The 212,279-nt window shown below is 66.5% G+C and carries 206 protein-coding genes and 3 tRNA genes; 97 read left to right on the top strand and 112 right to left on the bottom strand.

Features of this window, described 5'->3' with window-relative positions; all coding sequences use genetic code 11:
* The 5 genes from ssb to IFR23_RS07825 all read right to left on the bottom strand — a co-directional run.
* Positions 1-466 (bottom strand): single-stranded DNA-binding protein (gene ssb / locus IFR23_RS07845; RefSeq protein WP_192975368.1); only part of this gene is annotated, 466 nt, incomplete at its 3' end.
* Between the two features lie 170 nt (positions 467-636).
* Positions 637-2,511: a ferrous iron transport protein B gene (feoB, locus tag IFR23_RS07840; RefSeq protein WP_192975367.1), complete on the bottom strand. Its 1,875-nt coding sequence runs from the start codon at positions 2,509-2,511 to the stop codon at positions 637-639.
* 9 nt (positions 2,512-2,520) lie between these two features.
* Positions 2,521-2,796 carry a FeoA family protein gene (locus tag IFR23_RS07835; RefSeq protein ID WP_060526089.1) on the bottom strand — a complete coding sequence of 92 codons (276 nt, stop codon included), beginning with the start codon at positions 2,794-2,796 and terminating at the stop codon, positions 2,521-2,523.
* Positions 2,797-2,924: 128 nt separating this feature from the next.
* Positions 2,925-3,578 carry a COQ9 family protein gene (locus tag IFR23_RS07830; protein WP_192975366.1) on the bottom strand — a complete coding sequence of 218 codons (654 nt, stop codon included), beginning with the start codon at positions 3,576-3,578 and terminating at the stop codon, positions 2,925-2,927.
* Positions 3,575-4,567 (bottom strand): DMT family transporter, encoded by a 993-nt coding sequence (locus IFR23_RS07825; protein WP_192975365.1) that lies wholly within the window; start codon positions 4,565-4,567, stop codon positions 3,575-3,577. Before IFR23_RS07825 ends, IFR23_RS07830 begins: the two co-directional genes overlap by 4 nt.
* A gap of 51 nt (positions 4,568-4,618) precedes the next feature.
* Between IFR23_RS07825 and IFR23_RS07820 the strand changes: the two genes are divergently transcribed.
* Both IFR23_RS07820 and IFR23_RS07815 read left to right on the top strand, forming a co-directional pair.
* Complete coding sequence (locus IFR23_RS07820; RefSeq protein WP_192975364.1) at positions 4,619-5,707, top strand: alkene reductase; 1,089 nt, start codon at positions 4,619-4,621, stop codon at positions 5,705-5,707.
* A gap of 235 nt (positions 5,708-5,942) precedes the next feature.
* Positions 5,943-6,437, top strand: coding sequence for a hypothetical protein (locus IFR23_RS07815; RefSeq protein WP_244655506.1), 495 nt, complete (start codon positions 5,943-5,945; stop codon positions 6,435-6,437).
* Positions 6,438-6,444: 7 nt separating this feature from the next.
* Here the strand turns inward: IFR23_RS07815 and IFR23_RS07810 are convergent, their stop codons facing one another.
* The 11 genes from IFR23_RS07810 to gltX all read right to left on the bottom strand — a co-directional run bounded on the left by IFR23_RS07810 (position 6,445) and on the right by gltX (position 14,781).
* On the bottom strand, positions 6,445-6,819 hold the full coding sequence (locus tag IFR23_RS07810) for a hypothetical protein (RefSeq protein WP_192975363.1): 375 nt from the start codon (positions 6,817-6,819) through the stop codon (positions 6,445-6,447).
* A 94-nt stretch (positions 6,820-6,913) separates the two neighbouring features.
* On the bottom strand, positions 6,914-7,729 hold the full coding sequence (locus IFR23_RS07805; protein WP_192975362.1) for a DUF1206 domain-containing protein: 816 nt from the start codon (positions 7,727-7,729) through the stop codon (positions 6,914-6,916).
* A gap of 253 nt (positions 7,730-7,982) precedes the next feature.
* Complete coding sequence (locus IFR23_RS07800; RefSeq protein WP_192975361.1) at positions 7,983-8,180, bottom strand: DUF4169 family protein; 198 nt, start codon at positions 8,178-8,180, stop codon at positions 7,983-7,985.
* Complete coding sequence (locus IFR23_RS07795) at positions 8,173-8,718, bottom strand: GNAT family N-acetyltransferase (RefSeq protein WP_192975360.1); 546 nt, start codon at positions 8,716-8,718, stop codon at positions 8,173-8,175. The genes IFR23_RS07800 and IFR23_RS07795 overlap by 8 nt, the downstream gene beginning before the upstream one ends.
* Positions 8,715-9,137: a 6,7-dimethyl-8-ribityllumazine synthase gene (ribH, locus tag IFR23_RS07790; protein WP_192975359.1), complete on the bottom strand. Its 423-nt coding sequence runs from the start codon at positions 9,135-9,137 to the stop codon at positions 8,715-8,717. The genes IFR23_RS07795 and ribH overlap by 4 nt, the downstream gene beginning before the upstream one ends.
* Positions 9,137-10,291, bottom strand: coding sequence for a 3,4-dihydroxy-2-butanone-4-phosphate synthase (gene ribB, locus IFR23_RS07785; RefSeq protein ID WP_136188794.1), 1,155 nt, complete (start codon positions 10,289-10,291; stop codon positions 9,137-9,139). The genes ribH and ribB overlap by 1 nt, the downstream gene beginning before the upstream one ends.
* On the bottom strand, positions 10,275-10,886 hold the full coding sequence (locus tag IFR23_RS07780) for a riboflavin synthase (RefSeq protein WP_192975358.1): 612 nt from the start codon (positions 10,884-10,886) through the stop codon (positions 10,275-10,277). Before IFR23_RS07780 ends, ribB begins: the two co-directional genes overlap by 17 nt.
* Positions 10,886-11,869, bottom strand: coding sequence for a bifunctional diaminohydroxyphosphoribosylaminopyrimidine deaminase/5-amino-6-(5-phosphoribosylamino)uracil reductase RibD (ribD, locus tag IFR23_RS07775; protein WP_342344893.1), 984 nt, complete (start codon positions 11,867-11,869; stop codon positions 10,886-10,888). The genes IFR23_RS07780 and ribD overlap by 1 nt, the downstream gene beginning before the upstream one ends.
* Positions 11,866-12,213, bottom strand: coding sequence for a hypothetical protein (locus IFR23_RS07770; RefSeq protein WP_192975356.1), 348 nt, complete (start codon positions 12,211-12,213; stop codon positions 11,866-11,868). Before IFR23_RS07770 ends, ribD begins: the two co-directional genes overlap by 4 nt.
* A gap of 55 nt (positions 12,214-12,268) precedes the next feature.
* Positions 12,269-12,934, bottom strand: a complete 666-nt coding sequence (locus tag IFR23_RS07765; protein WP_192975355.1) for a TonB family protein — start codon at positions 12,932-12,934, stop codon at positions 12,269-12,271.
* Between the two features lie 521 nt (positions 12,935-13,455).
* A complete protein-coding gene (gene gltX / locus IFR23_RS07760) occupies positions 13,456-14,781 on the bottom strand; it encodes a glutamate--tRNA ligase (RefSeq protein WP_192975354.1) in 1,326 nt (441 codons plus the stop codon).
* A gap of 97 nt (positions 14,782-14,878) precedes the next feature.
* On the opposite strand from gltX, the gene IFR23_RS07755 reads away from it, so the two are divergent.
* Positions 14,879-15,817: a ribose-phosphate pyrophosphokinase gene (locus IFR23_RS07755; protein WP_055874773.1), complete on the top strand. Its 939-nt coding sequence runs from the start codon at positions 14,879-14,881 to the stop codon at positions 15,815-15,817.
* Between the two features lie 249 nt (positions 15,818-16,066).
* On the opposite strand, the gene IFR23_RS07750 is transcribed toward IFR23_RS07755, so the two are convergent.
* Entirely contained in the window at positions 16,067-16,396 is a 330-nt protein-coding gene (locus IFR23_RS07750) for a PilZ domain-containing protein (protein WP_056064110.1), read from the bottom strand.
* Between the two features lie 44 nt (positions 16,397-16,440).
* The gene (locus IFR23_RS07745; protein WP_192975353.1) at positions 16,441-16,971 is read right to left on the bottom strand and encodes a sterol desaturase family protein; all 531 of its coding nucleotides are present in this window, start codon (positions 16,969-16,971) and stop codon (positions 16,441-16,443) included.
* 198 nt (positions 16,972-17,169) lie between these two features.
* On the opposite strand from IFR23_RS07745, the gene sucC reads away from it, so the two are divergent.
* From sucC to IFR23_RS20420, 4 genes are all read left to right on the top strand, one after another.
* Complete coding sequence (gene sucC / locus IFR23_RS07740) at positions 17,170-18,372, top strand: ADP-forming succinate--CoA ligase subunit beta (protein WP_056053980.1); 1,203 nt, start codon at positions 17,170-17,172, stop codon at positions 18,370-18,372.
* A gap of 245 nt (positions 18,373-18,617) precedes the next feature.
* A complete protein-coding gene (locus tag IFR23_RS07735) occupies positions 18,618-19,364 on the top strand; it encodes an electron transfer flavoprotein subunit beta/FixA family protein (RefSeq protein ID WP_192975352.1) in 747 nt (248 codons plus the stop codon).
* Positions 19,361-20,290, top strand: a complete 930-nt coding sequence (locus tag IFR23_RS07730) for an FAD-binding protein (protein WP_192975351.1) — start codon at positions 19,361-19,363, stop codon at positions 20,288-20,290. Before IFR23_RS07735 ends, IFR23_RS07730 begins: the two co-directional genes overlap by 4 nt.
* 466 nt (positions 20,291-20,756) lie before the next feature.
* Positions 20,757-21,518, top strand: a complete 762-nt coding sequence (locus tag IFR23_RS20420) for an energy transducer TonB (protein ID WP_192975350.1) — start codon at positions 20,757-20,759, stop codon at positions 21,516-21,518.
* Here IFR23_RS20420 and IFR23_RS07720 read toward each other — a convergent pair.
* Positions 21,504-22,634, bottom strand: coding sequence for an acyltransferase family protein (locus IFR23_RS07720; RefSeq protein ID WP_244655505.1), 1,131 nt, complete (start codon positions 22,632-22,634; stop codon positions 21,504-21,506). The genes IFR23_RS20420 and IFR23_RS07720 overlap by 15 nt on opposite strands.
* A 95-nt stretch (positions 22,635-22,729) precedes the next feature.
* Here IFR23_RS07720 and IFR23_RS07715 point away from each other — a divergent pair, with 95 nt between their 5' ends.
* Entirely contained in the window at positions 22,730-23,971 is a 1,242-nt protein-coding gene (locus IFR23_RS07715; RefSeq protein ID WP_192975349.1) for a dipeptidase, read from the top strand.
* A gap of 145 nt (positions 23,972-24,116) precedes the next feature.
* On the opposite strand, the gene IFR23_RS07710 is transcribed toward IFR23_RS07715, so the two are convergent.
* From IFR23_RS07710 to IFR23_RS07685, 6 genes are all read right to left on the bottom strand, one after another.
* Complete coding sequence (locus IFR23_RS07710) at positions 24,117-25,352, bottom strand: MFS transporter (protein WP_192975348.1); 1,236 nt, start codon at positions 25,350-25,352, stop codon at positions 24,117-24,119.
* Positions 25,352-25,885, bottom strand: coding sequence for a hypothetical protein (locus IFR23_RS07705; protein WP_192975347.1), 534 nt, complete (start codon positions 25,883-25,885; stop codon positions 25,352-25,354). The genes IFR23_RS07710 and IFR23_RS07705 overlap by 1 nt, the downstream gene beginning before the upstream one ends.
* Before the next feature lie 59 nt (positions 25,886-25,944).
* Positions 25,945-26,970 carry a histone deacetylase family protein gene (locus IFR23_RS07700; RefSeq protein WP_192975346.1) on the bottom strand — a complete coding sequence of 342 codons (1,026 nt, stop codon included), beginning with the start codon at positions 26,968-26,970 and terminating at the stop codon, positions 25,945-25,947.
* A gap of 91 nt (positions 26,971-27,061) precedes the next feature.
* Positions 27,062-27,670, bottom strand: a complete 609-nt coding sequence (locus tag IFR23_RS07695; protein ID WP_192975345.1) for a 2'-5' RNA ligase family protein — start codon at positions 27,668-27,670, stop codon at positions 27,062-27,064.
* Positions 27,671-27,837: 167 nt separating this feature from the next.
* Entirely contained in the window at positions 27,838-29,403 is a 1,566-nt protein-coding gene (locus IFR23_RS07690; RefSeq protein WP_192975344.1) for a lysine--tRNA ligase, read from the bottom strand.
* Between the two features lie 59 nt (positions 29,404-29,462).
* Positions 29,463-29,768 (bottom strand): hypothetical protein, encoded by a 306-nt coding sequence (locus IFR23_RS07685; RefSeq protein ID WP_056053958.1) that lies wholly within the window; start codon positions 29,766-29,768, stop codon positions 29,463-29,465.
* A gap of 261 nt (positions 29,769-30,029) precedes the next feature.
* On the opposite strand from IFR23_RS07685, the gene IFR23_RS07680 reads away from it, so the two are divergent.
* Entirely contained in the window at positions 30,030-32,729 is a 2,700-nt protein-coding gene (locus IFR23_RS07680; protein ID WP_192975343.1) for an ATP-dependent DNA helicase, read from the top strand.
* 8 nt (positions 32,730-32,737) lie between these two features.
* The gene (locus tag IFR23_RS07675; protein ID WP_192975342.1) at positions 32,738-33,274 is read left to right on the top strand and encodes a SixA phosphatase family protein; all 537 of its coding nucleotides are present in this window, start codon (positions 32,738-32,740) and stop codon (positions 33,272-33,274) included.
* A 265-nt stretch (positions 33,275-33,539) separates the two neighbouring features.
* On the opposite strand, the gene IFR23_RS07670 is transcribed toward IFR23_RS07675, so the two are convergent.
* Both IFR23_RS07670 and IFR23_RS07665 read right to left on the bottom strand, forming a co-directional pair.
* A complete protein-coding gene (locus tag IFR23_RS07670; protein ID WP_192975341.1) occupies positions 33,540-34,064 on the bottom strand; it encodes a YceD family protein in 525 nt (174 codons plus the stop codon).
* Complete coding sequence (locus IFR23_RS07665) at positions 34,061-34,567, bottom strand: ubiquinol-cytochrome C chaperone family protein (RefSeq protein WP_244655504.1); 507 nt, start codon at positions 34,565-34,567, stop codon at positions 34,061-34,063. The genes IFR23_RS07670 and IFR23_RS07665 overlap by 4 nt, the downstream gene beginning before the upstream one ends.
* A 134-nt stretch (positions 34,568-34,701) precedes the next feature.
* On the opposite strand from IFR23_RS07665, the gene IFR23_RS07660 reads away from it, so the two are divergent.
* The 8 genes from IFR23_RS07660 (at position 34,702) to IFR23_RS07625 (ending at position 42,974) form a co-directional block, all read left to right on the top strand.
* Complete coding sequence (locus IFR23_RS07660; RefSeq protein WP_192975340.1) at positions 34,702-35,205, top strand: outer membrane protein assembly factor BamE; 504 nt, start codon at positions 34,702-34,704, stop codon at positions 35,203-35,205.
* 273 nt (positions 35,206-35,478) lie between these two features.
* A complete protein-coding gene (locus IFR23_RS07655; RefSeq protein WP_192975339.1) occupies positions 35,479-36,129 on the top strand; it encodes a glycosyltransferase in 651 nt (216 codons plus the stop codon).
* A gap of 622 nt (positions 36,130-36,751) precedes the next feature.
* Positions 36,752-37,576 carry a glycosyltransferase family 2 protein gene (locus IFR23_RS07650; RefSeq protein ID WP_192975338.1) on the top strand — a complete coding sequence of 275 codons (825 nt, stop codon included), beginning with the start codon at positions 36,752-36,754 and terminating at the stop codon, positions 37,574-37,576.
* Between the two features lie 25 nt (positions 37,577-37,601).
* On the top strand, positions 37,602-38,597 hold the full coding sequence (locus IFR23_RS07645) for a hypothetical protein (protein ID WP_192975337.1): 996 nt from the start codon (positions 37,602-37,604) through the stop codon (positions 38,595-38,597).
* A gap of 83 nt (positions 38,598-38,680) precedes the next feature.
* Complete coding sequence (locus tag IFR23_RS07640) at positions 38,681-39,595, top strand: sulfite exporter TauE/SafE family protein (RefSeq protein WP_107963395.1); 915 nt, start codon at positions 38,681-38,683, stop codon at positions 39,593-39,595.
* Positions 39,596-39,605: 10 nt separating this feature from the next.
* A complete protein-coding gene (locus IFR23_RS07635; protein ID WP_244647326.1) occupies positions 39,606-40,364 on the top strand; it encodes a TIGR02186 family protein in 759 nt (252 codons plus the stop codon).
* 195 nt (positions 40,365-40,559) lie between these two features.
* Positions 40,560-42,212 (top strand): ATP-binding protein, encoded by a 1,653-nt coding sequence (locus IFR23_RS07630; protein ID WP_446740892.1) that lies wholly within the window; start codon positions 40,560-40,562, stop codon positions 42,210-42,212.
* Positions 42,213-42,296: 84 nt separating this feature from the next.
* Positions 42,297-42,974 (top strand): hypothetical protein, encoded by a 678-nt coding sequence (locus IFR23_RS07625; protein ID WP_192975335.1) that lies wholly within the window; start codon positions 42,297-42,299, stop codon positions 42,972-42,974.
* Positions 42,975-43,001: 27 nt separating this feature from the next.
* Here IFR23_RS07625 and IFR23_RS07620 read toward each other — a convergent pair whose 3' ends face one another.
* The gene (locus IFR23_RS07620) at positions 43,002-44,513 is read right to left on the bottom strand and encodes a peptidoglycan DD-metalloendopeptidase family protein (RefSeq protein WP_192975334.1); all 1,512 of its coding nucleotides are present in this window, start codon (positions 44,511-44,513) and stop codon (positions 43,002-43,004) included.
* A gap of 198 nt (positions 44,514-44,711) precedes the next feature.
* Here IFR23_RS07620 and IFR23_RS07615 point away from each other — a divergent pair, with 198 nt between their 5' ends.
* From IFR23_RS07615 to IFR23_RS07575, 9 genes are all read left to right on the top strand, one after another.
* Positions 44,712-47,204: a helicase-related protein gene (locus IFR23_RS07615; protein ID WP_192975333.1), complete on the top strand. Its 2,493-nt coding sequence runs from the start codon at positions 44,712-44,714 to the stop codon at positions 47,202-47,204.
* A gap of 7 nt (positions 47,205-47,211) precedes the next feature.
* Positions 47,212-47,505 (top strand): RNA-binding S4 domain-containing protein, encoded by a 294-nt coding sequence (locus IFR23_RS07610; protein ID WP_192975332.1) that lies wholly within the window; start codon positions 47,212-47,214, stop codon positions 47,503-47,505.
* A 252-nt stretch (positions 47,506-47,757) separates the two neighbouring features.
* Positions 47,758-48,099, top strand: a complete 342-nt coding sequence (fdxA, locus tag IFR23_RS07605; RefSeq protein WP_031393648.1) for a ferredoxin FdxA — start codon at positions 47,758-47,760, stop codon at positions 48,097-48,099.
* A 202-nt stretch (positions 48,100-48,301) separates the two neighbouring features.
* Entirely contained in the window at positions 48,302-48,835 is a 534-nt protein-coding gene (locus IFR23_RS07600; RefSeq protein WP_056053923.1) for a CarD family transcriptional regulator, read from the top strand.
* Between the two features lie 372 nt (positions 48,836-49,207).
* Positions 49,208-49,519, top strand: a complete 312-nt coding sequence (locus tag IFR23_RS07595) for a hypothetical protein (protein WP_192238355.1) — start codon at positions 49,208-49,210, stop codon at positions 49,517-49,519.
* A 102-nt stretch (positions 49,520-49,621) separates the two neighbouring features.
* Positions 49,622-50,344 carry a hypothetical protein gene (locus IFR23_RS07590; protein ID WP_192975403.1) on the top strand — a complete coding sequence of 241 codons (723 nt, stop codon included), beginning with the start codon at positions 49,622-49,624 and terminating at the stop codon, positions 50,342-50,344.
* A gap of 37 nt (positions 50,345-50,381) precedes the next feature.
* The gene (locus IFR23_RS07585; RefSeq protein ID WP_244655522.1) at positions 50,382-50,708 is read left to right on the top strand and encodes a Rap1a/Tai family immunity protein; all 327 of its coding nucleotides are present in this window, start codon (positions 50,382-50,384) and stop codon (positions 50,706-50,708) included.
* Between the two features lie 91 nt (positions 50,709-50,799).
* Positions 50,800-51,531, top strand: a complete 732-nt coding sequence (locus IFR23_RS07580; protein ID WP_192975330.1) for a head GIN domain-containing protein — start codon at positions 50,800-50,802, stop codon at positions 51,529-51,531.
* An 18-nt stretch (positions 51,532-51,549) separates the two neighbouring features.
* Entirely contained in the window at positions 51,550-52,305 is a 756-nt protein-coding gene (locus IFR23_RS07575) for a GIN domain-containing protein (RefSeq protein ID WP_192975329.1), read from the top strand.
* A 77-nt stretch (positions 52,306-52,382) separates the two neighbouring features.
* Here the strand turns inward: IFR23_RS07575 and IFR23_RS07570 are convergent, their stop codons facing one another.
* Both IFR23_RS07570 and mgtE read right to left on the bottom strand, forming a co-directional pair.
* Positions 52,383-52,787 (bottom strand): DUF1489 family protein, encoded by a 405-nt coding sequence (locus tag IFR23_RS07570; RefSeq protein WP_056053914.1) that lies wholly within the window; start codon positions 52,785-52,787, stop codon positions 52,383-52,385.
* A gap of 31 nt (positions 52,788-52,818) precedes the next feature.
* A complete protein-coding gene (gene mgtE / locus IFR23_RS07565) occupies positions 52,819-54,228 on the bottom strand; it encodes a magnesium transporter (RefSeq protein ID WP_107963406.1) in 1,410 nt (469 codons plus the stop codon).
* Between the two features lie 108 nt (positions 54,229-54,336).
* Here mgtE and IFR23_RS07560 point away from each other — a divergent pair, with 108 nt between their 5' ends.
* Positions 54,337-54,795 carry a peptidylprolyl isomerase gene (locus IFR23_RS07560; RefSeq protein WP_093398276.1) on the top strand — a complete coding sequence of 153 codons (459 nt, stop codon included), beginning with the start codon at positions 54,337-54,339 and terminating at the stop codon, positions 54,793-54,795.
* A gap of 120 nt (positions 54,796-54,915) precedes the next feature.
* Here the strand turns inward: IFR23_RS07560 and IFR23_RS07555 are convergent, their stop codons facing one another.
* The gene (locus IFR23_RS07555; RefSeq protein WP_192975328.1) at positions 54,916-55,800 is read right to left on the bottom strand and encodes a LysR substrate-binding domain-containing protein; all 885 of its coding nucleotides are present in this window, start codon (positions 55,798-55,800) and stop codon (positions 54,916-54,918) included.
* A 265-nt stretch (positions 55,801-56,065) separates the two neighbouring features.
* Here IFR23_RS07555 and IFR23_RS07550 point away from each other — a divergent pair, with 265 nt between their 5' ends.
* From IFR23_RS07550 to IFR23_RS07540, 3 genes are all read left to right on the top strand, one after another.
* Positions 56,066-58,339, top strand: a complete 2,274-nt coding sequence (locus tag IFR23_RS07550) for a CDC48 family AAA ATPase (protein WP_192975327.1) — start codon at positions 56,066-56,068, stop codon at positions 58,337-58,339.
* A gap of 121 nt (positions 58,340-58,460) precedes the next feature.
* Entirely contained in the window at positions 58,461-58,925 is a 465-nt protein-coding gene (locus IFR23_RS07545; protein WP_192975326.1) for a nuclear transport factor 2 family protein, read from the top strand.
* Positions 58,868-59,515 carry a TetR/AcrR family transcriptional regulator gene (locus tag IFR23_RS07540; protein WP_244655502.1) on the top strand — a complete coding sequence of 216 codons (648 nt, stop codon included), beginning with the start codon at positions 58,868-58,870 and terminating at the stop codon, positions 59,513-59,515. The genes IFR23_RS07545 and IFR23_RS07540 overlap by 58 nt, the downstream gene beginning before the upstream one ends.
* 15 nt (positions 59,516-59,530) lie before the next feature.
* Here the strand turns inward: IFR23_RS07540 and IFR23_RS07535 are convergent, their stop codons facing one another.
* Complete coding sequence (locus tag IFR23_RS07535) at positions 59,531-60,841, bottom strand: MFS transporter (protein ID WP_192975325.1); 1,311 nt, start codon at positions 60,839-60,841, stop codon at positions 59,531-59,533.
* The gene (locus IFR23_RS07530) at positions 60,838-61,161 is read right to left on the bottom strand and encodes an antibiotic biosynthesis monooxygenase (RefSeq protein ID WP_192975324.1); all 324 of its coding nucleotides are present in this window, start codon (positions 61,159-61,161) and stop codon (positions 60,838-60,840) included. Before IFR23_RS07530 ends, IFR23_RS07535 begins: the two co-directional genes overlap by 4 nt.
* 181 nt (positions 61,162-61,342) lie before the next feature.
* On the opposite strand from IFR23_RS07530, the gene IFR23_RS07525 reads away from it, so the two are divergent.
* Positions 61,343-61,957, top strand: coding sequence for a class I SAM-dependent methyltransferase (locus tag IFR23_RS07525; protein WP_192975323.1), 615 nt, complete (start codon positions 61,343-61,345; stop codon positions 61,955-61,957).
* 286 nt (positions 61,958-62,243) lie between these two features.
* On the opposite strand, the gene IFR23_RS07520 is transcribed toward IFR23_RS07525, so the two are convergent.
* A complete protein-coding gene (locus IFR23_RS07520; protein WP_192975322.1) occupies positions 62,244-63,404 on the bottom strand; it encodes a phospholipase D-like domain-containing protein in 1,161 nt (386 codons plus the stop codon).
* A 118-nt stretch (positions 63,405-63,522) separates the two neighbouring features.
* Here IFR23_RS07520 and rpoZ point away from each other — a divergent pair, with 118 nt between their 5' ends.
* Positions 63,523-63,867: a DNA-directed RNA polymerase subunit omega gene (rpoZ, locus tag IFR23_RS07515; RefSeq protein WP_055882033.1), complete on the top strand. Its 345-nt coding sequence runs from the start codon at positions 63,523-63,525 to the stop codon at positions 63,865-63,867.
* Positions 63,868-64,397: 530 nt separating this feature from the next.
* On the opposite strand, the gene IFR23_RS07510 is transcribed toward rpoZ, so the two are convergent.
* Together IFR23_RS07510 and IFR23_RS07505 are read right to left on the bottom strand one after the other, a co-directional pair.
* Entirely contained in the window at positions 64,398-65,069 is a 672-nt protein-coding gene (locus tag IFR23_RS07510; RefSeq protein ID WP_093398175.1) for an RlmE family RNA methyltransferase, read from the bottom strand.
* Positions 65,066-66,106 (bottom strand): Ppx/GppA phosphatase family protein, encoded by a 1,041-nt coding sequence (locus IFR23_RS07505; protein ID WP_192975321.1) that lies wholly within the window; start codon positions 66,104-66,106, stop codon positions 65,066-65,068. The genes IFR23_RS07510 and IFR23_RS07505 overlap by 4 nt, the downstream gene beginning before the upstream one ends.
* Positions 66,107-66,291: 185 nt before the next feature.
* Here IFR23_RS07505 and IFR23_RS07500 point away from each other — a divergent pair.
* Positions 66,292-66,365 (top strand) — tRNA-Gln (locus IFR23_RS07500).
* Between the two features lie 229 nt (positions 66,366-66,594).
* Here the strand turns inward: IFR23_RS07500 and IFR23_RS07495 are convergent.
* The gene (locus tag IFR23_RS07495; protein ID WP_244655501.1) at positions 66,595-67,236 is read right to left on the bottom strand and encodes a TlpA family protein disulfide reductase; all 642 of its coding nucleotides are present in this window, start codon (positions 67,234-67,236) and stop codon (positions 66,595-66,597) included.
* Between the two features lie 16 nt (positions 67,237-67,252).
* On the opposite strand from IFR23_RS07495, the gene argH reads away from it, so the two are divergent.
* From argH to IFR23_RS07470, 5 genes are read left to right on the top strand one after another with little or no spacing between them, the layout of a single operon-like run.
* Positions 67,253-68,635 (top strand): argininosuccinate lyase, encoded by a 1,383-nt coding sequence (gene argH / locus IFR23_RS07490; RefSeq protein WP_192975401.1) that lies wholly within the window; start codon positions 67,253-67,255, stop codon positions 68,633-68,635.
* Positions 68,632-68,874 carry a hypothetical protein gene (locus tag IFR23_RS07485; RefSeq protein ID WP_192238332.1) on the top strand — a complete coding sequence of 81 codons (243 nt, stop codon included), beginning with the start codon at positions 68,632-68,634 and terminating at the stop codon, positions 68,872-68,874. Before argH ends, IFR23_RS07485 begins: the two co-directional genes overlap by 4 nt.
* Positions 68,875-68,885: 11 nt before the next feature.
* A complete protein-coding gene (lysA, locus tag IFR23_RS07480) occupies positions 68,886-70,148 on the top strand; it encodes a diaminopimelate decarboxylase (RefSeq protein ID WP_192975319.1) in 1,263 nt (420 codons plus the stop codon).
* Positions 70,133-70,918: a precorrin-2 dehydrogenase/sirohydrochlorin ferrochelatase family protein gene (locus tag IFR23_RS07475; RefSeq protein ID WP_192975318.1), complete on the top strand. Its 786-nt coding sequence runs from the start codon at positions 70,133-70,135 to the stop codon at positions 70,916-70,918. Before lysA ends, IFR23_RS07475 begins: the two co-directional genes overlap by 16 nt.
* Positions 70,915-71,868, top strand: coding sequence for a zinc transporter ZntB (locus IFR23_RS07470; RefSeq protein ID WP_192975317.1), 954 nt, complete (start codon positions 70,915-70,917; stop codon positions 71,866-71,868). The genes IFR23_RS07475 and IFR23_RS07470 overlap by 4 nt, the downstream gene beginning before the upstream one ends.
* Before the next feature lie 3 nt (positions 71,869-71,871).
* On the opposite strand, the gene IFR23_RS07465 is transcribed toward IFR23_RS07470, so the two are convergent.
* From IFR23_RS07465 to IFR23_RS07380, 18 genes are all read right to left on the bottom strand, one after another.
* A complete protein-coding gene (locus IFR23_RS07465; protein WP_107963419.1) occupies positions 71,872-72,270 on the bottom strand; it encodes a flagellar export chaperone FliS in 399 nt (132 codons plus the stop codon).
* Complete coding sequence (gene fliD, locus IFR23_RS07460; protein ID WP_192975316.1) at positions 72,267-73,724, bottom strand: flagellar filament capping protein FliD; 1,458 nt, start codon at positions 73,722-73,724, stop codon at positions 72,267-72,269. Before fliD ends, IFR23_RS07465 begins: the two co-directional genes overlap by 4 nt.
* A gap of 57 nt (positions 73,725-73,781) precedes the next feature.
* A complete protein-coding gene (gene flhB, locus IFR23_RS07455) occupies positions 73,782-74,924 on the bottom strand; it encodes a flagellar type III secretion system protein FlhB (protein ID WP_192975315.1) in 1,143 nt (380 codons plus the stop codon).
* Positions 74,924-75,697, bottom strand: coding sequence for a flagellar biosynthetic protein FliR (gene fliR / locus IFR23_RS07450; RefSeq protein ID WP_192975314.1), 774 nt, complete (start codon positions 75,695-75,697; stop codon positions 74,924-74,926). The genes flhB and fliR overlap by 1 nt, the downstream gene beginning before the upstream one ends.
* 127 nt (positions 75,698-75,824) lie before the next feature.
* A complete protein-coding gene (gene fliQ / locus IFR23_RS07445; protein ID WP_055874447.1) occupies positions 75,825-76,094 on the bottom strand; it encodes a flagellar biosynthesis protein FliQ in 270 nt (89 codons plus the stop codon).
* 4 nt (positions 76,095-76,098) lie between these two features.
* On the bottom strand, positions 76,099-77,046 hold the full coding sequence (gene fliP / locus IFR23_RS07440) for a flagellar type III secretion system pore protein FliP (protein ID WP_446740889.1): 948 nt from the start codon (positions 77,044-77,046) through the stop codon (positions 76,099-76,101).
* A complete protein-coding gene (locus IFR23_RS07435) occupies positions 77,043-77,297 on the bottom strand; it encodes a flagellar biosynthetic protein FliO (RefSeq protein ID WP_056054129.1) in 255 nt (84 codons plus the stop codon). Before IFR23_RS07435 ends, fliP begins: the two co-directional genes overlap by 4 nt.
* 5 nt (positions 77,298-77,302) lie before the next feature.
* Positions 77,303-77,593 carry a flagellar motor switch protein FliN gene (gene fliN / locus IFR23_RS07430; protein WP_056054132.1) on the bottom strand — a complete coding sequence of 97 codons (291 nt, stop codon included), beginning with the start codon at positions 77,591-77,593 and terminating at the stop codon, positions 77,303-77,305.
* Entirely contained in the window at positions 77,590-78,552 is a 963-nt protein-coding gene (locus IFR23_RS07425; protein ID WP_107963425.1) for a flagellar motor switch protein FliM, read from the bottom strand. The genes fliN and IFR23_RS07425 overlap by 4 nt, the downstream gene beginning before the upstream one ends.
* Positions 78,553-78,555: 3 nt before the next feature.
* The gene (locus IFR23_RS07420; RefSeq protein WP_192975313.1) at positions 78,556-79,179 is read right to left on the bottom strand and encodes a flagellar basal body-associated FliL family protein; all 624 of its coding nucleotides are present in this window, start codon (positions 79,177-79,179) and stop codon (positions 78,556-78,558) included.
* Between the two features lie 16 nt (positions 79,180-79,195).
* Complete coding sequence (locus IFR23_RS20530; RefSeq protein WP_192975312.1) at positions 79,196-81,004, bottom strand: flagellar hook-length control protein FliK; 1,809 nt, start codon at positions 81,002-81,004, stop codon at positions 79,196-79,198.
* 189 nt (positions 81,005-81,193) lie between these two features.
* On the bottom strand, positions 81,194-81,619 hold the full coding sequence (locus tag IFR23_RS07410) for a hypothetical protein (RefSeq protein WP_192975311.1): 426 nt from the start codon (positions 81,617-81,619) through the stop codon (positions 81,194-81,196).
* Position 81,620: 1 nt separating this feature from the next.
* Positions 81,621-82,946 (bottom strand): FliI/YscN family ATPase, encoded by a 1,326-nt coding sequence (locus IFR23_RS07405; protein WP_192975310.1) that lies wholly within the window; start codon positions 82,944-82,946, stop codon positions 81,621-81,623.
* A complete protein-coding gene (locus IFR23_RS07400; protein WP_192975309.1) occupies positions 82,940-83,677 on the bottom strand; it encodes a FliH/SctL family protein in 738 nt (245 codons plus the stop codon). The genes IFR23_RS07405 and IFR23_RS07400 overlap by 7 nt, the downstream gene beginning before the upstream one ends.
* Positions 83,670-84,680: a flagellar motor switch protein FliG gene (fliG, locus tag IFR23_RS07395; RefSeq protein ID WP_056485113.1), complete on the bottom strand. Its 1,011-nt coding sequence runs from the start codon at positions 84,678-84,680 to the stop codon at positions 83,670-83,672. The genes IFR23_RS07400 and fliG overlap by 8 nt, the downstream gene beginning before the upstream one ends.
* Positions 84,677-86,353 carry a flagellar basal-body MS-ring/collar protein FliF gene (gene fliF / locus IFR23_RS07390; RefSeq protein ID WP_192975308.1) on the bottom strand — a complete coding sequence of 559 codons (1,677 nt, stop codon included), beginning with the start codon at positions 86,351-86,353 and terminating at the stop codon, positions 84,677-84,679. The genes fliG and fliF overlap by 4 nt, the downstream gene beginning before the upstream one ends.
* Position 86,354: 1 nt before the next feature.
* Entirely contained in the window at positions 86,355-86,717 is a 363-nt protein-coding gene (gene fliE, locus IFR23_RS07385; protein ID WP_192975307.1) for a flagellar hook-basal body complex protein FliE, read from the bottom strand.
* Positions 86,714-88,024, bottom strand: coding sequence for a sigma-54 interaction domain-containing protein (locus IFR23_RS07380; protein ID WP_192975306.1), 1,311 nt, complete (start codon positions 88,022-88,024; stop codon positions 86,714-86,716). Before IFR23_RS07380 ends, fliE begins: the two co-directional genes overlap by 4 nt.
* A gap of 288 nt (positions 88,025-88,312) precedes the next feature.
* Between IFR23_RS07380 and IFR23_RS07375 the strand changes: the two genes are divergently transcribed.
* On the top strand, positions 88,313-89,152 hold the full coding sequence (locus IFR23_RS07375; RefSeq protein ID WP_192975305.1) for a flagellin N-terminal helical domain-containing protein: 840 nt from the start codon (positions 88,313-88,315) through the stop codon (positions 89,150-89,152).
* A gap of 150 nt (positions 89,153-89,302) precedes the next feature.
* Here IFR23_RS07375 and IFR23_RS07370 read toward each other — a convergent pair whose 3' ends face one another.
* The 9 genes from IFR23_RS07370 to IFR23_RS07330 all read right to left on the bottom strand — a co-directional run bounded on the left by IFR23_RS07370 (position 89,303) and on the right by IFR23_RS07330 (position 96,648).
* Complete coding sequence (locus IFR23_RS07370; protein ID WP_192975304.1) at positions 89,303-90,238, bottom strand: hypothetical protein; 936 nt, start codon at positions 90,236-90,238, stop codon at positions 89,303-89,305.
* A 109-nt stretch (positions 90,239-90,347) separates the two neighbouring features.
* Positions 90,348-91,097: a FliA/WhiG family RNA polymerase sigma factor gene (locus tag IFR23_RS07365; protein WP_192975303.1), complete on the bottom strand. Its 750-nt coding sequence runs from the start codon at positions 91,095-91,097 to the stop codon at positions 90,348-90,350.
* Complete coding sequence (gene flhA, locus IFR23_RS07360) at positions 91,094-93,154, bottom strand: flagellar biosynthesis protein FlhA (protein WP_192975302.1); 2,061 nt, start codon at positions 93,152-93,154, stop codon at positions 91,094-91,096. Before flhA ends, IFR23_RS07365 begins: the two co-directional genes overlap by 4 nt.
* 3 nt (positions 93,155-93,157) lie before the next feature.
* A complete protein-coding gene (locus IFR23_RS07355) occupies positions 93,158-94,003 on the bottom strand; it encodes a lytic transglycosylase domain-containing protein (protein WP_192975301.1) in 846 nt (281 codons plus the stop codon).
* Between the two features lie 240 nt (positions 94,004-94,243).
* Entirely contained in the window at positions 94,244-94,561 is a 318-nt protein-coding gene (locus IFR23_RS07350; RefSeq protein WP_107963439.1) for a flagellar protein FlgN, read from the bottom strand.
* Positions 94,548-94,865, bottom strand: coding sequence for a flagellar biosynthesis anti-sigma factor FlgM (gene flgM, locus IFR23_RS07345; protein WP_192975300.1), 318 nt, complete (start codon positions 94,863-94,865; stop codon positions 94,548-94,550). The genes IFR23_RS07350 and flgM overlap by 14 nt, the downstream gene beginning before the upstream one ends.
* Before the next feature lie 96 nt (positions 94,866-94,961).
* Positions 94,962-95,456, bottom strand: a complete 495-nt coding sequence (locus IFR23_RS07340; protein ID WP_192238311.1) for a flagella basal body P-ring formation protein FlgA — start codon at positions 95,454-95,456, stop codon at positions 94,962-94,964.
* On the bottom strand, positions 95,453-95,989 hold the full coding sequence (locus IFR23_RS07335) for a hypothetical protein (RefSeq protein ID WP_192975299.1): 537 nt from the start codon (positions 95,987-95,989) through the stop codon (positions 95,453-95,455). The genes IFR23_RS07340 and IFR23_RS07335 overlap by 4 nt, the downstream gene beginning before the upstream one ends.
* On the bottom strand, positions 95,986-96,648 hold the full coding sequence (locus IFR23_RS07330) for a motility protein A (protein WP_192975298.1): 663 nt from the start codon (positions 96,646-96,648) through the stop codon (positions 95,986-95,988). Before IFR23_RS07330 ends, IFR23_RS07335 begins: the two co-directional genes overlap by 4 nt.
* A gap of 646 nt (positions 96,649-97,294) precedes the next feature.
* On the opposite strand from IFR23_RS07330, the gene IFR23_RS07325 reads away from it, so the two are divergent.
* The 13 genes from IFR23_RS07325 (at position 97,295) to IFR23_RS07265 (ending at position 107,984) form a co-directional block, all read left to right on the top strand.
* A complete protein-coding gene (locus tag IFR23_RS07325) occupies positions 97,295-97,573 on the top strand; it encodes a flagellar basal body rod protein FlgB (protein ID WP_056485319.1) in 279 nt (92 codons plus the stop codon).
* Positions 97,574-97,576: 3 nt separating this feature from the next.
* On the top strand, positions 97,577-97,987 hold the full coding sequence (gene flgC / locus IFR23_RS07320; RefSeq protein ID WP_056485088.1) for a flagellar basal body rod protein FlgC: 411 nt from the start codon (positions 97,577-97,579) through the stop codon (positions 97,985-97,987).
* A 2-nt stretch (positions 97,988-97,989) separates the two neighbouring features.
* Positions 97,990-98,676, top strand: a complete 687-nt coding sequence (locus tag IFR23_RS07315) for a flagellar hook assembly protein FlgD (protein WP_192975297.1) — start codon at positions 97,990-97,992, stop codon at positions 98,674-98,676.
* A gap of 30 nt (positions 98,677-98,706) precedes the next feature.
* Entirely contained in the window at positions 98,707-99,975 is a 1,269-nt protein-coding gene (locus IFR23_RS07310) for a flagellar hook protein FlgE (protein WP_192238308.1), read from the top strand.
* Between the two features lie 24 nt (positions 99,976-99,999).
* Positions 100,000-100,752, top strand: coding sequence for a flagellar basal-body rod protein FlgF (flgF, locus tag IFR23_RS07305; protein ID WP_107963447.1), 753 nt, complete (start codon positions 100,000-100,002; stop codon positions 100,750-100,752).
* 13 nt (positions 100,753-100,765) lie between these two features.
* Complete coding sequence (gene flgG, locus IFR23_RS07300) at positions 100,766-101,554, top strand: flagellar basal-body rod protein FlgG (RefSeq protein WP_107963448.1); 789 nt, start codon at positions 100,766-100,768, stop codon at positions 101,552-101,554.
* A gap of 5 nt (positions 101,555-101,559) precedes the next feature.
* Positions 101,560-102,249, top strand: a complete 690-nt coding sequence (locus IFR23_RS07295) for a flagellar basal body L-ring protein FlgH (protein ID WP_192975296.1) — start codon at positions 101,560-101,562, stop codon at positions 102,247-102,249.
* Positions 102,250-102,386: 137 nt separating this feature from the next.
* Complete coding sequence (locus tag IFR23_RS07290; protein ID WP_192975295.1) at positions 102,387-103,481, top strand: flagellar basal body P-ring protein FlgI; 1,095 nt, start codon at positions 102,387-102,389, stop codon at positions 103,479-103,481.
* Entirely contained in the window at positions 103,478-103,816 is a 339-nt protein-coding gene (locus tag IFR23_RS07285; RefSeq protein WP_192975294.1) for a rod-binding protein, read from the top strand. Before IFR23_RS07290 ends, IFR23_RS07285 begins: the two co-directional genes overlap by 4 nt.
* Positions 103,813-105,159 carry a flagellar hook-associated protein FlgK gene (gene flgK / locus IFR23_RS07280; RefSeq protein ID WP_192975293.1) on the top strand — a complete coding sequence of 449 codons (1,347 nt, stop codon included), beginning with the start codon at positions 103,813-103,815 and terminating at the stop codon, positions 105,157-105,159. Before IFR23_RS07285 ends, flgK begins: the two co-directional genes overlap by 4 nt.
* Before the next feature lie 5 nt (positions 105,160-105,164).
* Entirely contained in the window at positions 105,165-106,085 is a 921-nt protein-coding gene (locus IFR23_RS07275) for a flagellin N-terminal helical domain-containing protein (protein WP_192975292.1), read from the top strand.
* Between the two features lie 109 nt (positions 106,086-106,194).
* Positions 106,195-107,058 (top strand): flagellar motor stator protein MotA, encoded by an 864-nt coding sequence (gene motA, locus IFR23_RS07270; RefSeq protein ID WP_107963454.1) that lies wholly within the window; start codon positions 106,195-106,197, stop codon positions 107,056-107,058.
* 20 nt (positions 107,059-107,078) lie between these two features.
* The gene (locus tag IFR23_RS07265) at positions 107,079-107,984 is read left to right on the top strand and encodes a flagellar motor protein MotB (RefSeq protein ID WP_192238301.1); all 906 of its coding nucleotides are present in this window, start codon (positions 107,079-107,081) and stop codon (positions 107,982-107,984) included.
* An 86-nt stretch (positions 107,985-108,070) separates the two neighbouring features.
* On the opposite strand, the gene IFR23_RS07260 is transcribed toward IFR23_RS07265, so the two are convergent.
* From IFR23_RS07260 to IFR23_RS07240, 5 genes are all read right to left on the bottom strand, one after another.
* The gene (locus tag IFR23_RS07260; RefSeq protein ID WP_192975291.1) at positions 108,071-108,562 is read right to left on the bottom strand and encodes a MucR family transcriptional regulator; all 492 of its coding nucleotides are present in this window, start codon (positions 108,560-108,562) and stop codon (positions 108,071-108,073) included.
* Positions 108,563-109,007: 445 nt separating this feature from the next.
* Positions 109,008-109,859 (bottom strand): S1/P1 nuclease, encoded by an 852-nt coding sequence (locus IFR23_RS07255; protein ID WP_192975290.1) that lies wholly within the window; start codon positions 109,857-109,859, stop codon positions 109,008-109,010.
* A complete protein-coding gene (locus tag IFR23_RS07250; RefSeq protein WP_192975289.1) occupies positions 109,856-110,776 on the bottom strand; it encodes an isoaspartyl peptidase/L-asparaginase family protein in 921 nt (306 codons plus the stop codon). The genes IFR23_RS07255 and IFR23_RS07250 overlap by 4 nt, the downstream gene beginning before the upstream one ends.
* Positions 110,773-111,912: an acyltransferase family protein gene (locus IFR23_RS07245; RefSeq protein WP_192975288.1), complete on the bottom strand. Its 1,140-nt coding sequence runs from the start codon at positions 111,910-111,912 to the stop codon at positions 110,773-110,775. The genes IFR23_RS07250 and IFR23_RS07245 overlap by 4 nt, the downstream gene beginning before the upstream one ends.
* A gap of 139 nt (positions 111,913-112,051) precedes the next feature.
* Positions 112,052-112,573, bottom strand: a complete 522-nt coding sequence (locus tag IFR23_RS07240; RefSeq protein ID WP_192975287.1) for a DUF1993 domain-containing protein — start codon at positions 112,571-112,573, stop codon at positions 112,052-112,054.
* A 123-nt stretch (positions 112,574-112,696) separates the two neighbouring features.
* Between IFR23_RS07240 and ispG the strand changes: the two genes are divergently transcribed.
* The 3 genes from ispG (at position 112,697) to IFR23_RS07225 (ending at position 115,585) form a co-directional block, all read left to right on the top strand.
* The gene (ispG, locus tag IFR23_RS07235) at positions 112,697-113,833 is read left to right on the top strand and encodes a flavodoxin-dependent (E)-4-hydroxy-3-methylbut-2-enyl-diphosphate synthase (protein WP_192975286.1); all 1,137 of its coding nucleotides are present in this window, start codon (positions 112,697-112,699) and stop codon (positions 113,831-113,833) included.
* 379 nt (positions 113,834-114,212) lie between these two features.
* The gene (locus tag IFR23_RS07230; RefSeq protein WP_192975285.1) at positions 114,213-115,112 is read left to right on the top strand and encodes a DMT family transporter; all 900 of its coding nucleotides are present in this window, start codon (positions 114,213-114,215) and stop codon (positions 115,110-115,112) included.
* Positions 115,109-115,585, top strand: a complete 477-nt coding sequence (locus IFR23_RS07225) for a GNAT family N-acetyltransferase (protein WP_192975284.1) — start codon at positions 115,109-115,111, stop codon at positions 115,583-115,585. The genes IFR23_RS07230 and IFR23_RS07225 overlap by 4 nt, the downstream gene beginning before the upstream one ends.
* 89 nt (positions 115,586-115,674) lie before the next feature.
* Here the strand turns inward: IFR23_RS07225 and ppa are convergent, their stop codons facing one another.
* The 3 genes from ppa to IFR23_RS07210 form a co-directional block, all read right to left on the bottom strand.
* Complete coding sequence (ppa, locus tag IFR23_RS07220) at positions 115,675-116,250, bottom strand: inorganic diphosphatase (protein WP_107963463.1); 576 nt, start codon at positions 116,248-116,250, stop codon at positions 115,675-115,677.
* Between the two features lie 74 nt (positions 116,251-116,324).
* Positions 116,325-118,238, bottom strand: a complete 1,914-nt coding sequence (locus IFR23_RS07215) for a M61 family metallopeptidase (protein WP_192975283.1) — start codon at positions 118,236-118,238, stop codon at positions 116,325-116,327.
* A gap of 82 nt (positions 118,239-118,320) precedes the next feature.
* Positions 118,321-118,974, bottom strand: coding sequence for a DUF1345 domain-containing protein (locus IFR23_RS07210; protein ID WP_192975282.1), 654 nt, complete (start codon positions 118,972-118,974; stop codon positions 118,321-118,323).
* 49 nt (positions 118,975-119,023) lie between these two features.
* On the opposite strand from IFR23_RS07210, the gene hisS reads away from it, so the two are divergent.
* The 4 genes from hisS (at position 119,024) to IFR23_RS07190 (ending at position 123,832) form a co-directional block, all read left to right on the top strand.
* A complete protein-coding gene (gene hisS / locus IFR23_RS07205) occupies positions 119,024-120,274 on the top strand; it encodes a histidine--tRNA ligase (protein ID WP_192975281.1) in 1,251 nt (416 codons plus the stop codon).
* Entirely contained in the window at positions 120,271-121,344 is a 1,074-nt protein-coding gene (gene prfA / locus IFR23_RS07200) for a peptide chain release factor 1 (protein WP_056053173.1), read from the top strand. Before hisS ends, prfA begins: the two co-directional genes overlap by 4 nt.
* Positions 121,345-121,461: 117 nt before the next feature.
* Complete coding sequence (gene prmC / locus IFR23_RS07195; protein ID WP_192975280.1) at positions 121,462-122,328, top strand: peptide chain release factor N(5)-glutamine methyltransferase; 867 nt, start codon at positions 121,462-121,464, stop codon at positions 122,326-122,328.
* A gap of 256 nt (positions 122,329-122,584) precedes the next feature.
* The gene (locus tag IFR23_RS07190; RefSeq protein WP_192975279.1) at positions 122,585-123,832 is read left to right on the top strand and encodes a DUF4167 domain-containing protein; all 1,248 of its coding nucleotides are present in this window, start codon (positions 122,585-122,587) and stop codon (positions 123,830-123,832) included.
* A 175-nt stretch (positions 123,833-124,007) separates the two neighbouring features.
* On the opposite strand, the gene IFR23_RS07185 is transcribed toward IFR23_RS07190, so the two are convergent.
* The gene (locus IFR23_RS07185; RefSeq protein ID WP_192975278.1) at positions 124,008-124,328 is read right to left on the bottom strand and encodes a hypothetical protein; all 321 of its coding nucleotides are present in this window, start codon (positions 124,326-124,328) and stop codon (positions 124,008-124,010) included.
* A 71-nt stretch (positions 124,329-124,399) separates the two neighbouring features.
* Here IFR23_RS07185 and IFR23_RS07180 point away from each other — a divergent pair, with 71 nt between their 5' ends.
* On the top strand, positions 124,400-124,825 hold the full coding sequence (locus IFR23_RS07180) for a CBS domain-containing protein (RefSeq protein WP_192975277.1): 426 nt from the start codon (positions 124,400-124,402) through the stop codon (positions 124,823-124,825).
* A gap of 113 nt (positions 124,826-124,938) precedes the next feature.
* On the opposite strand, the gene IFR23_RS07175 is transcribed toward IFR23_RS07180, so the two are convergent.
* The 4 genes from IFR23_RS07175 to xseA form a co-directional block, all read right to left on the bottom strand.
* Positions 124,939-125,154, bottom strand: a complete 216-nt coding sequence (locus tag IFR23_RS07175; protein WP_192975276.1) for a hypothetical protein — start codon at positions 125,152-125,154, stop codon at positions 124,939-124,941.
* Positions 125,155-125,291: 137 nt separating this feature from the next.
* On the bottom strand, positions 125,292-126,131 hold the full coding sequence (locus IFR23_RS07170) for a M23 family metallopeptidase (RefSeq protein WP_192975275.1): 840 nt from the start codon (positions 126,129-126,131) through the stop codon (positions 125,292-125,294).
* A complete protein-coding gene (locus IFR23_RS07165) occupies positions 126,128-126,328 on the bottom strand; it encodes a DUF2093 domain-containing protein (protein ID WP_055881745.1) in 201 nt (66 codons plus the stop codon). The genes IFR23_RS07170 and IFR23_RS07165 overlap by 4 nt, the downstream gene beginning before the upstream one ends.
* A 12-nt stretch (positions 126,329-126,340) precedes the next feature.
* On the bottom strand, positions 126,341-127,765 hold the full coding sequence (gene xseA, locus IFR23_RS07160) for an exodeoxyribonuclease VII large subunit (protein ID WP_192975274.1): 1,425 nt from the start codon (positions 127,763-127,765) through the stop codon (positions 126,341-126,343).
* Between xseA and purD the strand changes: the two genes are divergently transcribed.
* From purD to IFR23_RS07145, 3 genes are all read left to right on the top strand, one after another.
* Entirely contained in the window at positions 127,764-129,026 is a 1,263-nt protein-coding gene (gene purD / locus IFR23_RS07155; RefSeq protein ID WP_192975273.1) for a phosphoribosylamine--glycine ligase, read from the top strand. The two genes, xseA and purD, sit on opposite strands and share 2 nt — an antisense overlap.
* Positions 129,027-129,240: 214 nt before the next feature.
* Positions 129,241-130,011 (top strand): hypothetical protein, encoded by a 771-nt coding sequence (locus tag IFR23_RS07150; protein WP_192975272.1) that lies wholly within the window; start codon positions 129,241-129,243, stop codon positions 130,009-130,011.
* Between the two features lie 170 nt (positions 130,012-130,181).
* Positions 130,182-131,372, top strand: coding sequence for an MlaA family lipoprotein (locus IFR23_RS07145; RefSeq protein WP_244655499.1), 1,191 nt, complete (start codon positions 130,182-130,184; stop codon positions 131,370-131,372).
* A gap of 421 nt (positions 131,373-131,793) precedes the next feature.
* Here IFR23_RS07145 and IFR23_RS07140 read toward each other — a convergent pair whose 3' ends face one another.
* From IFR23_RS07140 to IFR23_RS07130, 3 genes are all read right to left on the bottom strand, one after another.
* The gene (locus IFR23_RS07140; protein ID WP_192975271.1) at positions 131,794-132,177 is read right to left on the bottom strand and encodes a hypothetical protein; all 384 of its coding nucleotides are present in this window, start codon (positions 132,175-132,177) and stop codon (positions 131,794-131,796) included.
* A gap of 90 nt (positions 132,178-132,267) precedes the next feature.
* Positions 132,268-133,767: a hypothetical protein gene (locus IFR23_RS07135; protein ID WP_192975270.1), complete on the bottom strand. Its 1,500-nt coding sequence runs from the start codon at positions 133,765-133,767 to the stop codon at positions 132,268-132,270.
* 354 nt (positions 133,768-134,121) lie between these two features.
* Entirely contained in the window at positions 134,122-135,423 is a 1,302-nt protein-coding gene (locus IFR23_RS07130) for a hemolysin family protein (protein ID WP_056063992.1), read from the bottom strand.
* A gap of 195 nt (positions 135,424-135,618) precedes the next feature.
* Here IFR23_RS07130 and IFR23_RS07125 point away from each other — a divergent pair, with 195 nt between their 5' ends.
* A complete protein-coding gene (locus IFR23_RS07125; RefSeq protein ID WP_121905044.1) occupies positions 135,619-136,293 on the top strand; it encodes an OmpA family protein in 675 nt (224 codons plus the stop codon).
* A gap of 142 nt (positions 136,294-136,435) precedes the next feature.
* On the opposite strand, the gene IFR23_RS07120 is transcribed toward IFR23_RS07125, so the two are convergent.
* The 7 genes from IFR23_RS07120 to IFR23_RS07090 form a co-directional block, all read right to left on the bottom strand.
* Positions 136,436-136,783, bottom strand: a complete 348-nt coding sequence (locus IFR23_RS07120) for a tRNA-binding protein (RefSeq protein ID WP_192975269.1) — start codon at positions 136,781-136,783, stop codon at positions 136,436-136,438.
* The gene (locus IFR23_RS07115) at positions 136,770-137,444 is read right to left on the bottom strand and encodes a glutathione S-transferase family protein (RefSeq protein ID WP_187504475.1); all 675 of its coding nucleotides are present in this window, start codon (positions 137,442-137,444) and stop codon (positions 136,770-136,772) included. The genes IFR23_RS07120 and IFR23_RS07115 overlap by 14 nt, the downstream gene beginning before the upstream one ends.
* Before the next feature lie 365 nt (positions 137,445-137,809).
* Positions 137,810-142,324, bottom strand: coding sequence for a glutamate synthase large subunit (gene gltB, locus IFR23_RS07110; RefSeq protein ID WP_192975268.1), 4,515 nt, complete (start codon positions 142,322-142,324; stop codon positions 137,810-137,812).
* A 2-nt stretch (positions 142,325-142,326) separates the two neighbouring features.
* Positions 142,327-142,884, bottom strand: a complete 558-nt coding sequence (locus IFR23_RS07105) for a DUF2059 domain-containing protein (protein ID WP_192975267.1) — start codon at positions 142,882-142,884, stop codon at positions 142,327-142,329.
* Between the two features lie 20 nt (positions 142,885-142,904).
* Positions 142,905-144,347, bottom strand: a complete 1,443-nt coding sequence (locus IFR23_RS07100) for an NAD(P)-dependent oxidoreductase (protein WP_192975266.1) — start codon at positions 144,345-144,347, stop codon at positions 142,905-142,907.
* 151 nt (positions 144,348-144,498) lie between these two features.
* Positions 144,499-145,308, bottom strand: a complete 810-nt coding sequence (locus IFR23_RS07095; RefSeq protein ID WP_056064003.1) for an undecaprenyl-diphosphate phosphatase — start codon at positions 145,306-145,308, stop codon at positions 144,499-144,501.
* 68 nt (positions 145,309-145,376) lie between these two features.
* Complete coding sequence (locus tag IFR23_RS07090; protein ID WP_192975265.1) at positions 145,377-146,330, bottom strand: complex I NDUFA9 subunit family protein; 954 nt, start codon at positions 146,328-146,330, stop codon at positions 145,377-145,379.
* Between the two features lie 112 nt (positions 146,331-146,442).
* Between IFR23_RS07090 and IFR23_RS07085 the strand changes: the two genes are divergently transcribed.
* A tRNA-Leu gene (locus IFR23_RS07085) sits at positions 146,443-146,529 on the top strand.
* Between the two features lie 828 nt (positions 146,530-147,357).
* Complete coding sequence (locus tag IFR23_RS07080) at positions 147,358-150,366, top strand: TonB-dependent receptor plug domain-containing protein (protein ID WP_197978321.1); 3,009 nt, start codon at positions 147,358-147,360, stop codon at positions 150,364-150,366.
* Between the two features lie 58 nt (positions 150,367-150,424).
* Here the strand turns inward: IFR23_RS07080 and clpB are convergent, their stop codons facing one another.
* Entirely contained in the window at positions 150,425-153,004 is a 2,580-nt protein-coding gene (gene clpB, locus IFR23_RS07075; protein ID WP_192975264.1) for an ATP-dependent chaperone ClpB, read from the bottom strand.
* A gap of 181 nt (positions 153,005-153,185) precedes the next feature.
* On the opposite strand from clpB, the gene IFR23_RS07070 reads away from it, so the two are divergent.
* Positions 153,186-153,599 (top strand): thioesterase family protein, encoded by a 414-nt coding sequence (locus IFR23_RS07070; RefSeq protein ID WP_192975263.1) that lies wholly within the window; start codon positions 153,186-153,188, stop codon positions 153,597-153,599.
* 21 nt (positions 153,600-153,620) lie between these two features.
* Here IFR23_RS07070 and IFR23_RS07065 read toward each other — a convergent pair whose 3' ends face one another.
* The gene (locus tag IFR23_RS07065; protein WP_107963485.1) at positions 153,621-153,779 is read right to left on the bottom strand and encodes a DUF1674 domain-containing protein; all 159 of its coding nucleotides are present in this window, start codon (positions 153,777-153,779) and stop codon (positions 153,621-153,623) included.
* 104 nt (positions 153,780-153,883) lie between these two features.
* Between IFR23_RS07065 and IFR23_RS07060 the strand changes: the two genes are divergently transcribed.
* The 6 genes from IFR23_RS07060 (at position 153,884) to IFR23_RS07035 (ending at position 161,393) form a co-directional block, all read left to right on the top strand.
* On the top strand, positions 153,884-155,161 hold the full coding sequence (locus IFR23_RS07060) for an RsmB/NOP family class I SAM-dependent RNA methyltransferase (RefSeq protein WP_192975262.1): 1,278 nt from the start codon (positions 153,884-153,886) through the stop codon (positions 155,159-155,161).
* Between the two features lie 78 nt (positions 155,162-155,239).
* Positions 155,240-155,896, top strand: a complete 657-nt coding sequence (gene rpe, locus IFR23_RS07055; protein ID WP_192975261.1) for a ribulose-phosphate 3-epimerase — start codon at positions 155,240-155,242, stop codon at positions 155,894-155,896.
* Between the two features lie 17 nt (positions 155,897-155,913).
* On the top strand, positions 155,914-157,629 hold the full coding sequence (locus tag IFR23_RS07050) for a heparinase II/III family protein (RefSeq protein WP_342344888.1): 1,716 nt from the start codon (positions 155,914-155,916) through the stop codon (positions 157,627-157,629).
* Between the two features lie 209 nt (positions 157,630-157,838).
* Entirely contained in the window at positions 157,839-159,401 is a 1,563-nt protein-coding gene (purH, locus tag IFR23_RS07045; RefSeq protein WP_192975260.1) for a bifunctional phosphoribosylaminoimidazolecarboxamide formyltransferase/IMP cyclohydrolase, read from the top strand.
* A 276-nt stretch (positions 159,402-159,677) separates the two neighbouring features.
* Entirely contained in the window at positions 159,678-160,016 is a 339-nt protein-coding gene (locus IFR23_RS07040) for a P-II family nitrogen regulator (protein WP_056053652.1), read from the top strand.
* 24 nt (positions 160,017-160,040) lie between these two features.
* Positions 160,041-161,393, top strand: coding sequence for an ammonium transporter (locus tag IFR23_RS07035; protein WP_244655498.1), 1,353 nt, complete (start codon positions 160,041-160,043; stop codon positions 161,391-161,393).
* A 132-nt stretch (positions 161,394-161,525) separates the two neighbouring features.
* On the opposite strand, the gene IFR23_RS07030 is transcribed toward IFR23_RS07035, so the two are convergent.
* Positions 161,526-162,920, bottom strand: coding sequence for a helix-turn-helix domain-containing protein (locus IFR23_RS07030; protein WP_192975258.1), 1,395 nt, complete (start codon positions 162,918-162,920; stop codon positions 161,526-161,528).
* A gap of 100 nt (positions 162,921-163,020) precedes the next feature.
* On the opposite strand from IFR23_RS07030, the gene IFR23_RS07025 reads away from it, so the two are divergent.
* The 10 genes from IFR23_RS07025 to IFR23_RS06980 all read left to right on the top strand — a co-directional run bounded on the left by IFR23_RS07025 (position 163,021) and on the right by IFR23_RS06980 (position 175,398).
* A complete protein-coding gene (locus IFR23_RS07025; RefSeq protein WP_133020235.1) occupies positions 163,021-164,547 on the top strand; it encodes an acyl-CoA carboxylase subunit beta in 1,527 nt (508 codons plus the stop codon).
* A 57-nt stretch (positions 164,548-164,604) separates the two neighbouring features.
* Positions 164,605-164,892 carry a hypothetical protein gene (locus tag IFR23_RS07020; RefSeq protein WP_192975257.1) on the top strand — a complete coding sequence of 96 codons (288 nt, stop codon included), beginning with the start codon at positions 164,605-164,607 and terminating at the stop codon, positions 164,890-164,892.
* Positions 164,889-165,107, top strand: a complete 219-nt coding sequence (locus tag IFR23_RS07015; RefSeq protein WP_192975256.1) for a hypothetical protein — start codon at positions 164,889-164,891, stop codon at positions 165,105-165,107. The genes IFR23_RS07020 and IFR23_RS07015 overlap by 4 nt, the downstream gene beginning before the upstream one ends.
* Positions 165,104-165,622, top strand: coding sequence for a hypothetical protein (locus IFR23_RS07010; protein WP_192975255.1), 519 nt, complete (start codon positions 165,104-165,106; stop codon positions 165,620-165,622). The genes IFR23_RS07015 and IFR23_RS07010 overlap by 4 nt, the downstream gene beginning before the upstream one ends.
* A complete protein-coding gene (gene mce / locus IFR23_RS07005) occupies positions 165,619-166,044 on the top strand; it encodes a methylmalonyl-CoA epimerase (RefSeq protein ID WP_192975254.1) in 426 nt (141 codons plus the stop codon). The genes IFR23_RS07010 and mce overlap by 4 nt, the downstream gene beginning before the upstream one ends.
* Before the next feature lie 10 nt (positions 166,045-166,054).
* On the top strand, positions 166,055-166,840 hold the full coding sequence (locus IFR23_RS07000) for an enoyl-CoA hydratase-related protein (RefSeq protein WP_192975253.1): 786 nt from the start codon (positions 166,055-166,057) through the stop codon (positions 166,838-166,840).
* Positions 166,841-166,991: 151 nt separating this feature from the next.
* A complete protein-coding gene (gene scpA, locus IFR23_RS06995; RefSeq protein ID WP_192975252.1) occupies positions 166,992-169,268 on the top strand; it encodes a methylmalonyl-CoA mutase in 2,277 nt (758 codons plus the stop codon).
* On the top strand, positions 169,265-170,320 hold the full coding sequence (gene bioB, locus IFR23_RS06990; RefSeq protein ID WP_192975251.1) for a biotin synthase BioB: 1,056 nt from the start codon (positions 169,265-169,267) through the stop codon (positions 170,318-170,320). Before scpA ends, bioB begins: the two co-directional genes overlap by 4 nt.
* A 179-nt stretch (positions 170,321-170,499) precedes the next feature.
* Positions 170,500-172,476, top strand: a complete 1,977-nt coding sequence (locus IFR23_RS06985) for an acetyl-CoA carboxylase biotin carboxylase subunit (RefSeq protein WP_244655517.1) — start codon at positions 170,500-170,502, stop codon at positions 172,474-172,476.
* A 516-nt stretch (positions 172,477-172,992) separates the two neighbouring features.
* On the top strand, positions 172,993-175,398 hold the full coding sequence (locus IFR23_RS06980) for a DUF3772 domain-containing protein (protein ID WP_192975250.1): 2,406 nt from the start codon (positions 172,993-172,995) through the stop codon (positions 175,396-175,398).
* Here IFR23_RS06980 and IFR23_RS06975 read toward each other — a convergent pair.
* Positions 175,383-176,420 carry a protein CsuE gene (locus IFR23_RS06975; protein ID WP_192975249.1) on the bottom strand — a complete coding sequence of 346 codons (1,038 nt, stop codon included), beginning with the start codon at positions 176,418-176,420 and terminating at the stop codon, positions 175,383-175,385. The genes IFR23_RS06980 and IFR23_RS06975 overlap by 16 nt on opposite strands.
* Positions 176,421-176,587: 167 nt before the next feature.
* Between IFR23_RS06975 and IFR23_RS06970 the strand changes: the two genes are divergently transcribed.
* The 5 genes from IFR23_RS06970 to IFR23_RS06950 all read left to right on the top strand — a co-directional run bounded on the left by IFR23_RS06970 (position 176,588) and on the right by IFR23_RS06950 (position 186,683).
* Positions 176,588-177,922 (top strand): sugar porter family MFS transporter, encoded by a 1,335-nt coding sequence (locus IFR23_RS06970; RefSeq protein WP_244655497.1) that lies wholly within the window; start codon positions 176,588-176,590, stop codon positions 177,920-177,922.
* A 102-nt stretch (positions 177,923-178,024) separates the two neighbouring features.
* Entirely contained in the window at positions 178,025-180,622 is a 2,598-nt protein-coding gene (locus IFR23_RS06965; protein WP_192975248.1) for a TonB-dependent receptor, read from the top strand.
* A gap of 103 nt (positions 180,623-180,725) precedes the next feature.
* Positions 180,726-183,557 carry a M16 family metallopeptidase gene (locus IFR23_RS06960; RefSeq protein WP_192975247.1) on the top strand — a complete coding sequence of 944 codons (2,832 nt, stop codon included), beginning with the start codon at positions 180,726-180,728 and terminating at the stop codon, positions 183,555-183,557.
* Between the two features lie 16 nt (positions 183,558-183,573).
* Positions 183,574-183,873, top strand: coding sequence for a hypothetical protein (locus IFR23_RS06955; protein ID WP_060525867.1), 300 nt, complete (start codon positions 183,574-183,576; stop codon positions 183,871-183,873).
* A gap of 299 nt (positions 183,874-184,172) precedes the next feature.
* Positions 184,173-186,683 carry a DegT/DnrJ/EryC1/StrS family aminotransferase gene (locus IFR23_RS06950; protein ID WP_192975246.1) on the top strand — a complete coding sequence of 837 codons (2,511 nt, stop codon included), beginning with the start codon at positions 184,173-184,175 and terminating at the stop codon, positions 186,681-186,683.
* A 26-nt stretch (positions 186,684-186,709) separates the two neighbouring features.
* Here IFR23_RS06950 and IFR23_RS06945 read toward each other — a convergent pair whose 3' ends face one another.
* On the bottom strand, positions 186,710-187,414 hold the full coding sequence (locus tag IFR23_RS06945) for a murein L,D-transpeptidase catalytic domain family protein (RefSeq protein ID WP_192975245.1): 705 nt from the start codon (positions 187,412-187,414) through the stop codon (positions 186,710-186,712).
* Positions 187,415-187,618: 204 nt separating this feature from the next.
* Here IFR23_RS06945 and IFR23_RS06940 point away from each other — a divergent pair, with 204 nt between their 5' ends.
* On the top strand, positions 187,619-188,233 hold the full coding sequence (locus tag IFR23_RS06940) for a L,D-transpeptidase family protein (protein WP_244655496.1): 615 nt from the start codon (positions 187,619-187,621) through the stop codon (positions 188,231-188,233).
* Positions 188,234-188,344: 111 nt separating this feature from the next.
* Here the strand turns inward: IFR23_RS06940 and IFR23_RS06935 are convergent, their stop codons facing one another.
* The gene (locus IFR23_RS06935) at positions 188,345-188,959 is read right to left on the bottom strand and encodes an HAD-IA family hydrolase (RefSeq protein ID WP_192975394.1); all 615 of its coding nucleotides are present in this window, start codon (positions 188,957-188,959) and stop codon (positions 188,345-188,347) included.
* Between the two features lie 4 nt (positions 188,960-188,963).
* Positions 188,964-189,089: a type B 50S ribosomal protein L36 gene (gene ykgO, locus IFR23_RS06930; protein ID WP_003046794.1), complete on the bottom strand. Its 126-nt coding sequence runs from the start codon at positions 189,087-189,089 to the stop codon at positions 188,964-188,966.
* A gap of 157 nt (positions 189,090-189,246) precedes the next feature.
* Here ykgO and IFR23_RS06925 point away from each other — a divergent pair, with 157 nt between their 5' ends.
* The 5 genes from IFR23_RS06925 to IFR23_RS06905 all read left to right on the top strand — a co-directional run bounded on the left by IFR23_RS06925 (position 189,247) and on the right by IFR23_RS06905 (position 193,643).
* On the top strand, positions 189,247-189,873 hold the full coding sequence (locus IFR23_RS06925; RefSeq protein ID WP_192975244.1) for a DUF4136 domain-containing protein: 627 nt from the start codon (positions 189,247-189,249) through the stop codon (positions 189,871-189,873).
* Between the two features lie 29 nt (positions 189,874-189,902).
* A complete protein-coding gene (locus IFR23_RS06920) occupies positions 189,903-191,021 on the top strand; it encodes a M14 family metallopeptidase (RefSeq protein WP_192975243.1) in 1,119 nt (372 codons plus the stop codon).
* A 123-nt stretch (positions 191,022-191,144) separates the two neighbouring features.
* Positions 191,145-191,831 (top strand): 2,3-diphosphoglycerate-dependent phosphoglycerate mutase, encoded by a 687-nt coding sequence (gene gpmA / locus IFR23_RS06915; protein ID WP_192975242.1) that lies wholly within the window; start codon positions 191,145-191,147, stop codon positions 191,829-191,831.
* Between the two features lie 263 nt (positions 191,832-192,094).
* The gene (purE, locus tag IFR23_RS06910) at positions 192,095-192,550 is read left to right on the top strand and encodes a 5-(carboxyamino)imidazole ribonucleotide mutase (RefSeq protein ID WP_192975393.1); all 456 of its coding nucleotides are present in this window, start codon (positions 192,095-192,097) and stop codon (positions 192,548-192,550) included.
* 25 nt (positions 192,551-192,575) lie between these two features.
* Positions 192,576-193,643 carry a 5-(carboxyamino)imidazole ribonucleotide synthase gene (locus IFR23_RS06905; protein WP_192975241.1) on the top strand — a complete coding sequence of 356 codons (1,068 nt, stop codon included), beginning with the start codon at positions 192,576-192,578 and terminating at the stop codon, positions 193,641-193,643.
* 319 nt (positions 193,644-193,962) lie between these two features.
* Here the strand turns inward: IFR23_RS06905 and IFR23_RS06900 are convergent.
* The 12 genes from IFR23_RS06900 to hisG form a co-directional block, all read right to left on the bottom strand.
* Positions 193,963-194,038: transfer RNA gene (locus IFR23_RS06900), tRNA-Phe, on the bottom strand.
* A gap of 53 nt (positions 194,039-194,091) precedes the next feature.
* Positions 194,092-194,277, bottom strand: coding sequence for a DNA gyrase inhibitor YacG (locus tag IFR23_RS06895; RefSeq protein ID WP_060525858.1), 186 nt, complete (start codon positions 194,275-194,277; stop codon positions 194,092-194,094).
* Positions 194,274-195,233, bottom strand: coding sequence for a ribonuclease (locus tag IFR23_RS06890; RefSeq protein ID WP_192975240.1), 960 nt, complete (start codon positions 195,231-195,233; stop codon positions 194,274-194,276). The genes IFR23_RS06895 and IFR23_RS06890 overlap by 4 nt, the downstream gene beginning before the upstream one ends.
* A complete protein-coding gene (locus IFR23_RS06885; protein WP_192975239.1) occupies positions 195,226-195,792 on the bottom strand; it encodes a Maf family protein in 567 nt (188 codons plus the stop codon). Before IFR23_RS06885 ends, IFR23_RS06890 begins: the two co-directional genes overlap by 8 nt.
* Before the next feature lie 46 nt (positions 195,793-195,838).
* Positions 195,839-196,057, bottom strand: coding sequence for a translation initiation factor IF-1 (gene infA / locus IFR23_RS06880; RefSeq protein WP_031441079.1), 219 nt, complete (start codon positions 196,055-196,057; stop codon positions 195,839-195,841).
* A 180-nt stretch (positions 196,058-196,237) separates the two neighbouring features.
* Positions 196,238-197,713, bottom strand: coding sequence for a DNA methyltransferase (locus IFR23_RS06875; RefSeq protein ID WP_192975238.1), 1,476 nt, complete (start codon positions 197,711-197,713; stop codon positions 196,238-196,240).
* Between the two features lie 103 nt (positions 197,714-197,816).
* Positions 197,817-199,772 (bottom strand): alpha/beta hydrolase family protein, encoded by a 1,956-nt coding sequence (locus tag IFR23_RS06870; RefSeq protein ID WP_192975237.1) that lies wholly within the window; start codon positions 199,770-199,772, stop codon positions 197,817-197,819.
* A 244-nt stretch (positions 199,773-200,016) separates the two neighbouring features.
* Positions 200,017-202,173, bottom strand: a complete 2,157-nt coding sequence (locus IFR23_RS06865; RefSeq protein WP_192975236.1) for a sodium-translocating pyrophosphatase — start codon at positions 202,171-202,173, stop codon at positions 200,017-200,019.
* A gap of 91 nt (positions 202,174-202,264) precedes the next feature.
* Positions 202,265-203,158, bottom strand: coding sequence for a thiamine-phosphate kinase (thiL, locus tag IFR23_RS06860; protein ID WP_192975392.1), 894 nt, complete (start codon positions 203,156-203,158; stop codon positions 202,265-202,267).
* 118 nt (positions 203,159-203,276) lie between these two features.
* Entirely contained in the window at positions 203,277-203,732 is a 456-nt protein-coding gene (nusB, locus tag IFR23_RS06855; RefSeq protein WP_056488135.1) for a transcription antitermination factor NusB, read from the bottom strand.
* Positions 203,733-203,943: 211 nt separating this feature from the next.
* Positions 203,944-205,239, bottom strand: a complete 1,296-nt coding sequence (gene hisD, locus IFR23_RS06850) for a histidinol dehydrogenase (RefSeq protein WP_192975235.1) — start codon at positions 205,237-205,239, stop codon at positions 203,944-203,946.
* A gap of 130 nt (positions 205,240-205,369) precedes the next feature.
* The gene (gene hisG / locus IFR23_RS06845) at positions 205,370-206,035 is read right to left on the bottom strand and encodes an ATP phosphoribosyltransferase (protein WP_342344886.1); all 666 of its coding nucleotides are present in this window, start codon (positions 206,033-206,035) and stop codon (positions 205,370-205,372) included.
* Between the two features lie 46 nt (positions 206,036-206,081).
* Between hisG and IFR23_RS06840 the strand changes: the two genes are divergently transcribed.
* Positions 206,082-207,182, top strand: coding sequence for a DUF2332 domain-containing protein (locus IFR23_RS06840; RefSeq protein WP_192975233.1), 1,101 nt, complete (start codon positions 206,082-206,084; stop codon positions 207,180-207,182).
* A 61-nt stretch (positions 207,183-207,243) separates the two neighbouring features.
* Here the strand turns inward: IFR23_RS06840 and IFR23_RS06835 are convergent, their stop codons facing one another.
* From IFR23_RS06835 to IFR23_RS06810, 6 genes are all read right to left on the bottom strand, one after another.
* On the bottom strand, positions 207,244-207,723 hold the full coding sequence (locus tag IFR23_RS06835; RefSeq protein WP_192975232.1) for an RcnB family protein: 480 nt from the start codon (positions 207,721-207,723) through the stop codon (positions 207,244-207,246).
* Positions 207,724-207,894: 171 nt separating this feature from the next.
* Positions 207,895-208,767, bottom strand: a complete 873-nt coding sequence (locus tag IFR23_RS06830) for an alpha/beta fold hydrolase (RefSeq protein ID WP_192975231.1) — start codon at positions 208,765-208,767, stop codon at positions 207,895-207,897.
* A 229-nt stretch (positions 208,768-208,996) separates the two neighbouring features.
* Entirely contained in the window at positions 208,997-209,896 is a 900-nt protein-coding gene (locus IFR23_RS06825; protein WP_192975230.1) for a pirin family protein, read from the bottom strand.
* Positions 209,897-209,900: 4 nt separating this feature from the next.
* Positions 209,901-210,350 carry an NUDIX hydrolase gene (locus IFR23_RS06820; protein WP_274599168.1) on the bottom strand — a complete coding sequence of 150 codons (450 nt, stop codon included), beginning with the start codon at positions 210,348-210,350 and terminating at the stop codon, positions 209,901-209,903.
* A 148-nt stretch (positions 210,351-210,498) separates the two neighbouring features.
* Positions 210,499-211,206 carry a glutathione S-transferase gene (locus IFR23_RS06815; protein WP_192975229.1) on the bottom strand — a complete coding sequence of 236 codons (708 nt, stop codon included), beginning with the start codon at positions 211,204-211,206 and terminating at the stop codon, positions 210,499-210,501.
* A complete protein-coding gene (locus IFR23_RS06810) occupies positions 211,206-211,493 on the bottom strand; it encodes a BolA family protein (RefSeq protein WP_093398431.1) in 288 nt (95 codons plus the stop codon). Before IFR23_RS06810 ends, IFR23_RS06815 begins: the two co-directional genes overlap by 1 nt.
* Positions 211,494-211,630: 137 nt before the next feature.
* Between IFR23_RS06810 and IFR23_RS06805 the strand changes: the two genes are divergently transcribed.
* Entirely contained in the window at positions 211,631-212,155 is a 525-nt protein-coding gene (locus tag IFR23_RS06805) for a J domain-containing protein (protein ID WP_192975228.1), read from the top strand.
* The last annotated feature ends 124 nt before the right edge of the window (positions 212,156-212,279 follow it).

The raw sequence follows: 212,279 nt of genomic DNA, 5'->3' as shown, positions 1-212,279 counted from the left end.
CGCCGCCCGACGAACCACCGCCGAAGTCGTTGCCGCCGCCACCGCCGGCCCAGTCGTCGCCACCGCCGCGGCTACCACCGCCGCCGCCGCCTGCACCGCCGCCTGCGCCGCCGTTCGAGCCGTCGAGCATCGTCAGGACGCTGTTGAAGCCCTGCAGCACGATCTCGGTCGAGTACTTGTCCTGGCCCTGCGCGTCCTGCCACTTCCGGGTCTGGAGAGCGCCTTCGATATAGACCTTCGAGCCCTTGCGCAGATACTTCTCGGCGACGTTCGCGAGACCTTCGTTGAAGATCGCGACCGAATGCCATTCGGTCTTTTCCTTGCGCTCGCCCGACATCTTGTCCTTCCAGGACTCCGATGTCGCGATGCGCAGGTTGACGACCTTGCCGCCGTTCTGGAACGCCTTGCTCTCCGGGTCGCGACCCAGATTGCCGACGATGATGACCTTGTTGACGCTGCCTGCCACGAACCCAGGACTCCACTAGTAAGGTTTGATTGCTCAGACGAGCATGAACGAATATACGGTAGCGGCGTAGGACCTGGGTGCAGATTACCCGGTGGAAGGGATGATCGCTTCTGGGGAGAAGGACCAGGACCTACGCCTTGAACGGATTTGGAGTCCGCTCAGTGCATCACCTACAAACCAGCGGCTACCGCCAGCCAGTATGTGATACCCGCCATGATGTACGCGGCGGCGAACAAATAGCCAACCATGAAGGCGGGCCATTTCCACCCATTGGTCTCGCGACGGGTGACGGCGATGGTCGAAATGCACTGCGGCGCGAACACGAACCACATCAGGAAGGCGAGTGCGGTCGGCAGGCTCCAGCGGCCGCGGAGGTTCTCGACCATCGCCTTGCCGCCCTGGTTGCTGTCGGGATCGTCGATGGCATAGACGGTGCCGATCGCCGCGACCGCGACTTCGCGCGCGGCCATCGCCGGGATGAGCGCGAGGACGATGTCGCGGTTGAAGCCGATCGGCGCGAAGATCGGCGCGATGCCGTTCGCAATGCGCCCGGCGACCGAATAATCGACCGCCGAGATCTTTGGCGCGCCGGCGGGCTGCTCGGGCGGCTTGGGGAAGCTCAGCAACACCCACAGGATGATGGTCGAGGTCAGAATGATCCCGCCGGCGCGCTTCAGGAAGATCTGCGCGCGGCTCCACAGGCCGATGCCGACGTCGCGCCACTGCGGCCACTGGTATTTCGGCATCTCCATCATGAAGCCCGACGACACGCCCTTGGTGACGGTCCGGCGCAGCACCAGCGCCGCGACGAACGCGCCGACGATGCCCATCACGTACAGCCCGAGCATCACCAGCCCCTGCAACCCGACGAACGGCAGCACCTGCGTATTGGGAATGAACGCACCGATGATCAGCGTGTAGACCGGCAGGCGCGCGGAACACGTCATCAGCGGCGCGATCAGGATCGTGGTCAGGCGGTCCTTCTCGTCGTCGATCGTCCGCGTCGCCATGATCCCGGGGATCGCGCAGGCGAAGCTCGACAGCAGCGGGATGAACGCGCGACCCGACAGCCCGACGCTCGCCATCACGCGGTCCATCAGGAACGCCGCGCGGACCATGTAGCCGCTCGCCTCGAGCACCAGGATGAAGAGGAACAGAATGAGGATCTGCGGCAGGAACACGATCACCGCACCGACGCCTTTGATCACGCCGTCGACCAGCAGCGAGCGGAGCAGCGAATCGGGCATTTCGGCGGTCAGGAACCCCTGCAACGCGGTGAAGCCCGCATCGATCGCGTCCATGAACGGCTGTGCCCAGCTGAACACCGCCTGGAACATCAGGAACATGATCGCGAGCAGCAGGATCGGGCCGGCGACGGGGTGCAGCGCGACCGCGTCGAGCATGTGCGTCCAGCGGCGGACCTGCGTCTCGGAGACGGTCGCGGACGTCGCGATCTGGCGGGCGCGGCGCTGGAGCGTGACGATGTCGTCCTGCACGCTGCCGTCAGACTTTCGCAGACGCATCGGGCCGTTGACGACGATGCCGGACAGCGCCGCCTTCAACTCGTCGAGGCCGCGCTTGCGCACCGCGACGGTCGGGATCACCGGCACGCCGAGTTCGCGTTCGAGCACCTTGGGGTCGAGCTTCAACCCGTCGCGCTCGGCGAGATCGACCATGTTGAGCGCGACCACGACCGGCAGGCCGAGCGCGATCAGCTGGAGCGTGAAGCGGAGGTGGTTATCGAGATTGGCAGCGTCGACGACGACGACCAGTGCGTCGGGCAGGCGCTCGCCGTCCTGCGTGCCGGTGACGACGTCGCGCGTGACCCGCTCGTCGGGGGAGGAGGGTTCGAGGCTGTATGCGCCGGGGAGGTCGACCAGTTCGACCGGTCGGCCGTCATCGAGCATCAGCCGCCCGACCTTCCGCTCGACCGTGACGCCGGGATAATTGCCGACCTTCTGGCGCGCACCCGTGAGCGCGTTGAACAGCGCGCTCTTGCCGGCATTGGGATTGCCGACCAGCGCAACCAGCGGTGCTGCGTTCATTCTAAAGGGTTATTCGGCCGCGGCAGGCATTGGCGAGACGTGGATCGCTCCGGCGACCGCGCGGCGGAGTGCGACGGTCATGCGACCGATGCGGCAGGCGATCGGACCTTGGCCTAACGTCGCGCGGTGCAGGACCTCGACATCGACACCCTCGTCGAAACCCAGTTCGCGGAGTCGACGCGCCTCCGGCCCTGCAAGCCGCGCCCATTCGATCGCGGCGACAATCGCATGCTGCTTGCGCGGCAGGGTTTCGAGGCTGACGGAACGATCGGGGCGAGTGTCCATGATGCGACTGATTATCAGTAACCCCGGTCGAAGGAAAGCCCTAACCGCGGTTAGTTACTACCGCCTCCACGTCGCGCCATACGGACGAAACTTAGAGGGCAGAGTTACTTAGCGGACCGTTCTCGGCTTCAGGCGGTCGGATAGCGCAGCCGGCCGACGAATCGCGACAGGCTGAAACCGTGCTCAGTGCGCTTGAGGAACCCGGCCTTGGCCTTCTCGAACTGCATGATCCCGTTGATCCGCCGACCAAGGAACGCGCGGGAGTCGGCGAGGCCTTCGCTCTCGTCGTCGAGGAAGACCGTGATCGTCGACGCGTACACGCCGAGCAGGATTGTCCGCTTGGTGTAATAATTATAGTCGGTCGCGACATCGCCGGCGGCGCGCCAGATCGTGTCGACCGTCCGCCAGCCGAGCCGTGTCGCCTTCGCGAGGTTCTGCGGGAGCGCGAGGATCGCCAGCGCGCGCCGCAGCGATTCGCGGTCGATCGACGTCGCATCGAGCCGTGCCTCGACCAGCGCGGTGATCTTCTCGCGGATCTTCATCAGTGCGAGGCGCTCGGGGGGCACTGTCGCGAGCATCACGCCATCGATATGCGCGAACCACGCGTCGATCATGTCGACCGGCCCGTCCTTGAACGCGAGCGCGGCGATGTCGGTGTCGATTCCCTCGGCCTGCGCGGCCATGTCGCGCGCGGCATCGCTCCAGCCGTCGAACGCCGCGTTGGCGGCGATGCCGGGGGCGAGCAGGGCGCGGATTTCGTCGAGCGTAAGGTCTTGGGTCATACCGTCTCCTGCCGTTCAAAATCAGGCGTATCAAGCGTGTCTTCAAGGGGGACTTCCGGGGGAGGTCCCCGACGGACGAGCACCAGCGCGACCGCCACCATCACGACACCGACCAGATCCGCCGCACCGAGCCGCTCGCCATAGACGAGCCAACCTACGATACCGGCGACCACCGGCTGGATCAGCAGCGCGATCCCGATGACCAGCGGCGTGAAGCGGCCGAGCGCATAGATCATCAACCCTTGGCCGAGCACCTGGCTGCAAAGGGCAAGCCCGATCAGCGGCCCCCAATGCGTCGGCATCACGCGCTCACCCATCGCCAGCGCGAATACGAGCATCGGCACGATCCCCGCCAGCGTCGCCAGCGTCAGCGCGGACATCGGCGCCAGCGTCGCCCGTGCTCGCGCCATCAGGACGAAATAGATCGTGTAGAGCAGTCCCGCGAGCAGGCAGAACAGATCACCCGCCAGGTTCTTCGCATCGAGCTGATACGACCGCCCGAGCAGCAACGCGCCGCCCGCCGCCGCCAGGGCCAGCGCGAACCCTTGCGTCCGCGTCGGCCAGCTGCGGGCGATCAGGAAGCCGTAGATCGGGAAGATCAGCGTCGCGACGTTGCCGAACAGCGTCGCGTTGGCGAGCGTCGTGCGCAGGATGCCGAGATGCCACGTGCCGAGATCGGCCGCGAAGCACACCCCGCCCGCGAGCAGCCCCGCCCACAATTTCCACCCGAGCCGCATCGGCCGCGCGCCCTGCTGGACCGCGAGCACGACCAGGAACGGCACCGCCAGCGTCAGCCGCCAGAACCCCGCAGCCACGGGACCGACCTCGGTCGCGCGCACGAACCACGGCCCGAACGCCAGCGCGACGTTCGCCACCAGAAGCGCCGCAAAGGCGATAAGTCCCGGCGCGGCAACACTTTGCGCGGCCGGCGTCAAACCGTGCGGCGTATCGGGCACGCTAGATAATCTTTGCGGGTCGGGGCGATGCATGCCGCCCTGTAGCCTCCTATCTTCCGCCCGTCAGGCCAATAAGGAGCCCCCATGCCTAGCCTTTTCGATCCGATTACCCTTGGTGCCGTCGACGCGCCGAACCGCATCATCATGGCGCCGCTCACCCGCGGGCGTGCCGACAGGGATGCGGTGCCGACCGACATCATGGTCGAGTATTACACGCAGCGTGCGAGCGCCGGCCTGATCATCTCGGAAGCCACCGGCATCAGCCGCGAAGGCCTTGGTTGGCCGTTCGCGCCGGGTCTGTGGACCGACGCGCAGGTTGCCGCCTGGAAGCCGGTCACCGACTCGGTCCATGCCGCTGGTGGCCGGATCGTCGCGCAGCTCTGGCACATGGGTCGCCAGGGCCATTCGTCGGTGTACGAGACCCAGCCCGTGTCGTCGTCGGCCACCAAGACCGAAGGCCAAGCGCACACGTTCGAGGGCAAGAAGGACTTCGAGGTCGCGCGTCCGCTCGAGACCAACGAGATCCCGCGCCTGCTGAACGACTATGAGCTGGCAACCAAGAACGCGCTCGCGGCCGGCTTTGACGGCGTGCAGATCCACGCGGCGAACGGCTATCTGATCGACCAGTTCCTACGCGACAACGCGAACTTCCGCACCGACGAATATGGTGGCTCGATCGAGAACCGTGTCCGCCTGCTCCGTGAAGTCGCCGAGCGCGTGATCTCGGTCGCAGGGGCCGACCGCGTCAGCGTCCGCCTGTCGCCCAACGGTGATTCGCAGGGTGTCGACGACAGCAACCCCGAGGCGCTGTTCACCGCCGCTGCCAAGGCGCTGTCGGATCTCGGCATCGCGTTCCTCGAACTGCGCGAGCCTGGCCCCGATGGTACGTTCGGCAAGACCGACGTGCCGAAGCTCAGCCCGGCGATCCGCAAGGTGTTCAACGGCGTGCTGATCGTGAATTCGGACTACACGACCGTCGAGGAGGCGCAGGCCGAGCTCGATTCGGGCAATGCCGATGCGATCACCTTCGGTCGCACGTTCATCGCCAACCCCGACCTGCCCGAGCGCCTGCGCACCGGCGCACCGCTCGCGAAGGACGATGCGAAGACGTGGTACAGTCAGGGCCCCGAGGGCTACATCGACTACCCCGCGCTTGAGACTGCCAACGCATAACCCGCGTACGCCAAGTCGCGACCTTGCTCCGACTGCCCACCCTAACACCGTCACCCCAGCGAAAGCTGGGGTATCCCTCGTGGCTCGCGACATTCGCCCCACGGTGAGATCCCAGCTTTCGCTGGGATAACGGAGGGTGGGGGGAGACGACATAGAGACCCTAGTCACCCGCGCCGCCATCGCTTAGCAGCGCGCCTCCGCGTCGTACGGCGCACCGGTGACGACAGGATGTGCAATGAGCGACGGCTGGCCGAGCGGCGGCAGGAGAACGGGACCGCTCATGCCGGGCACCGCCGACCGCGCCGCGAAGCGAGCGGAGGAGCGCGCGAACGGCCGCGAGCAGCGCGCGAAGGAGCGGCTTGCCGCGTCCGAACAGCGATCCGAGTCGCGCGCCGCCCAACGTGATCTCCAGTCCCAGGAACGCGAACGTGCCCGTGAAAGCCGTCGGATCGAGGAGGATCAGCGGATCAAGGCGCGGCTCGATGCGCCGCCGACCAACGATGTCGAGGCGCTTAAGATTTCCAAACGCCGTCGTTCGGGCGCGCTCGCGCGTAGCGGCGAGGAATCGAAGACCGACCGCGACACGCGCAGCTACAAGACCATCGTCGACACCGCGCGGATCCGCACGCTCGCCGATCGCGGCGCGTCCTTGTCGGGGCTTGCCGGCGCGTTCGGCATCACGATCGAGGAGGTCGAGGCGGCTTTGCTCGAAACGACCGGAGAGAACTGACGGCCGATCAGGCGGCTGCGCGATCCCCGGCCAACCACGCCTTCGCCTCGTCGATATCGAGGAAGGTCCGGCAGTTCTCGGCCTTCAGATAGCGTTCGGTCTGGAGCTTGGCCAAATGAGAGGCGACCACCGCAGCGATCGGCGCCGACGTGACCTTCAGCGCCTTGGGCATCATCGCTTCGAGCGCATCGATCACCTTCAACGGCTGGATCGCCGCCTTGCGAAGGTCGGCGAGCACGACGAACCGGCCGTGATACAGACGTGCCGCAGTGCCCCGCGCGAGCAGTTCGGCGGAGAATGCCGCGGTCGTCGCGACCGACCAGAACCCTTCGGTGACGATGGTGAGTGTCTTGGTCGGGACGTCGAAGCTGATCGTGTACATACTGATCTCCATTAACATCAGGGCCTTAACGAGAGCCTGATGAGACGGTGATCTTTTTCCGCTATAGGAATGGGCTTCCGCTGAGAGGAAAACCCTAATCGGTACCCGGCAGGTCGACGTGGAGCCGCCGGAAGCGTGCCTCGACCAGACTGTACGCACCGAACAGCGCCAGACCGATCCCGGTCAGCGCGAGCAGCCATTTGCCACCCGGTTGCGATTGCAGCCGCTCCAGCGCCTCGGCCACCCCGCCCGCATCGCTCGCATGCGCGGTCCAGGCGGCGAGCGCGAACAGCCCGGCGACGATCAGGAACACCAGCGCGCGCGCGCCGTAGCCGATCCGACCCATCGTGCAGACATAGCCGGGGGCAGGGGCATCGCCGCGCAACTCACGGATGAAATCGCCGCGCCACGCCTTCTGCGCCTGCTGGAAGGCCGCGACCAGCACACCGAGCGCGACCGCGCCGACCAGAACGCGCCCGGCAGGCTGGTCGAGCAAGAGCGCGGTCCAGTCCCGCGCGCTTTCGTCACCGGGCGAGACGGCGATCTTGCCCTTGCCCAGATCGAGCGCGAGCCGGGTCGCGGTCCAGGCCAGGATCAGATGCGCGATGCCGCTGACGATGTGACCGATCCGCTTGAGGCTGCCCTTGGCATCGCGGGTGATCTGCTCGGGATTCGCGGCGGCCTCGGTCAGCCGCCAGACCGCATAGCCGAGCAACCCTGCAGCCACGATCGCGAGCAATACCGGGCCGAGCGGTCCGCCCGCCATCGACCCGATCGCGCCCTGGTTGTCGGCGATCTCGCCACCGTGCAACGCGGCATCGACCGCGAACCAGCCGACGAGGATATACACGACGCCGCGCGCGGCAAAGCCGAGCTTGGCGAGCCACGTCGCATTCGCATCCGAGATCATGATAGCCCCCTTGTTACGCAGGCATAACGGTGCGCGACGTGGGACGTTCCTGCGCAGCGGCGGGCGAGGCGGTCGAGGCCGCGACTGTCTTCAGGGTGCACGACCGACATTCGGTAAGCGAGCCGCTATGTGTCGAATGCGGACCTCATCGATCCTCCCCCGTCAGGAGGACGATCGTAGGTTGGACGTTGGTTCGGTCTGGCGCTCGCAAGGGGAGGGACCCACAGCGGCCGTCGGCAAGACGAGGGCGAGGTTACTCCTCGAACGTGTCGGAGATGGAATCGAGCCGCGCGCCATCCAGCGTCTTCTCGATCCGAGTCTTCGCAGCCGCGTCGGCCGCCTTCTCGGCCACCGTCCGCCCGAACAGCCTGCGGTTCTGATCCGCCCTCGACGAGGCCTCCTCGCGAGCCCGCTGCTTCCGGACGAGTCGCAGGTTGATCACGTCACCCACGCCCTGTTCTCCGCGCCCGCCAGTCGGCGGCGCTCTGGCCCCAATCGTCCACCGGCAGCGCTTCGAGCGGCGGGGGAAGTGTCGTTCGGCCGCGGTTGGTCGACCCGAGCCGTTGCGCGAGCGCGATCGACTCGGCGTTGTCGGGTGCGATGGTGTGGATGATGTCGGTCCAGCCGAGCACATCGACCGCATAGTCGATCGTCGCCGTCGCAGCCTCGCGCGCGAACCCGCGACCGGAGAACTGCGATGCGAGTCCCCAGCCGATCTCCGTCCCCGGCCAGTCTTCGGGCTGCCACGGACCGACGCGGCCGATCCATTCGCCGGTATCGCGTCGCGTCACCGCGAACATCGAGAAGCCGCGAATGCTCCACGCGCCCGTCATCGCGCACAGCCCACGCCAGGCGACGCTGCGCGACTGCACACCACCGAGATGGCGCATCGTGACGGGATCGGCGTGGAACGCATACCACGCCTCGGCATCCTCCGGTCCCAAGGGCCGGAGCAACAGGCGCTCCGTCAGGAGCACCGGCGCGGTCATGCGATGAAGCGGTCCTTGAGCGCCAGCATCGTCAACGCCGCCTTCGCCGCGCCACCGCCCTTGTCGCCTTCGGTGGGCTTTGCGCGGGTCAGCGCCTGCGCCTCGTTCTCGGTGGTCAGGATGCCGTTGCCGATCGACAGGCCGTCCATCGTCAGCTGCATGATCCCGCGTGCGCTCTCGCCCGCGACGATCTCGAAATGATAGGTCTCGCCGCGGATCACGACGCCCAGCGCGACATAGGCGTCGAACGTCTCGCTCTCGGCCGCCAGCGCGATCGCGCCGGGGACTTCGAGCGCACCGGGCACGGTGATCGTCTCGTGCGTGTGGCCGGCGGCTTCAATCGCGGCCTTCGCGCCTTCGACCAGCAGGTCGTTGAGGTGATCGTAGAACCGGGCTTCGACGATGAGGAGATGCGCCATCAGTTGCTCTTTTCCGTGTTCAGGGACGCGATCGGGCGCTCGCCGACGATCGACAGGCCATAGCCGTCGAGGCCGACCAGCGTGTGATGCGTGTTGGTGATCAGCACCATGTCGTGGACGCCGAGTTCGGTCAGGATCATCGCGCCGACGCCGTAGTCGCGCAGTTCCTCCATGTCCGGGGTGATCTCTGCGCCCGCCTTCTTCATCACCGCCGAGGTGAAGGTGTTGCTGCGCGGACGGTTGATGACGACGATCACGCCCGCGCCCTCGTCCGCGATCATCTGCATCGAGCGCGCGAGGATGCGACCGCGATCGCCCGATTCGCCGAAGATGTCCGCGAACGGCGACAGCGCATGCATGCGGACGAGCGTCGGCTTGGCGGGGTCGATCTTGCCCTTGACCAGTGCGACCTGCTCGGTGCCGGTCGCCTTGTTCCAGAACGTCAACGCGCTCCAGTCGCCACCCCATTCGGAGGTGAACTTCGCCTCGGCGCGCTTCTCGACGAGGTGATCGTGGCGGCGGCGATAGGCGATCAGGTCGCGGATCGTGCCGATCTTGACGTTGTGGAACTGCGCGAAGGTGACGAGGTCGTCCATCCGCGCCATCGTGCCGTCCTCGTTCATGATCTCGCAGATCACGCCCGAGGGGTTGAGCCCGGCGAGCCGCGCGACGTCGACTGCCGCCTCGGTATGGCCGGCGCGGATCAGCACGCCGCCGTCGCGCGCGACCAGCGGGAAGACGTGGCCGGGGGTGACGATATCCGGCTTGCCCTTGGTCGCATCGACCGCGACCGCGATGGTGCGCGCGCGATCGGCGGCCGAGATGCCCGTCGTCACGCCTTCGAGCGCCTCGATCGACACGGTGAACGCGGTTTCGTGCCGCGTGCCGTTGTTGCGGCTCATCAGCTCGAGCCCGAGTTCTTCGGTCCGCTCCCTGGTCAGCGCGAGGCAGATCAGGCCGCGACCGAACTTCGCCATGAAGTTGATCTTCTCCGGCGTCGCCATCTGCGCGGGGATGACAAGGTCGCCCTCGTTCTCGCGATCCTCGTCGTCGACCAGGATGAACATCCGGCCGTTGCGCGCCTCGTCGATGATCTCTTCGGGGCTGGAGAGGTAACCGTGCTTCAGACGGGCGAGTTCAGCTGGCTTTGACACGGTAATGCTCCATGCGTTGGAGATAGCGGGCGAGGACGTCGATCTCGATATTGACCGACTGCCCCATCTGGATCGTCCCGAGCGTGGTGACCGCCCAGGTATGCGGGATGATGTTGAGGCCGAATTCGACCTCCCCGTCGATGTCTTGAACGCTGTTTACCGTGAGCGAGACGCCATCGACCGTCACCGAACCCTTGGGTGCGATGAACGGCGCGATGTCTGCACCCGCGCGGATGGTGACGCGGTGCGATCCACCTTCCTCCGCGAGCGCGACGACGGTGCCGAGGCCGTCGACGTGGCCCGTGACGATATGGCCACCGAGTTCGTCGCCGAGCTTCATCGCGCGTTCGAGGTTGAACTTGCGACCCTGCGTCCACTGATCGCGCGCGGTGCGACTGATCGTCTCGCCCGAGACGTCGACCGCGAACCAGTTGGGGCCTTTGTCGACCACGGTCAGGCAGACGCCCGAGCAGGAGATCGACGCGCCGAGATCGACGGTGGCGGTATCATAGGCGGTGCTCACGACTACACGCGTATCGCCGGGCGATTCCACGGTTGTGACGGTGCCGATGTCGGTGACGATTCCGGTGAACATTATGCCTCGTTTCGTTCGCGCTCGTAGACCTCGAGCCGGTCCATGCCAAGTTGCCGCGCATCGACTGGCGTCCAGCGATGATGCGCTTCGGCCAGGTCGGTGAGGCCGATGTCGCGGAGTGCGGGCTTGCCGCCGCCGATCAGGATCGGTGCGCGGTAGAGAAGGATGCGGTCGACTAGATCTGCCGCGAGGAACGCCGACGCTACGGCCGCGCCGCCTTCGACGAGGATGTGGTCGACACCGGTGAGGGTGGCGATGTCGTGCGGGGCGGCGATGACGGTCCAACCGGGCACGTCTTGGACGGTCGAAGATAAAAGCACGCGCGTCGGTCCGCGAGCTTCCAGACCCGGTAGCCGCACGTCGAGTCGCGGCGCATCGGCGTCATACGTGCCGCGACCGACGAGGATCGCCTCGTGCCGGCTCCGCTCGAGATGTGCGTGGGCGCGGGCTTGCGGGCCGGTGATCCAGCGACTCGACCCGTCCGCCATCGCGATGCCGCCGTCGAGCGAGGTCGCGAGCTTCAGGGTAACATGAGGGCGACCGAGCGCCTGCCGGGCGAGAAAGCCGGCCATCGAACGTCCGGCTTCGTTCGCGCCAACACCGCGCGTCACCGTGATGCCGGCCGCCTGAAGCCGGGCAAATCCCTTGCCTGCCGTTCGTGCGTCGGGGTCTTCGAGGGCGGCAACAACACGCGCAACGCCTGCCTGGATCAGCAGGTCGCTACACGCCGGCCCACGCGACGACTGATGCGCGCACGGCTCCAGCGTCACATAGACCGTAGCCCCTCGCGCGTTCGCACCAGCCTCAGCCAGTGCCATCGCCTCCGCATGCGGACGTCCGCCGACCTGCGTCCAACCGCGCCCGACCACCTGGCCTTCGCGCACGATCACGCAGCCGACATTGGGGTTGGGCGCGGTCCGTCCTCGGCCGCGCTCGGCCAGTGCCAGCGCGGCGCCCATCAAGCGCGCGTCAGCCTGGGTCAGATTCCCATGGCCTTTAGCTTGTCGTCGAGGCGCTTGAACGAAGCGCGCTGTGCGTCCTCGCGTGCCTTCTGCTCGGCGAGCGCCTTGGCCTTGATCGGCGCATCGATCTTCTGTTGCGCGATGATCTGCGCATCGGTGCGATCCGCGGGCCATTGCTCGACGTAGATGATCTTCGGCCGGTATTCCTTCTCGACGTACGAGTCCTTCATGAACGCGTAGATCAGGAAGCTGGTGACGCCGAGCGCCGCCACGAGAAAGATGAGCTCGTATGGCCGGCGCTGGCTGAGGAAGAGCCGCAGGTCGCGATAGGCGACGATCGGCGTGAAACGACTGAAAAAGCCCATGTCGCGCAAGATAGGGGGGCGGGGCCGGCTAGGCCAGCCCCGCGCCTCGCAAGCTTTAGTTCTGGAGCACGAACGTCAGCGCCATCGATCGCCATGCCTCGACCGGAACGCCGTCGCGTGTCGCCGGCTTGAACCGCCATTTCGCCAGTGCGCGGTCGAGCGTTGCCCGGTAGAACGCGTCGGTGGTCGCGCTGACCCGCTCGACCTGTTTCACGCGACCGTCGATGCCGACCAGCACGCGCACCACGACCCGGCCCTCGCGCTCGGCGCGGCGTTCCTCGGATGGGTAGCTCGGCTGGAAGTCGGCGGCGTATCGCGGGTCGATGCCGGGCTGGACGAACAGCGGCGGCAATTTCGGCGGATCGACCGCGACGGTGCCGGTGCCCGCGCCTTCGACTCCGATCGGCGGCGTGTAGGGGAGCGGATCGGGGGCAACCGTGAAGCCGGTCTCCGTCTGCGTTGGTACCTGCGGGATCGGTGCATCGGGACGCGGGGCCGGCCGCGGTTGCTGGCGGATCAGCGGATCGGCGGGCGGGGTTGGCTCGGGCGGCGGTGGCGGGGTGTACGGCACGTAGGTGACGAGTGGCTTGTCGGGCACGAACGGCAGCACGTTCGGCGCTGCGAAGAACAAGGCTCCGATCACCGCGCAGTTGATCGCCAGCGCGACGCCGAGGCTCCCGGGATTGAATCCGCCCGTCCGGTTCAGTCGATCCGCGTACATTACCGTCTCCTTCGCTTCTCCTCGAGGATGGCGGCGAGATAGGTACCGCCGGTTGGGATGGTACATCATTACATTTTGGGGGCAAGGGGGTTGGAGGGGCGGTGAGGGAATGTCTTGGGCGCTATTTTATCGACGTTTCGTCGGCGTCGAATACGATCGCGATTTGCTCGACCAGCCGGAATGGTTCGACGCACCAACCGATCAGGTTTGCAGCGTTCTCAGTCCCACCGCCACCACCCCGGCGGAGGCCGGGGCCCAGTTGGGGACATTGCTAACTGAAGCCGGCGCTACGTTACTGCGACCTTTCCAACTGGGCCCCGGCCTCCGCCGGGGTGGCGGCGTTGGGGAAGGTGGGAGGCTTCTTTCGACCGCAACTAAAGTGACTGCGGCGAAGTATAGTTGTTACGATTGGATCGGCCGCAGCCCGCCCTTCCTTGCTCTCCCGCGAAGGCGGGAGCTCAGACTGGGCTCCCGCCTTCGCGGGAGAACATGCTTTTTCGGGCGAGCTTGTGGGAGCTCAATCAGCGCGCCGCCAACCGCTCCAAAGCCCGCTCGCGCCCGATCAGCGGCAGCAGCGCCGCCATGTCCGGCCCATGATCGCGCCCGGTCAGCGCACGGCGCAACGGCAGGAACAACGCCTTCCCCTTCCGCCCCGTCTCCACCTTCAACCGCGCCGTCAGCGCATGCCAGGGGTCGCTCGACCAGTCGATCTCCCCAGTGGCCGCCAACGCCTGATCGAGATACGCCGCATCGACGTCGCCCGCGACCGCAACCGGCCCCTCGATCACGCCCCACCAGTCCACCGCATCCGCCAGCGTCACGAGGTTCGGCCGGACCGCCTCCCAAGCCGCCACATCCATGCCCTCCGGCAACCGCTCGGCCACCGCCTCATACGGCAGAGCATGGAGGATCCGCGCGTTCAGTGCCGCCAGTTCCGCCTCGTCAAACCGCGCCGGCGCGCGGCCGAACCGCGAGAAGTCGAACCCCGCGATCAGCGGCGCGGCGTCGGTGATCGGTTCGACCGGATCGCTCGTCCCGATCCGCGCGAGCAGCGCGCGCACCGCCTGCGGCTCGATCCCGACCTCGCGGAAATGATCGACGCCGAGCGAGCCGAGCCGCTTCGACAGTTTCCCCTCCGCCCCGGTCAGCAATGCTTCGTGCGCAAACCGCGGCGGCGTGACGCCGAGCGCGGCAAACATCTGCAACTGGAGCGCGGTGTTGGACACGTGATCCTCGCCGCGCACCACGTGCGTCACGCCCATCTCGGCATCGTCGATCGCCGATGGCAGCATATACAGCCACGACCCATCCGCGCGGCGGATGACCGGATCGCTCATCGTCCTCGCCTCGAAATGCGCCACGCCGCGGATCAGGTCGTCCCACGCGATCGCCGAGTCGTGATCGAGCTTGAACCGCCAATGCGGCTTCACCCCGTCCGCCTCCAGCTTCGCCTGTGCTTCGTCGTCCAACGCCAGCGCCGCCCGATCGTAGATCGGCGGCAACCCGCGCCCCGCCTGGATCTTCCGCTTCAGGTCTAGCTCCTGCGTCGTCTCGTACGCCGGGTACACATGCCCGCTCGCCACCAGCGCCGCGAACCGCGCCTCGTACAAAGCGAACCGCGCCGACTGCCGCTCCTCCGCATCCGGCGTCATCCCGAGCCAGTCGAGATCGGCGCGGATCGCGTCGACGAAGCGCTCTTCGCTGCGTTCGGGATCGGTATCGTCGATCCGCAGCACGAACGTGCCGCCATTCGCCCGCGCGAACATCCAGTTGTGGAGGGCGGTGCGGATGTTGCCGACGTGCAGGCGGCCGGTGGGCGAGGGGGCGAAACGGGTGATCACGGTCATCCCGCCGCTGTACGGAGCGGCGGGTCGGCGGGCAAACCCTTCCACGACACGATTCGTGCGCCTAAGGGGTGCGCGTGATCGAGCGGGGAAGACTTTCATGAAACTGATGACCGGCAATTCGAACCTGCCACTCGCGCAGGAGATCTCCGCTTATCTCGAGATCCCGCTGACCGACGTCAGCGTGCGGCGGTTCGCGGACGAGGAGGTCTTCGTCGAGATCAACGAGAACGTCCGCGGCGAGGACGTGTTCGTGATCCAGTCGACCGGCTATCCCGCCAACGACAATCTCATGGAATTGCTGATCATGATCGACGCGCTCAAGCGTGCGTCGGCACGGCGCATCACGGCGGTGATCCCGTACATGGGCTATGCGCGGCAGGACCGGAAGCCAGGCCCGCGCACGCCGATCTCGGCCAAGCTGGTCGCGAACCTGATCACCGTTGCCGGTGCCAACCGCGTGCTGTCGGTCGATCTGCATGCGGGCCAGATCCAGGGCTTCTTCGATATCCCGACCGACAACCTCTATGCGGCACCGGTGATGTCGGCGGATATCCTCGCGCGGTTCAAGGGCAAGAATTTGATGGTCGTGTCGCCCGACGTCGGCGGCGTGGTGCGCGCGCGCGTGCTCGCCAAGCGACTCGACAACGCCCCGCTCGCGATCGTCGACAAGCGCCGCGAGCGCGCGGGCGAGTCGGAGGTGATGAACATCATCGGTGAAGTCGAGGGACGCTTCTGCATCCTGATCGACGACATCGTCGATTCGGCGGGCACGCTCTGCAACGCGGCCGCTGCGCTGAAGGAGGCGGGGGCAGAGGATGTCGTGGCCTATGTCACGCACGGTGTTCTCTCGGGTGGCGCGGTCGCCCGAGTCGAAGGCTCGGAACTGCGCGAGCTGGTGATCACCGACTCGATTGGGAATCACGAGGTGATCAAGGGCGCACACGGCAAGATCCGCCACCTCCAGATCGCGCCGCTGCTCGGCGAGGCGATCAAGCGGATTGCGGACGAGACGAGCGTATCGAGCTTGTTTGATTGACGGACGCAGGCGCGGCCACGTCCGCGCCGATGCTCGCATAGCGGGCAGCGTCCGACTCGGCCGGCGGTTCGGTAATGCCGAACCGACCGACGGCGGCTTTGCCGACGTGGTGCTACCGTTCGCAGTAAAACATGTTGAAGCAGTTTACGGTCGGCAAAGCCGCCGTCGGATGGGTTCGCCTTGGCACCACCGGCCGAGCCTGCAATTGCGCACCGCTACGCGTGCGCACCAGCGCGGGCGTTGCCGCGTCTATCGCTGGCTTAGCGCCACGATATGCTCGAACACCGCCGGGTGCAGCGGCTTGGCGAACGCGCAGCCGTATTTGAACTTGTCACGCCACGCGACCACCGCTTCGAGCGCCGCCAACCCTGGCAGCGTCAGCCACACCACCGTCCCGGGCCACAAGGTGAAGCTCGTCTCCGCGCGAAACCCCGAGAGCGACAAATCCGTCACCTCGATCTCGAATCGCGTCTGACCCCGATCGCGCAGATGCGCGCGCATCTTGACGGCCTTGCGTAGCGCCTGACGGAGCTCCTCGCCGGTCGGTTCGGCGGGGGGGATGGGGACGGGCTGTGTCATGTCCGGAACACTGCTCCCTAAGTGGTTACCATTCTCCAAACGCCTTACGATTCGGCGGCTTGGGATTTGGCGGAACGCGGCTGCACCGGGGCACGGATGCCGGCACGCGAGCGCCGCTTGAGTTCGGCCTTCAGATCCTCGGGCCTAGGCGCGACGAGGAAGCCGAAGCTCACATTGCCCTCCTTCGTCTCGACGACATGATGCAAGCGGTGCGCCTGGACGATCCGCTTCATGTATTTCGACTTGGGCAGATACCGGGTCGGGATCCGCTGGTGCACGATAACGTCGTGGAACCCGAAATAGATCGCGCCATAGGCGGCGATTCCCGCACCGATCCAGGCGAACCCAGGCCACCAGCCGAGCTGCACGCCGCCGAGCAGCAACACGAACGACGGCACTGCGAAGATCGCCGCATACAGGTCGTTCAGTTCCCAATTACCGTGACGCGCGCGGTGGTGACTCTCATGCAGGAACCAGCCGAAGCCGTGCATGACCCAGCGGTGCGCGGCATAGGCGAACGCTTCCATGCCGATCACGGTGCCGAGGAACAGGAGGATGCCGAGCCATATCGCCATGTACATCATATAGGGGCGGTAAAGCGCCACGGCAAAAGGCGAATTGTCCTAGCGGGAACCGAGTTTATTCCGCGCCTAAACCACCTTGTTGCAAACGAGACGCAACTGCAAATGCCTTAAGGGTGGATTTGCCGCGCGCCCTGTGCTTTACGCCGAACCAATTCCCGAGTTTCCTAAAAATTGCGTGGAGCCTTCCCGATGAACATCCATGAATACCAGGCCAAGGAACTGCTGGCCAAGTTCGGCGTCCCCGTGCCTGCCGGTTTCGCGGCACTGACCGTCGAGGAGGCCGTCGAGGCCTCGAAGAAGCTTCCCGGACCGCTCTATGTCGTCAAGGCGCAGATCCATGCCGGCGGCCGCGGCAAGGGCAAGTTCGTCGAGCTCGGCCCCGATGCCAAGGGCGGCGTCCGCCTCGCCAAGACCGAGGACGAGGTTCGCGCGGCCGCGACCGACATGCTCGGCAACACGCTCGTCACGATCCAGACGGGCGACGCGGGCAAGCAGGTCAATCGCCTGTACGTCACCGACGGTGTCGACATCGACAAGGAATTCTACCTCGCGCTGACGCTCAACCGCACCACCGGCCGGGTGATGATGGTCGTCTCGACCGAAGGCGGCATGGACATCGAGGCGGTCGCGCACGACACGCCCGAGAAGATCCAGTCGATCGACATCGACCAGGCGACCGGCTTCATGCCGCATCACGGCCGTGCCGTTGCTGCAGCACTGAAGCTCACCGGCGATCTCGCCAAGCAGGCCGCGAACACCGCGTCGAAGCTGTATGACGCGTTCATGGGCACCGATGCTGAGCAGATCGAGATCAACCCGCTCGCGGTCACCAACGACGGCAAGCTGATGGTGCTCGACGCGAAGGTCGCGTTCGACGGCAACGCGCTGTTCCGCCACAAGGATCTGCTCGAACTGCGCGACGAGACCGAGGAAGATCCGGCCGAGCTCGAGGCGTCGAAGTACGACCTCGCCTACATCAAGCTCGATGGCGACATCGGGTGCATGGTCAACGGCGCGGGCCTGGCGATGGCGACGATGGACATCATCAAGCTCAACGGCATGTTCCCGGCCAACTTCCTCGACGTCGGCGGCGGCGCCAACAAGGAGAAGGTGACGGCGGCATTCAAGATCATCCTCGCGGATCCGAACGTGAAGGGCATCCTGGTCAACATCTTCGGCGGCATCATGAAGTGCGACATCATCGCCGACGGCATCGTCGCCGCAGCGAAGGAAGTGAACCTCTCGGTGCCGCTCGTCGTCCGTCTCGAGGGCACGAATGTCGAGAAGGGGAAGGAGATCCTCGCGAACTCCGGTCTCGCGATCGTCCCCGCGAACGACCTCGGCGATGCCGCGAAGAAGATCGTCGCAGAGGTGCAGAAGGTCGCGGCCTAACCGCCTTCGATCTCGCATACTGATTCTGCGAAAAGAGGGGCTCGGACGGAAACGTCCGGGCCCTTTTTCGTTGATGTCGCACACTGTTCGGCAGGTGGTCCGATCGGCATCTCCCCGTGACGCTACGGCATAGCGATGTTTCCATACCGGACTTGCGAAAACGACGCGAAACCGCCATCTGTCCGGCCAACGCCGCCGGGTAACCAGCGGGCGAAACGAATAGATTCACCTTGGAAGGAACCCCGATGAAGGTGCTGGTGCCGGTCAAGCGCGTGCTTGACTACAACGTGAAGCCCCGCGTGAAGGCGGACGGAACGGGCGTCGATCTGGCGAACGTCAAGATGAGCATGAACCCGTTCGACGAGATCGCGGTCGAAGAAGCGATCCGTCTCAAGGACAAGGGCGTCACCGAGATCGTCGTCGTCTCGATCGGCGAGCAGAAGAGCCAGGAAACGCTCCGCACCGCGCTCGCAATGGGCGCCGACCGCGCGATCCTCGTCGTCAGCGAGACCAAGGTCGAGCCGCTCGGCGTCGCCAAGATCCTCGCCAAGATCGTCGAGGAGGAAAAGCCCGACCTCGTGATCCTCGGCAAGCAGGCGATCGACGACGACAACAACCAGACCGGGCAGATGCTCGCCGGCCTCCTGAATTGGGGTCAGGGCACGTTCGCGTCGAAGGTCGAGATCGCCGACGGCTCGGTCAACGTGACGCGCGAAGTCGATGGCGGCGCCGAGACGGACACGCTGAAGCTGCCCGCGATCATCACCACCGATCTTCGCCTCAACGAGCCGCGCTATGCCTCGCTGCCGAACATCATGAAGGCGAAGTCGAAGCCGATGGCGCAGAAGACGCCGGCCGATTTCGGCGTCGACGTAACGCCGCGCCTGGCCACGCTGAAGGTGGTCGAACCCGCCAAGCGCTCGGCCGGGATCAAGGTCGCCGATGTCGACGCGCTGGTCGGCAAGCTCAAGGAAATGGGAGTCGCCAAGTGAAGACGCTCGTCTGGGTCGAACATGACGGTACGGCCGTCAAGGATGCCACGCTGTCGGCGGTGACCGCCGCATCGCAGCTCGGTGAAGTCCATCTGCTGGTCGTCGGCCAGAGCGTCGACGGCGTCGCTGCCGAAGCCGTGAAGATCGCGGGCGTCGGCAAGGTGCATGTCGCCGACGACGCGGCGTTCGCGCATGCCCTCGCCGAGAACGTCGCGCCGTTGATCGTCGAGCTGATGGCCAGCCACGATGCGTTCGTCGCGCCGTCGACCACGCACGGCAAGAATATCGCGCCTCGCGTGGCCGCATTGCTTGACGTCATGCAGATCAGCGACATCCTGTCGGTCGAGAGCGAGGATACGTTCACGCGCCCGATCTACGCCGGCAACGCGATCGCGACTGTCCAGTCGACCGACGCGAAGAAGGTCATCACGGTCCGCGGCACGGCATTCGCCAAGGCTGCGACCGAGGGTGGCTCGGGCGAGATCGAAGCGGTCGCATCGACCGGCGACAAGGGTCTGTCGACCTTCGCCGGCTCGGAGATCGCCAAGAACGAGCGCCCCGAGCTAACCAGCGCGAAGATCATCGTCTCGGGCGGCCGTGCGCTTGCCTCGAGCGACCAGTTCCACGCGATGATCGATCCGCTGGCGGACAAGCTGGGCGCCGGCGTCGGTGCGTCGCGCGCCGCGGTCGATGCAGGCTATGCGCCGAACGACTATCAGGTCGGCCAGACCGGCAAGATCGTCGCCCCGGAAGTGTATGTCGCGGTCGGCATCTCGGGCGCGATCCAGCATCTTGCGGGCATGAAGGACTCGAAGGTCATCATCGCGATCAACAAGGACGAGGACGCGCCGATCTTCCAGGTCGCGGACATCGGTTTGGTCGGCGATCTGTTCAAGATCGTGCCGGAATTGACGGCGAAGCTGTAGGCGAATGCCGCTGCGCGGGCGAAGCCTCGCGCAACAGCAAGCCCGGCCGGCGGCGCTCCAGCGCCGACCGACGACGCGGGATTTACTCCCGCGTCGCGCGCCACGAACGGGCGGGGTGACGTAGGTCGCGCCGCCTGTTTTTATGTCTGCCGAACGTAAAGGTCGGCGGATGTCAAACCGATGCGCTGACAAACGGGGGCTTGTTGCGTTCAAGCGACCACTACCCCGGCGGAGGCCGGGGCCCAGTTGGGCGCCGTCGCTTATAAGGCGTAGCGCTTCGTTACTGAGACCTTTCCAACTGGGCCCCGGCCTTCGCCGGGGTGGTGCTTGAGTTTGGCAGGCGACGCCTCTCGCGGTATTTGGTCTAAGCCCGATCGAGCCGATGCTGGCAAACCTCCGAAGCACTGACCTGCCTACAGCAACCCACCCCGTTGCCGCCCACCGCACGCCTCCCCAATTACCCAGCATGTACGGCGTCCACTCGAACCCGCGCGACCGCCTGATATCCGCTGCCGGCGCCGCGATGCTTTGCGCCGTGATCGGCTACGCGCTGATCCTCGGGCTCGGCGTCGGCATTCCCACCGCTATCCCCGATGCGCTGAAGACGTTTGCGGTTGGGCCGAAACCCCCTCCACCACCGCCGCCTGCCAAGATCATCCCCCGCCCCGCGAAAAGCCACCGCCCCGAAGGCGCCGCGTCCCCCGCCAACCTCCGCTCGAAGGCGACCGAAGTCGTCGTTCCCAAGCCGATCATCCCCCCGATCGTTCCACCGCCCCCGGTTATCGCCACACTGAAACCCGGCCCCGGCAGCGACGCCACCACGGGCTCGGCCCCCGTTCCCGGACCAGGGACCGGCGCAGGCGGCGAGGGAAACGGCACCGGCAGCGGTCGCTCCGGGAATGGCGACGGCGACGGTGGCGACGAGACTCCGCCCCGCCTCCTCAAGGGCCGCTTCAAGAACAAGGACTTCCCCAACGCCGAGGCGGTGATCGGTGCGGGCGGGATCGTCGGCGTGCGCTACACCGTCGAGACCGACGGCAGCGTCACGCACTGCATGGTCACGCGCTCCAGCGGAAACGGGGTGCTCGACGCAACCACCTGCCGACTGATCGAATTGCGCTTCCGCTACCGCCCCTGGCTCGATGCGGCCGGTCGGCCGGTCCGCTCGACCGTCGTCCATAACCAGGAATGGGTGAACCAGCTCGATCCGCCGTCACGCAGTAACTGAAGCCGATCGCCCCAGCCGGCCGCCACTGAGCACCCGCGCGATTGACGGCGAGAGCGCCATCAGCACCTGCCCCAGAGCGATCGTGACGCCGAGCACCAGCAACGGCTGGACCAGCAGATATGCCGGATACAGCCCCGCCCCCAGCGCGCCGGTCGCCAGCCCGATCATCGGCCCGAACAGCCACAGCAGCACCAGGTGATCGCAGAATGCGAGAAACCCGTACCGCTCGATCCCGCGCAATCGGTCCGCAACGTTGCTCCCAGCCAAGCCCCAGGCGAGCCGCCAGAACAGCACCGCGGAGGCCAATCGAAACACGATATCGAATGCCGCCATCACATGCGGATGTGCGTCGAAGAACGCGTTCCCGAGCAGCGCGGTCCACAGCCGCGGCGCGATCAGTGCGACGAATGGCAGCGCGCATAGGGCGACAGGCCACCCCGCTACCCGCTCCGCCACGCCAAATCGCCGCGCGGCGATTCCAGCGGTAAAGAAGAGCAGGATCTGCGGTCGCAGCAACAGCGGGACGTGCATCCCGGACACGCTCCACACCACCGCGATCAGCGCGACCACCGCCAGCCACGCGCTCGACGCGCGCACCAGAACCGGGGCGATCATCATGCAGACGAACAGGTCGCGCAGGAACGGCATCTGCACGTTGACGTCGTTCGCATGGACGAGCGGCACCAGTTCGTTGAGCGTCCAGCCGATGCTCGTCGGCGTTGGTGCCTTCAGGTTGCCGAACGCCGCCGCCGCCCCCACCAGCAGGATCGCAATCGCGTTCCACAGAACCATCGGCAGCAGGATCGTTCGCGCCTTGCCGAGCAGGAATGCGCCGTAGCGCTGGCGCGTCGCGGTCGAGACGACCAGCCAACCGGAGATCATCCCGAGCAGCGGCACCGCGCTACGTCCGAACACTTCACCGAGCACCGTTCGCAGCACCGCCTGCCAACCGAACGCCACCGCCGCCAATTCCTCGGCTGTGTGTCCGGTCCAGGCGTGGACGTAGACGATCCCCATGATCCCGATCAGCCGCGCGATCGCGATCGCGGTGGACAGGCGCGTGTCGCTGGTCCGGGCACTGCTTCCGACGGGTGTTTCGGTCGATCTGGTCTTCAAGTCCGCCACTTCGCGCTGGTTCGGCACGGCGTACCCGGCTTGTCGCGCGCGATCACCTCCTTCAGGATGAAACGGCCGTCACGGGGGACCAAGAGATGATCGCCGCCTTCCTGCTCATCGCCGCGCAGTCGAGCCCGGCCGCGGTGCCGGACCCGCAGATCGCGCGGCGCGTCGCGCACGTGCTGGAGCGCAGCCCGGTGATCGACGGGCATAACGATCTCGCCTGGGAGATCCGCGAGCTGCACGATGCGAAGGTCGAGGCGGTCGATCTCTCGGTCGACACCGCGCGGCTGCCAAACCCGCTCCAGACCGATATTCCCCGCCTGCGAAAGGGCCATGTCGGCGGGCAGTTCTGGTCGGTCTACATCCCCGCCGATGCGCCGCGCGCAGTAGAGATGACGCTGGAGGAGATCGATATCGTCCGCCGCTTCGTTGCCGCCAACCCGGCGGCGTTCGAACTGGCCACTACTGCCGCGGATATCCGACGGATCGAGAAGGCCGGGCGGATCGCCTCGCTGATCGGCGTCGAGGGCGGGCATCAGATCGACGGGCGGCTGTCAGTGCTGCGCCAGTATCGCGCGCTCGGCGCGGCGTACATGACGCTGACGCACGGCAAGAGCCTGAACTGGGCGGACAGCTCGACCGATGCACCGCGCGCCAACGGATTGAGCGATTTCGGGCGGCAGGTGGTCGCCGAGATGAACCGGATCGGGATGATCGTCGACGTGTCGCATGTGTCCGACGCGACGATGGCGGCCGCTTTGGCTGCGACCAAGGCGCCGGTGATAGCGTCGCACTCCAGCGCACGGGGGATCGCGGATGCGCCGCGGAATATCCCCGACGACCTGCTGCGCGCGATCGGCGCGAACGGCGGCGTGGTGATGGTGAACTTCTACCCGTCGTTCCTGTCGGGCGAGTGGCGAGCCTGGGATGTGGCACGCTCGGCCTTTGCGAAGTCGGTCGGCGTGCCCGCTAACGTCTATGGCGCCAAATCTCCTGCGCCGTTGGTAGCGTGGGACGCCACGCATCCGGAGCCGCAGGTCACCGCTGCAACGGTGGCCGATCATGTCGAGCATATCGCGAAGATCGCCGGTCACGATCATGTCGGGATCGGCGGCGATTTCGACGGGATCCAGGGGACGGGGCCGATCGGTCTAAAGGGGGTCGACGGCTATCCGCTGCTGTTCGCCGAACTGGCGCGGCGGGGGTGGAGCGATGGCGATATGGCGAAGCTGTCCGGCGGCAACGTCCTGCGCGTCATGGAGCGGGTCGAAGCGGTTGCGAAGGGGATGGCGGGTATGCCGCCGGTTGATGCAACGGACGTGGTGTCGCGGTAGAAGGGACGAGTGCTCGTTGCCCGAGTTTCGACCCACCCCGCCAAATCCCGTCACCCCAGCGAAAGCTGGGGTATCCCTTCGTATCAGATGACGCGTGCCAAACGACGATATCCCAGCTTTCGCTGGGATGACGGTGGGAGGTGCGTCACGGATCCGGCATTCGCTGCGGTACCGGCGGCTCCACCACCAGCGGCGGCACCGTGCGCAGCACCAGCCCGATCACCAGCGCCGCCACGCCCAGCAACAGGCAGAACGCCGTCACCCCCGGCCATCCGGCATGCGTCCACGCGAACCCGCCGGCCGATCCCAACACGCTCGACCCCATGTAATAGAAGAACAGATAGAACGCCGCCGCCTGCCCGCGCGAGCCCTGCGCGCGGCGCCCGACCCAGGCGCTCGCGATCGAATGCGCGCCGAAGAAGCCGATCGTCACGACCGCAATCCCGGCGATCACCAACACCAGCGGCGTCATCGCAGTCAGCGCGACGCCGGCGATCAACAGCACGACCGGGATCCAGAACACCTTCCGCCGCCCTAGTCGGCCGGCCAGCGTCCCGAACTTCGCCGAACTGACCGACCCCAGCACGTACAGCAGAAACACGCCGCCGACGGCTGCCTGGCTGAGGCCGTAGGGCGGGCTCATCAGCCGGAAGCCTGCATAGTTATAGATCGTGACGAACACGCCCATCAGCAGGAACGCCTCGAGATACAGCAACGGCATCGCGCGATCGGTGAACAGCGCGCCGGCACTCCGCAACAGCGCGCCCGGTCGTCCCACGCTCGGCGTAAAGTTGCGCGAGAGCGGCGCGAGCCGGCGGAATGCCTCCGCCATTGCGAGGCCAGCGACGCCGACTGCGGCGAGCGCCCAGCGCCAGCCCTCGAGATCGGCGACGATGCTGACGACCAGTCGCCCCGCCATCCCGCCGAGTGCGCTGCCCGCGATATACAGCCCCATCGCTGCGCCGACCGCGCCCGCATCGACCTCCTCCGCGACATAGGCCATCGCCACCGCCGGCACGCCCGCAAGCGCGACGCCGGTCATGAAGCGCAGCACGAGCAACCCGCTCCACCCCGGCACGACCGCCGCGGCCAAGGTCAGCGCGCCGGCCGCGAACATCGCCGCGATCATCAACGGGCGGCGGCCGACGCGGTCCGAGACGAATCCCGCGAACAGGATGCCGATCGCCAGCGGTCCGGTCGCGAGCGACACCGCCAGCGATGCGCCCTCCGCGGTCAACCCGAACTGCGCGGCGAACAGCGGCAGCAAAGGCTGCACCGAATAGAGCAGCGAGAAGGTCGAGAAGCCGGCAAACAGCATCGCGAGCGTCAGGCGACGATAGGCGGGCGTGCCGATCGCGATGGGAGTCGAAGCGGGGTCCATCAACCGACCGGACGCTTGAAGTAATGGAACGGCAACCACGACGATATGAGCCGCCACCCGTGCACTGCCATCGCGTCGGTATCCGGGCCGATCCCGACCATCCGGCGATACTCCCACGCGCGATCGGTCTGGACGAAGATCAGCCGGAACATGCCGGTGCCGACCAGTTCGCGGCCGTTTGCGCCTTCCTCCGCCATGATCGCCATCTCGTTGAACGCGTTGGCGCCTTGGCGGACGATATGGTCCGTGTCTTCGATTCCGTCGGCACGGCCCCCGCCGAAACGCTGCTGCGCCGCTTGCTTGCTGATGCCGATCAGCGCACCGATCTCGGTCCAGCTCAGCCCGGCGCGGCGACTGGCGTCGATCCAGCGATGCAGCGCCAGCCGTGCCTCGTCGGCAACGACATGCGCGGCCTCGATCATCGGGGGATATTCATCGCGTGCCACGCCCGCGAACGGGGTGCGTTCCTCCTGCCACGCCAGCGCAAGGCCGGCGGCGCGCTGGCGAAGATCAGTTTCGTCAGATGGTGTCATGGCGCGCTCCCGTCAAGATGATCTTGACGACACGTTATTGGAGCACTGATCCGTCACCGTCAATATGATCTTGACGATGCATCGAGCCCTGCGAGAAACGCCGCCACGTTATGGCCTAGCGCGTCGACCGCGTATCCCCCTTCCATGACGATGACGGTCGGCAAGTTGCGTGCCGCGATATCACGCGCGAGGACCGCGTAATCTGGCGTGGTCAACTTGAAGTGCGAGATCGGATCGCCCTCCCACGTGTCTGCGCCGAAGCTGACGACGAGCAGGCCGGGATCGAACGTGGCGATCGCGTCGAGCGCGGTCGTCTGCGCGGTGCGGAAGGCATCGATCCGCGTGCCGTGGGGGAGGGGAAGGTTCAGCGTAGTGCCGACTCCTTCGCCCTCTCCAGTCTCGTCGGCATGGCCCCAGTAGAACGGGTAGTCGGTCTTGGGATCTGCGTGGACCGAGGCGTAGAACACGTCGCCGCGGGCGTAGAAGATGTCCTGCGTGCCGTTGCCGTGGTGATAATCGATGTCGAGGATCGCGACGCGCGCGATACCGGCGTCGCGCGCGGCCTGCGCGGCGATCGCGGCGGTGTTGAGGTGGCAATATCCGCCGCAATAGTCTGCGCCGGCATGGTGGCCGGGCGGCCGGCTCAGCGCGAACGCGGCGCGGTCGCCATCGAGTACGGCGTGCGTCGCGGCGAGCGCGGACTGTGCGCTGCAGTAGGAGGCGGCCCAGGTCTCGGGCGTGATCGGCGTGGTCGCGTCGAAGCTGTGTGCGCCGATCAGCGCGTCGATCCGGGTGAGGTCGAGCGGACGGCGGCCGCGGATCGGGAAGGTGTAGGGGATCGCGTCGCCTTCCCGCCCCGCCTCGCGCCACAGTCGCGCGGCGTCTTTCAGGAACGCGACATAGGCGGGGGAGTGCACCGCGAGGATCGGTGCCTCGCCACGATCCTCCGGCGTCTCGACCGGACCGATCGCGTGCAGGATCGCGTCGATGCGCGCGGGCGTCTCGGCATAGGCGGTGAACGCGCCGTTGTGGAGTTCGCGCGCGGGCGCATGGGTTCGCTGGGCGTCGTCGAAGAACAGCCGCATTGTTGCTCCTTGGTGCGCGGTCACGAGGGAAGAACCAACCGATCGCGTCCGGGATCCTACGGGATCGTGCGCGCGCGGCAAATTCGAAGGCTCAGAACAGCGCCAGTTGCCGGTCGTCGTCACCGCTCAGCAGCCAGCGCCCGATCACGTCGTGCCGGGTCCGGCCGACATGGCTGTGGACCAGCACAAACGCATCCACGTCCCAGCCGATCGGCGCGATGTCTTGCGTGAACGGCGCGCCGTCACGGTAGCCTAGCGTCATGTGAGCACTCGAGCGAAAGCCGGCGCGGGCGCGTAGCCCTGCCGCCTCGCGCGCTACGGCGATCCGCTGGTACAAGGCGGCGAAGGATGCGTTCTGCCGGCGGTGACGCATCGCAATGGATCGATCGCTGCCGATCACGGTATCGAACTCGATCGCGAACGGCGCGGCCTCGACCGCATCGCCGATCGCCTTCAGGTCCCGCTCCAACGCCGTCGACACGCGATCTTGGTCGTCGAGGATGTCGATCGTGACGTGGAGGTGCTCGGGACGCAGCTTGTCTCCGTCGGTCTCGAACCACGACGCCGCAGCGGTGATCTGGCGCGCTAGCGGGAGTGGCGGGCGGAGCGCGAAGAACAGGCGATGACGCGCGAGCGGTCGATGAAACATGCCGGTTTCCGGATCGGGGGAGGCGGACTTGTTGCTAATATGTTCTACCACGGTCGTCTAGGTAGCGCGCGAAATCGAAGGGCTCCATCCACCACCCCGGCGGAGGCCGGGGCCCAATTTGAAAGGTCAGAGTAACGAAGCGTGGAGGGGAGTTAGCAACGTCCCCCAATTGGGCCCCGGCCTCCGCCGGGGTGGTGCATCGTTGCTAGTTCGCCCTTTTACCGCGCCAACGCCTCGGCGATCAGTTTCCGCGAGTTCGCCACGCCGTACAGCGCGATGAAGCTCCCCATCCGCGGGCCCTGTTCTGAACCTAGCAGCGTCTCGTACAGCGCCTTGAACCAGTCGCGCAGGTTGTCGAACCCGCCGGTCTTGCCGATCTCGTAGACGATGTTCTGGATATCCTCCGCGCTCGCCTCCGCGGGCAGCGCGGCGAGTTCCGCATCCAGCCGCTCCAACGCCGCGACCTCGACGCCCTCGGGGGCACGCCGCTTCAACGTCGGCGCGACGAAATCGCGGCTATAGGCGAGCGCATAGCCGATCAGACGGTCGAGCTCGGGATATTTCGCGGCCGACGCATCGGGCACGTAGTTGGCGAGATACCCCCAGACCTGCTCCTTGCTCGCATCGCCCATCACGCCGACGAGGTTGAGGAGCAGCCCGAACGTCACCGGCAGTTCGCCGGTCGGCAGCTTGCCGTCGTGGATGTGATGGACCGGATTGCCGAGCTTCTGCTTCAGGTCCTGGCCCGCATAATTGCCGCGGAACTGCCAATATTCGTCCACTGCGCGCGGGATCACGCCCATGTGCAGCGACTTCGCCTTCTTGGGTTCGCGGTATGCGTAAAACGCGAGCGATTCCTCGGGGCCGTAGGTCAGCCACTGCTCGAGGCTGAGCCCATTGCCCTTCGACTTCGAAATCTTCTCGCCATTCTCGTCGAGGAACATCTCGTAGTTGAAGCCCTCGGGCGGGCGCCCGCCGAGCACGCGCGCGATCTTCGACGACTGGGTGACCGAATCGATCAGGTCCTTGCCCGCCATCTCGTAGTCGACGCCGAGCGCGACCCAACGCATCGCCCAGTCGACCTTCCACTGGAGCTTTGCCTTGCCGCCGAGCACCGACTGCTCGATCCGCTGGCCTTCGTCCTCGAACGCGATCAGACCCGTCTCGGCGTCGATCACCTCGATCGGCACCTGCAGCACGATGCCGCTGGTCGGCGAGATCGGCAGCACCGGCGAATAGGTCGCGCGACGCTCGGCTCGAAGCGTCGGCAGCATCACGTCCTGGATACCCTGGAAGTGATGCAGCACGCCCTTCAGCGCCTCGTCGAAGCGGCCTGACGTGTAATATTCGGTCGACGACGCGAACTCGTACTCGAAGCCGTAGCGGTCGAGGAATTCGCGCAAGATCGCGTTGTTATGTGCGGCAAAGCTCGAATGCGTGCCGAACGGATCGGGGATTTGTGTCAGCGGCTTGCCGAGATGCTCGCGCAGCATGTCGCCATTGGGGACGTTGTCCGGAACCTTGCGCAGGCCGTCCATGTCGTCCGAAAACGCGATCAGCCGCGTCGGCGTGTCGCTCAGCGCGTGGAAAGCGTTCCGCACCATCGTCGTGCGCAACACCTCGTTGAACGTGCCGATATGCGGCAAGCCCGAGGGTCCGTAGCCCGTCTCGAACAGCACCGGGTCGCCCGACTTGCCGTTCGGATACCGCTTGAGGAGTTTGCGCGCCTCCTCGTACGGCCAGGCTTTGGACTCAAGGGCGGCGGTGCGGAGTTCATCGGTCATGATACAGCGCGACTAGCGCGTGCACTCTGATCCGTCACCCCCACCGCCGCATGCGCCTATCAGCGGCAACGATCCTTCGCAGTGATCGTCCGGTCGACCGCACGGCCACCGAGCGCACCCGCTGCACCGCCGGCCAGCGTGCCGAGCAAGCCGCCGCCGACCGCATTGCCGAGCACCGCGCCACCGACGCCGCCTGCGACGAGGCCGGTCGTGCCGCTCGAATGGCGGCAACGCTTGGCGCGGTAACGACGGTCATGCCCACGATATTCGCGCTTCGAGCGTGCCTCGGCCTTGCCCGTGGGGATCACGGCAGCCGCCGGAATTGCGAGCGAGAGCGCGCTCAGCGCCATGAGAAACTTCCGCATGATGATCGTCCCTGTTGATGTAGGTAAAGTTCGGTATCGATGGATGCGCAACGCACGTGAACCGTGCCGGTTGCGTAACGGCCGATATGGGTGAGTTTGTTGGTGGAGGCTTGCACAACCGCGAGGGGGCAGCACTTCAGGCCGAAACCGACGCCAGCGTGTTTCCCCGCGAAGGCGGGGATCCAGACTGGGCTCCCGCCTTCGCGGGAGAACAAACAGCGAGAGGTTGCCCTTTCGTTCTCATTGCCGCAAGGTCTCACGGTGCTTCGCTATCCTGCCCTCCACGCCAGCCACGCCGGCATCTGGATCGCGAATGCGGAGGGCGCGCGTCCGATCGGGCGAGGCGAGGCGATCCGGATCGCTGCCGATACGCCGGTCATCATGCTCAACGCGCCGCTGGTCGGGCAGCGACTCGGGTATCCCGATCTGTCGGGGCTCGACCTGCTCGAACTCTACGCGTTCCTTCGCCCGGCGCAGTTCGCGGTGCCGACGCCGAAGGGGATCGCGCGGGTTACCGGGCTCGACGTGCCGAGCGAAGATGCGGAGGTCGCGCCGTTTCTGTTGCGTGCGGCCGAGGCAATGCTGGCGCTTACCGATGGCGACTGGCCCGAGCGTGAGGGCGCGTGGACTGCCGCGCAATCGCTGTTCCGCCTCCGCTGGCCTTGGGCGCCGGTCGTCGCTGAGCGGCTCAAAAAGCCGGCGGTCAACGAACGTTGGCTGTTCTCGTCGCTCCCCGAATGGGAGGAGCACGCGCCGCGACCCGCCCCGCGTACCGTGACGATCGAGCCCGGCGATGCCGAAGCGCGGCTCGTCGACCTCACCGGCCACGGGGCCGAGGAACGCCCCGGCCAGCGCGCCTATGCCGGTGCCGCCACCGCCGCCTTCGCCCCGCGCGCGATGCGCGATACGCCGAACCTCGTCCTCGCCGAGGCTGGCACCGGGATCGGCAAGACGCTCGGCTACCTCGCCCCAGCCTCGCTCTGGGCTGAGAAGGCCGGCGGCGCGGTGTGGATCTCGACCTACACCAAGACGCTGCAACGTCAGTTGGGACAGGAAACCGCTCGCCTGTATCCCGACGCAGCAATCCGGAAGGCCAAGGTCGTCACGCGGAAAGGCCGCGAGAATTATCTCTGTCTGCTGAACCTGGAGGACGCGCTGCAAGGCGGGTTCGCGGGGCGCGCGGCGATCCTCGCACACCTCGTCGCGCGCTGGGCCGCGTATAGCGCGGATGGCGACATGGTCGGTGGCGACCTCCCCGGCTGGCTGCCGACGCTGTTCCGCCGCAACGGCTCGACCGCGCTAACGGACCGGCGCGGCGAGTGCGTGTATGCCGGCTGCCCGCACTACCGGAAATGCTTCATCGAGCGCGCCGCCCGCGCCTCGTCCGACGCCGACATCGTCATCGCCAACCACGCGCTGGTGATGGTCAACGCAGCGCGTGGCCGCGAACTTGCGACCCGGCCGACGCGCTACGTATTCGACGAGGGCCATCATATCTTCGATGCGGCCGATTCGATGTTCGCGACCGCGCTGACCGGTGCGGAGACGATCGAATTGCGCCGTTGGATCCTCGGCCCCGAGTCGAGCGGTCGCGGGCGCCGGCGGGGGCTCGCCGCACGCCTGTCCGATCTCGCCAGCTACGACGAGCAGGGGGCGAGGGCGATCAGCGATGCGGTGACCGCGGCGGGGGCGCTGGCGTCCGACGGTTGGTTGCAACGCCTCGGCGAAGGCGCGCCGTTCGGACCGATCGAGACGCTGCTCGCCGCCGTCCGCGGCCTCACTTACGCGCGGGCCGAACAACCCGGCGACGCGGGGTACGGCCTGGAGACCGAACTCGCCGAACCCGACGCGACGCTGATCGAGGCCGCAGCCCCTGCCGCCGCGGCGCTCGACGCACTCGTCCGCCCGCTGGTCACGCTCGGCCGCCGGCTTGAAGCCGTGCTCGCCGAAGCGCCCGACTGGATGGACGCGCCCGCCCGAGCCCGAGTCGAAGGCGCGATCGCCTCGATCGGCTGGCGGGCGGAGACGGTGGCGTCTTGGCTGTCGCTGCTCGCGCGCGTCGGCGGGCCGGTCGATGGCGATTTCGTCGACTGGCTCGCGGTCGACCGGATCGAGGGCCGCGAGTTCGATATCGGGCTGCATCGCCACTGGCTCGACCCGACCCGGCCGTTCGCAGAGATCGTCCTGAAGCCCGCCCACGGTGCGCTCGTCACGTCGGCGACGCTGACCGGCGGCGGCGATTGGGAAGTCGCCGAAGCCCGCACCGGGGCGCCGCATTTGTTGCGCCCGGCCGCCCGGTTCGAGGCGAAGAGCCCGTTCGACTATACCCGACAGGCCGAAGTGCTGATCGTCACCGACGTGAAACGCGGCGATATCGGCGCGCTCGCCAACGCCTATGCGCAGTTGATCGTCGCCAGCCGCGGCGGCACGCTCGGCCTGTTCACCGCGATCCGGCGTCTGCGCGGCGTGCATGGCCGCATCGCCGATCGACTCGCGCGCGAAGGCCTGCCGCTCCACGCGCAGCACGTCGATCCGATCGATACCGGCACGTTGGTCGACATTTTCCGCGATGATCCGGGGGCGTCGCTGCTCGGCACCGATGCGCTGCGCGACGGCGTCGACGTGCCCGGCGAATCGTTGCGGCTCGTTGTTATGGAGGGCGTACCCTGGGCCAAACCCTCGGTTCTGCACGCCGCGCGCCGGCTCGCGGGCGGTGGTTCGGCGTATGACGACCGGCTCGTTCGCGCTCGCCTTGCGCAGGCATTCGGCCGGTTGATCCGCCGCGCGGACGATTCCGGTGTGTTCGTGATGTTGTCCGCGGCGATGCCATCGCGGTTGCTCAGCGCGTTCCCGCCGGGAGTGCCGATCGCCCGCGTCACGCTCGAAGAAGCGGTGGCCCGAGTCGCAAGCCGGCTTTCCTCGCGAGCGTCGGTAGGGCATGAAAGCCGCGAACCGGCTTGAGGATTGCCATGAAGACGTTGACGCTGTTGCGCCACGCCAAGTCAGGCTGGGACGATCCGGTCGCACGCGATTTCGACCGCCCGCTCAACGCCAAGGGCAAGCGCGCCGCGGCGATGGTTGGGCGGCACATGCGGTCGCTGGGGTTGGCGTTCGACCACGCGATCGCGTCGCCGGCAGTGCGGGTTTCGGAGACCTTGGAGCAGATCGAATCGGGGTATGGCCGGACGATCGCGCCGGACCTGGATCGGCGGGTGTATCTGGCGTCGGCGGCGACGTTGCTGGATGTGGTGCACGGGTTTCCGGCCGAGGCGGAGAGCGCGTTGCTGGTCGGGCATAATCCTGGGTTGGAGGATCTGGTCCTGTTGCTGGTTGCGGATGGTGTCGATCCGTTGCGCGATGCGGTCGAGGACAAGTATCCGACGGCCAGTATTGCCGAGCTCCAGTTCGAGGGGGACTGGGCGAGCATTGCAACCGGCACCGCCCGCCTGACCCGCTTCATCCGCCCCCGCGATCTCGACCCGACCTTAGGCCCCGACGCGGACTAAAAAGTTGTTTCCCCGCGAAGGCGGGGACCCAGACTGGGCTCCCGCCTCCGCGGGAGAACAAGGGGTGGAGGTTCAAAAACGCGCACCGTCCCGATCGACTGGCCACCCCGGCGGAGGCCGGGGCCAAGTTGGGGGACGTCGCTAACGAAGGGCATCGCTTCGTTAGTCCCACCTTTCCAACTGGGCCCCGGCCTTCGCCGGGGTGGGGCGGGTGTGTGGATAGGCTAATCCCTATCCCTTACCCCTTATTTCCATAGCAGGCTGCTCAGCCCTTCTCCGCCATCCTCGCCTTAAGGTCCGAGAACGCATTCGCCGGACGGAACTCGTCCTCGCTGATGACCCCCGCGGCCGCCAGCGCCGCCGCCGCATTGGGCCCACGCGGGAACGGATCGATCGACAGTGCCAACGTATCCGCCGCCGCTTCGCCAAGGTCGATCGTGCCGCCCTCGATCGCGACCGTGTCCAGCGCGTCGTCGGACAGTTCGACCTCGTCGCCTTCCGAAACCAGCTGATCGACGAAGAGCAGCGCAACCGGCTCGTCGATCTTCGTATCGAGCGGTTCGTCGGTCACCGAGCACGCCTGCACCGCCGCGCCGGTCACGCGGCCCTTCACGACGATGCCGCTGTCGGTGCGCTTGATCCCCAATCGCGCGTCGAGTCGCGTGATCGAGAGCAGCGCGAACCGCTTCGCCAGCGCCGCGCGCTCGTCCTCGGTCGCGGCGATCTCGACGATCCGCTCGCGTTCGCCGATCGTGTCGAGGCGTTCGGGGCGGCTGAACTCGGGCTTCACGGCAATTCTCCAGATAACAGATTTGGTAGTGGCGTCGCAGCCAACCGCGCATGAAACGTCATCACCGACTCGCGGACATGCGTCAGCGCGGAATGGTCCGGCTGAGCACCCCGATACAGGTTCCGCACCAGAGCCGGCGCGATATCGCCCGCCGCCAGCCCATCCCTGTACGCGCCGAGACGGCCGCCAAGCATGCTCATCATCTTGCCGATATGCTTGCCGACGATGATGTCGCCGATCCCGATCTCGCGGAGCTGCCCGTCCATGTCGTCGACGAAGCGTTCCGCCAGCCGCGCGGCGGGTTCACCGCCAGCGGGCTCCGTCTCGAGACGCAGCATGACGATCGCCAGCAACGTCGCGATCATGTCGAAGCGCCCGTCGACCGTGTCCGGCACTGCGCCCTCGCGATACCAATGTTCTGCGCGCGCCCGACCGACGACGGCGTTGTACAGCGGCAGCGCCTCGTCGGGCTTCTCGCCGAGCAGTCTTCCCAACCAGCCCAAAATCCATCGTCCTCAACACGAAGCCGCGCTTCGGCTTGTTTGCCCGCGCATCCTCGCATATCGAGGCGATCGGCGGCCGATGCAATCGCGTGGGACCCGTCACGTGTTTTCGCGTGCCCCGGTTGGGAGTTTATATGAGCGTGTTTTCCGCCCGTACGGGTCTCGCCGCAGCACTTGCGGTCGCCGCATTGGCCAGCGGGGGCTGCACCCAGCTGCGCTCGCACCAGGGCTATGTCGTCGATACCGACCTCGTGAACTCGGTCCAGCCGGGCGTCGACAACCGCCAGTCTGTGCTCGCGACGCTTGGCAAGCCGACGCTTGCCGGACAGTTCGACCAGGGCGACTGGTATTATCTCGCGCGCGACAGCCGCAACCTCGCGTTCCGTAACCCGCGCCCGAATGCGCAGATCACGCTGCAGATCAGTTTCGACGCGAAGGGCACCGTAACCGCGATCCGTCGCGGCGGTCTGGAGCAGGTCTCCTCGATCAGCCCGTACGGCAAGAAGACGCCGACGCTCGGCCGCCAGCGCGGGTTCTTCCAGGATCTGTTCGGCAACATCGGCACGGTCGGCGCGGCGGGTGCCGGCGGCAGCGGCGGCGGCAGTAACACCGGCGGTGGCGGTCGCGATCGGCCTTGAGCGACTGGCATGACGTCTGTGGCCTGACCTGCGAGGGTTAGGCCGCACCGCGCTACACCGCGGTGCGGCCGGGCCGGGCATTGGTCGGCACCGATCCCGAAAGGGGGGAAAGGGATCAAGGACGTAATGTTCGCCGGGCAGGAAGGTTCAGCCCGTGCAGCAAGACGCGAGAGATATTTCCTAAACATCCGATTCCGACCCGAATGAATCCGAAACGGACATAACGTGGCGTACCTCCATGCAGCGGGGGTGCACGTGATCGAGTCGTTGTGGATGATCGACGTTTTCGCGCGCGAAACCATGTTGTTCGCGGGCGTCGGGCTGTTGCTGGGCGGGCTCGACGATCTGCTCATCGACGTGATCTTCATCGTGCTGCGGGTTCGGTACGGACGCCGCCCACGCCTGACGCTCGCGACATTGCCACCTCCCTCTCGACCGGGTCGGATAGCCGTGTTCGTTGCCGCCTGGGACGAGGTCGCGGTCATCGGCGGAATGCTGGCGACCGCGCTGGCACGCTACGATCACGACGACTACCGGATCTATGTCGGCGTCTATCCCAACGATCGCGGCACGATCGATGCCGTCGCGGAGGTTGCGCAACGGGATGCGCGTGTCCGAATGGTGATCGGCCCGCGTGACGGACCGACGACCAAGGCCGATTGTCTCAACACCTTGTGGCGGGCTCTGCGCCGTGACGACGCGCGGGAGGCGCTGCAGACCAAGGCGATCGTGCTGCACGATGCCGAGGACGTTGTGCATGCGCAGGAGTTGCGCGTCTTCGACAGCCTGATCGACCGATACGAGGTGGTGCAGCTGCCGGTGCTGCCGCTGGTCAATCGCGGCGCACGGCTCGTGTCGGGTCATTATGCCGACGAGTTCGCCGAGCCGCTTTGCGCGTTACCGCAACTTATGGCGAATGGCTGAAAGCGCCCAAACATGGACGTAGCGAGCCGGAGTTGGCGAGCCAGTAAGCGGCCGTTTGTTAATGCCGAAACCGGAACGCTAGTCAGAGGGTTTCGGCTGTCAGCTCAAACCCGATGTAGGATCGCTTATTGGTGACCACGAGCAGGACGCGGGTGATAGCTCCGCGCCACCCGAGCAGATCTGTCCGCTCTCAAGCACGCCAGAAACTGTGGTAGCCTTACCGGAATCAACAGAAACAAGACGTTGCCCGCCCCCATCCTTGACCGCGAACCGACATGTCCCGCTACTACTTTTCACGCAGCGCATCGACAGAACGTGACTATTGCCGTCGTAGTCGACCGCAGTTGAGATGATAGTCGCGGTCCGGACGGTTGCGGCCGGGTGATAATTATACCAGAAATTTAGTTTCGGCGAAGGCAGAGCGGCTACCGCTAATGCACCTACTCCAATGACAGCAGTGACCGCCAAGGTTCGACGTTTGGATATCATGATATGCCCCCGTTTTCCTGATCAAACTTGGTGGAGACCTGATGGAATGTCGAGGTTTAAAACCATGAATTTCGGCCTTTAAGCGGCCGTTCCGCTTTCCTGCCCAAACCGGACATTCCGCAGTTGAGGTAGCTTGGTCGTTCACAAGAGCAGCTACCAATTTGCGGAGTCGCATGCAAAACAGATCATCGTCCGGACCGCGCTCGGCGCGGGAATGCCGCTCGCCGGTACCGGATGCGCGATCGCGCCCGACGTGCTGGCGATGATCGCCCAGGCGCGCGGCGGAGACCCGTTCGATGCCTCCAGCCTGACCGAGGATTACGAGCTTGGCCTGCGCCTCGCCGAACTCGGCGCGCGGGGGATCTTTGCGCGGGTCGCGGCGGACGATGCGGGCACCGTCGTCGCGGTCCGCGCCTATTTCCCCGGTACGATGAAAGAGTCCATTCGCCAGAAGACCCGGTGGATGACGGGTATCGCTCTCGCCGGCTGGGATCGCACCGGCTGGGGGCGGCCGCGCGCGTTTGCCGATCACTGGATGCGGATGCGCGACCGGCGCGCACCACTGGCGGTCGTGATCCTCGCGGTCGCCTATATCGCCATTCCGGCGTGGGGCGGATCGCTGCTGCTCCACTGGGTCTTCGGCGAAACATCCACCTATGCGAATCCTGTCTATCCGGCGGCATCATGGTCGGTCGCGTTCTGGCTGCTGGTCGCCAACGCGGCGCTGCTGGCGTGGCGACTCGCGATCCGCATGCTTTTCACCGGCCGCAGTTACGGGTTGCGCGAAGCGATGTGGTCACTCCCGCGGTTTCTGGTCGGCAACCTCGTCTCGCTGGTCGCCGCGCCGCGCGCCGTGATCCTATACATCGGCATGCTGCGCGGTGCCGCGCCGGTGTGGGACAAGACGCGCCACGATTTTCCGGACATGCCGTGCGCTCAGTCGGCGGTTTCCTCATGAGAGCCTCCGAGGCCGTCCGAAACGGATGACCGGTGGGCGCCCGCTGCGGTTCCTCGGATTGGCGCTAGGCGGTTGGGTGCTGATCCGTGTCGCGCTGCTGCTGCCCGAGATCGGTTCGATCCCGCCATTGGACGTGGTTCCCCGCTTGATAAAGGTTCTCGTGCCCGACGTCGCGGCCGCGGTTTTTCGCAGCGTGCCGGAACCGGTCCGCTCGACGCAGGCGGTCGAGATCGCAGGGTCGCCAACGCCGATCGCCGTGGGAAGGGTATCGTTTCCCCGAGCCGTCGAACCGCCGCTGCAAGACGCCAATGTGGTTCGGCTCTCACCACCGGACGTCGAGCATCGACCCGCTCCGATCCCGTCGCCTAGCGCGCCGCCTGCCGCCGCCCGCGGCTCGCCCCGATTGAATGGCAGCACTTGGTTGCTCGTCCGCGGCGGCCCTGCCGGCACAGTCTCAGGCGGGCAGCTCGGCGCCTCGCAGGGTGGCGTCCGACTGACCTATGCGCTCGGCACCCGACGTCGGTTCGCGCTGGCAGCACGCCTTGCCGCACCCCTCAAGGGTGTCGGGCGCGAGGCGGCGCTCGGCATCGAATGGCAACCGACCCGCCTACCGGTCCGGTTGGTGGCCGAGCAGCGCTTCGTCCTCGACGGCGGACGCGGCGGCCCCACTATCGGGGCGATCGCCGGCTATGGCCCGTCCGACATAGCCCCCGGCATCCGCCTCGAAGCGTACGGCCAGGCCGGTGCGATCGCGCGCGATGGCGTCGAAGCGTTCGTCGATGCCTCGGCACGTCTCACGCATCCGCTCGGCAAGCTCGGAGGTGCACGCGCCGATATCGGTCTCGGTGCCTGGGGCAGTGCCCAGCGCGGCGCCAAGCGCTTCGATATCGGCCCGACGATCTTCGCCACCGTTCCGGTCGCCGGCAGGACGATCCGCCTCGCGCTCGACTGGCGCGAACGGATCGCCGGCACCGCGCGGCCAGGCTCGGGCCCGGCGTTCTCGATCGGCAGCGATTTCTGACACGCGCCGCACGACCAAACCGATGCAGATCCATGTTTGTCCAGCCTAGCCCCGCGCGCGCAATCCGGTGTAACGCTGAGGGCGTGGATCTGTATCTCCCCGTCGCCAACCTGTCGGTCAACGCGCTCGTCATCATCCTGCTCGGCGGAGGCGTCGGGCTGTTGTCGGGGATGTTCGGGGTCGGTGGCGGCTTCCTGACGACGCCTTTGCTGATCGTCTACGGGATCCCGCCGACCGTCGCCGCCGCATCGTCCGCGAGCCAGGTGACCGGCGCGAGCGTGTCAGGCGTCTTCGCGCATTTCCGCCGCAAGGGCGTCGATACGAAAATGGGCGGCGTGCTCGTCGCGGGCGGTGTCGTCGGGTCGTTCTTCGGGGCGTGGCTGTTCCGGCTGCTCCAGCAGAGCGGGCAGATCGATACGGTGATCGCGATCGTCTACGTCGTCATGCTCGGTTCGATCGGCAGCATGATGGCGAGCGAATCGGTTGGCACGATCCGCCGCGCGCGCACCGGCCGGCCGCCCAAAGCCCGCAAGCGCCGCCACCACCCGCTCGTCGCCGCGCTTCCCCTGCGTACGCGTTTCTACGCCTCGGGCCTGTATATCTCGCCGCTCGCGCCGCTGCTGCTCGGCTTCTTCACCGGCATATTGACGATCCTGCTCGGCATCGGCGGCGGCTTCATCCTCGTGCCGGCGATGATCTACCTGCTCGGCATGGCGACGTCGGTGGTGGTCGGCACGTCGTTGTTCCAGACGCTGTTCGTCACCGCGGTCGCGACGATGGTCCATGCCACCACGACCAAGGCGGTGGACATCGTCCTTGCGGGGCTGCTGCTGCTCGGTTCGGTCGTCGGCGCACAGGTCGGTGCGCGGTTCGCGACCAAGTTCCGCCCGGAATATCTGCGGCTCGCGCTTGCCGTCATGGTGCTGCTGATCGGCGTGCGGATCCTGCTCGGTCTCGTCTGGCGCCCCGAGGAGATCTTCTCGGTCACGTTGTCGTGAGGGCAGGGGCATGAAGCCTTGGCCATTCCTGCTGCTCGCGCCGCTGCTGATGGCGCAGGCCAAGCCCGTGCTCGTGCCCGACGTCTCGCAACGCAATATCGAGATCGCGTACAGCTTCACCGGTGCCGAACTGCTCCTGTTCGGCGCGATCCTCTACCCCGGCGGTCGCTTGCCGAGCGACGAGCATCCGACCGAAATCGTCGTGGTAGTGAAGGGGCCGACGCAATCGATCCTGATGCGCGAGAAGGAGAAGGTCGCTGGGATCTGGGTCAACGCCTCGCGCCTGCGGTATCGGTCCGCGCCCAGCTTCTACGCGATCGCCTCGTCCAAGCCGATCGACCGTCTGGTCGACGATCGCACGCGGGCGATCTACGAACTTGGGCTCGACAGCCTGCAACTGTCCCCGGCCTCCAGCGCGCCGGTCGATACGCAGGATCGCTTCCAGAAGGGGCTGGTCGATCTGAAGCGTCGTGCCGGGCTGTATTACGAGGCTCCCGGCGCGGTGGAGATCACCGACGGCGTCCTCTACCGCGCCCGCGTCTCGATCCCCGCCCGCGTGCCCGTCGGCCGCTTTACCGCGGAGACGTTCCTCATCCGCGACGGTCGCGTGCTGGCGGCGGCGGTGCGCGATATCGACATCCGCAAATCGGGCTTCGAGCGGTTCGTCGCGCGCGCTGCGGATCGTTCGTCGGTGATGTACGGGCTGGTCGCGGTCGCGCTGTCCGTATTCCTGGGCTGGGCCGCGGGTTGGATCGCGCGCAGACTGTAGCGATCGTTAGACGCAGGATAGCTACCGTCGAAGTATCGTACCAGGATCGTCCGGCTCGGATCGTCGACATGGTCGTCACCGGATATTTACGCCTTGGATGCCACAGTCGCTGTAATGACTGGAGATCTTGCCGGAATGAGCGACTTGTCGGGCCATGATGCGTTCCTGCGGGCAGTACCGTTAACCGGCGGACCGATGGCCGCGCCGGGGATGTCGCCTGCTGCATCGGCTGCCCCTGCTGCATCTTGCTGCCCCGCCACACCGATCGGCGTCGTCTTCGCAATCGCCGGCTCCAGCAGTCGCGTACTGCTCGATCGCGCCGCGCTCGGTGCGGCGTCGGTCGATACCGATCCCGTGGTCGCGGCGGCGGGGCAGGTCGGCAGTCAGGTGAAGATGCGCGTCGGTGCGACGTGGCTGGTCGCCAACATCCGTTCGCTGAAGCTCGAGGACACCGCCGGCACTTGCATCTCCGCCGAGATCGATTTTCTCGGTGAGGGCGACGAGGAGCAACTGACCGGCAGGCTCTACAAGTTTCGCCGCGGCGTGACGCGGTATCCGATGCCGGGTTGCGAGGTGTTTCCGATCACCACCGCCGACCTGCAGCAGGTCTATGCGGCACAGGACCGCGCCAATATCGAGGTCGGCATGGTCTATCCGACCACCGATATCCGCGCCGCGCTGTATGTCGACGCGATGCTCGGCAAGCATTTCGCGCTCGTCGGATCGACCGGCACGGGCAAGTCGACCAGTGCCGCGCTGATCCTCCACCGGATCTGCGAGCTCGCGCCGCAGGGGCATATCGTGATGATCGATCCGCACGGCGAATATGCCGCTGCGTTCAGGTCGAACGGCGCGATCTACGACGTCTCGAATTTGCAGATGCCGTATTGGCTGATGAATTTCGAGGAGCATTGCGAGGTGTTCCTCACCAGTAGCGGCTCCGCGCGGCAGTTCGACGCGGACATCCTCGCCAAATGCCTGCTCGCCGCGAAGGCCAAGAGCCGCCTCGGGCAGGAGATCGCCAAGCTCACCGTCGATGCGCCGATCCCGTATCTGCTGAGCGACCTGACGACGATCATCAGCGCCGAGATGGGCAAGATGGACCGGGCCGGGGACACCGCGCCCTATCTGCGGCTCAAGGCGAAGATCGACGAGATCAAGGCCGACCCGCGCTATGGCTTCATGTTTTCGGGCATGCTCGTCGCCGACACGATGGCGAGCTTCCTCGCGCGGATCTTCCGCTTGCCCGGTGACGGCAAGCCGATCTCGATCATCGACGTGTCGGGCGTGCCGTCGGATATCACCTCGGTGGTGGTCGCGGTGCTCGCGCGGATGACGTTCGACTTCGCGATCTGGTCGCGCAACGAACCACAGCGCCCGATCCTGCTCGTTTGCGAGGAGGCGCATCGCTACATCCCGGCGGGGGCTGAGACGAGCAGTTCGGTCGGCCGGATCCTTGGCCGGATCGCCAAGGAAGGCCGCAAATACGGCGTGTCGCTCGGGCTCATCACGCAGCGCCCGTCCGATCTTGCGGAAGGCGTACTGTCGCAGTGCGGCACGATCATCGCGATGCGCCTCAACAACGACCGCGACCAGGCGTTCGTCCGTGCCGCGATGCCGGAGGGCGCGCGGGGGTTTCTCGATTCGATCCCCGCGCTGCGCAACCGCGAATGCATCATCTGCGGCGAAGGCGTGACGATCCCGATCCGCGTTTCGTTCGACGGGCTCGAGGAGTCGAAGCGTCCGGCGTCCGGCGACCCGCTATTCTCCGAACTGTGGCGCGACGTCGGCGGCGAGGACCAGATCATCGGCCGCACGATCCAGCGCTGGCGGGCACAGGGGAAATAGAGCGCCCGGCGATGCTCGCAACCTGCCGGGTTCAAGGCTAGAATGCTGCGAGTTGGCGCTCGTATCGCCGTATTCGGAGGGTTCATGATCGACCGCGCGATTGTCCTCACGCTTCCCATGATGCTCGCTGGGCCATCGGTGGCCGCTTCCGCCGCTCATCGATGGCCCGGCAATATCGCGGGCAGGGCGGAGAGTCTCGCTGCCCTCCAGTCGCTGGAGATCGACCTGCTCACGCGAGACAGCGCGACGTTGGCGCTGGACGACTGGTGCGCGCGCCACCGGATGGCTGCGCCGGGAACCAGGATCGTCGCGGATCGCGATACCGCGGCGGTCAAGGCACCGACGGCGGACCAGCGGCGGCGGCTCGGCGTCACCGATCAGGAGCCGATCCGCTATCGAAGGGTGCGGCTGCGATGCGGCACCCATGTGCTGTCCGAGGCCGACAACTGGTATGTTCCGTCGAGATTGACCGCGGCGATGAATGCCGCGCTCGATACGAGCAATACCGCCTTCGGACGCGTGGTGCAGCCGCTCGGGTTTCGACGCCAGACGCTGTCGGCGCGGCTCTTGTGGTCGCCGTTGCCGGACGGCTGGGATAGCGGGAGGCCGATCCCCGCCGGACCGCCGATGCTGCAAATTCCCGACCATGTGATCGAGAACCGGGCGCTTCTCGTCACGGCGGCGGGAACGCCGTTCAGCGAAGTCGTCGAGACCTATACCGGCGCCGTGCTCGATTTTCCGCCGCCATCGGCGCACGACTAGGTCCGACGGTCCAGGACCGCGCGTTCGCTACCCGCCGACGCGGACTGCCAGCAACTGCGCCACCTTCGCCTTGAACGCGCGGAGTTTCTCGCCGGACAGCGCGGCCACGCTCGCGAACGACACCGAGCGCGGGTTGATCGCCGCGCCATTCTTCCACACTTCCCAGTGGAGATGCGGGCCGGTCGACATGCCCGTTGAGCCGACATAGCCGATCACCTGGCCGGCGCGCACCCGCGTGCCCGAGCCCACCGCGATCCGGCTCATATGGCCGTAGCCGCTCGCCAGCCCGCCGCCGTGCACGAGCTTGACGAAATTGCCGTAGCCGCCGGTCCGGCCGGCGAACGCGACCACGCCGTCGGTCATCGCGTGGATCGGCGAGCCGTAGGGCGCACCGATATCGAGGCCCTTGTGCATTCGCGTGAAGCCCAGCAGCGGGTGCATGCGCAGCCCGAAGCTCGATGTGATCCGACCCACGACCGGCATGCCCGACACGGCGCGCCGCTCGGTCTGTCCGTTCGCGTCGAACCAGCCGCCGCGGCTCGACTCTTCGTCGGCGTCGACGTTTGCCGCGTCGGGCGCGAACCGCACGAGTTGCACCTTGCGGCGCCCCTGGTCGATGCCGGCAAAGAGGAGATCGCCGATCCGCGTCTCGCCGGTCGCGGCACGCTCGCGCTCGACGATGACATCGAAGCTGTCCGCCGCCGTCACGTCGCGGCGGAGCGAGAGTCGGGTCGAGATCGCCTTGATGAAGGACTCGACCGCCTTTGCGGGGACGCCGGCGGCGCGCGTGGAGCGGTACAGGCTGGAGCCGACCAAGCCCTGGATCCGCAGCGGCGTCGAGTCGACCGCGATCGGCCTGCGGTTCACGGTCAGCCCGCCCGCACCGCGCGTCAGCGACAGCGCGAGATCGAAGCGTGCGCGGACATCGAGCTGTTCCAATGGCCGCGCGACCGTGCGGTCCGGCCGGCGTCCGAGGGTGAGTGCGATCCGCGTGCCGGCCGGGATGGCCTTGGGGTCGACCGACTGCGCGACCAGCGCCGCGGCGGCCTCGGCATCGTTCCGGCCGACGCCGGCACGCATCAGCGCCCGGTCGAACGCATCGCCCTGGCCCAGCGTCGCGGACAGTTCGAGCGTCGGGCGTTCGGGCACGTCCGCGAGCGGCGCGACGAGATCGTTCGCCGCCATCCGCCGCCCGGTGGTCGCGCCCTGGGCGAGCGGCGCGATGCCCTGCGCACGCGTCTCCTCCCACTCGGCTCCGGCAAGCGGCGATGGCACCGCACCGACCAGTGGCCTGAAATTCGGTGCGAGCGCCCAGGTCGCTGCGCACAAGGCGGTGCACGTCGCAAGCCCACGCCACCAGTCGAGGCTGCCGATGCGGTGGCCGAGATCGGGCACCCAGTCGATCCGCGCGGCATGATCGCGCAGAACGTCGACGGGAGAGGGCGCGCGAGCAGCGGCAGGCGGCGAAAGCGCGCGGCCGAATGCCGGGCTCGCCGTGCCGCCGGCCAGTTCGAAGCCTTGATCGTTACGAAGATACACGCAGGCCCGCCCCGATGTTGCCGTTCCCCCGGCGCTCAAGGCGTCGTTGTGGTCGATACATGCTAAAGTCAAATTAACCGATGTGTACGCACGACCAAGTTTGCGGCGAGATGGGGCTGCACGGGGGCAGGACGTAATCTGCAAGGAAACTCTGCGCAGGTCATTGCGCACGCAGACTTTACCCCCGATGTTGCTGGAATGAACGACGGCGCGAACGACGGGATCACGGCGGTTCTCGGCCCGACCAACACCGGCAAGACGCACCTCGCGATCGAGCGGATGTGCGCGCATTCAAGCGGCATGATCGGCTTTCCTCTGCGATTGCTGGCGCGCGAGGTTTATGACCGCGTGGTGTCGATCAAGGGCGCGAACCGGGTCGCGCTAGTCACCGGCGAAGAGAAGATCGTGCCGCCCGATGCGCGCTGGTTCCTGTGCACCGCCGAATCGATGCCCGACCGCGACGTCGCTTTCGTCGGGTTGGACGAAGCGCAGCTAGGCGCCGACCCGGAGCGTGGGCACGTGTTTACCGATCGCCTGATGCGCGCGCGCGGGCGAGAGGAGACGATGATCCTAGGCTCCGAAGCGCTGCGGCCGATGGTCAAGAAGCTCGTCCCCAGTGCGGAGATCGTCAACCGGCCGCGCTTCTCGACGCTGACCTATGCGGGCGCGAAGAAGATCAGCCGTTTGCCCAAGCGATCGGCGATCGTCGCGTTCTCGGCAGAGGAGGTCTACGCGGTCGCCGAGATGCTGCGGCGTCTGCGCGGTGGTGCGGCCGTCGTCATGGGCGCGCTCTCCCCCCGCACGCGCAACGCGCAGGTCGCGATGTTCCAGGCGGGCGAGGTCGATTACCTTGTCGCGACCGACGCGATCGGCATGGGGCTCAACATGGACGTCGCGCACGTCGCGTTCGCTAGCCTCAACAAGTTCGACGGCAAGCGGCAGCGTCGCCTCACAGTGGCGGAGATGGCGCAGATCGCGGGGCGGGCGGGGCGGCACCAGCGCGACGGCACGTTCGGCGCGTTGTCCGACGATGGTCCCGGCGCGTTCCTTCCGGAGGAAGTGCTGGCGATCGAGGAACACCGGTTTCCGCGACTCGAGAACCTCTATTGGCGGCAGGGCGAGCCCGATTTCACAAGCATCGATGCGCTGGTCGCGAGCCTGGAAGCGCGACCGCCCGCTGGCGTTTTGCGCGCTGCGCCGCAAGCTCTCGATCTGGGGGTATTGAAGCGGCTGGCGGAGGAAGGCTGGGTCCGCGAACGCGCACGGCACCCTGCGATGGTCGCGCGCCTGTGGGCGGCTTGTGGCGTGCCTGATTTCCGCAAAGTCGGCCTCGATCCGCATGCGCGTTTCGTATCGCGGCTGTTCGGGCATCTGAGCGAAGGCCGCGGGCATATCCCGCACCAGTGGTTCGCGGACGAGATCGCGCGGCTCGATACGGTGGCGGGTGACGTGCCGGTGATCGCCGGGCGGATCGCGGCGACGCGGATCTGGGCGTATATCGCACAGCGCGCCGACTGGCTGGCCGAGCCGACGCTCTGGGCGGCGCGGACCGCCGCGCTGGAGGAACGCCTGTCGGATGCGCTCCACGCCAGCCTGACGCAGCGGTTCGTCGACAAGCGCACGACTGCGCTGATGCGTCAGATTGGTGCGGATGCGGGCGCGCTGCCGGTGGTGATCGGGCCCGAGGGCGAGGTGATGGTCGAGGATCATCCGATCGGTCGCCTCGACGGGTTCCGGTTCACGGTGGCGGCGGATGCGCGGGCCAGCGACAAGCGGTTGCTGCTCGCGGCGGCGGAAAGGCGGCTCACCGGCGAGCGGTCGCGGCGCGGGCAGTCGCTGGTCGATGCGCCCGACGCCGATATCGCGCTCGACGATGCGGCGCAGGTCATCTGGGCAGGGCATCCGGTCGCCAAGCTGGGCGCTGGGCCTTCGTTCGCGCGGCCGAAGCTGGTCCTCGATCGGTCGCTCGACTGCCTCGACAAGCGCGCGCGCGATCGGATCGAGGCGCGGCTGTCGCTGTGGCTTGCGGGTATGCTGAAGCGGCGGATCGCCGTGCTGGTCCACCTCGCCGAATTAAGCCGTGATCCGAATGCCACGCCGGCGTTGCGTGCCGTCGCGAGTGCGATCGAGGAGGCCGGCGGGATCCTGCCGCGGTTGCCGATGCGGCTGGCGCTCGACGCGATCGATCCCGAGGAGCGCAAGCGGTTGCGCAAGATCGGGATTACAGTCGGCGCGCTCGACCTGTTCGACGCGCGGTTGCTCAAGCCCGAGTCGGCGCGCTGGCGGCGTATCTTGGCGGCTGCTCGCGGCGTAACGATAACCGCCCCGCGCGAAGGCGCGACCGTGCTGGCGCGTGGCAGCGAGGGTGCGGTCCTGGAGGCCGGCTTCCGTCCGCTTGGGCTTCAGGCGGTCCGGATCGACCTGATCGAGCGCATCGCGCGTGCCGCACACGACTCGCGGCGGGGGCGCACGCCGTTCGCGCCCGATCCTGCGCTGGCCACCTCGATCGGCGTTGACCAAGCGTCGCTGGAGCGATTGATGGCCGAACTCGGGTTCAAGGCGCTGGCGGGGGACGCGCCGCGCTGGGTCTGGCGCGGTCGTCCCCCTGCACGGGCCGTCGCGCCTGCTCCGATCGATCCGTCGCGGCAGAACGCGTTTGCCGGGCTTGCCGCACTGGTCCGCCATGGTTGAAGGCGCGATGCGGATCGATCGGTTCCTGTGGTTCGTGCGGCTCGCGAAAACGCGCAGCGCCGCGCAGACGATCGCCGAGAAGGGGCATCTGCGCATCGACGGACGGCCGATCGATCGTGCGCATTGTCCCGTGCGGATCGGCAACGTGCTGACGTTTGCGGTGGAGGACCGGGTGCGGGTGATCCGGGTTGAGGCGTTGCCGGTCAGGCGAGGGCCGGCGCCTGAGGCTCAAGGCTGCTACCAGGATTTGATCGCTGGGCGGACGCCTGCCGGCACGGTGCGCGATCCTGCTTCGGAATAAATTCGATCCTCCCCCGCAAGGGGGAGGTGGCGCCGAAGGTGACGGAGGGGGAGGATACGCAACCGAGGTTTTCCCTTTCCTCCCCCTCCGTCTGGCAAGTGCCAGCCACCTCCCCCTGGCGGGGGAGGATACGAGAGCGACAAAGCCTGATAACGTCTCGCAGAAGGCTTGCTATGATTGACGCGACCGACCTGCGCGCATAGTCGCAACCCCGTTCGTCGCCGGAAAGGAATCCGGCCCAGGAGTTCTGCAATGACCTACGTCGTCACCGATGCCTGCATCCGCTGCAAGTACATGGACTGCGTGGAAGTGTGCCCGGTCGACTGCTTCTACGAGGGCGAGAACATGCTGGTGATCAATCCCAGCGAGTGCATCGACTGCGGCGTGTGCGAGCCCGAATGCCCCGCCGAGGCGATCCTGCCCGACACGGAAAGTGGCCTCGAGCAGTGGCTCGAGCTGAACACGACCTTCTCGGCGCAATGGCCCAACGTCACGCGCAACGACAACCAGACGCCGCCGGACGCCGACGCGATGAAGGGCGTCGAGGGCAAGTTCGACAAGTATTTCTCGCCTGAGCCCGGCGCAGGCGACTGATAAGAGGCGGCGAATCCCGAAAACGGCAAGCCGCCTGCCACGTTCGGCTGGTAATTTTGTTGCAAAGCTGCTAGACGGGTCCGCGACGGGCGCGATGATTCACGTCATCCGCTTGACGTACAGACCTATCCCTCCCCCGATGCAGCAGCGACGAGTCCTTCGTCGAGGCGTCGCGGTGAGGCCTGATCCGGAAAGGCCCCAAATGGCTGCCAAGGCACTGTCCTTCGATGTCGGTGATTTCGTCGTTTATCCCAAGCACGGGGTCGGCCGTGTGATCGAGCTCCAGCGCTCGGAAATCGCCGGCATGACACTGGAACTCTACGTCCTCCGGTTCGAGAAGGAGCGCATGACGCTCCGCGTTCCGACCAACAAGGCCGAAAGCGTTGGCATGCGCAAGCTGTCGTCCGACAAGACGATGCGCGAGGCGATGGATACGCTCAAGGGCAAGCCCAAGGTCAAGCGCACCATGTGGTCGCGCCGCGCGCAGGAATATGAAGCGAAGATCAACTCGGGCGACCTCGTGTCGATCGCCGAAGTGGTCCGCGATCTGTTCCGTGCCGACGACCAGCCCGAGCAGAGCTATTCCGAGCGCCAGATCTTCGAAGGCGCGACCAGCCGCCTCGCCCGCGAACTGGCGGCGATGGAAGAGCTCGACGAGCCCAAGGCGCAGGAGAAGATCCTCGACATCCTCCGCGCCGCGGCCGCGATCTACAACAAGGACAAGGTGCCGGCGTAACCGCCTGGTTCCTTGATGCGACGAAGGGGCGGTCCTGCGGGGCCGCCCTTTTTCGTTTGGGGATCGGCCAATCACCTCCTCATTGCGCGGGAAGATTGCAGGGCGATCCGAGGACATCTCACCTGCCGTCCCGACCTTTGCCGGGTGCGCGCAAGTATAGTGCGAGGTAATACTGGCTTGTGGCGCTTTCCTGAACGTAACCTTGCTACAGGGAAAGAAAATGATCGGCAGGATCGTTACGCCCGAAATCCAGTCGTAGATGCCGGCGCGAACTACTCTCGCCGCACGGAGCGAACGTCTCGCCGGATATCGATTGTTATTCGGCCGGCTCTCCGCTGACTGACGCCATCCATGTTTGGAAAGGTTAAGTCTATGCGTACGAATCTCCCGAAATACCCGACGGTTGCCCTGATCCTTATCGCCGGTATCGGCCTCAGCGGCTGCGCCACGAAGGGCTTCGTCCGCGAGCAGATCGCCGTGGTCAACACGCGCATCGATGGCCTCGACGGTCAGTTGCGCACGGTCGAGGGTACGTCCGGCCAGGCACTCGCCCAGGCTCAGGCCGCTGCCGGCCAGTCGCAGCAGAACGGCCAGCGCATCGATCAGCTGACCGGCCGCGTCGACGGTATCGACCAGCAGGTCCAGCAGCAGGCGAAGCAGCGCCAGCGCAAGCCGCGCGGCTAAACCGATCTTCGCACGCGCTTGCATCGACGGACGGCCCTGTTGGACACGCCCATCTTGATCCCGGGCTTTAGGTCCACGGGGCTGTTCCGTCGCGTTCGCCGCATGGCGGCGGTCGCCGGGTTGACGCTGGCGCTGGTTGCACCTGCGTCGGCGGCTCCCACGAAAATCGTGCCGGGTGCGGCCAAGGCGCGCAAGGCCAAGGCTCCAGCGCGTTCGCGGACCAAGGCCAAGGCCGTGGTGGTGGCGCCGTTGGTGCTCCCCCCGCAGTCCGAACCGGCGAGCCGCATGCTCGCGTGGATCACGGCCGAACACGACAATAAGGGCCTGCCCTATGTGGTGATCGACAAGCAGGCCGCGTCGCTGCTGCTGTTCAGCGCGAAGGGCGAGTTTCTCGGCCAGACGCCCGTGCTGCTCGGTGTCGGCATCGGCGATGACTCGTCGCCAGGGGTCGGCGCAAAGAACCTTGCCGATATCGGTCCCGCCGAGCGGACCACGCCCGCCGGTCGGTTCGTCAGCAAATTTGGGCGCGCCTTTGGTCGCCAGCGCGTCATCTGGGTGGATTACGCCAATTCGGTCGCGCTGCATGCGGTGATCACCACGCACAAGAACGAGCACCGCGTCGAGCGGCTGCTGTCTCCGACGCCCGACGACAATCGTATCAGCTTCGGCTGCATCAACGTCGGCACCAAATTCTACACCGGCAAGCTCAGCCCGCAGTTCCACAAGAAGGGCGGGGTGGTCTATATTCTGCCCGACACCAAATCGCTCGACGACGTATTCCCGCGCGTGCGCCTGCTGCCCTATGTAAGCGCTGCGACCGGCTGAAGCCGGCCTGTGCGAAGGGACTATGATGATCTTGCTGATGCTTGCCACTCTCGCTGCGGCCGATCGAACGCCGGATCGACCAGTGGTGGTGAGTTCGCTCACGACCCAGCAGCTCCTGGAATTCTGCGAAGGCAAGGATAGCGATCCTTCCGCCAATTTCTGCACCGGCTACATTCTCGGCGAGTTCGACGCGCTGTCGCTGTCGGGCGATATCTGCCCGCTCCCGGCCCGCGCCTCGAACGTCAAGGTGGCCGCAGCCGTCCGAAAATATCTGCACGCGCGTGCCAGGAAGACGGGGACCGGCGCGCCGTCTTTCGTCGTGCGCGATGCGCTGCGCGACGCCTACCCGTGCAAGCGCGGCTAACAGGTCTGGCCCCGACGAGCGGCCTCGCATGAATTAGCCTTGCGGCGTTCCGCATCAGGTGTATTGTTCGCGCAACACACAGGAGGATGCGATGAACTTTCTTGCGCTCGGACTGATCATTCCTCTCGCGGCCTGCTCGTTCAGCTGGAACAGTGACGACGAGGGTTCGGCCGCAGCGGCCTCCGGCTCGGGGACGACCCGGACATATCAGGTTGCCGGTTTCAACGGCATCGACCTGCGCGGTTCGGACGACGTCGATGTCCGCGTCGGCACCGGCTTCTCGATTCGCGCGGAAGGGCCGAGCGAGCAGCTCGACCGGCTGCGGATCGATCGCGACGGCGACACGCTCAACATCGGGCGCAAGACCGGGACGAGCTTCGGCTGGAACAAGGGCGCCAAGGTCAAGGTGTTCGTCACGTTGCCACGGCTGACCGAGGCCAACGTCTCGGGATCGGGCAACATGGCGATCGATCGTATCGAGGGCGGCGGGTTCGCGGGCGGGATCGCAGGCTCCGGCAACCTCTACGTCGGCGCGATCCAGGTCGACGATGCGAAATTCTCGATCGCTGGCTCCGGCACCGCGCGGGCGGCCGGTTCCGCACGTGATCTAAAGGTCGAGATCGCCGGTTCGGGCGACCTCGACGGCACGAAGCTGCGCGCGCAGTCGGCGAAGATCGAGATGGCGGGGTCGGGCAGCGTCCGTGCGGTCGTCAACGGGTCGGCCACGGTCGACATGATGGGATCGGGCGATGTCGATCTCGGCCCGAACGCGCGCTGCACGACCTCGAAGATGGGCTCGGGGCGCGTCCGCTGCGGCAACTGATCCGCCACGCCATCCGGCTTGCGTGACGACACGGAAGCGACGACGATCGCGAGCATGAGATTCCTGCTCGCACCGTTGCTGCTCCTGTCGTCGCCCGTACTCGCGCAGGCGCCCGTTGCCGGCCGGACCGTCTCGGTCGGCAGCTTCGACCGGGTCCGCGTCGAAGGGCCGTTCGAGGTCCGCGTCACGATCGGCTCGCCGCGCGCGACGATCACGGGATCGCGCAGCGACGACGGCGTCACGGTCCGCGTCGATGGCACCACGCTCTCCGTTCGCAAGGGCGCCGGCGGCTGGGGCGAGCAACCGCGCGGCGGTGGCACGAGCGGTCCGATCGTCGTCACGCTCTCGACCCCCGGGCTCACGTCCGCGAGCGTCGCGGCGGGAGGACGGCTGACGATCGCGAAGATGCGCGGGATGCGCGTCGACGTGACGGTCAGCGGCAACGGGAGCCTGGCCTTGGGCGCGGCCGACACCGATCAGTTGAACGCGACGGTCATCGGCACCGGCCAGATGACGCTTGCAGGCCGCGCGGCTAGGGCGCGACTGGTAACGAGTGGCCCAGGGGCGATCGATGCGTCGGGGTTAGCGGTCAACGACCTGACCGTGCACCTCGATGGGGTAGGGGAGACCAAGGCCGCGGCGCGCTACACCGCGCAGGTCACGAATGCGGGCCTGGGAAGCGTGACGGTGACCGGACCTGCAAAATGCCGTGTCGATTCGGCGGCGGGCGGTCCGGTAGTGTGCGGGAAGCCGGGCGGAAGCGGGGAACCGTAAGGGTATTCAAGTCGGGCGAAGCCGGTCCGAGATACCCGCCCCGCGAGTGCTCCGGGAAGCGGGCTCGGACACTCATGTTAGATCAGCGCCAACTCCGCCAGCTTCGTCATCAACGCCGGCGGCATCACGTCCAAGCCGGTCGCATCGCCCCCCAGATCGAGCGGGGCGTCCGCGCCTTCCAGATACCGCCAGCCCTGATGCGCGCGCTTGGGCCGGGCCTGCACGAGGACCAGCTTCGGATCGATGTGGATCGCAACGCGCCCCTCTTCCGCCTCACCGAACCCGAGGATCGGCGAGCGGGCGATCAGCTGGTGCTTGAGGATCCAGAACATCGAGCCCTGACCCGCGACCTCCTCATGCCGCTTCGGCAGATAGCGCGTGGTAAGGAACACCGGCCCCTCTTCGCCACGCAGCCGGAGCCGCTCCGCCAGATGATCGACGCTTTCCGCGCCGAACGCGACTTTGGTGAGGTGGAGCGGCATGGCGTTGGAAATGGGCCTTAAAACTCGGCGGTCAACCGTGCAGGCCCCACAATGCCGCCAGCCCGAGGAACGAGAAGAACCCCATCGTGTCGGTCATCGTCGTCACGAACACGGCGGACGACACCGCGGGATCGATCCGGAACTTGTCGAGCGTCACCGGTACCAGCACGCCGGCCAGCCCAGCGGTCAGATTATTGGTCAGCATCGCCGCCGCGATTACGATCGAGAGATCGGTATTGCGGAAGATCACGTACGTCCCGAGCCCGATCAGCGCGCCCAGCATCACGCCGTTCGCCGCCGCGATGCGGAACTCGCGGCCGATCATCCGCCGCGTATTCGAACTCGTCAGCTGGTTGGTCGCGAGCGCGCGCACCACCACCGCGAGCGTCTGCGTGCCGGCGTTGCCGCCCATCCCCGAGACGATCGGCATCAGCACCGCGAGCAGCGCGAAGCTCGCAATCGTCCCCTGGAACAGCCCGACGACCGACGATGCGACCATAGCCGTGCCAAGATTGACCACCAGCCACGTGAACCGCGTCCGCACCGTCAGCCGGATCGGCTCGTTGATATCGCCGTCGCCGGCGCCTGCAAGGCGCAGCGTATCCTCGCCCGCCTCCTCGGAGATGATGTGGACGATGTCGTCGACCGTGATCATCCCGACCAGCCGGCCACCATGATCGACCACCGCCGCCGAAATCAGCGCGTATTTCTGGAAGCGGAGCGCGACTTCCTCCTGGTCCATGTCGACCGGGATCAGCGTCTGCTCGCGCTTCATCACATCGGCGATCGCGATCCCGCGCGGCGTGCGCAGCATCCAGGAGAGCTGGCACGTGCCGATCGGCTTGTGCGCGGGATCGACGACGAATATCTCCCAGAAATCGGTCGTCAGCTCTTCATGACCGCGCAGGTAATCGATCGCGTCGCCGACGGTCCAATGCTCGGGCACCGCGATCAGCTCGCGCTGCATCAGGCGGCCGGCGGATTCCTCGGCGTAGCTCAGCGCCTCCTCGATCGCGGCGCGATCATCGGGATCGAGCGCGCGCAGCACCGCGCGCTGCTCGTCCTCGTCCATGTCCTCGATGATCGCGACGGCATCGTCGGTATCGAGTTCGGACGCGAGATCGGCGACCTGATGCGGCTCGAGCGCGTCGATCAGGTCCTCGCGGACGTAATCGTTCATCTCGGCGAAGACGTCGCCGCCGAGCAGGTCGGTGACCGCGCGCGCCAGCGCCGCGCGATCTTCCTGCGGGGTCAGCTCGAACAGATCGGCGATGTCGGCCGGGTGCAACGGCTCGACGAGGGCGCGCGCGCCCTCGTCGTCGCCGTCCTCGACCGCATCCAGCACGGCCCGTACGAATTCGGGACGCAGATGGTCGTCGCGATCGAGCTGGTTTTCGGGCTGGGTGTCGGTTTCGACCTCGGGAAGCTCGAGTTCGCTCATGGCTGCCTCCCTTAAAAGATGCGCGGTTGGGCCCTAACGCGACGCGCGTGCATTTGCCAGTCGGAGTGCGGCTCCCTATCTGCCGCGCATCAATTCAGGAGAACATGAATGGCTGACACCCCCGAAACGCTCACGCTGACCCTCGATGGCGGCGACGTCACGATCAAGTTCCGCCCCGATCTGGCCCCCAAGCATGTCGAGCGGATTGCCGAGCTGGCGAACGAAGGCTTTTACGATGGCGTCCCCTTCCACCGCGTGATCCCGGGCTTCATGGCGCAGGGCGGTGACGGCGGTCGCGGCGACGGCACCGGCGGGTCGAGCAAGCCCAACCTCAAGGCGGAATTCTCGGCCGAACCGCACGTCCGCGGCGTGTGCTCGATGGCGCGCACCAACCAGCCCGACACGGCGAACTCGCAGTTCTTCATCGTGTTCGACGACGCGCGCTTCCTCGACAAGCAGTACACCGTCTGGGGCGAAGTCACCGACGGCATGGACCTGATCGACGCGCTGCCGAAGGGCGAGCCCCCGCGTTCGCCGGGCAAGATCGTCAAGGCACGCGCTGCTTAAGCTGAATTCCCCTCCCCCTCGCGGGAGGGGCTAGGGGAGGGCGCGACGTACGTACCGGCGTCCGGTTAGTGAGGCACGCCCCTCCCCCGACCCCTCCCGCAAGCGGGAGGGGAGCAGCGGTCAGACCTCCGCCACCGTCCGTATCAGCCAATCGTGAAACAGCTTCACCGGCTTGGTCTGCAACGCCCGCGGGCGGCACACGAACCAGTAGCTGTACGGGCTCTCGACCTCGATATCGAACAGCTGAACGAGACGCGGATCGTTCGCATCCTCGAAGTGGCTCGCATGCATGAACGCGACGCCAAGCCCTTGCGCGGCCGCCTCCAGCATCAAAGCCCCCGAATCGAAATGATCGATCGCGAGCGGCTCGATATCGTCGAGCCCCGCCGCCGTCCGCCATGCCGTGAACGTATCCGTCATGTCGCGGTGTACCAGCGCCGTCAGCGTCGAGAGCTGTTCAGGCCGCGTGACAGGGTCCGCGCGCTCCAGCAGGCTCCGCGCACCGATCACATATACCGAGTTCCGATCGAGCCGCCGCGCGTAGAACGCCGGATCGATCTCCCGCGACAGGGCGATCACCGCGTCGAGCCCATCGCCCAGCCGCGACACCAGATGCGCCGCGGTATCGATGTCGAGATGCAGTTCGGGATGTGACGTGCGCAACTCGCCCAGCTTGGGAAACAGCTTCTGCGACGCATAGAGCGGCAGGATTCCGAGACGCAACCGCAGCACTTCGGTCGTGCTGGTCAGCGATTCTACCGCGTCCGACAGCGAATCGAGCACCGGTGCGATCTGCGCAAGCAGCCGTTCGCCGTCCGCATTCAGCACCATCGCCTGATGCCGCCGCGCAAACAGCGGCTTGGCGATGAAGCGCTCGAGGCTCTGCACGCGCCGGCTGAGCGCAGGTGCGGACAGAGCCAGGTCCTCAGCGGCGGCCTTGATCGACCCCAGCCGCGCAACCTGCACGAACGCCTCGATAGCCCCCAATGGCGGCAGCCTGCGCATGATTCCTCTTTCGACTCGACAAGTGTGACAATGAACGCTGGACGCATTCATGCATGCGATTGCAGTTAGCGCAATCGTAGCTGATCCCTTCGCACTTGCAACACGAACCGTCTCGCCGCAAAAAGACCTCGCCTTTCAGGCATCCTCTCCTAAAAACTTTCATGGGCTGGCCTTCATTGGCCGGCCCTTTTTTTGTGTTTTCAACCCCTGACAAGGCTGGAACCGGCCCCCTATCTCGGACGCTACGAGATCGAATGGAGTCGATATGGCCGATAGCGAAATCCCCACGCGGAAAATTCAGGTCGCCAACGCGCGTCCCGAAGACAGCGGCCGCGGCCTGGCGCACCTGCCGCGCGCGCTGATGGCGACGCTCGGCATCGGCGAAGGCGACGTGATCGAAATCCTCGGCAAGCAGAACACGCCCGCGCGCGCCGTCGGTCCGTATCCGGAAGACGAAGGTCTCGATATCCTCCGCATCGATGGCCTTCAGCGTGCCAATGCCGGCGTCGGTTCGGGCGATTTCGTCGAAGTGCGCAAAGCCGAGTCGAAACCGGCAACCCGCGTCGTGTTCGCGCCGGCGCAGCAGAACCTCCGCCTCCAGGGTTCGACCAACGCACTCAAGCGCACGTTCCTCGGGCGGCCGATCTGCCAGGGCGATATCGTTGCGACCGCGGGGCACCAGCGCGTCGGCAACATGCCACCCAACGTCCAGCAGTTCATGAACGCGCCGGCGTATGCATTGCAGGAGATCCGACTCGCGGTGATCGCCGCCAGCCCCAAGGGTGTGGTGCACATCGACGAAAATACCGAGATCGAACTGCGCTCCGAATACGAGGAGCCGCAGGCCGCACGGCGCGCCGACGTTACTTACGACGATATCGGCGGCATGGCGCAGACGATCGACCAGCTGCGCGAGATGGTCGAACTGCCGCTCCGCTATCCAGAACTGTTCCAGCGGCTTGGCGTCGATCCACCCAAGGGCGTGTTGCTGCACGGCCCTCCCGGCACCGGCAAGACGCGCCTCGCACGTGCCGTCGCGAATGAATCCGACGCACAGTTCTTCCTGATCAATGGTCCGGAGATCATGGGCTCGGCGTACGGTGAGTCTGAATCGCGCCTCCGCGAAGTGTTCGAGGAAGCGGCGAAGGCAGCGCCGTCGATCGTGTTCATCGACGAGATCGATTCGATCGCGCCGAAGCGTGGCCAGGTGTCGGGCGAGGCGGAGAAGCGTCTCGTCGCGCAGTTGCTGACGTTGATGGACGGTCTCGAGTCACGTGCGAACCTCGTCGTGATCGCCGCCACCAACCGTCCCGAGGCGATCGATGAAGCGCTCCGTCGTCCGGGCCGGTTCGATCGTGAGATCGTAGTCGGCGTGCCGGACGAGCGCGGTCGTCGCGAGATCCTCGGCATCCATACGCGCGGCATGCCGCTAGGCGACCGCGTTGATCTCGATGAGCTGTCGCGCACCACCTACGGCTTCGTCGGCGCCGATCTCGCCGCGCTGACCCGCGAGGCGGCGATCGAGGCGGTCCGGCGGATCATGCCCAAGCTCAACCTCGAGGAGCGGACGATCCCGCCCGAAGTGCTCGACGAATTGTCGGTCACGCGCGAGGATTTCCTCGGGGCGCTCAAGCGCGTCCAGCCCTCGGCCATGCGCGAAGTGATGGTGCAGGCGCCGACCGTGCGCTGGGTCGATGTCGGCGGTCTCGACGACGCGCAGATGCGGCTGAAGGAGGGTGTCGAACTCCCGCTCAAGAACCCCGACGCGTTCCGCCGCCTCGGTATCCGACCGGCCAAGGGCTTCCTGCTCTACGGCCCCCCCGGCACCGGCAAGACGCTGCTCGCCAAGGCCGTCGCGCGCGAGGCGGAGGCGAACTTCATCGCCACCAAATCGTCCGACCTGCTGAGCAAATGGTATGGCGAAAGCGAACAGCAGATCGCCCGCCTGTTCCAGCGCGCACGCCAGGTCGCGCCGTGCGTGATCTTCATCGACGAACTCGATTCGCTGGTGCCGGCGCGCGGGTCTGGCGCAGGCGAACCACAGGTGACCGAACGCGTCGTCAACACGATCCTCGCCGAAATGGACGGGCTGGAGGAACTGCAGTCGGTCGTCGTGATCGGCGCGACCAACCGCCCCAACCTGATTGACCCGGCGTTGCTGCGCCCCGGCCGGTTCGACGAGCTCGTCTATGTTGGGGTGCCGGACAAGGCAGGCCGCCGCCGCATCCTCGGTATCCAGACCGAGAAGATGCCGCTGGCGTCCGACGTCGACCTCGACCGCCTCGCCGACCGCACCGACCGTTTCTCGGGTGCAGACCTGGAAGATGTCGTCCGCCGCGCCGGTCTGGTGGCCTTGCGTCGCTCGATCGATTCGACCGACGTGACGATGGCCGACTTCGAAGGTGCCCTGAAGGAGTCGCGCGCTAGCGTCACCCCGGAGACGGAACGCGAATACGAACAGATGGCCGCCCGCCTGAAGCAGGACGCAACGGCAATCCAGCCCCTGGGCTTCGCGTTCCCCAACAAGGCGGACGATTGACCCTCGCTTCCCACCCGGTTCCCGCCGGGTGGGAAGGTGAGCGATCTTCCCAGAGGATCAGCGTTGCACGCGGCATGGCCATGTTGTACCATTCGGTACAAGTTCATCGATAGGTGCCGCCATGTCCCGACCGCCACTGCCTCCGTTTACGCATGAGACCGCAGCGCAAAAGGCGCGCATGGCGGAGGACGCGTGGAACAGCCGCGATCCGGACAAGGTGTCGCTGGCCTACACGCCCGACAGCGTCTGGCGGAACCGCGCCGAGTTTCTGACCGGCCGTGACGCGATCGTCGCCTTCCTGACGCGCAAATGGGCGGCGGAACTCGACTATCGCCTCATCAAGGAAGTCTGGGCGCATGACGGCAACAGGATAGCGGTGCGGTTCGCCTATGAATGGCGCAACGACGCCGGCGACTGGTTCCGATCCTATGGCAACGAGAATTGGGAGTTCGACGCCGCCGGGCTGATGGCGCGCCGCATCGCCTCGATCAACGACTGCGCGATCGCGGACGGCGACCGCAAGTTCCATTGGCCGCTTGGCCGTCGCCCCGACGACCATCCTTCGCTGAGCGATCTCGGCCTCTGACCGCGAAACGCATCCTGACCGATCGCGCCGACGCTCTGCCGGCACTGGCCGAGGCGTTTCGCGAACACGGCTTCGAGGGCGCCAGCCTGTCGACGCTCTCGAAGGCGACCGGGCTCGGCAAGGGCAGCCTCTACAACTTCTTTCCCGGCGGGAAGGCGGAGATGATGGACGCCGTCCTCGCCGAAATAGACCATTGGTTCGCCACGACGATCTTCGTGCCGCTGGAGCAGGCGAGCGAGCCGGCCTCGGCAATCACCGCCATGATCGAGGACGTGACGGCATATTTCCAGTCCGGGGGGAGGGTCTGCCTCGTCGGCTGGCTCGGTCTGGGCGCCTCCGGTGACGTTTTCGCAGTCCGGATCAGCGGGTATTTCTCCCGCTGGATATCAGCCTTGGCGCACTGCCTCGAAGCGAGCGCTCTTCCGTCATCGCTAGCCCTGCGCCTCGCCGAAGACACGGTCGCCGGAATTCAGGGCGCGATCGTCCTGGCGCGCGCGTTGGGTGAGGGCGCCGCATTCGTGCGGATCGTCCGTCGGTCAGAAGGGATTTTGCTCGACGCAGTGGCATGTCATGGCAGGTCCGATGCGTAACCGGCCTGATCCAGCCTAAACGTCTTTCGCATCACGCAGCGAAGCCCAGGCATAACCGATCATCACCACGCAGGCCGCGCCCGCGACCAGATAGGGGAGGGAGTGCTGGGCTTCGTACAGGCCGACCCCGATCGAGGGGCCCAGTACGAAGCTCGCGCCGTTGATCGACGTCACCTTGCCCGCGACCGAGCCTTGTGCGCTTGCACCGACCGCGAGCGAGGACCCGGCGGTAAACCCCGGTCTCGTGAAGCCGAAGCCAAGGCTCGCCAGCGCGTAAGCCGTGGCGATCGTATAGAGCGACGTGGCGATGCCGGTCAGCGCGGTGCCGGCCGCCGCCAGCAACAGTCCGGTCAGCACGAGTTGCCGCGGAGTCATGTTCAAGCGCGGGATGATGCCCCATTGCGCGAGCAGCGCAGCGCCTGCGCCCATCATCAGGACGATGCCGGTCGGCTCGAGCGCGAGCGCGGGCGCGAGGTGGAGGCGGTCGATCACGAGGAAACCGATCGCCTGCCCCGTCATCGCCTGCGCGTGCCCCATCACCAGCCCGGCGATCATCCACGCGCGGATGCGGGGATCGGTATAGCCGACGTGCTCGACATGCGATCCGGTTGCGGCGGCGACCGAGGCGCCGGTCGGCGCACCGCCGATCGAGGGATAGGCCGAACTCGCGCCATGCGTCTCGTGCGGGGCGACGATCTTGTCGTCGGGCAGCATCCGCCGCACCGTGATCCAAACCGCCACCCCGAACACCGCGAACAGGAACGCCGGGCCGGCGAGCCCGATCTCGACCCCGCCGATCGAGCCGAGGATCAGGTACGGCGCAATCGCCGGCCCCAATATGGTGCCGAGCCCGAACGCCGAGGCGAGCAATGTCAGCGCTTTGGTCCGCTCCTCGCGCGTCGTCTCGCCAGCCACGAGCGCCTGCACCGCTGGCGGTGCGGCGGCGCCGAACGTGCCGTAGATCAGTCGGCCGCCAATGAAGCACAGGAACGCGGTCGTGCCGCCGATCCAAGCGTTGATCCCGGCCAGCAGGAACACGCCGCATAACGTCAGCGATACGCTGAATCCGCCGACCCCGAGCAGGATCATCGCGCGCCGGCCGTGCTTGTCCGACCGGTTCGCCCAGAACGGCGCTGCGATCACCCACAGCAACGCCGACACCGAGAACGCCGCCGCCACTGCGCTGTCGGCAACCCCGAGCGACCGCCCGAGTGCCGGCAGGACCGATTGCAGTGCTGTATTCCCCGCTGCGATCGTCAGCATCACGAGGAACATCAGCGCAAAACGGCGGTCGATCTTCGGGCCGTCCGTCGATGCACCGGTCATGCTCGTGTCCACTGATAGGCGCGCTCGATCGGCGCGACGTTGACCGAATAGCTATCGTACCAGAGCGCTCGCCCGAACTCGCGAATCGCAGTGTGCTCGGGATGGTGGCGCCACGCGATCGCCGCGGCGTCGTCCGCCCAATAGCTGACTGTGATCCCCATGCCGCCCGCCTCGCGCGCGCTGTCGACGCCGCGATAGCCAGGCTGAGCCGCGGCTAGCGCGTCCATCGCCATGGCGGCCTCGCCATAGCCGGCGGCGTCCACGTCGTTACGGATCGACACGAAAATAACAGCAATCTGTCCCACCCGATCGTCGTTCATGATCCGTGCTTAAGCGATGCCGTACGCTTGGCAAAGCTGCCAGAACCACTTGGCGCAGCACGACTTCCGCTTCGGTTCGTCGCCCGATGCAACCTGCGGCCCTTGAAACGCGTTCGGAATTCGTGCGACGGGAGGGCCAAAGCCTCGCCAGCGCGCGGGACCCCTGACCGTAAGGAACGCGATGCCCAGTTCGACCACCGCCACCCGGCGTGCACGCAGCCGACCAGCCGGCGTGCCGTCCCCGTGGCAGATGTTCTTTTCAGGGTTCCTGAAACACCCGGTGATGGTCGGCTCGATCGTGCCGTCGTCGGACAAGCTGATCCGCAAGATGCTCGGTCCGGTGGACTGGGCGAACTGCAAGCTGTTCGTCGAATATGGCCCGGGCGTCGGCACCTTCTGCCGCCCGATCCTCGACCGGATGGCGCCGGATGCCAAGCTGGTGGTGATCGACACCAACCCCGAGTTCATTCAGTATCTGCGCCACACGATCACCGATCCGCGCTTCTTCGCAGTGCTGGGGTCGGCGGACGAGGTCGAGACGATCGTCGCCGACCACGGCTTCGAGAAGGCGGACTATGTGTTGTCGGGTCTTCCTTTTTCGACACTGCCGCCTGGTGTCGGCCCGGCGATCGCGACCGCGACGCATTCTGTGCTGCGGACCGGTGGTGCGTTCCTGGTCTATCAGTTCTCGCCCAAGGTGAAGGACTTCCTGACCCCGCATTTTGTGTCGATCGATCACGACATGGAGTGGTGGAATGTCCCGCCGGCGCAGCTGTATTGGGCGTGGAAGGACTGACGCAGGCGCGGCAGCGTCCGCGTTGATGCGCAAGCAAAGCGCCGCGCAGCTTCAGGCCCGGACGGCGGGTCGGCTAGAACTAGCCGAACCCGCCCGACGGCGGCTTTGCCGTCGGCGCTGGTGTTGCTCCAGGTTAGGTAAACGTACACCTCGTTCAAATCCCCTCCGTCATCCTGACGAAGTCAGGACCCAGAGCCAATAATGATGGCGTTCTCGACCCTGGGTCCTGACTTTCGTCAGGATGACGGAAGAGGATAGATGCTCCAGGCCCTCGGCTCCCCGACCCCTACTCGTCGATCCCAAAATTAAGCCCGCGCGACAAGCTCGGGTCCACCACCGCCACCACGAAATACGCGCCGAGCTGCTTTATCCGCTGCACCCACCCGGTGTTCGCCTGGTACAGTTCCTTGGTCACCTCGACCGACTTGGCCACCTCGCCATCGATATACCCCCGGACATGCGCTGCGAACGCCACATCCTCGATCCGCAGCATAAGTTCGAGGTTGATGAACAGGCTGCGCATGTCGAAGTTCGCCGAGCCGATATGGACGGCGTCGTCGATCACGTAGAGCTTCGTATGCAGCTTGGTCGGCTGGTATTCGAACAACCGCACGCCCTTGCGCAACAACCCCGCATAGGTGAAGCGCGCGGCGGCGATCGTCGCGTTGTTGTCCGATTTGCTCGCCGTGACGACCCGTACCTCGGCCTGCCGCCGCCCGGCCTTATCGAGCCGACGCAGCAGCGCGGGACTAGGCGTGAAATACCCGGCGATGATATCGATCCGCCGCCCGCGTCGCATATCGTCGCGCACCGCGCGAGCCCAGGGCGACAGCTTCCGCGTCGGTCCACCGATCAGCCAGCGGGTCGCGCCCTTGGTCTCGCTCCAGTGAGACAGCGCCGCGTTCAGACGACGCAGCTTGCCCTTCGGCTCATGGATCCAGTCCTTCAGCGCATCGAAATAGCCGGCCAGCCGCCCCGCCGCCGGACCCTCGACCAGCAATCCTAGGTCACGCCACGCCTGCTCTGCGGCAGTCCCGAAATAATCGTCCTCGATGTTGAAGCCGCCGATGATGATCCGCGTCTCGTCGGCAAGCGCGAGCTTCTGGTGGTTGCGGAGCAGATAGCGGCGGCCGAACCGTGCGGAAAACCGGCATACCGACACGTTCGCAGCTTCGAGCGGCTCGAAGAAGGCGTGTGGCGCATCGTCGCTACCGAACCCGTCGACGATCAGCGCTACATCGACCCCGCGTTTGGCGGCGGCAATGAGCGCGGCGTTGACGCGCTTTCCGGACTCGTCGTCGGCGTAGATGTAGTAGAGGATGCGCAGGGTTCGCTCGGCGCCGTCGATCAGCGCGAGCACTGCGTCGAGGCGGCGGGGCCCGGTGTCGAGCAGCGTCATCTGGTTGCCGTCGACGCGGAAAGTCGGCTGGTCTGCTGGATCTTCCATGGGCAACCTGATGGACATGGCGGGCACCGGAGGCAAGCCAAGGCGCATTTCTTGACTTTGCAGGCCACCCCCCGTAGGCGACGCATTCTCATTCTATCGTTGTTACGAAGGAAGCCGCATGGCGCGCGTTACCGTCGAGGATTGTGTCGACAAGATCCCCAACCGGTTCGACCTGGTGTTGTTCGCGGCCCAGCGTGCGCGCCAGATCTCGGGCGGTGCCGAACTGACGCTCGACCGCGACCGCGACAAGAACCCGGTCGTCGCGCTGCGCGAGATCGCAGACGAGAACGTCAAGCCGGCGCATCTCAAGGAACAGGTCATCCAGGGCCTGCAGAAGGTTCGCGTCGACGACGACGACGAGGTCGATGCGGTCGGCAGCTTGGCCGCTTCGGCTGAGGCACTGCGGCTTACCGCGGCTGCGCCGCCGCGGAACCAGAATCTCGGGGCTGATTACGAGGGTTGAGGCAGCAGGATTAGCGAAGCTAATCCGCGGCTTGGCCGAAACCCCGGCCGGCGGGCATAGCCCGACCGACGACGCGGCTTTGCCGCGGCGCGTGAAATAGGGAGAGCCCGTGGACCCAAGAGGTCCGCGGGCTTTTTCTATGCCCTCTCCCTGAAGGGTAGAGGCCCAGCTTTTGCCGTGGGTAGGGTGAGGGCACGGGTGACGCAGACGGCCCGTTCGTCATTCCCGCGGAGGCGGGAACCCATATTGGCTGGCCTCAAAAAATCGCGGGCGCCGGAGTAATGGATCCACGACTGCGCGGGGATGACGATGACGTGCGTTGCGGGGTAAGCTCAGACCAAGCGAACCACCCGTCCCTTGTTCTCCCGCGAAGGCGGGAGCCCAGTCCGGATCCCCGCCTTCGCGGGGAAACAAGCTTGCTAATGTCGCGTCCGGTACCACCCTAAGGCTGGGCGCCACGGCAAAGCCGCGTCGTCAGTCGTTGCTGCGCAACGCTGGCCGGGCTGTCGACTTATCCGAAAATAGCTGCGCTATTTCGGGTCTCGGCCTTTAAACCCCTGCGCAACAACAAACCACTCGACCGACCCCTTCCGGCTAGCCGGCGGCTTGGCATGCTTCACGGTCTTGAAGTTCCGCTTCATCTCCGCGACCAGCTCCGAATCGGCCCCGCCCGCGAACACCTTCGACACGAACGTCCCGCCCGGCTCCAGCACTTCGCAGGCAAAGTGCAGCGCGGTCTCGACCAGCGCCATCGTCCTGAGCGCATCGGTCTGCGGATGCCCGACGGTATTCGCCGCCATGTCCGACAGCACCAGGTCCGGCGCGCCACCCAGCGCCTCGATCAACTTGCCCGGCGCGGCATCGTCGAGGAAATCCATCTCGAAGATCGTCACGCCCTCGATCGGATCGACCGGCAGCAGATCGATGCCCACGACCGTCGCCTTGGGTATCCGCCGCCGGATCACCTGCGCCCAGCCGCCCGGCGCAAGGCCCAGATCGACCACGCGCTTCGAGCCGCGGATCAGTTCGAACCGCTCGTCGAGCTCGATCAGCTTGTACGCGGCGCGGCTGCGATAGCCGTCCGCCTTCGCACGCTTCACATACGGATCGTTCAGCTGACGCTCGAGCCAGCGCGTCGACTGCGCAGTCCGCTTCCGTGCCGTGAGCACGCGGACGTGCCCGCCCGAGCCACCGCGGCTCATGCTGCGATTCCCGACTTGCCGGGCTTGGGAGACCCCATCAGCCGGCGTAAAATCCCTTCGCGAATACCGCGGTCGGCGATGCCGAGCCGTTCGGCGGGCCACAAATCCATGATCGTCTCCAGAATGGCACAGCCCGCGACCACCAGGTCGGCGCGCTCGTTGCCGATGCACGGCAGCTTGGCGCGCTCCGTGATCGACATATGGGAAAGGTCGGCGCTGATCCGCCGCATCGCCGACGCGGGCACGATCAGCCCGTCGACCACCGAGCGGTCGTAATGGCTGAGCCCGAGATGCACGCTGCCGAGCGTCGTCACCGTGCCGCTGGTGCCGAGCAGCCGCGGCCGCTCGATATGTCGTGGCAAGCGCGCGGCGAACCCCGCGAAACTGTCCGCGACGACCTGACGCATCCGCGCATACGCGGCACGGCGCCCGTCCTCGCCTTCACCGCCACCGGCATGCTCGGTCAACGAAACCACGCCCCAAGGCGCCGAATGCCAGTCCAGCACGGTCGGGATCGGTGTCGAGGTATCGACCAGCACCAGCTCGGTGGACCCACCGCCGATATCGAACACTAGCGCAGGATCCTCCCCCGGCTCGATCAGCGCATGGCAGCCGAGCACGGCCAGCCGCGCCTCTTCCTCGGCGGAGATGATGTCGAGGTGGATGCCGGTCTCGGCAAGCGCGCGTGCGATGAACGCAGGCCCGTTCGATGCCTGCCGACATGCTTCCGTCGCGACCGACCGAGCCAGCGTGACGTTGCGCCGCTGCAACTTTTCCGAACACACGCGAAGCGCCGCGATCGTCCGCTCGATCGCCGCATCGCTCAGCTTGCCGGTCGAGGCCAGGCCCTCCCCCAGCCGGACGATCCGCGAGAACGCGTCGATCACCGCGAACCCGCCAGCCTGCGGCCGCGCGATCAGCAATCTGCAATTGTTGGTGCCGAGATCCAGCGCGGCAAACGCCTGCGCATCGGCCCACCGCCCACGAGAGGGCCGGGTCGCCGCCGGACGGGCAGGACTAACCTGCCGGAACGGCATTCGGGCGGAAACATCCCCCATCGCCGTAAAACTCGCTATCTATGTCTGCCGCCGCGGGAAGATACCCGCCCGGTGCTTGGACACGAATGTAGCGCAGCGCGGCGATTACGCAAGCGAAGTGGCGGAACGGCATCATCTTGGCGTTGACAGCCTTGGCGGCCCCTCGTAGAGCCCGCCCTCGCTGATGCCCCGTCGTCTAATGGTAAGACTGCGGTTTCTGATACCGCCTATTGAGGTTCGAATCCTCACGGGGCATCCAGCGCTTCCCGCCTGAGCGGTTGACCCAGCACCGAGCGGCGATTTTCAGACCCCGCGATGCATTCGTCGATATCGTACGCCGGTTACGCCGCAGCACTCGGTTCGTCGTATTTCGACGATTTCCGATGTTGTTTACACCCCTGGGATCGCAACACGGGTTAAGGTGGCGCGCCGGTCCGCCATCAACCTTTGGCTCGTCACCAAGGCGGGCCGGCACATCGTTTCGAGGATTACGACGCTTCGGCGACCAGCTTTGCGGCCGCGGGCGTGTTCCATTCATAGCCGCCGGTCATCCGCCACACTTCCTTGCCCGCCGAATCGTACAGGATCGTGGTCGGCAGGTTCGCCTGATAGGCAAGGCTGAGTCCCAGCTTCGGATCGAGATACGGCTTGAGCGTCGTGAACTTCTTCGCGGCGAAGAACGGCGTCACCTTCTCCGCGCCCTGCAAATCCTGGCTGACCGCAATGACCTGCACCTTGCCGGCCAGCGACCCGGCGGTGGCGTCGAGCGTCGGCATCTCGGCGACGCACGGCGCACACCAGGTCGCCCACATGTTGAGCAGCAGCGGCTTGCCCTTGAACGACGCGAGCGTGACCGACTTCCCGTCGGGGGCGATGAAGGCGACGGTCGGGCCGGTCTCTCCCTTGTGGCTGCGGTCAAGCTTTTCGGCGGGGGCGGCGGGCCCGGTCGCCTCGTCCGGAGCGGGGCCTGACGCGACCTCGTCGGCGGACACGGCGTTTGCCGTGACGACGTTTGCTTGCTCCGGCGCGGACGATTTCCTATCGCAGCCGGCGACCAGCAGGCCCATCCCCATCACGGCGGCGATCGGCCCAGATTTTAACAGCGAATTGAACACAGGATTCGAGAACATGGACGGTTCCAATTCGATGTGGGGCGGGCGGTTCGCCGAAGGGCCGGCAGCGGTCATGCGCGAGATAAACGCCTCCATTCCCTTCGACAAGCGGCTCTGGCAGCAGGATATTGCCGGTTCGAAGGCGCATGTCGCGATGCTCGGCAAACAGGGCATCGTTTCGGCCGAGGACGCCGCGACGATCGCGGCGGGGCTCGACACGGTGGCGGCGTACTATGCCGAGCACGGCGTCGAGGAGGATCTGGTCCTCGAGGATATCCACATGCAGACCGAGGCGCGGCTGGCCGACGCGATCGGTCCGGTCGCGGGGCGGCTGCACACGGCGCGCTCGCGCAACGATCAGGTCGCGACCGATTTTCGCCTTTGGGTGCGTGATGCGATCGACCAGGCGCTGGCAGCGCTCGCCGGGTTCCAGGCGGCACTGCTCGCGCGGGCTGAAGAGCATGCGGCGAGTGTTATGCCAGGCTTTACGCACCTCCAGTCCGCGCAGCCGGTAACGCTTGGGCATCATCTGATGGCGTATCATGCGATGATTGCGCGCGATGTCGGGCGGTTCGCCGATGCGCGGGCGCGGATGAACCGGTCGCCGCTGGGCTCGGCCGCGCTGGCCGGGACGGGGTTTCCGATCGACCGCGCGATGACCGCCGAAGCGCTCGGCTTCGATGGACCGATGACCAATTCGCTCGATGGCGTCAGCGACCGCGACTTCGCGATCGAGTATCTCACTGCCGCGACGCAAACCTCGCTGCACCTGTCGCGCCTCGCCGAAGAGTTCGTGCTGTGGGCGTCGCAGCCGTTCGGCTTCGTCGCGCTGAGCGATCAATGGTCGACCGGCAGCTCGATCATGCCGCAGAAGCGCAACCCCGATGCGGCCGAGCTGGTGCGCGGGCATGCCGGGCGCATCCTCGGCTGCATGACCGCGCTGATGGTGACGATGAAGGGCCTGCCGCTCGCCTATTCGAAGGACATGCAGGACGACAAGCCGCCGGTTTTCGAGGCACACGACCTGCTCGCGCTGTCGATCGCGGCGATGACCGGGATGGTCGAGAGCGCGACGTTCCGCACCGATCGGATGCGCGGGCTGGCCGAGAGCGGCTTTGCGACCGCGACCGATCTCGCCGACTGGCTGGTGCGCGAGGCCGGGCTCCCGTTCCGCGAGGCGCATCATGTCACCGGGCGCGCCGTGAAGCTCGCGGAGGAGCGCAAGATCGCGCTCGATGCGCTGCCGATCGAGGACCTGAAGGCAATCGATGCGCGGATCGACGAACGCGTGTACGGCGTGCTCTCGGTCGATGCGTCGGTCGCCAGCCGGACCAGCTTCGGCGGCACCGCGCCCGAGAATGTACGAGCTGCGATCCGCGCGGCGCGTGCCGAGACAGCTGGGGGAGAGACGGCATGAAACGGCTTTTTGGCATCGTGGGATTGGCGCTGGCGCTGACCGGTTGCGGCGCAGCGGACGGCCTCGTGCCGGCGGAGGGCAAGACGCTCCCGGCCGCGCCTTACGGTGCGAAAACGCCGCCGACTGCCGCACAGTTGCTGACCCCCACGACGCAGCAACGCCCGCAGCGCAGCGACGAGCTGCTCACCACGTCCCAGCCGCGCCGCAGCGACGAGTTCGACCTGCCGCCGCCGAATTGAAGACCTGAACCATGGATCATTTCGCCTATCGTGACGGTGTCATGCACGCCGAGGACGTCGCCCTGCCGGCGATCGCCGAGGCTGTCGGCACGCCCGTCTACGTCTATTCGACCGCCACCTTCCGCCGCCACGCGCAGGTGTTCCGCGACGCGCTGAAGGGCGCCGGGCGCGTCCATCTGGCCTATGCGATCAAGGCGAACCCCAATGTCGCGGTGCTGCGCGTGCTCGCCGACGAGGGCTACGGCGCCGATGTCGTCTCGGCCGGCGAGATGCAGCGCGCGCTGGCGGCGGGTATCCCGGCTTCGGACATCGTGTTCTCGGGCGTCGGCAAGACGCGGCGCGAACTGGCGCAGGCGCTCGATGCGGGGATCGGCCAGTTCAATCTGGAGCTGGAGGAGGAAGGCGAAGTCCTTGCCGCGCTCGCCCATGCGCGCGGCGAACGCGCGCCGGCGGTGCTGCGCGTAAACCCCGACGTGGACGCCGGCACGCACGCGAAAATCTCGACCGGGCGCAAGGAGAACAAGTTCGGCGTCGCGATCGACCAGGCAGTGGCGATGTTCGATCGGTTGTCGAAGCATGACGGGCTCGACCTGCGCGGCGTCGCGATCCACATCGGCAGCCAGTTAGCCGATCTTGCACCGCTGGAGGCCGCCTATGCGCGGATCGGCGAGCTGGTCGCGGAGCTGCGCGCTGCGGGTCACACGATCAGTCGCGTCGATCTCGGCGGCGGTCTCGGCGTGCCGTACAAGCCCGACGACGTGCTGCCGAGCCCGGCCGACTATGGCGCGATGGTTGCGCGAGCGACGGCCGACTGGGACGTCGAACTGATGTTCGAGCCCGGCCGCGTGATCGCGGGCAATGCTGGCGTGCTGCTGACCGAAGTGATCTGGGTAAAACCGGGTGTCGTGAACCCGTACGTGATCGTTGACGCCGCGATGAACGACCTCGCGCGCGTCGCGATGTACGATGCGTATCATGATTTCGTCGCGGTCGAGCCGAGCGGCGATCGGATGACCGCCAACATCGCCGGGCCGGTATGCGAGACCGGCGACACCTTCGCGATGGGCCGCGATATCGACGCGGTGAAGTCGGGCGATCTCGGCATCTTCCGCACCGCGGGCGCGTACGGCGCGACGATGGCATCGACCTACAACAGTCGCGCTTTGGTGCCCGAAGTGCTGGTCGATGGCGACCGGTTCGCGGTGGTCGCCGACCGCATCCATCCCGAGACGATCCTGGCCGCCGAGCGCGTGCCGGAATGGCTCAAGCGGTGATACTCCAGAGCCTGCCGCTGTTCGTGAGGCTGGCAGGGCGCCCGGTCATTCTGCTCGGCGAGGGCGAGGCGGCGGATGCGAAACGGCGGTTGCTCGATCGCGCGGGGGCGAACGTCGTTGGCGAGGATGCTGCGGCGTCGCTCGCGATCGTCGCGATCGATGACGAGGACGAAGCGCTAGCGGCGGTCGCGCGGCTTAAGGCGCGCGGTATCCTGGTCAACGCGGTCGATCGTTCGGCGCTGTGCGACTTTACGCTGCCGGCGATCGTCGACCGCGCCCCGGTGTTGATCGCGATCGGCACGAGCGGCGTGTCGGCCGGGTTGGCGGCGGCGTTGCGGCAGCGACTGGAGGCACTGATCCCCGCTGATCTCGGCAAACTGGCACTGGCGTTGCAGGCTGCGCGGGGGGCCTTGCGGAAGCGCTGGCCCGATATGGGGGAGCGTCGCCGGGCACTTGCTACGGCGATGGGGGCGGGCGGCATGCTCGATCCGCTGTCGCCGACGCATGATGTCGACGCATGGCTCGCCCCGACAGCCACACCCGCTGCAAAGCGCGACGTGGCGATAACGCTCGTTCTCCTGTCCGACGATCCCGAGGACCTGACGCTCCGCCAGGCTCGCGCGCTCGCCAGCGCCGACCGGGTCTATCATGGCCCTGACGTCCCTGCGGCAATCCTCGACCGTGCGCGCGCCGATGCCGCGCGGCTGTGCGCGGCGATGCCCGCCGATCCCGGCACCGGCCTGTCGGTCGAGGTCGAGATGGCACTATGAGCGGTTTTGCGTTCCGGATCGTCGATGGGAAAGCGACCCGCGTCGACGTCAAGGAAGCGCTCACCTGCACAGCCGACCTCGTCTGGGTGCATTTGTCGACCACCGCCGAGCATGCGCAGACCTGGCTCCGCGACGAGGCCAAGCTGCTCGACTATGTCGTCGACGCGCTCACCGCGACCGAGACCCGGCCGCGCTGCGAGGCGGTCGGCGATGGCGCGTTCCTCAATTTGCGCGGGCGATCGAAGGAGGAGCTCGACACGTCCGACCTGCTCGCGTCGGTGCGGATCTGGGCGGTGAAGGGCCGCGTCTATTCGGTTACGCGGAAGCCGCTGATCGCGGTCGCGGAGGTCGAGAAGATGGTGGAGCGCCACGAGGTGCGCGATCCTGGCGACCTGATCGCCGCGTTCGCCACCGCGATCACCACCGATCTTGATCCCGACGTGGCCACGCTCGGCGACGAACTCGACGATTGCGAGGAACAGCTCGACGCCAACCGCGTGTTCGAACTGCGCCGCGCGGTCAGCAAGGTGCGCGTCGCGGCGATCGGCTACAAACGCTTCCTCAGCCCGCAACGCGCGGCGCTGGAGAAGCTGGCGGCGTTACCTGGCGACTGGCTGGCGGACGACGACCGGCTGCATCTGGCGGCGGCGGCGGACCGCGCCGCGCGAATGGCGGAGGAGCTGGAATCGATCCGCGAACGCTCGGCGCTGATCCACGAGACGCTGACCGACCTGCGCGCCGAACAGATCGACAACCGCTCGCTGATCATCTCGATCGCGGCGATGGTGTTCCTGCCGTTGACGTTCCTGACCGGCCTGTACGGAATGAACGTCAAGGGCCTGCCCTATGCTGAGGAGCCGTGGGCGTTCGATGCGATCGCGGTGGCGTGCATGGTGATTGCGGTCGGCGTCGTCGCGTATTTCTCGATGCGGCACTGGTTCAAGCGGTAGAGCCTATGCGGCGCTGGCGGTCCGCCAGGCCTGCGCGATCTCGTCGAGCATGTCGGCCGAATCGCGGAACGGCGTCGGGTCGTGGCCGACCGAGGCGTTGACGATCGTTTTCCGGGCACCGCCGTACAGACGTGCCAGCGTTTCCGAGACCTGTCCGCCTTGTTCGAAATCGAGTCCGGCCTCCAGCGCGAACAGGATCGCGGTGGCCCGCGTGATGCGTTCGCTCTTGACCGAAAACTTGCGCTTTTCGCAGGCCCAGGCGGCGGCGCGCAGGGCTGCGACCAGTTCCTTGTAGAGCAGTTGGACGAGGGCAGGGCCGTCCGCGGTCGCGGTACGACCGACCGCGTCGATCTGGCGGTAGGTCGCGAACGGATCGCGCGCGAGCGTGCTGGCGTAGGTCACGAACTCTTGTTCCAGGCTGCGATCTGGTTGGTGAGGAATGCCTGGGTCGATTTGTATGCGGTCACACGTGAATTCATGCTGGCATATTGCTGGGTCAGGCGCGTGGTGAGCTGTGCGGACTGGTCGGTCACCTTGTCCTGCTGCTCTGTGACGTCGGCTTCTGCCGCCGTGTACCGCACGGTCGAGGCGCCGAGGCCCGTCGACGTGTTGTTCGCACTGTTTGTGAGCGCGCTAAGCGTACCGGACAGGCCGAGGACATTGGTGGACGACGGCGCGAACATCGACTCGATCGTATCGGGATAGGCAGCGATCTGGCGGGTGAGCAGCGCGGTGTCGACGCGCAGCGTACCGTTGGTGTTGGTCGCGACGCCGATCTCGGACAGGGTGCGTGGAATGCCGCCGGTCGCACCGCCGACCAGCGGCTTCGACACCAGCGCCTTCAGCGAGCGGAGGAGCGCGGTCGCGGCAGGGTCGGAGCGCAGGCTGCCGGTGATCGGATCGGTCTGTTCCGTGATCGTCGCCAGCACCTCGTTGAAGGTCGTGACGACATCGTTGACCGCCTGGGCCAGCGCGTCGGTCGGCGTGCTGCTGCCGAGCGTGACCGGGATCGTGGACACCGCGTTGAGCTGCAATTTGACGCCGTCGACGAGGTCGCTGATCGTGTTGCTCGGTCGCTCGACGTCGATGCCATCGACCGTGAGCAGCGCGTTCTGCGCGGTCGATACCAAGCTGGTCTGGGTCGACCCGCCGCCGATATCGACTGCGCCGCTGGGACCGTCGCCCTTCAACGTGAAGGCCTGCGCGGCACCGGTGCCACCCTTGACCGACAGATAGGCGCCGCCGTTCGCGTCGGTGACGACGGACGCGGTGACGCCGCTCTTCGACGCGTTGATCCCGGCGGCGATCGCATCGATGCTGCCATCGCCGATCGCGATCGAAATTCCCGTGCCGCCGCCGATCGTCAGGGTCAGCGCACCGGTATCGAGCGAGCTGCTCCGTTGCGCTGCGGGCACCGCCGTCGTCGTGCGCGCGACCTGCGCGGTCGCAAGGCGCGTGACGGTGACGCTGGCCGACAGGGTCGACAGTTTGGCGCCCGATATGGCGGTCGCGGACAGCACGGCGCCGTTGGAGCTGCTCGGCTGCGTCTGCAGACTGCCGCCCTTCACCAGATTGGCGAGCGCAGTGGAAAAACCGGTCATCGTGCTCTTCAACGTGCTGACACCCGAGATCTGCGCGGCGAGCGTTTCCGACTTGGCCTTGAGCGCTGCGGTGCGTGCGGCGAACTGCGCGGTGACCAGCGCGGGGACGAGCGTGCCGGTATCGATGCCCGACCCGGCCTCGAGCGATTTCAGCAGCGACTGCGTTGCCGCGTTCATCACGCTCTGTGCGTTGGCGGGCGTCGCTGCGGGTGTCGGGGTCGGCGTGGCCGTCGTGCTGGTGGTCAATGTTACCATGGTAGAGTCCCTGCACGTGCGCGCTCATCTGTAAGAACGGCTGCGCGGCGCGAATGTTTAGGCCTGCTTCATGCCGTTTTCGTCGAACCGCGCATCCTTCGGCACGGTGACGAAGGGTTGAACCCCGCCGGCCGTACCGCCCGCCGCAGCGTTCAGCCCGAAGACGAACGCCAGCACGGTCGCGATCGCGGTGTACAGGTCGTCGCGAACCTCCTGGCCCTCCTTGCTGGTGTAATAGACGGCACGCGCGAGCATCGGATATTCGAGGATCGGCACGCGGCCTTCGCCTGCGAGTTCGCGGATCGCCAGCGCGGTCGCGCCGCGCCCCTTGGCGACCACCACCGGCACCTGATCCTTGCCGCGATCATAGCGCAGCGCCACCGCGAAGTGCGTCGGATTGGTCAGCACGACATGCGCCTCCGCGACCGATTTCCGTAGGCCGCCGCTCGCCATCGCGCGCATCTTGGCGCGCATCTGGCCCTTCGCCTCGCCGTTGCCCTCGGTCGACTTGTGCTCGTCCTTCACCTCCTGCTTGGACATCCGCATCTTGCCCAGGCGGCGGATGATCTGGATCGGCAGGTCGATGCCGGCGATCGCACACAGCCCGAACGTCATCGCGATGAGGATGCCCTTGAAGATCCCGCCAAGCGTCGACAGCGCCTGGTTGAGATCCGCGGACGAGGCGAGCCCCATCGTCGAATGCGCGGCGTTCCACAGCATCCAACCGCCGATCGTGCCGAGCAGGATGACCTTGAGGAGCGACTTGCCAAGCTCGATCCAGCCGTTCGCGCCGAAGATCCGCTTGAGCCCCGCCGCCGGATCGACGCGGCTGTATTTGGGCGCAAGCAGACCGCCGTTGAAGCCGAGCGAGCCGAGCCCCGCCTGGCTCAGGATCGCGGCGCCGATGCTGACGATGAACAGGGTTATGAGCGATGGCGCGAGCTTGCCGCCCGCCTCCATCAGCGGGCGCCAGGGCGAGAAATCCTCGACGTCGGCATGCGTGAACTGGAAGCTCGAGCTCATGATCGCCTTGCACGCCGAGATCAGCGTCGGCCCCGCGTAGATCAGCCACGCAACGCCGGCGAGCATGCTCAAAGCGGTGGCGAAATCGCGCGATTTGAGGATGTCGCCCTTCTCGACCGCATCCTTCTTGCGCTTTGCGGTTGGTGCTTCTGTCTTTTCGCCCGAATCCTCCGACATCAGCCGAGCACCAGGTTTTCGGTGGCGGCGAGGCCTTCGCGGACGATGACGAGCATGTAGTCGCCCATCGTCGGGAACGCGATCGCCAGCGTGACGACGCCGACCGCGAGGCTGGCGGGGAGGCCGACCGCGAACAGGTTGAGCGAGGGCGCAGCGCGGCTCAGCATCCCGACGACGATGTTGAGGCAGAGCAGCAGGAAGCCGACCGGCAGTGCGAGCAACAGACCGGCGAGGAACGCGTAACCGCCGAAGAACGCGATCGCCTTCAGGCGCTCGACGCCGATCCACGCGGCGCCCGGCGGGAGCACGTCATAGCTCTTCACGAGCAGGTCGATCAGGATCAGGTGGCCGTCGACCGACAGGAACAGCAGCGTCAGCATGATCGAGAAGAACTGACCGAGCGCTGGGGACGACTTGCCGTTCTGCGGATCGATCGAGGACGCGAAACCGAGCCCCATCGCGCCGCCGATGATCTCCGCGGCGATGACGGGCGCGGCGAACGCGATCTGGAGGACGAAGCCGAGCGCGAGGCCGACGAGCGCTTCTGCGGCGGCGGAGAGTATGGTGGAGACCGCGAAGATGTTCTGCGGCGGGACGATCGGGTGGGCCGCGAGCACGAGGAACCCGATCGCGCCCGACAGCGTGACGCGCACGGTCAGCGGCACCGAGACGGAACCGAACACCGGCGCGGCGATGAACGTCGCGCCGATCCGGATCATCACGAATACGAGCGCCCAGAGCTGCGGCTCGATGCTGAGTCCAAAACCCAACACGACTAGATCCCCCTCCCGCTTGCGGGAGGGGTCAGGGGAGAGCGCGACGTACGTACTGGCGTCAGGTTGGTGGGGCACGCCCCTCCCCCGACCCCTCCCGCAAACGGGAGGGGAGCAGCATGTGCGCTCATTTTACGAGGTCCGGAATACGCTCGAAGATCCCGATCGTGAAATCGCTCAGCAACCCCAGGATCAGGCTCCCGAAGATCAAGATCGACACCGCGACCACGACCAGCTTTGGCACGAACGACAATGTCTGCTCGTTGATCGACGTCGCCGCCTGGATCATCCCGAGGATCAGCCCCGCGAGCAGCGCCGGGATCAGAATCGGTGCGCTGGCGAGCGCCAGCACCCACATCGTCTGATTGGCGACGGTCAGGAAATATTGCGCGTCCATGCTCTCAGGTCGCGAACGAGTTGGCGAGGCTGCCCATCGTCAGCGCCCACCCATCGACCAGCACGAACAGCAGCAGCTTGAACGGCATCGAGATGATCGTCGGGCTTAGCATCGCCATGCCGAGCGACATCAGCACGGTCGCGACGACCAGATCGATGACGATGAACGGCAGGAAGATCAGGAAGCCGATCTGGAACGCGGTCTTCAGCTCGGACGTGACGAACGCCGGCAGCAGCACCGAGAACGGGATGTCGGTCGGCGTCGCGTAGGGCCCGGATTTCGCGATCTGCGCGAACATCGTGACGTCCTTGATCCGCGTCTGCTTCACCATGAACGCGTGCAGGGGCACGCCAGCCGTCGTGATCATCTGCGTGCCGGCGAGTTGCCCCGCGGCATAGGGCTGGATCGCGGTCGTGTTGATCTGGCTGATCGTCGGTGCCATGATGAAGAAGCTGAGGAACAGCGACAGCCCGAGCAGGACCTGGTTCGGCGGCGTCTGCTGAAGCCCGAGCGCCTGGCGCAGGATCGCGAGCACGATGATGATCCGCGTGAAGCTGGTCATCATCAGCAGGATGCCCGGCAGGACCGTGAGCAGCCCCATGATGATGAGCACTTGCAGCGACAGCGACAGCGAGCCGCTCTGGCCGGTGTTGCCCGCAGCCTGTCCGCCAAGCTGGCCGAGCGCGCGATCGACCGCGTCGCCGACGGCGGGGTTGGTCGGCGCGGGGACGCCTTGCGCGAAGGCGGGCATCGCGAGGAAGAGGGCGAGCAGGACGGCGAGGCCTATCCACAGCCATGCGTTTGCGCGCGGGCGCGGCGCAGAATTATGCAGCGCACCGTTCGTGGCTCCTGGATTCCCGCGTACGCGGGAAAACGGTTTGGCGGTCGATACGGCGAACAGGGCAGGGCCCGAGCCCTTCCGCGTCACCGTCGGACGAGCGACCGCGCTCATGCGTCGACCTTGTCGATCAGGTGCACGCCGCCACGGCCGACCGAGACGAGCAGCCGGCGACCCTCGAAATCGATCACCGCGAGGCGCAGGCCCGGCGAGATCATCATCGTTTCCTTGACGCCGATCAGCCGCGTCGAGGGCTTGCCCGGGATCCGGCTCTCGAACTTGCGCCACAGATACAGGCAGCCGAACATCAGGCCGCACACGAGTGGCAGCAGGATGACGAGCTTGAGGATATAGGTCCAGAGCATCGGGTTCAGCCGCGCTTGTCTGGAGACACGAGCTCGGTCATCCGCACGCCGAAGCGCTCGCCGACCGTGACGACTTCGCCGCGGCCGATCAGCGTGCCGTTGACGAACACGTCGAGGAGTTCGTTGGCTTGGCGATCGAGCTCGATCACGCTGGATTCGCCGAGCGCGAGCAGTTCGCGCAAGGTCAGGCTGGTCGAGCCGATCTCGACGGTCAGCTTGACGTCGACATCCTGGAGCAGCCGGAAATTGGCGGCGACGGCGGCGTCGACTGGGAAGCCTCCGGTCATGTCGTTCATGCTGCAAATCCTTCGTCGAAACGGGTAATCGAGGTGAGCTGGATGGCGGCGAAGCCGTTGGACGTGCCGACCGTGCCGCAGCCGAGCCGGTTGTTGCCGACCATCACCGGCACGTCGCCCGAGATGGTGATCGGGATCACGTCGCCGGGCTTCAGGTCCATCAGCATCGTCAGCTTGACGACCGGCTCGGCGAGCACCGAGCGGATCGGGAAGCGCACGTTCATCGCCGCGCGCGTCAGCTCGGTGCGCCAGGCCGGATCGGGCTCGGCCGACTTGCCGACGACCTTCGCGGTGAGGGACGGCGCATGCGGCTTCAGCGCGGAGACGGGGTAGACGAGATCGAGGAACACGGGTTTCGCGGCGCCCGCCGCGATACCGAAGCGCGTGACGATCATCGCGTCCTCGCCGTCGAGATCGGCGATCATCGCCGGGTTCACCTCGACGCGGGTCGGCAGGAAATCGAACCGCGCCATCGGCTCCCACGCGGTCTTCAGCGGCGCGGCGATCATCTGGCCGATCCGCGCGACCATCGCCTCGGCGGCGGGCGAGAATTCGGTCGGCAACGTGTGCGGCGCGGCACCGGTGCCGCCGAAGAACATGTCGAGCATCTCGAGCACGAACTTGCCGTCCATGATGCACAGCGCCTGCGCCATCCCGGGCGTCATGATCAGCGGCAGCCACGCGGTCAGCGCATCGCTGCGTTCCGCGCGGTAGTCGGTGAAGCGCTGGACCACCAACGGCTCGGCCCAGCAGCGGACCTCCTGACGCAGCAACGGCTCGAACACGCCGCGCAAACCGCGCGCGAACCGTGCCGAGAGATGCTGCAACGAATGCAGGTCGCCGAACGGATTGAGCTTGGCCCCGCCGAGCACGCCCTGATGCAGCACGCCGTCCTTGGGCGCGCCGGAGCGATCCCGATCGCGTCGCTCGCGTGTCTTTGCTGAGGCCTCGTTAACCATGCCTCACTGAACAACGAAACTGGTAAAGTAAACGTTACCGATGCCGCCGAAGCCTTCCTTCTGCTTCAGCGTATCGTTGATCGATTTGGCGAGGCGGACCTGCAATTGGCGCTTGCCGTCGCTGCTCATCACCTGCTCCTCGGTGGTGTCGCCGAGCGTCATCAGGATGGCCGAACGGACCGCGATATCGTTGGTTTTCAGGTTGGTGATGACGGTGTCGTCATACGGTGTCGACACCGCGATCCCGACCTGGACGAAGTGCACCGAATTCTGGAGATTGGACATGAAATCCTTCTCCATCGGGTAGTAGGTCGAGGCGTATTTGTCGCCCCCCTGCCCTTCCGGGGTCTTCATGCCGTGGTTTTCGGGCGCTGCGTCCTCGCCACCATGACCGCCGCCTTCGCCGCCCTCGGGAGCATGCTTCTGCTCGCTCTTGGGGAGGAGTTTGGGCTTGCCGTCGTCGACCTCGGCATGGCCGCCACCGAACAGTCCGGCGCTGCTGGCATAGACGCCCGCACCGATGCCGCCGCCGACCAGCACCAGCAGCGCGACGCCGCCGATCAGCATCGTCTTCATCTTGCCCTTTTTCTTCGGGGCCGCGTCCGCAGTATCTTTCTTGTCGCTCATCTCAGGGTCCTTCGGGTCAAGCGATTCGGGTGTCTTCGGTGGGGTCTGCGATCACGGCGGATGCCGCGGTCGCGCGATTCGGGGCGTTCGTGGTTGCCGGTGCGCGCTGCTGGCTGGAACCGGCGTTGCTGCCCGTGTTGCCACCGCCGAGCATGGCCTGCCCGAGCTTCAGCCCTCGCGCTTCGGCCAGCTCGGCCAGCCGCGGCTGCGCATCGGCGAGCAAGGTCCGCGTCGCAGCCTGTTCGGCGTTGAAGTGGACGTGGACGGTGTCGCCATCCTTCCTCATCGATACGTCGATCGCGCCGAGCGCATCGGGGATCAGGCGGATCCGCGTATCGGTCGCGTTGGCGGCGTCGCGGAGCATGTCGATCCGCTCGATCATCGCGTGCGGCCAGCGCTCCTGCCGCATGTCCAGCGCGGCATGCTGCGTCGTCGCGGGTGCGCTCTGCACGAGCGGTGCAGGGGCAGTCGAGCCGAGCACGGACTCAAGCGATCCCGTCTTCGCTTCGGTATCGTCACGCGCCTTGGAGGCCACCTGGATCGCCGCGCCGAACACCTGAGCCGCCGACGCGACCGTGCCGGGTTGCGGCTGAACCGCGCCGGGCTGCGCCACCGCAAGCGCGACCGGCGCCGTCGCCTCGGTCGTGGTCCAGCGCGGCGTGCCGATCACGGGGGGTGTCGCCGTCATTATCGGCACGGCGTCCGCCGAGGCGTCGGTCGGCATCGGACTGCGACCTGCCACCGTGCCATATCCAGCACTCGCCGGCATCGCGAACGGCACCAAAGAGCCCATCTGGACTGGCGACGCCCTCGGCACCTCCGTCATGGCCGAACCGAGGGGCGCCTCAGCGATCGGCGGCGGTGGCGAGTCGAGTACCCCCATGAGCGGTTGGGTGATCTGGCCGCCTTGGCCCGAAGTCCTCGCCATAGGCTTCGCCGTGCTTCCGGCTTTCACGAACTCCGGGACCTGCGGGGTAAGGAGCGTCGTGTTCGGGGCAACCTCGCCCACGCGCGCGGGCAGCGGCACGCTTGCGACCGGCGGCGCGACTGCACTGCCGCCGGGCATTTTTGCAAGAAGGTACGCCGAATCCGGTAGCGCCTGATCGTGAGGCATCCGGCCACGCAGGGGCGGGTCGGCCAAGGCTGGGCGGGGCGCACCGGCAGGCACCGGGTCAGTCATCGCCGTGCTCCCGCCCGACGGTAGGTTCTCCGAACGCTTCGATGCGGCGCGGTTCGCGGCACCAGTCGGTTCGTCCGGCGAGGCACGCCCGTTCGGAAGGTCGGGACTCTCCATCGCCCCGCGAGTCGCTTGCCTGTTCGCCACCGGCTTGAGCGCGGCTTCAGGGGATGCCGCAACGACGCCACCAGGGCTCGAGCGGGTAGGAGATGGCGTGGCTGACGCGACGACCTCGGGGCTCGCGGTGTCGGCAACCGCGGGGGCGACGAGCAAGGGCTGCGTAACTTTCTCGTGTCGCGGTACTTCAATAGCAGACGCCTTGGTTGGCTCGGAACGTTCGGCAGGTACCAGATCGTCCGTTTCCACGCCTTGGTCGCTTCGGGATGAACGGGGAGGACGTGCGCCAAGCGCCTGCCGCCCAGCGGTGATAGCCGGACGTACGGGAACCGGCACCGCGACCGTCGCGGGTAGAAGCGCGGCGTCCGGTATTACCGGTGACGCGTCCGGCTTGGTGGCCACGGGTTGGGGCGTCATCGCGGCCTGCCACGAGACCGCGCCGACGCCGGCAAGAGCCGCGATCGGCAATCCGTTGCCGGTCGCGGCCCAGTCCTGCCGGGTGGAGGACGGCGATTGGAGATCGGACGGCACGTCCCCGGTCGTCGCAGAGGGGGGCGCATCGTCGCTGGCCTGCGCAAAGGACTCCGCGAAACTGGCCGATCCACCGCCTGCGACACCGCCCGCCTGTGACGTCGTGGTCGCTCGCAGGGTTGGGGACGTCGGAGAAAGGGTCGCGGTCTGGATCATTCGGGCACTCGGGTTCGGGCTTGTGCCCGTCACTCAGCAAGGATCGTGCCGAACCTTCCGGAACGCCGGTGCATCTTCCATTTCGCGGATCGCCTTCAGCACGACATCGGCGTCTGCGCGGGCAAGCAGCTTTTCCACCGCGCTCTGATCGCGCTTGGCGGCGCGGGTCGCTTCGGTCGCGCGTTCGACATGGCGCTCGGCAGCGCGGACGCGTTCGACCGCGGCGGTGGCGGACTGGTACAAGCGTTCGCGGTAATGCGCCGACGCCCCCAGCGACACCGCGGCGAGCGTCTCGTGGACCGGCGCGACCGCTTCGGCGAGCAGCGCGATACGGCCCGACAGCGTCTGTTCGCTGGCGAACTTGTTGTGCGCGCGCGCTTCGTCGGCGCGGGTCAGCCCGAGCTGGAGCGTGCGGACGCGGTGGATGCGCGCCAGCGTCTTGCCGCGGGCATCCGCCATCTCAGCCGCCGAACACGCCGGTCAGCTCGGCGACCGCGTCGTTCAACGAGACGTTCTCGTCGGCGTCCTGGCGGATATATTCCATCACCGCCGGGTGGCAGGCGATCGCCGCGTCGATCGCGGGATCGGCACCGTGGCGATAGGCGCCCATCAGCACGAGATCGCGGTTTTCTTCGTACGTCGCGAGGTGGCGGCGGAGTGTGCGCGCGGCCTTGGCATGGGGGGCGTCGACGATGTCGGTCATCACGCGGCTGACCGAGGGGCCGATGTCGATCGCGGGGTACACGCCGCGCTCGGCTAGCTGGCGGTTGAGGACGATGTGGCCATCGAGGATCGAACGCGCGGAATCGACCACCGGGTCATTGCCGTCGTCCCCGTCCGCCAGCACCGTGTAGATCGCGGTGATCGATCCGCCAGTGTGGACGTCGACGCCCGCGCGCTCGATCAGGTTGGGCAGCATCGCGATGGCGCTGGGCGGATAGCCGCGCGCGGACGCGGGTTCGCCCAGCGCGAGGCCGATCTCGCGACCGGCATGCGCTACTCGGGTCAGCGAATCCATGATCAGCAAGACCTTCTTGCCCTCGTCGCGGAAGGATTCGGCGATCGCGTGCGCCCGCAGCGCGCCGCGGATGCGGAGCACGGGCGAATGGTTGGCGGGGACGGCGACGACGACCGAGCGCTTGCGCGCTTCGCCGGCGACCTTGGTCTCGAGGAAGTCGGCGACTTCGCGGCTGCGCTCGCCGATCAGGCCGATCACGATGACGTCGGCCTGCGCGGCGCGGACGATCATGCCGAGCAGCACCGACTTGCCGACGCCCGAGCCGGCCATGATGCCGACGCGCTGGCCCTGGCCGATCGTCAGCAGGCCGTTGATCGCGCGCACGCCGACGTCGAGCGGTTCGAGCACGCGGCCACGATCGAGCGGCGACTGGAGTTTCCCCGCAAGCGGCCAGCGCCCGGCGCCGCGGATCGGGCCGAGGCCGTCGATCGGCTTACCAGCGCCGTCGACGACGCGGCCGAGCATGGCAGCCCCGACTTCGGCCTCCCCCGGCGCACCGATCGGCTTGACCGGTGCGCGCGGAAGAAGGGCCGCGGCGCCGCCGAGGTTCATCATCAACGTGCGGCCGTTGCGAAAGCCGATGACTTCGGCCTCGACGCTCGCCGCGCCTTCGCCGACCTGGCAAACGGTGCCGACGGGCAGCGTAAGGCCGACCGCTTCCATCAGCAGCCCGTCGAACGAGGCGAGGCGGCCGGAGACCTTTGGCTTGGCGACGAAATCGGCGTTGGAGAGGGTTTCGAGATAATCGGCGGTAAAGCGGTTCAGCATTTGGGCACCGGCACGCGATCGATCGCCTGCGCGAGCTGGTCTAGCCAGAGTTCTGGGCCGTCCTCGACGATGGTCGATGCGCTTTCGAGCACGAAACTGCCGCGTGCGACGCCCGGATCGCCGGCCGCGAAGATCGTTTTGGGCAGACGGCCTTCGAGCAGCGCGACGTCGTCCGGGTGGACGCGGAGCAACGCGGATTCGGCGGAGTCGGACAGGAGCTCGGCGGCGGTCTCGATCCGGCCGGCGAGGACGTCGGGGGCGATACCGACTTCACCGACAAGTTTCGAGACGAGGAACAACACCGTTTGGCGGAGCTGGGCGGCGACGCGGTCGCGGTCAATCCGGTCGTTGCCGAGCGCCGTGGCGAGGTCGCCGAGCAACGCGCCGTCGCGGGCGGCCGTCTCCTGCGCGGCGGCCGCCGCGGCGGCGAGACCCTCCGCATAGCCGGCGGCATGCGCGTCGGCGAGCGGATCGATAAACGACGATTCGCTCACCGGATCGAGCGGATCCCAGCCGGCGGTCGGGTTCACGTCCTTGTCCGCGGGGCTGAAATGCTTCGGGGCACTCGGCTCCGAAGTAAAGTTCGGGGACGCGACATTGGTCGGCCGCGCTGTCACACGCTCGCGGATATCCGCCGCGGCGAACCCGGAGGGCGGCGCGAACGCGCTCGCCAGAATGTGCGCGGTCGTCGTGTGACGCGACGCGAAGCCTGCGGTGAAGCCGTTAGACATAATCGTCTTCCCCCCCGCCCATCTGGATCGTGCCGTCCTTCGCCAGCCCGCGCGCGATCGCGATCATCGCTTTTTGCGCTTCGAGCACTTCGGCGAGCTTCATCGGCCCGCGCGCTTCCATCTCGTCGCGGATGCCATCGGCGGCGCGCGCCGACATGCAGCCGAGGAAGCGGTTGCGGATCGTCTCGTCGACGCCCTTCAGCGACTTGGTCAGGATCTCGCTATCGACGTTGCGGATCAGTGTGCCCAGATTCTTGTCGTCGAGTTCGAGCAAATTGTCGAAGACGAACATCGCCTCCTCGATCGCCTTGGCGACGTCCCGGTCGATCTTGAACAGTTTCGGCATGACGCGCTGCTCGGTCGCCTTGCGCGCGCCGGACAGGATCTTCGCCGCCTCGCGCGTGCCGCCCAGCGTCACGCCGGCGCCGGTCGAGCCGGTGCTGGTGCGGTTGGCGAGCAAGGTGCGCAGCGTATCGACCGCCTCGGGCGTGATCGGCCCGAGCCGCGCGATGCGGTGGAGGATGTCGGGCTGAACCGCGTCGGGCAACAGCTCGAGCACCTGGCCGCCGACCGATGCGTCGAGGTTGGCGATCAGCACTGCGGCGATCTGCGGATGCTCCTTCTCGATCATCGCCGCGATCTCGGGCGCGTCGAGCCAGTCGAGCAGTTCCAACTCGCACGCGGCCTCGGCCGGCGTGATCCGCGCGAGCACGCTCTCGGCCTTTTCGCGACCGAGCGCGCGGTTCATCACCGCCTCGATCTTGGGGCGCGGATCGAAGCCGATCGCGGTCCGCTCCCGCGCGCGGTCGACGAAATCGTCGAGCACGTCCTCGACTTCCTGCTCCGACACGTCGGCGACCTTGAACATCGCCGCACCGAGCTGACGCACCTCTTCGGGCTCCAGCTTCTGGAGGATGGCCGCGGCCTCCTCCTCGCCGACGAGCATCATCAGCACCGCGGCGCGCTCGACGCCGGTGTAGGTTCGGATGGCGACTTCGCTCACTTGGCGTCCGCCTTGATCATGTCGCGCACGGCGAGCGCGGCGCGCGTCGGATTGTCGCGCGTGAAGCCACGCACCGCACCGATCCGGTCGTCATAGCCGCGCGTGTTCTCGAGCTGGTCGAGGCTGACGGGCGGCGCGACACCGATCCCGGCGGGCGCGCCCTCGCCATCGACTTCGCCGATCGGCTGGCCGAAGGCGGGACGCGTCGTGGCATCCTCGCGCTTCTTCATCAGCGCCTTGGCGATCGGGCGGACGCCGAGCAGCAGCACCAGCAGCGCGATCAGGATCGCCGTGCCGTTGCGCGCGAGCACCGGCAGCCACGCATTGTCGTACCAGGCGGGGCCGGCGGCGGCATCGGTGGCGCCCGCGAACTTGCGGCTGATGACCGTCACGTTGTCGTTGCGCGCCTGATCGAAGCCAACCGCGCTCTTCACGAGATCGCTGATCTGGTTGATCTCCATCGCGGTGCGGCGGCCCTTGTCGGGATCGCGCAGGAGGACGGCGACCGAGAGGCGCTTGACCCCGCCGGGCGTGGCGCGCGTGACCGACACTTCGCGGCCGAGGTCGTAGGCGCGCTGATACTGGTCGGACTGCTTCATCGCGTCGGGGGCAGGGCCGCCGGCGACCGGCTGCGCACCGGTGTTGCCGGTCGCCGGCTGCGGCGTCGACAGCGTGCTCGCGGCAGGCGGGGTGTTGCTCAGCGCACCCGGAATGCCGCCCGGAGCAGCGCCCGCGCCGTCCTTCTGGTTGCCGGTCCAGTTGCCCGTCTCGGCGCGCAGCACGCCCTGCTTCTCATAGCTTTCGCGCGTCGCCTGGCTCTCGTCGAGATTGACGTCGGCCTGGACTTCCGCGGTGAAGTTGCCCGCGCCCACGAGTGGCGTCAGCAGCGCGATCAGCTGCGTGCGATACTTGTCCTCGACCCGGCGCTGGATATCGATCCGCGCGTCGCTCGCCGCCCCTGCGCCGTCGTTGCCGCCGGCCTTGGTGAGCAACGCGCCCATCTGGTCGACGATCGTCACCGCCTCGGGCTTCATCCCCGGCACCGACGAGGCGACGAGGTTGATGATCGAGCTGACCTGCGCATCGCTCAGCGACCGGCCGCCCTGCAACTTCAGGATCACCGAGGCGGAGGGCGCAGCGTTGTCGCGAACGAACACGGAGGCTTCGGGCATGGCGAGATGCACGCGTGCCTCCGCAACCGCGTCGATCTCCTCGATCGACTTCGCCATCTCGGACTCGCGCGCCTGACGGAGGCGTTCGCCTTCGACCGCGCGTGAAACGCCCATCGGCAACTGGTCGAGGATCGCATAGCCGCCGGGCGCCGCTTTCGGCAGGCCCTGGCCCGCGAGCAGCATTTTCGCGCGGCTGTAATCGTCCTCGCCGACGGTAAGGGCGCCGGTGCCTTCGTCGATATGGCTCTTGATGTTGGCCGTCGTTAGCGCGGACGTCACCGCGGCCTTGTCGGAATCGGGCAGGCCGCCGAACAGCGTCTTCTGAGTCGGCGTCGACAGGCTCATCCACGCAAGCGCGGCGGCGGCGATCAAGCCGACCATCAGCGCCATCGGCAGCGAGCGACGGACCGCAGGCTGTGCGAACGCGCCCTTGATCTGCTGGAGGGGGTTGGCGAACCGTTCGGTGCCGCCGGGCGAAGTGGGGATGAGTGCGGTGCTCATGTCAGACCGGCATGCTCATGATATCCTTGTAGGCGGACAGCAGCTTGTTGCGGACCTGCAACGTCGCCTCGAACCCGACCGACGCCTGCTGGCGGGCGAGCATCACCTTCGCGATGTCGACCGTCTCGCCGCGCTCATAGCTTTCGCTGAGCTTGGCGGCCTGGGTCTGGCCGTCGTTGACGCTCTTCAGCGCGGTTTCCATCGTGTCGGCAAAGCTGGTCGGCTTGACCGTTTCGGTCGGCGCGACGTTACCGGCCGCACCAGCGCGCGAAAGCGCCTGGTTGCGTTCAAGGATCTGCGAGCGCAGCGCCATCACGCGGTCGACGCTCATCGCGCCGCCGCCTACTCCACTGACGCCGCTCATGCCGAGGCTGCCCAGTTCTGTGCGCTGCCGATGTCGTCACCCTGCTCGCGCGCCTTGGCGAGGCGATAGCGCAGCGTGCGTTCGGAAATGCCGAGGCGCTTTGCGGTCTCGATCCGGCTGCCGTTGCACGCCTTGAGCGTCTCGCGGATCGCGGCGAACTCGCTCATCTGGACGATGTTGCCGAGCGTCCCGGGGGGCGTTTCCGGTTCCGACGGCGCGGCGGGCGCGATGGACATCACCGGCGCGGTGCGCTGGAACGTCATCGTCACCGGGCGGTCGAAGACGATGTGGTTCGCCTCGATCGTATCGCCGCCGCAGAACAGCAGTGCGCGCTGGATCACGTTCTCCAGCTCGCGGACGTTGCCCGGCCAGTCGTGCAGCATCAGCTGCTCGATCGCGGCGTGGCTCGGCCAGGGGATGACGTTGCGGTTGCCGGCATGACGCAGGATCAGCGTCGCGGCGAGCGCGGGGATATCCTGCGGGCGTTCGGCCAGCGACTTGGTCGCGAGCGGGAATACGGCAAGGCGGTAATAGAGATCGGCGCGGAACCGGCCGGCAGCGACTTCGGCGTGGAGGTCGCGGTTGGCGCAGGCGATGACGCGGACGTCGATCGGCTGCGGCACCGAGGCACCGAGCGGCACGACCTCGCGCTCCTGCAACACGCGGAGCAGCTTCGCCTGCAACTGAAGCGGCATCTCGGCAATCTCGTCCAACAAGATCGTGCCGCCATGGGCTGCACGGAAGAACCCGTCGCCGCCCGCCGACGCGCCGGTGAACGCGCCCTTCTGGTGGCCGAACAGCAGCGCTTCGAGCATCGATTCGGGGAGCGCGGCGCAGTTGATCGCGATGAACGGCTTGTCTTTCCGCGCGGAGCCGTTGTGGATGGCGCGGGCGAGCACTTCCTTGCCGGTGCCGGTCGGACCGTTGATCAGCACGGTGATGTCGGCCGCGGCGACGCGCTCGGCAAGCGCGAGCAGCGCGAGTGATTCGGGGTCCGCGGCGGTCGGCATTTCGGGCCCGCCGATCAGCGCGCGCGCGAAGCCGTTGCCGACCGCGGTGTCCTCGGCGGCAAAGCTGATCCGCGCCGGTGAACCGTCACGCGACGGGGTCACTTCGCGCCCCTGGCAACCGATCACCACGGTGCGGGCGGGGGCGGTGATGCCCTCGCCATCCGCGACCAAGAACAGGTCGTTCGGCCCAGGCTGCGCGGTCTCGAAAGAGCCCACCCCGAACCCTTGCGCGCGCAGCGACGAGACGAGCGCGTATTTACGCGAAGTGACTGCCGCTGATGGAAAAATCGAACGCATGAAAGGGTCCCCCTGAACGAATCGGGGAATGCGCCATCATTGGTAAATTCGTGGTTAAACGCTGCCGGCACCGGCAGATTTTTTCCGGGCGCGTCCACGCGGACACACGCGGACATATACCGGGTGCGTTCGCGCGCGCGGAAGCGCTCACCTGCGCGTGCCAGCCCGCGCGCGAGGCCGAATTTTTTCCCTAAATCTCCGCGAAAGGCGGCCGTTACTCACTCTGACGGCACGGGACTTCGCCATGGGGGCGGCGCGGATCGTCTGAACATTCACGGAGATTTCGACATGACTGTCATCGGTACCAACGTATCGGCGCTGCGCGCCCAGAATGCCTCGACCAAGGCTTCCAACATGCTCGCAACGTCGATGGAGCGCCTGTCGACCGGCAAGAGCATCAACTCGGGCAAGGACAACGCCGCCGGCCTCGCCATCTCGGCGTCGATGACGTCGCAGATCCGCGGCATGAACCAGGGCGTGCGCAACGCCAACGACGGCATCTCGATGGCGCAGACCGCCGAGGGCGCGCTGGACGAGGTCAGCAACAACCTGCAGCGGATGCGCGAACTCGAAGTGCAGAAGACCAACGGGACGTATTCGACGAACGACATCGCCAACATCAAGTCCGAGCAGGATGCGCTGGCGACGCAGATCACCAACGTGCTGACCAACACCAAGTTCAACGGCGTCGCCCTGTTCGGTGGCACCGCAGGCACTGCCGGTGACGGCAAGATCTCGATCCAGGCCGGTGCGAACGCTACCGACTCGATCCAGCTCGACCTCGGTGGCGATCTGAAGGCTGCAACGACCGGCGTCGGTACGGTCGTCACCGGTGCCACTGCGGGCGCGTCCTCGGCAACGATCCTGGCCGATTACGACTCCGCGATCTCGAACGTGTCGAACCGTCGTGCGAGCCTCGGCGCGGCGCAGAACCAGCTCCAGTCGGCGGTCAACAACCTGACCTCGAACGCGACCAACCTGTCGGACGCCAAGAGCCGCATCGAAGACACCGATTTCTCGGCAGAAACGACGGCACTCGCCAAGGCGCAGATCCTGAGCCAGGCATCGACCGCGATGCTCAGCCAGGCGAACCAGAGCCAGCAGAGCGTTCTGAAGCTGCTTCAGTAATCCGGACCGGCACCGGCACCGCCCCCCAAGGGTGTCGGTGCCGATCGGACCCGCCTTGCTTCCCAGAAGCGGGGGGCGGAGAAAACCTCGGTGGCGCAAGCCACCGGGGTTTTTGCGTGTCTGGTAAGTGAAGCCGACGCGCCAAGACTGCTAAAAAGAAAATGATGTCAGAACGAGTATGCCGGTCTGCAGCGTCTCTCGGTATCGAACGTCGATCTCACCGATTGGGAGAGGCATATTTTCGATGATACCATCGCCGAGTACTCGCGTGTTGGGATCGAAGACAATGCCGATACCCAAATTGAAGCTCTGCGCGCTCTGTTCCCGACGAGCGCCGACCATGATGCCCATTCCGATCGCATCAATAATATTGTCCGATCCCGGTTGCACGGCAATGAACGGCCCAAGACCCCAGCGAGCTTCTTTAGGATCTGCAACGCGCCAGCCGTCCTTAGTTGTACAGGGGTTTTTCAGCCCCAGGAAATTCCACGTGCACGGCGTGAAGAAATAATGCGACTCGAGCATGATCCTCGCCCGGCCATTGTCCTGATCATCGGATCGCACGACGCCGTTCACTGCCGATGCGCGACTGATGCGGTTCAGCTTACCAAGGTCTAGGGTGAACGAGAGGCCGGCCCCAAGGTCCAATCCCCCAAACGTTTGTTTTGGTGACGCAATGGCTGCTGGATCAGACTGAACAGACTTGTCGGATTTGGGCGGCAATACCTCGGTGCTGGTGCTCGTCGTATTCGTCGTCTTTTGACCCGAGCCATCGGGGCCCGCCGTCGTGGTGACCGCAGTCGTGGTGACCGTCTTGTTGGAAGCGGGACTCGCGGGCGCCGTTGCCGCGATGCTATCGGGCGTGGAGTCCCGGTCCAGCGCCTTGAGTTCCGACGCGATCAAGGCTTCACGCGTGGACAGATCGCTCCGTGCCTTTTCGCGTTGTTCGAGCAGTTCGGCGCGCCTGGCTTCGCGCCACTGGTCGGCGAGCTGAGCGGAGGTCCGCGTTTGCGCCGTCGCGCGTTCGGGCGATAGCGCGATCATCAGCGTCAGTGCGGTTACTGCGATGGATTTGATCGTCGTCATGGTCGCCCCCCGGATAGCTCGGAGAGCAAGATGTTCCGTGGAACGTACCCGGTCTACAGAAGGTAGCTCCGTATCGGAGGCAACACTTCCATAGAAGATCAGTGTTCGGTCAGATTTGCCGTGCCAGCGCCTTCTTCAACTTTGCGTGTGCGGATGCCTTGATCTGGCATACTCGCGCCGATCCTACGCCGAAGACTTCGCCGATCTCTTCGAGGTTGAGTTCCTCGACATAGTATAACTGGATCACCTGCGCTTCGCGTTCCGGCAAGGCGGTGATCGCCGCGATGAGCGCTTCGCGCATGTCGCTGTCGGCGAGCTGCTCGAATGCGTCCGGCGTGTCGTCGGCGAACCAGGGGAGGTCGTCCGCATACATGTCGTCGATCGAGTCGAAGCGGATCGCGTCGGCGGTGACGTAGTCGGTGCGGAGTTTCTCGATCGTCACGCCGATATGCTCTGCGATCATGTCTTCTCCGGGAGCCTTGCCGGTGCGGGCGGTTAGCGTCGAGATCGCCTCGGCATATTGGCGGCGGCGACGCATCGCGCCGCGCGTGCTCGTGGCCTGGCGGCGGAGTTCGTCGATCATGCTGCCGCGCAGGCGGGTGATGAGGTAGGTCTTGAACGGCATGCCGCGCTCGTCGAAATTCGCGGCGGCCTCGACCAGCGCGACGAGGCCGACCTGGATCAGGTCCTCGACCTCGACGCTGCTGCTCATGCTGCCGTGGACGTGCCACGCGATCCGTCGGACGAGCGGGAGGTGCTGTTTCACCAACTGGTCGGCGTCGCCGCCGGGGCGTTGATGCGGGCGGTAGGTCAGCGGTTGCGCATCGGCGAAGGCGCCGCGCATCGGGAGCGCGCTCATGCCGCCAGCGCCTGCTGCGAGGCACCGATGACGGCGACGACTTCGACCGCCTTCTCCTCGGGCACTTCGAAGAACGACATGACCGGGGTATCGGGCAGGCACGTCCGCACCAGCTTGCGGATCGCGATGCGGATGGTCGGCTGGACGACCAGCGCGAACGGTTTCGCCTCCGCGATCAGCGGTTCGGCGGCGCGCTGCAGCGCCTCGACGATGCGGCGGCCGAGATCGGGTTCGATGACGTGGCGGCGCGATTGATCGGCGCGCATCGCCTGGCCGAGCAGACCTTCCAATTGACCCTCCAACGTCATGACGCGCAGCGGTTCGCGCACGCCGCACAGTTTCTGGATGATGAGCGCGCCGAGCTCGGGACGGATCGTCTCGATGAGCTCCTCGGCGTCCTGCGTGCGCTGCGCCGCGACCGCGATCGCGCCGGCGATGCGACGGAATTCCTTGAGCGGGACGTTCTCCGCGAGCAGGCCTTTCAGCACCTGCGTCAGCGTCGTGATCGGCAGCGGTGCGAGCGCGGCGACCAGTTGCGCGGCGCGCTCCTTGAGGCCGTCGAGCAGCGCCTGGACTTCGTCCTGGCCGAGCAGCTCGGACGCGTTCTGGCCGAGCAGGTGGTTCAGATGCGTCGCCATCACCGTGCCGGGATCGACCACGAGATAGCCCGCGCCGGTCGCGGCATCGGCATCGCCCGCATCGACCCAGGTCGCGTCGAGCCCGAAGGTCGGATCCTTGACCTTCTTGCCGAACAGGTCGCCGAACGCCTGGCCGGTGTCGAGCGCGAGCATCTCGTCGGGCGACACGGTGTCCTCGCCGACGACCACGCCGTTGACGAGGATGCGGTAGACGTACGGCGCGAGGTTGATGTCGTCGCGGACGCGGACCTGCGGCACGACGAAGCCGAGTTCCTTCGACAGCTGGCGACGGACGCCGGTGATACGCCCCATCAGCGGCGACCCGCGACGCTCGTCGGCAAGCGGCACCAGGCCGTAGCCGATGTCGAGATTGACCTGCATGCCATCCGTAACTTCCTCCCAGCCGATCTTCGACTGGTCGATCGTCTCGACCGGGACGACCACGACGGGGGCAGGGCGGCGCTCGATCTGGCGGAGCTTCCACGCGGCGAACCCGGCGATGGCCGCGGCGGGCAGGATCACCATGTGCGGCATGCCGGGCAGGATGCCGAGCAGCGCGAGGATGACCGCGACCGGCGTCCAGGTGCGTGGGCTACCGAACTGGCCGCCGATCTGGCCGGCAAGGTCCTTGTCGGAGGTGACGCGCGTGACGATCGAGGCGGCGGCGATCGACAGCATCAGCGACGGCAGCTGCGCGACGAGCGCGTCGCCGATCGCGAGCAGGATGTAATTGTGCGCGGCATCGGCGATCGTCATGCCGTGGCTGACGGGGCCGAGGATCAGGCCGCCGATGATGTTGGCGGCGAGGATCAGCATGGCGGCGACCGCATCGCCCTTCACGAACTTCGACGAACCATCCATCGAGCCGTAGAAATCGGCTTCGGTGGAGACTTCGACGCGGCGTGCCTTGGCTTCGTCGGGCGTGATGAGGCCGGCGTTCAGGTCGGCATCGATCGCCATCTGCTTGCCGGGCAAAGCGTCGAGCGTGAAGCGCGCGCTGACTTCGGAGACGCGACCGGCGCCCTTGGTGACGACGATCATGTTGATGATCATCAGGATCGCGAAGACGAAAATGCCGACGACGTAATCGCCGCCGATCAGGAACGTGCCGAACGCCTCGATCACGTGGCCCGCCGCGCTCTCGCCCTCGTGGCCGTGGACCAGCACGATGCGGGTGGAGGCGACGTTGAGACCGAGGCGGAAGAGGGTCGCGAACAGGAGGACGGTCGGGAAGGCGGAGAAATCGAGCGGCTTCTGTGCGTTGAGCGCGACCATCAGCACGGCCAGGCTGATCGCGATGTTCGCCACGAAGAAGATGTCGAGCATGAACGCCGGGATCGGCACGACCATGACGAGCACGAGCAGCAGGATCGCGAGCGGCAGGACCGACGCGCGGGCGTTGGAAAGAATGCGGTTCATGGCTTAGCCGCCCAACCGTGCGAGCATCATGTACGCGAGCCGCGCGGTATCGGGCGTCGGGCGCAGGACGTTCACCGCGGTCTGCGTCGTCTTGCCGGTGAACCTGCCCATTGCAGTTGTTGCCCAGGCGAGCGCGTCGTCGGCGCTTTCGTTGTTGCCGGTGATGACCGTGCTGCCGTTCATGTCGAGCGCCTGCGCGGCGTAGTTGGCGGGTGTCGCGGTCGCGCTTGCCCCGGCGGCGGCACCGCCGAGCTTGTCGGCAAACCGGTCGTAGATCGCCGACAGCGTGCGTGGCTGATTGTTCGAATCGTAGAAGACGTTGTGGTTCGCGCGTGCCGCGGCGGGGAACAGCGCGGCGCCGCTCGCCTGCGGGTTGGCCTGCATCGTTTTTAGGAACTTGGTCGCGCCGCCGAGACCCATGAAGTGCGCCATGTACAGGTCGGTGCCCGACGCCGGGCGGTTCAGCGTGCCTTCGAGCGAAGTCTTGTTGTCCGACGCGTATTCGGCGGCCATCAGCGAGGCGGCGTTCGGATCGTTGCGCAGCGCGAGGATCGCCGCCTTGGTGCCGGCATCGCCGACCGAGAGGCGGCCGCTCGACGACTGGCCGATGCTGTTCGCGGCCCACGCCATGCCGTGCTCGGCGCCGTGCTTCTTGACGACGGAGAGCCAGCTCTGTTCGATGAACTGATAGAGGCCCGAGGCGCTCGACGTGCCGGCCTTGGCATTGGCGTTGAGCCCGCTTTCGAGCTTCGCCTGGCCCAGCAGATAGTCGAAATCCACGCCCGTCTTGCTGCTCGCAAGCGCGATCGCGGACTGGATCCGGCCGGTAGTGATAGGATTGACGGTCATGCCCGTGTGCGGTGCCCCTGGTTCAGGGGTTGCTCAGCAAGGGGCGTGCCAGTTTTGGTGTTTGGGGCTGCATTCCCAAGATCCGCGATGCGGCGCTATCTCGAAGCCCCGCCCCCAATTCCGTCACCCCAGCGAAAGCTGGGGTCTCGTGCGACAAGGATGCGCCCAATTACGGGGATACCCCAGCTTTCGCTGGGGTGACGGCCTTTTCTTGTGGGGCCGTGTCAGGCGGTCGCGATGTTACGCGTACGCGGCGCGCAGACCCGGACGATACCCGGCAACGGCACCATCGCCGGTCAGGGTTTGCAGGCGGCGGCGAACATTTGCCGCCATCAAGTTTGTATAGATCCGGCACGTCTCGTTGAGCCGGTTCGCTTCGTCGGCCAGTTCGCGGATCTCGGTGCCCGCGGGGCCGGTGCCGAGCAGCGCGACCTGTTCGATCCCGGCGAGCTTGTCCGCGGTCGCGCGCTCGAGGCTGGCGACGTCGTTCGACTTCAGCGCGGCGATCTCGGCGTGCAGCGCGTCGATCACGCGGATCAGGGCTTCACGCCGCTTCATTGGAATTCCAGGCGAGGCTGAGCGCCATCAGCCGATCGGCGATGGTCGCGGGAAGGATGGGGAAGGTGCCGCTGGCGATCGCCTTCTTGATCTCGGCGACGCGCGTCGCGTTGATCGGCGGCGACGATGCCATCGTCTTGGCCAGTGCCAACGAGTCCGAGAGGACCGGGTTCTGCACCTGTGCCGCGGCTTGCGGCGAGGGCTGTACCGGAGTCTGAACGGGCGTCGTCGGCGTCGTGGCGGCGACGCGCACGACGGAACGATCTCCTGCTACTGACGGCTTCGCGCCGATCGAGTCCACCATGTCCGCATCCTTTGGTTTGCGATGACATCAGCAGGAACGGCCGCACGGCGAAAAGCTTTAGCAAAATTAATCTGTTTGCCGAATTTAGCGCGGACCTCAGTTCGACCAGCCAGGCAGCGTCGCGTGGCCAGCCTCGACGGCGATCGCCTGGACCGGCGTACGCGTGTCGTCGACCTTGACCATGAAGCGGCCGCCGGGTGCGGCATCGCCCATCGCGACGCCCTCGCGGCTGATCGAGAAGCCCTCCGTGCCCGCCTCGATCACGATCGGATCGCCGCGCTTGATGACGGGCGCGACCTTCACGGCTGGCGCGAACGAGGCGGCGACCGCGGCGGGCGCGTTGGCCGGGCGGACGACCTGCACGAAGATCCGCCATGCCGGCCCCGCGCACGATACGACCACCGCGTCATGCTGTTCGGAGCGCCACGACAGCGACACCGTGGGGCAGGTCGCGAGCCGCAACCGCGCGTCGATCGGCGTGCGTGCGCCACCCTCGGCGCCCGTCGGCCGGCCGGTGAACGCGGCAACCGAGCGATCGAGCGCGGCGGTATCCTGGAAGCTCGCGGCCATGAGCAGGAACGGGATGATCATTGAGCGGTCCTTTGAACGTCGCCCCGTGGGGGTTCGCCGACAAAGGCGACGGAGACGATGGCGGCGCGGCGGCCGGGCTTGGTGGCGGTGACGATCGCGACGCGGGACGGCGCGACTGCGGCGAGGGCAGCGGCAACCGTGCGCGCGCGGTCGGCGGCAAGGATCGCGGCGCTCCCGGTCACGCGGTCGATATCGGCGGACGTGCCGTCGGTGGAGCCGGTGACGGTGAGCATGACGCGAGGGTCGCGTGCCGCTTCCCGCGCCCAGGCGACGAGCGCGCCCGGCGTGGTCGGCAGGATCGCCGAACCGGACGCGAAATCCAGGATGCCGGCGGCGGCTACGGGCATTGGCGTCGGCTCGGTATCGTTGGCGCCGAAGCCTTCGCGGATGCCCTTGGCCAGATCCTTGCCGCCGATATGTTGGGTCGCCTGGAGCAGCACGAGGAAGCCGACCAGCAACAGCGCGAGGTCGGCGAGCGTGATCAGCCAGAGCGGTTTGCCGGTCGGCGTATCGGGATACTCGCTCGCGTTCACGCGACGGTTGCCAGAACGGGCGCGCCATAACCGCGCGGCGTCTCGCGTTCGGCAAGCGCGACGAGCGGCGCTTCGATACGCGCACGCTCGAACGCCTCGTTGCGCCCCTGCGCGCGCAGGCGATTGGCGATCGGCATGAAAAAGAGGTTGGCGAACAGCGCGCCGTACAGCGTGGCGAGTAGTGCCACCGCCATCGCGCCACCGATCGCGCCGGGATCGCTCATCGTCGCGAACATCTGCGCGAGGCCGATCAGCGTACCGACCATGCCCATTGCGGGCGCGACCTCGGCAGCACCGGCCCAGACGTCGGCGGCGGCGACGTGGCGCTCTATACGGGCGCGACGGCGATGCTGGACGAGCGTCGCGACGTCGGTCGCGGAGCTGCCGTCGACGATCGCGGCGATGCCGGCGGCGACGTCATGGTCGGTGATGACCGAGCGATCGAGTGCCATCACGCCGTGGCGCTTGGCGATCCGCGAAAGCGCGGTGATCTGTAGCAGCAGCGGATCGGCGTCGAACCGGCCGCGGCCAAGCGTCGTGACCGCGGCCAGCGCGCGGCCGAGGTCGCGGAAGGGCGTGCGAAGAACGACGGCGACAGCGGTGCCGCCACCGACGATGGCGAGCGCTGCGGGGTCGAGCAGTTGTGCGAGCGTGATCATGTGCGGGGGGCGATGCAAGGGACGGGCCAGTTGCATACCCGTCATGCCGGACCCGTTCCGGCATCCACCGTTCCGCATACTCGGTGGCCCCGAGTGTGCGAAGCGGTGGACCCCGGAACAGGTCCGGGGTGACGGGGTGGGTGGGGCGGGCGCCGTGGTCGTGTTCGCTTCCCATGAGTACCACCCCGGCGAAGGCCGGGGCCCAGTTGGGGGACGTCGCTAACTGAGCGCATCCATCGTTATTGCCACCTCTCCAACTGGGCCCCGGCCTTCGCCGGGGTGGTGGAAGTGGGTGAGGGGCAGCACCCCACTCCTTGTTCTCCCGCGAAGGCGGGAGCCCCGGCTGGGTCCCCGCCTTCGCGGGGAAACATAGTGGTGGGGCGGGGCGCCGGGTGTTGCCGCCCCAACGCAACCAACCGGCAACCGCCTTGCCGCTCACCCCTGCAACACCGGCAATCTCTTGCCGTTCGCCTTGCCGCCGCGTTGCCGCCGTCCGGCAAACCGCCATTCCCCACCCTGATCGCCAAAACTGGCACGGCCATTGCTTATGTCCGGTTGCGCAATGGTTGCGCCAGGAGACGGGCTTGTGTCAGGCGACACGCTTTTCGGAGTTCACGGGGCGGCACTCGAGGTGCGCTCGCAGCGCATGGGTGTGCTGGCGTCGAACATCGCCAACGCCTCGACGCCCGGCTTCAAGGCGCGCGACATCGATTTCCAGGCCGCGCTCGCGTCGGTCGAGAACGATGGCGGCACCAATGCCGCAACCAAGTTCCGCATCCCGACGCAGACCTCGATGGACGGCAACACCGTCGAGCTGAGCCAGGAGCAGACCGCGTTCGCCGAGAACGCCGTCCAGTATCAGACGACGCTGTCGTTCCTGAACGGGCGGATCGGCCAGATCACCCGCGCGCTGAAGGGAGATTAAGCCATGTCCAATCAGCCCATGACGATCTTCCAGGTCGCCGGCCGCGCGATGTCCGCGCAGCTCGTCCGGATGAACACCACCGCGTCGAACCTCGCCAATGCCGGCGGCACCGCCGGGTCCGCCGAGGCCGCCTACAAGACGATGAAGCCGGTGTTCCGCACCAGCTTCGATGCGGCGAGCGGCATGTCGACGGTCGACGTCGAGCGCGTCGTCACCGCCGGTGAAGCGCCGACCAAGCGCTACGACCCGGACAATCCGATGGCCGACAAGGATGGCAACATCTTCGAGGCGGCGGTCGATGAAACCCGCGAGATGGTCGACATGATGGAGACCGCCCGCAGCTACCAGAACAACATCGAAGTGATGAACACGGCCAAGTCGCTCATCATCGATACCCTCAAGCTAGGCCGCTGATCATGGCAACCTCCTTCGACTCCACGCTCTCCAGCATCGGCATTACGCGCTCGTCGGCTGCCACGGCCACCAAGACGACGACGGCGGCGGCGGCAGGGTCGCTCAACCAGAACGACTTCCTGAAGCTGATGACCGCGCAGATGCAGAACCAGGACCCGTTCAATCCGGTCGACAACACCCAGATGGTCGCGCAGATGGCGCAGTTCTCTTCGCTCGCCGGCATCTCCGAGATGAACACGACGATGAAGGCGATCTCCGACAAGCTCGGCGCGACCAGTGCGAGCGATGCGATGGGCTATGTCGGCAAGACCGTCCTGACCGAGGGCAGCACCGCGTACGGTCGTACCGGCGGCGGGATCGCGGGCTCGGTCGAGCTGGCGGGCGCGGCGAGCGGCGTCAACGTCACGATCAGCGACGCGAACGGCGCCGCGCTCCGGACGCTGGCGCTCGGGCCGCAGGCTAAGGGTACCGTCGGCTACGACTGGGACGGCAAGGACGCGGCCGGCGCGGATGCCGGCAGCGGTCCGTTCACCGTCAGCATCAACGCGCAGAACAACGGCACCACGGTCGCCGCGACCGGGCTGGTCTGGGCGCCCGTCCAGTCGGTCTCGACAACCACCGGTTCCACCATCCTCACCCTTCCCGGGATCGGCGAAGTGCCGGTCAGCGCAGTCCGCCAGATCGGCTGATCGCACCCTCGATTTCAAGGAGTTAAACGCATGTCCTTCTACACTTCGCTTTCCGGTCTCCAGGCATCGCAGACCGAGATGTCGACGATCTCGCACAATCTGGCGAACGTCTCGACCAACGGCTTCAAGAAGAGCCGCACCGATTTCGCCGACGTGATCGCATCCAGCGTGTCGGTCGCGCCGTCGCAGCAGATCGGCTCGGGCGTCATGGTCAAGGGCAACCGCCAGCAGTTCGCGCAAGGCAATCTGATCCAGTCGGCAAACGCGCTCGATCTCGCGGTGTCGGGCGACGGTTTCTTCGTGGTGAAGCCCGAGACCGGCTCGTCTCAGGTCAACTTCACGCGCAACGGCGGCTTCCTGGTCGACGCCGATCGCTTCGTGGTCGATTCGAACGGCAGCCATCTCCAGGTCTATCCGGTCGACGGATCGGGCAGCGTCGTCGCCACCGGGCTTCAGTCCGCGATCAGCCTGCAGCTGCCCGAGACGAGCGGCACCGCAGCCCCGACCAAGGCGGTCACGCTGGGCGTCAACCTCAACGCGAGCTCGAAGCTGCCGACGACCGCCACCTTCGATCGCTTCGATCCGTCGAGCTACAACCAGTCGGCGCAGACCACCGTCTATGATGCGTCGGGCAACGCGATGACGCTGACCAATTACTTCAAGCGCACCTCGGTCTCGACCGATGCGAACACGCCGAGCACGTGGGAAGTCCACAGCTTCGTCGGCGACAAGGAACTGATGACGGGCGGCGTTGCCGGTTCGACGATGACGTTCGACGGAGCGGGCAAGCTGACCGCGCCGACCGCGCCGATCACCTATGACGAGTTCACCACCGCCGGTTCGGCGACCCCGCAGCAGATCGCGTTCAGCTTCGGCGACGCCACCACGCAGAAGGCGAGCGCGTTCGCGGTCAACTCGCGGACGCAGGACGGCAAGGCGGTCGGCCAGATCCAGGGCGTGACGATCGACGAGAAGGGCATCGTCAAGGCGAGCTTCTCGAACGGCGACACGCAGGCACTCGGCCAGGTGATGCTCGCCAATTTCTCGAACCCCGAGGGCCTGCGCCAGCTCGGCAACAGCTATTGGTCGTCGACCGGCGTGTCGGGCACGGCAAAGCTGGGCGAGGCGGGCTCGAACGGTTTCGGCAACCTGATGTCGGGGACGATCGAGCGGTCGAACGTCGACATCACCGAGGAGCTGGTCAGCCTGATCGCGGCACAGCGCAATTTCCAGGCGAATTCGAAGGCTCTGGATACCGCCAGCCAGATTTCGCAGACCATCTTCAACATCCGCAGCTAATCGACAGCGGACGGGGGACCCTGAATGGACAAGCTGGTCTATACCGCGGCGACGGGCCTGCGCGCGCACATGGCGGCGCAGGCGGCGATCGCCAACAACATGGCGAACGCGTCGACGACCGGATTCCGCGCCGATCGCGTGGTGTTCGACCGGCTGAACCTGAAGGGCGACGGCACCGCGCTGGAGGCACGCGCGCCGACGTCGGAAGAAGTCACCGACGCGGACCGGGCACCCGGCGCGATCCAGTTGACCGGTCGTCCGCTCGACGTCGCGATCACCGGCACCACCGCATGGCTGGCGGTGCAGGCGTCGGATGGATCGGAAGCCTACACGCGGCGCGGTGATCTTGAGGTTGCGCCGTCGGGCGTGCTCCAGACCGGCGATGGGCATCCGGTGATCGGCTCGGGGGGGCCGATCACCCTGCCGCCCTACCAGTCGCTGTCGATCTCGGCCGACGGGACGATCTCGATCATCCCGCAGGGTGGCGACGCAAAGGACCCGCAGGTCATCGACAAGCTCAAGCTCGCCGACACCAAGGGGTCGGACACCGTCAAGGGGCTCGACAACCTGCTGCGCGTCAAGGGCGGGGGGACGTTGCCCGAGGATCTCGATGCGAAGGTGCAGGGCGGTGCGATCGAAGGATCGAACGTCAACATGACGCAGGCGCTGGTCGACATGATCGAGAACCAGCGCAGTTACGAAGTCCAGGCCAACATGTTGAAGTCCGCCAAGGACATGGATGAAAGCGGTGCATCGCTGATGCGCCTGCCGAGCTAGAAGGAACCGACGAATGTCATCCGCAGCCATGCATATCGCGCGTACCGGGCTCGACGCCCAGGATACCCGCATGCGCGTCATCTCGAACAACCTCGCCAACGTGAACACCACGGGCTTCAAGAAGGACCGTGCGGCGTTCGAGGCGCTCGCCTACCAGACCGTGACGACCCCCGGCGCGCAGAGCACCGCGGAGACGAAATACGCCACCGGGCTCAACCTCGGCACCGGCGTCCGGCTCCAGGGTACTGCGCGGATCGACACGCAGGGTGCGATGCAGACGACCGGCAACAGCCTGGATCTCGCGCTCGACGGCGACGGCTATTTCCAGGTGCAGATGCCCGGCGGCACGCTCGGCTATACTCGCGCCGGTAACTTTTCGCGCTCGGCCGAGGGCTTGCTGGTCACCAGCGAAGGCTATCAGGTGCAGCCCGGCATCACCGTTCCCGAGGGTACGACCGCGATCACGGTCGGCTCCGACGGTACCGTGTCGGCGACCGTTCCCGGCCAGACCGAGGCGACGCAGATCGGCCAGATCCAGGTTGCGAACTTCCCGAACGGCGCAGGGCTCCAGGCGACCGGCGACAACTATCTCGTCGAGACCGCCGCCAGCGGCGCCGCCAATGTCGGCGTCGCCGGGCAGGACGGTCGCGGCAACATCAAGCAGGGTATGCTCGAGGCGTCGAACGTCAACGTCGTCGAGGAACTCGTCGACATGATCGAGACGCAGCGCGCGTACGAGGTCAATTCGAAGATGATCTCGGCGACCGACGACATGCTCAAATACGTCAACCAGAACATCTGATCGTGATGCGCAACGCTCCTATCGCCGCGCTCGCCGGCACGCTCCTCATCGCCGGGCTCGGCGCGTCCCCGGCGGACGCCAGCCTGTTCGGCAAGAAGGCACCGCCCGAGGATTTCTCGGTCGCACGCCCCCTGCCGGTCGTGCCGGTGCCGGTCGTCGCGACCGGCTCGATCTTCCAGGCGCAGGACGGCTACGCGGCCCTCTATGAAGGCTGGCGCGCGCGGAAGGTCGGCGATCCGCTGACAATCGTGCTGGTCGAGCGCACCGCCGCGTCGAAATCGTCGGGCTCGAAGCTCGACAGCAACGGCGGGGCGAGCATCACGCCGCCAACCACCGGCGCGCTCAACCTGTTCGGCAAGAGCGATGCGACGATCAGCGGTGGGCGCAATTTCAACGGCACCGGCGCCGCCGACCAGGCGAACTCGCTGTCGGGCGAAGTCAGCGTCACGGTCGCGCAGGTCTATCCCAACGGCACGATGCTGGTGCAGGGGCAGAAGCGCGTCACGCTCAACCGCGGCGACGAGTTCCTGAAGATCAAGGGCCTGGTCCGCACCGCCGACGTCGATGCGAACAACCGCGTGCTGTCGACGCGCGTCGCCGACGCGCAGATCTCGTACACCGGCAAGGGCGACGTCGCCCGCGCCGGCCGCCAGGGGTGGCTCGGCCGCTTCTTCTCCGTCGTCAGCCCGTTTTGATGCGCCCGCTGACCCGTGCCCTCACCCTTCCCACCCGGCAAGCGCCGGTCGGGCCCCTTCCCTCTCCCCTCAGGGGAGAGGGAGAGACGCCGAAGGCGGCGAAGGGTGAGGGCACGCGTTCCGGCTTGAGGTTTCCCATGATCCGCTTTCTTTTCGCTATCCTCGCCGGTTGCCTCATCGCCGCGCCGGCCTCGGCCGACCGGATCAAGGATCTGGGCGGGTTCCAGGGTATCCGTTCGAACCAGCTGACCGGCTACGGCATCGTCGTCGGCCTGCCAGGCACGGGCGACGACAATCTCGAATACACCGTGCAGTCGTTGAAGGCGGTCGCATCGCGCTTTGGTCTGCAGCTGCCGCCGTCCGCGAACCCCGGCATGAAGAACGCGGCGGTGGTGATGATCACCGCCGAGCTGCCGCCGTTCGCCAAGCCCGGCCAGCGTCTCGACATCACCGTCGCCTCGATGGGCAAGGCCAAGTCGCTCCGTGGTGGCAGCCTGATCATGACGCCGCTGCTGGGCGCGGATAACCAGATCTACGCGATGGCGCAGGGCAATTTGGCGGTCGGCGGCCTTGGTGCAGAGGGCGCGGACGGGTCGAAGATCGTCGTCAACGTGCCCTCGACCGGCCGCATCCCCGAGGGTGCGACCGTCGAACGCGCGGTCGCGACCGGGTTCGACAGCGCGCCGACTCTCACGTTCAACCTCGCACGTGCCGATTTCACGACCGCGCAGAATGTCGCCGGCGCGATCAACTCGAAATTGGGCTTCGGCAGCGCGCAGGCGATCGACGCGGTTTCCGTCGCGGTGCGCGCGCCGATCGGTGCCGATATCCGCGCGACGCTGATGTCGACGATCGAGAATCTCGACGTCGTCTCCGCCGAGCCGTCCGCCAAGGTGATCGTCAACGCGCGCACCGGTACGGTCGTCATCAACTCGGCGGTCCGCGTGGGGCCTGCGGCGATCACGCACGGCAAGATGACGGTCCGGATCGACGAGAAGCCGCAGGTCAGCCAGCCCGCGCCGTTCAGCCAGGGCCAGACCGCGATCACGCCGAACAGCCGCGTCGCGGTCGACGAGGAGCGTCGCCCGATGTTCCTGCTCGCACCCGGCCCCAAGCTCGCCGACATCGTCAAGGCGGTCAACGCGATCGGCGCGTCGCCGGCCGATCTGGTCGCGATCCTCGAGGCGCTGAAGGAAGCCGGCGCGCTCAAGGCCGAGTTGATCGTCCTGTGAGCCCGCTCAACGCCCCCCTCTCGCCGACGGCCGCGTCGGCGACCGGCATCTCGACCGACACCAGCCGCCTCAAGTCGAAGGACAATCTCGACAAGGCCGGCAAGCAGTTCGAGGCGGTCTTCACCGGCATGATGCTGAAGAGCATGCGCCAGGCGAAACTTGCCGACCCGCTGTTCGATTCGAAGGCGATCGATACCTTTACCGACATGCAGGACGGGTTGGTCGCCAAATCGATGGCCGAGCACACGCCGCTCGGCATCGGCAAGGCGATGACCGATTTTCTGAGCAAATCGCAATCCGATCTTAACCAGACTGCGGCAGACTCACCGCCATGAGCGATCTCCTCTCGATCGGCGCCTCGGGCGTTCGCGCCTACCAGACCGCGTTGTCGACGGTGTCGGAGAACATCGCGAACACCGGAACGGTCGGCTATACCCGGCGCACGACGACGCTGGCCGAGGTCTCGTCGGTCAATGGCGGGATCAACGCGCGCAACTCCGCGACCGGCAGCGGCGTGATCGTCGTCGGCGTCGGTCGCAGCGCCAACGCGTATCGATCGCAGGCGGTTCGCTCGGCGGGCACCGATCTCGGCAAGACCGAGACCAGCGTCGCCTGGATGAGCCGGATCGAATCGTCGCTCGGCGACAACAAGCTCGGCGATCGCCTCACCAGTTTCTTCAGTTCGGCGCAGACGCTGTCGGCCGACCCGACCTCCGTACCGGCGCGCGCGGTGATGCTCGAAGCGGCGAAGACGGCCGCCCAGGCCTTTGCCGCGACCGGCAAGGCGCTCGATACCGCCGCGACCGAACTCGATTCGTCCGCGTCGCAGGCGGTCCAGTCGCTCAACTCGCTCGGTACCGCGCTTGCCAAGGTCAATGACGGGCTCGCGCGGACGCCGCCGGGATCGTCGAGCGCGGCGCAGCTCGCCGACCAGCGCGATCAATTGCTCGACCAGATGAGCACGCTGACCGACGTCAGCACTGCGTTCGACGATCTCGGGCGCGCGACGGTCCGGCTCGGTGGCACCAGCGGCACGGTGTTCGTCGTCGGCAACCAGAGCGGACAGGCGTCGTTCACGCGCAACGACGAAGGCGCGGTGCAGTTCGCGGTCACGCGCGATGGTGTCACGACCGACCTGTCGCCGACGGGTGGCGCGCTCGCCGGAATGGCCGAGGGCGCGCAGCGTATCGCGGCGGCGCGCGAATCGCTCAACGGCATCGCCAGCGATTTCACCACGCAGGTCAACCTGGTCCAGGCGCAAGGCCTCGATCTCAGCGGTAAACCGGGCGCCGCTCTGTTCGAGACCGGCACCAATCCCACCGATATCACCGTCTCGCTGACCGATCCGCGCGGGATCGCCGCGGCGGGCGCGACCGGCGGCGTGCGCGATGCGTCCAACCTCGCCGCCTTGCAGGCGCTTCGGACCAGCGGCGGGTTCGAAACGCGGACCACCACGCTGATCGCCGGCAACGCCGCCGCGCTCGAACAGCGCAAGACGGTGGCCGATGCGCAAGGCGCGATCCGCGACGGCGCGGTCGCGTCGCTCGCCTCTTCGTCAGGCGTCGACCTGGATAGCGAGGCGGTCGACCTGCTGCGCTTCCAGCAGGCCTATCAGGCGTCGAGCCGCGTGATCCAGACCGCGCGCGACACGTTCCAGACCATCCTCGATCTACGGTAACGCTCATGCAGATCGCCACCAGCCTCTTCTACGATCGTGCCGCGAGCACGATGGCGTCGCTTACCGGCAAGGCGGATGCGCTCCAGACGCAGATCGCGAGCACCAAGCGGTTCTCCGCGCCGTCGCAGGACAGCGTCGCGTATCAGCGGCTCGCCGGGCTCGCGCGCGATACCGCGAACGACAAGGCGTATGCCGCGAACCTCGATACCGCCGCATCGGTGCTGACGCAGGCCGATACCAGTCTGACCGCGATCACCGATCAGTTGCAGAGCGCGGCGGAGCTGACGACGCAGGCGCTGAACGGCACGCTCAACCCGGCGAACCGCAAGGCCATCGGGGTCCAGCTCGCCGGTATCGTCGCGACGCTCGCCAATCTCGCCAATGCCAAGGACGCCCGCGGCCAGGCGTTGTTCGGAGGCGCCGATGGAGCGCCTGCGGTCGCCGCCGATGGCAGCTACGCGCTCGCCGGAAAGCCCGTATCGGGGATCCCGATCGGTGACGGCCAGAGCATCCAGGCGAACGAAACCGCCGCACGCATCTTCACCGTCGGCGGCAAAGCCAACGCCGAAGGCGGCATCGATGGCGGTATCAACACGCTGGAAATGCTTTCCGCCATTGCGACTGCGCTGCAATCCGACGATTACACGCCGGGCGCGCTCGATACCTCGCTGAAAGACATCAGTGCGGCATCGGATCAGGTGTCGATGGTCCAGTCGTCGCTTGGCGCCCGGGCGGCGCGAGTCGATCTGGAGGCGGCGCGGTTGAAGGATACCGGCGTGGACCGCGAAGAGACCCGCTCCGCGCTCGAGGACACCGATATCCCGACGGCGGTGGTCGAGTTGCAGAAGACGATGACGATCCTGTCGGCGACGCAGGCCAGCTTCTCGAAGCTCTCGGCGCTGTCGCTCTTCGATTATCTTCGCTGACCGTTTTTAATTGCGCAGGCGCGCATCTGGTAACCGGTTGGCTACCAAATCCGGTTAATTCTCTGGCGACGTAAGTGCCGCTGTCGGCCCTGGGGGAATTTCGAACACCATGTTTCCGGTCATCGGCATCGTCGTCCTGCTCGTCATGGTGTTCGGCGGATTCGCCTTCACCGGCGGCGCGCTCGGCCCCGTCATGGAGGCTATCCCGCACGAGATGCTGATCATCGGTGGTGCCGCCGCCGGCGCGCTGATCATCGGCAATTCGGGCAAGGAGCTGAAAGGTCTCGGCGCCGGCCTGGGCAAGGTCTTCAAGGGCCCGAAATACAAGAAGCAGGACTATCTCGACGTCATCTTCCTCGTCAGCAAGCTGATGAAGATGCTGCGGATGGACGGGCCGATCGCGCTCGAGCCGCATGTCGAGGATCCGCAGTCGTCCGCCGTATTCGCCGAATACCCGAAGCTCCTGAAGGACAAGGCGCTCATCAACCTGATCGCCGATACGCTGCGCCTGGTCGTGGTGTCGTCGGGTACGCTCGACGTGCATGCGGTCGAAGAGGTGATGGATCACTCGATCAAGACGCATCATCATGAGGAAGAGGCTGCGCACGGCACGCTCGCCAGCCTTGCCGACGCATTGCCCGCGCTCGGCATCGTCGCCGCGGTGCTCGGCGTGGTGAAGACGATGGGCTCGATCGACAAGCCGCCGTCGATCCTGGGGGCGATGATCGGTTCGGCGCTGGTCGGCACGTTCATGGGCGTGCTGCTGGCCTACGGCATCGTCGCGCCGCTAGCGAACCGGCTGAAGCAGGTGCTCGATGCCGACGCCTCGATCTATGACGTCGTGAAGCAGATCATCATCGCCTCGCTGCACGGTCATCCGCAGCCGCTGGTGATCGAGGCCGCGCGCTCGGGCATCGCGCACAAGAACCAGCCGGGCTTCGCCGAAGTCTTCGACGGGCTTCGTGGCAAGTAAGATGGGAGGCAAGTAACGTCATGGCCGCGCGCGCGCCCCACGGTACGAACCAGCCCCCCAAGGTCATCGTCAAGAAGATCTATATCGAGGGGCATGGCGGCCATCACGGCGGCGCGTGGAAAGTCGCGTACGCCGATTTCGTGACTGCGATGATGGCGTTCTTCCTGCTGTTGTGGATCGTCGGCGCGACCAACGAGAAGCAGCGTAAAGGGATCGCCGATTACTTCGCGCCGACCATCCTCAACACGCGCTCGCTCGGCATTGGCGGCGGTGGGCTGTTCGGCGGCGAATCGATCCTCGACAAGTCCCGCCTCGGGCCGAAACCGGGCCAGACCAGCATGGCGCAGCTCGCGATTCCCGACGCCGGCCTCGGTGGCCCTTCCGCCGGTACCGGAGACAAGGGCTCGCTGAAAAGCCGCGACGCGCTGACCAAGGAAGATCGCAAGAATTTCGAGGCGATGCGCAAGCGCGTGCTCGCCCAGATGTCGAGCAACACCAAGCTGTCGCGGCTCACCAGCCATGTCCGCTTCGTACCGACACAGGATGGCATGCGGATCGATCTGGTCGACGATGCGGATTATTCGATGTTCGCACTCGGTACCACCGCGCTCGATCCCGAGGCGTCGGTGCTGATCGGGATGATCGCGGGCTCGGTCCAGGGCCTGCAGAACCCGATCATGATCCGCGGCCATACCGACAGCGTGCCGTATGGCGATCCGCGCGCGATGAACAACTGGATGCTGTCGTCGGGTCGCGCCGAGGCTACGCGGCGGCGCCTGCTGGCGGGTGGAACGCCGGAAGCCCGGTTCGAACGCATCGAAGGGGTTGCCGACCGCGAACCGCTGATCGTCAAGAACGCCGCGGACCCGCGTAACCGACGCGTGGCGATCACCTTGCTCTATCGCCGCGGCACGTTCGGAAAATAGCGGGCCACCAGCGGCTCCTCTGCGCGACAAAAAAAGGACCGGTGCCGCGAGGCGCCGGTCCTTTTTCATACGCGAACTGCAACCGCTTACTCGGCGGCGGCAGTCTCCGTCTTGCGCTTGCGCGGGGTGGGCGCAGCAGCGTCGGTCTTGACCGGACCGGGCTTGCGGCCGAGACCGATCTTCTTCGCCATCGCGCGACGGCTTTCCGAGTAGTTCTCGGCGACCATCGGATAGTCGGGCTTCAGGCCATAGCGTTCGCGGTACTCGGCGGGCGTCATGCCGTGCGTCGCGAGATGACGACGCAAGGTCTTGTACGACTTGCCATCGATCATCGAGATGATGTGATCTTTCGACGCCAGCGATTTGCGTGCGGTCACCGCAGGCGTGTATTCGGTAGCCGCTTCGACCGGTGCAGCTTCGGTCGAACTGCCCAGCAACGCAGCAACCGTCTCGTGCATCTTGCCCAAGAAGGCGGGGACATCGTCAGCCGAACTCCGCGTGTTGGGGTTGCCAAGCCAAGCAATCGTCAGCTCGGTCGCGAGTTCTACGGCGTTCAGGTCAGTGGTATCTTCGGCCATGTTGCACTCCATTGTTTGTGAGCGCCGTAACGGCGCGCAACATCGTGTTCAACAGCAGAGCGATGGAATCCGTATAATAAATTGTAAAAATGGACATTGGAAGGTGCGATGTAGGCAAATGGGTTCATTTTGATTGCTTTACATCAAGCTAGGCATGCTCATCCGCCAAGGCTGCAACGCGGCGAGGAAATCTGCGATAGCAACGGACCGTCGACCGCCTAATGGTCGGCGCGGCGAGGAGCGCATACCATCGAGGCGGGTGGCAACCCGACCGTTCGTGCCAAGCGACCGAACCCTGGTTATCCATTCCGTCAGCTACGCCATCGTCGGCCGGTTGCGATCAGCCAATCGAGACCGCGATTCCGTAAGTATCGAAACCGGCGATATATCTGTGGGGCACCGCCACCCGCACGATATGGTTTGATCCTTGCTGGCGCGTGAAGTTTTAGCCGAGCGCCTTGTCGAGCAGTTTGGCCAACCGAATACCCCCGCGGCGAACCTCTTCGCGCGACACCGGCACCATCTTCGCGATCGTCGCATCGTCCATCTTCACGCGTGCCGGAACCGTACCGCACGCGTCGCCGCCAAGTGCCGCCGCATACGCCTGATGCGCGGCTTCCCAGGACTCACGACTCCAGTCGGTGACCGTCCCCGCGCCGATCTTCGCGCGCTCGGCCGCCGGATAGCGCCGCACCAGCGACGGCGGCGTCGAGATCGCGCGCTCGGCCAGCGGGCCGTCCCAGATCGAGTGCAGGTTGAACCGCGCGGGGCCGTAGATCCCGTAGTCGGCCTTCACATCGTTGCCGCCCTTGTCGTGGCGGTCGCCAGCGTGCAGCGGCTGGTGGAGATCGCCGACGAAGTGGATCAGGAACGCGAGCGCGACGACGCGATCGCGGGGCAGAGTCGATTTGTCGCGGAGCATCTTCACATCGCGATCGATCTGGTACGAGACGCAGTCGCCTTCCTTGCACGCGGGTGTGAGGTCGAACGGCGCGCAGATATCGACGTTCTGGTAATGCCAGCTGTACGCGAAACCGAAGCGCGTAGATCCGTCGTTCAGCTTCAGCGGCTTGATGCAGTCCGCCCAGACGCTGGCCTCCTCGATCGTGCCCGCGGGGCAGGTCGGGGTATCCAGCAATGCCTGTTGCGCGAGCAGCTTGCGGATCGCCGCCTTGGTCTTCGGCGTGACGTTGGCATAGGCGATCTGCGCGACGGTCTGGTGGCCATACTCCCAGAACGCGGTGGCGGGGGAGGCGAGACCGAGCGAGGCAATCGCGGCGAGGAGATAGCGCTTCATGCCGGCTCGTTAGCGTAGATCGCGACCGTCCGGCTACCCTCGGACGACGCGCGTCCGCGGTACATGCCGACGGTGTTGAAACCCCACGCCATGTCGCTGTCCGGTCCTGCGACGATCACCCCGCCGGTGCCACCGAGTGCCTTCACCTCGGCGAGCACCGCGTCGGCCGCGACTTGCAGCGACTCGCCCGACAAGCGGACGCGCGCGGCGATCTCGTGGCCGACGCCGATGCGGAGGAAGAATTCGCCCGAGCCGGTGCACGATACGGCGCAGGCGCGATCGTCGGCGAAGGTCCCCGCGCCGATCGCGGGCGTGTCACCGATCCGGCCCCAGCGCTTGCCGGTGACGCCGCCGGTCGAGGTGGCGGCGGCGACGTGGCCGTGCGTGTCGCAGGCGACCGCGCCGACCGTGCCGTACTTCATGTCGACGTCGAACTCGCCGCCATCGGCCTGGAACTCGGCGAACTGACGGCGGCGTTCGTCGGTGGCGAACCACGCGGCATCCGCCTGGGGAAGGTCGCGTTCGAGCGAGAACGCATCCGCGCCCTTTCCGGCGAGGAAGACGTGGCGGCCATCGTCGAGAATCGCGCGGGCTAGGCTGACGGGGTTGCGCGTGGCGGTGGCTGCGGCGACAGCGCCGGCTGCCCGCGTGCGACCATCCATGATCGCAGCGTCGAGCTCCAGCGTGCCGTCATGCGTGAAGACCGCGCCGCGCCCCGAGTTGAAGTGCGGGTCGTCCTCCAGCGCGCGCACCGCCGCTTCGACCGCATCTAGCGCGCTACCGCCGTTCGCCAGCACCGCCGACCCAGTGTCGAGCGCGCGCGACAGGCCGGCTCTCGCGCCCGCATCCTGCTCGGGCGAGACCATCTCGCTGTCGAGTTTGCCGGCGCCGCCGTGGATGACGAGGGTCCAGGTCATACTGAGTCTTTCGAGGGTAGGGCGCGAAGGCCGATGAGGGGACGGAGCGGCGCGATGCTGCGGCCGATCCAGTAGAAGGCGATGCAGCCGATCGTCGTCGCGCCGAGCAGGCAGGCGAACTCCGCCCAGCCCGGCAGGCCGGCGGGGAGCAGCGCGTACATCACGAGGACGATGATCGTCTGGTGGATCAGGTAGAACGGGAACACCGCCTCGGTCAGCGTGCGGCGCCAGCGATGGTCGCGGTTCCAGTGGCGCTCGGCGATCCCGATCAGCGCGACGATCGCGCCCCATTGCTCGAGCGCGTGGGCGACGCCGTAACCGGGGTAGATCCAGCGCGGCGCGACGATGTCGCCCGGCCATTCGAGCTCGACGCCGATGATCGCGACATAGCCGAGCACCGCGGCGAGCGCGCCGACCTTCCACCAGCGCGCGATCGCCGCCATTGCCGGCTCGGAACGGGCTAGGCCGAAGCCGAACAGGAACGCGGGGAAATAGGTGACGTGCGCGACCCAGTCGCCGAACAGGGCTTGCGATTCCGCGGCCATCTGGAACCACCAGGCGTGGACGAACACGAGCCACGCGACCGGCAGGACGAGCACCGCCCAGCTGCCGAAGACCCAGTCGAACGCGCGTTGCAGCCAGTCGCCGCGGACGACGACCAGCCCGAGCGTCAAGACAGTCGTGTAGACCCAGAGATAGACGACGAACCAGAGGTGGTTCCAGGTCGGCAACGACAGCCCGGCGAGCTTGCCGAAGCGGAAATAGTCGTGGCTCCAGAACGTCAGATAGCTGCCGGCATAGGCGTGCTTGGTGACCAGCTCGACCCAGGGTTGCGGCGGGACGATCACCGCCATGCCGAACAGCAGCGGCACGAGCAGGCGGTAGCAGCGATTGGCGAAGAATCCGCCTGTGCCGCTCGATCGGGCGAGCAGCGCGCGGCTGGCATAGCCCGAGACGACGAACAGCAGCGTCAGCCGCCATGCGTTGCTCGCCAGCATCGGTAGCCGCACCCAGTCCTCGACATGGAGCGACTTCACATGGAAGTTCCACGGCACGAAGACCATGCCGATATGGTAGAGGATCAGCAGCGCGAACGCGCCGATCCGCAGCCAGTCCATGCCGAAATGCCGCGTCATCGCGCGGCCCTACGGGGCGGGGGCCGGTGCCGCAAGCGTGCGACCGGCTGAGGCGGTGTTCGCGACCGACCGGTGTCCCCCTGAAATACTCCCCCTGGCGGGAGGATCGTTTAATCCGGGTACCTGCGTTTCAGTCGGTTCACGCCTTCATGCGCGGCGTGCCCATGAAGTCGCGCTTGCCGATCGGCACGCCCTGCGCGCGCAGGATCGCGTAGGCGGTGCTCGCGTGAAAATAGAAATTGGGCTGCGAGAACGAGAGCAGGAAGTTCGCGCCGGTGAACGGCATGACGAACGTGCCGAACGCAAACGTCGTGTCGTTGTCGGCGAGCGCGTCGAACGTCTCCCGGTCGATTGCCTCAAGCGTAGCGATCGCGTCGCGCATCACGGTGTGGAGACCCGCGAAATCGGTCGGCCAGGCCGAGAGGTCGGGCGCGAAGGTGCCGCCGCGGACGCCTTCGATGCCGCCGACCGAATGCGTCGCACACGCCTTCACTTGGTAACCGAACGGCAGCATGTCGTCGGCGAGCTTCGCGTCGATCAGCGTCGCGGAGTCGATACCCTTTTCGACGGCGAACGCTTCCGCCTTGTCGAGCAGCGCGTCGACCGCGCGGAGGATCTGGAGGTTCGACGGGATCGTCGCATCGTACAGGGACAGGGTCATCGCGTTCGCTCCATGAGGCCGTGCGCCGCTATGGCCGACGATCGCGATGCCGGCCAGCGCCAGCAATGTTCCGTTCCGCCGTGCAAGTCGCTATATACGCCCTCGAACTCCCGAGGAATCTCCATGTCCCTTCGTCCCTGGCGCGATATCACCCGCCGCAAGAGCCGCCAGATCATGGTCGGCAACGTCCCCGTCGGCGGCGATGCGCCGGTCACGGTGCAGACGATGACCAACACGCCGACCGACGACGTGCGCGCGACGGTCGACCAGATCCGCCGCTGCGAAGACGCGGGCGTCGACATCATCCGCGTGAGCTGCCCCGACGTCGAATCGACCGCCGCGCTGAAGCAGATCGTCCGCGCCAGCCGCGTGCCGATCGTCGCGGACATCCATTTCCACTACAAGCGTGCGCTCGAAGCCGCCGATGCGGGCGCGGCGTGTCTGCGCATCAACCCGGGCAATATCGGCTCGGCGGCGCGCGTGAAGGAAGTCGTCGACGCGGCCAAGTCCAACGGCTGTGCGATCCGGATCGGCGTCAACGGCGGTTCGCTCGAGCGGCATCTGCTCGAGAAATACGGCGAGCCTTGCCCCGACGCACTGGTCGAGTCGGCGCTCGATCATATCAAGCTGTTGCAGGACCACGACTTTCACGAGTTCAAGGTCGCGGTGAAGGCGTCCGACCTGTTCCTCGCAGTGGCGGCATACCAGCAGCTCGCCGAACAGGTCGATTGCCCGCTGCATCTCGGCATCACCGAGGCGGGCGGGTTCGTCGGCGGCACGGTGAAGTCGGCGATCGGGATGGGCAGCCTGCTTTGGTACGGCATCGGCGACACCATTCGTGTTTCGCTGTCGGCGGAGCCCGAGGAGGAGGTCCGCGTCGGCTTCGAGATCCTGAAGGCGCTCGGCATCCGCAACCGCGGCGTCCGCGTCGTCTCGTGCCCATCGTGCGCCCGCCAAGGCTTCGACGTGATCCGCACCGTGCAGGCGCTGGAGGAGCGATTGCAGCACATCCGCACGCCGATGTCCTTGTCGGTGCTAGGCTGCGTGGTGAACGGTCCCGGCGAGGCGCGTGAAACCGACATCGGCATCACCGGCGGCGGCAACGGCAAGCACATGGTGTATCTGTCGGGCGTCACCGACCACCACGTCCAGGACGCAGACATGGTCGACCACATCGTCCGGCTGATCGAGGCGAAGGCGGCCGAGATCGACGCAGCGGACGAGGCGATGGCGGCGCTGGTGCCGGTGGCGGCCGAATAGGGGCTGCCATTACGCCCCGTCATCCTGACGAAAGTCAGGATCCAGGGTAACGAACGCGGACCTCAATGACTCTGGATCCTGACTTTCGTCAGGATGACGGGGGACAGGGCGCAGGCTTCTTCTCGTTCTCCCGCGAAGGCGGGAGTCCAGGGTAACAGGCGATGACGGTTGCGGCTCCTGGACCCCCGCCTTCGCGGGGGAACAAGTATGAACTGCGGAGATGGTGTGCCGGCTCGAGGCGGCGTATGGGATACGCATGGTGACGGCCGCCGATCTCGATGCAGCGTTGATTGCGGCCGTTCGGACCGCGCTTCCCGAATTTCTGAGGTTGGCGCGGATCGGTGCCGCAGCCGATCGCGCCTGATATTCGCCTGTTTCGATGACACCCCGCACCGTTTCGCCCGCTTTAGCCTTCGCGATCGCCGCGCTGGGCATCGGACTGTTCTCCATGATGGATGCGGTGATGAAGTCGCTCGTGCTGGCGATCGGCGTCTATAACGCGCTGCTGTGGCGGCAGATGATCAGCGTCGGGCTCGGTGCGGTCGCGTGGAAGCTCGGGAACAGCGGGCGGCCGAGCGGGCGGGCGCTCAAGCTGCATCTGGCGCGCGGATTGGTGACGACGGTGATGGGGGTGCTGTTCTTCTGGGGGCTTGCGCGCGTCCCGATGGCGCAGGCGATCTCGCTGACCTACATCGCGCCGATCCTCGCGCTGCTGCTTGGCGCGGTGACGCTGGGCGAGCGGGTCGGGCTGAAAACTGCGTTTGCGTCGATCGCCGCGCTCGGTGGCGTGGTGGTCGTGATGATCGGGCAGGGGCGCGAGGTGCCTGGACCCGAGACGTTCCATGGGACGCTCGCGATCCTCGGCTCGGCGGTGCTGTATGCGGTCAACCTTGTGATCGCGCGGCTGCAGAGCCAGGCGGCGCGGCCGGGGGAGATCGCGTTCTTCCAGGCGCTCGTCATCACCGCGACGCTGGCGCTCGCCGCGCCTTGGCTCGCGGTGGTGCCCGAGGCGGTTCATTGGCCCAAGCTGCTGCTCGCCGCCGGGCTGGCGACCGCGTCGTTGTGGCTGCTTGGCTGGGCCTATGCACACGGCGACACCGGGTTCCTGGCGACCACCGAATACACTTCGTTCGTCTATGCCGCGGGCTTGGGTTTCCTGGTGTTCGGCGAGCGGGTATCGGCGTTCACGCTGGCGGGTGCGGCGATCATCGTCGTCGCGTGCCTGTACGCGGCGCGGCGGCGTGACATCGCGCAGACATCGATCGAGGCTAGTGCATGACCGTCATCCGTTCCGCCACCGCTGCCGATGTCGGCACGATCCTGCGCTTCGTCCGCGAGCTTGCCGCGTTCGAGCGCGAGCCGGATGCGGTCGAGGCGACCGAGCCGATGCTGACGGAAGCGCTGTTCGGCGAGCGGCCCGCGGCGGAAGCTCTGATTGCGGAGACGGCGCAGGGCCCGCTCGGGTTCGCGCTGTTCTTCCACAATTTCTCGACCTGGACCGGCAAGCGCGGGCTGTATCTGGAGGATCTGTACGTCACACCGGATGCGCGCGGGCAGGGGGTGGGCGGTGCGCTGCTGGTGCATCTGGCCGGCGTGGCGCTCGATCGCGGATGCGCGCGGTTCGAATGGTCGGTGCTCGACTGGAATGCCGATGCGATCGCGTTCTATCGGAAAGTCGGCGCGGTCGGGATGGAGGACTGGACGATCCAGCGGATGTCCGGGGATGCGTTGGTCAGGCTGGCGGGGCGGTAAAGGGCACGACCTGAGCGTGCCCTCACCCTTCCCACGGCAAGTGCCGCGGGCCCCTTCCCTCTCCCCCGACGGGGAGAGGGAGACAAGTCTTACCGCCCCGGAACGTCGTGGTCGTGTGGCTCTTCGCCGGCCTTCTTGGCTTCGTCGTAGCGCGCGATCGCCTCGATCGTGATGCGCTTGGCTTCCTCGGCGTCGCCCCACTTGCCGACGCGGACCCACTTCTTCTTCTCCAGGTCCTTATAGTGCGTGAAGAAATGCTCGATCTGCTCGAACACGATCTCGGGCACATCGGCACGGCCGCCGACGTTCGAGTAGTACGGGAACACCGAATCGACGGGTACGCAGACCAGCTTCTCGTCGCCGCCGGCTTCGTCTTCCAGGTTCAGCACCGCGATCGGCCGCGCGCGGACGACGCAGCCCGGGATGAACGGCGAGCGCGCGATCACCAGCGCGTCCAACGGATCGCCATCGGGGCTGAGCGTGTGCGGGACGAAGCCGTAGTTCGCGGGATAGCGCATCGGCGTGTGCAGGATGCGATCGACGAACAGCGCGCCCGACGCCTTGTCGAACTCGTACTTCACGGGCTCGCCGCCGGTCGGCACTTCGATGATGACGTTCAGGTCTTCCGGCGGGTTCTTGCCGGTCGGGATGAGATCGATACGCATGGCGGTCCTTTCGAATATGACGGTGCCGGCGCTCCTCGTGTTGGGAGCGGCCGGCACCGGTAGATTTCAAAGGCTCAACGCGGCGTCAGCAGCTTGTCGAGCCCGCCTTCACCTGTACCCACCTTCTGCAAGCGCGGATAGCGCGGCCCGTCATGGTAATCGAGCGTGATATCCCGGAAACGGTCGTTGTTCTTGACCGTGAGGCGGATCGGCAGCTTCGTACCCTTCGCCGCGAGGATCGCCGCCTTGATCCGATCCGACGAATAGGCCTCCGCGTTGACAGCCTCGATCTCGGTGCCGACGTCGAGCCCTGCCTTGAATGCCGGGCTGTCCCAGATCGACGAGGTCACGACGCCCTCCTTGTTGATCACCATGCCCAGCGAATAGCTGACGTCGGTGCCGCGGGTCTTCTCGGCCTGCTTCAGATACGGGCTCTGCTCGGGGCCATAGACCAGCTTGTAGCCGTTCATCGCGAAGCCGTTGATCGGCGCGGGCTTGCCCGTCTCGGTCAGGCGGGTGTCGAGGAACGTCGCCCAGTCATAGGGGACGATCCCGTTCAGCGTCTTCGCGACGTCGGCGAAGGTGTAGGTCAGCTCGCCGTAATCGCCGTCACGGACGCCGAAAAAGGCCTTGGCGAAATCGTCGATCGACTTGGTGCCGTTCGACTTCTGACGGAGCATCGCGTCGACCTCCATCCAGACCATCAGGCCTTCGTTGTAGTAATCCTCCGAGCGCTGCCAACTGGTCCAGCCCTTCGGCTTGCGGGCCGAGATCACCGGATCGTTGGTCGTATCGATCAGCGGACGCCACTGGCGGCCCGGCGCGGTATCGTAATTGCCGAGGATCGAGGCGTAACCGTCGAGCGTGTCCTGCTTGCTGACCAGTCCCGAGCGCGCCTGGAGCACATAGCCCCAGAACTGCGTCTGGCCCTCATAGACCCACAGCAGCGAATCGCGCATCGGCGTGCGGAAGTCCGGCGTCCACAGGTCGGCGCCGCGGCGGAACTTGCCGTCCCAGCTATGCGTGAACTCGTGCGGCAGCAGGTTGCGCGCGGCGGCGCCGGTGTCCCATTCGGTGAAATAGCCGGGCTTCACGCCGTTCTCGGAACTGCGGTGATGCTCCAGCCCGATCCCGCCGAGCTGATCGGTGATCGACAACAGGAATTCGTAATGATCGTAATGCTGCGCGCCAAAGGTCTTGGCGGCCTGGTCAACGAGCCGCTTGTGCGCGTCGATCTGCGCAGGGGTGGCGGCGAGCTGGTCGGGGCTGTCGGCGAAGACGTTGAGATCGACCCGAGGGGAGAGCGGCCAGACCTTGCCGTACTTGCCCGCCAGCGTCGGCGAATCGACGAGGATCTCGTAGTTGGTCGTGTCGTAGCTGTAGGTGGAGCCCGACACCTTGGCCGGTACCGCACCCGCCGCGGTCCAGCCGGTGGGGTAGGTGACGGTCATCTTGATCGGGATCTGGCGCGTGAAATAGCCGGCCGGGTAGAGGCTGACGAGGTTTGGCTGGAGGCTGATCATCGTCGGCGTCATGACGATGCGGCCCTGGTCGCCCTTGGTCGCGGAGATGAACTGGAACTCGGCGACGACCGACTTTGCACTCGTCGGCACGTCGATATGGAAGGCGAACACGTCGACCGGATCGCGCGTCCAGGGGACGATCTTGCCGTTGGCGCGGATCACGAGACCGGCGAGCTTCTCGATCTCGCCGCGCGGGGAATGCGCGCCGGGGAGCCACTTCGGATACAGCAACGCCATCGGGCCCGACTTGGCGACCGGAATGGTCTGCTTCACGCGGAAAATGCCGCGCTCGGTATCGGTCGCATCGACGTCGAGGAGGAGCGTGCCGGGATAGGGCGTGTCGACCGCGTCGGGAATGGTGTCGACGAACGGCACCGGCTGGGGTGCGGTGTTGCCTGCTGGAACCTGCGCAAATGCAGGGGCGGCGGACGCGAGCAGGGATGCGACGATAAGCTTGCGGATCAAGGAAGGGCCTTCCGGCTGAGAGACGATGACCCGAGGTGTAATCGCGATAAAGGGCAGCCGTCCAGTCCTTTACCCGGTACCCTCAGCCAGCACTCCCGAGCACGTTGATCGTGAACGCGAGCACGCCGATGTTGAACACGAACGCCGCCATGCACTGGCCTAGCGCGGCTTTCCGCACCCGGCGCGAAGTGATCTCGACGTCCGAGGTCTGGAACGTCATCCCCAGCGTGAACGCGAAATAGGCGAAGTCCCAGTAATCGGGCTCGTCGCAGCTCGGGAAGTCGAGACCCTTCGCGTCTTTCCCGTCCGGATCGTCGACATAGTAAAGATGCGCATAGTGCAGCGTGTAGATCATGTTCGAGAACAGCCACGCGAGCGCCAGCGTCGTGATCGTCAGCGCGATTCCGACCGCGTCGTTCTTGCCCTGCAATTCCTTCGCCACCGCGACCAGGATGACCAGCATGATCGTCCCGCTGAACCCGAGCAGCACCGCACGGTTGGCGTCGTTCTCCTCCGCCGCGCGACGCATCCGTGCCGCGGTGGCGTTGCGGAACAGCGTCGAGACCGCGATCAGGAACACGACCGCGGCGACGTCGAACGCCGCCATCGTACCGCGCCCGAGCCCGAAGCGCGGGATCAGCGCGGCCAGCCCGATCGCAAAGACCAGCACGAACAGGATGAAGCGCGGCGGGGCAACGCGTTGGCCGAGGCCCCAATATCTGGGTTTGTCGTTCATGCCACAGCGCTAGCGCTTAGCGGGGACGTCGCCTAGATACGCGCGCATCATGGCTAAGATTGAAACCCCGCGCCGCATCCGTGGCACCCAGGACATTTTCGGCGACGAGCAGCGCCGGTTTGCGCATGTCCTGTCGACGTTCGAACGCGTGCGGGCGCTGTATTGCTTCCAGCGCGTCGATATCCCGGTGTTCGAGTCGACGGCGGTGTTCGCGCGCTCCCTCGGCGAGACGACCGACGTCGTGTCGAAGGAGATGTACACGTTCGAGGATCGCGGCGGGGACTCGCTGACGCTCCGCCCTGAGTTCACTGCCGGTATTGCGCGCGCGTACCTTACCGAAGGCTGGCAGCAGTTCGCGCCGCTGAAGCTCACCACCAGCGGGCCCGTGTTCCGCTACGAGCGCCCGCAAAAGGGGCGCTTCCGTCAGTTTCACCAGATCGACGCCGAGGTGATCGGGGCGGCTGAACCAGCGGCGGACGTCGAGCTGCTCGTGCTCGCGGACCAGTTGCTGCGCGAACTCGGGATTTCCGAGGGCGTGACGTTGCAGCTCAACACGCTGGGCGACGCCGCGACACGCGATGCGTGGCGCGAGGCGCTGGTCGCGCATTTCGAGGCGCACCGTGGAGAGTTGTCCGAGGACAGCCTGACGCGGCTCGAAAAGAACCCGATGCGCATCCTCGACTCGAAGGACCCGCGCGACCGTCCGATTGCCGACAGCGCGCCAGATATCGACGCGTATTTGACGCCCGAGGCGCGTGCGTTCTTCGAAGCGGTCACCGCCGGGCTCGATGCGGCAGGCGTCGCATGGGAGCGCAACGCGCGGCTGGTCCGCGGCCTCGATTATTACCGCCACACCGCGTTCGAGTTCGTGACCGACCGGTTGGGCTCGCAGGGGACTGTGTTGGCTGGTGGGCGCTATGACGGGCTGATCGGCTCGCTTGGCGGGCCCGAGACGGCCGGCGTGGGCTGGGCTGCGGGTGTCGAGCGGTTGGCTATGTTAATCGATGAGCCAGTGGGAGATGTGCTGGAAATTGCGGTAGTGGCTGAAGCCGAGGAGTCGTCATCGGCGGTCATCAGCTTGACTGCTAAATTGCGGAGGGCTGGCTTCACGACGGAACCGTTTCTCTCAGGCAGTCCAAAGAAGCGGTACGAACGGGCGCTTAAGCGTTCGCCAGCGCATATCATCGCCTATGCCCGCAATGGTGAAGGCTTCAGTCGAACCAGCCGAACCTTGCAGGAAGGGCTCGTCGATCAGGACCGACTGCATTCGGTCCTCATTCAGTACGACGAGATCGCATGACCCAGATCTCCCCCGACCGCATTCGCGCGATCGAGGCGCGACGTGACGAGCTCCAAGCGCTGATGTCGACCGGCGATCTCCCCTCGGATCGCTTCGTCGCGGTATCGAAGGAATATGCCGAGCTCGAACCCGTCGCCCAAGCCGCCACCGAAGTGCGCCGGCTACGGCAGGAGGCGGAGAGCCTCGCGTTCATGGCCGAGGATGCCGACGACGAGCTCCGCGCGATGGCGTCGGACGAGCTGCACGAGAACCGCACGCTCCTCGAGACCGCGGACCGCAAACTCGCGCTCGCGCTGTTGCCGCGCGATTCCGCCGACGAGCGCTCGGCGATGCTCGAAGTCCGCGCCGGCACCGGTGGCGACGAGGCGGCGCTGTTCGCGGGCGACCTGTTCCGGATGTACCAGCGCTATGCCGAATCGCAGGGCTGGCGGGTCGAGATGATCTCCGGTTCGTCGTCCGACGCGGGCGGCTTCAAGGAAGTCGTCGCCAGCGTCACCGGGCAGGGCGTGTTCGCCAAACTCAAGTTCGAGAGCGGCGTGCACCGCGTCCAGCGCGTGCCGACCACCGAGGCCGGCGGCCGGATCCACACCTCGGCGGCGACCGTCGCGGTGCTGCCCGAGGCGGAGGAGGTCGACGTCAAGATCGACGACAAGGACCTCCGCATCGACGTCTATCGCTCGTCGGGCCCGGGCGGCCAGTCGGTCAACACGACCGACAGCGCGGTGCGGATCGTCCACATCCCGACCGGCTTGACCGTGATCCAGCAGGACGAGAAGTCGCAGCACAAGAACAAGGCCAAGGCCCTCCGCGTGCTCAGGACGCGGCTGTACGAGGCGGAACGCGACCGTTTGCATGCCGAGCGGGCAGGCGCGCGGAAATCGATGGTCGGCTCGGGCGATCGCTCGGAGCGGATCCGGACGTATAATTTCCCGCAAGGCCGCGTGACCGATCACCGCATCAACCTGACGCTGCATCGCCTGCCGGAGATCGTCGCAGGCGAGATGGACGAACTGATCGGCGCGCTGGTCGCGCAGGACGAAGCGGACCGCCTGGCGCAGCTGGATGGGTGAGCGTTCCTACTTCCCCCCCTCCCGCAAGCGGGAGGGGGCCGGGGGGTGGGCTCGCGGCTGGTTCCAAACGGGCGTTGCGTTCGGGGCTTCCGACTCATCGCAGCCGGTGCGCCCGCGGTGAGCGCGTGCCCACCCCCCAACCCCCTCCCGCAAGCGGGCGGGGGGGTAAGTACAGCGCTTGCCACCGCGGCTGCGCAGTTCGCGTTCTCCCCCACCCCGCGCCTCGACGCGGAACTTCTGATGGCGCACGCGCTCGGCGTCGAGCGCAACGCGATCCTTCTCGACCCCGATCGCTACGCCGTCCCCGAGACCTTCGCTGCGCTCGTCGAACGTCGCCTCAACCACGAGCCGATCGCCTACATAACCGGCACCCGCGGCTTCTGGTCGATCGACCTCGCCGTCGGCCCTGGCGCACTCGTCCCTCGCGCCGACAGCGAAACACTCCTGATCGCCGCCCAAGCGCACTTCGCCGGCCGCGCCCCCGCGACAATACTCGACCTCGGCACCGGCCCCGGCACCCTACTTCTCGCCGCGCTCGACGAATGGCCCGCGCAAGGCCTCGGCGTAGACTATTCCCCCCAAGCGCTCGCCTACGCCCGCGCCAACGCCGCAACCCTCGGCATGGCCGACCGCGCGCACTTCATCCGCGGCAGCTGGGCCAGCGCGATCGTCGGCGAGTTCGACCTGATCCTCGCCAACCCGCCCTACATCGCTACCAACGAGCAACTCCCGCCCGAAGTCCAGAACCACGAACCCCACGCCGCGCTCTTCGCCGGCTCAGACGGGCTCGACGACTACCGCATCCTCGCCGAGCAGCTCCCCGCGCTGATCGCCCCCGGCGGCGCGGCGGTCATCGAGATCGGCTCGACACAGGCTCCCCCCGTCACCACGTTGCTCGAAGCGCGAGGTCTGCACGTCGCGCTCCACCACGACTATGGCGGCAACGCGCGTGCGTTAGTGGCAACCCACGCCCCCGCGACTTGAACAATATGGCGCTAAACCTCACATTTCGCTTGTAGTAGGTCCCTTGCGGCCGCTATCACGTGGGCAGGGGCACGCACTCTCGACGATTGGTCGGTTTAGAGCGATGACCCGCATCCTTCGCTTTGAGGTCGCTGCAGTCCGGCGGCCCTGGCAAGTTCGACGCACCGATCTCGTCTAGATCGTCGGTGCGCGACGGGGGTTTGCACCGCATTTCGGAGCACGACCAGATTTTGGTTCGACGACTGAGGACACAAGCTTGATCAACAACCGGCAAGCCGGCCGCCGTCGCGGTCGTGGCAACAATAATAATGGCGGCGGCGGTAGTGGTGGCGGTCAACGCCAGGGTGGCGGCGGCGGCCAGGGTGGTCGCGATACCGGCAACCGCATCGACAGCCGCGCGCGCGGCAACGCGAGCCAGCTGTACGAGAAGTACAAGAACCTCGCGCGCGACGCGCAGCAGCAGGGCGACCGCGTCAACATCGAATATTACCTCCAGTTCGCGGATCATTATTTCCGCGTCCTGAGCGAAACCCGCGCCCGCTTCGAAGAGAGCCAGCCGCAGGCGCAGCAGCAGCCGCGCCGCCAACAACCGTTCGATCTCGACGGCGACGACGATTACGGCGACGAGGGCGAACCGATCCGCTCCGGCGAGCAGCAGGGTACGCCCGAGCAGGTTCGTGGCGAGCAGAATGGCGGCCAGCAGAACGGCCAGTACCAGAACGCGCCCCGCCAGAATCGTGAGGGCCAGAATCGTGAGAACCAGGCTCGCGACAACCAGAACCGCGAGGACCGCCCTCAGCGTGAAGATCGACCGCAGCGCGAAGAGCGTCCGCGGTACGAGAACAATCGTTATGAAGGCCAGCGTAACGAGGCGCAGCCGCGCAATGAGGGCCAGCGCGAAGACCGCGTCCGTGGCGACAACCCGCGCAACCAGCGAAACGCCCCGCGTGACGCTCAGCCGCGCGACGACCGCAACGGCGAAGAGCAGGGCCAGGCTCGCGAAGCGCAGGCCCGCGAGAACCAGGCTCGTGAGAACCAGCCCCGCGACGAGCAGGTCCGCGAACCTCGCAGCGATTACCGCGATGCGCCGCAGCGTGAGACGATCCGCCGCACGCCCCGCGTGAGCGCACCGGTCGCCAACGCCAACCAGGATTCGGAAGCCGATGCGGTCCGTTCGGTAACCGAAACCACTGAGCAGGCCACTCAGCCAGCCGAAGCCGTCGAGACGACGACGCCCGTCGCCGCGACCGAGGAACAGCCCCGCCGTCGCGGTCGCCCGCGTCGCGATCGCAGCCTCGACGCTCCTGTCGCGCAGGACGAAGGCGCGCCGACGGCGTTCGACGCGGATCGCCTGCCGCCATCGCTCGGGATCTCGGCAACCGTCGCGCCGACGCCAGCGCCGACCCCGGCAACCGAAGCGGCTCCGGCCGCCGACGTCGCCGTCGAGGAAAAGCCCCGCCGCCGCCGTGTTCGCGCGGTGCCGGACGAAGTCCAGGCAGGCTGATTCCATCGCCCCGGATCACTCCGGGATGGCGAAGGCTTGAGAAAGGTCGGTACTGCGTCGAGCGGTACCGACCTTTTTTATGTTCGGATCAGGCGCGAGGCAGGTACCGGTCCCGGCCAGAGCAGGGGTACGGGCAGGGGGCCAGTATCAGGTCATGCGATCGCTCGCCGTCCGCTCACTCGATCCGCGCGACGTCCTCGTCATGCCCGCTTCCCGAACTGAGGAACGCGAGCCCCATCAGCAGTCCGGCCATCATCACCGATCCGCCGACTCCGCCGATCACCGCCAACATCGTCACCAGATGCAGCGGCCCCTGGAGGTGCGCCATCGCCATGATCACCGCCGCGACGCAGATCGCCGCGGCCAGCACCATCCACGCCATGATCCCGCGAAACCGTGCCCACGCGAACGCGGCATAATGTGGATCGTCGAGCCCGACCGGTGAGCGGTCCGACGGTTCTGGCGGCAGTCCGGGCGTAGGCGCGCGATCGGTCATAGCTTCCCATTGCCGCGCAAACATGGTTTCCTCAACCCACGCGCACCAGACGCAAGTGAGGAGAGGCGAAGATGACGATCGCGGCGATCCTGAAGGACAAGGGCGACATACAATCGCTGGCACCGGACTCTACGGTGGCCGAGGCGGTGGCGCTGCTTGCGGAGAAGCGGATCGGCGCCGCGCCGGTGCTCGATGGCGGCCGCGTCGTCGGTATCTTCTCGGAGCGCGATGTGATCCATTGCTTGCAGTCCGATGGTGCAGCGGCGCTGGAACGGCGGATCGGTGACGTGATGACCACCGCGGTGAAGTCGATCGGTCCCAACGAGTCGGCGATCGGGGCGTTGTCACTGATGACCCGGCGGCGAATCCGGCACCTTCCGGTGATCGAGGGCGACGTGCTGGTCGGGTTCGTGTCGATCGGCGACCTCGTCAAATACCGCATCGACCGGATCGAAGCCGACGCCGCGGCGATGCGCGAATATATCCAGTCCGCGTGACATGAGGAATTGAACCCGGGCTTGTTCGCCATGCAGCGGGTCTTTCTTGGCACGCCGGCGGCATGACGGACGTGGTCGGCAGTCGCATCCGATGAAGTCGGCATCGGAGAACATCACGCGGCATAACGACCGTCACCGGGTCGTCGCGCCTCGCCAAGGCCGGCCAGCGCGTCGAGTACGGGACGGAGATAGCGTATCAGGCCGCGCCGCCCACTGTGCCGCGGGATCGAGGCTCGACGGATCAATTCCGATCGCCAACCGTCACTTGGACCGACGACGTCGCCGAGCGTCAGGCGACGCGAGCAGCGATGGCGGATGGCATCGAGCACACGACGCGCTCGAGGGCGGTGAACTTGGCTCGTGGTAAAGTATCGCGCAGAATCGAAACGAGCTGGTTGCGTATTACTGCGCGCGTGAGGCGCGTTGCGCACGCTCGATACGCTCGCCGGGTAGAACCAGCCGCGCGTTATCGCATCGGTTCTGCGACCAGCATCGGATCGAGCTTGGCGTCGGTCCAGCGGAGCGCCCAGTGAAGATGGGGACCAGTCGCGCGGCCGGTCATGCCGACTGCACCGATCGGCTGACCTTTTGTCACATGGTCGCCGAGCTTCACGTCGATCCGCGAGAGGTGCAGGAATGCGCTATTCAGGCCCATGCCATGGTCGAGCATCAGGAGGTTGCCCTCCAGCGTGAAGGGGTGATCGGCGGCGAGGATGACGACGCCGTCGGCCGGGGCGGTGACGATCGCACCGGTGGGTTTCGCGATGTCGGTGCCCGAATGATAGCTGCCGGGTTCGCCCTTGTAGATGCGCTGCGATCCAAACAGCCCGGAGATGCGACCTGTTGCGGGCCATGCGAAAACTTGGCGCCAGCCCTGGGCGTCGGTGGTGCGTGCGCGCGCGGCGACGATCTGGGCGAGTTCGGGGGGGCGGAGTTTCGCGAAGACCGGGTCGGGCGCGGGAAATTTGGGGAGCGTGTCGAGGCGCTCGATCCGCCACGCCCGCGGCGCGATCGTCAAAGGCTGGGATATGGTGCGACCGTCGGCAAGCGTGGCCGTCAGTGTCGCTTGCGACCCCGCATCGCGGTCGAAGCCGGCGATGAAGCGGCCGTCGGGGGAGAGCGCGATCGGCTTGCCGTTCAGCGTGAGCGTGCGCGTACCGGCGGGGGCGGTGCCGAGGATCAGCCCGCCTTGGCTCAGCGTGCCGGTCCAGCGGAAGGCGGACTGGACCGCGGTATTCGAGGGCGGTGCTTGCTGGGCGGCGGCACCGGATGCAGCCAGCAGGACGAGCACCGCCGCGCGGATCATCGTGGGGCCATCGCTTCGCTGGCGGCGGCGGCGGTGGCGTAGGCCTCCTGGCGCGCAACGCTCCAGTAGCGCAGGTCTTCGAGCGCGATACGGTGGCCGGTGGCGGCGCAGGCGACGTGGTCGCCGGGGCTAAGCACGCGGAAACCGTTGGCCATATAGTGCAGGCGCGCGGCGCGGTCGGAGTTGGACATCAGCATGGCAGGTCTTCTCTACAGCAGGGTCGGCTGGCGCGGCGCCGGATCAGGCGCGGGCTTTGCCTTGGGGGGAGCATAGGTTTTGGCGGCGGGGCGCTCAAGGCCGGTGTCCGTCACCGCGTCCACCACGCCGTCGCGGAAGTGGAGCGTCAACGTGCCCGCATCGCGAGCCGACGTCGCCGAGGCGAGCGTCTCGCCGCCTGGACGCGCAGTGACGCGGGCATAGCCGCGGTCGAGGATCGCGTCGGGGTTGAGCGACTGAACCAGGCGCCACGTCGCGTCGAGCTGCGCGCGTTTCGCTTCGAGCTTGCGCTCAAGCGTAGCGGGACGGAGTGCGGCACCCGAGCGATCGAGACTGCCGCGCGCGAGAGTAAGCCTACGCTCCAGCCCGCGATCCAGACGCTGGCCAAAGTCGTCCGCGCGCTGGCGCTGAGGCCCGAGCAACTGGTCGCGCTTTGGCAGCAACCGCGCCAACGCATCGAGCCGCTCGCGACCACGCTCGACGTGGCGGCGCGCGCAGCGCTCGGTACGGTTGCGGTGGCTGTCGATCGTCAACCGCAGGTCCGCGAGCACCGGCACCGCGATCTCGGCCGCCGCGGTCGGCGTCGGCGCGCGCAGGTCGGCGGCGAAATCGCACAAGGTCGTATCGGTCTCGTGCCCGACCGCGGAAATGATAGGGATCGTGCAGGCGGCGACCGCGCGGACCACGACCTCCTCGTTGAACGACCACAGATCCTCGACCGAACCACCGCCGCGCGCGACGATGACGAGGTCGGGTCGCGGCACCGGGCCGCCGGGGACGATCGCGTCGAACCCGCGGACCGCTGCAGCGATCTCGGCGGCGGAGCCCTCGCCCTGCACCTTGACCGGCCAGACGATGACGTGCGTCGGGCAGCGATCCTCGAGCCGGTGGAGGATGTCGCGGATCACTGCGCCGGTGCCCGAGGTGACGACGCCGATCACCTTCGGCATGAACGGCAGGCGCTTTTTCCGCGCGCCGTCGAACAGCCCTTCGCCCGCAAGCTTCGCTTTCAGTTTCTCCAGCAACGCCATCAGCGCGCCGGCGCCGGCCAGCTCCATCCGTTCGATGACGATCTGGTATTTCGAGCGGCCGGGATAGGTGGTGAGCTTGCCGGTCGCGATCACCTCGATGCCGTCCTGCGGTACGAAGGCGAGGCTCGACGCATTGCCCTTCCAGATGACGCCGTCGATCACCGCCTGGTCGTCCTTGAGCGACATGTAGCAATGCCCGGACGCGACGCGTTTCCAGCCCGAGATCTCGCCGCGCAGGCGGACATGGCCGAATTCGCCCTCGACCATCCGCTTCAGCTTGAACGCCAGTTCGCCGACCGACATGGCGAGTGCGTTGTCGCCGGGGACTTGCTCGGCTACCAGCCGGCCCATGTCGCTGGACAATTCATCGGAAAAGGGATCGGGCATGAACGTCCTGCTGCTGGGCTCGGGGGGGCGCGAACATGCGCTCGCGTGGAAGCTGGTGCAATCTCGCGGCCTCGATACGCTGTATGCCGCGCCGGGCAACCCCGGGATCGCGCGCGTTGCGACGCTCGTGCCGCTCGATGCGACGGATCACGCCGCCGTCGTCGCGTTCGTGCGCGAACATGAGGTCGGTCTGGTCGTGATCGGACCCGAGGCGCCGCTGGTCGACGGGCTGGCGGACTCGCTGCGCGCGGCCGACGTTCCGGTGTTTGGGCCGTCGAAGGCGGCGGCGCAGTTGGAGGGGTCGAAGGGCTTCACCAAGGATCTGTGCCTTCGTGCCGGCATCCCGACCGCGGGCTATGTCCGTGTGAAGAGCCGCGAAGAGGCGGATATCGCGCTTGCCCGGACCTTCTCGTTGCCGGTCGTCATAAAGGCGGACGGCCTCGCCGCCGGCAAGGGCGTGGTGATCGCGTTCAGCGCGGCCGAAGCCGATGCCGCGCTCGACGCGCTGTTCGCCGAGGGGGAAGCCGAGGCGGTAATCGAGGAGTTCCTTGAGGGCGAGGAGGCGAGCCTCTTCGTGCTGACTGATGGCGTGTCGCTGATGCCGTTCGGCTCTGCGCAGGACCACAAGCGCGTCGGCGAGGGCGATACCGGGCCGAACACCGGCGGGATGGGCGCGTACAGCCCTGCGCTCGTGCTGACGCCCGCGCTGGAGAAGCGCGCGATCGACGAGATCGTTGCGCCGACCGTCGCTACGATGGCGTCGGAAGGCATGCCGTTCTCGGGCGTGCTGTACGCGGGACTGATGCTGACGCCGCAGGGGCCCAAGCTGATCGAATATAATGCGCGGTTCGGCGATCCAGAGACGCAGGTGCTGATGATGCGCTTCCAGGGTGACCTGCTCGCGACGATGCTGGCGACCGCGGAAGGACGGCTCGGCGAGATGCCCGCTGCGCAGTTCAGCGACGAGACCGCGCTGACGGTGGTAATGGCGGCGGAGGGGTATCCGGGGACTCCCAAGGCCGGTGGCGCGATCGTCGGGCTGGACTCGGCGCGGGCCGCGGGCGGCACGGTATTCCATGCGGGCACGCGGCTGGAAGATGGCGGGCTGGTCGCATCGGGCGGGCGCGTACTCGCCGTGACCGCGACCGGCGACGACGTCGCGACGGCGCAGGCGAACGCCTACCGCGCGGTCGAGGCGATCGACTTCGCGGAAGGCTTCTACCGCCGCGACATCGGCTGGCGCGAGATCGCGCGCGGGTAACGAGATCGCGCGCGGGTGATGCGTCTCGATCCTCCCCCGCCAGGGGGAGGTGGCTGGCTCTGCCAGACGGAGGGGGAGGTAGGCAAAACCCCTGTTCCGTTTCCTCCGCCTCCGTCACCTTCGGCGACACCTACCCCTTGCGGGGGAGGATCGTCAGGTGCGAGCCAGCCGATTTGATCTCGCCGCCCGCAGCGCGCGGCGCTACGGTATGGCAATGAACGAAACTTCCGCGACCTCCGCCTCGGGCCTGAGCCTGCTCCCCGACGGCATCGCCACGCTGACAGCGATCCACTTCACGATCATCGCCGTAGTCGCGATCCTCGTCGTGATCGGGCTGATCTGGGGCATCCGGGCCAAGCGCAGCCGCACCAAGGCCGCGCACGACGTGATCGCCAACGCCGAGGAGGCCGGCGTTCCGCCCGAGCCGGTCTCGGCAAAACCACCCGAGCCGATCGCGGCGAAACCAGAGATCGAGCCAAGCAAGGCCGAGCAATCCCAGGTGCAGACGCAGGCGCCAATCGCGCCGTCTGCGCCGCCCCCGACTGCACCCGTGCGCAGTGCGCCCGAACCTACGCCCGTCTTGCGCGACGACGATGCGCCGGAATCGCACGCCCCTGTGGCCGACGAACCGATCGCCGCCGCGTCGCCCCTGGAGGCAAACCCAGCAACCGAAACTGCCGCACCCGCACCCGTAGCGCTGCCCGAAGAGGCGCCGATCGCACCTGCAGTACCGGCGCAGTCCTATGCGGACGGCCCCGTCACGCAATTGAAGGGCCTCGGTCCGAAGGTTGCGGCACAGCTTGGCGCGCTCGGCGTCGCGACGGTCGGCGAGATGGCGGCGCTGTCGGACAGCGAGGCGCAGCGCATCGACGCGCAGCTTGGCAACTTCACCGGCCGGATGAGCCGCGATCGCTGGATCGAGCAGGCGCGGTTGCTGGCGGCTGGCGACAAGGCCGGCTTCGAAGCGGTGTTCGGCAAGCTCTGAGCGAGGCCTTCGCGCGAGACGACCCACGCCGGGATCGCCGCGCGATCGGTTAACCGCGATCCGCACGCGCGGATGACGATTGGCTCTATGCTCCACGCGCGCCGACGGGCATGTCAGGCGCGTCGCATCTCGATGTAGGAGAGCGGCCGATAACAGGGCGATGAGTGCACATGCTGGTAACGATGAGCGCAATGCTGTTGACGGCTGCCCCCGTTCACGTGGCAGCCGTACCGATCGCGTTGCCCGGCGACGCCGCGCGCGTGGCGCTGCCCGGCGCGGTGCTGTCGCCATTTTCCAACGACTTCCCGGACGCCGCGTCGATGGCGGTGTCGCCGCTTGCCCTGGCCGCGTCGCTTCCGGCGATCGAGATTTTCGCGCAGGGGCTGCCGACGCAGGACATTCGGCCGGTCGGTCCCGCCCCGTTGGGGACGCCGCCTGCCGAGCGGGCGCATAACGACATCGTCGTTACCGGCCGCAAGGAGAGCGCGGGCGATCCGCTGCGCGCGGTCAACGCCGAGTCGTTCGCGGTGACGCAGAAGGTCGACGACGCGGTGATCGGTCCGGTCGCGCGGACCTACAAGAAGACCGTGCCGAGCCCTATTCGGCGCGGCATCCACAATTTCCTCTACAATCTGCGCGAGCCGATCGTCTTCCTCAACTTCCTGCTCCAGTTCAAGCCGGGCAAGGCAGCGGAGACGGTCGGGCGGTTCGCGATCAACACGACGATCGGCGTGGCCGGCGTGCTCGACATGGCCAAGAAGAAGCCGTTCCACCTGCCGCGACGGTCGAACGGGTTCGCCAACACGCTCGGCTATTACGGGGTCAAGAACGGCCCCTTCCTGTTCCTGCCGCTGGTCGGACCGACGACGATCCGCGACCTGCTGGGCGGTGCGGTCGACCGCCTGATCCTGCCGGTCGCGATCGGCAAGCCGTTCACCAGCACGGCGTACGCGATCCCCGCGGGTATCCTGGGTGCGCTCGATCACCGGTCGGAATTCGACCAGACGCTGAAGGACCTGCACGACAACTCGCCAGATCCGTATGCAGCGACGCGCGCCTTCTATCTCAACCGGCGACAGGCGGAGATCGACCATCTCCACGGGCGGGTCGAGGGCGATCCGGCGGGGATGTCAGGGCCGCCGCCGAGCGTGGTGCCGTTTGTGCCGAGCGACCTGGAGCCTGGGGCGAGTACGATGTCGCGTGCCCCCGCGGAGGGCGTGATCGGGGCTGAAGGACCTTCGACGGCGACTCCGATCGGCGCTGGTTCGGCGCCTGTTGGCGAGGCACCCCTGGTCGGGTCCCCGGCCACCACCGGCGCAACGACTTCGATGCCCGCTCCGAAGTCGATCACCACACCCTGATCCGCAGCGGACTTGGGTGTTCAACCCGCCGCCCACCTTCGTTAGCGGAGTGCCGTCTTCGGATCGCCCGAGTACCGAGCACGGTTCGATGCGCGCATGAATGAGGGCGGCTCCGTTCTGGGGCGGGGCTGGTTCGGAAAGCCTCGACACGCAGGGCTGTTACGGCTTCAGCCACCGCGACCATGACTACCGTCGCGCCCGCAGAACGCAGCAGCGCTGGAGTCCGAAGAGGAGCAGGCGACGCTCACCGGCGCGGTTCGCGCGGAGATGCGAGACCGGCCGCGCGCGCACGAGTCGTTCCGGAGCCTATCCGCCTTCAAGCCTTTCCAGCATACCACGTCCCCTCAAATCGCCGCCGTACGCACGCCCTGACACGCACATCCCGGTACGAGCGCTTCTGGCCGCGTGGTTCGGGCGAACGCTATTGGGCGGCTTGCGGTAATCCGAGCAGCGGCGCGAGCAGCTGGGGAACGTCGGCCACGGCATCGGCCCCGCGCTGCGTTTGCGATCCTGCGAGCGAGAATGCATGCGGACGATCTTGCTCGTCCTGGGTTTCTATCAGGTAGCCGGGAAGATCGGCACCGAGCGATGCGCCGGTTCCGGTTCCAGCGGACTGTGCCGCAATCAGTTGACTGCAGGCCGCGTCCATCAGCGCGCTTCCCTGCGCGTCGAGGATGCGGCGATCGAGATCGATCAACGGCGGCATCGCGACATTCCCGGCGATCCCTCCGATCTGCGTCACGCGCAGCTTGGTACACTTGCCGGTCACGTTCGCTTTCCTTCCTGTCGTCGATGCCGCGCCCACCGGAATGTCCGATATGGGCGCGGTCGCGGGCGATAGGCTACACGCTGCCAGCACGGGAACGCAGATGAATCCTGCGCCCCGTGCCATCGATCACTCCGCCGCAATCAGTTCGGGCAGGGCGTGATCGCCGCCAAAACCACCACGAATTTCCGCGAGTTCCCTGTCGAGCAGCGCCGGGGTGACACTATACTCGCGCCGGCGAAGCGTTCCGCAGCATCCCGATCGATCCTGCAATCCGGTATTCATCACGGTGAGATGCGGATGATCGATCGCGTCCAGTGTCGTGTCATCGTCGATGTCCAGGTCGAGGGGAACCGCGGAGACCACGACCTCGCGCAACGTGAAGCGATTGCGGATGAAGTTGCGGTATTGGACCGGCTTGCCGTCCGCCGCCACAACCGTCAGCATAGCGTTGACGACATGCGCGAAGGTCGCGTTGCTCGCCGGCGCCGCCTGGATTGCGCGCAGGATCACCGTGAACAGATATTGCGCGGTCTTGAGCAGCGTATGCGCTTCGTCCTCCTTGTCGATATGCCGATCGAACTCGAACATGTCCGCCAGCACATCGTAGATGCCGCCCGTAAACACCTGGCTGAGATCATGGACCTCCGCGGTCACCTCGCTCAGCTTCTTGTTGTTGTCGGCATTGCGCAGCCCGTTGTCTCGGCCGAGTGCCAGGCCGAATTCCTCTGCGACGTCCGACAGGAACGATTTGCCGTGGAGGTTGGCCTTGGTCTGAACGATCAACGCCTCGACCTGATCGAGTTGAGCCAAGGCTGCGAAGATCGCGAGCAGATCGCCGAACGATTCATGCAACGCACCGGTCTGGGGATTCGAACTCGCGCCGATCCAGTCGGGCTTGAGCGAGTCGAGCACGGCATGCCCCGCTTCGTGCGCGACGATGTCGAACGAGCGAACCGTATAGACGATCGGCGCAGGTGCAGGCGCACCCGGCTTGTTGAAGTAGAAAAACTTCAGCGCCTTGTCTGTCCGGCTGTAATAGGCGTTCATCGTCACGCCGGCGCGTGGATGGACGGTGATCGGATCGGTGTTGCTGCCGGTATTCCATTGCCATTTGATCGTCCCGCCCAGCGCGCGCTGGCACATCGTCAGCGCCTGATGGACGACAGTGAAACCCTGCACCGCATCGAACGCTTCGGTGCCCGGCGTCTGGATGAAATCGCTCATGCTGTTCGGGCTGACCGGAGCGACTCCGGCCATGCCGATACGCGCACTCTTCGGCCCGGTGGTGATCAAGCCGCGCAGGAAGACCTTGCGGGCGCCGATCTCGGCGACGGTGGGGTCCTGTTTGTAGATCAAGGCGCGCGACCCGAAGAGGATCGGCAGTGGAAACGGGATTGGAAACGGGCGCAGGATGGGGCCGCCCGCCGCATCCGTGTCGACGACCTTCAGCCCCGCCCTCGGCGATTCGCCGTCCACCAAGCCGTCGATCGGGCGGACGAGTTCGAGCGCCGGTCTGGCCAGCTGCCGTCCCGCATTGGATCGCGCGGACGCCACGTTGAATTCTCGCGTCGGTGTCGGAATGAACGCCGCTGGTAAAACGGCTTCGGTGTCGATCGTATCGGTCACGTGCCCTCTCCCTTGTTTGCGGCAGAGTTTTTCTGCCGATCGAAGTCGCAGGCAAATATCGCAAACACGATCGTCCTGACCCAACAAGACAGCGCTTCGACTCGACCCTGACGTTCAATACACGGGTGATACCGGAGGAATGACCGGATCGTAACGGAAAAGCCGGTAGATTTGATATCTACCTGGAGAAAATTATCATCCGACCATTTTATGTGAATCTATAGATGATGGACTATAGTCACCGTCAATCACGATCGATGCATATTCGATGTCAACTCGACGAAGACTGCCGCACACCGCGGATCAGAAGTTCTTTGCAAGGCAATCAGCAGTCGCCCGTGCAAACCGCCGTGCCTAGACTTCGCTCACCAACAACTTGTCGATGCGGCGGCCGTCGAGGTCGACGATCTCGAACTTCCAGCCCTGTTCGACGAAGCTCTCGCCCTCGCCAGGCAGGTGACGGAACACCGACAGCGCGAGGCCTGCGACGGTCGCGTAGTCGCGGTCCTCGGGAAGGTCGATGCCAAGACGATCGGCAAGCGAATCCGCCGCCATCGTGCCCGCCACCAGCAACGAGCCGTCGTCGCGCACTACGACCGACGGCGCATCGTCCGGATCGGAGTCCGACTTGAACTCGCCGGCGATCGCCGCGAGCAGATCGGCCGGCGTGACGATGCCTTCGAAATGGCCGTATTCGTCGTGGATCAACGCCATCGGCACCTCGGCTTCGCGCAGCGCCAGCAGCGCGTCCATCGCGTCGATCTGGTCGATCACCACCGGCGCTTTGCGCATCAGCGCGCGCAGGTCGATCGGCTCGCCGCGGAACAGCGCCGCGGCGATGTCGCGCGCCTGGACGACGCCCTTGACCGTATCGATCGAGCCTTCGCCTACCGGCAGGCGGGTATGCTGCGATGCGAGCAGCGTCTCGCGAATCTCGTCGGGCCCCCAGTCGCAGTCGAGCCAGTCGATCTCGGTGCGCGGCGTCATCACCTCGCGGACCGGGCGATCCGCGAGGCGGACGACTCCCGAGATGATCGAGCGCTCATGCTCCTCGATAATGCCGGACTTCGACGCCTCGGCGACGATCATGTGGAGTTCTTCGGCGGTGACGTGCTCTTCCGATTCGCGGTTCAGGCGAAGCGCGCGGAAGATCAGCGCGCTGGTCGAATCGAGCACCCAGACGATCGGCGCGGTGCCGATCGCGAGCCAGCGCATCACCGGCGCCATGAACGACGCGATCGCCTCGGGCGCACGCAGCGCGAACTGTTTCGGCACGAGCTCGCCGATGATCAGCGACGCATAGGTCGTCAGGCCGATGACGATCGCGAACCCGGCGGTCTCCGCAGTCGACGCGGACAGGCCCCACGCCTGCAACCGGGCGGCGGTCGGCATGCCCAGGCTCGAGCCCGAATAGGCACCCGCGAGGATGCCGATCAGCGTGATGCCGATCTGGACGGTCGAGAGGAACTTGCCCGGGTCGGCGGCGAGCACGAGCGCGGCGCGCGCGCCCTTCTTGCCCGAGCGTGCCATCGCCTCGAGCCGCGCCTTGCGCGCGGAGACGATCGCGAGTTCGCTCATCGCGAACACACCGTTCAACGCGACGAGCGCGAGGATGATCGCGACGTCGATCCAGGGGAAGGGGGGAAGCGGTGCCATTGGCTCACGCGCTCTTTGCAGGACAACGGTCCGTCGCACAACCGTCCTTGCACGTGCGGTGGTGCATACTCGACATCGGAACGCGAAGATGGTCAGGCTCGGTTCAGTGCGCAGGCGGAACAATCGTCGCGACACCGGGTTATCGGGCGTATCGGGCGCAAAGCCGTCACCCATCATGTCTCAGGGAGATTATCTATGAAAACCAAGATGTTCGCAGGCGCTGCACTCGCGGCACTGATCGCCACCAGCGGCTGCACCACCGATCCGGAGACCGGTCGCCAGACGATTTCCAAGACCGCGCTGGGCGGCATCGGCGGCGCGCTTGGCGGCTATCTGCTCGGCGACGTGGTCGGTGGTCGGCATGACCGGACCGAGAAGCTGCTCGGCGCGGGCATCGGCGGTCTCGCGGGTGCGGGCATCGGCGCGTACATGGACAAGCAGGAGCGCGACCTGCGCGCGCGGACCGCGGGCACCGACGTGCAGGTGATCCGCCAGGGCGACGATCTGGTGCTCAACATCCCGTCGGGCATCACCTTCGCGTATGACAGCGCCAACGTGCAGCCGCAGTTCCAGCGCACGCTGGACCAGGTTGCCGACACGCTGGCACAATACAACCAGACCTATGTCGACGTGTACGGCCACACCGATTCGACGGGCAGCGATGCATATAACCAGACGTTGTCGGAGCGGCGCGCGCGTTCGGTCGCGGATTATCTGTCGGGTCACGGCGTACAGGCGGCACGCATCGGTACGCGCGGCTATGGCAAGACGCAGCCGATCGCGTCGAACGACACCGATGCCGGGCGCGCTGCGAACCGTCGCGTCGAGGTGAAGATCGTGCCGATCACGCAGAACGACCTGCGCCAGTAAGGGCCTCGGTTGATCCTCCCCCGCCAGGGGGAGGTATCGCCGAAGGTGACGGAGGGGGAGGGCCCCGGAACAGCCGATTCGCGTTCCTCCCCCTCCGACTGGCAAGCGCCAGCCACCTCCCCCTGGCGGGGAGGATTATTGTTTAGAACAGCCGGCCGCCGTTCGGGACCGGTCCGGTCGGCGAGATCAGCACGACCTTGCCGTCCGCATCGGGGAAGCCGAGCGTCAGGACTTCCGACATCATCGGGCCGATTTGACGCGGCGGGAAGTTGACTACCGCGGCGACCTGACGGCCGACCAAAGTCTCCGGCGTATAATGCTCGGTGATCTGCGCGGACGAGCGCTTCACGCCGATCTCCGCACCAAAATCGATCCGCAGCTTGATCGCGGGTTTGCGCGCCTCGGGGAAGGCTTCGGCCTCGACGATCGTGCCAACGCGGATGTCGACCTTCTCGAAGTCCGGATACGCGATCACCTCAGAAATCGACATTGTCGTAGTGCGCCGGGGGTGAGATCAGCTCCATCCGTTCGGACAGCAGCGGGCGGAAGCTCGGGCGACTCTTGAAGCCGCGATACCAGCGTGCGGTCTGGTCATGACCCTTCCAGTCGATCCCGCCAAGATAGTCGGTGACCGATATCTGCGCGGCAGCAGCCAGATCGGCGAGGCTCATCGTCGCGCCGCCCAGCCAGTTCCGGTGATCGAGCAGGTAATCCATATAATCGAGATGCCCGACCGCGGCCTTCATCGCCTCCCGCAGGCCCTTCGCATCGGGCGCGGCGCGGTGCGCGAGACGCTTGACCATGCGCTCGTGGAGCAGCGGCCCGGTGACGTCGCGGTAGAAATGCGTGTCGAACCACGTGACCAGCCGGCGGATTTCCGCGCGGTTGGTCGCGGTGCCGTTGATCATCGCCGCCTTCTCGACGGTTTCCTCGAAGAATTCGCAGATCGCCATCGAATCGATGAGGGGGGCGACGCCGCGCGACGCGTCGACCATCACCGGGGTCTGGCCGGCGGGGTTCATGTCCATGAACTCGTCGCGGCGGTCCCAGGGCGATTCGCGCACGAGTTCGTAGCCGACCCCCTTCTCGCCCAGCAGCAGGCGCACCTTTCGTGAGAAGGGACACAGGGGGAATTGATAAAGCTGCCACATGCCATCCGTTTAGGCGGTGGGGGGCGGCTGTGTCACTAGCGCGGGTTGGGTGGGGCTGCGTTTGTGGCAATAAGATTTTGTTCGCGCAGAGGCGCAGAGGCGCAGAGAGCGCGGAGGTGTTGCGCTTGTCGCGAAGCGCGCATTTCTCCAACGGGCGTTGGAGTGCAAGCAGCCCGTACCGGGCGAGCCCCCCTCCGCGTCCTCTGTGCCTCTGCGCGAAACCAACTTACTACTTTTGCTACACCACCCCGGCGAAGGCCGGGGCCCAATTGGAAAGGTCGCAGTAACGGAGCCCTGTCCTTCGTTAAGGACGTCCCCCAATTGGGCCCCGGCCTTCGCCGGGGTGGTGTTTGTGTGGCGTCGCTTTACTCCGCCGCGACCAGTTCCGCGCTGTCGTCGAGCGGGTGGCTCAGGCGCGTCAGCATTTCCTTCGGCACGATCTGCCAGAAATGCGAAGCCACGCGGTCCCAATCTTCGAGCAGGCCCTTCGACCATTTGCTGTCGGTATGGTCCGCATGATCCCGGACCAAGTCGAGTAGCACGTCGGCCCAGTGCAGCGACTTCACGCGGTCCCAGGTGATGTTCTCGGGGTTGGCGCGCTTCGCGAACACGCCGTCGGGATCGTAGACGAACGCCATCCCGCCGGTCATCCCAGCGCCGAAGTTCGCGCCGACCGCGCCGAGCACCACGGCGATGCCGTTGGTCATATACTCGCACCCGTTCGCGCCGCAGCCTTCGACGACCACGATCGCGCCCGAATTGCGGACCGCAAAGCGCTCGCCCGCCTGCCCCGCCGCGAACAGCCGGCCCGACGTCGCACCATAGAGCACGGTGTTGCCGATGATCGTGTTGTCCTGGCTCGCCAGCGGCGAACTCACCGCCGGGCGGACGATGATCGTGCCGCCCGAGAGCCCCTTGCCGACATAGTCGTTCGAATCGCCGAACACTTCCAAGGTGATGCCCTTGCACAGGAACGCGCCGAGCGACTGGCCCGCCGACCCGCGCAGCCGGATCGTCACGTGGTTGTCGGCCAGCGTCGACATCCCGAACTTCCGCGTGATCTCGCTCGACAGCCGGGTACCAACCGCGCGGTGCGTGTTGCGCACCGAATAGGTCAGCTGCATCTTCTCGCCGCGCGAGAACACCGCCGACGCGTCCTTGATGATCTGCGCGTCGAGACTGTCGGGGACTTCGTTGCGGAAGGTCGAGAGCGAGAACCGGCGCTGCGAATCGTCGGCATCGACCTTCGCCAGGATCGGATTCAGATCGAGATCGTCGAGATGCTCCGCCCCGCGGCTGACCTGCCGCAGCAATTCGGTGCGACCGATCACGTCGTCGAGGCTCTTCACGCCGAGCCGCGCGAGGATGTCGCGGACTTCCTCGGCGATGAAGGTCATCAGGTTGATCACCTTCTCGGGCGTGCCGACGAACTTCTGGCGGAGCGCGTCGTTCTGCGTGCAGATGCCGACCGGGCACGTGTTCGAATGGCATTGCCGCACCATGATGCAGCCCATCGCGACCAGCGACAGCGTGCCGATCCCGAACTCTTCCGCGCCGAGGATCGCGGCGATGACGATGTCACGCCCCGTCTTCAGCCCGCCATCGGTGCGCAACCGCACGCGACCGCGCAGGCCGTTGAGCGTCAGCACCTGGTTGACCTCCGACAGACCCATTTCCCACGGCGTGCCGGCATATTTGATCGACGTCTGAGGCGACGCACCCGTGCCGCCGACATGGCCAGCGATCAGGATCACGTCGGCATGCGCCTTCGCGACACCCGCCGCGACGGTGCCGATACCCGCCGACGAGACCAGCTTTACGCAGACACGGGCGCGCGGGTTGATCTGCTTCAGGTCGTAGATGAGCTGGGCGAGATCCTCGATCGAGTAGATGTCGTGGTGCGGCGGCGGCGAGATCAGCGTCACGCCAGGCGTCGCATGGCGCAGCTTGGCGATGAACTCGGTGACCTTGAAGCCGGGCAGCTGGCCGCCCTCGCCGGGCTTGGCGCCCTGTGCGACCTTGACCTCGATCTCCTCGCACGCGTTCAGATATTCCGCCGTCACGCCGAACCGGCCGCTCGCGACCTGCTTGATCGACGAGTTGGCGTTGTCACCGTTCGCATACGGCACGAAGCGCGATTTATCCTCGCCGCCCTCGCCCGACACAGCCTTCGCGCCGATCCGGTTCATCGCGATCGCCAGCGTCTCGTGCGCTTCCGGCGACAGCGCGCCGAGCGACATGCCCGGCGTCACGAAGCGCTTCCGGATCTCGGTAATCGCCTCGACCTGATCGACCGGAACGCCTTCCGCGGGGAAGTTGAACTGGAGCAGATCGCGCAGATACACCGGCGGCAGGTCGGACACGCCGCGCGAGAATTGCAGATAGCTCGTATAGCTGTCGGTCGCGACCGCGGTCTGGAGCAGGTGCATCAGCTGTGCGGAATAGGCGTGCGTCTCGCCGGTATGGCGCTGGCGATAGAAGCCGCCGATCGGCAGCGTGGCGACCGCCGGGTCGAACGCCGCTTCGTGGCGATCGGTCGCGTTGACGTGGAGCGACTTATAGCCCTCGCCGCTGATCTTGGCAGGCATGCCGGGGAACAGGTCGTTCACCAGGCTGCGCGACAGGCCGACCGCCTCGAAATTATAGCCACCGCGGTAGGACGAGATGACCGCGATGCCCATCTTCGACATGATCTTGAGCAGCCCCTCCTCGACCGCGACACGGTGGCGGCGGAGGCATTCGGCGAGGTCGAGATCGCCGAACAGCCCGCGCGACTGGCGATCGACGATCGCGGCTTCGGCGAGATAGGCGTTCACGGTGGTCGCACCGACGCCGATCAGCACGGCATAATAATGCGTGTCGAGGCATTCGGCCGAGCGGACGTTGATCGACGCATAGGAGCGTAGGCCACGGCGAACGAGGTGCGTGTGGACGGCGGCGACCGCGAGCACGCCGGCGATGCCGACACGGTCTTCGCTGATCGCTTCGTCGGTCAGGAATATCTCGCTCTTGCCCTGGCGGACGGCTTGCTCCGCTTCGTTGCGGATCCGCTGGATCGCCGCGCGGAGCTTCTCGGGGCCGCCGCCGACGTCGAACGTGCAGTCGATCTCGGCGACCGCGTTACCGAAATGCGCCTTCAACCGCGACCAATGCTCGCCCGTCAGTACCGGCGAATCGAGCACCAGCACGCGCTCGCGCTGGTCGCGGACGTCAAGGATGTTGGCGAGATTGCCGAACCGCGTCTTCAGCGACATCACGTGGCGCTCGCGCAACGGATCGATCGGCGGGTTGGTGACCTGCGAGAAGTTCTGGCGGAAGAACTGGCTGATCAGGCGCGGCTTGTCCGAGATCACCGCGAGCGGCGTGTCGTCACCCATCGATCCGATCGCTTCCTTGGCGGATTCGACCATCGGCGACAGGATCAGCTCCATGTCCTCCATCGTCTGCCCCGCCGCGACCTGGCGACGGGCTAGTTCGGCGCGGTCGTAGCGGACGATCGCGTCCTCGACCGACGGCAGGTCGGCGAGCGTGTGGAATTCGCCGATCATCGCGGCGTAATCCGCCTCGCCGGAGATGCGATCCTTCACTTCGCGATCCTGGAGCAGGCGCCCTTCGTCGAGGTCGACCGCGATCATTTCGCCCGGTCCGAGCCGTCCCTTGGCGACGATCGTCGATTCGGGAACGACGACCATGCCGCTCTCGGACCCGACGATCAGCAGGCCGTCGGAGGTCAGCGTATAGCGGAGCGGACGCAGCGCGTTGCGGTCCATGCCCGCGACCGCCCAGCGGCCATCGGTCATCGCCAGCGCGGCGGGGCCGTCCCACGGCTCCATCACGCTCGCGAGATACTGGTACATCGCGGTATGCTCGAGCGGCATGTCCGGGCTGGCGGCTTCGGGCACCAGCATCAGCTTGGCGGTCGGCGCATCGCGGCCCGAGCGGCAGATCGCCTCGAACACGGCATCTAGCGCGGCGGTGTCGGACGCACCGGCGGGGATCACCGGCTTGATGTCCTCCGAATTGTCGCCGAACGCGAGGCTCGCCATGCGGATCTCGTGGGAGAGCATCCAGTTCTTGTTGCCGCGGATCGTGTTGATCTCGCCGTTATGCGCGAGGCAGCGGAACGGTTGCGCCAGCCACCATTGCGGGAAGGTGTTGGTCGAATATCGCTGATGGAAGATCGCGACGCGGCTTTCGAAGCGCTGGTCGCACAGGTCCGGGTAGAAGACGGACAGCGATTCGGCGAGGAACAGCCCCTTGTAGATGATCGAGCGGCACGACAGCGAACAGATGTAGAAGCCCTGGATCTGCGCCGCGATCACGCGCTTCTCGATCCGGCGGCGGACGAGATACAGCGTCTTCTCGAACTCAGCGGCGTCCTGTTCCTCGGGCAAGGGCCCGGCGATCATGATCTGCTCGATCTCGGGGCGCGTCGCCTGCGCCTTCTGGCCGATCACCGACACGTCGACGGGCACCTGGCGCCAGCCATAGATGGTGTAGCCCGCCTCGATGATCGCGCTCTCGACGATCGTCCGGCAATCCTCCTGCGCGCCGAGGTCGGTACGGGGGAGAAAGATCATGCCGACGGCCAACCGGTTCGGGCGCACCTTGTGGCCCGACGCGGCGACCGCATCATCGAAGAAGCGCAACGGCAGGTCGATGTGGAGGCCCGCGCCATCACCGGTCTTGCCGTCCGCATCGACCGCGCCGCGGTGCCACACGGCTTTCAGCGCATCGACCGCGGACTGCACGACGCGGCGCGACGCGCGGCCATCAGTGGCGGCGACGAGGCCCACACCGCACGCGTCGCCCTCGAATTCGGGGCGGTACATGCCGTGCTCGGCGAGACGGGCGCGTTGATCGGTGATGAAATCGGTCATCGTCACTTCTTCTTCTCTTCGGGCGTGGCAGCCTGCTTGGCGAATTCGGCGACATCGGCCTGCATGTGGGCCATCGAGGATTGCATCATCGACCGCTGCCAGGCGGCGACGTCTGGGTCGGCCATGATCGTCAGCGATTGCTGCATGTACGCACGGCCGCTCGGCGTCGCGAAGAACGCCTTGATGTCACGGCATTGGGCGACATCGAAGCGTCGTGCATAGGCGCGCGCCATCGCCTCGACCATGCTCGGCAATCCGTCGCGCATCAGTGTCATCGTGCGCGCCTGCTGCCGTTCCAGAAAGGTGGCAAACCGCGTCTGCATCTCCGGATGATCCGCCATCGCACTGCTGAACATCGGGCTCTGCGCCATGCCCTGCTGCAGATTGCCGAGCATCGGGGCGATCATGCTTTCGATCATCCGTTCACGCGATTCGGGCGGCATCAGCACGTTAATCAGCTCGCGCGCCGCCGTGAGGCGGGCCGGATCGGGGGCCGGGACGGCGACAGGCGATGCCTGCGCATGCGCCGCCGACGGCAACATTGCGCCCGCCAGCAACACGGCGCTGAGAAACCCGTGCCTCATGCCGCAACCTTCGCGTTGGCCGCCTTGGTCTTCAGCCATTTGTGCATCGTCGCGGCGACGTCGCGGCCGTCGCGGATCGCCCAGACGACGAGGCTCGCACCGCGGACGATGTCGCCCGCTGCGAACACGCCGTCGAGCGAGGTCATCAGCGTCTTGCCGTCGACCAGTACGGTGCCCCAACGGCTCACGCCAAGCTCCTGCGTTGCGAACAGCGTCGGCAGGTCCTCGGCGTCGAAGCCGAGCGCCTTTATAACGAGATCCGCGTCGACCGAATAATCGCCGGCGGGATCGGGTTCCGGGGCACGCCGGCCGCTTGCGTCGGGCGCGCCGAGACGCATCTTCCGGACCTTTACGCTCGACACCACGTCACCGCCGTCGAAGCTCTGCGGCCCCGAGAGCCAGACGAACTCGACGCCCTCCTCCTCGGCATTGGCGACTTCGCGCTGCGATCCGGGCATGTTGGCGCGGTCGCGACGGTAGAGGCATTTCACCGACTTGGCGCCCTGGCGGATCGCGGTGCGGACGCAGTCCATCGCGGTGTCGCCGCCGCCGATCACGACGACGTCCTTGCCCTCGGCATTCAGGCTGCCGTCGTCGAACGCGGGGACCGCGTCACCGAAACCCTTGCGGTTCGACGCGACGAGGAAGTCGAGCGCGGCGACCACGCCGTTCGATCCGCCACCCGGCAGGTCCATCGCGCGCGCCTTGTAGACGCCGGTCGCGATCAGGATCGCGTCGTGGCGCTGGCGGAGATCGTCGAGGCTCGCGTCATCGCCGACCGCGAAGCCTTCGTGGAAGACGATGCCGGCTGCCTTGAGCCGCTCTACACGGCGCATGACGATCGGCTTTTCGAGCTTGAAGCCGGGGATGCCGTAGGTGAGCAACCCGCCCGCGCGGTCATAGCGGTCGTAAACATGGACGTCGTAGCCGTGTCCGCGCAGATATTCCGCCGCGGTAAGACCTGCCGGCCCCGCACCGATCACGCCGACCGACTGGCCGCGCGACTTGCCCGGCACCAGCGGTTCGACCCAGCCATTCTCCCAGGCGGTGTCGGTGATGAACTTCTCGACCGAACCAATCGTGACCGCGCCGTGCCCGGTGAATTCGATGACGCAATTGCCTTCGCACAGGCGGTCCTGCGGACAGATCCGGCCGCAGATCTCGGGCATGGTCGAGGTCGCGTTGCTCAGCTCGTACGCCTCGCGCAGCCGCCCTTCCGCGGTCAGCCGGAGCCAGTCGGGGATATGGTTGTGCAGCGGGCAATGGACCGAGCAATAGGGCACGCCGCACTGCGAGCAGCGTCCGGCCTGTTCCTCGGCGGGCTCAACCGCGTATCGCTGCGCGATCTCACGGAAATCCTCCTGCCGCTCATCCGCGGTGCGCTTTGCCGGATAGGATTGCTCCCGCCCGACAAACTTTAGCATCGAATCGTTCGCCATACATGCCTCCGACAGCCGCGTTATTGCGCCATCGGGGGCTTGTCACCGTGAAATCGACCATTATGTCAGCATCACTGTCGTATTAATCGATAAAATTCGTGAAATTATCTAAGAACAATTCTCAACAAGCCTTATTGATACCGAGGCGGGCCTACTTGCTCAGTAGCCAGACCAACGCGGCCGAGCCGGCAGCTACCCGGTACCAGGCAAAAGGCACGAACCCGTGCTTGGTGACGATCCCGACGAACCACTTCACGACCAGCAGCGCGACGATGAACGACACCGCAGCGCCGATCGCGATCGCGCCCAGCCCGACACCGCCGCCGCTAGCGATCGCATCGCGGTTCTTCAGCAGTTCGAGCGCGCTTGCCCCCAGCATCGTCGGGATCGCGAGAAAGAAGCTGAACTCGGCCGCCGTGCGCCGCTCGACGCCCAACGCCAGCGCACCGAGAATCGTCGCACCGGAGCGGCTGACGCCGGGGACCATCGCCAGGCACTGAAGGAAACCGATACCGATCACCGTCTTCAGCGGGATGTCCGCAACGCCGCTGATGTCGCTGCGTGGGGCGAACCGCTCGACCGCGAGGATCGCGAAGCCGCCGACGATCAGCGCGATCGCGACGACCTCAGCATTCCCGAGCAGCGCCTCGATATACTTGTGCAGCGCGAGGCCGATCACCGCTGCCGGGATGAACGCGACCACGAGGTTGCGCAGGAACAGCCAGGATTTCGGTTCGCGCTTCAACAGCCCCATGCCGACCGCCCAGAACGTCCGCCAGTACAGCACGACGATCGCGAGAATCGCGCCGAGCTGGATCACGACGTTGAAAACTTCCCAGCGCCCCGCGTCATAGCCGAGCAGCCGTGTCGCGAGAATCAGATGCCCAGTCGACGAGACGGGAAGGAATTCGGTGATCCCTTCGACGATGCCGAGGAGGATGACGGTGAGAAGTTCGGTCAAGCAGGCGCTCCGGCGTCGCGGGTTTCAAAAAAGGCGCGGGTGTCAGGGCAGGCTTAGCACGTGCAGCATCAGCCTGCGTGAACTTCCGCACGCGTTTCGGCGCGCCGGCCGAACCGTCCGGCCTTGCGAAAGCGTACCAGCCAGCCCGGCGCGACCGTCGACAGCGGCGTCGCCTCGATCCCGAACGCTGCGAGGCCATCGGTGCCGGTGACGATATTGTCGCTCTGCAGCATCGTCCACTGGTCCTTGGTGATCGGCGCGCCCGGCAGGAAGCCGCCCTTGGCGATCAGCGCACCGGCAAAGTCCGGCAGCTCGATGATCGAGGGATTGCGGCCGATCGTCTTGGCGATCCAGCGGATGAGATTGCCCATCGTGATGATATCCGGCCCGCCGAGTTCCAGCGTCTGGCCGCCGAAGGTTTCGGGATCGGACGCCGCTGCGACCACCGCGTCGGCCACGTTGCCGACGAACACCGGCTGGAACTTCGCGCCCGCGCGCAGGACCGGCACGACCGGCGCCTTGGCGATCATCCCGGCAAAGCGGTTCACGAACTGGTCTTCCTGGCCGAACACGATCGACGGTCGCAGGATGGTCGCGTTCGGGAACGCTTCGAGCACCGCTGCCTCGCCCTGTCCCTTGGACTTGCCGTAGGCCGAAGCGGACGCGGGATCGGCGCCGATCGCCGAGACGTGCACGAGCGCACCGACGCCGGCCTTCGCCGCAGCCTGCGCCACCGTCTGCGCGCCGAGTGCCTGGACGCGCTGGAAATCGCCCGCGAGCACGCCGACTAGGTTCACCACCACGTCCGAGCCGTGCACCGCATGCGCAATCGTCTCGGGCTTGGTGACGTCGGCGCCGACGAACTGCGTCTGGCCGAGCCCGCCGAGCGGTTTCAGGAAGAACGCCTGCCGCGGATCGCGCTGTGCGATGCGGACGCGTGCGCCCGTCGCCAGCAGCGCCTGTGCGACATAGCGGCCGACGAAACCGCCACCCCCGATCAGCGTCACCAGTTTGTCGTTCATCGCGCGTCCGTCCACTTTGTTTTGCCTGCCAATCACGAATAACCCCTTGCCCCAGCAAGAGGCGTGTTGACAAGCATCGGGACCCTCCACTAGAGGCGCCCTCCTACCCAGTGCCCGGATGGCGGAATTGGTAGACGCACCAGCTTCAGGTGCTGGCGATCGCAAGGTCGTGGAGGTTCGAGTCCTCTTCCGGGCACCATTACTGATCGAAGACGGGCAGTGTACCGTCTTCGACGAAACGTCCTGCAGCGACACTGTTTTCAAGTCATGGGACCGGACCGGAGGGCATGATCTCCCGCTTCGACGCACTTGCCGTATCGATCAACATTTTGAGGTAGGCGGACCGGAGAGCGCTGCTCTCGCCCCGCATCTTTTTACGCAGCATATCGCTGAAACGATCGATCGCTTTCTCGTCAGATCCGGCTCGACAAGTTCAGCGTGCGGGGCGAGTTTACCCTCGCGCCGGCCAGGCCGCGTCCTGCCCGATTTTTTCCCTGACCAGCGGCACTATGATGCCAGCGCGGTTGGATGGCGGCGTATAGCTTTAATGAAGCCGTCCCCGCGCAGTGTCTCGTTGAGGGCGACGACGAGGTCCGAACGGCGTTTGGTAATTCTGGCGAGCGCGTTGAGCTCGGTAAGCGCCGCACCAGCCGGCTTCCGTCCATACGGCGGCACGGGTCCACAGGACCGCATCGAATAGACCCTATTCAGACGGAAATAGCGTGATTGCCGATGGCAGCGCGCAGGTGACGACGACGACGCATAACAGCCGTTCAATCGACCAAATCTAACAGATATGTCATATTCTGTGTCCTTTTCGGCACTAGGTTTCCGAAAGTTACAATTTCAAGTCATGGCGTCTTTACTCGAAATCTGGAGGCTCGCATGCCTCTGTCACCGCCTTGCATCACCGTACGTTTCGGCAGGTAGGGGTAGGCCATGACCGATACGGATCGTCAAAACGACCGTGTCGGGTCGATTTGGGGAATTGTTCGTGATCACAACATCTTGCTTTAAGTCCAGGGCAATGCTTCTCGCTGCTGCGACGCCGCTGGCGTTCATCATGTCGACGGCTTCGGGGTTCGCGCAGGACGCGACGACAACTCCTGACGCAACGGCTGCCACGACTGCGCCGCTTCCGGCACAAACCGCTGACAAGGCCTCGGCCGATGCGCCAGCTCAGGACATCGTCGTCACCGGTTCGCGGTTTCGTCGTACCGATACCGAGACGCCGTCGCCCGTCACCGTGCTGACGACCGAGAACCTCACGCGGGCAGGCATCACCAACATCAACGACGCGGTGCGGTCGATCTCGGCCGATGGCGCCGGGTCGATCTCGACCGGGTTCCAGAACGGCTTCTCGGCCGGTGGTGCGGCGGTGTCGCTGCGCGGTCTGGGCGTGTCGTCGACGCTGGTGTTGATCGACGGCCTGCGTTCGACCAACTTCCCGCTCAACGACGATGGCCACAACGCCTATGTCGATCTCAATTCGATCCCGTTCAGCGCGGTCGAGCGGATCGAAGTGCTGAAGGACGGCGCATCGGCAACCTATGGCGCCGACGCGATCGGTGGCGTGGTCAACGTCATCATGAAGAAGCAGTTCGTCGGCGTCGCCGGCACGGCCGAAGGCGGCGTGAGCGAGCATGGCGACGGCAGCCGCTACCGTGCCAACCTGACCGCCGGCTTTGGCGACTACGCCTCGACCGGTTGGAATTTCTACGTCAACGGCGAATATCAGCGTGACTCCGCGATTGCCGTGAAGGATCGTGGGTTTCCGTACAACACGCTCGACTTGAGCTCGATCGGCGGGATCGACGGCAACGCCGCCGATAGTTCGCTGACGACGGCAACCGCCAATGCCGTCGTGGTCCGGGCCGGGCAGACGGATACGAACAACCCCTTTGCAGGTAGCACGGCGGCGACCCCGAGCGGAACTTACGTCAACGCAGCCGGGCTGACGGTTCCCTACAGCAACTACACGACGCTGAACACGAACTGCGCAAACGGGACTTATACGGTCACGAGCGGCGCCTCGCGAGGCACTGGATGCCGTCACGACAACACGTACGAATACGGCCAGATCCAGCCGATGCAGGAACGCTACAACTTTAGCGGTCGCTTGAGCGTCCGTCTTAGCGACAATATCGAAGGCTATGTCACCGGCAGCTATTCCAACAGCCGGGTCGACATCGTTCGTCCGCCTGCGGCGATCCGTCAGACGCAGCCTTACGGTGCAGCCCCAGCCCTGGCGTCGAGCAACCCGGGCATCGTCCTTCCCGTCTACATCTGCGCTGCGGGCGTGAACTGCGCGACTGCCGCCGATCGGACGCGGAATCCGAACAACCCGTACGCGCTGGCTGGCGAGGACAGCGCTGCCCGCATCTATTATCTGTTCGGCGACATCCCCGTCGGGACGAGCCGCACCAACGAAGTCATCCGCGGTGCCGCCGGCCTGCATGGCGATTTCGGCGATGGCTGGAACTGGCAGGTCGACGCGGTCGGCGCGAAGGACAATCTCAACATCACGTCGTTCGGTGTGATCAACATCGCCGGCCTGAAGCAGGCGATCAACACCGGCGCGTACAACTTCATGGATCCAAGCCAGAACAGCGCCGCAACACGCGCGCTAGTCTCGCCGACCTACACGGTAGGGTCGCACACCTCGATGGTGTCGCTCGACGGGTCGATCAGCAAGGCATTGTTCCAGCTTCCGGGTGGTCCGCTCCAGCTCGCCGTCGGTGGGCAGGTGCGTCACGAGGTCGAAGAGAATAACAGCCTGAACGCCAACCTCGATCGTTACGCCAACACCTCGGCAGCATTCGGCAAGCACACCGTTTCGGCGGCGTATTTCGAAATCAGCGCACCGGTGCTGACGCAGCTCGAGATCAACGCGTCGGGCCGTTACGATCACTATTCGGAAGGGTTCGGACGCTTCTCGCCGAAGGTCGGCGCGAAGTTCACGCCGATCAAGGAACTCGCGATCCGCGGTACCTATTCGCAGGGCTTCCGTGCACCGACGTTCGCCGAGAACAACCCGCTCAGCAGCTTTGCCGGTTTCGTCACCTACACGCCGCCGACCAGCTTCCAGCTTGCGCATGGCGGTTTGATCAACCCTCCTGCGAACTCGGGTCTCACGCCGAACACGAACCCGTATGCGCAGTCCTACAGCCTCGGCTCGGGCTTCAGCGGCAACCCCGATCTGAAGCCTGAGAAGTCGCGCAGCTTCACCGCGGGTACGGTCGTCCAGCCGCTGCCGTGGCTGAGCTTCACGGTCGATTACTACAACATCAAGAAGAGCGACGTGATCGTGACCGGCCCGAACGCCGGCGCCGCTCGTGCTGCCTATTACGCCGGGCAGCCGCTGCCGGCCGGTTATACGGTGTCGGCGGTCGACGCGATCGATCCGCTGTTTCCGACTGCGATTCCCCGCGTGCTGATCATCAATGCGCCCTATGTGAACGCGGCGAGCGTCAAGACCGAGGGGCTCGATTTCGGCCTCAACGCCAACATTCCGCTGACCGACGACATCCGCTTCGTCAGCCGGGCCGACGTGACCCGCGTCCTGAAGTACAACCAGGACAATGGCGACGGCGTGATCCAGAAGTTCGCCGGTACGCTCGGACCGTACGAGCTGTCGTCGGGCGCGGGTACGCCGAAGTGGCGCGGCAACTGGCAGAACACGCTAGAGTTCGGGGCACTGTCGATCAGCGCGACGACCTATTATGTGTCGAAGATCAAGGAAGTGGCCGCCGACGAGGGTACACCACTGACCTGCTCGGATGATCCCGACCTCGACGGCAACCTCTACGGTACCGGTACGAAGTTCTGTAACGTCAAGCGCTTCATCTACGCCGATCTGAACGTGGCCGTTGCCGTGAACGACAAGTTCTCGTTCAACTTCAATGTCGGCAACTTCACCAACGAGAAGGCGCCGATCGCACCGGCTTCGTATTCCGGCACGAACTATCTGCCGACCTGGCATTATGCCGGCGTCATCGGCCGTACCTTCCGCGCCGGTGCGAACTTCACGTTCTAACGCACATCGCTTAATCGTAAAAAGGGCGGCTTCCTCGGGGAAGTCGCCCTTTTCGCGTTCAGGCGACCTGGAGCACCAGCTTCCCGTCGCCCTCGTCGACCTTGACGGTCGCGCCGTCCTTCACCTCGCCGCGCAGGATCATGTCGGCGAGCGGATCCTGCAGATACCGCTGGACCGCGCGTTTCAACGGCCGCGCACCGTACACCGGGTCGTAGCCCACCCGGCCGAGCCACGCGCGTGCGGCGTCGGTCAGATCTAGCACGATCTTGCGATCCGCCAGCAGCTTGTCGACGCGCGACACCTGGATGTCGACGATCGGCGCCATGTGCGCCTGTCCAAGCCGGTGGAACAGGATCACTTCGTCGAGCCGGTTGAGGAACTCCGGGCGGAAGTGAGACCGTACGATCTCCATCACCTGCGGCTCGACCGACGACACGTCGTCGCCCTCCGCCATGTTCGCCAGATACTGGCTGCCGAGGTTCGACGTCAGGATGATCAGCGTGTTGCTGAAATCCACCGTGCGCCCCTGGCCGTCGGTCAGCCGGCCGTCGTCGAGCACCTGTAACAGCACGTTGAACACGTCGCCGTGTGCCTTCTCGACCTCGTCGAACAGAATGACCTGGTACGGCCGCCTGCGCACCGCCTCGGTCAGCACGCCGCCTTCCTCATAGCCGACATAGCCCGGAGGCGCGCCGATCAGCCGCGCGACCGCGTGCTTCTCCATGAACTCGCTCATGTCGATGCGGACCATCGCGCTCGGATCGTCGAACAGGAACTCCGCGAGCGCCTTGGTCAGCTCGGTCTTGCCGACGCCGGTAGGCCCGAGGAACAGGAACGAGCCCAGCGGCCGGTTAGGATCCTGCAACCCCGCACGCGCACGGCGGACCGCGGTCGACACCGCCTTTACCGCATGCGCCTGGCCGATCACGCGCTTGCCGATCGTCGCCTCCATGGCCAGCAGCTTGTCGCGCTCGCCCTGAAGCATCCGCTCCACCGGAATACCGGTCCAGCGGCTGACGACGCCGGCGATATCATCCGCGGTCACCTCCTCCCGCAGCATCGCGCCCTTGGTAGCCCCCGCCGCCTCGTCGAGCTGGCGCTGCAACCCCGGAATCGTGCCGTAGGAAAGCTCGCCCGCCTTGGCGAGATCGCCCGACCGCTGCGCCTGCTCCAGTTCGAGCCGGGCGGCATCGAGCTGTTCCTTCACCCGCGCCTCAGCATTAATTTTGTCCTTCTCGCCCTTCCAGCGCGTCGTCAGCTCGGCGGATTGCTCCTCAAGATTGACGAGTTCGCCCTCCAGCGTGTCGAGCCGGTCGACCGACGCGTCGTCGGTTTCGCGCTTCAACGCCTCGCGCTCGATCTTCAGCTGGATGATCCGCCGGTCGAGATTTTCGATCGCCTCGGGCTTCGATTCGACCTCCATGCGGATCCGCGAGGCGGCCTCGTCCATCAGGTCGATCGCCTTGTCGGGCAGGAAGCGGTCGGTGATGTAGCGGTTCGACAGCGTCGACGCGGCGACGATCGCGCCGTCGGTGATCCGCACGCCGTGATGCAACTCGTACTTTTCCTTCAGTCCGCGCAGGATCGAGATCGTGTCCTCGACCGTCGGTTCGCCGACCATGACGGGCTGGAACCGCCGCTGCAAAGCGGGGTCCTTCTCGACATATTTGCGATACTCGTCGAGCGTGGTCGCGCCGACGCAGTGGAGTTCGCCACGCGCGAGGGCTGGCTTGAGCAGATTGCCTGCATCCATCGCGCCCTCGGATTTGCCCGCGCCGATCAGCTGGTGCATCTCGTCGATGAACAGGATGATGTCGCCCTCGGCGGCCTTCACTTCGTCGAGCACGCCCTTCAGCCGCTCCTCGAACTCGCCGCGATATTTCGCCCCTGCGATCAACGAGCCTAGGTCGAGCGACATCAGCCGGCGGTCCTTCAGCGTATCGGGCACGTCACCATTGGCGATCCGAAGGGCTAGCCCTTCCGCGATAGCCGTTTTCCCAACGCCGGGTTCGCCGATCAGCGCCGGATTGTTCTTGGTCCGGCGCGCGAGGATCTGGATGGTGCGACGGATTTCCTCGTCGCGGCCGATGACGGGGTCGAGCTTGCCGTCGCGCGCCGCCTGGGTGAGGTCGCGCGCGAATTTCTTGAGCGCATCATAGCGATCCTCGGCGCCCGCGGTGTCGGCTGAGCGACCCTGGCGCAGGCCGTTGATCGCGGTGTTCAGCCCCTCGGGCGTCACGCCGCCCGCCTTCAAGGCCTTGCCCGCCGCGGTGTTGAGCGACAGCGCGAGCGCGACCAGCAGCCGCTCGACGGTGACGAAGCTGTCGCCCGCCTTGCTGGCAATCTGCTCGGCCTGATCGAGCACGCGCACCGCGTCGTTGTCGATTCCCGGCGTGGTCTGCGCGCCCGAGCCCGACACGACCGGGATTTTCGCGAGCGCCAGATCGGTCTCCGACGTCGCGCGCTTGGCGTCGCCGCCCGCGGCCTTGATCAGCCCGGCGGCCATGCCCTGCTCGTCCTCCAGCAGTGCCTTCAGCAGATGCTCGGGCGCGATCCGCTGGTGGTTCATGCGGATCGCGACGGTCTGCGCGGATTGCAGGAAGCCCTTCGCGCGGTCGGTGAATTTGTCGATGTTCATGACGAATTCCTGTGGGATTGGTTCGGTGTTGGCCGAAAGATGGTGTTGTATTTGGGCAACACAAGAGGAGGGCGCAGGTCGGATGCTAGGGCCCGCGCGACGCATCCGGAATAGCGTTTATTGTCGGTATCGAAGCGCCGCCGTCATCGCTATGTTCAGGTTCGCATGCTATATGCAGCGCGTGTCCACAGCTCTCCCCCATACCTACGCCATCGGCATCGAGCCGGCCGACATCGACTTCATGGGTCACGTCAACAACGCGAACTATCTGAAGTGGGTACAGGCCGCAGTGATCGACCATTGGCAGCGCTTGGCGCCCGCCGAAGCCGTCGCCGGGCACCTCTGGGTGGCGCTCAAGCACGAGATCACCTACCGCAAGCCCGCGTTCCTTGACGACGACGTCATCGCGACGGTGCTGCTCGAGAAGGTCCAGGGTGCGCGGGCATTCTACGAGACGATCATCAAGCGCGGCGAGGATGTGCTCGCCGAGGTGAAGTCGAGCTGGTGCTGCCTCGATGCCGAGACGCTGCGCCCGTCGCGTTTGGCGAACAGCGTCGTCGAGCATTTCTTCCCGAAGGCCGATCTTAAGGACTGATACGCCTGGGACGATCGGTCCTCAAAAATCGATCGCCATGCCCTTCAGCTCCCAGTCGCCGTACCGCGTAGGATCGCGCGGCTCGGGGTCCTTGTCCGGCACGATCGCTTCGGGTTTCGGCACCGGCGTATTCTTCGCGAGATATTCGGGTGGCTTAACGTGATCGGGGCGCTGGCCCATCGCGGCTCTCCGGATTTGCGTGTTGGCGTCGTAACCGCCACATGGGCCCTGTCGCGCCGCTTTGCCACAAGCCGCGCGCCAAACCGAACGCGAAGGACCTTCATATGCCCGACTATACCCACGCCCCCGAGCCGCTCGGCGTCCCGACCCGCCGCGCCGCGCTCCGCCTGCTAGACGCCGTGCTCCGCCGCGGCGAGTCGCTCGAATCCGCACTCCCCGCCGCCACGCGCGCGATCCACGGCCCAGACCGTGGCCTCGCCCATGCGATCGCCGCCGAGACGCTGCGCCGCCTCCCCGATCTCGACGCGATGATCGATTCGGTCACCAAGACCAACCTGCCCGACGATGCGAAGGCGCGCATGGCGCTCCGCATCGCGCTCGTCCAGGTGCTGATCCTCGGCACCCCCTCGCACGCTGCGATCTCGACCGTGTTGCCGTTGGTCGACGGCGGCCCGCGCAAACTCGTCCACGGCGTGTTCGGCACGCTGTTCCGCGCCAACATGCTGCTCCCCGAGGTGCCGACGTTGCCGGCCCCCGTCGAACTCCGCTGGGAAGCCGCGTGGGGCGAGGAGATGGTCGACGCCGCCGGCCGCGCGATCGCGCAGGTGCCGCCGCTCGACCTGACGATCGCCGACCCGTCCGAAACCGAAGGCTGGCGCGAGAAACTCGGCGGCGAAAGCTTCATGCCCGGCCATCTCCGCTTGGGCGACCATGACTCCGTCCCCGACATGGCCGGCTTCGGCGACGGCGCCTGGTGGGTACAGGACATCGCCGCCTCGCTCCCCGCGCGGTTGCTCGGCAAAGGGGAGGGGAATGTCCTCGATCTCTGCGCGGCGCCCGGCGGCAAGACGCTGCAACTCGCGAGCGCCGGCTGGACCGTCACCTCGGTCGACAATTCGCAGAGCCGCATCAAGCGCCTGCGCGAGAACCTCTACCGCACGCACCTGAAGGCCGAGGTCGTCAACGCCGACATCCTCGAATGGGCACCGACCGAGCCCGCCGACGCGATCCTGATCGACGCGCCGTGCAGCGCCACCGGTATCTTCCGCCGCCACCCCGACGTCCTCCACCGCGTCCGCCCCTCGATCATCGCCGAGACCGCGGCGTTGCAGGCGCGGATCTTCGCGCGGGCGGCGGACTGGGTGAAGCCGGGCGGCACTTTGGTGTACGCCACCTGCTCACTCGAACCGTCGGAAGGCGAAGCGCAACTCGACGCGTTCCTGTCCGCGCGCAGCGACTACACGATCGCCCCGGTGGACCAGTCCGAACTCCCCGCCGGCATCACCCCGACAGAAGCAGGTACCGTCCGCACGCTCCCCGGCATGCTCGCCGACCAAGGCGGCTGCGACGGCTTCTTCATCGCAAGATTGAAGCGCGCCTAAATTCTTCCCCCCTCCCTTCCAGGGAGGGGCGAAAACCAAACCCTTCGCACCACGCGAATCCCGCGCTAGGACAAAACCATGCAACCCGTCCGCATCGCCCCCTCGATCCTCTCCGCCGACTTCGCCAAACTCGGCGAGGAGGTCCGCGCCATCGACGCGGCCGGCGCCGACTGGATCCACATCGACGTGATGGACGGGCATTTCGTCCCCAACATCTCGTTCGGCCCCGCGGTCATGAAGTCGGTCCGCGGCGTCACCACCAAGCCGTTCGACGTCCACTTGATGATCTCACCCGTCGACGCCTATCTCGACGCGTTCGCGGAGGCCGGCGCCGACTGCATCACCGTGCATTACGAAGCTGGCCCGCACATCCATCGCTCGCTCCAGCACATCAAGAGCCTCGGCAAGCGCGCGGGTGTCGTGATCTGCCCCGGCACGCCGGCGAAGATGCTCGACTACCTCATGGACATGGTCGACCTCGTGCTGGTGATGAGCGTCAACCCCGGCTTCGGCGGCCAGAGCTTCATCCCGAGCCAGCTCAAGAAGATCTCGGCGATCCGCACGATGATCGAAAAGAGCGGCCGCACGATCGATCTCGAAGTCGATGGCGGCGTCGATGCGGAGTGGGCGAAACGCTGCATCGAGGCCGGCGCCGACGCGCTGGTCGCGGGCACCTCGGTCTTCCGCGGCGGCCCCAACCACTACGCCGCCAACATCGCCGCGTTGCGGGGGTGAACGAACCGCGTGATCCCGTGACCGATCCCGCACCGGACGGGATCGACGAAGGCCGCCGCCTGATCCGGCTCGGCGGCGACAAGGGGCTGTCGCTCGCCGATCGCCTCGCCGAGCGCTTCCACCGCCTGACGTGGCGCACCCCGCTCCACACGCTCCGCCTCAAGGGCCGCTACCCTCTGAAGCTGATCGCGGTCCCCGACGATCCCATTCTCGGCGACATCCCGCGCGGCACGATGTTGCTCGAAGGCGTCCTCTCGTTCCGCGGCGAAGCGCGCGACATCGAGACGCTCGATCTGTCGAAGCCGCTTCCCAAACCCTTCGCCGAATATCTCCACAGTTTCGCGTGGCTGCGCGACCTGTCGACCGTCGCGACCCGCGCGCGGGGCGCACCGATCGCCGAATACCTCGTGGGGCTCTGGCTGACCGCGCACGCCGACACGCAAGGCGGGATCGCGTGGCGCCCGGACATGTGGGGCCGCCGGATCCTCGCCTGGACCGCACACGCGCCGCTGATCCTGTCGTCGTCCGACCAGATCTACCGCTCGAAGGTGCTCAACGCGCTCGCCAAGGGCGCACTCCACCTCGATCGCAATGCCGACAAGGCGCCGGCGGGGGCGCCGCGCATCGCCGCGTGGTGCGGAGTCGTCGCGGCCGGACTCCTCATCCCCGGCGGCGAGCCCCGCCAGGCCTTCGGTGAAGCCGGCCTCCTCCGCGCGCTCGGCACCGGCCTGTTCGACGACGGCGGCTCGGTCTCGCGCAGCCCGGCGATGCTGCTCGATTCGATCCAGCTGCTCACGCTCCTCCAGGAAAGCTACGCCGCCCGCAGCGCCGAACTCCCCGAGACGGTCGCGGTCACGCTCACCCGGATGGTCGCGGCCCTGCTCGGTGTCGCGCACGCTGATCGCGGCCTGTCGAGCTGGCAGGGCGGTGGGCCGGCCAGCGAAACGCAGGTCGCCGCGGTCATCGAAGCCAGCGGTGTCCGCACGCGTCCGCTCCGCCAGGCGCGCGACTGGGGCTATCAGCGCCTCGCCGCCGGCACCGCAGTGCTGATCGTCGATGCCGCCCCGCCGCCGATCGCCCGCCTCGTTGAAGGCGGCTGCGCCTCGACGCTCGCGTTCGAGTTCTCCGATGGCCCGGCGCGGATCGTCGTCAACTGCGGCGGCGCCCGCGCGGGCATCGCGCAACTGCCGCCCGCGATGGTCGAGGGTTTGCGCTCGACTGCCGCCCATTCCACGCTGACGATCGCCGACAGCAACTCGACCGCGATCCTCGCCGACGGCACGCTCGGCCGCGGCGTGGGTGAAGTCGAGCTCAGCCGCCAGGAATCGGACGCCGCCAGCCGGATCGAGGCGAGCCACGACGGCTATGTCCGCCGCTGGGGCTTCCTCCACCGCCGCCAGCTGATGCTCACCGGCGACGGCCGCGAACTCCGCGGCGAGGACGCGCTGTTGCCGCAGGGCCGCAAGCGCCGCGCCGGGTTGTCCCTCTTCGCGATCCGCTTCCATTTGGGGGAGGGCGTGCAGGTCTCCCCCACGGCGGACGGCCTGGGCGCGATCCTCCGCCTCCCCGGCGGTCCCCTATGGCAATTCCGCTGCCGCGGCGGCGCGCTGGTGGTCGAGGACAGCGTCTGGATCGACGCCGACGGCCGCCCGGTCGCGACGCAGCAGCTGATGATCACCGGCGAAGCCGCGGCCGGCGGCGCGAGTGTGAGCTGGGCACTGAAGAAGGCCTGACTGCCAGATTCGTCATTCCCGCGGAGGCGGGAACCCATATTGGCTAACCTCGCGATAGATGTGCCGGCTCCAGAGGTTATGGATCCCCGCCTGCGCGGGGATGACAAGTTTGAGCGAACGGGTGGCGGTTCGATCGGCTCGCCCCCTGTTCCCCAACGTCAACCAACGCTAAGGCACCGCCGCACGGCGACTCCCGACGAAAGACCCCCATGACCAGCATCCCGATCAAGCGCGCGCTCCTGTCCGTCTCCGACAAGACCGGGATCGTCGATCTCGGCAAGGCGCTCGCGAGCCACGGCGTAGAACTCGTCTCGACCGGCGGCACCGCGACGGCCCTCCGCGCCGCCGGCTTGGAAGTGCGCGACGTCAGCGAACTCACCGGCTTCCCCGAAATGATGGACGGCCGCGTCAAGACGCTTCACCCGATGGTCCATGGCGGCCTGCTCGCGGTCCGCGACGACGCCGGCCACGCCGCCTCGATGGCCGAGCACCAGATCGGCGCGATCGACCTTGTCATCGTCAACCTCTACCCGTTCGAGGCGACCGTCGCGAAGGGTGCCGACCGCGACACCGTGATCGAGAACATCGACATCGGCGGCCCGAGCATGGTGCGCTCGGCCGCCAAGAACCACGCCTATGTCGCGATCGTCACCGACCCCGCCGACTATGCGCTGGTATCGGGCGGCACCACCACGCTCGAAGACCGCAAGAAACTTGCCGCGAAGGCGTTCGCCACCACCGCAGCCTATGATTCGGCGATCGCGACGTGGTTCGGCACGGTAGACCAAGCCGAGGAATTCCCCGCCACGCTGCCGATTACGCTCAAGCGCGGCGACACGCTCCGCTACGGTGAGAACCCGCACCAGTCCGCCGCTTTCTACACCGCAACCGGCACCGTCCGCGGCATCGGCCAGGCCCGCCAGCTCCAGGGCAAGGCGCTCAGCTACAATAACCTCAACGACGCCGACGCCGCGCTCGAACTGATCGCCGAATTCCGCGATGCCGAGCCCTCCGTCGTGATCGTCAAGCATGCCAACCCCTGCGGCGTCGCCACCGGCGCCACGCTCGCCGAAGCGTACGCCGCGGCGTTCGCCTGCGACACGGTCTCCGCATTCGGCGGCATCATCGCCGTCAACCGCACGCTCGACGCCGAGACCGCACGCGCGATCACCGGCATCTTCACCGAAGTCGTCGTCGCCCCCGATGCCGACGAGGAAGCGATCGCGCTGTTCGCCGCCAAGAAGAATCTCCGCCTGCTGCTGACCGGCGACCTCCCCGATCCCGCCCGCGCAGGTCTGACGGCAAAGTCGATCGCCGGCGGCTGGCTCGTCCAGGGCCGCGACAACGGCACGCCCGGCGAGTTGAAGGTCGTCACCAAGCGCCAGCCGACACCGCAGGAACTCCTCGACTGCCGCTTCGCCTGGACCGTCGCCAAGCACACCAAGTCCAACGCGATCGTCTACGCCAAGGACGGCAGCACCGCAGGGATCGGTGCCGGCCAGATGAACCGCCTCGAATCCGCGCGCATCGCCGCCTGGAAGGCGAAGGACGCGGCAGAAAAGGCCGGCTGGTCCACCCCGCGCACGATCGGCTCGGCAGTCGCGTCGGATGCGTTCTTCCCCTTCGCCGACGGCCTGCTGGCCGCTGTGGAAGCGGGCGCGACCGCGGTGATCCAGCCCGGCGGCTCGATCCGCGACGCCGACGTCATCGCCGCCGCGGACGAAGCCGGCCTCGCGATGGTCTTCACCGGCATGCGCCACTTCCGCCACTGATAGCCTGACGCGCAACCCCACCGTCATCCCCGCGAAGGCGGGGACCCATACTGGCGAACCTCCGCGATTATCTCCAAAGACAGCCAGTATGGGTTCCCGCCTCCGCGGGAATGACGGATGTTGATGTGCTGCCCATAAAAGAGGCACCCGCACCGCACTGCACAAGTTTTAACCCCAAAACCCCCGCTGCCCGCCCTTCGAGCACTCCTGACCGCTCCACACCACAACTGGCATGCACATTGCGAGGCACCCCCGGTAACAAGGGGAAGGGGCGCGATGAAACTCGTCATTGCCATCATCAAGCCGTTCAAGCTCGACGAGGTGCGCGAAGCGCTCACCACGATCGGCGTGGCGGGCATGACGGTCACCGAGGTCAAGGGGTTCGGTCGTCAGAAGGGCCAGACCGAGATCTATCGCGGGGCCGAATACAGCACCAACATGGTGCCGAAGATCAAGATCGAGGTGGTCTGTGCCGCCAGCCTGTCCGACCGCGTGGTCGAGGCGATCCAGGCATCGGCGAACACCGGCGCGATCGGCGACGGCAAGATCTTCGTGCTCGACGTCGGCCAGGCAGTGCGGATCCGCACCGGCGAAACTGACGATTCAGCGCTCTGAGGGGGGGACGAAATGAAGCTTGATATGAAGACATCCGCCGTCGCGGCGCTAGGGTTCGGAGCAGCGATGATCGCCGCCGCACCCGCCTGGGCACAAGAGGTTGCGGCACCCGTCGTGGCCCCGGTCGTAGCGACCGTGAACAAGGGCGACACCGCCTGGATGATGACCTCGACGGTCCTCGTCCTGATGATGATCCTGCCCGGTCTCGCGCTGTTCTACGGCGGCCTCACGCGGTCGAAGAACATGCTGTCGACCATGACCCAGATCGGTGCCGTCGCGGCGCTCGCAATGCTGATCTGGGTGATGTGGGGCTACACGCTGGCGTTCGGTCCCGACGTGACCAACCCGCTGCTCAGCAACTTCATCGGCAGCTTCGACAAGGCGTTCCTGAAGGGCGTCACGCCAGCCTCGCAGGCAGCGACCTTCACGGCCGGCGTCGAGATCCCCGAATATGTCTTCATCTGCTTCCAGATGACCTTCGCCGCGATCACCATCGCGCTGGTCCTGGGATCGGTCGTCGAGCGCATGAAGTTCTCGGCGGTGATGGTGTTCGGCCTGGTCTGGCTGACGATCGTCTACTTCCCGATCGCGCACATGGTTTGGGCATCGAGCGGGTATTTCTTCAAGGCAGGCGCACTCGACTTCGCCGGCGGCACCGTGGTCCACATCAACGCCGGCGTCTCGGCGCTGGTCGCGGCCCTGATCCTCGGCAAGCGTATCGGCTATCCGAAGGAGCCGATGGCACCGCACTCGCTGGTCATGACCGGCATCGGCACTGGCCTACTCTGGGTCGGCTGGTTCGGCTTCAACGCAGGCTCGGCGCTCGAGGCGAACGGGTCTGCTGCGCTCGCGATGCTCAACACCTTCGTCGCCACAGCGTCGGCTGCGTTGTTCTGGATGCTTGCCGAGAAGCTCTCGGGTCACAAGGGTTCGGCACTGGGCTTCTGCTCGGGCATCGTCGCCGGCCTCGTCGCCGTCACGCCGGCCGCGGGCAACTCGGGACCGTTCGGCGCCATCGTCCTCGGTGCGATCGCCTCGCTCGTCTGCTTCATGGCAGTGTCGAAGCTCAAGCCGATGCTCGGCTACGACGACTCGCTCGACGCCTTCGGGATCCACGGCATCGGCGGCATGATCGGCGCGATCGGCACCGCGGTGGTCTACGCGCCGTCGCTCGGCGGGCCTGGTGCTGCGGACTATGCGATGGGCGCGAAGCTCTTCGTGCAGCTCCAGGCGGTGATCGTCACGATCATCTGGGCCACGATCGGCACCACGATCGCGATCTACGTCGCCAAGGCCGTCACCGGCCTGCGGGTCTCGCCGGAAGTCGAGCACGAGGGTCTCGACATCGGCGAGCACGGCGAGCGCGCTTACAACTGATCGGTAGCGGGCCAGTCGAGCCCGCACCCACGACGTTCCTCCTGCGGACAACCTTAGCCCGGTGTGGAAACACACCGGGCCTTTTTTGTCCGTCGACCGAAGTGGTACTTCGATCGAGTTTGGAGGGGTGGGCTAAACCACCTCGTAGGGGACGGTGCCGCGGCGGTCCGGATCAACGCGGATCTCGCTGGCGGCTGGCGGAAACGCGCGCTGGTCGCAGTCGGTGCGCAGGCAGATGCGGCATGACGTCCCGATCGGCGTGGCGATGCCTCCGGTCCCCAACGCGTCCGCATAGATGAACTCCGACGCGTTCGCCTCCTCGCACCCGAGCGCCACGGCGTAGCGCCGCGCCGGTCGCGTGTACGTCTCGGACGGCTTCACCAGACCCTTCGCCATCGAGACGTAGCGGATGCCGTCGGTCGTCTCGATCAGCTGCGTCAGGATCCGGTCCGGGATCGCGACCGCCTCGTGGACGATCCACAACGGGCAAGCTCCCCCGAACCGCGCGAACTGCAACCGCGTGGCCGAGTGCCGCTTGGTGATGTTGCCCGCCATGTCGACGCGGCAGAAGAAGAACGGGATGCCCAGCGCGCCCGGTCGCTGCAACGTCGAGAGCCGGTGACACGTCTGCTCGAAACTCGTCCCGAAGATCCGCCGCAACCGATCGATATCGTGGCGGACGCTCCGAGCCTCCGTCCGGAAGCGGGTGTAAGGCATGACGATCGCCCCGGCTGCGTAGTTGGTCAGCCCCGCGGTCAGCAACGCGCGCGCCGTTTCGGACGCCATTTCCGACGCCGCGACGATCCCGCCGATGACGTCACCGAACTCGTGCCGCGCAACCTGGTGCGCGAGCGAGAACAGGGTTGTCTCGCCCGGTTGGGACCCGTCGAGTCGCAAGGTCGCGCCGTCGTAATCTCGCAACGGGGCGGCCAGCGCGCCCGAAATCGCAACCGACACGCCGCGCGCCGCCAGCCGAGCCTCCAGCGCCGCGATCCGGTCCGCCCCCAGCGTTTCGCCGATCTCCTCCGCCCGGCGATCGAGCGCATCGACGTAATTACCCGCCGCATGAAACCAGTCGCGCACGTCCTCCCACGGCAGCAATCCCGGCGCCCCCGATCCCGCCACCAGCCGATCGTCGAGCGCCCGCAACTGCTCCTGCGCGCGCCGATACGCATCGTGCATCGCGACGAGGCGCTGCGCCAACAGCGGCTGATGCTTCACCGCGCGCCGCACTGCGGTCTCGTCTAGCGCGGGCGCCTCGACGCTCGTATCCGACACCGCCTCCAGCGTCGCGATCAGCAGCGCGGTATCGTCCGCCGCATCGATGCTGCCCCAGTCCGCCGGAAACTCGCGCGCGAGCGTGATCAGCACGCCCTCGGTCACCGGGCGATCGCCATTCTCGATCTGCGAGAGATAGCTGACCGACAATCCGATCCGCGCGGCCATCGCCGCCTGGCTGATCCCGAGCACGCGACGCAGATCGCGCAGGCGGTGTCCGACGAAGAGGCGACGCGCGGGCAGGGTCATCCCTCCGCCTAGTTTGCAAACATCACGTCGGCAAGTTTGCAACATTGCATTTGCGCATCGCATCCCGCTCTGTGAAGGCAATCAGCAGGACGGAGAGACGATGTCATCGACGATCGAAGAGCTTGAACGCCGCCGCGAAGCCGCCAGAGTCGGCGGGGGCCTCAAGCGGATCGCAGCGCAGCACGCCAAGGGAAAGCTCACCGCAAGGGAGCGCCTTGACGTGCTGCTGGACGAGGGTTCGTTCGAAGAACTCGACATGTACGTCGAGCATAACTGCGTCGATTTCGGCATGCAGGACCAGGTGATCCCCGGCGACGGCGTGGTCACTGGTTCGGGCACGATCAACGGCCGCCTCGTCTTCGTCTTCAGCCAGGACTTCACCGTGTTCGGCGGGTCGCTCAGCGAACGTCATGCGCAGAAGATCTGCAAGGTGATGGACAGCGCGATGAAGGTCGGCGCGCCGATCATCGGCCTCAACGACAGCGGCGGCGCGCGCATCCAGGAGGGCGTCGCGAGCCTCGGCGGCTATGCGGAAGTGTTCCAGCGCAACGCGCTCGCGTCAGGCGTCGTGCCGCAGCTCTCGCTGATCATGGGCCCGTGCGCAGGCGGCGCGGTCTACAGCCCCGCGATGACCGACTTCATCTTCATGGTGAAGGATTCGAGCTACATGTTCGTCACCGGTCCCGACGTGGTCAAGACGGTGACCAACGAGGTCGTGACGCAGGAGGCGCTCGGCGGCGCGGTGACGCACACGACCAAGACGTCGGTCGCCGACAACGCGTTCGAGAACGACATCGAGGCCTTGTTGGCCGCGCGCGATTTCTTCGATTTCCTGCCCGCCTCCAACCGTGAAGGCGTCCCCGAGCGCCCGACCGCGGACGAATGGGACCGGATCGAGGAGAGCCTCGACACGCTGATCCCGGCGTCGGCGAACCAGCCCTACGACATGCACGAGCTGATCCGGAAGACCGTCGACGAAGGCGATTTCTTCGAAACGCAGCCGGCGCACGCAGCCAACATCATCACTGGCTTTGGCCGCATCGAGGGCCGCACGGTCGGTTTCGTCGCGAACCAGCCGATGGTACTTGCCGGTGTTCTCGACATCAACAGCTCGAAGAAGGCGGCGCGGTTCGTGCGCTTCTGCGACGCGTTCGAGATTCCGATCGTGACCTTCGTCGACGTGCCCGGCTTCCTGCCCGGCACCGCGCAGGAGCATAACGGCATCATCAAGCACGGCGCGAAACTGCTGTTCGCCTATGCCGAGGCGACCGTGCCGAAGATCACCGTCATCACGCGGAAGGCGTATGGCGGCGCGTACGACGTGATGGCGTCGAAGCATCTGCGCGGCGACCTGAACTATGCGTGGCCGACCGCCGAGATCGCGGTAATGGGCGCGAAGGGCGCGGTCGAGATCATCTTCCGCGGCAAGACGCCCGAAGAGATTGCCGAGCGCACCGCGGAATACGAGGCGCGGTTCGCCAACCCGTTCGTTGCCGCGTCGAAGGGGTTCATCGACGAAGTGATCCAACCCCACTCGACCCGCCGCCGCATCGCGCTCGGCCTACGGAAACTCCGCGGCAAGGCGCTCGAGAATCCCTGGAAGAAGCATGACAACATCCCGTTGTGAGCGATGCTTGTTCGGTAATGATAAGCACATTATCATGTCATGCGAAGGAGTCGTGACATGCAGACCGAACGCGTGACGTTTCTGACTACCCCCGACCACAAGGCAGCGCTCGACGCGTTTGCAAGCAGCAACGGCCAGTCGGTCGGGCATGTTTTACGCGAGGCGTCGAGCCAGTATATCGGCCAGCCGACGGCGGACGAGGAAGCCGAGCTTGCCGTACTCGTGCAGCAGGTCAACGAGGCGATCCCGAAAATGAACGCGTCGATCGACTCGATGATCGCGACGATGGATGCGTCACATATGCGAATCGACGCGCTGCTCCGTGACATGGGCGTGCGTTCATGAGCCCGTTCGGCGATATATTCGGTGCGATGCGGCAGGTGATTCTTACACAAGCCCGACTGGACCAACTTGATGTGCGGATGACCCGGATGGCAGGAGACATCGATGGTCTCGCCGACGGTATCTCATCGCTGCGCGACCGGATCTCACGGCTTGAGGGCATCATAGAGGGCGCGGCAATGGCGGCTAGTCGACAGCAGCGGAGGATCGAGGAATGATCGCGCTTCTCCTGCTTCAAGCCGCAGCGGTGGCGGCGCCTGCACCTGCACCTGCACCGACCTGGAAGCTTGCCGATCGCACCAACGCGGCGGGCGTGCGCAGCATCTCCGCGTCGGTCACCGGCAATGACGGGCTCTCGCGGTTCGTCGTGAAATGCGACGTCGCGGCCGAGCCGATCGTGTCGATCCAGTTCATCCAGCCGCAGCCGCTCGGGTCGGGCGCGGACAAGCCGGTCGCGGTGCGCTTCGATGGCGGGCCGGCGTTCACGTATAACTGGCAGTTTCCGGGGACGGGGACCTATGTCACCGATCCAGAGGCGATCACCAAGCTGACGACGTTCCTAGTGAAGTCGAAGACGGTGCGCGTCGAGGCCACCAACGGCGCGAACTTCGCAGTGCAGGCGAACTTCGTCGCGCCGACCGGCGATGCGATGATCCGGCAGGTGCTCGGTGTGTGCGGTTACACGCTGGGTGTCGTTCCCACGCCGCCGCCGCCACCGAAAGACGCGCAATGACCCTTGGCCGCCTCAACCATGTCGGGGTCGCGACGCCGTCGATCGCGAAGTCGGTCGAGACGTATCGCCTGTTACTGGGCGCGACGGCGATTGGCGAACCGTTCGACCTGCCGGCGCAGGGCGTGAAGGTATGCTTCATCGATGCGCCCAACACGCAGATCGAGCTGATCGAGCCGTATGACGAGAGCTCGCCGATCGCGGGCTTCCTGCGCAAGAACCCGGCGGGCGGGCAGCATCATGTCTGTTTCGAAGTCGCCGATATCGCCGCCGCGGTTGCCGATCTGAAGGCGAAGGGGGCGACCGTGGTGGGCGAGCCGCGGATCGGCGCGCATGGCACGCCGATCGTGTTCGTGCACCCGAAGGATTTCGGCGGCATGCTGGTCGAGTTGATGGAGACGCCGGGCGATACCGGCGCGCACTAGGAGAGATCTGATGGCCGCGTACGAGCATATCCTAAGCGAACGGCGCGGCGAAATGCTGGTGCTGACGCTCAACCGGCCCGACCGGCTGAACGCCGCACCGCCGGCGATGTTCGAGGAATTGCGTGCGGCGCTGGGGGACCTCGGCGGGGCCCGCGCAGTGCTGATCGCTGGTGCGGGACGGGCGTTCTGTTCGGGGGCGGATGTTGGGGGCGGTGCGTTAGGTTCGGACAATCCGGGCGAGGCGACGTTCGCGGCGCTGACCGGCAGCTATAACCCGACGATGACGGCGCTCGCCGACCTGTCGGTGCCGGTGGTGAGCGCGGTACGCGGGCCGGCGGCGGGGATCGGGTGCAGCCTCGCGCTTGCCGCCGATTTCTGTGTGGCGAGCGAGAGTGCGTATTTTCTCCAGGCGTTCGTGAACATCGGGCTGGTGCCGGACGGCGGCGCGTCGTGGATGCTGCCGCGGCTGATCGGCAAGGCGCGGGCGACGGAGATGATGATGCTCGGCGAGCGCGTGCCGGCAGCCAAGGCGCTCGACTGGGGGATGGTGCACAAGGTCGTCGCGGACGATGCGCTGGACGTGGAAGCATTCGCTCTGGCGGAGCGGCTGGCGGGGATGCCGACGATCGCGCTGGGGTTGATGCGGCGGGCGATTACGGCTGCGTACGAAACGGATTACGCGACCGCGATGCAGGCCGAGGCGGCGAACCAGCGCGACGCGCGCGGGTCTGCGGATTCGATGGAAGGCGGTCTCGCGTTCCTGGAGAAGCGCAAGCCGGTGTTCACGGGCAAGTGACCTCCGCCTCCAACACCACCCCAGCGGTTCTAACCACCACCCCGGCGAAGGCCGGGGCCCAATTGGGCAACGACCCATTGGCTGGTGCTGCTCTCAATTACTTCGATCTTTCCAATTGGGCCCCGGCCTTCGCCGGGGTGGTGTTTTAAGCATGACCGACACGCCCAAATCCGCGCCAACCCTCGCCGACTGGCAGGCACTCGCCGCCAAGGAAGTTAAAGGCGGCGACCTCACCTGGCCGACCCCCGAAGGCATCGACGTCAAGCCGCTCTACACCGCGGAAGACGTGCGCGAAGACCCCGGACTCCCCGGTTTCGCGCCCTTCACCCGCGGCGTCCGCGCGTCGATGTACGCGGGCCGCCCCTGGACGATCCGCCAGTACGCCGGCTTCTCCACCGCCGAAGCCTCGAACGCGTTCTACCGCCGCAACCTCGCCGCCGGCCAGAAAGGCCTTTCGGTAGCGTTCGATCTCGCCACGCACCGCGGCTACGACTCAGACCACCCCCGCGTCACCGGCGACGTCGGCAAAGCGGGCGTCGCCATAGACAGCGTCGAGGACATGAAGATCCTCTTCGACGGCATCCCGCTCGACAAGATGTCGGTTTCGATGACGATGAACGGTGCGGTGATTCCGATCCTCGCCTTCTTCATCGTCGCGGGCGAGGAGCAGGGCGTCGACCGCAAACTGCTCAACGGGACCATCCAGAACGACATCCTCAAGGAGTTCATGGTCCGCAACACCTACATCTACCCGCCCGAGCCGAGCATGCGGATCATCTCGGACATCTTCGGCTACACGAGCCGCGAGATGCCCAAGTTCAACAGCATCTCGATCAGCGGCTATCACATGCAGGAAGCAGGGGCGACGCAGCTCCACGAGCTCGCCTTCACGATCGCCGACGGCATGGAATATGTGAAATACGGCGTCGCGTCCGGGCTCGACATCGACAAGTTCGCCGGGCGGCTGAGCTTCTTCTTCGCGATCGGCATGAACTTCTTCATGGAGATCGCCAAGCTCCGCGCCGCCCGCGTCCTCTGGCACCGTGCGATGACGCAGCTCGGCGCACAGGACGAGCGTTCGAAGATGCTGCGTACGCACTGCCAGACGTCGGGCGTCTCGCTCACCGAGCAGGATCCGTACAACAACGTCATGCGCACCACGATCGAGGCGATGGCGGCGATGCTCGGCGGCACGCAGTCGCTCCACACCAACGCGCTCGACGAGGCGATCGCGCTGCCGACCGACTTCTCGGCGCGGATCGCACGCAACACGCAGATCGTGATCCAGGAAGAGACGGGGATGACCAAGGTCGTCGATCCGCTCGGCGGCAGCTATTATATCGAGAGCCTGACGCAGTCGCTGGTCGACGGCGCGTGGAACCTGATCGAGCGGATCCAGTCCGAAGGCGGCATGGCGAAGGCGGTCGCCGCAGGCTGGCCCAAGGCGATGATCGAGGAAGCGGCGGCCGGCCGCCAGGCACGCGTCGATCGCGGCGAGGACGTCATCGTCGGCGTGAACAAGTACAAGCTCGCCGAACAGGACGCGATCGAGATCCTCGACGTGGACAATGTCGCGGTCCGCGCCGGCCAGATCGAACGCATCAACCGCGTGAAAGCGACGCGCGACGAAGCAGCGTGCCGCGCCGCACTTGATGCGTTGCGGGAAGGGGCGCGCATTCCTCCCCGGAACGGGGAGGGGGACCAGCCAACGGCTGGTGGAGGGGGCGTCCCACAAACGGACCCTCTCGCGGAAGCCCCCGTCCGTCAGCCTTCGGCCGACACCTCCCCGGAACGGGGAGGATTTGAGAACAACCTCCTCGCGCTCGCCGTCGACTGCGCCCGAGCCCGTGCCACGCTCGGCGAAATCTCCTCCGCGATGGAGGACGTATTCGGCCGCTACGGCACGCAACCGACTCCCGTCTCCGGTATCTACGGCGGCGCGTACGAGGACGACGCGCGCTGGACCCGGCTTACCGACGGGGTCGAGGCCACCGAGCGCCGGATGGGCCGCAAACCCCGCATGCTCGTCGCCAAGATGGGCCAGGACGGCCACGACCGCGGCGCCAACCTCGTCTCGTCGATGTTCGGCGACCTGGGCTTCGAGATCGTCCCCGGCCCACTCTTCCAGACCCCCGCCGAAGCCGCCGCGCTCGCGCTCGAAAACGACGTCGACATCGTCGGTGCCTCAAGCCTCGCCGCCGGCCATAAGACGCTGATCCCCGAACTGATCGGCTACCTCCGCGAGGCGGGCCGCGCGGATATCAAGGTGATCGCGGGTGGCGTTATCCCCGCACAGGACTATCAGGCGCTGCGCGATGCCGGGGTCCAGGCGATCTTCGGCCCCGGCACCAACCTGATCCAGGCCGCCGAGGACGTGTTGAAACTCCTCGGCCACAACATGGCCCCGCAAGAGGAAGCCGCCGAATGACCGATACCCTCCTCCGTACTCTCGCACATGCAGTGGCTCCTAGCCTGGTGCGCGATGCTCCCGTTTCCCGCACCGACTGGACCCGCCCCGAGATCGCCGCGCTGTTCGACCTCCCGTTCGATGAACTCATGTACCGCGCGCAGACCGTCCACCGCGCGCACCACGCGATCGGCGAAGTCCAGCTCTGCACGCTGTTGTCGATCAAGACCGGCGGCTGCCCCGAGGACTGCGGCTATTGCTCGCAGTCCGCGTCGTCCGACTCCGGCCTGAAGGCGGAAAAGCTGATGGACGTCGACGCCGTTCTCGCCGACGCTGCGCAGGCCAAGGCCGCCGGCTCGCAGCGTTTCTGCATGGGCGCCGCGTGGCGCAACCCGAAACCGCGCGACATGCCGAAGGTCGTCGCGATGGTCGAAGGCGTCCGCGCGATGGGGCTCGAGACGTGCATGACGCTCGGCATGCTCGACGCGGACCAGGCCAAGCAACTCGCCGATGCGGGCCTCGATTACTACAACCACAACATCGACACCTCGCCGGAGAATTACGGCAACGTCATCACCACGCGGACCTTCGGCGACCGGCTGGAGACGCTGGCGAACGTCCGCGATGCGGGCATTTCAGTCTGCTGCGGCGGGATCGTCGGGATGGGCGAGACGCGCAGCGACCGCGTCGGCTTCGTCCACGCGCTGGCGACCTTGCCGCGCCACCCCGAGAGCGTCCCCGTCAACGCGCTGGTCCCGGTCAAGGGCACGCCGCTCGGCGACATGCTGGCCGGCACGCCGATGGCGCAGATCGACGACATCGAGTTCGTCCGGACCGTCGCCGTCGCGCGGATCACGATGCCGCTCAGCATGGTCCGCCTGTCGGCCGGGCGCGAAAGCATGTCCGAGGCGACTCAGGCGCTGTGCTTCATGGCCGGCGCGAACTCGATCTTTACGGGCGACAAGCTGCTGACCACCGGCAACGCCGGCGACAGCGCGGATGCGACGCTGCTGGCGAAGCTGGGGATGAAACCGATGGTCGGCGCGGAGCCGATGCGGGCTGCGGCGGAGTAAAGACTTAGCTCCCCTCCCGTATGCGGGAGGGGTTGGGGGTGGGCTCGCGCTCACCGCAAACGATGCCGATGCAGGAGGCCGGGTGCCCACCCCCAACCCCTCCCGCATACGGGAGGGGAGTAGATAGTTTGTTTAAGAAAATCCTGGTCGCCAATCGGGGCGAGATCGCGTGTCGGGTCATGCGGACCGCCAAGGCGATGGGCATCAAAACTGTCGCGGTCTATTCCGACGCCGACGCGCGCGCGCCGCACGTGCTGATGGCCGACGAGAGCGTCCGTCTCGGGCCGGCACCCGCCGCCGAAAGCTATCTCAAGGCCGAACTGATCCTGCTCGCGGCCAAGGAAACCGGCGCGGACTGCATCCACCCAGGCTACGGCTTCCTATCCGAACGCGAGAGTTTCGCGCTGGCCTGCGCCGACGCCGGGATCGCCTTCGTCGGGCCGCCACCCAACGCGATCGCCGCGATGGGCGACAAGATCGAATCGAAGAAGCTCGCCAAGGCCGCGGGCGTCAACGTCGTGCCGGGGTATCTCGGCGAAATCGACAGCACCGACCACGCGGTCGAGATCGCGTCGGGCATCGGCTATCCGGTGATGATGAAGGCGAGCGCCGGCGGCGGCGGCAAGGGCATGCGGCTTGCCTACAGCGAACAGGACGTCCGCGAAGGCTTCGAGGCGACCAAGCGCGAGGGGCTCGCCAGCTTCGGCGACGACCGCGTGTTCATCGAGAAGTTCATCGAAAGCCCGCGTCACATCGAGATCCAGCTGATCGGCGACCAGCATGGCAACATCATCTATCTCAACGAGCGCGAATGCTCGATCCAGCGGCGTCACCAGAAGGTCGTCGAGGAGGCGCCGTCGCCGTTCGTCACGCCCAAGATGCGGAAAGCGATGGGCGAGCAGGCGGTCGCTCTCGCGCAGGCGGTTGGCTATTATTCCGCGGGGACGGTCGAGCTGATCGTGTCGGGTGCGGACACCACGGGGGAGGGGTTCTACTTCCTCGAAATGAACACCCGGCTCCAGGTCGAGCATCCGGTGACCGAGGAGATCACCGGGCTGGACCTCGTCGAGCTGATGATCCGGGTGGCTGCGGGGGAGCCGCTCGGGTTCACGCAGGACGAGGTGAAGCTCAACGGCTGGTCGATCGAGAACCGGGTCTACGCCGAAGATCCGTATCGCGGGTTCCTGCCGTCGATCGGTCGCTTGGTGCGGTATAATCCGCCCGAAACTTCCCCCCTCCCGCTTGCGGGAGGGGGAGCAGAAGAACCTCGAATTCGTGTCGACGACGGCGTCCGCGAGGGCGGCGAGGTCAGCATGTTCTACGACCCGATGATCGCCAAGCTCATCACCTGGGCGCCAACGCGCGACGCCGCGATCGCCGCTCAGATCGCCGCGCTCGATGCGTTCGAACTGGCGGGGCCGGGCAACAACATCGATTTCCTCTCGGCGATCATGCAGCACCCGCGCTTCCAGTCGGGTGCGCTCACCACCGGCTTCATCGCCGAGGAATATCCCGACGGCTTCCACGGCGCGCCCGCCGACGCCGAATTGCTGAAGACGCTCGCCGCGGTCGCCGCCTTCGCGGCGACCGCAGAGGCCGACCGCGCGCGCCGCATTGACGGCCAGCTTGGCAGGCGTCTGCGCCCGCCGGCGGATTGGGTGGTGACGATCGACAAGATCGACCACGCGGTGACGGTCTCGACCGACGGCATCATGGTCGACGGCGAAGAGCTCGACCTTTCGCTCGAATACACGCCCGGCGATCGCATGGTGGTCGCCGACGGTCATGGGACAGATGGCGACGAACACCTCACGATCCGCATCGCCAAGGCCCGCGCCGGCTTCAAGCTTACCGCGCGAGGGGCTAGCCACGTCGCCCGCGTGCTTCCCGCCCGCGTCGCGCCCTATACCGCGCACCTGATCGAGAAGGTGGCGCCCGATCTGTCGAAGTTCCTGATCTGCCCGATGCCGGGGCTGCTGGTGCGGCTCGATGTGGCTGCGGGCGACAAGGTCGAGGCGGGGCAGGCGCTCGCGGTGGTCGAGGCGATGAAGATGGAGAACATCCTGCGCGCCGAGAAGACGGGGACGGTGAAGTCGGTTGCTGCGAAGACCGGGGATAGCTTGGCGGTGGATCAGGTGATCCTCGAACTGGACTAGGTTCGCGTTCGGTTTGCCTACCTAGCTCACGTCCCGCCCCGTCATGCCGGACTCGTTCCGGCATCCACCGTTCCGCACATCCGATAGAACTGAGTATGCGGACCGGTGGGCCCCGGCCTCCGCCGGGGTGACGGGGAAGGGGCGTATGTTGCTCCCAGCGCCCGTGGGGCAAGCGATCCGCATCTTTGTTTCCCCGCGAAGGCGGGGACCCAGTCTGGGCTCCCGCCTTCGCGGGAGAACAAGGAAGCTGCAGGCCGGCGGCTGTGTTTGCAGGACCGCGTCCTCCCTAACACCACCCCGGCGAAGGCCGGGGCCCAGTTGGGAGCGGCTGGTGATTTAGGCCAGCGCTCCGTTACAGCGACCTTGCCAACTGGGCCCCGGCCTTCGCCGGGGTGGGACGTGTAATGGGTAAGCGTTCATCCTGAGACTTTGCCGAAAGCAGCGGTAGCGGTGCAAGGACCCGAGCCCCACGCCACCCCCTCCCGTTTCCGGCCCTACCGCTGTACAGCACCTCGGATGACCGTCCTCCGTTACCTTGTCGCGCTCCTCCTGGCCGTAACCGCGCTCCCCGCGATCGCGCAGGACGAGCCCAAGGTCGCGACCGTCGCTGCCAGCCTTACCCAAGCCTCGGCCGAACTTCAGGCAATCGACGACGCGACGCCCGCCGCGCGTGACGACAAGGCGCGGCAAGCTCTCCGCACACGCGCACAGGCCGTACAAACAATAGCCGCCGACGCCGTCCGCACGCTCACCCCCGAGATGGCCCTCGTCCAGGCGCGCGTCACCGAGCTCGGCGCCGCCACCCCCGGCGTCGTCGAAGCCCCTGAGATCCGCGCGCAACGCAAGCTCCTCGCGCAGAGCCAGTCCGGAATCGATTCCGCGATCAAGCGCGCCCGTCTCATCGGCATCGAGGCCAAACAGCAGATCGACGATATCGGTGCGGCCGAGGCGGAGGAACTCGGCCAGCAATTGTCCGAGAACACCGGCTCGCCGCTGTCGCCGACATTGTGGGCTGCGATCGTCGATCACCTGCCGCGCGACACCGCGCGCATGATGCGGTTCGCCAATGTCGAGATCCGCCAGTTCGGCGCGCGGTTCGACATGCGCGCGGGCACCGGCCTGCTGATCGGCATCCTCACCGCACTGGTGCTGATCGTGCCGTTGCGACGCTGGCTGCACGGCGTCGGTCGCCGTTACGCGACCAACCACGCGCCCGGCGGTCGCCTGCGACGCTCGGCCTATGCGCTGTGGCTGGTCGTGATCGGCACCGCGCTGCCCGGCCTCGCCGCCTGGGCGATCGTCGCGTCGCTGCGCTGGGCCGGGCTCGTGTCGCCCGCCTGGAGCCGGTTCGGCGCGCTCTTCGTCGGGATCACATGGTTCTGCGCGTTCGTGTCGTCGCTCGGCGGCGCGCTGCTGCTGCGCGGCCAGTCCACGTGGCGGTTGCTGCCGATCGGCGACCCGGCCGCGCAGGCGCTGCGCCCGTACACCTGGATGGCCGCCGGGCTAATCTTCTTCGGCCAGTTGCTGATCGCGACCAACACGCTGATCGGCATCAGCGCGCCCGCATCGAGCGCGGCCAACGCGGTCGTCGCGTTGCTCCACATCGTCCTGCTCGGCGCGATCCTGGTGACGCTAGGTCGGTTGCGCGCCGCCGCGTTGCCCGATCCGACCAAGCCCGCGCGCAACACGCTGCTGGCGATCGTCGCGACGCTCGTCTGGCTGGTGCTGCTCGTCACGCTGATCGCCGGCCTGATCGGCTATGTGAACTTCGCGTTCAAGGTCGCGACGTGGCTGCTGTGGGGCGCGATCGTCGGGGCGACGCTATACCTGATGATGACCTTTACCGACGACGCGTGCCGGACATTGCTGTCGAGTGGCAACCGTCTCGGCCGCTCGGCGAACAGCGGCTTCGGGGTCGACAACAAGACCGTCGACCAGATCGGCGTGCTGCTGTCGGCGGTACTGCGGCTGTTGCTGATCCTGCTCGCGGTCGGTGCGGTGATGGCGCCGTTCGGGGCGGGCGTCGGCTCGGCGTTCGAGCTGTTCGGGACGGTCGCGAACGGCGTGACGATCGGCCAGGTCACGATCTCGCCGGGCGCGGTGCTGCGCTCGATCGCGGTGCTGTTCGTCGCGCTCGCGATCATGCGCGGGCTACAGCACTGGCTGGTGAACAGCTATCTGCCGACCACCGCGATGGATGCGGGCGCGCAGAATTCGGTGATGATGGTCGCGCGTTACGCCGGGATCATCGCCGCGGTGCTGTGGGCGCTCGGCGCGCTCGGGATCGGCATGGAGAAGTTGGCCGTGGTGCTCGGCGCGCTGTCGGTCGGGATCGGCTTCGGCCTCCAGGCGATCACGCAGAACTTCGTCTCCGGGCTGATCCTGCTTGCCGAGCGCCCGGTGAAGATCGGCGACCTCGTCCGGATCGGCAACATGGAGGGCGACGTGAAGCGGATCAACGTCCGCTCGACCGAGATCCAGGTCGCGGACCGCTCGACGCTGATCGTGCCGAATTCGGAGCTGATCACCAAGACGATCCAGAACATGACGCTGGCAGCACCCATCGGCCGGATCCAGCTGCAATTCTCGGTGCCGCTCGAGGAGGATCTCGACGCGGTGCGGACGATGCTGTTCGCGGCGTTCGCGGAGAAGCACGAGGTGCTCGACGATCCCGAACCCAAGGTGTTCATCGATTCGATCGACGCCGGCCGCGCCAAGTTCAACTGCTTCGCGTACGTCGCGAGCCCGCGCGATGCCTATCCGATGCGCAGCGAACTGCTGTTCACGCTGCTCCGCCAGTTCCGCGAGGCGGGCATCGAAGTCGGCTCGACCGCGACCAAGATGGAACTGGTCGGACCGCTGCCGACCCCGCCCATTTCAGAACAGACCGGCGATCAGAACCCCGATCAGAACAGGACGTAGGGCAACGACACGCTGAAGCTCGATCCGGCCGCCATCGTCCCGCGCGGGCGGATGCGGACGGTGGTGACGGACTTGGGCGCGGACGTCGGATCATAAGTCCAGCTGGTACCGCCGTTCGCTGAAAAATCGACGTCGTCGGTGGTGCTGGCGGGCGCGGTATAGGTCACCGCGAGTGACGATGCGGGCGAGCCCTCCGCCGTCGTCACGAACGCAGTCGAGGCACTCCCGTCGCCGTCGAGCGCGACCGCGCCGCGACTGGGCGTCGGCAGGACGATCGCGAGCGAATTGGCGTCGACCGCGACGATATCGGAATTGGTCAGCGTGATCGTCGTCCGCTGTTTGCTGCCCGGAATAGCCCGTGGATTGTTGGTCGCCGACAGCGGATCCCAGGTCGTCCGGGTGATGATCGTCACGCCGATCGGCTTGGCCGCGACGATCATCGTCACGGAGACGTTGGCGACGGGGATGGTCGCGGGGTTCTGATCCAGCGTGCCGACGCAAGCGCCCAGCAAACCGAGCACGTCGCAGAACCGCCACTCCCATGCGATCTTGAAGCTGCCCGTATAGGTGCCGGGCGCGACTGCGGCGGTCGACGACGGACGGACGTGAACCTGCACGTTGCGCGCCGTGCCGCCGAGCAACCCGAGCAAATTGATGACGCCGCCGTTCATGTAGACGAACGGGGTGCCCGGCGTGAACGGATAGGCGCCCGCGGCGTCCGCCGCGACCACGTACTTGGCCGTCACGGTGTTCGCGGGGTTGGTCGACGTCAGCTTGAAACCGTCGGGGCTGGTAACGGTCGCGCGCAGATAGTTGCCGCCCAGCAGCGAGATCACGGTGCTTGGACAGTCGAACCCGCCGGGCACGTCGACATAGGGCGGCGCACCATTGACCAGCGCCGGCGGCGAATAGGTGCCGAGCGCGGTCGGACTTGGACTGGTCACGGTACAGGCCGCCCAGGCCGATGACGGCATCGCCAGTGCCGTGATGGCGATCAGCGCTTTCTTCAGTCCAGTCGTCAACGCTTGGTCCCTTCGCGCCTTACTCGTGCGACAGGGGCTAGTCGGCGATTCGTTAAGGCACTTTCAAAGACCTGAAATGGGTGTTTTCGTCGAACCGGTTCATCGTGACGGTGTCGGCGGCCTTGCGGCGCTTGCGGCGGCCGCCAAACTGATGAAACGTGGCGGGCATGATGATCGCTCCCACCGCATCCCGCCCTTCGGCCCAGCCCGGCACCGTCCTGATCGCGAGCGTCGCCACCGCCGCGCTGGCCGGCCTCCTGTTCGGTTTCGACACCGCGGTGATCGCCGGGGTCACCGGCGCACTCAAGGCCAAGTTCGCGCTCAGCGAGGCGTGGCTCGGTTTCACCGTCTCGTCCGCGCTCTGGGGTACGTTGATCGGCGCGTTGTTCATCGGCACGCTCGGCGATCGCTACGGCAGTCGCAACGTGCTGCGTATCCTCGCCTTTCTCTACGTCGTCACCGCGCTTGGCTGCGCGCTGGCGTGGAACTGGCACAGCTTCCTCGGCTTCCGCTTCATCAACGGCATCGCGATCGGCGGCTCGTCGGTACTCGCGCCCGCCTATATCGCCGAACTCGCGCCACCCGCCCAGCGTGGCAAGATGGTCGGCGGCTTCCAGTTCGCGGTCATCCTCGGCATCCTGCTCGCCTATGTCTCGAACGCGGTCATCGGTTCGCTCGATCTCGGCGACGTCGAGTGGCGGTGGAAGCTCGGGATCGTCGCGGCGCCGTCGCTGGTCTTCTTCGGTCTACTGTTCCGTATCCCCAATTCACCGCGCTGGCTGCTCGCCAAGGGGCGCGATGCCGAAGCGAAGGACGTGCTGGCGCTGGTCGGCATGAGCCCCGACATCGCCCGGCAAGAGCTGGACACGCCGAAGGGCGATGCCAAGCTCTCCTGGACGCGTCATCGCAAGCCGATCACGCTCGCCTTCCTGGTCGCGATGTTCAACCAGTTCAGCGGCATCAACGCGTTCCTCTATTACCTCAACGACATCTTCAAGGCGTCCGGCGGCAGCCTCTCGCCCGATCTCCAGGCGGTGATGATCGGGGTCGCCAACATGGTCTTCACGCTGCTCGGCATGCTGCTGATCGACCGGATCGGCCGGCGGACGCTGCTGCTCTGGGGCTCGGCCGGCATGACCGCGGCGCTCACCGTCGGCGGGCTGGCGCTGCTCGGCGTGCTGCCCAACTGGCTGCTGCTACCATCGCTGATCGTCTTCATCATGTTCTTCGCGCCGGGCTCGGGCGCGGTGATCTGGGTCTATATCTCGGAGGTGTTCCCGCAGAACGTCCGCGCACGCGGGTCGAGCATCGGGTCGTCGAGCCATTGGGGCTGGAACGCGGTGATCGCGCAGGTATTCCCGATCGCCGCGGCATGGTCGGCGGGCGTGCCGTTCCTCTTCTTCGCCGCGATGATGGCGGTGCAGTTCGTCACCGTGTTCCTCTACTTCCCGGAGACCAAGGGCGTGCCGCTGGAGGAGATGGACGCACACATGTCGCGGTAACCGGCGGTCGCGACGATTCACTGCCGAACCGGCACAATCCTGCGACAATTGGGCGCTAGTTCAAACCCCTGATCGACGGTCGATCATCGGGATGGAACGGGTATGCGCAGTTTGGGTCTGGTTCTGGCGGTGAGCATGCCTGCAATGGCCGCCGCGCAACAGGCGCCGTCACAGCCTGCCGCTGCGGCGGCCGCGCAGACGCCGGAACAGGACGAGGCGGCCGACGCCGAGGAGATCGTCGTCACCGGTTCGCGCAAGCTGCCGGGCTCGGTGATCGGCGACATCCCGCCCGACCAGACGCTGGGCCAGGCCGAAATCCGTTCGTACGGCGTCAGCTCGATCTCCGACCTGCTGGCCGAACTCAGCCCGCAGACCACCAGCGGTCGCGGCAGCGGCGGCGCGCCTGTCGTGCTGCTCAACGGCCGCCGTATCTCCAGCTTCTCCGAGATCCGCGACATCCCGACCGAGGCGATCCAGCGCGTCGAGATCCTGCCCGAGGAGGTCGCGCTCAAATACGGCTACCGCGCCGACCAGAAGGTCGTGAACTTCGTCCTGCGCCGCCGCTTCCGCGCGGTCACCGCGGAGGCGACCGACCGGATGCCGACCGAGGGCGGCAGCAACACGCCGCTGGGCGAGGTCGACCTGCTCACCATCGCGCGTGACCGCCGGCTCAACCTCCACGTCGAATACACCTCGACCTCGGCGCTGACCGAGGCCGAACGCGACATCGACGCGCTGACTGCTACTGCCCAAAGCCCACGCGGCGCGAACAACACGGTCGTCGACCAGCGGCCGTTCCGCACGCTAGAGCCTGAAAACAGCACGTTCACCGCGAACGGCGTCTATGCGCGCAACATCTTCGGCAACATCGGTGCGACGATCAACGGGCGCCTCGAATCGACCGACAGCCGCAGCCTCAACGGGCTGCCCGTCGCCGCGCTGACGCTCGCGGACGGCACCACCGTCGTCAACCGTGCGCTCGACGACGACGGATTCCTCCCGCTCGCGCAGCGCACCTCGTCGATCGCCGCGCATCTCGGCACCACGCTCAACGGCGATCTCGGCACGTGGCGCTGGAACGTGACGGGCAATTACGACCGCAGCGATACGCAGACCTTCACCGAGGCGGGCGTCGATGCGACCGCCTTCAATGCAAGGCTCGCGGCGGGGGATCCGACCGCCAATCCGTTCGGCCGTCTCACCGCAGGCGACATCGGTGCGGCGCCCGGCAACCGCGCCTATGCCTCGCAAAGCACCGGCGGCGTCGATGCGGTCATCAACGGCAATCTCTTCAACCTGCCGGCGGGCGCGATCTCGACGACGATCAAGCTCGGTGCGGAAACCGCCGATTTCAGCAGCCGCTCCTTCCGTGCGCTGCGTGAACAGACCGGGCAAGTCTCGCGCGATACGGTCAACGGCCAGGTCAACGTCGACCTGCCGCTCACCAGCCGGTCGAAGGGCGTCCTGCCGTTCCTCGGCACGCTGTCGGCGAACTTCAACCTCGCCGAGGATCACCTGTCGGACTTCGGCACGCTGACCACGCTCGGTTACGGCGCGAACTGGTCGCCGATCGAGGGCGTGCGCGTCATCGCCTCGGTCACCGACACCGACGAGGCACCGACCGCACAGCAGCTCGGCAACCCGTCGATCGCCACGCCGAACGTCCGCATCTTCGATTACGTGACCGGCACGACCGCCACCGTCACGACGATCAGCGGCGGTAATCCCGGGCTGGTCGCCGACAACAACCACGTCAAGAAAGTCGGCCTGACGCTGAAGCCGTGGACCGCCAAGGACCTGTCGATTACCGCGAACTATGTCGAGAGCCGGGTCGACGATCCGATCGCCGCCTTCCCCTCGGCGACCGCGGCGATCGAAGCGGCGTTCCCCAGCCGTTTCACGCGTGATGCCGGTGGCAACCTGTTGCAGGTCGACCGCCGTCCGATCAATTTCGCGCGTAGCGAGCGCTCCGAACTGCGCTGGGGGATCAACTTCTCCGCGCCGTTGAAGTCGAAGATCCAGAAAGAACTCGAGGCGTATCGCGCAGGCACCGGCCCCAATCCGTTCGAAGGGCTCCAACCCCCGGGCGGCTTCCGTCGACCCGAGGGTGCGACCGGCGACGGTCCGCGCGGGCAGGGCGGTGCAGGTGGCGGTCCGGGCGGAGGCGGCGGACGGGGCCCTGGCGGCTTCGGTGGTCGCGGCGGACAGGCCGGCGGCCGTATCCAGTTCGCGGTCTATCACACCTGGCACTTCACCGATCGCGTGCTCGTCGCCGATGGCGGCCCACGCCTGAACCTGCTCGACGGCGATGCGATCGGCAACAGCGGTGGCCAGGCGCGCCACGAACTGGAGGCGCAGGCGGGCTACACCAACAACGGCCTCGGCGCGCGCATCTCCGCCAATTACGCGACCGGCACGACGGTCAATGGCGGCACCGCGGCCGCGCCCTCGACGCTCAACTTCGGCGGCCTCGCGACCGCCAACATCCGTCTGTTCGCCGATCTCGGCCAGCGCCTCGAATGGGTGAAGGCGCACCCGTGGCTGCGCGGCATGCGCGTCAGCCTGTCGGTCGACAACGTCCTCAACACCCGCCAGCGCGTCACCGATGCAACCGGCGCGACGCCGAACAACTACCAGCCGGACTATCTCGACCCGTTCGGCCGCGCGGTCCGGATCAGCGTCCGTAAGCTGTTCTTCTGAGCGCCATTTTGCCGCGAAACTCGATGCATCTATCCTGTTGCCCGACGACGAAGCGCGCCTATGATGCGACGAGATCGTTCGAAACCTAGGATAGTGTTCGCATATGGCTTTGAAAATGACCGCGCTTGCGGGTGTCGCTGCAATCGCCCTCGTCTCGCCCGCCATGGGCCAGACGCAGCGGCCCGCTACGCCCACGGCAAAGCCGGCGCCGGTCGCAGAGCTCGTGAAGTCGGTCGATATCCCCTACCAGCAGTTCACGCTGAAGAACGGCCTGCGCGTCGTCGTGCACACCGATCGCAAGGCGCCCGTCGTGGCGGTGTCGGTCTGGTACAACGTCGGCTCGAAGTTCGAGCCCAAGGGCAAGACCGGCTTCGCGCATCTGTTCGAACATCTGATGTTCAACGGCTCCGAGAACGCACCGGGTGATTTCTTCGAGCCGCTGAAGCAGGTCGGCGCGACCGACTTCAACGGCACCACCTATTATGATCGCACCAATTATTTCGAGACGGTGCCGACCGCCGCTCTCGATCGCGCGCTGTTCCTCGAATCCGACCGCATGGGCTATCTCACCGGCGCGATCACGCAGGGCGTGCTCGACGAGCAGCGCGGCGTCGTCCAGAACGAAAAGCGCCAGGGCGACAACCAGCCCTACGGCCTGACCGAATACAACATCACCGAGGGGCTGTTCCCCGCCACGCACCCCTACGGCCACACCACGATCGGCTCGATGGCGGATCTCGACGCCGCCTCGCTGCAGACGGTGAAGGACTGGTTCAAGGATCATTACGGCCCGAACAACGCGGTGCTGGTGCTTGCCGGTGACGTCGATGCGGCGACCGCGAAGCGTCTCGCCGAGAAGTATTTCGGTGGCATTCCCAAGGGTGCGGAGAGCATCGTACCCCCGGCGCCGATCCCGACGCTGCCAGCGCCGGTGAGCGAGACGATCAAGGACCGTGTCGCCGCGGTGATGATCAGCCGCAACTGGGTGGTCCCCGGCCTCAACGACAAGGACGGCACCGCGCTCAGCGTCGCGGCGGGCGTGCTCGGCGGGCTCGCCAGCAGCCGGTTCGATACCGCGCTGGTCAAGAAGGAGAAGCTGGTCACGCGCATCTCCGCGTCGAACAACAGCTTCAGCCAGCTCGGCATGTTCCAGATCGAGGCGATCGTCCGGCAGGGCGTCGACCCTGCGCTGGTGTCGAAGCGGATCGACGAGATCCTCGCCGACTTCCTCAAGAACGGCCCGACCGCCGACGAGGTCAGCCGCGTCGCGACGACGACCGCGTCGCGCACGATGGAGGGGCTCGAGTCCGTCGGCGGGTTCGGCGGCAAGGCGGTGACGCTGGCCGAAGGCGCGCTCTATTCGAACGATCCCGGCTATTACAAGAAACAGCTGTTGCAGCTGGCCGCCGAGACGCCCGCGAGCGTGAAGGCCGCCGCGGCGAAGTGGCTGTCGCGCCCGGCCTATTCGCTGACCGTCGTACCGGGCGCGCGCGATGCGTACGCCAACGCGGTCGTGCCGCCCAAGGTCGACGTCGTGCCCGCACCCGAGGCGCCGCCCAAGGGGACACGTGGGCCATTGCCCGGCGTCGGCACGGTTGCCGGCCTGAGCTTCCCGAGCGTCGAGCGCACGCGCCTGTCGAACGGTATCGAGCTGGTCTACGCACAGCGCACCGCGGTGCCGGTGACGCAGGCGGTGCTGAGCTTCGATGCGGGCGTGGCGGCGGACGTTCCGACCAAGCTCGGTACGCAGAAGCTGACGCTGTCGATGATCGACCAGGGCACCGCGACGCGCGATTCGGTCGCGCTGGCCGAAGCCAAGGAGCGGCTCGGCGCGGAGATCGGTTCGGGCGCGTCGAACGACCGGACCTTCCTGTCGTTGCAGGTGCCGAGCGCGAACCTCGCGCCCGCGGTCGACCTGTTCGCCGATATCGCGCAGAACCCGGCCTTCGCCGATGCCGAGGTCGCGCGCGTCAAGAACCAGCAGCTCGCGCAGATCGCGCAGGAACTGACCAGCCCGCAGGGATTGGCGACTCGCGTCCTGCCGAAGCTGCTCGGGCCGACCTCGCCCTATGCCAAGGCGCAGGGTAGCGGCGATCCGAAGGCGGTAGCGGGCCTGACCCGCGCCGATCTGGTCGCGTTCCAGCAGGCGTGGCTGCGGCCGGACAAGGCGAAGATCTTCGTCGTCAGCGATCGTCCGCTCGCCGAAGTGAAGGCCGCGCTCGATACGCGGTTCGGGACGTGGCGGCCGACGGGGGCGCCGGGCGTCAAGGCGTTCCCGGCGACCGTCACGCCGTCCGCGCCGAAGATCGTGCTGATCGACCGGCCGGACAGCCCGCAGTCGCTGATCATCGCGGGCATCCCGACCGGATTGAAGGGCACGCAGGACCTGCTGCCGATCGCGACCGCGAACGATGCGCTCGGCGGCAGCTTCCTCGGCCGCGTCAACATGGACCTGCGCGAGAGCAAGCATTGGTCCTACGGCGTCTCGGGTCGCTTCCAGCAGTCCGAAAATGCCGCGCCGTACATCCTGTCGGCACCGGTGCAGGCGGACCAGACCGGCCCGTCGATCGCTGCGTTGCGCACCGATATCGGTGCGTTCCTCGGCAAGGAACCGATGACGCAGGCGGAGTTCGACCGCGCGATCAACGGCGCGATCCGCTCGCTTTCGGGTAATTTCGAGACGTCGGACGCGGTACTCGGCGCGATGCAGCAGAACGACCTGCTCAAGCGGCCCGACAATTACTACGCGACGATCACGCAGCGATACCAGGGACTTAACCTGCCTCAACTCAACACCGCGATCCAGCAGGCGATCGATCCGAAGAAGACGATCTGGGTGGTGGTCGGCGATGCGAAGACGGTGCGACCGCAGCTTGACAGCATCGGCCTGCCGGTCGAGGTCGTGCCTGCGGCGGCGGTTGCCGGCGCCAAGTAGTTCAGGAGAGAGTGCAATGGCAAACGTCGATGGCAGCTGGGATTGCGTGGTCAAATCGCCGCTGGGCGATCAGAAGATGACGCTGACCGTCAACAGCGCCGGCAGCACCTTCACCGGTGCGGTATCGGGCGCGATGGGTGGCATGGACGTGACGGGTGACGTCGATGGCGACACGATCACCTGGAAGCAGAGCATGACCGTGCCGATGCCGATGACGCTCGACTGCAAGGCGACCGTCGAGGACGACGTCCTCAAGGGCAGCGTCGCGGCCGGCGCCTTCGGCAGCTTCCCGCTGACCGGTACGCGTACGGCCTGACCGGAAGGCCAGTATCCGAGACCTGAAGGGCCCGTCTTTCCAAACAGGGAGAGGCGGGCCTTTTCATGGGCATGGATACAATCCGGGATTTCGCGTCGGCGATAGAGTTGATCGTGAGTCGCGCCGCGATCCGATCGGCACCATCGGGCGATCGTTCCTAGATGAGCCTGCAGTCGATACGATCGAGATATCTGCCCGGATCGATGTCAAAACTGTACAAAACTCTAAAACACGGCGATGTAACTGGTTCTTAGGAGGCTGTAGGCCAAGGTCTGCGCGAACAGCCGCCGGGACCGCCCATGAAACGTCTTCCCCTGATCGCCCCGAACCCGCCGCGCCTGAGCGAGCATCTCGATGCGCTGCGCCGCGTCGAGGAGTCGGGGGTGTTCAGCAACAACGGCCCGGAGGTGCGCGCGTTCGAGGCGGGCGTGACCGAGACGCTGTTCGGCGGCCACGGCGCCAGCCTCGCGGTCGGCAGCGCGACGCTCGGCCTGATGCTCGCGATCCGTCACGCATCGGGCATGCGGACGGGTAACCTCGATCCCAAGCCCGGCACGCTGGCGCTGATGCCCGCGATGACGTTCGCCGCGACCGCACAGGCGGCGGCATGGGCGGGTCTGACGCCGCTGATCTGCGATATCGATCCCGACGACTGGGGTGCATGCGCGCGCGACGAGGAGCGGCTGCTGCACCGCCACGGCGAGCGGATCGGCGTGGTCGTGCCCTATGCCACCTTCGGCAACGCGATCGACCTCGATCGGTACGCGCATTACCAGAAACGCTACGGCGTCGGCATCGTGATCGACGCGGCGTCTTCGCTCGGCACGCGCGACGATGCGGGCGAGGGGTTCGGCGCGCGCGCGCCGTTCGCGGTGGTCCACTCGATGCACGCGACCAAGACGTTCGCGGTCGGGGAGGGCGGGCTGGTCCACAGCGGCGACGTCGACCTGATCGCGACGCTGCGCGCGATGGGCAATTTCGGATTCGAAGGCAGCCGCAACGCGACCCTGCCCGGGATCAACGCCAAGCTGCCCGAGATCGTCGCGATCATGGCACAGGCCAAGCTCGCCGAGATCGACTCCGTCACCGCGCATCGCGCCCTCCTCGAAGCGACCTACCGCGAGACGCTCGCGACCTTCCAGCTCCAGACGGTCTCGGGCCAGCGCCGCGCGATGCAGTTCATGCCCGTGCTGCTGCCCGAGCGTCTCGCGCATCACCGCGACGCGATCGTCGAGGGCATCGAGGCGCAGGGCATCGGCTGCGGCCGGTATTTCAGCCCGCATCTCGGCGAACAGCCCTGGTTCCAGGCGACCGCGGTGATCGAGGCGACGCCGGTCGCGGACAGGATCGCCGGGCGCATGCTGTCGTTGCCGATCACCGATGCGATGACCGTCGCGGATGTCCAGCGCGCGGCCGGAGCAGTCGTGAACGCCTGCGCGGCTATCGTCCGGCCGCGCGATCGGCGTGCCTCGGTGCGCGGTGCTGGGGGCACGGTCGCGTCGGTGATGGTGATCGGCGGCGGTCCGGCGGGGACGGCAATGCTGACCTCCGCGACCAAGCGCGGCCTGCTGCCCGATCTCGCCGCGTCGGGGCTGATGGTGATCGAGCGCGGTGGCGCGATCGGCGGCGGGCAACTCGGCCGTTACGCGATCACCTCCGATTCGACCGCGGACACGTTCCTGAGCAGCGTGCGCGACAATATTCATCCCGAACTCGCGCGGCTGGTGGATCACCCCGCCGGGCGTGCGGTAGCCGCGCATCAGAACGCGCTCGGCGTGCCGCTGGCCGAGGTCGGCCCGTTGCTGCGCGCCACCGGCGACCGGCTGACCGATATCGTCCGCCAAAACGGCGGAACAGTGCTCGTCGGGCACGAGGCGCTCGGCGTGAAGCGGGTCGGCGACGCGCTGTGGAGCGTACAGCTCCGACGCGTGGCCGACGGTCATGTCTTCGAGCAGGTCGCGTCCAGTGTCGTCGTCGCGACCGGCGGCCATCAGCCGCTCGATCGGCTCGCGACGCAGCGTGTCGCCGGCGCGCGCCTGATCGATCTCGCATCGGGCAAGTTGCTGCAATCGGATGATGTCCTGACGCTCGGTGGTTTCGACAAGGTCGTCGATCTGCTCGCGGGCAAGCGCAACCCGCGGATCGCGGTGATCGGCGGGTCGACCAGCGCGCTGACGACGATCGCGCTGCTGTTGAAGAGCCAGCCCGCGTTGCCGCTCGGCGCCGGCGCCATCACCTTACTGCACCGGCGGCCGCTACGCCCCTTCTACCATTCGGCGGAGGCCGCGCATGCCGAGGGATTCACCGATTTCGGTCCCGACGACATCTGCCCGGTGTCGGGCTTCGTCTATCGCCTCGCCGGATTCCGCCTCGAGGCGCGCGAGCTGGTCGTACGGATGCTCGGGATCGATGGCCGCGTACCCGATCCACGCGTCGCGCTTCACCGGATCGCAGGCGACGACGATGCAGCCGCCCGCGCGTACATCGAGCAAGCGGACATCGTCATCGCCGCGCTCGGCTACCGCCCGATCGCGATCCCGATCGCGGACCGTGACGGCCGCCCGATAGCCTTGGCGGCGCATGACGGCCGCCCGATGGTCGATCGGCACTGCCGAATCATGGATGCTGCCGGCATGCCGATCGCCGGGCTCTATGGCTTGGGACTCGCGGCCGGTTTCGTGCCCTGGGGCCCGCTCGGCGGCGAATGCAGCTTCACCGGGCAGGCCAACGGCCTGTGGCTCTGGCAGAACGCGGTCGGATCGATGATCGTCGACCAGGTGATGGAAGCGCAGGTAAAGGCCGCCGCCTGATCGGACGGCCCCCGTCAGACGTCGGGTTACACCTTCGCGGCGTAGATCATCCGGCCGGCCCCGAGCCGTGCGAACACCTGGTCGAGATCGCGCTCGCCGACTGCGAAGCACCCCTGGCTGCGACCCAGCATGCCATGGCTCTCGATCATGTCTTTGTTCGCATACCACGCCGAATGCACCACGATCGCACGATCGAGCGCATTGTTGTTAGTCGGGTCGAGCCCGATCAGGCGCTGCGAGCGGCCATGCTTGCCGACATAATAATCGTCGGTGACGAACGCGCCCTCGGACGAAGCATTCGAGCCGAAGCGGTTCGAGAAGCGCTCCAGATAGCCGGTATGCGCCGGATCCGACCCGCTGCCGTGCGCGACCAGCAGCGACGTGCTGCGCCCGCTTGCGAGGTCGACGAAGTGGAACCGCGGCTTGCCCGACGGTGCCGCGAAATCGGCGATCGCGATGCGGTCGTGATGCTGGATGCGGCTGCCGTGACGGCTGAGCGACGCCATCGCCTGGCGCAGCAGATCGGGACGAACCACCTTCGGCGACGTCAGTGCGACCGTCGTCCGCGGCAGCGGTGGCTGCGTCATCGGCTTCAGATCACGTGCGGTCAGCGGACGTCCGAGACGCGTCGTCGCCGACACTGCCCCCGGCACCGCCAGAGCCCCCGCCAATACCAAACCATTCTTCAGAAGCGCGCGTCGTTCGCGCACAAGACCTTGCTCGTCGTGCATCGATTTTCCCGAAATTGCCCCGTTTCTTGGAACATCCTATAGCCGATTTTCCGTGAATATTCTGCAACCATTTCCACTGGTTGTGGGTCCGTTCCCTCAAACTACCCCGGCTTGGGGTCGGTTCGTCGACTCAATCCTCCGACGGCACGTTTTCGAGAATCGCGCGTTGGGCGAAAATATCGGGATTCGAGGACGGACGCGACGATGGGCAAGATGGCGAACGGGATGGCGCGGTCTTTCATGGCAATGGGGCTGACCTTTGCGATCCTCGCGGGCGCAAATCCCGCGCAGGCCGCATCGGCTGCCGCCATCGCCGCGATGCCGATCGAGCAGGCCGCGACCGAACTCTCGCCCAACCAGTACGTCTGGAAGGACAATGGCTCCAGCGAGGCCGTCAGCGTCGTCGTCAGCCTGATGGAGCAGCGTGCGTTCGTCTATCGCGGGTCGACGATGATCGCCGCGACGACGATCTCCAGCGGCAAGGATGGCAAGGACACGCCGGTCGGCACCTATCCGATCCTTCAGAAGAATGCCGTCCACAAGTCGAGCCTGTACGACGATGCGTCGATGCCGTTCATGCAGCGCCTGACCTGGGACGGCATCGCGATCCACGCAGGCCGCAACCCGGGTTTCCCCGCATCGCACGGCTGCATCCGCGTGCCGCTCGGTTTCGCCAAGCAGTTGTTCGGCGTGACGACGCTGGGGACTACCGTGACGGTGACGGACGATTTCGAGGGCGGCGTGATGCCGGAGGCGCCCGTCGCGGATCAGGAGACGGCGGTGGCGAACCTGCGGCAGTCGATCTCGCTGGAGAAGTGATTGCCGATAGGGGAGGGCAGTAATCCCTTCCTTGTTCTCCCGCGAAGGCGGGAGCCCAGTCTGGGTCCCCGCCTTCGCGGGGAAACAATCTCTGATACAGATGTCTGCAGGTCAGGCTGCGATTGGGAGCCCGAGCTCAACCAATCGCGCACGAAAATCCGCCGCATCGCTGAACAGCACCGATTCGATTCCCAACGCCCGCGCCGCCGCCACGTTCGCCGCGTTATCGTCGACGAACACAGCCTCCTCCGCCGCCAGCCCGAATCGCTCCAGCGCCAGCCGATAGATCGCCGCATCCGGCTTCACCATCTTCTCCTCGCCCGATACGACCACGTCGCGGAACCGGTCGAACAGATGCGCTTCACGCGCGCGAAAGGGTGGCCAGAACTCGTGGCTGAAGTTCGTGATCGCGAACAGCGGTACGCCGGCCGCGTCCAGATCCTCGACGATCTCCTGCATCCCGGCGATTCGCGCGCCGATGCTCTCGTTGAATCGCGGCCCCCAGGCGGCGATCAGGTCGGCATACTGCGGATGCAACGCGGCAAGCTCCGCCGAGGTGTCGGCGAAGTCGCGGCCAGCGTCGTGCTGGAAGTGCCAATCGATCGTCACAACGTCGCGCAGGAACGCGTCGAGCGCCCGATCGTCATCGATCAGGCGCTCGTACAGGATCCGGGGATCCCAGTCGTAAAGGACACGACCGACGTCGAAAATGACGGCGGTAATCAGGGCGTTAGCCCTGGCGTGCCTTGAAGCGACGGTTGGTTTTGTTGATGACGTAGGTACGGCCACGACGACGGATCACGCGGTTATCGCGGTGACGATCCTTGAGCGACTTCAGGGAATTGCGGATCTTCATGATCGATTCGCTTCTTTTCAAATCTAGGTGTGCGGAAAGACGGGATCGCCTAATGGCGGGGTGTGTCCAAGTCAAGCAACGGACACGCTCATGCCATCCGGGAACCCACTCGGCTGGTCGGAGCGTTACTATAGCGCAACATTCTAAGGAAGTCCCGATGGCGGTTCGTTCGATCCTGGTCCTGACGCTGGCAAGCGCATCCCTCACCGCGTGTGCGACCGGCCCGTCGCTGCCGCCGACCGAGGTGCTGCGTTATCATCTCGGCGAGCCGATCGACCGCGGCACCATCGCCGTCCAGCCGCTGACCGCCGGCGGCCCGGCCAGCATCGAGTTCAAGACCTATGCCGCCGCCGTGCAGGGGCAGCTGCTCCAGGCCGGCTACAGCGTCCCCGCACCCGGGGCCAAGCCGCTGCTGGTCGCCACCGTAGGCTTCACCCGAACCACGCAGGCAGGCCCGCCCAAGCGCTCGCCGATCAGCATCGGCATCGGTGGCGGCGGCTTCAGCGGCGGTGGCGGTCGTCGCGGCGGCGGCGGTGGCGTCGGTCTCGGCGGCGGGGTCGGTTTCCCGATCGGCGGCGGCGGGAGCACCGCGATCCTCGTCTCCGAACTGTCGGTGACGATCAAGCGCAGCGCCGACCAGTCGCCCGTCTGGGAAGGCCGCGCGCAGTCGTTCGCCGATGCCCGCAAGGCCGACGCGACGACCGATATCCAGGCCGGAAAGCTCGCACGCGCACTCTTCGCAGGCTTCCCCGGCGAGTCCGGTCGCACTATCCAGGTGAAATGAACGCCCCAAGAGAAGCGAACGCAAACGCCATGAGCCTGACCGTCAACGCAGCCTTCGATGGCGGCAACATCCGTGTTGTCGCTATTGAGGGAGACCGTATCGACCTGGAGATCGTCACCGATTTCCAGTCCGATTTCTTCCAGTGGTTCTATTTCCGCGTGGCGGGCGCTGCCGGACGGACGCTGACCTACCGTATCCTGAATGCGGGCAAGTCGGCCTATCCGTTCGGCTGGCCGGGATACAAGACGCGCGCCAGCACCGATCGCCAGGCGTGGCGGATGATCGAGACACGCTATGACAATGGCGTGCTCGAATTCGACTTTACCGCCGATACCGATCTCGCCTGGTTCGCGTATTTCGCGCCGTACACAATGGAAATGCACGAGGCACTGGTGGCGCGCACCGCGCTGTTGCCGGGCGTCGCACACCGCGAACTCGGCCAGTCGCTCGACGGGCAGGCGATCGACTGCTTCACGATCGGGTCGGGGCCCAAACAGGTCTGGATCTATGGTCGCCAGCACCCCGGCGAATCGATGACCGAATGGTGGATGGAAGGCGCACTGGAGCGGCTGACCGATTCGGCCGATCCGATCACGGCGGACCTGCTGGCGAAGGCGACCTTCAACGTCGTCCCCAACATGAACCCGGACGGCACGCGCCGCGGTCATCTGCGCACCAACGCAGTCGGGGTGAACCTCAACCGCGAATGGCACACGCCGACGCCGGAGAAGAGCCCCGAAGTCCTGTGCGTGCGCAATGCGATGGACCTGACCGGCGTCGACGTCGCGATGGACATCCACGGCGACGAGGCGATCCCGGCGAACTTCATCGCCGGCTTCGAGGGCATCCCGTCCTGGACCGACGCGCACGGCGAGAAATTCTACGAATACGGCCGTCGTCTCGCCGCGCACACGGCCGATTTCCAGACCGAGAAGGGCTATCCCAAGTCCGCACCTGGGACCGCGAACCTGTCGATGTCGACCAACCAGCTCGCCGAGCGCTTCGGTGCAGTGTCGATGACGCTGGAGATGCCGTTCAAGGATCACGACGCCAATGCCGATCCCGAGTTTGGCTGGTCGCCCGAGCGCTCGAAACAGCTCGCGCATGCGATGCTCGAGACGCTCGCCGGCATGATCGACGAAATCTGACCTGATAACAACGGCTTGGCATGGTCTGGAGGCTTGGGTTCAAGCATTACGGACCGTGCGTTGGCCTAACCTTATCCTAACCTTTGAACCCTTCCGTTCAGCCCCGCCATCCCAGGAGCCCGAATGCCGACCCTAGTCCTGATCCGCCACGGCCAGTCCACCTGGAACCTCGAGAACCGCTTCACCGGCTGGTGGGACGTCGACATGACCGCCAAGGGCGAGGCCGAGGCCAAGGCCGCGGGCGAGCTGATGGCCGCCAAGGGCCTCGACTTCGACCAGACCTTCGTCAGCCTTCAGACCCGCGCGATCAAGACGCTCAACATCGCGCTGGAGGCGATGGGCCGGCTCTGGCTCCCGGTCGAGAAGGACTGGCGGCTGAACGAACGTCACTATGGCGGCCTGACCGGCCTCGACAAGGCCGAGACCGCCGCCAAGCACGGCGATGCGCAGGTCCATATCTGGCGCCGCAGCTTCGACGTCCCGCCCCCGGTCTTGGAGGACGACAGCGAGTTCGACCTGTCCAAGGACCGCCGCTACGCCGGCATCGCGATCCCCAGGACCGAGAGCCTCAAGGATACCATCGCGCGCGTCCTTCCCTATTGGGACGAGCGCATCGCCCCGGCGCTCAAGGACGGCCAGCGCATCCTCATCTCCGCCCACGGCAACTCGCTCCGCGCGCTGGTGAAGCACCTCTCCAACATCCCCGACGACGAGATCACCAGCCTCGAGATTCCGACCGGCCAGCCGATCGTCTACGAACTCGACGCCAACCTGAACGCAACGGACCGCTACTACCTCAGCGAGCGCTGACTTCCTCCGGGCAAGTCACACCACCCCGGCGAAGGCCGGGGGCCAGTTGGAAAGGTGGCAATAACGGAACGCCGTCCGCGGTTAGCGACGTTCCCCAACTGGACCCCGGCCTCCGCCGGGGAGGTGCGGCAGGGGCAATGTCGATGGCGCTCGCTGGCTGGTCGCTGCCCGGCTCCACCAACACCGTTGCCCTTGCCCCCCCACGTCGCTAGGCACGGCGCTCCTTGAATCAGGGGGCGATCGTGGCTCTAGTCGGCATCATCATGGGCAGCACCTCCGATTGGGAGACGATGCGCCACGCCGCCGAGACGCTCGACGCGCTCGACGTCGCCTACGAGACCAAGGTCGTCTCCGCGCACCGCACGCCCCAACGCCTTTACGACTATGCGACGACCGCCGCCGATCGCGGCCTCAAGGTGGTGATCGCCGGTGCCGGCGGCGCGGCGCACCTCCCCGGCATGGCCGCCTCGATGACTCATCTCCCGGTACTCGGCGTCCCCGTCGAATCGAAGGCGCTGAAGGGCATGGATAGCCTGCTCTCGATCGTCCAGATGCCCGGCGGCATCCCGGTCGGCACGCTCGCGATCGGCAAGCCCGGCGCGATCAATGCCGGCCTGCTCGCCGCCGCGATCCTCGCCACCTCCGACGACGCGCTCGCCGAGCGCCTCAAAGCATGGCGCGGGGCACAGACCGACGCCGTCGCCACCGACCCCGCTTGAAGACGATAGCCTGAAAGACGCTGACATGACGCCGCTTCCCCCCGGATCGACCATCGGCATCCTCGGCGGAGGCCAACTCGGCCGCATGCTCGCGACCGCCGCGGCCCAGCTCGGCTATCACACGCACGTCCTCGCGCCCGACCAGGAGAGCGTCGCCGCACAGTCCGCCTCGACCATGACGCGCGCCGACTATCACAACCGCATCGTGCTCGCCGACTTCGCCGACGCCTGCGACGTCATCACCTACGAGTTCGAGAACATCGCGGTCGAGCCCGTGGAATGGCTAGCCGACCGCGTCCCGGTCCACCCGAGCCCCCGCGCGCTCCGCGTCGCCCAGGAGCGGATCGGCGAAAAACGCTTCGTGGAAAGCGTCGGCGGCCGCCCTGCACCCTGGGCCGCGGTCGACAGCCTCGAAAGCCTGCAGGCGGGCCTGAAGGCGATCGGCACCCCCGCCATCCTCAAGACCGCGCGCTTCGGCTATGACGGCAAGGGCCAGGTCAAGATCGACACGCCCGATGGCGCGCAAGCCGCCTGGGACACGATCGGCGGCCCCGCAGTGCTCGAAGCCTTCGTACCGTTCGAGCACGAGTTCTCGATCCTGATCGCCCGCGGGCTCGATGGCAGCATCGCGCGCTACGACCCGCCACTCAACGTCCACCGCGAAGCGATCCTCCGCCACTCCACCGTCCCCGCACCTGCGGCCGTACTCGCCCAGGCCGACGAAGCCGCCACATTGGCCGAACGAATCGCGGACGAACTCGACTATGTCGGCGTGCTGGCCTGCGAGTTCTTCGTCGGCGCCGACGGCCCGGTCTTCAACGAGATGGCCCCCCGCGTGCACAATTCGGGTCACTGGACGATCGAAGGTGCCGAATGCTCGCAATTCGAGAACCACATCCGAGCGATCTGCGGTCTGCCGTTGGGCGCGACGACGCTGACCGGACGTGAAGCGGCGATGGAAAACCTGATCGGCGACGACGCGGATCGCTGGGCGGAGCTACTTGGCGAGCCCGGCGTGCACCTGCACCTGTACGGCAAGGGCACCGCACGGCCGGGGCGGAAGATGGGCCACGTCACGCGGATCGTTCGCTAACCTCGCGTCCCGTCATGCCGGACTTGCTCCGGCATCCACCGCCCCGCATCATCCACAAAATTGGGTTTGCGGAACCGTGGGCCCCGGAACACGTCCGGGGTGACCGAGCTGTTGGGCGAACCGCCTTCCGTCTCCACGGCGTCGTTCACCCCTTCCGTTCGTCCTGAGTAGCCGTCGAGTAGTCGCCGAAGGCGGCGTATCGAGATGGCGTATCGAAGGATAGGTTGGCGCGCGGAACCCATGCTTCGATACGAGCCCTCGATACGCTGCTGCCCAGCTACTCGATCTCTACTCAGCACGAACGGGAGTGGAATGAAAATGGTGCCCGGAGACGGGGTCGAACCGCCGACACTGCGATTTTCAGTCGCATGCTCTACCAACTGAGCTATCCGGGCACGTCCGGTCTGGGACCGGAGAAGCGTCCGACCTTGCGATCGGAAGGGCGCGTTTAGTCGGGGTCTTCGGCGCTGTCCAGCCCCGTTTGCGCAATTGATCGGCCGGGAATGCGATAGCCTTCGCCGAGCCACTGCAGCAAGTCGCGGTCGCGGTGGCGGCTCGAGCAGAACGGCTTGTACTCGGCGACTGCGGGCTGGTCGCAGATCGGGCATTTGACGGTGGGGGCGGTGGGCGTCATCGGGCACTCTCCAGTTCGTGAACGACGCCCGTACGGCGCGTGAGTTCCGCGAGCCAATCCGGGCGCGTCATCAGACGTGCATGGACGGCGGCGGGCAGGGTATGACGGCGCGAGGCGGTCGGCGGCGTGCGTTCGAGCGTACGGAGTGTCGCGCGGGTCGCTGCGCCGACCGGATCGGCGCGGAGAATCTCGGGGATCGACGCGCGGGGCCTTGGCCGGACGATCTGCAGGAAGCCAAACCCGTTCATCGCGGTGCGCTCGAACGGTTGAGGCAGCGATTCGTCGATCGCGCCCGCGACGGCGTTGCGTTGCGACTTGCCGGCGATCGTCGGGAAATCGATCCCGATCGAGCCGCCGATGCCGTGTCGGCGGATCGCCCGCGCCACGCCGTGCGCGGCGGCGACTGCGAGCGTATCCAGTGGCGGTGCGCCGTCGACGTCGAACAGAGTCATCGCCGGCGTCGGCGACAGGCGCAGCGCGCCGAGCGGGAACACGATCTCGCCGCTTACAGCCTCGTCGAGGAGTTCGGACCAGCCCGCCGCCTCCAACGCGTCGGGTTCGTGGGCGCGCGGGCTGCGGACGGGCAGTCCGGTCGCCATGAGGCGCTCGTACAGTGTCGGAGCGGGGCAGGGCGGCAGGTCGCTGGGGACGGCCTTGGCGAGCTTCGCACGGCCCGCTTCGGGGAGGGCTTCGCGGACGATCTCGACGGCGAGGCTGGCGCCCTGCGTGATGCCGGGGGGGAGGTGGTTGATCAGCGCCTCGCCGCCGTCGAGCGTGACGTGACCGCGGCGGCCCGGCAGCAGCTCGACGAACCGCGCACGTGCGACGAGGCCGACCTTCAATGCCTCGGTGTCGAGTTCGATCGCAGCTTCGATAATCTGGTCGTCGTCCACCAGCGCGGCCCGCGCTTCGCCGATGCCGGCTTCGTAGAGCCATGCAGGCCCCGAGTCAGGCAAGCGCGACGCCTGCGGTCTTCAACAGCGCGCGCGTTTCGAACAGCGGCAGGCCGACGACGCCCGAATGACTGCCCGACAGGAAGCGGACGAACGCCTCGGCGCGGCCCTGGATCGCGTAGCCGCCAGCCTTGCCGAGCCCTTCGCCGCACGCGAGGTAGTCGTCGATCTCGGCGGGGGAGAGCGGCTTGAACGCGACGATCGTGTCGGCGATCCGCGTGCGCACCTTGCCGGTCGCATCGATCACGCAGACCGCGGACAGGCAGTGATGGCGTCGGCCCGACAGCTTGCCGAGCAGGCCGCGCTGGATCTCGATCGTGTCGGCGGGCGGCAGGATGCGGCTGCCGAGCGCGATCGTAGTGTCGCCGGCGAGGACGATCTCGCCCTGAGCACGTGCGACAGCGCTGGCCTTCTCGACTGCGAGGCGAACAGCATAGGCGCGGGGCGGTTCGGCCTTGCGCGGGCTCTCGTCGATGTCGGGGGATTCCACGCGCGACGGAACGACGCCGAGCCGTGCGAGCAGGTCGCGGCGGCGGGGCGAGGAAGAGGCCAGAACCAGCATTGGTGCCTCGTCTTGAAAAGCGGCGGGCGCCGGAGCACCCACGGGCTTATTTGAAGCGGTAGGTGATGCGACCCTTGGTCAGATCGTACGGCGTGAGTTCGCACAGCACCTCGTCGCCGACCAGCACGCGGATGCGGTTCTTGCGCATCTTGCCGGCGGTGTGACCGAGAATCTCGTGGTCGTTTTCGAGCTGAACCCGGAACATCGCGTTGGGGAGGAGTTCCACCACGCGGCCGCGCATCTCGAGCAGTTCTTCCTTGGCCAAATATAATCTCTGAATTGGGGGAATTTCGGGACGAGCGCCCTTACCGCAGGTTCGCGAAAAAGGAAAGCACGGCCGAAGGCGGATACGGGCGTGATGCCCGAACCCGCTTGCTTGATCCCTATATCGGTCATCGAGCGTCGTTGGACAAGAGCACCGGTCGAGGACGACGGACGCGGAATGTCACAGCAGGCTCGGCTGAAACGCGTTGGCTTCGCGTGCCGCGCGCCGGAACGCGGCGCGGTCGACGTTGGGGATGCGCGGGCGCTTGCCCTGGAACAGATCGGCAAGCGTCAGGATCTGGAGTTTGGGAAACGTCTCGTCGACGCCGGCACGGTAGATGCCGACCGCGGCGGCACGGCGCTCCATCTCGCGCGTCGGTTTGGCGTTCATGATGAGGATGCCGATCGGTGCCTTCTCGCGCGCGATCGTCGCGGCGAGCGTCTCGACCATCGCAGTGTCGGGATTGAGCCCGCCCTTCACCGACACGATCGCGCGGTGAGTCACCATCTTGCCCGATGCCGGGTCGTGATCGTTAAAATAGATCAGTCCGTCGATGCCGCCGTCCGCCCCCTTTTTCCTGCCGCCGAACGGCAGCGCATCGACCATCGACACCGCCCACCACTGGAACTGGTATTTGTCGCGTAATGCGAGGTTACAGGCGGAGGCGAGATCCTTCGGCGTGCCTTCGACGGTGAAGGTGACGGCGGGAAACGCATCCTTCATCCGCTTCTCGATCAGCGAGATGGCGAGGTGTGTGACGTCGATGCCGATCCATTGCCGCTTGAGTTTCTCCGCGGCATGCACCGCAGTGCCGCACCCGCAGAACGGATCGAGCACGACGTCACCCTCGTTCGACGAGGCGGCGATGATGCGCTCCAGTAGGGCTACCGGCTTCTGCGTCGGGTAGCCGAGCCGTTCCTTCGAGACGGGGGCAATGATCGGTATTTCCCAGACGTCGTTCATGGCGACACCCAGCGACGTGCCCGATTCCCGGGTCGGGTTGCGCATGCCGTCGGCCGTGAACGTGACCTTCTGCATCGATCCCTTCCACCGTTTCAGCGAACTCGCCGACGGCGGCACGGTGAGCGTGTTGAACAGATTGCCGCTCTCGCTCTTGGTGTAGAACAGCAGGCAATCGTGCATCCTCTGGAACCGGTGCGAGACCGATGGCCAACGGCGATAGCTCCAGACGATCTCGTTCTGGAAATGCCGCTTGCCGAAGATCGCGTCGAGCAGCAGCTTCAGATAATGGCTCGCGGTCGGATCGCAGTGGAGATACAGGCTGCCGGTCGGTTTCAAGACGCGGTGCAGTTCGAGCAGGCGGACCGCCATCATCGCCAGGTACGCCATCATGTCGTTGTCGCCGAGAAACCCGCGCATCGCGTTCAACAGGTCGAACGCCTTGGTATTGCCGCTGCGGGCAACCTGGTCGAAGGCGTCCTCCGCGGTCTCGTTCCAATGCCAGGTATCCTCGAACGCCTCGATCTGCGCGCTTGAGGATTTGCCGTCGGGCTCCTTGAAGAGGATGCCGTAGTTGGCGTTCGAATTGAACGGCGGGTCGAGATAGATCAGATCGACGCTCTCGTCGGTGATCTCCTTGCGGAGCACGGCGAGGTTGTCGCCATAGAAAAGATGATTCTCGGGCCTGTTGCGCATCAGTGGAGGATGCGGGGACAAACGAGCGTTCGTCCAAGCGAGATGCATCCACGGTCGGCGGGTATGCTCCAAACTGGAGTTTTTAACGCGCTGTATCCGTGAGCTATGCAGGATTATACTTTGCCAGGAACGTACCCATCGCCTTCAGAAATTCGAGCCGGTCCTCGCCACGCGTGAAATGATGATCGCCGAGCGGTTGTTCGATATACTCGTACGGCTTGCCCGCCTCCTTCAGCGCCGCTGCCATCATCCTCGATTGCTTCACGGGCACGCGCTTGTCCTCCTTGCCGTGCAGCATCAGGATCGGGATCGAGAAGGTCTGCGCACCATAGCGCGGCGAAACGCTGCGATAGTCGGGCGCCTGCTTCTTCAGCCAGTCGCCGCGCGTCTTTCCGTACAGGAACTTGCCATCGTAGCGCTGCATCGCCTGCAGATCGGACACGCCGGCATAGGAGATCGCGCACCGATAGGGCGCCGCATCGCCGGTGCCGTTCCGCTGCGCCGCGCGCATCGCTGCATAGCCGCCATAGGACGCGCCGGCCATGCACACGCGCTTCGGATCGGCGATGCCTTGTTTAGCCAGATGCGTAATCGCATCGTCGAGATCGTCCTGCATCTTCAGGCCCCATTGCCCCTCGCCGAGCTTGGCGAAACTGGTCCCGTAGCCAGACGAGCCGCGGTAATTGGGCTGGACGACGGCATAGCCCGTCTCCGCCAGATACTGCGTCCACCAGTCCCAATCTTCCGAATCGCGCGCGAACGGGCCGCCGTGCGGCAACACGATCAGCGGCAGGTTCCTGGGGCTGTGCCCACGCGGCAAGGTCAGCAATGCCTCGATCTCTACGCCATCACGCGCCTTGTACCGGATCGTCGATACCGGCGACAATGTTCGCGCCTTCAGCACGTCGTTCTGCCAGGAATAGCGCTGCATTGATCCGTTCGCGGGATCGTAGAAATACAGCGCCCCCGCCTGGGACGGCGAGCCGACCTGCACCAGGAATTTCGACCGGGTGCGATCCCACGACACGATGCGCGCGCGCCGCTCTCCGACAGCCTTGTCGACCGCGTCCTGGATTTCCTTCAGCTTGGGGTTCAGCCAGACGGTATGACCGAAGCGATCGGTGACGGTGATACCGTCGATGTCGTCGCCGGTCGCATTCTCGATCACGCCATCGACGTCGTAGCCATCCGCGCCGTACAGCTTCTTGCCGAGCTTCAGGTCGGGTAGCGATACCTCGAACACCTCGTCGCGACCGCCGGAATCGTCCGTCGCGATGGCCGTGCCGTCGGCGCGGAACGTCACCGGGATGACGATATCCTGCTTGCCGCGGGCCGATGCGATGACCTTGAACGGATCGCGATTGGCGCTGCGATACAGAAGCGAGCCCTTGCGGGTGTCGTCCTCGTACCGATAGCCCATCCGGACGACGCCCGCGCCATCCGCATACCAGTCGAAGACGTTCGTCTGGCTGCCCGCGACGGTCTTGGTCTTGCCGGTCGACAGGTCCACCTCGGAGACCGAGGGATACCATTGGCTTTCGCTTTCGATGCCGGTCTGGCGCGACAGCAGGACACGCGGTGTGCCGTCGCGCGCCGCCCACAGGATCTCGTCCGCGCGGACACCCGAATTCTTCCAGTCGATCCGGTTGATCTTGGTCATGTCGGCTTTGACGCCCAGCGTGCGCGTGACGTAGATCTCCTCGCCGTACAGCATGTCCTGCGATCCGATGCCGACCGCCAACCAGTCGTCACCGACCCAGCGCCACCAATTGATGTCGACCGTCGCCCCGACCTTGATCGCGGCGAGCTTGCCACCGGGAAACAGCGGCGCGACGACCAGCACCTGGACGCCGTCGATCGCCATCTTCGCGGCGATACGCGTGCCGTCGGGCGACAGCTTGGGATTGGCGATGCCGGGCAGTTTGGCAAAGGTTTCGACCGGCACCCGGTTCGAGAGCGTGGCGTTCGCCTTCGGCGCGGCGGCGGGTGGTGGCGCAGCCTGCGCCACCGCGATGGTCGGTATCATTGCACCGGCCAGCAGACCCATACGCCACGTCATTATCAGTCCCCCCCCGGCCATTCCCCAATGACCGTTTGTGCAGAGTATCGCGTTCGGTAGCCGGCACAAGAGGAGGCTGCAGCGGATCAGTGCAACACCGAGGTCGATGGGACTGAGCGGAAATTGCGCACGCGGCGAACTGCCTTGGTATCGCGCGGGAATGGATGGCAAATATTGAGGCACCGGGCAGTGAATGGATCGCAGAGCGGCCAGCGTAACTGGCCGATCGGCGATCCTGTTCAGCTCACCCCACGCCGCCGCCGGCCAGAGCCGCGAGCAGCAGCAGTGCGACGATGTTGGTGATCTTGATCATCGGGTTCACCGCGGGGCCTGCGGTGTCCTTGTACGGGTCGCCGACCGTGTCGCCGGTGATCGCGGCCTTGTGCGCTTCGGACCCCTTGCCGCCGTGGTGGCCGTCCTCGATGTATTTCTTGGCGTTGTCCCATGCGCCGCCACCGCTCGTCATCGAGATCGCGACGAACAGCCCGGAGACGATCACGCCGAGCAGCATCGCGCCGAGTGAGGCGAAGCCGGCGGCCTGGCCCGCCACCGCGGTGATGATGAAATACACGGCGAGCGGTGAGAGGACGGGCAGCAGCGAGGGGACGATCATCTCGCGGATCGCAGCCTTCGTGACTAGGTCGACCGTCCGTGCATAGTCGGGGCGGCTGGTGCCGAGCATGATGCCGGGGTTATTGCGAAACTGCTCGCGAACCTCCTCGACGACCGCGCCGGCTGCGCGACCGACGGCGGTCATGCCGAACGCGCCGAACAGATACGGGAGCAGCGCGCCGAGCAGGAGGCCGACGATGACGTATGGATTGCTGAGGCTGAAATCGACCGTGACGTCGGGGAAGTACGTCGCGAGATCGGTGGTGTAGGCGCCGAACAGGACGAGTGCGGCAAGGCCTGCCGAGCCGATCGCATAGCCCTTGGTGACCGCCTTGGTGGTGTTGCCGACCGCGTCGAGCGCATCGGTCCGCTGGCGAACATCGTCGGGCAGGCCCGCCATCTCGGCGATCCCGCCGGCGTTGTCGGTGACCGGACCGTAGGCGTCGAGCGCGACGACCATGCCGGCCTGCGCAAGCATCGCCGTTGCCGCAAACGCGATGCCGATGATCCCCGCCAACTGGTACGCGACGATCACCGCGACGACGATGACCAGCGTCGGCAGCGCGGTCGATTCGAGGCTGATCGCGAGGCCCTGGATGACGTTGGTGCCGTGGCCGGTCTCCGATGCCTTGGCGATCGACTGGACCGGGCGGTGGTTGGTGCCGGTGTAATATTCGGTGATCCACACGATCAGCCCGGTGACGACGAGCCCGATCATCATCGACCAGAACAGGTCCATGCCGGTGAAGTTTTGCGTCAGCGAGGGGGCGGCTTGCGTCGTCAGGTCGTCGGTTGCGGGATCGAGAAAGCCGGCGCCGCCGATCACGCGGTGGAGGTCGCCGAGCACATACTGGGTGGCGAGATAGATCGCGGGGATCGACAGGATCGTCGAGGTGAAGAAGCCCTTGTAGAGCGCGCCCATGATGCTGCCGCCGCCGAGCCGCACCATGTACGTGCCGATGATCGAGGTGACGATGCACACGCCGCCGACGAGCAGCGGGAGAGTCATCAGCCGCATCAGTTCGGCGCCGCTCGCCTGGATCAGCAGCGCGATCGAGATCATCGTGACGCCGAGCGTGACGACGTACGTCTCGAACAGATCGGCGGCCATGCCCGCGCAGTCGCCGACGTTGTCGCCGACATTGTCCGCGATGACCGCGGGGTTGCGGGGGTCGTCCTCGGGAATGCCGGCCTCGACCTTGCCGACCAGATCCGCGCCGACGTCCGCCGCCTTGGTGAAGATGCCGCCGCCCAATCGCGCGAAGATCGAGATCAGCGAGGCGCCGAACGCGAGCGCGGTGAGCGCCTCGACGATGATCCGGTCGTTGGGCGCATGGCCCGCGGGTCCCGTGAGGTACCAGAAGAACGCACTGATCGCGAGCAGGCCGAGACCCGCCACGAGCATGCCGGTCACGGCGCCCGATCGGAACGCCATCGTCAGCCCGGCCTGCAAAGAGGTGCGCGCGGCCTCCGCGGTCCGCACGTTGGCGCGGACTGAGATGTTCATCCCGACATAGCCTGCGACGCCCGACAGCACCGCGCCGATGACGAAGCCGATGGTGGAGATGTAACCGAGCGTCACCAGCAGGATGATCGCGACGATGACGCCGACGATCGCGATCGTGGTGTACTGGCGCCCGAGATAGGCCTTCGCACCCTCCTGGATGGCGGCGGCGATGTCCTGCATCTTCTCGTTGCCGGGGGAGGCCGCGAGCACCTGTCGACTGGTGACGAAACCATATACGACGGCGATGACGCCGCATATCATGGCCAAATAGACGGTCGTCATACGGCGCTATCCCTCTTGTCAGGTCCTCTCCGGTCCCGGCTTTGCCGAGTCCCGATGTAAGGAACCTACCAGTGCAGGGGTATTGCGCAAGTTATCCTCCGGGTTTGTGTTCGTAGCCTAGACTTGTCGGGAGCGGGACGGGTTTGCCGGAGTCGTGAAGGCTAAGGCCGGAGCCGGTTGAAAACCCACCGATACGAGCAGCGTCGGTGATGAAATCTTGCGGTGCAGCAAAAAGGAGTTGGTAGTCGTCTCCCGCAGTGGCTGCGGCGATCCGGTCGCCGGAGAAGGCGCGGTAGGCGTTGGAGAGCGGGATTCGCGCGAGGTTGATGCTGACAGCGAGGCCACTGGCGAGCGCCATGCGGGACGCGTCGATGAGCAGCCCGTCCGAGACGTCCATCATCGCATGGACCTGGGGACCGAGGATACGGCCGTCGCCGAGCCGTGGCTGCGGGCGCCGGTATGCGGCGAGCAGTTTCGCTGGGCCTTGTGCACCGAGTGCGATGGCTAGCCCCGCACCGGCATCGCCGATTGTGCCGGTAACGTAGAGCGCGTCGCCTACCCGTGCGCCGTTGCGGGCAGGGGCGGCGGCGTCGCTGCCGAACGCGGTGACCGTCAGGACTCGCGGCGCATTCGGTGGGAGCGTCACGGTGTCACCGCCGATGATGCGCGTGTCGAAGGCCGTCAGGACTTCCGCGAGCCCTTCGAGAAAAGCATGATCCCAAGCATCGTCGCCGAGCGGGTAGTTGAGGAGGATGCCTTCGGGCTTCGCCCCCTTCGCGGCAAGGTCGGAAAGGTTGGTCGCGACCAGCTTCCACGCGACGTCCTGCGCGGGATCGGTCGGGAGGAAGTGCACGCCTTCGACCAGCGTGTCGGTGGTTACGACGAGCGGGCCAGCGTCGATCAACGCGGTATCGTCGTCGAGACCACGCGCTGCCGGATGAAGCGGAAGCCGACGCAGTGCAGCAATGAACTCGGCCTCAGTCAGGATCTGCTCTCTCTCTCTCTCCTCCGGGGAGAGGGCTGGGGTGAGGGGCTGTTCCAGGCGCCGCACTGTTTGGCAGCCCCTCACCCCGACCCTCTCCCCAGAGGGGAGAGGGAGTTCGTCAGGCACGCACTTCTTTTGCGATGCCGTCGAGCAGGCCATTCACGAACCCCGACTCCCGCTTGTCGTAGAACGCATGCGCCACATCGACATATTCGCTGATCACCGCGGCGACCGGCACGTCCTTGCGGGCGAGAAGTTCGTAGGTGCCGACACGGATGATAGCCTTCATCGGCTTGTCGAGCCGCGCGAGCGTCCAGCCCTTGGCGAGCTTGCCCTCGATCAGCACGTCGATCTCGCCGGCACGCGCGTTGGCGCCGGTCACCAGGTCGTCGAAGAAATCGACGTCGGCCTCGGCATATTCGACGTCTTCGATCGTCGCGCCGAGCCGGTGCTGGTGGAATTCGTTGAGCAGGACGGGCATCGCGGTGCCCTCCATCTCGTGCTGGTAAGTCGCCTGGACGGCGGCGAGGCGAGCGGCGGCACGCGCCTTGGTGCGGGGGGCGGTTCGAGTCATAAGCGGTTGCCTGTAGGCGCGGGGGGCGTGTGTGTCAGCCCTTTGCGTTTCGCGCGCGTTGGCAGAGAAGAGTTTGTTCACGCGAAGGCGCAAAGGCGCGAAGATGTCGCCCTGCGGCGCAGCCGCTGCACAATGGTACTTGGCGTCGTGAAACAGCCGCTACGCGGAAAGCGCACAATCTTCGCGCCTTTGCGCCTTCGCGTGAACGACTCTAGCTGTTCAGCCGCAGCCTCAACGCGACCGATTTCGCATGTGCAGGCAGTCCCTCGGCATTGGCCAGCGCGACCGTGGCTGGGCCGAGTTCGCGCAGCGCAGCTTCGTCCAACGCCAGGAAGCTGGTGCGCTTCATGAAGTCGAGCACCGACAACCCGCTGGCAAACCGCGCCCGACGGCCGGTTGGGAGGACGTGGTTCGGGCCGGCTACGTAATCGCCGATCGCCTCGGGGGTGTAGCGGCCTAGGAAGACCGAACCTGCATGGCGGATGCGGTCGAAGAAGCCTTGCGGGTCGGGGATCGCTAGCTGGAGATGCTCGGCGGCGAGCCGGTCGACCAGCGGGATCGCGTCCGCCAGCGTGTCGACGACGACGATCGCGCCATTGATCTCCCAAGCAACGCGCGCGACCGCCTCCGTAGCCAGCTCGCGTAACTGGCGGTCGACGGCATCCGCGACCTTGTCCGCGAAGGCGGCGTCGTCGGTGAACAGGATCGACTGCGTGGTAATGTCGTGCTCGGCCTGGCTGAGCAGGTCGGCGGCGGTCCATTCGGGGTCGTTGAGCGCGTCCGCGACGACGACGATCTCGGAAGGGCCCGCGACCATGTCGATGCCGACGACGCCGTAGACCTGGCGCTTGGCTTCCGCGACCCAGGCGTTGCCGGGGCCCGTGATGACGTCGACCGGCTCGATCCGGCCCGCGCCGTACGCGAGCGCGGCGACAGCCTGCGCGCCACCGACTCGCCAGACTTCATCGACGCCCGCGAGATGTGCGGCGGCGAGGACCAGCGGGTTGATCTGGCCGTCGGGGGTCGGCGTGACCATCGCGAGACGGCCGACGCCCGCGACCTTGGCGGGGATCGCATTCATCAGCAGCGAGGAGGGGTAGGCGGCGCGGCCACCGGGAACGTAGATGCCGGCGGCATCGACGGGCAACCAGCGTGCGCCGAGCCTTACGCCAGCAGAGTCGACCGAGTCGCTGTCGAGGGGGCGCTGTTTCTCGTGGTACGCGCGGATGCGGGCGGCGGCGAGTTCGAGCGCGGTGCGCAGGTCGGGATCGAGTGCGTCGAACGCAGCCTTGCAGTCGCTCGCGTCGATCTGCCAGCCGGTGGTTTCGAGGTCGTGGCGGTCGTGCTTCTGCGTGAGGTCGCGGAGTGCGGTTTCGCCGTCGCGGCGTACCGCGGCGATGATCGTGGCGACGTCCTGCGTGACGCCGGCGTCGGATTCGCGGCGGTCTTCGACGAGCGCGGTGAAGCGGGTGGCGAAGTCCGCGTCCGAGGTGTTGAGGCGGATCACTTGCCCTCCTCCCGCATGCGGGAGGGGTTGGGGGTGGGCACGCGCTCACCGCGAGCGTTTCGGTCGAGGATAGCGAAAGCCCAACCCCCGGCCCCTTCCCGCTTGCGGGAAGGGGGGCAGAAGAGCGCCGTCATGCTGCGATCTCCTGCTCTACCGCGCGACGGAACGCCTCGACCAGTGGCACGACCCGCGCGCGCGTCTTCATCGCAGCGCGGTTGACCACCAGGCGGCTGGTCACCTCCATGATCGTCTCGACCTCGACCAGTCCGTTTTCCAGCAGCGTGCGGCCGGACGAAACCAGGTCGACGATCCGCGGTGCCAGCCCCAGCGTCGGCGCCAGTTCCATCGCGCCGTTGAGCTTCACGCACTCCGCCTGGACGCCGCGGCTCGCGAAATGCGCCGCCGTCACATGCGGATATTTGGTCGCGACGCGGACGTGGCTCCAGCCGCGCGGATCGTCCTGCGCGGCCATCTCGGCAGGTTCGGCGACCGACAGCCGGCAATGGCCGATGCCGAGGTCGACCGGCGCGTACAATTCCGAATAACCGAACTCCGCGATCACGTCCGACCCGACGATGCCAAGTTGCGCCGCCCCATGCGCAACGAAAGTCGCGACGTCGAACGCGCGCACCCGGATCAGCGAGATCGCCGGATCGTTGGTAGCGAACCGCAGCGCGCGGCTGTTTTCGTCCGAGAACGACGCCTCGGGATGCACCCCGGCGCGCGCGAGCAGCGGCAGGGCCTCGGCGAGGATGCGTCCCTTGGGGACGGCGATGATGATCTGACTGTCTGGCACGCGCCGGGCTTTACGGGTGGGGCTGGACGGGTGCAACAACCTGCGCATGGCAAATGAAACGGCAAACCGCGCGGCGTTCGATATCCAGGCGGGCTATTGCACCGCGATGGACGCGCCGATCACCGCGCGGGTCTGCACCGCATTGGCGGAGTCGCTCGATCGCAACAGCGAGACGGGGCGGCGGACACTCGACTGGTCTGGCGAACCGGTCGCCGATGCGCTGGCGTTGCGATTGGTCGGGGGCTTGCACGCACTGCACCGGGCGGACGTCGATCCGGCGCTCTCAGCCGTATTTTTGGGTGGAGAGACTGACCCGACGCGCGTCGTCGTGACGTTGAAGGCGACGCTCATCACCCATGATTCCGCGTTGCTGCCGTGGCTTGATGGTCCGCCGCAGACCAACGAAGCCGGGCGGTCGGCGGGGCTGATGACCGGGCTGCTTCATCTGGCGACGCGCTACGGCGCCAAGTTCGAGGTTCTGGAGATCGGATCGAGCGCCGGGCTGAACCTGCTGATCGACCGCTATCGGTTCGATCTCGGCGGCGTGATGGTCGGGCCGGCCGGTTCGCCGGTGACGATCCGCCCCGAATGGCGGGGTGAAACGCCGCCCGACATGGCGGTCGAGATCGTGTCCGCAAGCGGTGTCGATATCCACCCGCTCGACCTGTCCGAACCGGCGGCGGGGACGCGGTTGGCGGCGTATGTCTGGGTCGATGCGGTCGAGCGGCAGGCGCGGCTCGCGGCGGCGATCGCGATGGTGCGCGACGGCGGCGTCGATCTGGTCGAAGGCGATGCCGCCGACTGGGTCGAGGCGCGGTTGGCCGAGCCGCAGCCCGACGGCGTTACGCGCGTGCTGATGCATTCGGTGGTGTGGCAGTATCTGCCGGCGACCTCCCGCGAGCGGATACGGGTCACAATGGACGCAGCGGGCGCGCGCGCGACGGTGGAGCGACCGCTCGGCTGGGTGATGATGGAGCCGAACCGTGATCTCCACCGGCATGAGGTTCGCGTACGCGGCTGGCCGGGCGAGCGGGCGATGGAACTGGTTGCGCTGACGCATGCGCATGGCGCCTGGATCGAGGGGCTCTCGGCGCCGTACGAGACGCGAGACTACGTCATGCGACGTGGCGCCTACGAGAAGGACTGAGGCGTCGGATACGCGAGCGGCCCGGGATCGCTCCCGGGCCGCCCGAACTTCGTAAAAGGTCTTAGTAGAAGAAGCCGTTGTTCACCTGCACGACGCGGCCCGAGCGCGTGTCGACCAGGACGACGTCGCGGCCATAGCGGATCCAGCGCTGATACCCGTAGGCCGGGCGCGACAGGCGATAGGTCTGATAGTCGTTGATCCAGTATTGGCGGCCGTAATAGTTCGGCGCGAAGCGGTAGCCGACGGCCACTGGGCGATAGCGATAGCCGCGCGGGCCGACATAGGCGGGGCGGCGGTAGACATCACCGTGCGTGCGACGATAATCGCGCCAGTCCTCGCGGGCCTCGCGGCGGTCTTCGCGCAGTTCCTGGCGAGCTTCGCGGACGTCTCGGCGATCGCCATAGCGACGCGCGTCGTTCAGGTCGCGCCGGCTTTCGAGGACTTCGCGCTGGCTGCGGCGCGCTTCGCCGTAGCTCTGCGCGGTTGCGATGGTGGGGGCGAGGGTGGCGGCGGCAACGGCCGCGAGGATGATCTTACGCATGACTGCTCTCCTATATCGACGCCGAATCAACGGCATAAACAGGGTTTTGCTCCCCGGCCGCTGAACGCTTTCCGAATGCGGTGGTCAGGATTTAGACAGGTGCGCGGAAAATTCCCGCACCGTCGTCACGATGACGGAACGTTGAGAGTGCCATCACATCTCTTCGCTCGCTCAGATGCCCCAACGGCGCATCGCAGCGATCACAGCGTCGGGTTTCTGCCACGGCACGAAATGCCCCGCGTCGATCTTCTCGATCGTCAGGTCGGGCACGTAATCGCCAAGGTCGAGCTGGCGCGGCAGCAATGCGCTGTCCTTCATCCCCCAGATCACCAGCACTGGCATCGCGGTCGGCGGAAACGGTGCATCGAGAAAGGCGGGCCGGGGCGGGGTTTCATCCATTGCGGGAACGACGATCGCGCTCGCGCGGTACCAGTTGAGCATGCCGGTGATCGCGCCGGGCTGGCCCCATTCGTCGAGATAGGCGGCCTTGTCTTCGGCCATCGCGGCGAGGTCGGCGTGCTTCGAGAAACTGGTGTCGAAGAAGGTTTCGAGGCCGACCGACTGGATATGCTTCTCGAGATCGAGGTTGCGGAAGGCGCGGATATACTGGCTGGCGGCGCGCTGTTCGAGGTCGTCGAACATGGTCCGCTGGAAGACGAGCGGGTGGGGGGCGTTGATGATGACGAGCTTCGCGATGCGCTCGGGGTGGCGGAGCGCCGCCATCCACGCGACCGCGCCGCCCCAGTCGTGACCGACCAGCGTGAAGCGGTCGATGTCGAGGTGATCCGCGAGCGCGATCAGGTCGGCGACGATCTTGTCGGGGGTATAGCTGTCGACGCCCTCCGGCTTGGACGATCGTGCGAACCCGCGCTGGTCGGGGGCGATCACGTAGTGATTGCGGGCGAGGTCCGGGGCGATGGCGCGCCAGGTGCGGTGCGATTCGGGGAAGCCGTGGAGCAGGATGATTGGCGGGGACGCGGGGTCGCCGCTGATCGCGATGTCGAGATCGACTCCGGTGGATAGCGCTATGCGTTGCAGTGTCATGATTCCCCTCTCGCTCGCGGGAGGGGTCAGGGGAGGGCCTGCCCGTCGCGCTGCCCTTGGAACATGCCCTCCCCCGACCCCCCCCGCAAGCGGGAGGGGAGGATGCGCTTTCGACTCCCCTCCCGCACGCGGGAGGGGCCGGGGGTGGGCTCGCGGCAAGTTTCAAACGGAGCGGGCAGCGATAGCGCCTGCCCACCCCTACCCCCTCCCGCTTGCGGGAGGGGAGGAGTCACGGATAGCTGACCGTCTTCGGGATCGCCGGGATCTCGATCCATTCCTTTTCGTCGCCGGGTACCTTGGGGAAATTGCCCGCATTCCAGTCGCGCTTCGCCTGCTCGATACGATCCCGGTTCGAGCTGACGAAGTTCCACCAGACGTGGCGCGGCGTCTTGAACGCATCGCCGCCGCACAGCATTGCACGGCCGCCATGCGCCGACCGCAGCGTCGCTGAGATGCCGGGGCGCAGGACGTACAGCACTTGCGGTTCCAGCTTCACCCCTTCCAGCGTCGCCTCGCCCATCGCGAGGTAGATCGCGCGCTCCTCCGCCGCCGCGTCGATCGGCACGCTCGCGCCCGGATCGAGCGCGATGTCGGCGTAGATCGTCCCCGAATAGGTCGTCGTCGGCGCGGTCTGGCCCCACAGGCTCCCCATGATGATCCGCGAGCGCGCGCCGTGCGCCTCGATCGTCGGCAGCTGCGCCTTGGTGACGTGCTCGAACGCCGGGTCGATCTCCTCGACCGCCTCGGGCATCGCCAGCCAGGTCTGGATGCCCGACAGGTTCGGCCCCTCGGCGCGCTCGTCGCCGGGCGAGCGTTCGGAATGGACGATGCCGTGGCCCGCGGTCATCAGGTTCACCGCGCCCGGCTCGATCCGCGCCTGCGTGCCGAGCGAATCGCGGTGATCTATCGCGCCATCGAACAGATAGGTGACGGTCGACAGGTTGATATGCGGATGCGGGCGCACATCGATGCCTTGGCCGACATCGAGATGCGCCGGCCCCATCTGGTCGAAGAACAGGAACGGCCCGACCATCGTCCGCTCCTTGTTCGGCAGCGTGCGGTGGACCTTGAAACCGCCGAGATCGTGCGTCGACGGCAGGATGGTCTGGAGGACGAAATCATCGAGCATGGCGTTATCCCTTGGCAGGTTCCGTGGCGTCGAGGAGTTCGACCAGGTCTGCTGGATAGAGCGTTTCGTCATGCGCGACGATGTCGTTTCGGGAAAACCAGCGGTGACCGACGAGCAGTTGCTTCTCCTGTTCGGTGAGATTGCCGGCCTTTACGTCGCACGTGTCGACGTCGATCCGGAAATAGCGCTCGTCGGCGGTGACCTCTGTGCCTTCGAAGGTGCGAAAGTCGACGACGCGGCGCGCGACTTCGGGGCCGCAGTCGATGTCGAGCCCGACCTCCTCCCAGAGTTCGCGGCGGGCGGCGGCGGCGTAGCTCTCGCCGGGATCGACTGCGCCGCCGGGCGTGCACCAGAGCGGCGGGCGGTCGGTGGGGGTGAAACGGAACATCAGCACGCGATCCTGGCCGTCGACCAGCAGGATCCGCGCGGCCGGGCGCGGGGTCCTCACAACCAACACCTCCCCGGCCAGCACCTCCCCGGCGAAGGCCGGGGTCCAGTTGGAAAGGTCGATATGGCGACGGGCTGCCCATCGTTACGCCTGTCTCCCAACTGGACCCCGGCCTTCGCCGGGAAGGTACCTGTTGTGAGGAAGCCACGAAGACTCATGCCGCATCGAGTTCCGGATAGGCGCGGAAGATGCCGTCGGTGTTGAACGCGAGGCGACGGTCGCTTTTCAGATAGGCCTTGATGCCCGGCAACTCAGCGACCTGATCATAAATCCGGACCAAATTCGGATAGTCGGGTTCGAGCGTCTTCATCCGCTTCGGGAACATGTACCGCAGCCCCTCGATCACCTGGAACAGCGACGTATCGGCGTAGGTCCATTTGTGATCGATCAGCCAGTCGCCCGGATTGGCCTGCGCCGCATCCTCGAAATGACCGAGATACTTCGGCATCCGTGCCTCGCGGAACTGTTTCGCGGCACGCGCGGCCTCGGGCTTCTGGTCGTCGTAATAGTCCATCATCGCGACCGGATGGTGGACGTTGTGGACCTCCGCGACGAGGTCGGCGATCGTCAGCTGGAGCTGGTTGAGCCACAGCCGGTCCGCCATGTTGGATGGGGCAAGACCGTGGCGCTCGCCGAGATACATCAGGATGTTGGCGACCTGCGCGATCACCAGGCCGTCGAGCTCCAGATACGGCGGCGCGAACGGCGTCCGTCCGGTGCGGTCGTTCAGATCAGCGAGCAAACCCTCTTCGCCTACGCCGCGCGCGCAATCCTCATACGCGATCTCGGCGCCTTCGAGCGCGAGCCGGACGAACTCGCCGCGTCCTTGAAGGGAGGGCCAGTACCAGAGCTTGTACGCCATCAAATCTCCCCAGGCGCGCGTGCCTTGATGGCGAGCGCGTGAATCTTCGTGCTCAACAGTTCGGCGAGCGCCTGGTTCACGAGCCGCTGGCGAGCGACGCGATTAAGCCCTTCGAACTGCGGCGTTTCCACCTCGACGCGAAAATGCGTCTCGCCGGTGCCGTCGTCGCCCATATGGCCGGCGTGAAGCCCGCTCTCGTTGACGACGGTCAGCTGCGTCGGGGCGAGTGTCGCGGTAAGGCGGGCGGTGATCTGGTCCTGTACGGAGCCGGTGGCGAGGTCTGTCATGCTTCCTATATAGCCCGTTTTGGAAGCGCGGGGAGCCGGTGGCGGACGACGGATACACAAACGATGGGCGAAAAGAGCGGAAAGAACGCCCCAGCCCACGGTTTCACGGCCGCGTGGAAGGGACGGGTCGCGTCTGCATGTGGCGCGACTGCGAGGAGCCTGGCGAATTTCGTGCGCCCCCGCTCGAAGGACCGAGCGACGGCGGCCCGCCGCAGTTCCGCTGGTTCTGCCTCGAGCATGTCCGCGCGTTCAATTCGGGGTATAATTTCTTCGACGGCATGACCGCGGACGAGATTCACTACGCGCAGCGCCCGTTGGCGGGCTGGGAACGCGAGACGCGCGCGTTTGCGCATGGCGGCGGCGACACCCCGCCGAAATGGGCGGACTTCGCCGACCCGATCGATGCGATCGGTGCAAGGTTCGGCGAGCGGATGGCGGCGGCGCGCAAGGACGGCCGCGTGCTGTCCGACGGCGAGCGGCGCTCGTTGCGCGTGCTCGGGCTCGGCACGGACACTGACCGGACGGCGCTGCGCAAACGCTACAGCGAACTTGTCCGCCGCTATCATCCCGATCGTAACGGCGGCGACCGCGCGCATGAAGCCGAGTTGCAGAAGGTGATCGCCGCCTACCAGCATCTGAAAGGTGCCACGGCGTTTGCCTGACGAAGCGGGAATGTGATCCATACTTACTCTGATCGATATTTCACGACGCGCCGGCCGGAACCGCACGGCTGGCGAGCGGTTCGTCTAACTCTTCCGGTCAATCGCCCGACCAATCGTACAGCGG

The organism is Sphingomonas sp. CFBP 13603, from assembly GCF_014892665.1.
Lineage (GTDB): Bacteria > Pseudomonadota > Alphaproteobacteria > Sphingomonadales > Sphingomonadaceae > Sphingomonas.
Note: the sequence above shows the minus strand (reverse complement) of the source record. Positions and strands in the feature narration are given on the sequence as shown.

What these genes read in the sequence shown, in the direction of transcription:
- motA (WP_107963454.1), top strand. Translation starts at nt 106,195, where the DNA reads ATGTTTCCGGTCATCGGCATCGTCGTCCTGCTCGTCATGGTGTTCGGC.
- IFR23_RS07125 (WP_121905044.1), top strand. Translation starts at nt 135,619, where the DNA reads ATGAAAACCAAGATGTTCGCAGGCGCTGCACTCGCGGCACTGATCGCC.
- IFR23_RS06810 (WP_093398431.1), bottom strand. Translation starts at nt 211,493, where the DNA reads ATGACAGACCTCGCCACCGGCTCCGTACAGGACCAGATCACCGCCCGC.
- purH (WP_192975260.1), top strand. Translation starts at nt 157,839, where the DNA reads ATGACCAGCATCCCGATCAAGCGCGCGCTCCTGTCCGTCTCCGACAAG.
- IFR23_RS06955 (WP_060525867.1), top strand. Translation starts at nt 183,574, where the DNA reads ATGGCAAACGTCGATGGCAGCTGGGATTGCGTGGTCAAATCGCCGCTG.
- purE (WP_192975393.1), top strand. Translation starts at nt 192,095, where the DNA reads ATGGGCAGCACCTCCGATTGGGAGACGATGCGCCACGCCGCCGAGACG.
- IFR23_RS06865 (WP_192975236.1), bottom strand. Translation starts at nt 202,173, where the DNA reads ATGACGACCGTCTATTTGGCCATGATATGCGGCGTCATCGCCGTCGTA.
- IFR23_RS07060 (WP_192975262.1), top strand. Translation starts at nt 153,884, where the DNA reads ATGCCCGACTATACCCACGCCCCCGAGCCGCTCGGCGTCCCGACCCGC.
- gltX (WP_192975354.1), bottom strand. Translation starts at nt 14,781, where the DNA reads ATGACCGTGATCACCCGTTTCGCCCCCTCGCCCACCGGCCGCCTGCAC.
- IFR23_RS07510 (WP_093398175.1), bottom strand. Translation starts at nt 65,069, where the DNA reads ATGAGCCGCGGTGGCTCGGGCGGGCACGTCCGCGTGCTCACGGCACGG.
- IFR23_RS07180 (WP_192975277.1), top strand. Translation starts at nt 124,400, where the DNA reads ATGACGATCGCGGCGATCCTGAAGGACAAGGGCGACATACAATCGCTG.
- IFR23_RS07615 (WP_192975333.1), top strand. Translation starts at nt 44,712, where the DNA reads ATGAACGACGGCGCGAACGACGGGATCACGGCGGTTCTCGGCCCGACC.
- IFR23_RS07525 (WP_192975323.1), top strand. Translation starts at nt 61,343, where the DNA reads ATGCCCAGTTCGACCACCGCCACCCGGCGTGCACGCAGCCGACCAGCC.
- IFR23_RS07530 (WP_192975324.1), bottom strand. Translation starts at nt 61,161, where the DNA reads ATGAACGACGATCGGGTGGGACAGATTGCTGTTATTTTCGTGTCGATC.
- mce (WP_192975254.1), top strand. Translation starts at nt 165,619, where the DNA reads ATGACCCTTGGCCGCCTCAACCATGTCGGGGTCGCGACGCCGTCGATC.
- flhA (WP_192975302.1), bottom strand. Translation starts at nt 93,154, where the DNA reads ATGAACCGCATTCTTTCCAACGCCCGCGCGTCGGTCCTGCCGCTCGCG.
- IFR23_RS07185 (WP_192975278.1), bottom strand. Translation starts at nt 124,328, where the DNA reads ATGACCGATCGCGCGCCTACGCCCGGACTGCCGCCAGAACCGTCGGAC.
- IFR23_RS20420 (WP_192975350.1), top strand. Translation starts at nt 20,757, where the DNA reads ATGTACGGCGTCCACTCGAACCCGCGCGACCGCCTGATATCCGCTGCC.
- ribH (WP_192975359.1), bottom strand. Translation starts at nt 9,137, where the DNA reads ATGGCGCATCTCCTCATCGTCGAAGCCCGGTTCTACGATCACCTCAAC.
- IFR23_RS07600 (WP_056053923.1), top strand. Translation starts at nt 48,302, where the DNA reads ATGGCTGCCAAGGCACTGTCCTTCGATGTCGGTGATTTCGTCGTTTAT.
- ispG (WP_192975286.1), top strand. Translation starts at nt 112,697, where the DNA reads ATGTCCCTTCGTCCCTGGCGCGATATCACCCGCCGCAAGAGCCGCCAG.
- IFR23_RS07145 (WP_244655499.1), top strand. Translation starts at nt 130,182, where the DNA reads ATGCTGGTAACGATGAGCGCAATGCTGTTGACGGCTGCCCCCGTTCAC.
- flgM (WP_192975300.1), bottom strand. Translation starts at nt 94,865, where the DNA reads ATGGTGGACTCGATCGGCGCGAAGCCGTCAGTAGCAGGAGATCGTTCC.
- IFR23_RS07310 (WP_192238308.1), top strand. Translation starts at nt 98,707, where the DNA reads ATGTCCTTCTACACTTCGCTTTCCGGTCTCCAGGCATCGCAGACCGAG.
- IFR23_RS07585 (WP_244655522.1), top strand. Translation starts at nt 50,382, where the DNA reads ATGCTTGCCACTCTCGCTGCGGCCGATCGAACGCCGGATCGACCAGTG.
- IFR23_RS07355 (WP_192975301.1), bottom strand. Translation starts at nt 94,003, where the DNA reads ATGACCGTCAATCCTATCACTACCGGCCGGATCCAGTCCGCGATCGCG.
- xseA (WP_192975274.1), bottom strand. Translation starts at nt 127,765, where the DNA reads ATGCCCGATCCCTTTTCCGATGAATTGTCCAGCGACATGGGCCGGCTG.
- IFR23_RS07675 (WP_192975342.1), top strand. Translation starts at nt 32,738, where the DNA reads ATGAAGACGTTGACGCTGTTGCGCCACGCCAAGTCAGGCTGGGACGAT.
- clpB (WP_192975264.1), bottom strand. Translation starts at nt 153,004, where the DNA reads ATGAACATCGACAAATTCACCGACCGCGCGAAGGGCTTCCTGCAATCC.
- IFR23_RS07570 (WP_056053914.1), bottom strand. Translation starts at nt 52,787, where the DNA reads ATGCCGCTCCACCTCACCAAAGTCGCGTTCGGCGCGGAAAGCGTCGAT.
- IFR23_RS07715 (WP_192975349.1), top strand. Translation starts at nt 22,730, where the DNA reads ATGATCGCCGCCTTCCTGCTCATCGCCGCGCAGTCGAGCCCGGCCGCG.
- IFR23_RS07375 (WP_192975305.1), top strand. Translation starts at nt 88,313, where the DNA reads ATGACTGTCATCGGTACCAACGTATCGGCGCTGCGCGCCCAGAATGCC.
- IFR23_RS07370 (WP_192975304.1), bottom strand. Translation starts at nt 90,238, where the DNA reads ATGACGACGATCAAATCCATCGCAGTAACCGCACTGACGCTGATGATC.
- IFR23_RS06875 (WP_192975238.1), bottom strand. Translation starts at nt 197,713, where the DNA reads ATGCGCAACAGGCCCGAGAATCATCTTTTCTATGGCGACAACCTCGCC.
- IFR23_RS06940 (WP_244655496.1), top strand. Translation starts at nt 187,619, where the DNA reads ATGGGCAAGATGGCGAACGGGATGGCGCGGTCTTTCATGGCAATGGGG.
- IFR23_RS07020 (WP_192975257.1), top strand. Translation starts at nt 164,605, where the DNA reads ATGCAGACCGAACGCGTGACGTTTCTGACTACCCCCGACCACAAGGCA.
- IFR23_RS06945 (WP_192975245.1), bottom strand. Translation starts at nt 187,414, where the DNA reads ATGCACGACGAGCAAGGTCTTGTGCGCGAACGACGCGCGCTTCTGAAG.
- IFR23_RS07475 (WP_192975318.1), top strand. Translation starts at nt 70,133, where the DNA reads ATGGCTCAAGCGGTGATACTCCAGAGCCTGCCGCTGTTCGTGAGGCTG.
- IFR23_RS07080 (WP_197978321.1), top strand. Translation starts at nt 147,358, where the DNA reads ATGCTTCTCGCTGCTGCGACGCCGCTGGCGTTCATCATGTCGACGGCT.
- IFR23_RS07590 (WP_192975403.1), top strand. Translation starts at nt 49,622, where the DNA reads ATGGCGGCGGTCGCCGGGTTGACGCTGGCGCTGGTTGCACCTGCGTCG.
- gltB (WP_192975268.1), bottom strand. Translation starts at nt 142,324, where the DNA reads ATGACCGATTTCATCACCGATCAACGCGCCCGTCTCGCCGAGCACGGC.
- IFR23_RS06905 (WP_192975241.1), top strand. Translation starts at nt 192,576, where the DNA reads ATGACGCCGCTTCCCCCCGGATCGACCATCGGCATCCTCGGCGGAGGC.
- nusB (WP_056488135.1), bottom strand. Translation starts at nt 203,732, where the DNA reads ATGACTCGAACCGCCCCCCGCACCAAGGCGCGTGCCGCCGCTCGCCTC.
- IFR23_RS07410 (WP_192975311.1), bottom strand. Translation starts at nt 81,619, where the DNA reads ATGGCGGATGCCCGCGGCAAGACGCTGGCGCGCATCCACCGCGTCCGC.
- prfA (WP_056053173.1), top strand. Translation starts at nt 120,271, where the DNA reads ATGACCCAGATCTCCCCCGACCGCATTCGCGCGATCGAGGCGCGACGT.
- IFR23_RS07750 (WP_056064110.1), bottom strand. Translation starts at nt 16,396, where the DNA reads ATGACACAGCCCGTCCCCATCCCCCCCGCCGAACCGACCGGCGAGGAG.
- IFR23_RS07580 (WP_192975330.1), top strand. Translation starts at nt 50,800, where the DNA reads ATGAACTTTCTTGCGCTCGGACTGATCATTCCTCTCGCGGCCTGCTCG.
- IFR23_RS07545 (WP_192975326.1), top strand. Translation starts at nt 58,461, where the DNA reads ATGTCCCGACCGCCACTGCCTCCGTTTACGCATGAGACCGCAGCGCAA.
- hisS (WP_192975281.1), top strand. Translation starts at nt 119,024, where the DNA reads ATGGCTAAGATTGAAACCCCGCGCCGCATCCGTGGCACCCAGGACATT.
- flgG (WP_107963448.1), top strand. Translation starts at nt 100,766, where the DNA reads ATGTCATCCGCAGCCATGCATATCGCGCGTACCGGGCTCGACGCCCAG.
- IFR23_RS07780 (WP_192975358.1), bottom strand. Translation starts at nt 10,886, where the DNA reads ATGTTCACCGGAATCGTCACCGACATCGGCACCGTCACAACCGTGGAA.
- IFR23_RS07735 (WP_192975352.1), top strand. Translation starts at nt 18,618, where the DNA reads ATGAAGGTGCTGGTGCCGGTCAAGCGCGTGCTTGACTACAACGTGAAG.
- IFR23_RS06830 (WP_192975231.1), bottom strand. Translation starts at nt 208,767, where the DNA reads ATGACACTGCAACGCATAGCGCTATCCACCGGAGTCGATCTCGACATC.
- fliP (WP_446740889.1), bottom strand. Translation starts at nt 77,046, where the DNA reads ATGAGCGCGGTCGCTCGTCCGACGGTGACGCGGAAGGGCTCGGGCCCT.
- IFR23_RS07520 (WP_192975322.1), bottom strand. Translation starts at nt 63,404, where the DNA reads ATGGAAGATCCAGCAGACCAGCCGACTTTCCGCGTCGACGGCAACCAG.
- IFR23_RS07625 (WP_192975335.1), top strand. Translation starts at nt 42,297, where the DNA reads ATGATCGACCGCGCGATTGTCCTCACGCTTCCCATGATGCTCGCTGGG.
- IFR23_RS07755 (WP_055874773.1), top strand. Translation starts at nt 14,879, where the DNA reads ATGAAACTGATGACCGGCAATTCGAACCTGCCACTCGCGCAGGAGATC.
- IFR23_RS07295 (WP_192975296.1), top strand. Translation starts at nt 101,560, where the DNA reads ATGCGCAACGCTCCTATCGCCGCGCTCGCCGGCACGCTCCTCATCGCC.
- IFR23_RS07130 (WP_056063992.1), bottom strand. Translation starts at nt 135,423, where the DNA reads ATGGCACCGCTTCCCCCCTTCCCCTGGATCGACGTCGCGATCATCCTC.
- IFR23_RS07485 (WP_192238332.1), top strand. Translation starts at nt 68,632, where the DNA reads ATGAAACGGCTTTTTGGCATCGTGGGATTGGCGCTGGCGCTGACCGGT.
- IFR23_RS07555 (WP_192975328.1), bottom strand. Translation starts at nt 55,800, where the DNA reads ATGCGCAGGCTGCCGCCATTGGGGGCTATCGAGGCGTTCGTGCAGGTT.
- flgC (WP_056485088.1), top strand. Translation starts at nt 97,577, where the DNA reads ATGTCCAATCAGCCCATGACGATCTTCCAGGTCGCCGGCCGCGCGATG.
- IFR23_RS07380 (WP_192975306.1), bottom strand. Translation starts at nt 88,024, where the DNA reads ATGCGTTCGATTTTTCCATCAGCGGCAGTCACTTCGCGTAAATACGCG.
- IFR23_RS07405 (WP_192975310.1), bottom strand. Translation starts at nt 82,946, where the DNA reads ATGCTGAACCGCTTTACCGCCGATTATCTCGAAACCCTCTCCAACGCC.
- IFR23_RS07090 (WP_192975265.1), bottom strand. Translation starts at nt 146,330, where the DNA reads ATGAACGACAAACTGGTGACGCTGATCGGGGGTGGCGGTTTCGTCGGC.
- IFR23_RS07040 (WP_056053652.1), top strand. Translation starts at nt 159,678, where the DNA reads ATGAAACTCGTCATTGCCATCATCAAGCCGTTCAAGCTCGACGAGGTG.
- IFR23_RS07120 (WP_192975269.1), bottom strand. Translation starts at nt 136,783, where the DNA reads ATGTCGATTTCTGAGGTGATCGCGTATCCGGACTTCGAGAAGGTCGAC.
- flhB (WP_192975315.1), bottom strand. Translation starts at nt 74,924, where the DNA reads ATGTCGGAGGATTCGGGCGAAAAGACAGAAGCACCAACCGCAAAGCGC.
- IFR23_RS06840 (WP_192975233.1), top strand. Translation starts at nt 206,082, where the DNA reads ATGGCAAATGAAACGGCAAACCGCGCGGCGTTCGATATCCAGGCGGGC.
- IFR23_RS07825 (WP_192975365.1), bottom strand. Translation starts at nt 4,567, where the DNA reads ATGCATCGCCCCGACCCGCAAAGATTATCTAGCGTGCCCGATACGCCG.
- IFR23_RS07495 (WP_244655501.1), bottom strand. Translation starts at nt 67,236, where the DNA reads ATGTTCTCGAATCCTGTGTTCAATTCGCTGTTAAAATCTGGGCCGATC.
- IFR23_RS07350 (WP_107963439.1), bottom strand. Translation starts at nt 94,561, where the DNA reads ATGAAGCGGCGTGAAGCCCTGATCCGCGTGATCGACGCGCTGCACGCC.
- ykgO (WP_003046794.1), bottom strand. Translation starts at nt 189,089, where the DNA reads ATGAAGATCCGCAATTCCCTGAAGTCGCTCAAGGATCGTCACCGCGAT.
- IFR23_RS07100 (WP_192975266.1), bottom strand. Translation starts at nt 144,347, where the DNA reads ATGGCGAACGATTCGATGCTAAAGTTTGTCGGGCGGGAGCAATCCTAT.
- IFR23_RS07770 (WP_192975356.1), bottom strand. Translation starts at nt 12,213, where the DNA reads ATGGGCTTTTTCAGTCGTTTCACGCCGATCGTCGCCTATCGCGACCTG.
- IFR23_RS07245 (WP_192975288.1), bottom strand. Translation starts at nt 111,912, where the DNA reads ATGACGCGGCATTTCGGCATGGACTGGCTGCGGATCGGCGCGTTCGCG.
- IFR23_RS07010 (WP_192975255.1), top strand. Translation starts at nt 165,104, where the DNA reads ATGATCGCGCTTCTCCTGCTTCAAGCCGCAGCGGTGGCGGCGCCTGCA.
- IFR23_RS07700 (WP_192975346.1), bottom strand. Translation starts at nt 26,970, where the DNA reads ATGCGGCTGTTCTTCGACGACGCCCAGCGAACCCATGCGCCCGCGCGC.
- purD (WP_192975273.1), top strand. Translation starts at nt 127,764, where the DNA reads ATGAACGTCCTGCTGCTGGGCTCGGGGGGGCGCGAACATGCGCTCGCG.
- IFR23_RS07765 (WP_192975355.1), bottom strand. Translation starts at nt 12,934, where the DNA reads ATGTACGCGGATCGACTGAACCGGACGGGCGGATTCAATCCCGGGAGC.
- fliD (WP_192975316.1), bottom strand. Translation starts at nt 73,724, where the DNA reads ATGGTAACATTGACCACCAGCACGACGGCCACGCCGACCCCGACACCC.
- rpoZ (WP_055882033.1), top strand. Translation starts at nt 63,523, where the DNA reads ATGGCGCGCGTTACCGTCGAGGATTGTGTCGACAAGATCCCCAACCGG.
- argH (WP_192975401.1), top strand. Translation starts at nt 67,253, where the DNA reads ATGTGGGGCGGGCGGTTCGCCGAAGGGCCGGCAGCGGTCATGCGCGAG.
- IFR23_RS07065 (WP_107963485.1), bottom strand. Translation starts at nt 153,779, where the DNA reads ATGGGCCAGCGCCCCGATCACGTTAAGCCACCCGAATATCTCGCGAAG.
- flgK (WP_192975293.1), top strand. Translation starts at nt 103,813, where the DNA reads ATGAGCGATCTCCTCTCGATCGGCGCCTCGGGCGTTCGCGCCTACCAG.
- ppa (WP_107963463.1), bottom strand. Translation starts at nt 116,250, where the DNA reads ATGCGTATCGATCTCATCCCGACCGGCAAGAACCCGCCGGAAGACCTG.
- IFR23_RS07255 (WP_192975290.1), bottom strand. Translation starts at nt 109,859, where the DNA reads ATGAAGCGCTATCTCCTCGCCGCGATTGCCTCGCTCGGTCTCGCCTCC.
- IFR23_RS06870 (WP_192975237.1), bottom strand. Translation starts at nt 199,772, where the DNA reads ATGACGTGGCGTATGGGTCTGCTGGCCGGTGCAATGATACCGACCATC.
- IFR23_RS07025 (WP_133020235.1), top strand. Translation starts at nt 163,021, where the DNA reads ATGTCATCGACGATCGAAGAGCTTGAACGCCGCCGCGAAGCCGCCAGA.
- IFR23_RS07610 (WP_192975332.1), top strand. Translation starts at nt 47,212, where the DNA reads ATGCGGATCGATCGGTTCCTGTGGTTCGTGCGGCTCGCGAAAACGCGC.
- IFR23_RS07690 (WP_192975344.1), bottom strand. Translation starts at nt 29,403, where the DNA reads ATGACCGATGAACTCCGCACCGCCGCCCTTGAGTCCAAAGCCTGGCCG.
- IFR23_RS06825 (WP_192975230.1), bottom strand. Translation starts at nt 209,896, where the DNA reads ATGCTCGATGATTTCGTCCTCCAGACCATCCTGCCGTCGACGCACGAT.
- IFR23_RS07265 (WP_192238301.1), top strand. Translation starts at nt 107,079, where the DNA reads ATGGCCGCGCGCGCGCCCCACGGTACGAACCAGCCCCCCAAGGTCATC.
- IFR23_RS07805 (WP_192975362.1), bottom strand. Translation starts at nt 7,729, where the DNA reads ATGATCTCGGATGCGAATGCGACGTGGCTCGCCAAGCTCGGCTTTGCC.
- IFR23_RS07830 (WP_192975366.1), bottom strand. Translation starts at nt 3,578, where the DNA reads ATGACCCAAGACCTTACGCTCGACGAAATCCGCGCCCTGCTCGCCCCC.
- IFR23_RS07705 (WP_192975347.1), bottom strand. Translation starts at nt 25,885, where the DNA reads ATGACACCATCTGACGAAACTGATCTTCGCCAGCGCGCCGCCGGCCTT.
- IFR23_RS07630 (WP_446740892.1), top strand. Translation starts at nt 40,560, where the DNA reads ATGGCCGCGCCGGGGATGTCGCCTGCTGCATCGGCTGCCCCTGCTGCA.
- IFR23_RS07560 (WP_093398276.1), top strand. Translation starts at nt 54,337, where the DNA reads ATGGCTGACACCCCCGAAACGCTCACGCTGACCCTCGATGGCGGCGAC.
- fliE (WP_192975307.1), bottom strand. Translation starts at nt 86,717, where the DNA reads ATGAGCGGCGTCAGTGGAGTAGGCGGCGGCGCGATGAGCGTCGACCGC.
- IFR23_RS07230 (WP_192975285.1), top strand. Translation starts at nt 114,213, where the DNA reads ATGACACCCCGCACCGTTTCGCCCGCTTTAGCCTTCGCGATCGCCGCG.
- IFR23_RS07835 (WP_060526089.1), bottom strand. Translation starts at nt 2,796, where the DNA reads ATGGACACTCGCCCCGATCGTTCCGTCAGCCTCGAAACCCTGCCGCGC.
- IFR23_RS07250 (WP_192975289.1), bottom strand. Translation starts at nt 110,776, where the DNA reads ATGACCTGGACCCTCGTCATCCACGGCGGCGCCGGCAAACTCGACAGC.
- flgF (WP_107963447.1), top strand. Translation starts at nt 100,000, where the DNA reads ATGGACAAGCTGGTCTATACCGCGGCGACGGGCCTGCGCGCGCACATG.
- scpA (WP_192975252.1), top strand. Translation starts at nt 166,992, where the DNA reads ATGACCGACACGCCCAAATCCGCGCCAACCCTCGCCGACTGGCAGGCA.
- feoB (WP_192975367.1), bottom strand. Translation starts at nt 2,511, where the DNA reads ATGAACGCAGCACCGCTGGTTGCGCTGGTCGGCAATCCCAATGCCGGC.
- fliF (WP_192975308.1), bottom strand. Translation starts at nt 86,353, where the DNA reads ATGAGCACCGCACTCATCCCCACTTCGCCCGGCGGCACCGAACGGTTC.
- IFR23_RS07290 (WP_192975295.1), top strand. Translation starts at nt 102,387, where the DNA reads ATGATCCGCTTTCTTTTCGCTATCCTCGCCGGTTGCCTCATCGCCGCG.
- IFR23_RS07340 (WP_192238311.1), bottom strand. Translation starts at nt 95,456, where the DNA reads ATGATCATCCCGTTCCTGCTCATGGCCGCGAGCTTCCAGGATACCGCC.
- IFR23_RS07000 (WP_192975253.1), top strand. Translation starts at nt 166,055, where the DNA reads ATGGCCGCGTACGAGCATATCCTAAGCGAACGGCGCGGCGAAATGCTG.
- IFR23_RS06920 (WP_192975243.1), top strand. Translation starts at nt 189,903, where the DNA reads ATGAGCCTGACCGTCAACGCAGCCTTCGATGGCGGCAACATCCGTGTT.
- IFR23_RS07165 (WP_055881745.1), bottom strand. Translation starts at nt 126,328, where the DNA reads ATGCTGATGTCCAACTCCGACCGCGCCGCGCGCCTGCACTATATGGCC.
- IFR23_RS07595 (WP_192238355.1), top strand. Translation starts at nt 49,208, where the DNA reads ATGCGTACGAATCTCCCGAAATACCCGACGGTTGCCCTGATCCTTATC.
- IFR23_RS07645 (WP_192975337.1), top strand. Translation starts at nt 37,602, where the DNA reads ATGACCGGTGGGCGCCCGCTGCGGTTCCTCGGATTGGCGCTAGGCGGT.
- IFR23_RS07325 (WP_056485319.1), top strand. Translation starts at nt 97,295, where the DNA reads ATGGGTGTGCTGGCGTCGAACATCGCCAACGCCTCGACGCCCGGCTTC.
- IFR23_RS07660 (WP_192975340.1), top strand. Translation starts at nt 34,702, where the DNA reads ATGAGCGTGTTTTCCGCCCGTACGGGTCTCGCCGCAGCACTTGCGGTC.
- IFR23_RS07115 (WP_187504475.1), bottom strand. Translation starts at nt 137,444, where the DNA reads ATGTGGCAGCTTTATCAATTCCCCCTGTGTCCCTTCTCACGAAAGGTG.
- IFR23_RS06835 (WP_192975232.1), bottom strand. Translation starts at nt 207,723, where the DNA reads ATGCGTAAGATCATCCTCGCGGCCGTTGCCGCCGCCACCCTCGCCCCC.
- IFR23_RS06985 (WP_244655517.1), top strand. Translation starts at nt 170,500, where the DNA reads ATGCGGACCGCCAAGGCGATGGGCATCAAAACTGTCGCGGTCTATTCC.
- fliQ (WP_055874447.1), bottom strand. Translation starts at nt 76,094, where the DNA reads ATGGACGCGCAATATTTCCTGACCGTCGCCAATCAGACGATGTGGGTG.
- IFR23_RS07435 (WP_056054129.1), bottom strand. Translation starts at nt 77,297, where the DNA reads ATGCTCTGGACCTATATCCTCAAGCTCGTCATCCTGCTGCCACTCGTG.
- IFR23_RS07470 (WP_192975317.1), top strand. Translation starts at nt 70,915, where the DNA reads ATGAGCGGTTTTGCGTTCCGGATCGTCGATGGGAAAGCGACCCGCGTC.
- IFR23_RS07035 (WP_244655498.1), top strand. Translation starts at nt 160,041, where the DNA reads ATGAAGACATCCGCCGTCGCGGCGCTAGGGTTCGGAGCAGCGATGATC.
- IFR23_RS07535 (WP_192975325.1), bottom strand. Translation starts at nt 60,841, where the DNA reads ATGACCGGTGCATCGACGGACGGCCCGAAGATCGACCGCCGTTTTGCG.
- IFR23_RS06965 (WP_192975248.1), top strand. Translation starts at nt 178,025, where the DNA reads ATGCGCAGTTTGGGTCTGGTTCTGGCGGTGAGCATGCCTGCAATGGCC.
- IFR23_RS07330 (WP_192975298.1), bottom strand. Translation starts at nt 96,648, where the DNA reads ATGATCACGCTCGCACAACTGCTCGACCCCGCAGCGCTCGCCATCGTC.
- IFR23_RS07030 (WP_192975258.1), bottom strand. Translation starts at nt 162,920, where the DNA reads ATGACCCTGCCCGCGCGTCGCCTCTTCGTCGGACACCGCCTGCGCGAT.
- IFR23_RS06950 (WP_192975246.1), top strand. Translation starts at nt 184,173, where the DNA reads ATGAAACGTCTTCCCCTGATCGCCCCGAACCCGCCGCGCCTGAGCGAG.
- rpe (WP_192975261.1), top strand. Translation starts at nt 155,240, where the DNA reads ATGCAACCCGTCCGCATCGCCCCCTCGATCCTCTCCGCCGACTTCGCC.
- IFR23_RS07655 (WP_192975339.1), top strand. Translation starts at nt 35,479, where the DNA reads ATGATCGACGTTTTCGCGCGCGAAACCATGTTGTTCGCGGGCGTCGGG.
- IFR23_RS07550 (WP_192975327.1), top strand. Translation starts at nt 56,066, where the DNA reads ATGGCCGATAGCGAAATCCCCACGCGGAAAATTCAGGTCGCCAACGCG.
- IFR23_RS06980 (WP_192975250.1), top strand. Translation starts at nt 172,993, where the DNA reads ATGACCGTCCTCCGTTACCTTGTCGCGCTCCTCCTGGCCGTAACCGCG.
- IFR23_RS06925 (WP_192975244.1), top strand. Translation starts at nt 189,247, where the DNA reads ATGGCGGTTCGTTCGATCCTGGTCCTGACGCTGGCAAGCGCATCCCTC.
- IFR23_RS07815 (WP_244655506.1), top strand. Translation starts at nt 5,943, where the DNA reads ATGAGCGACGGCTGGCCGAGCGGCGGCAGGAGAACGGGACCGCTCATG.
- IFR23_RS07810 (WP_192975363.1), bottom strand. Translation starts at nt 6,819, where the DNA reads ATGTACACGATCAGCTTCGACGTCCCGACCAAGACACTCACCATCGTC.
- IFR23_RS07260 (WP_192975291.1), bottom strand. Translation starts at nt 108,562, where the DNA reads ATGGCCGAAGATACCACTGACCTGAACGCCGTAGAACTCGCGACCGAG.
- IFR23_RS06885 (WP_192975239.1), bottom strand. Translation starts at nt 195,792, where the DNA reads ATGCTGGTTCTGGCCTCTTCCTCGCCCCGCCGCCGCGACCTGCTCGCA.
- IFR23_RS06805 (WP_192975228.1), top strand. Translation starts at nt 211,631, where the DNA reads ATGTGGCGCGACTGCGAGGAGCCTGGCGAATTTCGTGCGCCCCCGCTC.
- mgtE (WP_107963406.1), bottom strand. Translation starts at nt 54,228, where the DNA reads ATGAGCGAACTCGAGCTTCCCGAGGTCGAAACCGACACCCAGCCCGAA.
- IFR23_RS07685 (WP_056053958.1), bottom strand. Translation starts at nt 29,768, where the DNA reads ATGCGGAAGTTTCTCATGGCGCTGAGCGCGCTCTCGCTCGCAATTCCG.
- IFR23_RS07210 (WP_192975282.1), bottom strand. Translation starts at nt 118,974, where the DNA reads ATGAACGACAAACCCAGATATTGGGGCCTCGGCCAACGCGTTGCCCCG.
- IFR23_RS07710 (WP_192975348.1), bottom strand. Translation starts at nt 25,352, where the DNA reads ATGGACCCCGCTTCGACTCCCATCGCGATCGGCACGCCCGCCTATCGT.
- sucC (WP_056053980.1), top strand. Translation starts at nt 17,170, where the DNA reads ATGAACATCCATGAATACCAGGCCAAGGAACTGCTGGCCAAGTTCGGC.
- IFR23_RS07635 (WP_244647326.1), top strand. Translation starts at nt 39,606, where the DNA reads ATGAAGCCTTGGCCATTCCTGCTGCTCGCGCCGCTGCTGATGGCGCAG.
- IFR23_RS07365 (WP_192975303.1), bottom strand. Translation starts at nt 91,097, where the DNA reads ATGAGCGCGCTCCCGATGCGCGGCGCCTTCGCCGATGCGCAACCGCTG.
- IFR23_RS07820 (WP_192975364.1), top strand. Translation starts at nt 4,619, where the DNA reads ATGCCTAGCCTTTTCGATCCGATTACCCTTGGTGCCGTCGACGCGCCG.
- IFR23_RS07505 (WP_192975321.1), bottom strand. Translation starts at nt 66,106, where the DNA reads ATGCCGTTCCGGCAGGTTAGTCCTGCCCGTCCGGCGGCGACCCGGCCC.
- IFR23_RS06960 (WP_192975247.1), top strand. Translation starts at nt 180,726, where the DNA reads ATGGCTTTGAAAATGACCGCGCTTGCGGGTGTCGCTGCAATCGCCCTC.
- IFR23_RS07225 (WP_192975284.1), top strand. Translation starts at nt 115,109, where the DNA reads ATGACCGTCATCCGTTCCGCCACCGCTGCCGATGTCGGCACGATCCTG.
- IFR23_RS07315 (WP_192975297.1), top strand. Translation starts at nt 97,990, where the DNA reads ATGGCAACCTCCTTCGACTCCACGCTCTCCAGCATCGGCATTACGCGC.
- IFR23_RS07795 (WP_192975360.1), bottom strand. Translation starts at nt 8,718, where the DNA reads ATGACCGCGCCGGTGCTCCTGACGGAGCGCCTGTTGCTCCGGCCCTTG.
- IFR23_RS07425 (WP_107963425.1), bottom strand. Translation starts at nt 78,552, where the DNA reads ATGGTTAACGAGGCCTCAGCAAAGACACGCGAGCGACGCGATCGGGAT.
- IFR23_RS07420 (WP_192975313.1), bottom strand. Translation starts at nt 79,179, where the DNA reads ATGAGCGACAAGAAAGATACTGCGGACGCGGCCCCGAAGAAAAAGGGC.
- IFR23_RS06895 (WP_060525858.1), bottom strand. Translation starts at nt 194,277, where the DNA reads ATGACGCCCACCGCCCCCACCGTCAAATGCCCGATCTGCGACCAGCCC.
- IFR23_RS07170 (WP_192975275.1), bottom strand. Translation starts at nt 126,131, where the DNA reads ATGATCCGCGCGGCGGTGCTCGTCCTGCTGGCTGCATCCGGTGCCGCC.
- IFR23_RS07150 (WP_192975272.1), top strand. Translation starts at nt 129,241, where the DNA reads ATGAACGAAACTTCCGCGACCTCCGCCTCGGGCCTGAGCCTGCTCCCC.
- IFR23_RS06815 (WP_192975229.1), bottom strand. Translation starts at nt 211,206, where the DNA reads ATGGCGTACAAGCTCTGGTACTGGCCCTCCCTTCAAGGACGCGGCGAG.
- lysA (WP_192975319.1), top strand. Translation starts at nt 68,886, where the DNA reads ATGGATCATTTCGCCTATCGTGACGGTGTCATGCACGCCGAGGACGTC.
- IFR23_RS07400 (WP_192975309.1), bottom strand. Translation starts at nt 83,677, where the DNA reads ATGTCTAACGGCTTCACCGCAGGCTTCGCGTCGCGTCACACGACGACC.
- bioB (WP_192975251.1), top strand. Translation starts at nt 169,265, where the DNA reads ATGACCGATACCCTCCTCCGTACTCTCGCACATGCAGTGGCTCCTAGC.
- IFR23_RS07240 (WP_192975287.1), bottom strand. Translation starts at nt 112,573, where the DNA reads ATGACCCTGTCCCTGTACGATGCGACGATCCCGTCGAACCTCCAGATC.
- IFR23_RS06970 (WP_244655497.1), top strand. Translation starts at nt 176,588, where the DNA reads ATGATGATCGCTCCCACCGCATCCCGCCCTTCGGCCCAGCCCGGCACC.
- IFR23_RS07745 (WP_192975353.1), bottom strand. Translation starts at nt 16,971, where the DNA reads ATGGCGATATGGCTCGGCATCCTCCTGTTCCTCGGCACCGTGATCGGC.
- IFR23_RS07275 (WP_192975292.1), top strand. Translation starts at nt 105,165, where the DNA reads ATGCAGATCGCCACCAGCCTCTTCTACGATCGTGCCGCGAGCACGATG.
- gpmA (WP_192975242.1), top strand. Translation starts at nt 191,145, where the DNA reads ATGCCGACCCTAGTCCTGATCCGCCACGGCCAGTCCACCTGGAACCTC.
- fdxA (WP_031393648.1), top strand. Translation starts at nt 47,758, where the DNA reads ATGACCTACGTCGTCACCGATGCCTGCATCCGCTGCAAGTACATGGAC.
- IFR23_RS07015 (WP_192975256.1), top strand. Translation starts at nt 164,889, where the DNA reads ATGAGCCCGTTCGGCGATATATTCGGTGCGATGCGGCAGGTGATTCTT.
- fliN (WP_056054132.1), bottom strand. Translation starts at nt 77,593, where the DNA reads ATGAACGACATGACCGGAGGCTTCCCAGTCGACGCCGCCGTCGCCGCC.